The sequence below is a fragment of the Mesorhizobium sp. CA15 genome, assembly GCF_020165215.1.
Lineage (GTDB): Bacteria > Pseudomonadota > Alphaproteobacteria > Rhizobiales > Rhizobiaceae > Mesorhizobium.
Genome location: NZ_JAIUHQ010000001.1, coordinates 1 through 224,798, shown reverse-complemented (window position 1 = coordinate 224,798; position 224,798 = coordinate 1). Strand labels below are relative to the sequence as shown.

General features: G+C 63.2%; 223 protein-coding genes, 6 tRNA genes and 1 pseudogene (1 of these 230 running past the window's edge). 81 read left to right on the top strand and 149 right to left on the bottom strand.

All coding sequences use genetic code 11. The features are described 5' to 3' along the window. Positions 1-1,170, top strand: the final stretch of a protein-coding gene (locus LB515_RS01145; protein ID WP_224706495.1) for a ComEC/Rec2 family competence protein. The gene continues 1,296 nt to the left of window position 1, outside the view; 1,170 of the gene's 2,466 nt are visible here — the last part of the coding sequence; its start codon lies off the left edge, out of view; it ends in the stop codon at positions 1,168-1,170. Positions 1,171-1,206: 36 nt separating this feature from the next. Here LB515_RS01145 and lexA read toward each other — a convergent pair whose 3' ends face one another. Further along, positions 1,207-1,941: a transcriptional repressor LexA gene (lexA, locus tag LB515_RS01140; protein WP_095765370.1), complete on the bottom strand. Its 735-nt coding sequence runs from the start codon at positions 1,939-1,941 to the stop codon at positions 1,207-1,209. Positions 1,942-2,362: 421 nt separating this feature from the next. Between lexA and kynU the strand changes: the two genes are divergently transcribed. Together kynU and LB515_RS01130 are read left to right on the top strand one after the other, a co-directional pair. Continuing rightward, complete coding sequence (gene kynU, locus LB515_RS01135) at positions 2,363-3,610, top strand: kynureninase (protein WP_224706494.1); 1,248 nt, start codon at positions 2,363-2,365, stop codon at positions 3,608-3,610. Positions 3,611-3,657: 47 nt separating this feature from the next. Then, entirely contained in the window at positions 3,658-4,488 is an 831-nt protein-coding gene (locus tag LB515_RS01130) for an alpha/beta hydrolase (RefSeq protein ID WP_224706493.1), read from the top strand. Between the two features lie 48 nt (positions 4,489-4,536). On the opposite strand, the gene glp is transcribed toward LB515_RS01130, so the two are convergent. From glp to LB515_RS01105, 5 genes are read right to left on the bottom strand one after another with little or no spacing between them, the layout of a single operon-like run. Next, on the bottom strand, positions 4,537-5,742 hold the full coding sequence (glp, locus tag LB515_RS01125; RefSeq protein ID WP_224706492.1) for a gephyrin-like molybdotransferase Glp: 1,206 nt from the start codon (positions 5,740-5,742) through the stop codon (positions 4,537-4,539). Then, entirely contained in the window at positions 5,742-6,221 is a 480-nt protein-coding gene (moaC, locus tag LB515_RS01120) for a cyclic pyranopterin monophosphate synthase MoaC (protein WP_095765374.1), read from the bottom strand. The genes glp and moaC overlap by 1 nt, the downstream gene beginning before the upstream one ends. 2 nt (positions 6,222-6,223) lie before the next feature. Then, positions 6,224-7,036, bottom strand: coding sequence for an indole-3-glycerol phosphate synthase TrpC (trpC, locus tag LB515_RS01115; RefSeq protein WP_224706491.1), 813 nt, complete (start codon positions 7,034-7,036; stop codon positions 6,224-6,226). 5 nt (positions 7,037-7,041) lie between these two features. Then, complete coding sequence (gene trpD / locus LB515_RS01110; protein WP_224706490.1) at positions 7,042-8,052, bottom strand: anthranilate phosphoribosyltransferase; 1,011 nt, start codon at positions 8,050-8,052, stop codon at positions 7,042-7,044. Beyond that, positions 8,049-9,944: a peptidylprolyl isomerase gene (locus LB515_RS01105; protein WP_224601185.1), complete on the bottom strand. Its 1,896-nt coding sequence runs from the start codon at positions 9,942-9,944 to the stop codon at positions 8,049-8,051. Before LB515_RS01105 ends, trpD begins: the two co-directional genes overlap by 4 nt. 143 nt (positions 9,945-10,087) lie before the next feature. Between LB515_RS01105 and tpiA the strand changes: the two genes are divergently transcribed. From tpiA to LB515_RS01080, 5 genes are all read left to right on the top strand, one after another. Then, positions 10,088-10,855 carry a triose-phosphate isomerase gene (tpiA, locus tag LB515_RS01100; RefSeq protein WP_224544481.1) on the top strand — a complete coding sequence of 256 codons (768 nt, stop codon included), beginning with the start codon at positions 10,088-10,090 and terminating at the stop codon, positions 10,853-10,855. Positions 10,856-11,155: 300 nt separating this feature from the next. Further along, the gene (gene secG / locus LB515_RS01095; protein WP_224706489.1) at positions 11,156-11,668 is read left to right on the top strand and encodes a preprotein translocase subunit SecG; all 513 of its coding nucleotides are present in this window, start codon (positions 11,156-11,158) and stop codon (positions 11,666-11,668) included. A gap of 210 nt (positions 11,669-11,878) precedes the next feature. After that, on the top strand, positions 11,879-12,994 hold the full coding sequence (locus LB515_RS01090; RefSeq protein ID WP_224706488.1) for a L,D-transpeptidase: 1,116 nt from the start codon (positions 11,879-11,881) through the stop codon (positions 12,992-12,994). Positions 12,995-13,143: 149 nt separating this feature from the next. Further along, on the top strand, positions 13,144-14,781 hold the full coding sequence (locus LB515_RS01085; RefSeq protein WP_140542386.1) for a CTP synthase: 1,638 nt from the start codon (positions 13,144-13,146) through the stop codon (positions 14,779-14,781). Positions 14,782-14,956: 175 nt separating this feature from the next. Beyond that, positions 14,957-15,502 carry a DUF1697 domain-containing protein gene (locus LB515_RS01080; RefSeq protein WP_224706487.1) on the top strand — a complete coding sequence of 182 codons (546 nt, stop codon included), beginning with the start codon at positions 14,957-14,959 and terminating at the stop codon, positions 15,500-15,502. A 56-nt stretch (positions 15,503-15,558) separates the two neighbouring features. Here the strand turns inward: LB515_RS01080 and LB515_RS01075 are convergent, their stop codons facing one another. Continuing rightward, positions 15,559-17,016 carry an NCS1 family nucleobase:cation symporter-1 gene (locus LB515_RS01075; protein WP_224706486.1) on the bottom strand — a complete coding sequence of 486 codons (1,458 nt, stop codon included), beginning with the start codon at positions 17,014-17,016 and terminating at the stop codon, positions 15,559-15,561. 304 nt (positions 17,017-17,320) lie between these two features. On the opposite strand from LB515_RS01075, the gene LB515_RS01070 reads away from it, so the two are divergent. Next, complete coding sequence (locus tag LB515_RS01070) at positions 17,321-17,623, top strand: DUF982 domain-containing protein (protein WP_095765383.1); 303 nt, start codon at positions 17,321-17,323, stop codon at positions 17,621-17,623. Positions 17,624-17,706: 83 nt separating this feature from the next. Here the strand turns inward: LB515_RS01070 and LB515_RS01065 are convergent, their stop codons facing one another. From LB515_RS01065 to LB515_RS01055, 3 genes are all read right to left on the bottom strand, one after another. Continuing rightward, a complete protein-coding gene (locus LB515_RS01065; protein ID WP_224706485.1) occupies positions 17,707-19,236 on the bottom strand; it encodes an HlyD family type I secretion periplasmic adaptor subunit in 1,530 nt (509 codons plus the stop codon). 3 nt (positions 19,237-19,239) lie between these two features. Beyond that, entirely contained in the window at positions 19,240-20,985 is a 1,746-nt protein-coding gene (locus LB515_RS01060) for a type I secretion system permease/ATPase (RefSeq protein ID WP_224706755.1), read from the bottom strand. A 117-nt stretch (positions 20,986-21,102) separates the two neighbouring features. Then, on the bottom strand, positions 21,103-24,753 hold the full coding sequence (locus LB515_RS01055; protein ID WP_224706484.1) for a beta strand repeat-containing protein: 3,651 nt from the start codon (positions 24,751-24,753) through the stop codon (positions 21,103-21,105). Positions 24,754-25,289: 536 nt separating this feature from the next. On the opposite strand from LB515_RS01055, the gene dusA reads away from it, so the two are divergent. Then, positions 25,290-26,276 carry a tRNA dihydrouridine(20/20a) synthase DusA gene (gene dusA, locus LB515_RS01050; protein WP_224706483.1) on the top strand — a complete coding sequence of 329 codons (987 nt, stop codon included), beginning with the start codon at positions 25,290-25,292 and terminating at the stop codon, positions 26,274-26,276. A gap of 46 nt (positions 26,277-26,322) precedes the next feature. On the opposite strand, the gene LB515_RS01045 is transcribed toward dusA, so the two are convergent. Further along, positions 26,323-27,027 carry a TIGR02281 family clan AA aspartic protease gene (locus LB515_RS01045; protein ID WP_095765387.1) on the bottom strand — a complete coding sequence of 235 codons (705 nt, stop codon included), beginning with the start codon at positions 27,025-27,027 and terminating at the stop codon, positions 26,323-26,325. A gap of 10 nt (positions 27,028-27,037) precedes the next feature. Next, a complete protein-coding gene (locus LB515_RS01040) occupies positions 27,038-27,268 on the bottom strand; it encodes a DUF1289 domain-containing protein (RefSeq protein WP_224706482.1) in 231 nt (76 codons plus the stop codon). 164 nt (positions 27,269-27,432) lie between these two features. Here LB515_RS01040 and LB515_RS01035 point away from each other — a divergent pair, with 164 nt between their 5' ends. Then, on the top strand, positions 27,433-28,428 hold the full coding sequence (locus LB515_RS01035; RefSeq protein WP_263490152.1) for a nicotinate-nucleotide--dimethylbenzimidazole phosphoribosyltransferase: 996 nt from the start codon (positions 27,433-27,435) through the stop codon (positions 28,426-28,428). 18 nt (positions 28,429-28,446) lie between these two features. Here the strand turns inward: LB515_RS01035 and LB515_RS01030 are convergent, their stop codons facing one another. Continuing rightward, positions 28,447-29,970, bottom strand: coding sequence for a sensor histidine kinase (locus LB515_RS01030; RefSeq protein ID WP_224706481.1), 1,524 nt, complete (start codon positions 29,968-29,970; stop codon positions 28,447-28,449). Between the two features lie 115 nt (positions 29,971-30,085). On the opposite strand from LB515_RS01030, the gene LB515_RS01025 reads away from it, so the two are divergent. The 4 genes from LB515_RS01025 to LB515_RS01010 all read left to right on the top strand — a co-directional run bounded on the left by LB515_RS01025 (position 30,086) and on the right by LB515_RS01010 (position 32,574). Further along, positions 30,086-30,721, top strand: a complete 636-nt coding sequence (locus tag LB515_RS01025; protein ID WP_224706480.1) for a thermonuclease family protein — start codon at positions 30,086-30,088, stop codon at positions 30,719-30,721. Then, positions 30,718-31,329 carry a glutathione S-transferase gene (locus LB515_RS01020; RefSeq protein WP_224706479.1) on the top strand — a complete coding sequence of 204 codons (612 nt, stop codon included), beginning with the start codon at positions 30,718-30,720 and terminating at the stop codon, positions 31,327-31,329. Before LB515_RS01025 ends, LB515_RS01020 begins: the two co-directional genes overlap by 4 nt. A 10-nt stretch (positions 31,330-31,339) precedes the next feature. Next, a complete protein-coding gene (locus tag LB515_RS01015; RefSeq protein ID WP_224547763.1) occupies positions 31,340-31,975 on the top strand; it encodes a uracil-DNA glycosylase family protein in 636 nt (211 codons plus the stop codon). A 107-nt stretch (positions 31,976-32,082) separates the two neighbouring features. Then, positions 32,083-32,574, top strand: coding sequence for an Lrp/AsnC family transcriptional regulator (locus LB515_RS01010; protein WP_006205209.1), 492 nt, complete (start codon positions 32,083-32,085; stop codon positions 32,572-32,574). 21 nt (positions 32,575-32,595) lie between these two features. On the opposite strand, the gene LB515_RS01005 is transcribed toward LB515_RS01010, so the two are convergent. From LB515_RS01005 to moaA, 13 genes are all read right to left on the bottom strand, one after another. Next, positions 32,596-33,168 (bottom strand): DUF3299 domain-containing protein, encoded by a 573-nt coding sequence (locus LB515_RS01005; protein WP_224706478.1) that lies wholly within the window; start codon positions 33,166-33,168, stop codon positions 32,596-32,598. A 64-nt stretch (positions 33,169-33,232) separates the two neighbouring features. Continuing rightward, positions 33,233-33,811, bottom strand: coding sequence for a GNAT family N-acetyltransferase (locus tag LB515_RS01000; RefSeq protein WP_224706477.1), 579 nt, complete (start codon positions 33,809-33,811; stop codon positions 33,233-33,235). Continuing rightward, complete coding sequence (locus tag LB515_RS00995; protein ID WP_224706476.1) at positions 33,771-34,475, bottom strand: DNA alkylation repair protein; 705 nt, start codon at positions 34,473-34,475, stop codon at positions 33,771-33,773. Before LB515_RS00995 ends, LB515_RS01000 begins: the two co-directional genes overlap by 41 nt. Positions 34,476-34,481: 6 nt before the next feature. After that, positions 34,482-35,351, bottom strand: coding sequence for an NAD(P)-dependent oxidoreductase (locus tag LB515_RS00990; protein ID WP_224706475.1), 870 nt, complete (start codon positions 35,349-35,351; stop codon positions 34,482-34,484). A gap of 113 nt (positions 35,352-35,464) precedes the next feature. Then, on the bottom strand, positions 35,465-36,289 hold the full coding sequence (locus LB515_RS00985) for an ABC transporter permease (protein ID WP_140843290.1): 825 nt from the start codon (positions 36,287-36,289) through the stop codon (positions 35,465-35,467). Beyond that, a complete protein-coding gene (locus tag LB515_RS00980) occupies positions 36,286-37,002 on the bottom strand; it encodes an ABC transporter permease (RefSeq protein WP_224706474.1) in 717 nt (238 codons plus the stop codon). Before LB515_RS00980 ends, LB515_RS00985 begins: the two co-directional genes overlap by 4 nt. A 78-nt stretch (positions 37,003-37,080) precedes the next feature. Continuing rightward, positions 37,081-37,866 (bottom strand): ABC transporter substrate-binding protein, encoded by a 786-nt coding sequence (locus tag LB515_RS00975; protein WP_224706473.1) that lies wholly within the window; start codon positions 37,864-37,866, stop codon positions 37,081-37,083. A gap of 152 nt (positions 37,867-38,018) precedes the next feature. After that, positions 38,019-38,534 carry a molybdopterin-guanine dinucleotide biosynthesis protein B gene (gene mobB / locus LB515_RS00970; RefSeq protein ID WP_224706472.1) on the bottom strand — a complete coding sequence of 172 codons (516 nt, stop codon included), beginning with the start codon at positions 38,532-38,534 and terminating at the stop codon, positions 38,019-38,021. Beyond that, positions 38,531-39,163 (bottom strand): molybdenum cofactor guanylyltransferase MobA, encoded by a 633-nt coding sequence (gene mobA, locus LB515_RS00965; protein ID WP_224706471.1) that lies wholly within the window; start codon positions 39,161-39,163, stop codon positions 38,531-38,533. The genes mobB and mobA overlap by 4 nt, the downstream gene beginning before the upstream one ends. 5 nt (positions 39,164-39,168) lie before the next feature. Beyond that, on the bottom strand, positions 39,169-40,089 hold the full coding sequence (locus tag LB515_RS00960; RefSeq protein WP_224706470.1) for a DMT family transporter: 921 nt from the start codon (positions 40,087-40,089) through the stop codon (positions 39,169-39,171). Between the two features lie 122 nt (positions 40,090-40,211). Continuing rightward, a complete protein-coding gene (locus LB515_RS00955) occupies positions 40,212-40,568 on the bottom strand; it encodes a hypothetical protein (RefSeq protein ID WP_140628062.1) in 357 nt (118 codons plus the stop codon). 113 nt (positions 40,569-40,681) lie between these two features. Further along, a complete protein-coding gene (locus LB515_RS00950) occupies positions 40,682-41,173 on the bottom strand; it encodes a hypothetical protein (protein ID WP_224634332.1) in 492 nt (163 codons plus the stop codon). A 54-nt stretch (positions 41,174-41,227) separates the two neighbouring features. Beyond that, positions 41,228-42,223, bottom strand: coding sequence for a GTP 3',8-cyclase MoaA (gene moaA / locus LB515_RS00945; protein ID WP_224634333.1), 996 nt, complete (start codon positions 42,221-42,223; stop codon positions 41,228-41,230). Positions 42,224-42,599: 376 nt separating this feature from the next. Between moaA and LB515_RS00940 the strand changes: the two genes are divergently transcribed. Then, positions 42,600-42,953 carry a gamma-butyrobetaine hydroxylase-like domain-containing protein gene (locus LB515_RS00940; protein WP_224634334.1) on the top strand — a complete coding sequence of 118 codons (354 nt, stop codon included), beginning with the start codon at positions 42,600-42,602 and terminating at the stop codon, positions 42,951-42,953. A gap of 86 nt (positions 42,954-43,039) precedes the next feature. Beyond that, positions 43,040-43,651 (top strand): pyridoxamine 5'-phosphate oxidase family protein, encoded by a 612-nt coding sequence (locus tag LB515_RS00935; protein WP_224634335.1) that lies wholly within the window; start codon positions 43,040-43,042, stop codon positions 43,649-43,651. 168 nt (positions 43,652-43,819) lie between these two features. Here LB515_RS00935 and LB515_RS00930 read toward each other — a convergent pair whose 3' ends face one another. Continuing rightward, complete coding sequence (locus tag LB515_RS00930; RefSeq protein ID WP_095765406.1) at positions 43,820-44,272, bottom strand: MarR family winged helix-turn-helix transcriptional regulator; 453 nt, start codon at positions 44,270-44,272, stop codon at positions 43,820-43,822. A 47-nt stretch (positions 44,273-44,319) separates the two neighbouring features. Here LB515_RS00930 and LB515_RS00925 point away from each other — a divergent pair, with 47 nt between their 5' ends. Further along, on the top strand, positions 44,320-45,228 hold the full coding sequence (locus LB515_RS00925) for an alpha/beta hydrolase (RefSeq protein WP_224634336.1): 909 nt from the start codon (positions 44,320-44,322) through the stop codon (positions 45,226-45,228). Between the two features lie 7 nt (positions 45,229-45,235). Here LB515_RS00925 and LB515_RS00920 read toward each other — a convergent pair whose 3' ends face one another. Continuing rightward, positions 45,236-45,637 carry a rhodanese-like domain-containing protein gene (locus LB515_RS00920; protein ID WP_224634337.1) on the bottom strand — a complete coding sequence of 134 codons (402 nt, stop codon included), beginning with the start codon at positions 45,635-45,637 and terminating at the stop codon, positions 45,236-45,238. Between the two features lie 401 nt (positions 45,638-46,038). Between LB515_RS00920 and LB515_RS00915 the strand changes: the two genes are divergently transcribed. After that, complete coding sequence (locus tag LB515_RS00915; RefSeq protein ID WP_224634338.1) at positions 46,039-47,919, top strand: murein L,D-transpeptidase; 1,881 nt, start codon at positions 46,039-46,041, stop codon at positions 47,917-47,919. Between the two features lie 64 nt (positions 47,920-47,983). Here the strand turns inward: LB515_RS00915 and LB515_RS00910 are convergent, their stop codons facing one another. Further along, positions 47,984-48,463 carry a hypothetical protein gene (locus LB515_RS00910; protein WP_411909013.1) on the bottom strand — a complete coding sequence of 160 codons (480 nt, stop codon included), beginning with the start codon at positions 48,461-48,463 and terminating at the stop codon, positions 47,984-47,986. Positions 48,464-48,748: 285 nt separating this feature from the next. Beyond that, positions 48,749-49,006: a PepSY domain-containing protein gene (locus LB515_RS00905; protein WP_224532248.1), complete on the bottom strand. Its 258-nt coding sequence runs from the start codon at positions 49,004-49,006 to the stop codon at positions 48,749-48,751. A gap of 401 nt (positions 49,007-49,407) precedes the next feature. On the opposite strand from LB515_RS00905, the gene LB515_RS00900 reads away from it, so the two are divergent. Next, positions 49,408-51,189, top strand: coding sequence for an adenylate/guanylate cyclase domain-containing protein (locus LB515_RS00900; protein WP_224547696.1), 1,782 nt, complete (start codon positions 49,408-49,410; stop codon positions 51,187-51,189). A 117-nt stretch (positions 51,190-51,306) separates the two neighbouring features. Next, positions 51,307-55,533 carry a cytochrome P450 gene (locus tag LB515_RS00895; protein WP_224706469.1) on the top strand — a complete coding sequence of 1,409 codons (4,227 nt, stop codon included), beginning with the start codon at positions 51,307-51,309 and terminating at the stop codon, positions 55,531-55,533. Positions 55,534-55,633: 100 nt separating this feature from the next. On the opposite strand, the gene LB515_RS00890 is transcribed toward LB515_RS00895, so the two are convergent. Beyond that, positions 55,634-56,317, bottom strand: a complete 684-nt coding sequence (locus LB515_RS00890) for a Crp/Fnr family transcriptional regulator (protein ID WP_224706753.1) — start codon at positions 56,315-56,317, stop codon at positions 55,634-55,636. Between the two features lie 574 nt (positions 56,318-56,891). Here LB515_RS00890 and LB515_RS00885 point away from each other — a divergent pair. The 3 genes from LB515_RS00885 (at position 56,892) to LB515_RS00875 (ending at position 62,388) form a co-directional block, all read left to right on the top strand. Beyond that, positions 56,892-60,566, top strand: coding sequence for a S8 family serine peptidase (locus tag LB515_RS00885; RefSeq protein WP_224706468.1), 3,675 nt, complete (start codon positions 56,892-56,894; stop codon positions 60,564-60,566). After that, a complete protein-coding gene (locus tag LB515_RS00880; RefSeq protein WP_224706467.1) occupies positions 60,559-62,082 on the top strand; it encodes an MBL fold metallo-hydrolase in 1,524 nt (507 codons plus the stop codon). Before LB515_RS00885 ends, LB515_RS00880 begins: the two co-directional genes overlap by 8 nt. Before the next feature lie 135 nt (positions 62,083-62,217). Next, positions 62,218-62,388 (top strand): hypothetical protein, encoded by a 171-nt coding sequence (locus LB515_RS00875; protein ID WP_224532243.1) that lies wholly within the window; start codon positions 62,218-62,220, stop codon positions 62,386-62,388. A 70-nt stretch (positions 62,389-62,458) separates the two neighbouring features. Here the strand turns inward: LB515_RS00875 and LB515_RS00870 are convergent, their stop codons facing one another. The 3 genes from LB515_RS00870 to LB515_RS00860 all read right to left on the bottom strand — a co-directional run bounded on the left by LB515_RS00870 (position 62,459) and on the right by LB515_RS00860 (position 64,647). Continuing rightward, a complete protein-coding gene (locus LB515_RS00870) occupies positions 62,459-63,700 on the bottom strand; it encodes an acyltransferase family protein (RefSeq protein ID WP_224706466.1) in 1,242 nt (413 codons plus the stop codon). 65 nt (positions 63,701-63,765) lie between these two features. Further along, positions 63,766-63,840: transfer RNA gene (locus LB515_RS00865), tRNA-Val, on the bottom strand. Between the two features lie 126 nt (positions 63,841-63,966). Next, on the bottom strand, positions 63,967-64,647 hold the full coding sequence (locus tag LB515_RS00860) for a phosphoglycolate phosphatase (RefSeq protein WP_224532291.1): 681 nt from the start codon (positions 64,645-64,647) through the stop codon (positions 63,967-63,969). A gap of 160 nt (positions 64,648-64,807) precedes the next feature. Between LB515_RS00860 and rpiA the strand changes: the two genes are divergently transcribed. The 3 genes from rpiA (at position 64,808) to gor (ending at position 67,632) form a co-directional block, all read left to right on the top strand. After that, complete coding sequence (gene rpiA / locus LB515_RS00855; protein ID WP_095765419.1) at positions 64,808-65,503, top strand: ribose-5-phosphate isomerase RpiA; 696 nt, start codon at positions 64,808-64,810, stop codon at positions 65,501-65,503. A 21-nt stretch (positions 65,504-65,524) separates the two neighbouring features. Next, entirely contained in the window at positions 65,525-66,124 is a 600-nt protein-coding gene (locus tag LB515_RS00850) for a DUF2059 domain-containing protein (RefSeq protein ID WP_224634109.1), read from the top strand. A 119-nt stretch (positions 66,125-66,243) separates the two neighbouring features. Continuing rightward, positions 66,244-67,632 carry a glutathione-disulfide reductase gene (gene gor, locus LB515_RS00845; protein ID WP_224706465.1) on the top strand — a complete coding sequence of 463 codons (1,389 nt, stop codon included), beginning with the start codon at positions 66,244-66,246 and terminating at the stop codon, positions 67,630-67,632. A 54-nt stretch (positions 67,633-67,686) separates the two neighbouring features. Here the strand turns inward: gor and mgtE are convergent, their stop codons facing one another. Then, positions 67,687-69,051 carry a magnesium transporter gene (gene mgtE, locus LB515_RS00840; protein ID WP_224628268.1) on the bottom strand — a complete coding sequence of 455 codons (1,365 nt, stop codon included), beginning with the start codon at positions 69,049-69,051 and terminating at the stop codon, positions 67,687-67,689. A gap of 280 nt (positions 69,052-69,331) precedes the next feature. Continuing rightward, positions 69,332-71,221, bottom strand: coding sequence for an ABC transporter ATP-binding protein/permease (locus tag LB515_RS00835; protein ID WP_224706464.1), 1,890 nt, complete (start codon positions 71,219-71,221; stop codon positions 69,332-69,334). A 359-nt stretch (positions 71,222-71,580) separates the two neighbouring features. On the opposite strand from LB515_RS00835, the gene LB515_RS00830 reads away from it, so the two are divergent. Beyond that, the gene (locus LB515_RS00830; protein ID WP_224706463.1) at positions 71,581-71,889 is read left to right on the top strand and encodes a hypothetical protein; all 309 of its coding nucleotides are present in this window, start codon (positions 71,581-71,583) and stop codon (positions 71,887-71,889) included. A gap of 8 nt (positions 71,890-71,897) precedes the next feature. Here LB515_RS00830 and LB515_RS00825 read toward each other — a convergent pair whose 3' ends face one another. Together LB515_RS00825 and LB515_RS00820 are read right to left on the bottom strand one after the other, a co-directional pair. Beyond that, positions 71,898-72,578 (bottom strand): DsbA family oxidoreductase, encoded by a 681-nt coding sequence (locus LB515_RS00825; RefSeq protein ID WP_140843327.1) that lies wholly within the window; start codon positions 72,576-72,578, stop codon positions 71,898-71,900. 38 nt (positions 72,579-72,616) lie between these two features. Continuing rightward, complete coding sequence (locus LB515_RS00820) at positions 72,617-74,437, bottom strand: extracellular solute-binding protein (protein ID WP_224706462.1); 1,821 nt, start codon at positions 74,435-74,437, stop codon at positions 72,617-72,619. A gap of 293 nt (positions 74,438-74,730) precedes the next feature. On the opposite strand from LB515_RS00820, the gene LB515_RS00815 reads away from it, so the two are divergent. Then, positions 74,731-75,351, top strand: a complete 621-nt coding sequence (locus tag LB515_RS00815) for an invasion associated locus B family protein (RefSeq protein ID WP_095765425.1) — start codon at positions 74,731-74,733, stop codon at positions 75,349-75,351. A 93-nt stretch (positions 75,352-75,444) separates the two neighbouring features. Here LB515_RS00815 and hspQ read toward each other — a convergent pair whose 3' ends face one another. Both hspQ and LB515_RS00805 read right to left on the bottom strand, forming a co-directional pair. Continuing rightward, positions 75,445-75,768: a heat shock protein HspQ gene (gene hspQ, locus LB515_RS00810; protein WP_040983419.1), complete on the bottom strand. Its 324-nt coding sequence runs from the start codon at positions 75,766-75,768 to the stop codon at positions 75,445-75,447. A 238-nt stretch (positions 75,769-76,006) separates the two neighbouring features. Continuing rightward, complete coding sequence (locus LB515_RS00805; RefSeq protein ID WP_224706461.1) at positions 76,007-77,218, bottom strand: UbiH/UbiF family hydroxylase; 1,212 nt, start codon at positions 77,216-77,218, stop codon at positions 76,007-76,009. Between the two features lie 101 nt (positions 77,219-77,319). Between LB515_RS00805 and LB515_RS00800 the strand changes: the two genes are divergently transcribed. From LB515_RS00800 to LB515_RS00765, 8 genes are all read left to right on the top strand, one after another. After that, positions 77,320-78,210 carry a DUF2182 domain-containing protein gene (locus LB515_RS00800; protein WP_176476920.1) on the top strand — a complete coding sequence of 297 codons (891 nt, stop codon included), beginning with the start codon at positions 77,320-77,322 and terminating at the stop codon, positions 78,208-78,210. Positions 78,211-78,221: 11 nt separating this feature from the next. Further along, positions 78,222-78,836 carry a DUF1326 domain-containing protein gene (locus LB515_RS00795; RefSeq protein WP_095765429.1) on the top strand — a complete coding sequence of 205 codons (615 nt, stop codon included), beginning with the start codon at positions 78,222-78,224 and terminating at the stop codon, positions 78,834-78,836. Next, positions 78,833-79,651, top strand: a complete 819-nt coding sequence (pcsA, locus tag LB515_RS00790) for a phosphatidylcholine synthase (RefSeq protein ID WP_181174816.1) — start codon at positions 78,833-78,835, stop codon at positions 79,649-79,651. Before LB515_RS00795 ends, pcsA begins: the two co-directional genes overlap by 4 nt. Before the next feature lie 137 nt (positions 79,652-79,788). Beyond that, positions 79,789-80,766 carry a quinone oxidoreductase family protein gene (locus LB515_RS00785; protein WP_224706460.1) on the top strand — a complete coding sequence of 326 codons (978 nt, stop codon included), beginning with the start codon at positions 79,789-79,791 and terminating at the stop codon, positions 80,764-80,766. A 295-nt stretch (positions 80,767-81,061) separates the two neighbouring features. After that, positions 81,062-82,639: an ABC transporter ATP-binding protein gene (locus LB515_RS00780; RefSeq protein ID WP_224706459.1), complete on the top strand. Its 1,578-nt coding sequence runs from the start codon at positions 81,062-81,064 to the stop codon at positions 82,637-82,639. Then, on the top strand, positions 82,636-83,766 hold the full coding sequence (locus LB515_RS00775; RefSeq protein ID WP_224706458.1) for an ABC transporter permease: 1,131 nt from the start codon (positions 82,636-82,638) through the stop codon (positions 83,764-83,766). The genes LB515_RS00780 and LB515_RS00775 overlap by 4 nt, the downstream gene beginning before the upstream one ends. Next, the gene (locus LB515_RS00770; protein ID WP_224607771.1) at positions 83,766-84,740 is read left to right on the top strand and encodes an ABC transporter permease; all 975 of its coding nucleotides are present in this window, start codon (positions 83,766-83,768) and stop codon (positions 84,738-84,740) included. Before LB515_RS00775 ends, LB515_RS00770 begins: the two co-directional genes overlap by 1 nt. A gap of 51 nt (positions 84,741-84,791) precedes the next feature. Continuing rightward, positions 84,792-85,859 (top strand): BMP family ABC transporter substrate-binding protein, encoded by a 1,068-nt coding sequence (locus tag LB515_RS00765; protein WP_095765433.1) that lies wholly within the window; start codon positions 84,792-84,794, stop codon positions 85,857-85,859. A gap of 77 nt (positions 85,860-85,936) precedes the next feature. Here the strand turns inward: LB515_RS00765 and rimO are convergent, their stop codons facing one another. The 3 genes from rimO to LB515_RS00750 form a co-directional block, all read right to left on the bottom strand. Beyond that, positions 85,937-87,250, bottom strand: coding sequence for a 30S ribosomal protein S12 methylthiotransferase RimO (gene rimO, locus LB515_RS00760; RefSeq protein WP_224706457.1), 1,314 nt, complete (start codon positions 87,248-87,250; stop codon positions 85,937-85,939). Between the two features lie 177 nt (positions 87,251-87,427). Next, a complete protein-coding gene (locus LB515_RS00755; RefSeq protein ID WP_095765435.1) occupies positions 87,428-88,114 on the bottom strand; it encodes a TerC family protein in 687 nt (228 codons plus the stop codon). Positions 88,115-88,384: 270 nt separating this feature from the next. After that, entirely contained in the window at positions 88,385-88,792 is a 408-nt protein-coding gene (locus tag LB515_RS00750; RefSeq protein WP_224706456.1) for a DUF930 domain-containing protein, read from the bottom strand. 270 nt (positions 88,793-89,062) lie between these two features. Between LB515_RS00750 and LB515_RS00745 the strand changes: the two genes are divergently transcribed. Beyond that, positions 89,063-89,287, top strand: a complete 225-nt coding sequence (locus LB515_RS00745; protein ID WP_140843349.1) for an antitoxin MazE family protein — start codon at positions 89,063-89,065, stop codon at positions 89,285-89,287. Continuing rightward, complete coding sequence (locus LB515_RS00740) at positions 89,284-89,637, top strand: type II toxin-antitoxin system PemK/MazF family toxin (protein ID WP_224706455.1); 354 nt, start codon at positions 89,284-89,286, stop codon at positions 89,635-89,637. Before LB515_RS00745 ends, LB515_RS00740 begins: the two co-directional genes overlap by 4 nt. Positions 89,638-89,747: 110 nt before the next feature. Here the strand turns inward: LB515_RS00740 and LB515_RS00735 are convergent. Further along, a tRNA-Ser gene (locus LB515_RS00735) sits at positions 89,748-89,837 on the bottom strand. A 310-nt stretch (positions 89,838-90,147) separates the two neighbouring features. Here LB515_RS00735 and LB515_RS00730 point away from each other — a divergent pair. The 11 genes from LB515_RS00730 (at position 90,148) to LB515_RS00680 (ending at position 101,217) form a co-directional block, all read left to right on the top strand. Further along, entirely contained in the window at positions 90,148-90,516 is a 369-nt protein-coding gene (locus LB515_RS00730; protein WP_224530208.1) for a YybH family protein, read from the top strand. A gap of 261 nt (positions 90,517-90,777) precedes the next feature. Next, a complete protein-coding gene (locus LB515_RS00725; RefSeq protein WP_095765436.1) occupies positions 90,778-92,040 on the top strand; it encodes a septal ring lytic transglycosylase RlpA family protein in 1,263 nt (420 codons plus the stop codon). Positions 92,041-92,162: 122 nt separating this feature from the next. Next, positions 92,163-93,341, top strand: a complete 1,179-nt coding sequence (locus LB515_RS00720) for a D-alanyl-D-alanine carboxypeptidase family protein (protein ID WP_224706454.1) — start codon at positions 92,163-92,165, stop codon at positions 93,339-93,341. A 72-nt stretch (positions 93,342-93,413) separates the two neighbouring features. Next, on the top strand, positions 93,414-94,088 hold the full coding sequence (tmk, locus tag LB515_RS00715) for a dTMP kinase (RefSeq protein ID WP_140636683.1): 675 nt from the start codon (positions 93,414-93,416) through the stop codon (positions 94,086-94,088). Further along, on the top strand, positions 94,085-95,140 hold the full coding sequence (locus LB515_RS00710; protein WP_224706453.1) for a DNA polymerase III subunit delta': 1,056 nt from the start codon (positions 94,085-94,087) through the stop codon (positions 95,138-95,140). The genes tmk and LB515_RS00710 overlap by 4 nt, the downstream gene beginning before the upstream one ends. A gap of 127 nt (positions 95,141-95,267) precedes the next feature. Next, complete coding sequence (gene metG, locus LB515_RS00705) at positions 95,268-96,818, top strand: methionine--tRNA ligase (RefSeq protein WP_224706452.1); 1,551 nt, start codon at positions 95,268-95,270, stop codon at positions 96,816-96,818. Then, positions 96,818-97,612, top strand: coding sequence for a TatD family hydrolase (locus LB515_RS00700; RefSeq protein WP_224628245.1), 795 nt, complete (start codon positions 96,818-96,820; stop codon positions 97,610-97,612). The genes metG and LB515_RS00700 overlap by 1 nt, the downstream gene beginning before the upstream one ends. Before the next feature lie 3 nt (positions 97,613-97,615). Next, complete coding sequence (locus tag LB515_RS00695) at positions 97,616-98,437, top strand: MBL fold metallo-hydrolase (protein ID WP_224706451.1); 822 nt, start codon at positions 97,616-97,618, stop codon at positions 98,435-98,437. A 340-nt stretch (positions 98,438-98,777) separates the two neighbouring features. Next, positions 98,778-99,620 carry an alpha/beta fold hydrolase gene (locus LB515_RS00690; RefSeq protein WP_224706450.1) on the top strand — a complete coding sequence of 281 codons (843 nt, stop codon included), beginning with the start codon at positions 98,778-98,780 and terminating at the stop codon, positions 99,618-99,620. Positions 99,621-99,773: 153 nt separating this feature from the next. Further along, positions 99,774-100,289: a class I SAM-dependent methyltransferase gene (locus LB515_RS00685; RefSeq protein ID WP_224706449.1), complete on the top strand. Its 516-nt coding sequence runs from the start codon at positions 99,774-99,776 to the stop codon at positions 100,287-100,289. Between the two features lie 13 nt (positions 100,290-100,302). Continuing rightward, entirely contained in the window at positions 100,303-101,217 is a 915-nt protein-coding gene (locus LB515_RS00680) for an agmatinase (protein ID WP_224706448.1), read from the top strand. A gap of 16 nt (positions 101,218-101,233) precedes the next feature. Here LB515_RS00680 and LB515_RS00675 read toward each other — a convergent pair whose 3' ends face one another. From LB515_RS00675 to LB515_RS00655, 5 genes are all read right to left on the bottom strand, one after another. Beyond that, a complete protein-coding gene (locus LB515_RS00675) occupies positions 101,234-101,593 on the bottom strand; it encodes a hypothetical protein (RefSeq protein ID WP_318012599.1) in 360 nt (119 codons plus the stop codon). A 54-nt stretch (positions 101,594-101,647) separates the two neighbouring features. Further along, on the bottom strand, positions 101,648-102,523 hold the full coding sequence (locus LB515_RS00670; protein ID WP_224706446.1) for an aldose 1-epimerase family protein: 876 nt from the start codon (positions 102,521-102,523) through the stop codon (positions 101,648-101,650). A 179-nt stretch (positions 102,524-102,702) separates the two neighbouring features. Next, on the bottom strand, positions 102,703-103,419 hold the full coding sequence (locus tag LB515_RS00665) for a Bax inhibitor-1/YccA family protein (RefSeq protein WP_095765448.1): 717 nt from the start codon (positions 103,417-103,419) through the stop codon (positions 102,703-102,705). A gap of 36 nt (positions 103,420-103,455) precedes the next feature. Beyond that, positions 103,456-104,229: an anti-sigma factor family protein gene (locus LB515_RS00660; protein WP_224706445.1), complete on the bottom strand. Its 774-nt coding sequence runs from the start codon at positions 104,227-104,229 to the stop codon at positions 103,456-103,458. Next, complete coding sequence (locus LB515_RS00655; protein ID WP_411969119.1) at positions 104,226-104,759, bottom strand: sigma-70 family RNA polymerase sigma factor; 534 nt, start codon at positions 104,757-104,759, stop codon at positions 104,226-104,228. The genes LB515_RS00660 and LB515_RS00655 overlap by 4 nt, the downstream gene beginning before the upstream one ends. A 133-nt stretch (positions 104,760-104,892) precedes the next feature. Here LB515_RS00655 and LB515_RS00650 point away from each other — a divergent pair, with 133 nt between their 5' ends. Together LB515_RS00650 and mazG are read left to right on the top strand one after the other, a co-directional pair. Next, the gene (locus LB515_RS00650; RefSeq protein ID WP_224706443.1) at positions 104,893-106,077 is read left to right on the top strand and encodes an aromatic amino acid transaminase; all 1,185 of its coding nucleotides are present in this window, start codon (positions 104,893-104,895) and stop codon (positions 106,075-106,077) included. Between the two features lie 70 nt (positions 106,078-106,147). Further along, positions 106,148-106,972: a nucleoside triphosphate pyrophosphohydrolase gene (mazG, locus tag LB515_RS00645; protein WP_224638901.1), complete on the top strand. Its 825-nt coding sequence runs from the start codon at positions 106,148-106,150 to the stop codon at positions 106,970-106,972. Between the two features lie 8 nt (positions 106,973-106,980). On the opposite strand, the gene hflX is transcribed toward mazG, so the two are convergent. The 8 genes from hflX to dusB all read right to left on the bottom strand — a co-directional run bounded on the left by hflX (position 106,981) and on the right by dusB (position 117,090). Beyond that, positions 106,981-108,366, bottom strand: coding sequence for a GTPase HflX (hflX, locus tag LB515_RS00640; RefSeq protein ID WP_224706442.1), 1,386 nt, complete (start codon positions 108,364-108,366; stop codon positions 106,981-106,983). Then, positions 108,367-108,612 (bottom strand): RNA chaperone Hfq, encoded by a 246-nt coding sequence (gene hfq, locus LB515_RS00635; RefSeq protein WP_006202172.1) that lies wholly within the window; start codon positions 108,610-108,612, stop codon positions 108,367-108,369. Positions 108,613-108,755: 143 nt separating this feature from the next. Continuing rightward, a complete protein-coding gene (locus LB515_RS00630; protein ID WP_140843390.1) occupies positions 108,756-109,619 on the bottom strand; it encodes a D-amino-acid transaminase in 864 nt (287 codons plus the stop codon). 82 nt (positions 109,620-109,701) lie between these two features. Next, positions 109,702-111,063: a sigma-54-dependent transcriptional regulator gene (locus tag LB515_RS00625; RefSeq protein WP_095765455.1), complete on the bottom strand. Its 1,362-nt coding sequence runs from the start codon at positions 111,061-111,063 to the stop codon at positions 109,702-109,704. Continuing rightward, entirely contained in the window at positions 111,053-113,344 is a 2,292-nt protein-coding gene (locus LB515_RS00620) for a sensor histidine kinase NtrY-like (protein WP_224604646.1), read from the bottom strand. Before LB515_RS00620 ends, LB515_RS00625 begins: the two co-directional genes overlap by 11 nt. A 121-nt stretch (positions 113,345-113,465) precedes the next feature. Beyond that, positions 113,466-114,926: a nitrogen regulation protein NR(I) gene (gene ntrC / locus LB515_RS00615; RefSeq protein WP_095765457.1), complete on the bottom strand. Its 1,461-nt coding sequence runs from the start codon at positions 114,924-114,926 to the stop codon at positions 113,466-113,468. Then, complete coding sequence (locus LB515_RS00610) at positions 114,923-116,065, bottom strand: two-component system sensor histidine kinase NtrB (protein WP_224706441.1); 1,143 nt, start codon at positions 116,063-116,065, stop codon at positions 114,923-114,925. Before LB515_RS00610 ends, ntrC begins: the two co-directional genes overlap by 4 nt. Next, positions 116,062-117,090, bottom strand: coding sequence for a tRNA dihydrouridine synthase DusB (gene dusB / locus LB515_RS00605; protein WP_224610743.1), 1,029 nt, complete (start codon positions 117,088-117,090; stop codon positions 116,062-116,064). The genes LB515_RS00610 and dusB overlap by 4 nt, the downstream gene beginning before the upstream one ends. A gap of 140 nt (positions 117,091-117,230) precedes the next feature. On the opposite strand from dusB, the gene LB515_RS00600 reads away from it, so the two are divergent. Together LB515_RS00600 and LB515_RS00595 are read left to right on the top strand one after the other, a co-directional pair. Next, positions 117,231-118,460 (top strand): bifunctional 2-C-methyl-D-erythritol 4-phosphate cytidylyltransferase/2-C-methyl-D-erythritol 2,4-cyclodiphosphate synthase, encoded by a 1,230-nt coding sequence (locus tag LB515_RS00600; protein ID WP_224706440.1) that lies wholly within the window; start codon positions 117,231-117,233, stop codon positions 118,458-118,460. Beyond that, a complete protein-coding gene (locus LB515_RS00595; RefSeq protein ID WP_224610740.1) occupies positions 118,457-118,945 on the top strand; it encodes a CinA family protein in 489 nt (162 codons plus the stop codon). The genes LB515_RS00600 and LB515_RS00595 overlap by 4 nt, the downstream gene beginning before the upstream one ends. Here the strand turns inward: LB515_RS00595 and LB515_RS00590 are convergent. From LB515_RS00590 to eno, 10 genes are all read right to left on the bottom strand, one after another. Beyond that, a complete protein-coding gene (locus LB515_RS00590) occupies positions 118,942-119,397 on the bottom strand; it encodes a type II toxin-antitoxin system RatA family toxin (protein ID WP_224610738.1) in 456 nt (151 codons plus the stop codon). The two genes, LB515_RS00595 and LB515_RS00590, sit on opposite strands and share 4 nt — an antisense overlap. Before the next feature lie 6 nt (positions 119,398-119,403). Next, on the bottom strand, positions 119,404-120,369 hold the full coding sequence (gene lipA / locus LB515_RS00585) for a lipoyl synthase (protein ID WP_224706439.1): 966 nt from the start codon (positions 120,367-120,369) through the stop codon (positions 119,404-119,406). Positions 120,370-120,496: 127 nt separating this feature from the next. After that, on the bottom strand, positions 120,497-120,754 hold the full coding sequence (locus LB515_RS00580; RefSeq protein WP_095765464.1) for a GlsB/YeaQ/YmgE family stress response membrane protein: 258 nt from the start codon (positions 120,752-120,754) through the stop codon (positions 120,497-120,499). Positions 120,755-120,910: 156 nt separating this feature from the next. Then, positions 120,911-122,377 carry a dihydrolipoyl dehydrogenase gene (lpdA, locus tag LB515_RS00575; RefSeq protein ID WP_224706438.1) on the bottom strand — a complete coding sequence of 489 codons (1,467 nt, stop codon included), beginning with the start codon at positions 122,375-122,377 and terminating at the stop codon, positions 120,911-120,913. Between the two features lie 27 nt (positions 122,378-122,404). Beyond that, positions 122,405-123,043 (bottom strand): SGNH/GDSL hydrolase family protein, encoded by a 639-nt coding sequence (locus LB515_RS00570; RefSeq protein ID WP_224706437.1) that lies wholly within the window; start codon positions 123,041-123,043, stop codon positions 122,405-122,407. Between the two features lie 133 nt (positions 123,044-123,176). Next, positions 123,177-124,544, bottom strand: a complete 1,368-nt coding sequence (locus LB515_RS00565; protein ID WP_224706436.1) for a pyruvate dehydrogenase complex dihydrolipoamide acetyltransferase — start codon at positions 124,542-124,544, stop codon at positions 123,177-123,179. A gap of 18 nt (positions 124,545-124,562) precedes the next feature. Continuing rightward, positions 124,563-125,957, bottom strand: coding sequence for a pyruvate dehydrogenase complex E1 component subunit beta (locus tag LB515_RS00560; RefSeq protein WP_224706435.1), 1,395 nt, complete (start codon positions 125,955-125,957; stop codon positions 124,563-124,565). A 15-nt stretch (positions 125,958-125,972) separates the two neighbouring features. Beyond that, the gene (gene pdhA, locus LB515_RS00555) at positions 125,973-127,010 is read right to left on the bottom strand and encodes a pyruvate dehydrogenase (acetyl-transferring) E1 component subunit alpha (protein ID WP_224706434.1); all 1,038 of its coding nucleotides are present in this window, start codon (positions 127,008-127,010) and stop codon (positions 125,973-125,975) included. A 174-nt stretch (positions 127,011-127,184) separates the two neighbouring features. Then, a complete protein-coding gene (locus LB515_RS00550; protein ID WP_140646243.1) occupies positions 127,185-127,508 on the bottom strand; it encodes an FtsB family cell division protein in 324 nt (107 codons plus the stop codon). Between the two features lie 156 nt (positions 127,509-127,664). Next, a complete protein-coding gene (gene eno, locus LB515_RS00545; RefSeq protein WP_140843412.1) occupies positions 127,665-128,939 on the bottom strand; it encodes a phosphopyruvate hydratase in 1,275 nt (424 codons plus the stop codon). Positions 128,940-129,139: 200 nt separating this feature from the next. Here eno and LB515_RS28075 point away from each other — a divergent pair, with 200 nt between their 5' ends. Continuing rightward, positions 129,140-129,262: a hypothetical protein gene (locus LB515_RS28075; protein ID WP_263490149.1), complete on the top strand. Its 123-nt coding sequence runs from the start codon at positions 129,140-129,142 to the stop codon at positions 129,260-129,262. A gap of 58 nt (positions 129,263-129,320) precedes the next feature. On the opposite strand, the gene LB515_RS00540 is transcribed toward LB515_RS28075, so the two are convergent. The 6 genes from LB515_RS00540 to LB515_RS00520 form a co-directional block, all read right to left on the bottom strand. After that, a complete protein-coding gene (locus tag LB515_RS00540) occupies positions 129,321-129,686 on the bottom strand; it encodes a PRC-barrel domain-containing protein (protein ID WP_095765629.1) in 366 nt (121 codons plus the stop codon). A 136-nt stretch (positions 129,687-129,822) separates the two neighbouring features. After that, complete coding sequence (gene kdsA / locus LB515_RS00535) at positions 129,823-130,668, bottom strand: 3-deoxy-8-phosphooctulonate synthase (RefSeq protein WP_224706433.1); 846 nt, start codon at positions 130,666-130,668, stop codon at positions 129,823-129,825. Beyond that, positions 130,665-131,537 (bottom strand): VOC family protein, encoded by an 873-nt coding sequence (locus LB515_RS00530; RefSeq protein WP_224706432.1) that lies wholly within the window; start codon positions 131,535-131,537, stop codon positions 130,665-130,667. Before LB515_RS00530 ends, kdsA begins: the two co-directional genes overlap by 4 nt. Before the next feature lie 69 nt (positions 131,538-131,606). Then, positions 131,607-131,897 (bottom strand): Dabb family protein, encoded by a 291-nt coding sequence (locus LB515_RS00525; protein ID WP_224547540.1) that lies wholly within the window; start codon positions 131,895-131,897, stop codon positions 131,607-131,609. Positions 131,898-131,999: 102 nt separating this feature from the next. Beyond that, positions 132,000-132,128: a hypothetical protein gene (locus tag LB515_RS28070; protein ID WP_263490148.1), complete on the bottom strand. Its 129-nt coding sequence runs from the start codon at positions 132,126-132,128 to the stop codon at positions 132,000-132,002. 211 nt (positions 132,129-132,339) lie between these two features. Further along, positions 132,340-133,605 (bottom strand): NAD(P)/FAD-dependent oxidoreductase, encoded by a 1,266-nt coding sequence (locus tag LB515_RS00520; RefSeq protein ID WP_224706431.1) that lies wholly within the window; start codon positions 133,603-133,605, stop codon positions 132,340-132,342. A gap of 173 nt (positions 133,606-133,778) precedes the next feature. Here LB515_RS00520 and LB515_RS00515 point away from each other — a divergent pair, with 173 nt between their 5' ends. Further along, a complete protein-coding gene (locus LB515_RS00515; RefSeq protein WP_224706430.1) occupies positions 133,779-134,438 on the top strand; it encodes a 5-formyltetrahydrofolate cyclo-ligase in 660 nt (219 codons plus the stop codon). Here the strand turns inward: LB515_RS00515 and LB515_RS00510 are convergent. Then, positions 134,435-134,908 carry an Lrp/AsnC family transcriptional regulator gene (locus tag LB515_RS00510; protein WP_040982960.1) on the bottom strand — a complete coding sequence of 158 codons (474 nt, stop codon included), beginning with the start codon at positions 134,906-134,908 and terminating at the stop codon, positions 134,435-134,437. The genes LB515_RS00515 and LB515_RS00510 overlap by 4 nt on opposite strands. A gap of 206 nt (positions 134,909-135,114) precedes the next feature. Here LB515_RS00510 and ald point away from each other — a divergent pair, with 206 nt between their 5' ends. After that, positions 135,115-136,230, top strand: a complete 1,116-nt coding sequence (gene ald, locus LB515_RS00505) for an alanine dehydrogenase (protein ID WP_140636540.1) — start codon at positions 135,115-135,117, stop codon at positions 136,228-136,230. 434 nt (positions 136,231-136,664) lie between these two features. Here ald and LB515_RS00500 read toward each other — a convergent pair whose 3' ends face one another. From LB515_RS00500 to LB515_RS00480, 5 genes are all read right to left on the bottom strand, one after another. Further along, on the bottom strand, positions 136,665-137,132 hold the full coding sequence (locus tag LB515_RS00500; RefSeq protein WP_140843424.1) for a DUF1203 domain-containing protein: 468 nt from the start codon (positions 137,130-137,132) through the stop codon (positions 136,665-136,667). Positions 137,133-137,235: 103 nt separating this feature from the next. After that, positions 137,236-137,799 (bottom strand): GNAT family N-acetyltransferase, encoded by a 564-nt coding sequence (locus LB515_RS00495; protein WP_140843426.1) that lies wholly within the window; start codon positions 137,797-137,799, stop codon positions 137,236-137,238. Beyond that, positions 137,799-138,650 (bottom strand): 3-mercaptopyruvate sulfurtransferase, encoded by an 852-nt coding sequence (sseA, locus tag LB515_RS00490; RefSeq protein WP_224706429.1) that lies wholly within the window; start codon positions 138,648-138,650, stop codon positions 137,799-137,801. Before sseA ends, LB515_RS00495 begins: the two co-directional genes overlap by 1 nt. 30 nt (positions 138,651-138,680) lie before the next feature. Then, the gene (locus tag LB515_RS00485) at positions 138,681-139,424 is read right to left on the bottom strand and encodes an alanyl-tRNA editing protein (protein WP_224706428.1); all 744 of its coding nucleotides are present in this window, start codon (positions 139,422-139,424) and stop codon (positions 138,681-138,683) included. Next, a complete protein-coding gene (locus LB515_RS00480; RefSeq protein ID WP_224610718.1) occupies positions 139,424-140,458 on the bottom strand; it encodes a cysteine synthase A in 1,035 nt (344 codons plus the stop codon). The genes LB515_RS00485 and LB515_RS00480 overlap by 1 nt, the downstream gene beginning before the upstream one ends. A gap of 191 nt (positions 140,459-140,649) precedes the next feature. On the opposite strand from LB515_RS00480, the gene LB515_RS00475 reads away from it, so the two are divergent. After that, complete coding sequence (locus tag LB515_RS00475) at positions 140,650-141,498, top strand: SDR family NAD(P)-dependent oxidoreductase (protein ID WP_224706427.1); 849 nt, start codon at positions 140,650-140,652, stop codon at positions 141,496-141,498. Between the two features lie 69 nt (positions 141,499-141,567). After that, positions 141,568-142,557, top strand: a complete 990-nt coding sequence (locus tag LB515_RS00470; protein WP_140843436.1) for an alpha/beta hydrolase — start codon at positions 141,568-141,570, stop codon at positions 142,555-142,557. A gap of 187 nt (positions 142,558-142,744) precedes the next feature. On the opposite strand, the gene LB515_RS00465 is transcribed toward LB515_RS00470, so the two are convergent. Beyond that, the gene (locus LB515_RS00465; RefSeq protein WP_224706426.1) at positions 142,745-144,184 is read right to left on the bottom strand and encodes a DEAD/DEAH box helicase; all 1,440 of its coding nucleotides are present in this window, start codon (positions 144,182-144,184) and stop codon (positions 142,745-142,747) included. A 394-nt stretch (positions 144,185-144,578) separates the two neighbouring features. Here LB515_RS00465 and LB515_RS00460 point away from each other — a divergent pair, with 394 nt between their 5' ends. The 3 genes from LB515_RS00460 to waaF are packed head-to-tail and all read left to right on the top strand — an operon-like array spanning position 144,579 to position 148,185. Further along, positions 144,579-146,111, top strand: coding sequence for an acyl-CoA carboxylase subunit beta (locus LB515_RS00460; RefSeq protein ID WP_224608814.1), 1,533 nt, complete (start codon positions 144,579-144,581; stop codon positions 146,109-146,111). 52 nt (positions 146,112-146,163) lie between these two features. Further along, a complete protein-coding gene (locus LB515_RS00455) occupies positions 146,164-147,105 on the top strand; it encodes a glycosyltransferase (protein WP_224706425.1) in 942 nt (313 codons plus the stop codon). Positions 147,106-147,165: 60 nt separating this feature from the next. Further along, positions 147,166-148,185, top strand: a complete 1,020-nt coding sequence (gene waaF, locus LB515_RS00450) for a lipopolysaccharide heptosyltransferase II (RefSeq protein WP_224628216.1) — start codon at positions 147,166-147,168, stop codon at positions 148,183-148,185. Between the two features lies 1 nt (position 148,186). Here the strand turns inward: waaF and LB515_RS00445 are convergent, their stop codons facing one another. Both LB515_RS00445 and LB515_RS00440 read right to left on the bottom strand, forming a co-directional pair. After that, on the bottom strand, positions 148,187-150,187 hold the full coding sequence (locus LB515_RS00445; protein WP_224706424.1) for a hypothetical protein: 2,001 nt from the start codon (positions 150,185-150,187) through the stop codon (positions 148,187-148,189). Beyond that, positions 150,184-151,701, bottom strand: a complete 1,518-nt coding sequence (locus LB515_RS00440) for an NAD(P)H-hydrate dehydratase (protein WP_224706423.1) — start codon at positions 151,699-151,701, stop codon at positions 150,184-150,186. Before LB515_RS00440 ends, LB515_RS00445 begins: the two co-directional genes overlap by 4 nt. A gap of 347 nt (positions 151,702-152,048) precedes the next feature. Here LB515_RS00440 and LB515_RS00435 point away from each other — a divergent pair, with 347 nt between their 5' ends. The 3 genes from LB515_RS00435 to LB515_RS00425 are packed head-to-tail and all read left to right on the top strand — an operon-like array spanning position 152,049 to position 154,083. After that, a complete protein-coding gene (locus LB515_RS00435; protein ID WP_018428041.1) occupies positions 152,049-152,387 on the top strand; it encodes a P-II family nitrogen regulator in 339 nt (112 codons plus the stop codon). Between the two features lie 49 nt (positions 152,388-152,436). Next, positions 152,437-153,846, top strand: coding sequence for a type I glutamate--ammonia ligase (gene glnA, locus LB515_RS00430; protein ID WP_095765489.1), 1,410 nt, complete (start codon positions 152,437-152,439; stop codon positions 153,844-153,846). 27 nt (positions 153,847-153,873) lie between these two features. Beyond that, positions 153,874-154,083, top strand: coding sequence for a hypothetical protein (locus LB515_RS00425; RefSeq protein WP_224706422.1), 210 nt, complete (start codon positions 153,874-153,876; stop codon positions 154,081-154,083). Positions 154,084-154,214: 131 nt separating this feature from the next. Here LB515_RS00425 and LB515_RS00420 read toward each other — a convergent pair whose 3' ends face one another. Continuing rightward, positions 154,215-155,252, bottom strand: a complete 1,038-nt coding sequence (locus LB515_RS00420) for a glutamine synthetase beta-grasp domain-containing protein (protein ID WP_095765491.1) — start codon at positions 155,250-155,252, stop codon at positions 154,215-154,217. Positions 155,253-155,562: 310 nt separating this feature from the next. Here LB515_RS00420 and LB515_RS00415 point away from each other — a divergent pair, with 310 nt between their 5' ends. Then, positions 155,563-155,757 (top strand): DUF2735 domain-containing protein, encoded by a 195-nt coding sequence (locus LB515_RS00415; protein WP_224530070.1) that lies wholly within the window; start codon positions 155,563-155,565, stop codon positions 155,755-155,757. Positions 155,758-155,843: 86 nt separating this feature from the next. On the opposite strand, the gene LB515_RS00410 is transcribed toward LB515_RS00415, so the two are convergent. From LB515_RS00410 to rpsL, 42 genes and pseudogenes are all read right to left on the bottom strand, one after another. Further along, entirely contained in the window at positions 155,844-157,733 is a 1,890-nt protein-coding gene (locus tag LB515_RS00410; RefSeq protein WP_224706421.1) for an MFS transporter, read from the bottom strand. 281 nt (positions 157,734-158,014) lie between these two features. Continuing rightward, positions 158,015-158,479 carry a cupin domain-containing protein gene (locus tag LB515_RS00405; RefSeq protein ID WP_224706420.1) on the bottom strand — a complete coding sequence of 155 codons (465 nt, stop codon included), beginning with the start codon at positions 158,477-158,479 and terminating at the stop codon, positions 158,015-158,017. 113 nt (positions 158,480-158,592) lie between these two features. Then, positions 158,593-159,384: an ATP12 family chaperone protein gene (locus tag LB515_RS00400; RefSeq protein ID WP_224706419.1), complete on the bottom strand. Its 792-nt coding sequence runs from the start codon at positions 159,382-159,384 to the stop codon at positions 158,593-158,595. Positions 159,385-159,487: 103 nt separating this feature from the next. After that, positions 159,488-160,363, bottom strand: a complete 876-nt coding sequence (locus tag LB515_RS00395; protein WP_224706752.1) for a DMT family transporter — start codon at positions 160,361-160,363, stop codon at positions 159,488-159,490. Positions 160,364-160,406: 43 nt separating this feature from the next. Further along, positions 160,407-161,387, bottom strand: coding sequence for an RluA family pseudouridine synthase (locus LB515_RS00390; protein WP_224706418.1), 981 nt, complete (start codon positions 161,385-161,387; stop codon positions 160,407-160,409). A 101-nt stretch (positions 161,388-161,488) separates the two neighbouring features. Further along, on the bottom strand, positions 161,489-161,851 hold the full coding sequence (locus LB515_RS00385) for a DUF779 domain-containing protein (RefSeq protein ID WP_224638982.1): 363 nt from the start codon (positions 161,849-161,851) through the stop codon (positions 161,489-161,491). A 64-nt stretch (positions 161,852-161,915) separates the two neighbouring features. Further along, the gene (gene adh, locus LB515_RS00380) at positions 161,916-163,433 is read right to left on the bottom strand and encodes an aldehyde dehydrogenase (protein ID WP_224706417.1); all 1,518 of its coding nucleotides are present in this window, start codon (positions 163,431-163,433) and stop codon (positions 161,916-161,918) included. Positions 163,434-163,581: 148 nt separating this feature from the next. Next, positions 163,582-164,538, bottom strand: a pseudogene (locus LB515_RS00375) (GAF domain-containing protein); the annotation flags it as partial. Positions 164,539-164,780: 242 nt separating this feature from the next. Then, on the bottom strand, positions 164,781-165,608 hold the full coding sequence (locus LB515_RS00370) for an aspartyl/asparaginyl beta-hydroxylase domain-containing protein (protein ID WP_224706416.1): 828 nt from the start codon (positions 165,606-165,608) through the stop codon (positions 164,781-164,783). 169 nt (positions 165,609-165,777) lie between these two features. Further along, positions 165,778-167,088, bottom strand: coding sequence for a replication-associated recombination protein A (locus tag LB515_RS00365; RefSeq protein ID WP_224706415.1), 1,311 nt, complete (start codon positions 167,086-167,088; stop codon positions 165,778-165,780). A 124-nt stretch (positions 167,089-167,212) separates the two neighbouring features. After that, a complete protein-coding gene (locus LB515_RS00360) occupies positions 167,213-168,700 on the bottom strand; it encodes a DegQ family serine endoprotease (RefSeq protein ID WP_224706414.1) in 1,488 nt (495 codons plus the stop codon). 191 nt (positions 168,701-168,891) lie between these two features. Continuing rightward, positions 168,892-169,323 carry a 50S ribosomal protein L17 gene (gene rplQ, locus LB515_RS00355; protein WP_224706413.1) on the bottom strand — a complete coding sequence of 144 codons (432 nt, stop codon included), beginning with the start codon at positions 169,321-169,323 and terminating at the stop codon, positions 168,892-168,894. Positions 169,324-169,427: 104 nt separating this feature from the next. Continuing rightward, positions 169,428-170,438: a DNA-directed RNA polymerase subunit alpha gene (locus tag LB515_RS00350; RefSeq protein ID WP_027170350.1), complete on the bottom strand. Its 1,011-nt coding sequence runs from the start codon at positions 170,436-170,438 to the stop codon at positions 169,428-169,430. A 99-nt stretch (positions 170,439-170,537) separates the two neighbouring features. Continuing rightward, on the bottom strand, positions 170,538-170,927 hold the full coding sequence (gene rpsK / locus LB515_RS00345) for a 30S ribosomal protein S11 (protein ID WP_006205444.1): 390 nt from the start codon (positions 170,925-170,927) through the stop codon (positions 170,538-170,540). 126 nt (positions 170,928-171,053) lie between these two features. Beyond that, a complete protein-coding gene (gene rpsM / locus LB515_RS00340; protein ID WP_027170351.1) occupies positions 171,054-171,422 on the bottom strand; it encodes a 30S ribosomal protein S13 in 369 nt (122 codons plus the stop codon). Positions 171,423-171,654: 232 nt separating this feature from the next. Next, the gene (locus tag LB515_RS00335; protein ID WP_224706412.1) at positions 171,655-172,245 is read right to left on the bottom strand and encodes an adenylate kinase; all 591 of its coding nucleotides are present in this window, start codon (positions 172,243-172,245) and stop codon (positions 171,655-171,657) included. Further along, entirely contained in the window at positions 172,242-173,582 is a 1,341-nt protein-coding gene (gene secY / locus LB515_RS00330; RefSeq protein ID WP_140678320.1) for a preprotein translocase subunit SecY, read from the bottom strand. Before secY ends, LB515_RS00335 begins: the two co-directional genes overlap by 4 nt. 256 nt (positions 173,583-173,838) lie before the next feature. Beyond that, positions 173,839-174,312, bottom strand: coding sequence for a 50S ribosomal protein L15 (gene rplO / locus LB515_RS00325; protein ID WP_095765506.1), 474 nt, complete (start codon positions 174,310-174,312; stop codon positions 173,839-173,841). A gap of 22 nt (positions 174,313-174,334) precedes the next feature. Beyond that, entirely contained in the window at positions 174,335-174,532 is a 198-nt protein-coding gene (rpmD, locus tag LB515_RS00320; RefSeq protein WP_027170355.1) for a 50S ribosomal protein L30, read from the bottom strand. Positions 174,533-174,557: 25 nt separating this feature from the next. Beyond that, positions 174,558-175,121, bottom strand: a complete 564-nt coding sequence (gene rpsE / locus LB515_RS00315; RefSeq protein WP_032933400.1) for a 30S ribosomal protein S5 — start codon at positions 175,119-175,121, stop codon at positions 174,558-174,560. Positions 175,122-175,198: 77 nt separating this feature from the next. Next, positions 175,199-175,561, bottom strand: coding sequence for a 50S ribosomal protein L18 (gene rplR, locus LB515_RS00310; protein WP_095765507.1), 363 nt, complete (start codon positions 175,559-175,561; stop codon positions 175,199-175,201). 139 nt (positions 175,562-175,700) lie between these two features. Continuing rightward, positions 175,701-176,234, bottom strand: coding sequence for a 50S ribosomal protein L6 (gene rplF / locus LB515_RS00305; RefSeq protein WP_095765508.1), 534 nt, complete (start codon positions 176,232-176,234; stop codon positions 175,701-175,703). A 90-nt stretch (positions 176,235-176,324) separates the two neighbouring features. After that, positions 176,325-176,723, bottom strand: a complete 399-nt coding sequence (rpsH, locus tag LB515_RS00300; RefSeq protein WP_066989600.1) for a 30S ribosomal protein S8 — start codon at positions 176,721-176,723, stop codon at positions 176,325-176,327. Between the two features lie 12 nt (positions 176,724-176,735). Then, the gene (rpsN, locus tag LB515_RS00295; RefSeq protein ID WP_042642199.1) at positions 176,736-177,041 is read right to left on the bottom strand and encodes a 30S ribosomal protein S14; all 306 of its coding nucleotides are present in this window, start codon (positions 177,039-177,041) and stop codon (positions 176,736-176,738) included. A gap of 26 nt (positions 177,042-177,067) precedes the next feature. Beyond that, on the bottom strand, positions 177,068-177,646 hold the full coding sequence (rplE, locus tag LB515_RS00290) for a 50S ribosomal protein L5 (RefSeq protein ID WP_095765509.1): 579 nt from the start codon (positions 177,644-177,646) through the stop codon (positions 177,068-177,070). Beyond that, entirely contained in the window at positions 177,639-177,953 is a 315-nt protein-coding gene (gene rplX, locus LB515_RS00285; RefSeq protein ID WP_095765510.1) for a 50S ribosomal protein L24, read from the bottom strand. The genes rplE and rplX overlap by 8 nt, the downstream gene beginning before the upstream one ends. A gap of 12 nt (positions 177,954-177,965) precedes the next feature. After that, on the bottom strand, positions 177,966-178,334 hold the full coding sequence (gene rplN, locus LB515_RS00280) for a 50S ribosomal protein L14 (protein ID WP_006205457.1): 369 nt from the start codon (positions 178,332-178,334) through the stop codon (positions 177,966-177,968). Between the two features lie 82 nt (positions 178,335-178,416). Then, the gene (gene rpsQ, locus LB515_RS00275) at positions 178,417-178,656 is read right to left on the bottom strand and encodes a 30S ribosomal protein S17 (RefSeq protein ID WP_023675136.1); all 240 of its coding nucleotides are present in this window, start codon (positions 178,654-178,656) and stop codon (positions 178,417-178,419) included. A 4-nt stretch (positions 178,657-178,660) separates the two neighbouring features. Beyond that, positions 178,661-178,861, bottom strand: a complete 201-nt coding sequence (gene rpmC / locus LB515_RS00270; RefSeq protein ID WP_042642190.1) for a 50S ribosomal protein L29 — start codon at positions 178,859-178,861, stop codon at positions 178,661-178,663. A gap of 12 nt (positions 178,862-178,873) precedes the next feature. Beyond that, positions 178,874-179,287 (bottom strand): 50S ribosomal protein L16, encoded by a 414-nt coding sequence (gene rplP, locus LB515_RS00265; protein WP_095765511.1) that lies wholly within the window; start codon positions 179,285-179,287, stop codon positions 178,874-178,876. A gap of 27 nt (positions 179,288-179,314) precedes the next feature. Next, entirely contained in the window at positions 179,315-180,049 is a 735-nt protein-coding gene (rpsC, locus tag LB515_RS00260) for a 30S ribosomal protein S3 (protein WP_095765512.1), read from the bottom strand. Beyond that, a complete protein-coding gene (rplV, locus tag LB515_RS00255) occupies positions 180,049-180,438 on the bottom strand; it encodes a 50S ribosomal protein L22 (protein WP_006205462.1) in 390 nt (129 codons plus the stop codon). The genes rpsC and rplV overlap by 1 nt, the downstream gene beginning before the upstream one ends. Positions 180,439-180,440: 2 nt before the next feature. Then, on the bottom strand, positions 180,441-180,719 hold the full coding sequence (gene rpsS, locus LB515_RS00250) for a 30S ribosomal protein S19 (RefSeq protein ID WP_006205463.1): 279 nt from the start codon (positions 180,717-180,719) through the stop codon (positions 180,441-180,443). A gap of 16 nt (positions 180,720-180,735) precedes the next feature. Further along, the gene (rplB, locus tag LB515_RS00245) at positions 180,736-181,569 is read right to left on the bottom strand and encodes a 50S ribosomal protein L2 (RefSeq protein ID WP_095765513.1); all 834 of its coding nucleotides are present in this window, start codon (positions 181,567-181,569) and stop codon (positions 180,736-180,738) included. Positions 181,570-181,591: 22 nt separating this feature from the next. After that, complete coding sequence (locus LB515_RS00240; protein WP_040983033.1) at positions 181,592-181,885, bottom strand: 50S ribosomal protein L23; 294 nt, start codon at positions 181,883-181,885, stop codon at positions 181,592-181,594. Next, the gene (rplD, locus tag LB515_RS00235; RefSeq protein WP_095765514.1) at positions 181,882-182,502 is read right to left on the bottom strand and encodes a 50S ribosomal protein L4; all 621 of its coding nucleotides are present in this window, start codon (positions 182,500-182,502) and stop codon (positions 181,882-181,884) included. Before rplD ends, LB515_RS00240 begins: the two co-directional genes overlap by 4 nt. Further along, positions 182,502-183,218 (bottom strand): 50S ribosomal protein L3, encoded by a 717-nt coding sequence (gene rplC, locus LB515_RS00230; protein WP_095765515.1) that lies wholly within the window; start codon positions 183,216-183,218, stop codon positions 182,502-182,504. Before rplC ends, rplD begins: the two co-directional genes overlap by 1 nt. 61 nt (positions 183,219-183,279) lie before the next feature. Next, a complete protein-coding gene (gene rpsJ / locus LB515_RS00225; protein WP_006205468.1) occupies positions 183,280-183,588 on the bottom strand; it encodes a 30S ribosomal protein S10 in 309 nt (102 codons plus the stop codon). Between the two features lie 69 nt (positions 183,589-183,657). Further along, positions 183,658-184,833, bottom strand: a complete 1,176-nt coding sequence (gene tuf / locus LB515_RS00220) for an elongation factor Tu (protein WP_095765516.1) — start codon at positions 184,831-184,833, stop codon at positions 183,658-183,660. Between the two features lie 65 nt (positions 184,834-184,898). Then, positions 184,899-186,989: an elongation factor G gene (fusA, locus tag LB515_RS00215; protein WP_095765517.1), complete on the bottom strand. Its 2,091-nt coding sequence runs from the start codon at positions 186,987-186,989 to the stop codon at positions 184,899-184,901. A 29-nt stretch (positions 186,990-187,018) separates the two neighbouring features. Further along, on the bottom strand, positions 187,019-187,489 hold the full coding sequence (gene rpsG / locus LB515_RS00210; RefSeq protein ID WP_027170372.1) for a 30S ribosomal protein S7: 471 nt from the start codon (positions 187,487-187,489) through the stop codon (positions 187,019-187,021). Between the two features lie 9 nt (positions 187,490-187,498). Further along, positions 187,499-187,870, bottom strand: coding sequence for a 30S ribosomal protein S12 (rpsL, locus tag LB515_RS00205; protein WP_006202128.1), 372 nt, complete (start codon positions 187,868-187,870; stop codon positions 187,499-187,501). 463 nt (positions 187,871-188,333) lie between these two features. Between rpsL and LB515_RS00200 the strand changes: the two genes are divergently transcribed. Beyond that, entirely contained in the window at positions 188,334-188,615 is a 282-nt protein-coding gene (locus LB515_RS00200) for a transcriptional regulator (RefSeq protein WP_095765518.1), read from the top strand. A gap of 84 nt (positions 188,616-188,699) precedes the next feature. Then, positions 188,700-189,629: a Gfo/Idh/MocA family protein gene (locus LB515_RS00195; RefSeq protein ID WP_224706411.1), complete on the top strand. Its 930-nt coding sequence runs from the start codon at positions 188,700-188,702 to the stop codon at positions 189,627-189,629. A gap of 7 nt (positions 189,630-189,636) precedes the next feature. Here the strand turns inward: LB515_RS00195 and LB515_RS00190 are convergent, their stop codons facing one another. The 13 genes from LB515_RS00190 to tuf (LB515_RS00125) all read right to left on the bottom strand — a co-directional run bounded on the left by LB515_RS00190 (position 189,637) and on the right by tuf (LB515_RS00125) (position 208,059). After that, on the bottom strand, positions 189,637-190,302 hold the full coding sequence (locus tag LB515_RS00190; protein WP_224706410.1) for an O-methyltransferase: 666 nt from the start codon (positions 190,300-190,302) through the stop codon (positions 189,637-189,639). An 80-nt stretch (positions 190,303-190,382) separates the two neighbouring features. Next, positions 190,383-194,579: a DNA-directed RNA polymerase subunit beta' gene (rpoC, locus tag LB515_RS00185; RefSeq protein ID WP_224610687.1), complete on the bottom strand. Its 4,197-nt coding sequence runs from the start codon at positions 194,577-194,579 to the stop codon at positions 190,383-190,385. 186 nt (positions 194,580-194,765) lie between these two features. After that, positions 194,766-198,902, bottom strand: coding sequence for a DNA-directed RNA polymerase subunit beta (rpoB, locus tag LB515_RS00180; protein ID WP_095765521.1), 4,137 nt, complete (start codon positions 198,900-198,902; stop codon positions 194,766-194,768). 284 nt (positions 198,903-199,186) lie between these two features. Beyond that, positions 199,187-199,567, bottom strand: a complete 381-nt coding sequence (gene rplL, locus LB515_RS00175; RefSeq protein ID WP_059189560.1) for a 50S ribosomal protein L7/L12 — start codon at positions 199,565-199,567, stop codon at positions 199,187-199,189. A 54-nt stretch (positions 199,568-199,621) separates the two neighbouring features. Continuing rightward, positions 199,622-200,140, bottom strand: coding sequence for a 50S ribosomal protein L10 (rplJ, locus tag LB515_RS00170; RefSeq protein ID WP_095765522.1), 519 nt, complete (start codon positions 200,138-200,140; stop codon positions 199,622-199,624). A gap of 405 nt (positions 200,141-200,545) precedes the next feature. Next, positions 200,546-201,244, bottom strand: coding sequence for a 50S ribosomal protein L1 (rplA, locus tag LB515_RS00165; RefSeq protein ID WP_224532654.1), 699 nt, complete (start codon positions 201,242-201,244; stop codon positions 200,546-200,548). 4 nt (positions 201,245-201,248) lie between these two features. Next, positions 201,249-201,677, bottom strand: a complete 429-nt coding sequence (rplK, locus tag LB515_RS00160; protein WP_095765524.1) for a 50S ribosomal protein L11 — start codon at positions 201,675-201,677, stop codon at positions 201,249-201,251. Between the two features lie 190 nt (positions 201,678-201,867). Next, entirely contained in the window at positions 201,868-202,395 is a 528-nt protein-coding gene (nusG, locus tag LB515_RS00155; protein WP_140545994.1) for a transcription termination/antitermination protein NusG, read from the bottom strand. Positions 202,396-202,422: 27 nt separating this feature from the next. Then, positions 202,423-202,626 carry a preprotein translocase subunit SecE gene (secE, locus tag LB515_RS00150; RefSeq protein ID WP_095765634.1) on the bottom strand — a complete coding sequence of 68 codons (204 nt, stop codon included), beginning with the start codon at positions 202,624-202,626 and terminating at the stop codon, positions 202,423-202,425. Between the two features lie 494 nt (positions 202,627-203,120). Then, the gene (locus LB515_RS00145) at positions 203,121-203,852 is read right to left on the bottom strand and encodes a cysteine hydrolase family protein (RefSeq protein ID WP_224706409.1); all 732 of its coding nucleotides are present in this window, start codon (positions 203,850-203,852) and stop codon (positions 203,121-203,123) included. A 306-nt stretch (positions 203,853-204,158) separates the two neighbouring features. Then, positions 204,159-204,234 (bottom strand) — tRNA-Trp (locus tag LB515_RS00140). 146 nt (positions 204,235-204,380) lie between these two features. Next, the gene (locus tag LB515_RS00135; protein WP_224706408.1) at positions 204,381-204,866 is read right to left on the bottom strand and encodes a group II truncated hemoglobin; all 486 of its coding nucleotides are present in this window, start codon (positions 204,864-204,866) and stop codon (positions 204,381-204,383) included. Positions 204,867-206,883: 2,017 nt separating this feature from the next. Next, entirely contained in the window at positions 206,884-208,059 is a 1,176-nt protein-coding gene (tuf, locus tag LB515_RS00125) for an elongation factor Tu (RefSeq protein WP_095765516.1), read from the bottom strand. A 228-nt stretch (positions 208,060-208,287) separates the two neighbouring features. On the opposite strand from tuf (LB515_RS00125), the gene LB515_RS00120 reads away from it, so the two are divergent. Next, positions 208,288-209,175: a DMT family transporter gene (locus LB515_RS00120; protein WP_224706406.1), complete on the top strand. Its 888-nt coding sequence runs from the start codon at positions 208,288-208,290 to the stop codon at positions 209,173-209,175. Between the two features lie 71 nt (positions 209,176-209,246). On the opposite strand, the gene LB515_RS00115 is transcribed toward LB515_RS00120, so the two are convergent. Then, on the bottom strand, positions 209,247-209,504 hold the full coding sequence (locus tag LB515_RS00115; RefSeq protein ID WP_224532368.1) for a GlsB/YeaQ/YmgE family stress response membrane protein: 258 nt from the start codon (positions 209,502-209,504) through the stop codon (positions 209,247-209,249). Positions 209,505-209,634: 130 nt separating this feature from the next. Here LB515_RS00115 and LB515_RS00110 point away from each other — a divergent pair, with 130 nt between their 5' ends. Then, on the top strand, positions 209,635-210,090 hold the full coding sequence (locus LB515_RS00110) for a YidB family protein (protein ID WP_224706405.1): 456 nt from the start codon (positions 209,635-209,637) through the stop codon (positions 210,088-210,090). A 71-nt stretch (positions 210,091-210,161) separates the two neighbouring features. On the opposite strand, the gene LB515_RS00105 is transcribed toward LB515_RS00110, so the two are convergent. Continuing rightward, a tRNA-Gly gene (locus LB515_RS00105) sits at positions 210,162-210,235 on the bottom strand. Between the two features lie 87 nt (positions 210,236-210,322). After that, positions 210,323-210,407, bottom strand: a tRNA-Tyr gene (locus LB515_RS00100). Between the two features lie 199 nt (positions 210,408-210,606). On the opposite strand from LB515_RS00100, the gene LB515_RS00095 reads away from it, so the two are divergent. Further along, positions 210,607-211,470 carry a TrmH family RNA methyltransferase gene (locus LB515_RS00095; RefSeq protein ID WP_224706404.1) on the top strand — a complete coding sequence of 288 codons (864 nt, stop codon included), beginning with the start codon at positions 210,607-210,609 and terminating at the stop codon, positions 211,468-211,470. Positions 211,471-211,536: 66 nt separating this feature from the next. On the opposite strand, the gene LB515_RS00090 is transcribed toward LB515_RS00095, so the two are convergent. The 3 genes from LB515_RS00090 to gcl form a co-directional block, all read right to left on the bottom strand. Further along, complete coding sequence (locus LB515_RS00090) at positions 211,537-212,439, bottom strand: 2-hydroxy-3-oxopropionate reductase (protein WP_224706403.1); 903 nt, start codon at positions 212,437-212,439, stop codon at positions 211,537-211,539. Between the two features lie 105 nt (positions 212,440-212,544). Then, entirely contained in the window at positions 212,545-213,342 is a 798-nt protein-coding gene (gene hyi, locus LB515_RS00085; RefSeq protein WP_224706402.1) for a hydroxypyruvate isomerase, read from the bottom strand. Positions 213,343-213,368: 26 nt separating this feature from the next. Beyond that, the gene (gene gcl / locus LB515_RS00080) at positions 213,369-215,150 is read right to left on the bottom strand and encodes a glyoxylate carboligase (protein WP_224608241.1); all 1,782 of its coding nucleotides are present in this window, start codon (positions 215,148-215,150) and stop codon (positions 213,369-213,371) included. Positions 215,151-215,353: 203 nt separating this feature from the next. Here gcl and bhcR point away from each other — a divergent pair, with 203 nt between their 5' ends. Beyond that, positions 215,354-216,175, top strand: coding sequence for an HTH-type transcriptional regulator BhcR (bhcR, locus tag LB515_RS00075; RefSeq protein WP_140698754.1), 822 nt, complete (start codon positions 215,354-215,356; stop codon positions 216,173-216,175). A gap of 101 nt (positions 216,176-216,276) precedes the next feature. Here bhcR and LB515_RS00070 read toward each other — a convergent pair whose 3' ends face one another. Continuing rightward, positions 216,277-216,636 (bottom strand): hypothetical protein, encoded by a 360-nt coding sequence (locus LB515_RS00070; RefSeq protein WP_224608950.1) that lies wholly within the window; start codon positions 216,634-216,636, stop codon positions 216,277-216,279. A gap of 190 nt (positions 216,637-216,826) precedes the next feature. On the opposite strand from LB515_RS00070, the gene LB515_RS00065 reads away from it, so the two are divergent. Next, on the top strand, positions 216,827-217,186 hold the full coding sequence (locus LB515_RS00065; protein ID WP_224634444.1) for a hypothetical protein: 360 nt from the start codon (positions 216,827-216,829) through the stop codon (positions 217,184-217,186). A 114-nt stretch (positions 217,187-217,300) separates the two neighbouring features. On the opposite strand, the gene LB515_RS00060 is transcribed toward LB515_RS00065, so the two are convergent. Both LB515_RS00060 and LB515_RS00055 read right to left on the bottom strand, forming a co-directional pair. Further along, positions 217,301-217,612, bottom strand: coding sequence for a BA14K family protein (locus tag LB515_RS00060; protein WP_224634445.1), 312 nt, complete (start codon positions 217,610-217,612; stop codon positions 217,301-217,303). Positions 217,613-217,817: 205 nt separating this feature from the next. Continuing rightward, positions 217,818-217,985, bottom strand: coding sequence for a hypothetical protein (locus LB515_RS00055; RefSeq protein ID WP_140842871.1), 168 nt, complete (start codon positions 217,983-217,985; stop codon positions 217,818-217,820). 150 nt (positions 217,986-218,135) lie between these two features. On the opposite strand from LB515_RS00055, the gene LB515_RS00050 reads away from it, so the two are divergent. Together LB515_RS00050 and LB515_RS00045 are read left to right on the top strand one after the other, a co-directional pair. Then, positions 218,136-218,211: transfer RNA gene (locus tag LB515_RS00050), tRNA-Thr, on the top strand. Between the two features lie 110 nt (positions 218,212-218,321). Continuing rightward, positions 218,322-218,522, top strand: coding sequence for a DUF2905 domain-containing protein (locus tag LB515_RS00045; protein ID WP_224706401.1), 201 nt, complete (start codon positions 218,322-218,324; stop codon positions 218,520-218,522). A 25-nt stretch (positions 218,523-218,547) separates the two neighbouring features. Here LB515_RS00045 and LB515_RS00040 read toward each other — a convergent pair whose 3' ends face one another. Further along, positions 218,548-219,162: a TetR/AcrR family transcriptional regulator gene (locus tag LB515_RS00040; RefSeq protein ID WP_224706400.1), complete on the bottom strand. Its 615-nt coding sequence runs from the start codon at positions 219,160-219,162 to the stop codon at positions 218,548-218,550. Positions 219,163-219,255: 93 nt separating this feature from the next. Here LB515_RS00040 and LB515_RS00035 point away from each other — a divergent pair, with 93 nt between their 5' ends. From LB515_RS00035 to LB515_RS00015, 5 genes are read left to right on the top strand one after another with little or no spacing between them, the layout of a single operon-like run. After that, positions 219,256-220,338, top strand: coding sequence for a spermidine/putrescine ABC transporter substrate-binding protein (locus LB515_RS00035; protein ID WP_224706399.1), 1,083 nt, complete (start codon positions 219,256-219,258; stop codon positions 220,336-220,338). A gap of 8 nt (positions 220,339-220,346) precedes the next feature. Next, positions 220,347-221,192 carry an ABC transporter permease gene (locus LB515_RS00030; RefSeq protein WP_224706398.1) on the top strand — a complete coding sequence of 282 codons (846 nt, stop codon included), beginning with the start codon at positions 220,347-220,349 and terminating at the stop codon, positions 221,190-221,192. Between the two features lie 2 nt (positions 221,193-221,194). Next, complete coding sequence (locus LB515_RS00025) at positions 221,195-221,977, top strand: ABC transporter permease (RefSeq protein WP_224706397.1); 783 nt, start codon at positions 221,195-221,197, stop codon at positions 221,975-221,977. Further along, the gene (locus LB515_RS00020) at positions 221,974-223,038 is read left to right on the top strand and encodes an ABC transporter ATP-binding protein (protein ID WP_224706396.1); all 1,065 of its coding nucleotides are present in this window, start codon (positions 221,974-221,976) and stop codon (positions 223,036-223,038) included. The genes LB515_RS00025 and LB515_RS00020 overlap by 4 nt, the downstream gene beginning before the upstream one ends. A gap of 3 nt (positions 223,039-223,041) precedes the next feature. Next, positions 223,042-223,800: an MBL fold metallo-hydrolase gene (locus tag LB515_RS00015; RefSeq protein WP_224706395.1), complete on the top strand. Its 759-nt coding sequence runs from the start codon at positions 223,042-223,044 to the stop codon at positions 223,798-223,800. Between the two features lie 19 nt (positions 223,801-223,819). On the opposite strand, the gene LB515_RS00010 is transcribed toward LB515_RS00015, so the two are convergent. Continuing rightward, positions 223,820-223,984, bottom strand: coding sequence for a hypothetical protein (locus tag LB515_RS00010; RefSeq protein ID WP_224532355.1), 165 nt, complete (start codon positions 223,982-223,984; stop codon positions 223,820-223,822). 245 nt (positions 223,985-224,229) lie between these two features. On the opposite strand from LB515_RS00010, the gene LB515_RS00005 reads away from it, so the two are divergent. Further along, positions 224,230-224,798 (top strand): NAD kinase (locus LB515_RS00005; RefSeq protein ID WP_224706394.1); only part of this gene is annotated, 569 nt, incomplete at its 3' end.

The window sequence follows — 224,798 nt, the reverse complement described above, 5'->3', positions numbered from 1 at the left end:
TCTGCCATCGCCGTCATCCTGGTCTCGCCGCATGAAGTGGTCGGCCCGAGCTTCCAGATGTCCTTCGCCGCCACCGCCGCCCTGGTCGGCGCCTATGCCGGCTTTGCCGACTATCGCGCCGGCAAAACGACCGCGCCGCCGGCAAAGCGTTCGTTTCTCGGGTTCTTATCGCGAAAACTGGCGATTGGAGCGGGTGGCGCCGCCGTGACGTCGCTCATCGCGGGCAGCGCAACATTGTTGTTTGCCATCTGGCACTTCCAGCGGGTGTCGCCGCTCAGCCTGCTGGCCAATCTGGCGGTCATGCCGATCGTCTCATTGGTCGTCATGCCGTTCGCCGTGCTGAGCGCGCTGGCCATGCCCTTCGGCTTAGACGGTCCCTTCCTCTTTGTCATGGGCAAAGGCCTGACGGCGATGATCGCCATTTCGGCATGGATTTCCGAGCGCTCACCGGTCGACGCCGTGGGGCTGATCTCGATCCAGTCGGTGCTGCTGGCGACGGTCGCGCTGGTCATCGCGACCATGGCTACCACCTGGCTGAGGCTTGCCGCCGTTCCTTTCGCGCTCGCTGCGCTGCTGGCCATTCCGCATGTCCGCACACCGGACGTGCTTATCTCGGAGGATGCGCATCTGGTGGCGATGCCGATCGGCGGCGGCGAGCTTGCCGTCAATCGCGAACGCTCCAACGAGTTCACCACCGACAATTGGAAACGGGCGCTGAAAGCCGAGGAGATCGTGCCGCCGGAAAGGTTCGCCAAAGATGCGCTGGACATTGCCGATCCCGTCGACCTGCCGCCCGGCTCGCCCTTCTATTGCAGCGGCGATCTCTGCATCGGTCGGCATCCTTCCGGCGCGATCGTCGCGCTCGCCGAGACCCGCGACACCGCCCGGCCGGCCTGCGGCTTCGCCGACCTCATCGTCATCAACGACGCCACGGCCTATAACCCGTGCCGCGATCCGCGTGTGCTCGTCGTCACCAAGCGGCAGCTGGCGCGCGACGGCAGCGCCGCCGTTTTCTTCGATCCGCAATCGGCAACCGCGCGGCCAACCGTCCGCTACGCGGTCGTAGAACCATACCGACCCTGGCACGAGCAGCGGAAATACACGCGCGAGGCGAGGGGACTGGCGCCCTATAAGCAGCCGGAAAAACCAGCCGCCGCACCGGCCCAATAGATTGTCGTCCGGGCGAAGAAGGCCGGGCAGTTCTGCTCAGTAGCGGCGGATAAGTCCGACGAGCTTGCCCTGAACCTTGACCCGATCCGGTCCGAAGATCCGGGTCTCATAGGCCGGGTTGGCGGCCTCGAGCGCGATCGAGGCACCCTTGCGGCGGAAACGCTTAAGCGTCGCCTCCTCATCGTCGACCAGCGCCACCACGATCTCGCCCGGGCTTGCGGTGTTGGCATTGCGGATGATGACGGTGTCGCCGTCGAAGATGCCGGCCTCGATCATCGAGTCGCCCTTGACCTCCAACGCGTAATGCTCGCCGCCCATGATCATGTCCGGCGGCACCGAGATCGAATGCGTCTGGTGCTGGATGGCGTCAATCGGCACGCCGGCGGCGATGCGGCCCATCACCGGAATGGATACGGCCGCCGCGGCCTCGTCGTCGTTGCTTGGCGTCGGGGTGCGCGATGGCGTCGTCGGCTTGACCTGGCGACTGAGATTGCCTTGGCCGCCCTGGATGATGCTCGGCGAAAACTTCTTCGCGGCATTCAGGCCAGGCGCGATCGAGTCGGGTAGGCGCAGCACTTCCAGCGCGCGCGCCCGGTTCGGCAGCCGGCGAATGAAGCCACGTTCCTCCAGCGCAGTGATCAGCCGGTGGATGCCGGACTTGGAGGCAAGGTCGAGCGCCTCCTTCATCTCATCGAATGATGGAGGAATCCCGCTCTCCTTCAGGCGTTCATGGATGAACATCAGGAGTTCATGTTGTTTGCGCGTCAGCATCGGCGGCCCCCACGGGTTCTGAAACCAGAATCAGAAAAACAAACCCAGAACAAACACTATCTGTTCCAGTTGTGTTCCGCAACCGTTTAAAGTTTAGTGAATTTGTTAAGGCTGCCGAAACAATGTCGCATCCGGTGACGGCCGGCTGCCCCTCCTGGGGCAGCGGCATTGATTTCGCTCGATTTTGGAGTTCCCCTTACGCTGAAATACAACCCGCCACGATCACGAAGCCGTGGTTGGCTCTACCGTAAGCGCGTGGCACCGTGAACGAAACGAACCCAAAATGCCAACCTTGGCGAAGTTCCGATCCGCAGTCTTCGCCGTCTATGGACCAGCTAACATAGGACCAAAGGTTCTTGCCCTGTCGCCGACGGTGGTGAGAAAACCCCCTTGGCCAGATCGAAATGGAGGCGGCAGCACAATGAGGGGAATTCCTGATCTCGCCGAAGTCGAGGCGATGGATGCCGCGGATCCGCTGCGCGCCATGCGCGATCGCTTCGTCTTGCCGGAAGACGTCATATACCTCGACGGCAATTCGCTGGGCGCTGCTTCGGTAGACGCCTTCAGCGAGATCGAGACTGCCGCGAGGCAGGAATGGGCGCGGGATCTCATCCGCGCCTGGAACACCGCCGGCTGGTTCGATATGCCCATCGAGCTGGGTGACCAGCTAGGACGGCTGATCGGCGCGAAACCCGGCCAGACGGTCGTTTGCGACACGACTTCGATCAACATCTACAAGGTCCTGCATGCGGCACTTGCAATGCGGCCCGAGCGTTCGGTGATCGTTGCCGAGGGCGACAGCTTTCCGACCGACCTCTACATGGCGGAAAGCGTCGCATCGACGCGGCTCGGCACGGTGCTGCGGCTCGAAGGCACCGATGCCCCGACGATTGAGGAACTGGTTGACGATCGCGTCGCGGTCATCCTGGTCAACCACGTCAACTACAAATCCGGCCGGCTGCGCGACATGGCGGCGCTCACCCGCAAGGCTCATGAAGCCGGTGCGCTGATCGTGTGGGACCTCTGCCACACGGCGGGTGCGCTGCCGGTGGATCTCGACGGCTCGAATGCCGATTTCGCTATTGGCTGCACCTACAAATATCTCAATGGCGGACCGGGCTCACCGGCCTTCATCTACGCCGCGAACCGCCACCACGGCGACATTCGCCAGCCGCTCAGCGGCTGGTGGGGCCATGCCCGGCCTTTCGCGTTCGAGCAGGGCTACGCCGCGGGCACGGGCATCCGGCGGTTCCTTTGCGGAACGCAACCGGTGCTGTCGATGCGCGCGCTGAAAGGCGCGCTGGATATGTGGAACGATGTCGACATCAGGGCCGTGCGGAGAAAAAGCGTCGCGTTGACGGACCTGTTCATCCGGCTTGTCGAAGCCAAATGCGGCGGCTTCGGTCTTGAGCTGGAGAGCCCGCGCTCAGGCGCAGAACGCGGCAGCCAGGTGTCGTTCGCCCATTCAAATGGCTACCAGGTGATGCGCGCCTTGATCGAGCGCGGCGTGATCGGCGATTTCCGCGCGCCATCCACCATTCGTTTCGGCTTCACGCCGCTCTATGTCGGCTACCGCGATGTCTGGGATGCGGTCGAGGTGCTGGAGGACATCCTGCGCACTGGCATCTGGCAAGACGCACGCTTTGCCGTCAAAACAACCGTTACCTGACTTTGAATCGGCGATGCCGAACAGATGATCTGATCGCGGAGATACCGTTGCTGGGACATCGTATTGTCGACTGGGATGACGCCTACGCAAATGGCGCCAATATCGCCGGCGGCGACCGCTGGCCGGCGGCGTGGGATGGGCCGGCGCGGGCATTCCGCGAAAGGCTGCTGTCAGAGGGCAGGGCGCGGCTCGATGTTGTCTACGGCGAAGCGCCGCGCAAGCGCTTCGACCTGTTTCTCCCGTCTGCGGCGCCAAGGGGGCTCGTCGTGTTCATCCACGGCGGCTATTGGATGGAGTCGGACAAGAGCTCCTGGTCGCATCTGGCTGGAGGCGCGCTCGGCCGCGGCTTTGCCGTCGCCATGCCCTCCTACACGCTGTGCCCGCAGACCAGGATCAGCGGCATAGTCGGCGAGGCCGCGGCAGCGATCGAGAAGGCGGCGGCCATGGTCGATGGTCCGCTGATGCTGACCGGGCACTCGGCCGGCGGGCATCTCGCCAGCCGAATGGTGACCACGGTCTCACCGCTATCATCCGATGTGGCGCGGCGCATACGCCAGGTCGTTTCGATTTCAGGCCTGCACGACCTTCGGCCGCTGATGTTCACAGCGCTGAACGAGACCCTGAACATCGACGAGCCGGAAGCGCGGAGCGAAAGCCCGGCATTGTTGCGGCCTCGACAGGGAGCCTGCATCACCTGCTGGGCCGGCGGCGGCGAGCGTGCGGAATTCCTGCGCCAGAGCGCGTTGCTCGCCAACATCTGGACCGGGCTCGGCGCCTCCACCCGTTCAGTGGTCGAGCCGGACCGACATCATTTCAACATTGTCGATGGCCTCGCCGACCCGGATCATCCCCTGACCCGTACGCTGGTGGACGAATAAGGGCTACGATCGACTTCGTCGACGTATCAGGATCGACTTCGTCGACGCCTAGCGCAGCATGAGCACGCTGCATTCAGCGCCGGCTTCCGCCGCCGGCGCAAAGGGCTCGCGCACGATCAGGCCGTTGGCGTCGGCGAGCATCCGCAGCATCGAGGAGTCCTGGATTCCGAAAGGCGTCGCGACCAAGGTGCCGGCGTCCTCGCGCACGACGGCGCGCACATAGTCCTGCCTAAGGTCGTTGGCCCGCATCGCGGTGCCAAGCCGGGCCGTTCGCATATCCTGATGGTGATCGCGGCCACCGAGCCGGGCAAGCAGCGGTTTCAGGAAGAGTTGCGAGCAGACAATGCTTGCCACCGGATTGCCGGGCAGGCCGATGCAGCGGATATGGCCAAGCCGGCCAAACATCAGTGGTTTGCCGGGGCGCATGGCGATTTTCCAGAAATCGAGCTGCATGCCTTCGCCGGTCAGCACGCTATGGACGAGGTCGTGGTCGCCGACTGAGGCGCCGCCGAGCGTGACGATGACATCGGCGTCCGCCTCGACCGCTTGCCGGACCAGCGCGGCAATCGCCTCCTGGCGGTCGGCGGCGATGCCGAGATCGAGCGCGAGCGCGCCGATCGACTGGGAGGCGGCGGCCACGCCGTAGGCATTCGAGGAAATGATCTGGTCGGGGCCGAGAGCGCTGCCCGGCGGCAGCAATTCGTCGCCGGTGGCGATGATCGCGACCAGCGGCCGGCGCACGACGTTCAGGGCTGGGTGGTTGGCCGAGGCCGCCAGCGAAAGGGCCGCTGCATCGAGGACGCGCCCCTTTTCGAGCAGCACGTCGCCCTGGCCGAAGTCGAGCCCGCGGCGGCGCACATTGCGTCCTTTCGCGGTCGGCTCGGTCAGCTCGATCCTGCCATTGCCGAGGTCGCGGACGTTTTCCTGGATGACGACGGTGTCGGCCCCTTCGGGCAACGGTGCCCCGGTGAAGATGCGCACCGCCTGGCCTTCCCCGACGGTTCCGGAGAAACCGCGCCCGGCAGGCGCCACGCCGATGACCTCGAGTAGCGCCGGCGCCGAGGCGACATCGCAGAAGCGCGCGACATAGCCGTCCATCGCGGAGGCATCGAAAGGTGGCTGCGTGCGCAGCGCGACCACCGGCTCGGCCAGCACGCGGCCCGCCGCGTCAGCCAGCGGAACGCGCTCGCCCGGCAGAGCCGTCACGCCGTCCAGCAGGCGTTCGAGCGCCTCGGTGACCGGAAGCAAGGCCATTATGAACCTGCCTTGTAGTCGCCTGATTTGCCACCGGTCTTCTCGACCAGCCGGACGCCGGAAATCACCATCCCGCGGTCCGCTGCCTTGGCCATGTCGTAGATGGTGAGGCAGGCGACTGAAGCGGCGGTTAGCGCCTCCATCTCCACGCCCGTCTTGCCGGTGACGCGGGCGAGCGCGGTGACCTTGAGACCTGGCAAGGAATGGTCCGGCTCGATCTCGACGCCAACTTTGGTCAGAAGCAGCGGATGGCAGAGCGGGATCAGTTCGTGCGTCTTCTTTGCGGCCATGATGCCGGCGATACGGGCAGTCCCCAATACGTCGCCTTTCTTGGCGTCGCCGGCCAGGATCATCTCCAGCGTTTCCGGCTGCATGGAGACGAACCCTTCAGCGACTGCCGTGCGCGTCGTCTCGGCCTTGTCGCCGACATCGACCATGTTGGCTTCGCCCTTGGCACCAAGATGGGTAAGGGAGGCCATCCTCAAACGGCCTCGGCACGCGCCTTGCCGGTGAGCAGCAGTTGCGTGGCGGCGGCCACGTCGGCCTGCCGCATCAGGCTCTCGCCGACCAGGAAGGTGCCGATCTTGCTCTTCTCCAGCCGGCGGCAGTCCTGATGCGTGAAGATGCCGCTCTCGCTGACCAGCAGCCGATCCGCCGGCACCATGGCCGCCAGCCGCTCCGAAACGTCGAGGCTGGTTTCGAAGGTTCTGAGGTCGCGGTTGTTGATGCCGATCAGCCTCGACGAAAGGCGAAGCGCGCGTTGCATTTCCTTTTCGTCGTGCACCTCGACCAGAGCGTCCATACCGAGCTCGAAGGCGGTCGCTTCAAGGACCCTGGCAAGCGCGTCGTCGACGCTCGCCATGATGATCAGGATCGCGTCGGCGCCCCAGGCGCGTGCTTCGTAGACCTGGTAGGGATCGAACAGGAAATCCTTGCGCAGAGCCGGCAGGCGCACCGCTGCCCGAGCGGCTGTCAGGAATTCGGGAGCGCCCTGGAAAGACGGGGCGTCGGTAAGCACCGAAAGGCAGGCGGCGCCACCTTGCTGGTAGGCCTGTGCCAATGACGGCGGATCGAAATCGGCCCGGATCAGGCCCCTGGAAGGGCTGGCCTTCTTGATTTCGGCGATCAAAGCGAAGCCGCCGTCTCGGCGCTTGGCTTCCAGCGCGGCAAGGAAGCCGCGCGGCGGCTCGGCGTCCCCGGCCTTCGTCTTGATGTCGGCGAACGACACGGCGAGCTTCGCCGCAGCGATCTCTTCACGCTTGTAGGCTTCGATCTTGCGCAGGATATCGGACAAGGGGTCTATCCGTTCGAAATCTCGATGAGCTTGTCGAGCACCGCACGCGCGCGGCCGCTGTCGATAGCTTGCGCCGCCGCCGCGATGCCGTCGGCCAGCGTCGTCACCTTGCCGGCCACAACCAGCCCTGCGCCGGCATTCATCAGCACCGTATCGCGATAAGCGCCGGCGGCTCCGCCAAGCATATCGCGCAATTCCTTGGCGTTGTAGGCCGCGTCGCCACCGCGCAGCTCTTCTTTTGTGTGCCGCTTCAAGCCAACGGCTTCCGGCGTCAAGGTAAAGCTGCGAATCTCGCCGCCGGCGAGCTCCGCCACCTGTGTCTCGCCGGTGGTGGTGATCTCGTCATAGCCGTCGCCATGGACGACCCAGGCGTGATCGGCGCCCAGCGCCTTGAGCGTCTCGGCCACGGGCATGATCCACTCCGGCAGGAAGACGCCGACCATCTGGCGGCTGACGCCGGCAGGGTTTGACAGCGGTCCGAGCAGGTTGAAGATGGTGCGCGTGCCGAGCTCGACGCGGGTCGGCCCGACATGCTTCATCGCCGGATGATGCGCCGGCGCGAACATGAAGCCGACGCCGGCCTCATGGATGCAGCGGCCGATCGTCTCCGGCGGGATGTCTATTCTGACGCCCAGCGCCGTCAGCACATCGGCGGAGCCGGTCAGCGAGGACAGGCCGCGATTGCCATGCTTGGCGACCGGCACGCCGGCCGCGGCAATGACGAAGGCCGAAGCGGTCGAGATGTTGACCGAATGCGAATTGTCGCCGCCGGTGCCGACGATGTCGATGGCGCCTTGCGGCGCCTCGACGCGCAGCATCTTGGCGCGCATCGTGGCGACCGCGCCGGAAATCTCGCCCACCGTCTCGCCGCGCACGCGCAGCGCCATCAGGAAGCCGCCGATCTGGCCTGGCGTCGCGTCGCCCGACATGATGATGTCGAACGCCTCGCGCGCTTCCTCGAAGGAAAGCGCGGTGCCCGTGGCGACCTTGGCTATGTGTGTCTTGAGAGCGCTCATCGTGTCTGTGCTTGCGAAACCGCGTTCGGATCGATGCGAACGTCATATTGCGACTGCAACTGCGCCACCAGCTGGTCGAGCAGATCGTCGGACATGCCGGCGCCGAAGGATTTCTGCGCGTCGTCCGGCACCGCGCTGCCATCGGCGCCTGCCGGCTCGAAGACCTCGGCGACCTTGAACAGGATCTGGCCGTCGCCGGTGGGCGAGGGGATCAAACCGGTACCGCCTTCGCCGACGCCGAACATGGCCGCGGCGCCTTCCTTGCCGAAATCGGCATCGTCGGCTTCGCGCTTCAGGCCGCGCTTGGTCTGCTTGTCGAGCTTGAGCTCGCCGGCGATGACGTCGAGCGCGGTGCCTGCCTTGAGGCGCTTCTCCAGCTCCTGAGCCTTGGCGTCGAGCCGCTTGTTGGTCTCGGCCTCCGTCCAGTCGGCGACGACCTTCTTGCGGACCTCATCCAGCGTGCGGTCGCGCGCTGGCGTGACCGACTGCACTTCGTAGAAGACGAAACCGTTGCCGGCAGTCGTCAGGCCTTCGTTCTCGGTATTGGGCTCCGCCGCGAACACCGACTTGATCAGCTCGGCCGATTCCGGCAGGTCGTTGACGATCGTGCCGTCCGGCCGCTGGCCGGTACGGTCGATGGCATCGATGGTGACGACCTTGAGCTTCAGCTTCTCGGCGGCCTGCGCCAGCGAGGCGCCCGAGGCGCGGGTGTCCTCGTAGCTGTCATGCACATCGAGCAGGATGCGGCTTGCTTCGCCCAGCGCCAGGTCCTTGCGGATCTGGCCGGACACTTCCGAAAGCGGCTTCACCACCTGCGGCTTGATCTCGGTGACGCGCAAGAGCACGGGACCGAAGGCGCCCTGGACGACCTGGCTCACCTCGTTGGCATTGAGCGAGAAGGCGGCATCGGCCACCGCCTTGTCGGCGATCTTGTCCTTGGCCAGCGTGCCGAGCAGCGTGTCGGCCTGCGTCTTGCCTTCGGCGGTGACGAGCTTGTCGAAGGTAGCCCCAGCCTTCAGCGAATCCAACGCGGCCTTGGCCGCATCCGGCGTCTTGAACACCAGCTGCTCGATGGTGCGCATCTCGGGCGTCGTGTAGCGCGCGATGTTCTTGTTGTAGTCCTCGCTGATCTGCTGGTCTGTCACCGCGGACGGATCCATGATGTCCTGCGGCTCCAGCCGGACATAGGAGAACTTGCGGTATTCCGGCGCGGCATAGTTCTTCTTGTTGGCGTCGAAATAGGTTTTGAGGGCGCTGTCGGACGGCGCCTCGATCGGCTGCACCAGCGTCTTGGGCAGCACGACATAGTCGATCGTGCGATCCTCGCCGCGATAGAGAGAGACCGCCTTCAGGAAGGTCTGCGGCACCTTGAGGCCGTCGGAGATCGCCTCGACGATCTGCTGGCGCACGGCCACCTGCGAGCGGTTTCTGAGATAGTCCTCGGGCCGCATGCCGAGCTGGCGCAGCAGATACTCGAAGGTGCGGCGATCGAACTGGCCGCCGGGGCCTTTGAAGGCCGGATCCTCGCGCGTCAGTTCGGCCAGCCGATCCTTGGAGAGGCCGAGCCCGAGCTTGCGCGCCTGTTCGTCGAGCACTGCGCCCGAAACGAGCTGCGCCAGCACCTGATTGTCGACACCGAGCAGCTTGGCCTGTTCATGGGTGACGCGTTGGCCATATTGCTGCGACAGAAGGCTGAGCTGGCGGTCGTAAGCGAGGCGGTACTCGTTGATCGAGACCTCCGTGCCGCCGGCCGTGATCACCGCGTGATGGCCGCCCAGCACGCCACCCACCATGCGCGTGGTCGCGCCCCAGGCGAGGAAACTCACCACCAGCAAGGACAGCAACGCCTTCGCGACCCAGGTGCCTGCCGCGCTTCTCAATATACCAAGCATGCATACTTCCGATTTTTGCGCATTTTCGCGTGCGCCGAGTCTGAAACAAGCGCAATAGCGCCCTTCCGGCCCACTGTCGATTGCTTTGTGACCTGATTTTGGTAGTGAGGGCGCTGCTTAATGTCGCTCGGAGAACGCGCCCCATGACCCCTGGAATCCGCCCGCTTGTCGCTGGCAACTGGAAAATGAACGGCACCAGCGCCTCGCTCAACGAGCTGCGGTCGATAGGCAACGGGTTCATGAGCGGGCTCGACGCGGAGACCGAAGCGGTCGTGTGCGTGCCGGCGACCTTGCTGCAGCGCGCCGCCGAGATCCTGTCGCGCACGCCCGTGCGTGCCGGTGGAGAGGATTGCCATCCCAAGGAGAGCGGCGCCTTCACGGGCGAGATTTCGGCCGAGATGCTCAAGGATGCCGGCGCAAGCCACGTCATCGTCGGTCATTCCGAGCGCCGCGAGCTGTTCGGCGACGACGATGCAATGGTCCATGCCAAGGCGTCGGCAGCGTGGCGGGCTGGGCTGGTGGCCATCATCTGCATCGGCGAGACGCGCGCCGAGCGGGAGGCGGGCGCCACGCTTGATGTCCTGTCGCGCCAGCTTGATGGTTCCGTGCCGGCGAGCGCCACCGCCGCCAATACCATCATCGCCTACGAGCCGGTCTGGGCGATCGGCACCGGCCTGACGCCGACCGCCGCCGATGTCGCCGAGGCGCATGCGCATATCCGGGGTAAGCTGACCGCGCTGCTCGGCGATGCCGCGGCCAGGACGCGCATTCTTTACGGCGGCTCGGTCAAGCCTTCCAACGCGGTGGAACTGCTCGGCGTCGACAATGTCGACGGCGCGCTGGTCGGCGGCGCCAGCTTGAAGGCGGCCGACTTCCTGGCCATAGCGGAAGCTTATATGAACATGGCTTAGCCTGCGTTGATTTTCAGGTGATGCCGGCCTGCGAACGATGGTTTCCTGCGCTTCCGGTGCTCACGTACTTTAGTACGCTCCGCTCCGGTTCTCGGAAACCACCGTTCTCGGCTCGGCCTGACCTGAATCTCAACACACCCTAGCCGTCTCCCAGGCTCACGCGGCTAAATCGTTGTAATGGCCGCATTGGTTCCCATATTCCCGGCCACGGGCTTGGAAATGCCGCCAAAGCATTGTAAGGAGCCGCCTCCAAATCATCGGTCGTATGCGCGCTCGCGCAAGGCCTCGCCAGGATAAATTATGGAAACCGTACTGATCGTCGTCCACCTCATGGTCGTGCTCGCCCTCGTCGGCGTGGTGCTGCTGCAGCGCTCCGAAGGCGGCGGCCTGGGCATCGGCGGCGGTTCCGGTTTCATGACCGCTCGTGGCGCCGCCAACGCGTTGACGCGCGCCACCGCGATCCTGGCGGCAGCTTTCTTCGTGACGTCGCTGGCGCTGTCGATCCTTGCCCGCTATGGCGAAAAGCCGATCGACATCCTCGACCGCCCGGCAACATCCAGCCAGGGCAACGGCGTGCTCAACCAGCTGCCGGGATCGAACGGACCGGTGGGCAGCTCGCAGCCCGCAGCCCCGGCCGGCGGCTCTGCTCCCGTGGCTCCGGCTGGCGGTGCGACGAGCACCACGCCGCTTGCCAACGGCGCCACAGCGCCGGCTCCGGCCACAACGCCTGCTCCGGCGCCCGCGAATCCGAGCACCGCGCCGGCGACCAACGGCGTCACCTTGCCGGTCACCCCTCAGGTTCCGAACCAGTAGCCGGACAAGCACTGCCGCGATCTGTTGTTCTTTGAACACAGTCGCGGCAAATGCGCGCCCGATCACGAAGATTCAACCGGGCGTGGCGCCTGCCTCAGCTTGAGGCGATGACAGCTAATCGATTATAGATTGCGCGCGGCACTTTTGGCGTCCTTGGGGGACGCCGGGCGACGCCGTGGGCAACACGCATTGAACGATCGGATCTTCGCCATGCAGCTTCGCAGCTTCATCATTTTGGGAGTCTGTGCCGTCCTCGGCATGGGTTCCGCGGCCCTTGCCGGACCGGCAACCCCGTCGGTAGAGAAAACCGACGCCATTCCCGTTGCCGCCGCCAAGAGCGACGCATCGCAGCTGAGGCTTCTCAAGAAGAAGAAAAATCCGACCTCGGACGATCTCGCGCAGATCGGCAAGCTCGAGGCCAAGATCGCTGCCGACAAGCAGGCGGCAAAAGATAAGGCGCTCGAGGCTCGCAAGATGGCGATGCGCGAGGCCGCCAAGGCCAAGGCTGACGCGGCGCGCCAGGAATGGCTCGCCAAGAAGGGCACTGCCGCGCCGGCTGAGGTCGCCGACGCCAAGCCGGCCAAGAAGACCACCAAGATCATCGCGCCGCTGGACCCGGTCGCGCAGATCATGCCGGTCAAACCCGAGGAACCTATCCCGGCTGAGGTCATGAACATCACCGCCACCGGCAACAATGGCGAGTTGCGCAGTGAGCAGCCCGGCCAGAAGCAGACGAGCAGCGGCGGGCTGTTTGCCGGCCTCTTCGGCGGCTCGTCGGTGAGCTCGATCAGTTACCTGCCCGAGACCCGTGCGCTTGATTCGGCGCTGGCCAAGAAGACCGCCAAGCGGCCGTTCAAGGTGAAGCCGGAATTCGTGCCGCAGGACGTCACGTTCACCGGTTATGAGCCGGGCACCATCGTCATCGACACCAGCGCGCGCCGCCTCTACCTCGTCGAATCGTTTTCCACGGCACGCCGCTATGCCATCGCGGTCGGCCGCGAAGGCCTGCAGTTCAAGGGCACGGTAGCCGTCGGCGACAAGCAGGAATGGCCGCGCTGGATACCGACGCTCGACATGCAGAAGCGCGAGCCGAAGCATTACGGCCAGTACAAGGACGGCATGCCCGGCGGCGGCGAGAACCCGCTCGGCGCGCGCGCCATCTATCTCTATGACGGCAAGAAGGACACGCATCTGCGAATCCACGGCACAATCGCGCCGCAGTCGATCGGAACCAGCGCCTCCAATGGCTGCTTCCGCATGATCAACGAGCACGTCATGGACCTCTACAGCCGCGTCAAGATCGGCACGAAGGTTGTTATTATCTAAGGCTTTCCGTCAAACTGCCGAAAGGGCCGGCATCGCCGGCCCTTTTGTTTTGACTGAATCCAAGCCCGTGCGGGCCCTAGGTGCCATCTTGGGAAAAAGCCTTCGCGGCGGTTTTTTCTCTGGCAGAATCAATCAGGCCGCGTTAAGCGATGACTCCCATGGCGCGATATGTATTCATCACAGGCGGCGTGGTTTCCTCACTCGGAAAAGGCATCGCCGCAGCAGCTCTTGGGGCTCTTCTGCAAGCGCGAGGCTATCGCGCGCGGATCAAAAAGCTCGATCCTTATCTCAATGTCGATCCCGGGACGATGTCGCCGTATCAGCACGGCGAAGTGTTCGTGACCGATGACGGCGCCGAGACCGACCTCGATCTCGGCCATTACGAGCGATTCACCGGGCGCTCGGCGAACCAGCAGGACAACATCACCACCGGCCGCATCTATAAGAACATCATCGAGCGCGAGCGGCGCGGCGACTATCTCGGCGCGACCGTGCAGGTGATCCCGCACGTCACCGACGAGATCAAGCATTTCGTGCTGGACGGCAATGACGACTACGATTTCGTGCTGTGCGAAATCGGCGGCACGGTCGGCGACATCGAGGCGATGCCGTTCCTGGAAGCGATCCGACAGCTCGGCAACGACCTGCCGCGCAACAACGCCGTCTATGTGCATCTGACCCTGATGCCCTACATCCCGACGGCCGGCGAACTGAAGACCAAGCCGACGCAGCATTCGGTCAAGGAACTGCGCGGCATCGGCATCGCGCCCGACATCCTTTTGGTGCGCGCCGACCGGCCGATCCCGAAGGAGGAGCGCCGGAAACTTTCGCTGTTCTGCAACGTGCGCGAAAGCGCCGTCATCCAGGCGCTGGACGTGCCGCATATCTATGACGTGCCTTTGGCCTATCACCAGGAGGGCCTCGATTCGGAAGTGCTGGCGGCCTTCGGTATCGACCCGGCGCCGAAGCCCCGCATGGAGCCGTGGCAGAAGCTTTCCAACCACATCCACAATCCGGAAGGCGAGGTGACGATCGCCATCGTCGGCAAATACACCGGCCTCAAGGATGCCTATAAATCGCTGATTGAGGCGCTGTCGCATGGCGGCCTCGCCAATCGCGTCAAGGTCAAGCTCGACTGGATCGAAAGCGAGATCTTCGAGAAGGAAGACCCGGCGCCGTGGCTGGAGAAGGTGCATGGCATCCTCGTTCCCGGCGGCTTCGGCGAGCGCGGTTCGGAAGGCAAGATCCTGGCGGCAAAGTTCGCCCGCGAGCGCAAGGTGCCTTACTTCGGCATCTGCTTCGGCATGCAGATGGCCTGCATCGAGGCGGCCCGCTCGCTGGCGGGTGTGGACCATGCGTCGTCGACCGAGTTCGGCCCCACCGACGAGCCCGTCGTCGGTCTGATGACCGAGTGGCTGAAGGGCAATATGCTTGAGAAGCGCAGGGCCGCAGGCGATCTCGGCGGCACGATGCGGCTTGGCGCCTATCAGGCCGAGCTCGCCAAGGGCTCGAAGATAGCGGATATCTACGGCGACACGCAGATTTCCGAGCGCCACCGACATCGCTACGAAGTCAACATCGACTACAAGCAGCGGCTCGAGGATTGCGGCCTGGTGTTTGCCGGCATGTCGCCCGACGGCGTGCTGCCGGAGACGGTCGAATATCCTGACCACCCATGGTTCATCGGCGTGCAGTATCACCCCGAGCTGAAGAGCCGCCCGCTCGACCCGCATCCGCTGTTCGCGAGCTTTATCTCGGCTGCAGTGGATCAGTCGCGGCTCGTCTAGGCGTGCTGATATTCAGGTGAGTCCGGCCTGCAAATGGCGGCTTCCTGCGCTTCCGGTGCTCACGTACTTCGAGTACGTTCCGCTCCGGTTCTCGGAACCCACCATTTTCGACTCGGCCTGACCTGAATCTCAGCACGCCTTGGCTCCGGCCTGTGTGCCAGCTATGCGGACCGTAATGCAAACTTATGTCGCGCTGCTCTACAGCATCATCCTGGGCGAGGGGCGGCGGGTGGTCATGTCCGATCTGAAGGCCATGGCGGAAGGCCTCGGGCTGAAAAACGTCCGCACGCTGGTTGCGACGGGCAATCTGGTGTTCGAGGCGCGCACAGGCGAGCTTTCAAAGCTCGAGCGCCGGCTGGAAAGGGCGTTCGAGAAAAGCTTCGGCTGGCATGTCGACATCATCGTGCGCGGTGCCGAGGACTGGCTGAAGCTTGCCGCCGCCAATCCGTTTCCGGGCGAATCAGCGGACGCGGCCGACCAGGTTACGGTGCGCGTGATGCGCGAGCCGCTGCCCGCGGACACCGTCGAGGCACTCCAGGCCTATGCCGCCGCCGATGAGAAAGTATTCCTGGTAAACGGCGATATCTGGCTAGTCTTCTCGCGTAAGCGGCCGAGCTCGCGGCTGCTTGCCGCGGCCAATCACAAACGCCTTGGCATCGGCACATCGCGCAACTGGAACACGGTGCGCCGTCTGGCGGAGATGGTAGGCAGCAGGCAGTAGGCAGTAGGCAGTGTGGCATTCTCTATTGCCTAAGCCGTACTGCCTACTGCCTTGTTTCAGGCCTTCGCCACCCTCGCGCCTGCACCAAGCGCCATGGTGCGCAGCACGTAGTAGACTACGCCGGCGATCGCCACGCCGAAGAACCAGCCATAGACGCCCCACCAGGACGGCAGCCAGTTGGTGAAGTTAGGCAGGATCGAGGAGAAGATGGCGCCGATGCCGGCAGCGATGAAGGCGTTGACATGCCACCCGCTCTGGAAACGGAACTCGCCGTCTTCGCGATAGAGTGCTTCGACGTCGACTTCGCTTTTGCGGATCAGGTAGTAGTCGACCATCATCACGCCGAAGATCGGTCCCATCGTCGCGCCGATGACGTTGACGAAGGAAGCCGCACTGCCTTCCCATGGCGCGAAGGGATAGAGCACCAGCGCGATCAGCGCCGCGATGTAGCCGCCCTTCTTGAAGTCGATCTGGCGCGGGAAGACGTTGGAGAAATCGAACGCCGGCGAGACGAAATTCGCCACGACGTTGATGCCCAGCGTCGCCACCGCGAAGGTCAGCGCGGCGAGAGCGGCCAGGAACCAGCTGTCGAACTTGGCCGAGATCTGGTCGGGATGCAGCAGCACCTCATGGTAGACGTCATAGGCGGCGATCGTGGTGACGCCGGCGACCAGCGAGAACAGGATGAGGTTGACCGGCAGGCCCCAGATGTTGCCCTTGCGCAGGGCCGCATTGTCCGGCGCATAACGGGCGAAATCGCAGAAGTTGAGGTAGAGAGCCGAGAAATAGGTCACCCAGATCGCCGCCACCGCGAACAGCGCGGTCCAGGATCCCGGCTCGCCCGGAACGCCGGCGTCCTTGGTCTTGTCCAGCAGCACATCCATCGGGATGTCGCTGGTGAAGGCGAAAGTGCCGGACTTCACGCAAAGATAGATGGCCAGGATCAGCATCATGATCCACACGGCCGGGCCGGCCCAATCCTGGAAGCGACGGACGGTTTCCATGCCCTTCTGGATGATCAGCAACTGCAGCGCCCAGATGATGACGAAGCAGATCACCTCCAGCGTCGAGTGTCCCAGAAGGTGCGAGCTCTTGTTGAACTCGTCGAACCATTGCAGGCGCGTCAGCAGCGCCACGATCGCGCCCGACGCCGCGGCCGTCTGGGCGCCGTACCAGAAGCAGGCGACGATCGCCCGCACCAGCGCCGGGACGTTGGCGCCCCAGATGCCGAAGGAGGCGCGGGCAAGCACGGGGTAGGGCACGCCGGTCTTCACGCCGGCATAGCCGACCATATTCATCAGCGCATAGATGATCAGCGAGCCGATGCCGATGGCGATGATGAAGTTGACGAAGCCGCCGCAGAACAGAAACAGGCTTGCCGCCAGGTAGTAGCCCCAGAGGCTATGGACGTCAGAGGTCCAGACGTTGAAGATCGAAAACGGTCCCCAGTTCCTGACCGTTGCGGGAGCCAGATCCTCATTGTAGAGGTCAGGCGATGCGCCTTGGATGGTCATTGCAAGTGTTCCCCTTTTTGCAAAACGCGCCCTCACGCGGTGACCGCGGAGGTTAAGCCTGACGCAGGGTAACCGGCAAGCAACCCATTTGCCGGCTTTCGCCTTAAAGATATTCAATGAGAATCGCCGTTATCCGACGGCTCCAGGCCTGCATTGGCTGAGTCGCCAACTGATTTTCGCGCATGTCAGGCGCGGGCCCGCGTTTCGAACTTTTTCCATCGGCAACCAAATTTGTTTGGAACCGATTCGCGGGACGTGCGTTTATTGCGGTTCGACTGCGCTGCGGTCGACCGGGAGGATAATTATGGATCGCTTGCATTTCTTTACCCCAGTGCGAATTGCGCGTGGGCAGGGATACCCTGTGGAGGAAGTCGATAGCGTCTCCGAGGCGATGGTGTTCCTGCGGAAGTGGCCAACGGGACGGCGCGGCCCGGTTTATCAATGCGCCCTGAATTGCTGTGCGGCGGCACTGTCGGGCAAGATGTCGGCCGAGGAAGCGCGCAAAGCCTTTGTCGGCTTTGCCCGCATCACCCGGCTGCTCGACGACGACATGGCGCTGCCGCTGGGCGGCGCATCGATGGACAATGTCCACGCCCTGAGGCGCTAGCGCCGTCACGCCCCCGCGGCTGCGCTGACAGATGCGACGATGAGGCGTCGGCTTATGGTCGACGTCGCTGTGCTGTCGTCGGCTCAGTTTTCCTTGAAAGAGCGTGTGAGCGAAGCCTGCACCGGGGCCAGCATATAGTCGAGCAAAGTGTGCTCTCCCGTCAGGATCATGACCTCCGCCGGCATGCCGGGCGACAAGTGCACGTCATGCAGCTCTGCGAGATCGGCGGTGTCGACTTTGACCTTGGCGAGGAAATAAGGCTCGCCGGTCTTTTCGTCCGTCAGCCGGTCGGCCGACACCGATGTGAGCAGGCCATGGATTTGCGGCAGATGCCGGCTCGGATAGGCCGACAACACCACGCGAGCCGGCATGTCAGGATGTACCACGTCGATATCCGCCGGTTTGATGCGTGAATCGATGACCAGATTGGGCTCGTTGGGAACGATATCAAGCAGCGCCTGGCCGCTTGCGATCACGCCCGATTCGGTCGTTATGCGCAGGTTCATCACCGTTCCGGCGATTGGTGCGACAATGTCGGTCCTGGCCAGCACATCCTGGCGCGAAGGTAATTGGCTGCGCAGTTCAGCCAGGTCCCCTCGCACTTTTGCGAGATCCTCATTGGCGCTCTCGCTGTCCTGTTGGCGCAGGTTGAGGAGCTGGAACTCGGTCTCGCCGATCTGCTGGTCGTTATGTGCCACTTGCGCGCGGTTCGACGCCTGATTGGCGCGGATCTCGGCCTGGGACCGCTGCAGCGCCAGTATCCGCGGCAGCCGCTCCAGTCCCTGTTTGTACATTTCCTGCGCTGAGGCGATCTCCTGGTCGATCAGCCTGAGCTGCTCGGCCTCGGCGGCAATCACCTCCCTCGATCCTGTACTTTGCTCCTGGATTTGCGCGATGCGCTTGTTGAGGATTTGCGTGCGCCCCGCACGGGTCGCCAGGCGGCTGTCGAGCAGCGCCTGTTCCTCGGCGACCACCTTTCGCGCCGTCTCGCTGTCGATCGATGTCAGCTCCTTGGGGAAGGTGATCCGGTCCTGCCCGGCAAGCTCCGCGACCAGGCGCGCTTCGGTCGCCAGCAGTCGGATATAGTGGCCTTGCAACTCGTCATAGCGACCTTGGGCGTCGGTCGTCTTCAGGCTGATCAGCACCTGGCCGGCGCTCACCTTGTCGCCTTCCTTTACGTGGATCGCGCCGATGATGCCGCCCTCCAGATGCTGGACGGTCTTGCGATAGCCCTCGGGGCTGACAACGCCGTTGGCGACGACGGCGCTTGCCAGAAGGGCGACGCTTGACCACGCGGCGGTGCCGCCCACGAAGACGATCACCGACACATAGCCCAGCATGCGCGCTGGCCGCGTCCGTTGGTTCAGGTCGCGGCCGCTGGCGCGGAGGGCAGGTGACCGCCGCCGGACCAAGCCTGAAACCAGCAGCAGGACGAGCACGCCGGCGGCCGCAATCATCGTGACGCGCGTCGGCTGGTTCAGGCCGCGGAACGAAATCGATGCCGCGGCGACCAGATCGCCTGCGGAAATGGACAGTCTGTCCGCCAACGCGCCCAAGCTATCCATCAGCCTGTCCAGCATCGTCGAGAAGTCGCCAAATCGATCACCGCCCATGGCTCACTCCCCTGCCTTCCGGTTTGCTGGCGCATTGGCGGCGATCTTGTCCCGTATGGCCGCCGGCACCGGGATGCGCCTGGGCTGGCCTGCCAGCGCGCCGAGCACCTCGTCGCGCGTGCCGAACATCGAAAGGGATCCGTCGCGGATGAGGGCGATATGGTCGGCAGTGCGCAGAAGATTGGTCTGATGGCTGATGACGACCACCGTGCGGCCCCGCTCCTTGAGCTGCTGGAGCACGTTGAACAGCGCCACTTCGCCTTCGCCGTCGAGGCCGGTGTTCGGCTCGTCGAGGACGATCAGCGGCGGGTCACCGAATAGCGCCCGGGCCAGCGCGATGCGCTGGCGCTGGCCGCGCGATATCCGGGCCCCATGCGGTCCGACTTCGGTGCGATAGCCGCTCGGCAGCCGCAGGATCATCTCGTGGATGCCGGCGAGTTGTGCCGCGGCTATGACCGCTTCGCTGTCGACGTCACGCAGGCGGGAGATGTTCTCGGCGATCGTTCCAGGGAACAGCTCGACCTGCTGCGGCAGATAGCCGATATGCTGACCGAGTTCCTCCGCAGGCCAGTTCCAGACCTCCGCGCCATCCAGCCGGACGTGGCCGAGCGAGGGCCGCAGCGTGCCGACAATGAGACGGCAGAGCGTGGTCTTGCCCGAGCCGGACGGGCCAATCACGCCGCAGGTCTGGCCGGGTTCGACGCCGAAGCCTATCGCGTTCAGCAGCGCCTGCGACGTCCCTGGCGCACAATAATGCAGGTTTTCGAGCTTCAGCCGGCCTTGCGGGCGGGGCAGGCTGACGCCGGCTGTTTGCATCGACCTGGTCTCGGCGAAAAGCTTCATCAGGTTGCGGCGCGCGGTCCGCGCGCTGACCAGACTGCGCCAGGCGCCTATCGAGCGCTCTATCGGCGCCAGCGCGCGGCTGAGCAGGATGGAAGCCGCGATCATCGAGCCGGGTGTCAGCTCGCGACGCAGGACGAGATAGGCGCCGAGCCCCAGCACGGCCACCTGAAGAGCGAGACGCAGCGAACGCGACAGGCTGCCGATGACGGTGGTGCGCTGTAAAATCCGGGTCTGGATGTCGATCAGCGATTGCTGGTTTTGCTCCCACCGCCGCAGTGCCGGCTCGGACATGCCGAGCGAGCGCAATGTCTCGGCGCCATCGATGAATTGACCGACGGCGGCCTGGCTGCGACGCAGTCCCGCTGCCGCATCCTGGCCTTTGCGGCGGGTGAGGAAATCGTTGGCGAGCGCGGCGCAGAACAGGAGCACGGCGCCGGCAAGGCCGACTACACCCAATGCCGGATGCAGAAACCACATGAACGCCAGGAAGACCGGCGTCCAGGGCGCGTCGAGGAAAGTCAGTATGCCATCGCCGGCAATGAAGCCGCGCAGATCGCCCACGTCCTTCAGGCCGGTTTCGAGGTTGCTGCCGGCCAGGCGCGCCTCCATGGCGCGTTCGATCACCGGAACGCTGAGCTGGTCGTCCAGCCACTGGCTGATATGCCCGAGCATCATCCGGCGGGCGTGTTCCAGCAGGCCATAGACGGCGATGGCGCCGATGACGGCAAGGGTAAGCCATAGCAGCGTGTCGATCGACCCGCTCGACAGCACCCTGTCGTAGATCTGCAGCATGTAGACGGTGCTGGCGAGCAGGAGGAGATTGGTAAGCAGGCTGAAGAGAAGGAGGGCGGGCACCTGATGGCGGGCCAGATGCATCACTTCCTGGAATTGCGGCCTTGGCTGCATCACGGATACCTCCCCCCGCTTCGATGCCGTTTGTCAGTGCCCGGCCCCGGCGTTGAATTGGCGCCTGGGCCGGTGTCGTTACGGGGGCAGCATCGGCTGCCCCCGTAAGGTCAGGCGTCAGGCGATGTCGACCAGAATGTGCTGCACCGCTGTCGTATCGCCGTCCGCGTCCGCTATCTGGACGCCGAAGTCGAGGTGCGCGTCCGGTGTCGTGGTCTGCGTCGAGGTGAAGCCGAGGTCCACGATCTTCAGCACGTCGTTGTCGGTCGCGTCCCAGTTCACCAGTGCGGTCTGAGAGCTACCGCCTGCTGAGCCCGTCGCCCGGTTCAGGTCGATCGCCGTCGGCGTCTCCTGAAAGCCGGCCAGGTTCGGGTTATCGGGACCGATGATCCCGTTACCGGACTGCATGATCTGTGCACCCTGGATCACCCAGTTCTCGCCGACACCATTGTAGTCGTTCCTCTCGATGATGATGAGGCCGTCGTTGTTATCGAGTGGGAAGTCGGCTGCGTATGCGGTAGGCACCTGCCCCATTTTGTAGATGTCGGCGTTCTCGATGTAGATCGCCTTGGTGGTATGCACGCTGCTGTCCGTGCTGCTGACGAGTTGAAGGATGACCATCAGGTCCTCACTGGTGCCGATCCCGTCGAACTTGATGGCCATGTCGGCGGCCGTCTGGCTCGGGGTGATGCTCTCGGTGCCGATGCCAGAGCTGGTGTCGAAGAACCGCAGCGTCAGCAATTCGCCTTTCTGGATGGTGTCGCCAGCGACCCCGTTCGTGCTCTGGGTGGCAGACACCCAGTCCTCGTGGTTGTTGGTGACCAGATCGCCAGGGTTCCACGCGGTGTCGGTGGGTGTCGCGTTGTCGCTGTCGCCGGTGGAGTTAAGACCGAACTTGATGGTGTTGGTGACCGAGTTCGCCGTGAACTGCACGAAGAAGTCCCGGTCGGTCGTTTCGGGAGTGCTGTCCGCCTCGAAGAGCTTCTCCACCACAATGTTCGGGTGGCCGACATTGCTCGTGGGCTCCTTGGATAGAAGCTCACTGGTGTGCAGGATGTCTTTGGTGAAGCCCTCCACCGCGTCGTTCAAGGTGATGGTGTAGGTATCAGCAGTCTTGTTGAAGACTAGGGTACCGCCCGCCGTGGCCGTTTGGTCGCCAGCCGTATTCGGGTCGCTGTCGTACGAGATTTGCCAGTTGAACGTTGCCTGGGTGGCGTCTTCCGACTGGAGCGTCGCGGACGAGCTAATGAACGGCGTCTGCGTGTTGGGGACAAGACCTGTGAGGTTGCCACCAAGGCTGAGCTGGATGCCGGTAGCCACGCTATCCTGGTCGGCGAAGTCGCTAACACCCGCCGTATACTCAGCGGCCGTGTGCCTGTCCGTCATCTCATATCCAAAGGTCCCGCTGGCCGACGCTCCCACGGTGTTGCCAAGATGCTCCGGGGTTTGGATGCCAGCAGTAACGGGATCAGCGTCGAACGGTGCCGTGATTGTCGGATCGGTGTCGTCGAAGGTCAGCGACAGGCCCGAGCTCGAGCTTTGCTGCGAGACCACGTCCTGGTCGCCGTCGGTCACTGTTACTGTCGCCGTCACGTTGATCAGGCCGTTGAGGTCGAGGGTGTTGTCCTCGCCCACGCCTTGCGGCGCGTTCGAGTGCTCAAGGGCAACCAGCGAGGTCAGCGTCACCGTCGTGCCGGACAGCGTCACCGTGAACGCCGTCGCATCGAGCGTGGTGTCGCCGTCGCTGTCGTACATGCCCGAGATCTGGGTGGCCGAGTCGGCCACCAGCGTGATCGCATGGTTGCCGACCGTGGTCAGCAGCCCGGTCGCCGTTCCGCCCGCCAGGGCCAGCGCGTAGGTCACATTCGTGGTGTAGCCATCGACCGCGCTCGCGTTGAAGGTCGGCGGCGTGATCGTCGCCTGGTTCTGACCGGCAACCCCGCTCGCCTCGACCACCTCGACGGCGCCAACCACCGGCGCGGCGGTGATCGAAAGCGCCGGATCGGTGTCGTCGAAGGTCAGCGACAGGCCCGAGCTCGAGCTTTGCTGCGAGACCACGTCCTGGTCGCCGTCGGTCACTGTTACTGTCGCCGTCACGTTGATCAGGCCGTTGAGGTCGAGGGTGTTGTCCTCGCCCACGCCTTGCGGCGCGTTCGAGTGCTCAAGGGCAACCAGCGAGGTCAGCGTCACCGTCGTGCCGGACAGCGTCACCGTGAACGCCGTCGCATCGAGCGTGGTGTCGCCGTCGCTGTCGTACATGCCCGAGATCTGGGTGGCCGAGTCGGCCACCAGCGTGATCGCATGGTTGCCGACCGTGGTCAGCAGCCCGGTCGCCGTTCCGCCCGCCAGGGCCAGCGCGTAGGTCACATTTGTGGTATAGCCATCGACCGCGCTCGCGTTGAAGGTCGGCGGCGTGATCGTCGCCTGGCTCTGACCGGCAACCCCGCTCGCCTCGACCACCTCGGCGGCGCCAACCACCGGCGCGGCGGTGATCGAAAGCGCCGGCCCATCGTCGTCGAAGTTGATGAACGAGCCAACCTGTTCGGTGTAGGCGTTGGTTGTCGTCGTCTTGAAATGGAACTCGGTGATGTCGCATCCTTCATTCGCATCGACCCCCGAAACCGTCAGACGATCCATCGGGCTGCTGGTGGTGATGTTGACGGTGGTGATGTTGTCGAGCCCGGTGATGGTGACGACCCCAGTGCCCATCCCGCTAACGGTAACGTTGCCGCTACCCGTGGGGTAAGTGCCATTGGCCGTGATGGCGGAGGCGTACCCTGATTGTCCGGTCAATGAGAGGCTGGTGATGGGCGCGGCGTGGGTCGGGCTGCCGTCATAGAAGTTCAAGCCCTGCTCATTGTTATCAACGTTGAAAGCGCTGATCTTGATGTCCACCCGCAAATTCGGATTGGATGGCGTGATCTGGTTGATGGTGAATCCCGCCTGTGTGATATTTTCGAGATGGCTGCCGTACTGGATTTGGGAAGCAGTGCCCGCGGCGAGGTTGCCGCCGGTCACGAAATCGACCTGCAGCGTTTCGGTCGGGTTGATGCTCTGGTTGTTGACGCCGAAGCCCTGTGTACTCACGTTGGCGGTGGCGTTGGTGGTCCCCAAGAACCCTGTCACCAGAATCTGCTTGGAAGCGTCATCCGGCGAATTGATCACGTAGAAATCGTGATTGCCGGGAGCGGCATTCTGGCCCGAGAAACCGACTACGCCGGTCCCCGCGACCGACGCGAACACTTTGTCGGTCAGATCGATACGGTCGTCGGGATCGGACGCAATCGGATTGAACAACGGTACATATTGGACCGTGTACAGGTCGAAATGACCGGTGGTGGCGGTGTTCATCAACGCAAACGAGAAGGCAAGCGGCCCGCTCGCAGCGGGCGCAGCGTTCGCGTCGGAGGTACCGATGACGCCGATCACGACGTTCGGATGAGTAGCGTCTTGGAACAGCCAGACATAATTGCCATCAACCGTCTTAATGCCGCTATTGACGCCGGCGGTGGTGGAGAATGGGGTTCCGGAGGCATTCTGCGTGAGAATGACCGAAGTGATGGTTTCGCCGGCGCTCGCCGTAGCGATCACGAAGTCGCTCTGGAAGGCGACCTCGGGTGAGGCTAACCCTCCCGGGCCGTCGAGGCCCAAGAGATAGGTAAGTGTGTTGTTGGTGCTGTGCGGCGGAAGGGCCGGGTTGATGTCGTCATCTTGCAGGCCGGTGGTCTCGTCGATGATGATGTCTTGAGCTGTGATGTCGAGTGCCATTGGTAATTCTCCCTGGTTTCAATGCGGCAGCGCGATTTCAGCCCCAACGCTGGCAACCGGCCGCACGGACGCGCATCCGCTGGCCAGGCCAGCGCTACGCGTCATCGTTAAAGAAAACTGGAGTGGTGAATTGACTCTCAGGAGGGGTAGAGGGGGTTCGGAGGAGCCGCCGCTGATCCTCCGCTCCTTGCCCCGTCAGACATTGCTGGGGGGATGCGTCCTGTGCGCATCGGCAATCCGCCCACGGCGGGCGCCGAAGATAAATGATGAGGGCATACTAACCGCCCCTCCCCAACAGGCATGACTGCCTGCACGCCTCCACTGCTCATATTATGAGCAGCTAATGTTTACTCTTATTTGTGGAAAATTAAAACTGGACTATTGATTTTTTAATAACTATGTGACTGGGGAAAATGGTCCCTCTCGAAATGGGACTTATGTCCCTGTTCATCGAAGTATCTGAAAATAAAAGAGAATGCGGTATATTGCGCTGACAGATTTGATTATGACAGGGGCAAACAGCATTGAATAGGCTTATGCAGACGACGCTCGCCATAGCACCAATGATGGACTGGACGGACCGGCATTGCCGGTTCTTCCACCGTCAGCTGACGCGCCGCGCGCTGCTTTACACCGAGATGGTGGTGGCGGATGCGGTCATACATGGCGCGCGCGAAAGACTGCTCGGTTTCGACGCTGTCGAGCATCCGGTTGCGCTGCAACTTGGCGGATCGGATCCCGCAAAGCTCGCCGAGGCAGCGCGGATCGGCGAAGCCTTCGGCTATGACCAGATCAACCTCAATGTCGGCTGTCCGTCCGATCGCGTCCAGTCGGGGACGTTCGGTGCCTGCCTGATGAAGACGCCGGTTCTGGTCGCCGAGTGCGTCGCGGCGATGAAGGCCGCGGTGAAAATACCCGTCACGGTCAAATGCCGCATCGGCGTCGACGATCAAGACCCGGGGCCTGCGCTCGACATACTCGCCGACGGCGTGCTCGCCGCCGGCGCCGATGCGCTCTGGGTGCACGCCCGCAAGGCTTGGCTGGAAGGGCTGAGCCCAAAGGAAAACCGCGAGATCCCGCCGCTCGATTACCCGCGCGTCTACCGGTTGAAGGCCAGAAACCCGGACGAATTCATCGGCATCAACGGCGGCATCCAGTCGCTCGACGAGGCGTCGGCGCATCTTTCCCATGTCGACGGCGTGATGCTCGGCCGCGCGGCCTATCATACGCCGGGGATCCTGACCGGCATCGATGCCGCCTTCTATGGCGAGGCGCCCGCCGCCTTCGATTATTCGGCGCTGATCGATGCCATGGCCGGCTATGCCGCGCGCCATATCGAGCGGGGCGGGCGGCTCGGCCACATTACCCGCCATATGGTCGGACTGTTCCACGGCTTGCCCGGCGCGCGCCGCTTCCGGCAGATCCTCTCCACCGACGCGAACAAACCCGGCGCCGGGCCGGAGGTGCTGAAGACCGCGTTTTTGGCAATCGATTTCGCGGCGGCAGAAGCCGAGGCAGCCTGACTGTCGGTTAATGCGTGTCGCGCCGCATACTGCCGCGCGACACGCATCAGTCCCGCAGGATCATGCGGTCGCCGCGCACGTCGAAGCCCGACAATGAGCCGATGAAGTTCATGCCGAGCAGGCTTTGGTCAAGCATGCCGGGCGCGGCGACCATCACCGACATGTCCTTGCGCACGATGCCGCCGATCGCTACCTCGTCGGTCCTGACCGTCGCAGCGCGCGCCCTGCCATTGGCCGTGGCGACATCCACGCTGTAGCTGAGCGCCGCCGGGTTGAAGCCCGCGGCTTGAGCATCTTCGGACGTCAGCACCGTGCTGGTTGCGCCGGTGTCGACCACCGCGCGCACCGGCGTGCCGTTGACCAGGATGCGGGCTTCGAAATGGCCGTTGTCGGCTTTGTCGAGCGTGACGGTCGGGCGGCCATTCTCCACGCCTAAAGCCAACGGACTGCCCGGGACAAAGCCGGCGGTGACGCGGCTCGCCACATCCTGCAACTCGTAGCGATACTGGTAGCCGGCGATCAGCACGAGCACGAATGCCGCCCAGACGCCCAGATTGCGCGCCATGTCGCCCAGCGGTCGGCCGGAGCGGAGCAGGCTCGCACCGATCACCATCACCAGGACGCCGACCCAGATAAGCCGGCCGAAATCATTGTTGTTCATGCCGAAAGTGCGGCCGGCCGAATTGTTGAGCATGAGCAGCACGACCCCGACCCCGATCACCGCCATGACGATCCAGAACAACCGGTTCATCGGTTTCTTCTCACAGAACGCCGCGCTCGCGCGCCATGCGGGTACGCCGGGTTTCGCGGCGCGGCCGCCGCTCGACCGTTTCGAGCCGCGCGGGCAGTTCGGCCATCACCGCCCGGCGCTTTTCAGGGGTCATCGCGAGCCAGGCGGAAATCTCGTCGCGTGTGCGGCCGCAACCAAAGCAGAAGCCGGTTTTCATATCGATCGAACAGACCAGGATGCAGGGAGATTCGGTGGCGGTCATGCTGTTCTCTTGGCTTTATTCCACATGGTGCAACCGCCGGAGCAATGCAAGCCCTCCGCATTGCGCCGCAAGGCGACGCGTTCGCGGCATCGCCGGGCAGTTGTGCCGGATGGAGAAGGCGGCTATGCCGCCTGCGACTTCCGCAACGAACTGCGACCGACATAATGCCTGCTAAGCCTTTCGACGATTTCCGAAACCTTCTGGCGGCCCTGCCGCCGGCCGACGATGCGGCGAGCGCCCGCGTCCGGGCGCTTTTCGCCAAAGCCGAAAAGCCGAAGGAATCGCTCGGCCGCGTCGAGGACGTCGCGGCCTGGCTTGCTGCCTGGAGCGGGCGCGCGCCGCCGGCGATCAATCGGCCTCTGGTGGCGATCTTCGCCGGCAATCACGGCGCCGTCAGGCACGGCATCTCGCCGCGGCCGGTGGCGGCGACCGCAAATGAAGTCGAACTCTGCGCCGCTGGCGGGGCCGCGATCAACCAGGTCTGCATCGCCAACGATCTCGGCCTGAAAGTCTTCGACCTCGCCTTGGATATCCCCACGGGCGACATCACCGGGGCGGCCGCGCTCGATGAACGCGGCTGCGCCGCAACCATGGCCTTCGGCATGGAAGCGGTCGCCGGTGGCGCCGACCTCCTTTGCCTGGGCGATCTCGGGGTCGGCAATTCGACGATCGCCGCCACGCTTTGCGCCGCCCTGTTCGGCGGCGAAGGAGCCGACTGGGTCGGGTCGGGTTCAGGCGCCGATGCGGCGATGATCGCACGCAAGGCCGAGGTCGTCGATCGGGCGCTGGCATTCCATGGCCCGGGTCTGGGAGATCCGCTCGAGGCTTTGCGCAGGGTCGGGGGGCGCGAATTCGCGGCCATCTGCGGCGCCATTCTCGCGGCGCGCATGGAGAAGATTCCCGTCCTGCTCGACGGATTCGCGGCAACAGCGGCGGCCGCCGTCCTTTATGCCGCCAATCCAGGCTCGCTCGATCATTGCCTGCTTGCCGGCCTGACGCCGGAGCCAGGCCACGCCAAGGCCACCGAAAGGCTCGGATTGCGGCCGCTGCTTGATTTCGGGATCAGCCATGGCGAAGGGGTAGGGGCTGCTCTCGCCGCCGGTATCGTCAAGGCCGCGGCACTGACCAGCTCGGGCATGGCTCTGGCTGTGCGGCTTTAGCGCCCGGCGGAAATTGCTTCAGCGGCGCCCGCGCGCGGCAACCGTCTTGGTCGGCAAGGCCGGCAATTCCTCCATCACCCGGCTCAACGGGAAGATGGCGATCGCCTCGGTACCTTCGCGCAGCTTGGAATGAAGCTCAAACTCGCCGCCATGCATGGCAAGCAGCCCCTGCACGATCGGTAGGCCGAGGCCGGTTCCCTGCTCGGCGCTCTTGATGGCGATCGAGCCCTGGCCGAAAGCGGAAAGCACCACCGGGATTTCTTCTTCCGGTATGCCCGGGCCGTTGTCCTTGACCGAAATGTACTGGCCGCCGCCGGCGGTCCAGCCGACACGCACGCGCACTTCGCCGCCGGACGGGGTGAACTTGATCGAATTGGAGAGAAGGTTGAGCGTGATCTGCCTGACGGCGCGCTCGTCGGCGAAGAGGCGCGGCAGGGTCTCCTCGAACTCCTGGATGATACGGATGTCCTTGTTGCGGGCGCGCAGCTCCATCATATGGCAGCAGTCCTCGACGATGGTCACCAGCACGACCGGCTCCTCGTTGAGCTGGTAGCGGCCGGCCTCGATGCGCGACAGGTCGAGGATCTCGTTGATCAGGTCGAGCAGGTGCTGTCCGGACTCATGCACGTCATGGGCATAGTCGCGGTAGGTCGGATTGTTCATCGGCCCCAGCACTTCATTGGCCATCACTTCGGAGAAGCCAAGGATGGCGTTGAGCGGCGTCCTGAGCTCGTGGCTCATCGAGGCGAGGAAACGCGATTTCGCCAGATTGGCGTCCTCGGCGCGCCGCCTTGCCTCGTCCGACATCGATTTCGCCGTCTCCAGCTCGGCGATCAGCGCGTCCTTTTCCGAGCGGAAGGACAGCACCATCAACGAAGCCTGATTGAGATGACGCGCGACGTAACCGAAGAAGGGAAGCGCTGCGATGAGCAAGGCCGCCATCGTGGCTTCGATCGGCGTCCACAGGCGCATGACGGTGTAGACATAAACGGCAACGGGAATGGCAAAGGTCGCGAACAGCGCGCCGCCAAGCGAGGAGGCCATCACGGCGGTCGTCGCCATGGCGATCAGCAGCACCATGGCCTTGGCCACATTGAACTCGTCGATTTGGCATGTGGCGCAGCCGAACCAGGCGAACCACGCCCAGCCGAGGCCGCAGAGGAAATGGCCGATCAGGAAGTCGCGACGTGTCTGCACCGGGTCGAGTTCGGCCGCCTCGGTCCGCTCCACGCGACGCGCCATGAAAGCGACGATCGTGTAGCAAAGCAGCGTCGACAGGGCCCAGATGGCGATCTGGCTGTCCAGACCCGCCAGCCGGCCGATGGCTGCCACGGCGAGCACGAGCAAGGGGATCGCGACCGCGCTGACCACCATGGCGCGCGCATGCAGCTTCAGCAGTTCACGGTCGAAATCGAGGCTGCCCGCCTGCTGCGAGAGGCGGTCGCGCGTCTTGCGCACCGCGCGCGCCACATCGCTGTTGCGGTGCGGTTTACGGCGGTCCACAATAAATTTATCCGCTGTGTTCGAGCGTTGCAAAGGCATACAGACTTCAATTTCTGCGCGCAGCGACTGTCAGTTCGTTAAGCTACGTTCGAATGATTAAGAGACTGTTTGCCATATGAGCCGTTTCGGGCCGCGAGGACCGCGCCGACGCTATGTGGCGAGTCCGCCGCGGAGCCACTGGCGCAAGCTGCTGGACTACGGACTTGCCATTCTTCTGCTTGGTTTGCTCATCCTGGTGGCGGCACGCCTCGACCGCTTCGAGAGGCGCCAGGAGCAAGGCATGGCGATCGTCAATGACGGCGATTCGATCACGCTCGGGGCCGAGCGCATCCGCATGCGCGGCATCGACGCTCCGGAGTATCAGCAGACCTGCCAAAAGGCCGGCGCCGACTATCCCTGCGGCAAGCTGGCGCGGCAGTCGCTGGTGCGCCTGATCGCCGGCAGGCCTGTTCTCTGCAGCGGCTGGCGGCGCGATCGCTACGGCCGCCTGCTCGGCGATTGCAAGGCAGGTGATACCGACCTAAACCAGGCCCAGGTGCAGGCCGGATGGGCGGTTGCGTTCGGCGACTTCGAGACCGAGGAAGCAGTGGCGAGAGCGGCCAAGGCCGGCATCTGGGCAGGCACCTTCGCGGAGCCGCAGGACTGGCGCGACAGCCATCACGGGTGCGCCGGTAGAGCGAAAGCACGGCGTGCTGGCCTCGTTCGGCGATGCGTTGCGCGAATTTGTTCGCTTCTGGTGATGGGCGGACCCGCACCTATGATCCGGTGGAGAAGCTGGAGGATGGAATGAAGCTGTTCGACGGCGGCCGGGCGCCCAATCCCCGGCGCGTGCGTGTTTTCCTTGCCGAGAAGGGGCTGACGGTGCCGCTGGTGCCCGTCGACATGGGCGCGCTGGAGCATCGCGGCGAGCAGGTGGCTAAGCGCAATCCGCTGCGGCGCCTGCCGGTGCTCGAGCTCGACGACGGCACCATCATCACCGAATCGATCGCCATTTGCCGCTATTTCGAGGAATTGCACCCCACGCCCGCTTTGTTCGGCACGGGTGCGCTCGGCAAGGCAAAGGTCGAGATGTGGCAAAGACGCTTGGAATTGAACCTGATGAGCAGCGTCGCCGCCGCTTTCCGGCACATCCATCCGGCGATGAAGGAATGGGAAGTGCCGCAAGTTCCGGAATGGGGCGAGGCCAACAAACCGAAGGTGATCGAATTCCTGCACCTGCTCGACGACGAATTGGCGGATCGCGAATTCGCCGCCGGCGATGCCTATTCGGTCGCCGATATCACCGGCATGATCGCCATCGACTTCATGAAACCAGCGCGTATCAAAGTGCCGGAAGAATGCACGAACGTGCTGCGCTGGTATGCGGCACTTGCAAGCCGGCCAAGCGCGGCAGCCTGAGCGACAGAAATTGGATAATCTGCCCGATACGAGACAAGCGCTGCAGCGCCTCACCGAAAGGGTGCGGGCCTGCCGCATCTGCGTCGACCAGCCGCTTGGCCGGCCTTTGCCGCATGCGCCGCGGCCGGTGCTGCAGCCGTCCTCCACAGCGCGGGTCCTGCTTGCCGGCCAGGCGCCGGGGACAAAAGTGCATGCGTCGGGCATGCCCTTCACCGATGCCTCGGGAGACCGGCTGCGAAACTGGCTCGGTGTCAGCAGCGATGAGTTCTACGACGCTGAAAAATTCGCTATCGTGCCGATGGGCTTTTGTTTTCCTGGACAGGACGCCAAGGGCAGCGACCTGCCGCCGCGTCGCGAATGCGCGCCGGCCTGGCGCTCGGACCTGATGGCGCTGATGCCGCAGATCGACCTGGTGCTGACCATCGGCGGCTATGCGCAGGCATGGCATATGGGCACGGCACGGCTGCCGTCGCTGACCGAGACGGTCAGGAACTGGCGCGCCATATGGGATGGACCGGCCATGCCGAAAGTGCTGCCGCTGCCGCATCCGTCCTGGCGAAACACCGGCTGGCTGAAGAAGAATCCCTGGTTTGAAATGGATTTGCTGCCCTTTCTCAGGTCGGAAATCCGCTATCGTATTGATTAGCCATTCTGCAAGAAATCACTCGCATTTACCGCCATCGGCAGAATTTCTTTCTTGTGAAAGGCTCCGGTAAAAGGGATTATAGCCAAACTATTCCCCTGGAGCCTCCCATGGATCGCCTCGATAGAAAAATTCTCCGCCTCTTGCAGGAGGACGCGACGCTCGCGGTCGCCGATGTCGCCAAGAAAGTCGGCTTGTCGACGACGCCATGCTGGCGGCGCATCCAGAAGCTCGAGGAGGAAGGCGTCATCAAGCGTCGCGTCGCCATCCTCGATCATGAGAAGGTCAATGTGCGCGTTACCGTCTTCGTGTCGATCCGCACCAATTCGCACAGCCATGAATGGCTGCGGCGCTTCTCCGAGGTCATCCAGGAATTCCCGGAAGTGGTCGAGTTCTACCGCATGAGCGGCGACGTCGATTACTTGCTGCGCGTGGTGGTGCCCGACATCGCCGCTTACGATGCCTTCTACAAGCGGCTGATTGCCAAGATCGAGATCCGTGACGTCTCGTCGTCCTTCGCCATGGAGCAGATCAAGTACACGACGGAAATTCCGCTCGATTACATGGTGCTGGACAAGGAATCGGGCGCGAACGCGGCGTGACGCTGGTTGCGCCGATCGACCCTAATTCTTCTTTTTGTTCAGAAAATTCCACGGCGAGTTGACCGGCAGGGTGACCGTGTCCGGCACGCTGTCGACGCTCGCCACCTCGGCCTTTCGCACCGTGTAGCCCGACTGGACCATCGAGACGCCGTCGAGGATGAACAACTGGCTTTTCTCCATGCCGGGCTTCAGCACGCCGGTGACTGCGACCGGCTCGTAGGCCTCTTTCATCTTGTAGGGATGCGCCGGCGTCACCAGCACGATCTGATTGGGCGGCGGCGTCGGCATGTGGCTGCAGGCGCCCGTCCACGGCACCAGCAAGAACTGGTAGACGAGGTCGCCGTCACGATCGACCGGCAATGCATATCCGGCTAATTGTATCGTCTTGTCCTGCAGATTGAGCGACAAGGTCTCGCCATGGTCAGGCAGTTTTGCCGCGATCATCGGCAGGTTCGCGTCTTCGGCTATCGCTTGCGTCGCGGGGCGCAGATCCTTCCAGACAATATGCGCGACATCAGCCGCGGCATCGGCTCCAGTGGCTGGGAGGAGGAGCGCAGCCGCCAGCGCCGCGCATGACTTGAAACGCTTGCTCATGATCGCTCCATCCTCCGCCAGTCCATTTGCTGAATCGAGTAAAAGCGTCGTGACCGATCCGGGCTCACCGACCCAGCCGCATCACATGCCGTCGCGTACCGGCGGTGCCGGTCTCATGGAAGCCCCTCGTAGTAAACATGTCGCGAAAACCCATGAAGCGATAGCTCGGGGCGGCCTCGTCGACGGGATAGGCCTCGATTGTATGTGCGCCTTTGCTGAAGGCATGGTCGATCGCAGCGTCAAGCAAAGCGGAGGCCAGCCCGCCGCCGCGCAGGGCCATGGGCACATAGAAGCAGACGATCGACCAGATGCCGGTTTCGGTGTCGTCCTGCTGCTTTGAAAGTTTCCGGTAGGTCTCGCGTGGCGCGACCGAGCACCAGCCGACCGGCCTGCCGTCCATCTCGGCGATGATGCCGACCGGGGTGCCTTTGTCGATAAGCGCCATCATCATGCGCTTCTTCTCATCGTTCTGAATGTGTTCGCGGGTGGAATGGCGCCAGGCCATGCACCAGCAATATTTCGGTGCGCCGGGCTGCTCGAACAGGTTTTCGAAGTCGGCAAGTGTCTCTGGCGTCACCCCGACGAACCGAATCCCGGCAAGGTCATGCTTTTGCGGCTGCGAGCCTTTCGAGCTGTCTGGCATCCGTCAGTTCCTTCACTGCATCCTTGCCGATCCAGCGCGCCGTCTTGTCCGGCGATGCCGCTAATCTTTCCGCCAGCGCAAGGGCAGGGGCGTGCAGGTTCATCGACCGTTTGCCGATTTGCCGCAGCGCCCAATTGACCGCCTTGCGGACGAAATTGCGCGGATCGCTGGCATGCTTCTCGATCAGCGGCAGATAGGCCAGGAAGGTCGCGTCCGGCTCTTTCTTGAGATGCACCGCGCTCCAGGCCAACATGGCAAAGGCGGTGCGGCGAACGAATTCGCGTTCGTCTCCAGCGAACTCGTCGATCAATTCGCGCCAGAACGGTGTTTCGGCAAAGAGGTCCGCAACGGTGTCGACGATCTCCCAGCTGTCGAAATCCGCGGCCCAGCGCCGGCATTGATCGATATCGACCTTCTTCGGCTCGCCGGTGAAGGCGGCCATCAGCCGCGCTTCGCGGATGCCGCTGTTCCAGAGCTGCAGCGACCGCTCGTGGTTCCTCTTCAGCTTGCGCGCCAGCAGCCGCAATTGTGAATTGCCGACGCCGAGCGCGCTGGCGGTGTTGATGCCGAAGCGCGCCATGCCCGCCCGATTGTCCTCGGTGCCGACCGAACGCAAATGAGCGACGATGTCGTCGGCGCTCCAGCTCGGATCGGGCAGGGGCATTCTCGCCTATCTTTCCAGGCGCGCCAGCAGCGAGGACGTGTCCCAGCGCTTGCCGCCCATGTCCTGCACATCCTTGTAGAACTGGTCGACCAATGCCGTCACCGGCAGCTTGGCGCCGTTGCGATTGGCCTCCGCCAGGCAGATGCCCAGATCCTTGCGCATCCAGTCGACAGCGAAGCCGAAATCGTATTTGCCGGCATTCATTGTCTTGTGGCGGTTTTCCATCTGCCAGGAGCCGGCAGCACCCTTGGAGATCACCTCGATGACCTTCTCGATGTCGAGGCCGGCCTTCTTGCCGAAATGGATGCCTTCGGCCAGGCCCTGGACGAGGCCGGCGATGGCGATCTGGTTGATCATCTTGGTCAACTGGCCTGCGCCAGCCGATCCCATCAGGCCGACCATGCGGGCGTAGGCGTCGATGACGGGCCTGGCCTTGTCGAAGGCCGCCTCATCGCCGCCGACCATGACGGTCAGCACGCCGTTCTCGGCGCCGGCCTGGCCGCCTGACACCGGCGCGTCGAGGAAGGAGAAGCCCGCCTTGCGCGCGGCGTCGTCAAGCTCGCGCGCGACCTCGGCAGACGCGGTGGTGTTGTCGATGAAGACCGCGCCCTTCTTCATCGCGGCGAAGGCGCCGTTCGCACCGGTCGTGACGGAGCGCAGATCATCGTCGTTGCCGACGCAGGAGAAGACGAATTCCTTGCCTTCGGCTGCCTCGGCCGGCGTCAACGCCAGTTTGCCGCCATGCTCGGCCACCCACCGCTCGGCCCTTGCCTTGGTGCGGTTGTAGACGGTGACGTCATGGCCACCCTTGTTCCTGAGGTGCCCGGCCATCGGATAGCCCATGACGCCAAGACCGAGAAATGCAACCGATGCCATAAGCCTGCCTTCCAACAAAACACAGTTTCCAGTGGCGGAAGGTCTAGGCCATGCGAAAAATTCGTCAAGGCACGCAGCGCTGCATCGACTGGTGCAGGCGGCCGGGCCGCAATCTATCGATGCAGATGGACGGTGATGCGGCGCTCGATCCATTCGACGCCGTGGCGCAGGATCTCGACCATCACCAGATAGACGATCGCCACCCAGATATAGGCCTGGATGTCGAAGGATTTCGCATAAGCGAGCTTGGCGTTGCCCATCAGGTCGTAGACGGTGATGATGGCGACGATCGCGGAGGCCTTGATCATCAGGATGAGCTCGTTGCCATAGGGCCTGAGCGCGACAATGATCGCCTGGGGCATGATCACCTTGCGCAGCGTCTGCAATCTGTGCAGTCCGAGCGAGGCCGCACCTTCCCATTGGCCGCGCGCCACGCTTTCGATGGCGCCGCGCAGGATCTCGGCCTGATAGGCGGCGGTGTTGAGCGAGAAGGCAAAGACGCCGCAATAGAAGGCCTCGCGAAAGAACCACCACAGCCCGACCGTCTCAAGCTCAGGCCGGAACGAGCCGATGCCGTAATAGACCAGGTAGGTCTGCACGAGCAGCGGCGTGCCGCGGAAGAAATAGACGTAGCAATAGGCAAGCGCGGACAAGATCGGGTTCTTCGACATGCGGCCATAGGCGACCGGCAGCGACAGGAGCGCGCCAACGACCATCGAAATGCTCACCAGCGATAGGGTTGTCCCCAGGCCCTGCAGATAGGCGGGAGCATATCTGGCGAAGAATTCGGCGTTCCAGGCATAGACCAGATAGGCGACGATGCCGGCGCCGAACAGCACCCAGATGCCGACCAACGCGTAGCCGAGGATGCGGACCCGCGGCCAGCCGCGCGCTGGCGGCGGCGGCTTGTCGATGGCGATAGCCTGGCTGACGCTCATCCCGCTTCCCTCCGTCCGAGATAGCGCAGGATATAGCTCGTGGCGATCGACGACAGGACGGCCAGTGCCAGGAAGATCAGCGCCGCGACGCTGTAAAAGAGGAAGGAATGCTTGGTGACGCGCGCCGCCACGCCGGACTGGCGCAGGGTCTCCGCGAGATTGACGACCGAAACCAGCGAGGTGTCCTTGAGCAGGCTCAGCCAACAATTTTCGAGACCCGGAAAAGCGATGCGTATCAGCTGCGGCAGGATCACCAGCCGCATTGTCTGCCATTTCGACAGGCCAATGGCGTAGCCACCCTCATATTGGCCTTTCGGAATGGCGCGGAACGCGGAGAGGAACACCTCGCTGGCGTAAGAGGAAAAGATCAGCGCCAGCACGATCATGCCGGCGACGAAGCTGTTGACGTCGATAGTTGCGTCCGGATTGAACAGCCGGACGAGATATTGCAGCAGAAGCGGCATGCCGAAGAAGAACAGGAACAGCGTCACCAGTTCCGGCAGGCCGCGAAAGACCGTGGTGTAGATGTTGCCGGCAAGGCGGAGCGACGGCTCTTCATGCTGCTTGGCAAAGGCGACGAAAAAGCCGATCACTAGGCCGATCGGCAGTGTGGCGAGCGCCAGCGCGATGGTGACCAGAACGCCAGAGGCAATGTCGTCACTCCAGCCCTCCGGTCCCCAGCTGAGAAGTGTCCAAATGCTTTGGGCCGGCATTGACGGGTCGTGTCTCCGTGGCGATCCCGGAAGGATTTAAGGGCGGCGAGGGATGCCTCACCGCCCTTGGCTTATCGATCAGGACTCGGCGCCATAGACGTCGAACTTGAAGTATTTGTCGTTGATTTCCTTGTACTTTCCGTTCTTTCGGATGGTGTCGATCGCTTCATTCAGCTTGTTGACCAGATCGGTCTCGCCCTTGCGCACGGCGATGCCGGCGCCCGGTCCGAAGATTTCGACCGGCTGCGGCGAGGGCTGGCCGAGGATCTTGCAGCAGGCGCCGTCCGGCGAATCCAGCCACTGCTGCAGCACGACGATGTCGTCCTCGATGGCGTCGAGACGGCCATTGGCGAGGTCTGCCTGCTCCTCCGGGCTGCTCGGATAGCCCTTGATGGTGCTGTCCGTGTAGGTCTTCGAAGCATAGTTGTAGTGCGTGGTGGTGGTGGCGACGCCGATGGTCTTGCCGGCGAGGTCTTCCTTGGTCACGCCTTTGAGTGGTGAATCCTTCGGCACGGCGATGGCCGAGGGGGTGTTGTAGTATTTGTGGGTGAAGTCGACCTTTTCCTGGCGCTCGGGCGTGATCGACATCGAGGCGACGATGGCGTCGAACTTGCCGGCCTGAAGCGCGGGGATGATGCCGTCCCAATCCTGCGCGACGAAGGTGCACTTCACCTTCATCTCGTCGCAGAGCGCCTTGGCGATATCGATGTCGAAGCCGACCAGCTGGCCGTCCGAGGTCAGGTTGTTGAAGGGCGGGTATGCGCCTTCGGTGCCGATCCTGAGGGTCTTTTCCTGAGCCTGGGCGACGCCGAGTGTCAGCAGCGCGGCCGAAGCGGCGAGCGCGATACGCAGTACAATACGCATGATAATCCTCTCATATTGTCATGGCCGCTGTCCCGTGCGGCTCTTGTGGTCGGTCGTTTCCCGACCGCCCGCTGGGCCGGATACTCCCACTCTTTGCGAGAAAAAAGCAACTGCAAATCAACGGCAAACGACAATCAGGACGTGCCGCTGCGTTACTTGGTCTGAGCCACGAGACCTGTGCTGCGCTCGATGAAGTCGGCTATCGATTTCGTGTCGTCGAGGTCGAAAACCGGCAGGTCTTCGCCTTCGACCGTGAAGTCGGCGGCGACCGCGACAATGTTGGGATCGTTGGCCGAAAGCGGCGTCCGATCCTTGGCTTCAAGCCGCCTTGCCTCGATCTTCTTATGCGCCTCGCGCTTGTAGCCTTCGACCAGAACGATGTCCGCGGGCGACAGCCGCGCCAGGATGTCGTCCAGCGTCGGCTCGTTTTCCTCGCGCAATTCGTGCATCAGAGCCCAACGCCGGCCGGAGACGATGGCGACTTCCGTCGCGCCCGCCTGGCGGTGGCGGAAGGAGTCGGCGCCCGGCTTGTCGATGTCGAAGGCATGGTGCGCGTGCTTCACCGTCGACACCGTCCAGCCGCGCGCCACCAGCTCTGTGACCAGCTTTTCCGTCAGGGTCGTCTTGCCGGAGTTCTTCCAGCCGGTGATGCCGAATACGCGTCTCATGGCCCGAGGCTTTGCAACAGACGCTCCGCCGCCGCAAGGTCGTCCGGTGTGTTGATGTTGAAGAACGGATCGATCTTTTGGCCGCGAGCCTCGATCATGGGGAACTCGACCTCGACATGGCCGTGCCGCTCCATAAACGCGGAAACCCGTCGGTTGTCCTCGTCGACCAGGAAGTGACGCAAGGCGTCGCGCAGGTCGAGCGGCCAGAGCGCGAAGGTCGGGTGCCATCTGCCGTCCGAGCTGGCGACGGCGATCGTGCCGGGCCGATCGAGCGCTGCCGCCACCAGGCGCCCGACGAGGTTGTCGGGAAAGAACGGCGTGTCACCGGCGGCGATCACCAGCCACCGGCAGCTTGTTTGCGTTGCCGCCCATTCAAGGCCGGTGAGAATGCCTGCGAGCGGGCCGGCATGGCCCGGCATCGTATCTTGGATCACCGGCAGGTCCATGCCGGCAAATCGCGCCGGATCGCCGTTCGCGTTGAGCCCCAGTGTGGCGACCTGCGGCCTCAGTCGCGTGGCGACATGGTCGATCAGCCTGGCTTTGCCCAATGAAAGGAGCGGCTTGTCGCCGCCGCCCATCCGGCGCGACTGGCCTCCGGCCAGAATGATCCCCGCAACACTTCGGTCCATCGTGCCTATATGCCGTCCGGTGCCATGTCGGGTCCAGCGCTTTCGGCGGCAGGTTGCTGCCGGCCGACGACGCGCTCGCGGTAGAGCGCATAGAGGCCCGAGCCGATGATGATGGCGGCGCCGACGGTCATCGGCGCATCGGGGATATCGCCGAAAATGACGAGGCCGAGCAGGATCGACCACAATAGCGCGGTGTAGCGGAACGGGGCGATGAAGGAGATGTCGCCCGAGCGCATCGCCATGATGATGAACTGATAGCCGATGAGCACCAGTACCGCCGCCAGCGCCAGAAGGGTGGTCGCCCGGCCGCTCATCGGCGTCCAGCCGCCCATCGGCGACAAAAGCAGCGCGCCCAGCACCGTCATGGCAAGCGCGGTCGCCGTCGACACCAGCATGGTCGGGATCGCGTCGGGGATCCGCTTGGTGGCGAGATCGCGCACCGCGCAGCAGGCGACGCTGGTCAATGCCAGCAGCGAGTAGACGCTGAAGCCCTCGAAGCCCGGCCGCACGATGATCATCACGCCGGTGAAGCCGATGGCAATGGCAAGCCAGCGCCGCCAGCCGACGCCTTCGCCGAAGAACAGCGCCGCGCCCATGGTCACCGCCAGCGGGAGCGCCTGCAGCACGGCCGAGACGTTGGCGATCGGCAAATGCGCAAGCGCGATCAGAAACGATACCGTGGCGCCGGCTTCGCCCGCAACGCGCGTCGCCACCATCGGCTGCAGCATGGCCGCCGGATTGGCAAGCGCGCCGCGCCGCCAGGCGAGCAGGCCGACGAACAAGGACGCGAAGGCGCCGCGCACCAGCATGACCTGCGCCATGTTCATCGATTCCGATGAGAATTTGGTGATCGCGTCGTTCAAGGTGAAGCCGACCATGGCCACGATCATGAACAGCGCGCCGCGCAGATTTGGCGAGAGAGGCAAGGGCGTTTCCGGACTATTTTAATTCAGCCGTCTAGCAGGCAGCCGGAAAACAGCAACGGCAAAGAAATGGGCCACGAATTTCTGCGTGGCCCGTGAGATCGATTTGCCGAGCTTTGGAAGGCTTACTTCGGCGTCAGCACCTCGGTGCCGTTGCCGTTCTGGCCGGCGATGGTCCACAGCCCGTGCAGGGAGCCGTCCTTCTCGATCTTGTAGACGACGAGACCGATCTCCTTGCCCATCGCGTAGCCGGCGGAAAATGCATTGTCGTTACGCATGCAGATGCCGTCCGAGGTCGAGCCGCCGGTTTCCCAGTGGATGGTGCAGGTCGTGTCGCTGGTCAGCGTGATGGTTGCCTCGCCGTCATATTTCGAGCCGTCGAAATTGGTGCCGGCGACGGTGTAGGTGCCGCCGATCGACTGAGCCGCGGCCGATACGGAAGCAACCCCAAGCATTGCTAGTGAAAGCATGAATGTGCGCATGTGCACTCCCCCTAGAGCGATAATCGCGCGCGAAGGCTAGGCTGGAAAAGGCCGGCGGTAAATCGGCCGGAAGGCGACGCCAGCGCTTTATTTTCAGTGCGGCCAGGCTGACCTCAAGGGCCGCGCAGGGTCTTGGCGATGGAGCCGGCCAAAGGGTCGTATTTTGCCTTGAGCGCGGCAGGGTATTCGATCCAGACGGTGCGAATGACGTCGTCCTTTCCGAACAGGCGCCGTTCGTAAAAAATGTTGCCGTCCTTGGTGCCGGAGAGCACCGCCCAGTTCTTGCCGGTCTTGCTGTAGGTGATCTTGTAACCCGGTTCGGTGCTGGCTTTCTCCTGGACGACGAAACCTTGCGGCGTGTCGTTGTCGATGTTGTAGATGCCGGAACAGGTCAGGCTGGCGCCGTCGGCGCTAAGCCATTGCTGTCCGTCGCCATTTTCCGGCTCGGGCATCGGCTTGTTGAAGATGTCATCGGGAAAAGTGCAGGACTGGCCGAACCGCGCATTCACGTAGGTGAAGGGCTTGGCCATCGCGGCCGACATGATTGTCGACAGCGACAAGATCGCCGCTACCGACGACCAACCGATGCGCTGCGGACGTTGCATGATCCCCCTTTGGTCGATGACCGAAGGTGATCCTGCACCAAATCGCAGAAAAAATCAGCCGCCGGTGACGCTCATATGCCGAGATACCGATGGGCGGCTGGTGCGGCGGTCGATGACGAAATCATGGCCCTTGGGCTTGCGGCCGATGGCTTCGTCGATCGCCTCGCCGAGCAGCTCGTTGCCTTCGGTGGCGCGCAACGGCGCCCTAAGGTCGGCGGCGTCCTCCTGGCCAAGGCACATATAGAGCGTGCCGGTGCAGGTCAGCCGCACGCGGTTGCAGCTTTCGCAGAAATTATGCGTCATCGGCGTGATGAAGCCGAGGCGGCCGCCGGTCTCCGCGACATGGACATAGCGGGCAGGGCCGCCGGTCTTGTAAGGAATATCGGAGAGCGTGAACTGTCGCTCCAGCGCGGCGCGCAACAGCGACAGCGGCAGATACTGGTCGGTGCGGTCGGCCTCGATCTCGCCCATCGGCATCGTCTCGATGAGGGTGAGATCCATGCCACGGCCATGCGCCCAGCGCATCAGCTCGGGGATTTCGGCATCGTTGAAGTCCCGCAGTGCAACCGCATTGAGCTTGATCTTCAACCCGGCCTTCTGCGCGGCATCAATGCCCTCCATCACCTTGCCGAGATTGCCCCAGCGGGTGATCTGGTGGAATTTCTCGGCATCGAGCGTGTCGAGCGAGACGTTGATGCGCTTGACGCCGCAATCGGCGAGCTCGGCGGCGAAGCGCGACAGCTGCGAGCCGTTGGTGGTCAGCGTCAGCTCTTCCAGGGCGCCGCTCTCCAGATGCCGCGACAGCTGGCGCACCAGATGCATGATGTTCTTGCGAACCAGCGGCTCGCCGCCGGTCAGCCGCAGCTTCCTAACGCCCTTTTCGATGAAAACGGTGCAGAGCCGGTCAAGCTCCTCGAGCGACAACAGATCCTTCTTGGGCAAGAAGGTCATGTCCTCGGCCATGCAATAGGTACAGCGAAAATCGCAGCGGTCGGTGACCGACACGCGCAGATAGCTGATGGTGCGACCGAAGGGGTCGATCATGTCCATTTGCAAACGTTTCCCATGGCCTGAGCGGCACCGTTATATACAGCTATGTGATACGATCCAATGCCGCATTCAAGATAGACGGTCTTGATCTTTGGTAACATTCCCCGGCCGACATCGCGTGTCGGCTGGCTGAAAGTCTTGGTCGGATGCATGTCGTTTGTCCCAGAACCGCTGCCCACTTCCGGGCGACATGCATTGGCACCGGTCTTTCCGGATCGCGCGAAGCGGCGTAGGGAAGGGCGCAACCCAGAGCATGATGCCGAAAAGTGTGAAGCGGTTTTTCGGACGACATCATGCTCTATCTCTTTGACTTAGAGACGGATTCAGATTTCAGGTCGAACAGACCTGAAATCATCCGGCTCCAGACAGGACAGTCATGACCGCGCCAAAGGAACTCAGGGTCTCGAAGGACCGCAAGCTGCTGACGGTGACCTTCCCGGGCCATCAACCGTTCGAATTGCCGGCGGAGTTTTTGCGCGTGGCTTCGCCGTCGGCGGAAGTGCAGGGGCATTCGCCGGAGCAGCGCGTGACGGTCCCCGGCAAGCGCAATATAGCGATTCTCAAGATCGAGCCGGTCGGCAATTATGCGGTGCGCATCACCTTCGACGATTTCCACGACACCGGCATCTTCACCTGGAACTATCTGCATACGCTTGGCCACGAAAAGGACGAGCGCTGGAACGCCTATCTTACCGAGTTGGCCGAGAAGGGGCTGAGCCGGGATCGCTAGCCCTGCGCGTGGCAATCCAAGGTCGGCTGTCGTCAAGACGTCATGGACATGGAGTAGCGCCGGCAAAAGGTCAGGAGGCGAAAAAGCTGTCGCGCATCACATCCGTCGAACAGCTCGAGGTCCTCTACGGCCTGCCGGGCGAGGCTTCGGTCGTCAAAGAACTCGACCATGTGATTCCCGAATATGCCGCCTTCATCGAGGCCTCGCCCTTCGTGGCGCTGGCGACGAGCGGGCCCGAGGGCCTCGACTGCTCCCCGCGCGGCGATCTCGCCGGCTTCGTGCGCATTGTCGACGACAAGACTCTGATGATGCCCGACAGGCGCGGCAACAATCGCGCCGATTCGCTGAAGAACATCATTCGCGATCCGCGCGTCGGCCTGCTCTTTCTGGTGCCGGGCTCGGGCACCACGCTGCGCGTCAACGGCCGCGCTCACATCACGACCGATGCCGGGCTTTGCGCGTCCTTCACGGTCGACGGCAAGCCGGCCCGCTCGGTCACTGTCATCGATGTCGATACGGTCTATTTCCAATGCGCCCGCGCTATCGTCCGCTCGGAACTGTGGAACCCGGCCAGGCATATCGACCCGAAGTCGCTGCCGACACCCGGCCAGATTCTCGAGATCACCAGCCGCAAGAACATCGACGGCCAGAAGTACGACGAGGAATGGCCGGAAAGAACGAAGAAGACGATGTGGTGACAGGTGCGCCGATATTTCGGTGAGGCCGGCCTGCAAATGGCGGGTCCCTGCGCTTCCGGTGCTCACGTACTTTAGGTACGCTCCGCTCCGGTTCTCGGAATCCCGCCATTTTCGATTCGGCCTGACCGAAATCTCAGCACACCTGAGGTAGTCGCATCAAACCCGCGCTCAGGCTTCCTTCAGCACGTCGGCGATCTTGCGCATTTGCTCGCCGATCATGTCGCACTGCTCCGGCGTCGACTGGCTCATCGCCTTCTCGATCAGCGCCATATGAACCTTCAGGGCCTTCATCAGCAGAGCCTCGCCCGCCTCGGTGAGGTTCAGCCGCAGCACCCGCTTGTCCTTCTCGTCGCCTTCGCGACGCAGCAACCCGCGGGCCTCGAGCTGCGGCAACAGCATGGTGATGTTGGAGCGGCCGACGAGCAGCTTGCGGGCAAGGTCGTGCTGCGACATGCCGGGGTGGCGGTAGAGGTTCATCAGCACGTCGAGCTGCGCCGGCTTAAGGTCGAGCGGGCCGAGCTTAACCGCCAGCGTGCGCTCCAGCACATGACAGGCGCGCGCCACCGCAACCCAGTTGCGAAAGCGAGGGTTGTCCCAGGGTAGCTCTTGCTTAATGTTCATCTTTGAACTATTATGTTCATGCTTGAACGAATGGATGGACTGCCAATATGGCATCATTTGGAATGAAGGTCATCCGGGGCGTTTTCGGCGCGGCCGAGCATGTTGCGCCGCGTCTTAGCGGCCGCGCCGCCTTCGAATTGTTTTGCCGCACACCAAACGTCAAGACCTTGAGCGACGGCGAACGCCGAGCCGTCGAGCGTGCCTCAGCCTTCATGGCCGAGGCGCGCCATCACAGGCTGAAAACCAGGACCGATTGCGTCGCAGTGCATGAATTCCGGCCGGAGCCGGGCAGGGAGTCGCGCGGCACGGTGCTCGTCATTCATGGTTGGCGCTCGCGTACCGAATATATGCGCGCCCTTATCGAAGGGTTTCGCGGCGCCGGCTACAAGGTTGTTTCGCTCGACCTGCCTGGGCATGGCCATTCGCTCGGCCGCCATCTCAACATGGTGACTGCCGTGGACGCGGCGCGGGTCGCCGGCGAATGGTTCGGCCCCTTTGCCGCCGTCGTCGGCCATTCCTTCGGCGGCGCGATTGCCGTCAATGCCGTTGCCGCATCGGTCAAGGGCATGCCGCCGCTTGCGGCGCAAAAGCTGGTGCTGATTGCGGCGCCGAGCTCGCTGCCTGCAATCTTCGACGACTTCAGCGATATGATGAATGTCGGGCCGCGCTCGCGCGTCGCCATGGCGGACAGGGTGAGATACCTTTCGGGGCGTCCGCTCAGCGAATTCACCGGCGACCGCCAGCTTGCGGAGGCGTCGGTGCCGACGCTGATCATCCACGCGCCGGACGATCGCGAAGTCCATGCCGATCATGCGAAGCGTTATGCGGGCGCCGGCGAGCATGTCCACCTGCATTGGGCCGATGGGCTTGGCCACCGGCGTATCCTCACCGACAGGGACGTCGTCGCGCGCGCGGTCGGCTTTGTGACTGGGCAGCGGGAAACGGCCCTGCACTAATCGCCTATCAGTCCGCCTTCTTTTTCTGCCCCGCCTCTTCGGGCAGGCCCGCTGCTTTCCAGGCGGTATAGCCGCCGAGGATATGCTTGACCGGCGTCAGGCCCATGTCCTGCGCCGTCTTCGTGGCAAGCGCCGAGCGCCAGCCTCCGGCGCAGAAGAAGACGAAGGTCTTGCCGCTGGCGAAGAACGGCTTGTGATACGGGCTTTCGGGATCGATCCAGAATTCCAGCATGCCTCGCGTTACATGCTTGGCGCCGGGGATCTTGCCGTCACGTTCGACCTCGCGCGGGTCGCGCAGATCGACGAAGATCGTGTCCTCATCCTCCAGCAGCCCCGCTGCCTCCTCAGGCGACACGACCTCGATCTCGGCATTCGCCTCGTCGAGAAGCTGGCGATATCCCTTCTTCACTGCACATCCTCCAGGCCGTGGCTCGAGGCCGCCGGAATTTCGATCACAAAGACCGTGGTTTGTCACGCCTTGGCCGTGCCGCACAGGGCGGCCGTCGAATCCGCCGGTGATTCCTGCTTGACGACAGTCCACTCGAAACGCTGCCCGTGTACCTATGTGACTTTCTCGCCTATCGGCAACGCCACGCCTGATTGTCCCGGGTGTCGGAACACTTGGAACGGCCAGCTCGTTTTAGGTCTCACAAGGATGTGAAACCGTTCTGCAACACGGCCGCGAAAATTAATGGAAGCTTAACGAAATCAGTATGAATCGGTACAGTCACGTCATACATCCGCCTTGCGGAGGGCGGGACCGTCCAGCGGCGTGGAACGGGAACCGGTTTCAACCGGTGCGGGTGAAGCATGAAAATCCTCGGAAACAAAAAAGCCGCCCTGCCGATCGCGGTCGCGGCGACTCTTGCCCTCGGGCAGCAGTCGGCAAGCGCGCAAGGGCTGTTCGACATGCTGTTCGGCGGCGGCATCCGGCACAGCCCGCAAGGCGAGTTTCCGCCGCCGCCAAAGCCGCGCAAGATGCGGCCGGCCGGAGAGGATGGTGGCGGCGTCAGGATCAGCAGCCCCACCTATAACACCTACAGGGCCGACAAGCTTGTGCGGGTCGATTTCAAATCGCTGCTGCCGGCACCGCAGGCCGCGACCCCTCAGGACGCCGCCTTTGTCCCGTCGGTGACGAGCAATAGCTTCCGTGATGCCGTCGCAGGCTTGAGCGACTACGAGTTGTTTGCCGAGCCGAATATCGCCAAGGCGCTGATCGCCTATTATTCGGCCAATCCGGATTTCATCTGGGTGAGCGACAATACCCCCAACAGCCGGGCGCAGGATGCAGTGCGCGTCCTGGGGGAGGCGGCGAGTTATGGCCTGACGCCGGCCGACTATTCCGTTGATGTCCCGGCAGCCGCCAATTCCGCCGCCACACCGGAAGAGCGGACCAAGGAACTGGTCCGCTTCGAGATGGCGCTGTCGGCGCGCGTGCTGCGCTATGCCCATGATGCCCAGAGCGGTCGCGTCGATCCCAACCGGATGACCGGCTATTACGATTTCCCGGCCAAGCCGCTCGATCTCGAAGGCGTGCTGAAGACGCTGGCGCATACCCAGGAGGTCCGCACCTATCTCGAATCGCGCCATCCGCAGAATGCCGAATACCAGGCGCTGCGCGTCGAGCTGGAAGCGCTCGAGGCGAGCGAGGAAAACGAGATCGTCGTCGATCCCAAGCTCCTGCTCAAACCCGGCGAAAGCAGCCCGGAATTGCCAAAGTTGCTGACGCTTATTTCCGGTAATCTCGATGACGAGATGGGCGGCAGCTATGGCGAAGTGCTCGCGAGGCTCGGCAAGAGCGAGCTCTACGATCCCGAGCTGGTGCCGGTGATCAAGGCGGTGCAGCAGCGCGCCGGCATGAAGGGCGACGGTGTCATCGGCCCGCGCACGGTGGCTTCATTGGCCGGCGCCTCAAAGGCGGACAAGGTCGAGAAGGTCAAGGTCGCGCTCGAGGAACTGCGCTGGATGCCGTCTGATCTCGGCAGCCCGCGCGTCTTCATCAACCAGCCCGCCTTCACCGCCAGCTATATCGACAATGGCGAGGAGAAGCTGAAGACCCGCGCGGTCATCGGCCGGGTCACCAACCAGACCGCCTTCTTCTATAACCAGATCAAGCAGGTCGACTTCCATCCTTATTGGGGCGTGCCGCAGTCGATCATCGTCAACGAGATGCTGCCAAGACTGCGCGGCGATCCGGGCTATCTCGACCGCGCCGGCTATGAGGTGACGGATTCGCGCGGCAAGCGCATCCCGTCGGCGGCGGTCGATTGGGGTGCCTATGGCGCCAACATTCCGTTCAGCGTGCGTCAGCAGCCGAGCGAGGCCAATGCGCTGGGCGAGTTGAAGATCCTCTTCCCCAACAAGCATGCCATCTACATGCACGACACGCCGCAGAAGTCGTTCTTCGAGCGCGACATGCGCGCGCTCAGCCATGGCTGCGTGCGGCTACAGGATCCGCGCGGCATGGCCGCCGCCGTGCTGGGCACCACGGTCGACGATATCGCCGAGAAGCTGAAGCACGGGCATTCGACCGAGAATGTCACGCGCGTCATTCCGGTCTATGTCGCCTATTTCACCGCATGGCCGGACATGTCCGGCAAGGTCGAGTATTTCGACGACGTCTATGGCCGCGATTCCAAGCTGATGCAGGCGCTCGACGCGACCGAAGCGGTGCGCACGCCGTCAAGCTGAGCGCTTTTTACTCCAAGCAATTCCGGACGGAAGGTTACGGCGAAGCCGCCGAGCCCTGACCGCTTCACACTTTTCCTGGAATTGCTTTGATCAACGACCGGCGCAAGCCAGCGTTGCGCCCGGCAATCAGCCAATAGATCAGGCCGGCCACGAGGCCGCCGCCGGCGATGATGCCCATGTCCGCCCAGCGTTCCGGATCATTGGCGGCGTCCGGCCAGATCAGCATGAAACCGGCTGCCGCGGCAGCGGCGCCGAACAGCATATGCAGCCAGAAGCTTCGCAGCGAAAAGAACTCTGCGATCATTGCAAAGACCAGCGTCTGCATAGCCGTCAGGAGGATCGTCAGAAAGTAGATGAACATGCCGAGCGGCGGCACCACCAGCGCGGCGACCGGCGTGAACGCCATAAGCTCGAAGTAACCCGGAGCATTGGGCAGCGAACTCAATATCGCGTAGATCACCACCACGGCTATCAACCCGACAAGCACCGCGACCAGATAGCCGACAAGCACCATCAGGATGCGCTTCAGGACGTAGCCAATCATTGCCATGCACCCCCGTGCCCGCAATCATGGCGGGCAGTCAGCCACCAAAGCTGTGACGATGCAAGGGGTCCATCGCGCCGGAACGCGGCACAGGAGCGTTCAGGCGCTAGGTCAGGATGACGTTTCGTTGAATCGCCATCCGATCTAACTCTTGTTGGAGACGATCTTCTCTGAAAACCGGTTCCCACTTGTCGGGATAACGCTCCAACGCGCAGATGCCGGGGATCGGGCAGGGGTCCATTTGCCCCTAGTAGGTCTGGCGGAATGGCCGCAGGCGGACGCGGCCTATTTGGGTTCGCCGGTCACGGGATCGTAGGTGATTTGGACCTTGGCCTTGTCCGTCGTGTAGTAAGTGATGGTGTAGCCGTCGCTATCCCATTCGACCTCCTTCACATAGCGGAAGTCTGTGCGGTGCTCGACCTTGGCGACGATCTCCGAGAGCTTCTTGGCATTTTGCGACGGCAGTGGCTGGTCGTCCGCCGCAAAGGCTTGTCCACTGATAAGCAGGAAAGCGATACCGGTTGCTGAAACAACAGTGCGCATGAGAGCCCTCAAATCTCGTCGGCGTCAGTGCCGTCAGAAACTCGCGCGCAGGCAGGTTGGTTCCGCAGCGCCGCAATAACCGACTTTTACGGCGCATGCCTCGATGCGGCCGCAGGAGCCGGTCAATATTGCCTGGCGGAGAAAATGTAAGAACTTCAATTGGTAAGGTTCCACTTTGGATGTGTCTCCTGAGTAATGACCACTAACCATGCGCCGGAGGGTGAATTCGCCATATTAGCTGTTCGTGGTAGAGCTTTCGGCAAGACCCTGATAGAATTCTGGTCATAAGAGGGTGGCAACAGTGCGCCGGGCCTGTCGAGGATTTCCGTCGGCAGCCGGCGAGGCGTTTCTTTGAGCGCAGGTCGCCCGTTCTGGACTGCAGCGGGACTGGGGGCTCAATCATGGCTGAACGGAACTATACCCGTCAGCTTGCGACAATCATTTCAATCGACGCCGTAGGATTCTCGAGGCTTATGGGCATCGACGACGAGTTGGCTGTTGCCGCCTTCGAGGAAAGGCGCGACATCATCGCCGACAGTTGCGGAGCATTTGGCGGGCGCACGTTCGGCGATGCCGGCGACAGCATCATGGCCGAATTCGGCAATCCAATCGAAGCCTTGCGGGCAGCCTTCGATTTCCAGGCCCGGATCGTGGCGCTGAATGCCGCTGTCGCCGAGGACATGCGCATGCCTTTTCGCGCCGGGATAAACACCGGCGACGTCATCGTCCGGGAGGGCCGTCTCTACGGCGACGACGTAAATATCGCGGCCAGGCTTCAGGAATTCGCGCCGCATGACGGCGTCGCCATCTCGGCGACGACGTGGCATCACGTGAAGGACAAGACGGCGGCCGTCTTCACCGATCTCGGCGAGTTCAGCCTGAAGAACATCGCCCTGCCGGTGCGGGTCCTGATCGCCGGTCGCGGCGGCAACGGCCCTGCCGCGACGGCTTCCTTCGCTTCCATTCCCGCCACGCCCGGTCATTCCAGGCCGATCGCCAAGGGCCCGCCGGCAATCGCCGTGCTGCCGTTCCAGGGCAACGGAAGCGAACCCGATGTCGGCTACATGGCCGACGGTATCGCCGAGGATATCATCTACGGTCTTTCCAACACGCGCTGGCTTTCGGTCATCGCCAAGGGCTCGAGTTTCCAGTTTCGGGACGACAGCCTCGGCACAAGGCTCATCGGCAACGCGCTGGGTGCCCGCTACATCGTCAGCGGCACGTTGGCGCGCTCCAACAGGCAGATCCGCCTCAATACGTCGCTCACCGATACCTCGAACGGGCGCCTGGTCTGGTCGCAACGTTTCGACCGCGATCTCGTCGATATCTTCAGCCTGCGCGACCAGATCGGCAGCGAGATCGTTTCCATACTCGACAAGGAGGTCGACCGCGCCGAGCAGGCGCGTACGTTCCAGGTGCCGTGGGAAAGTCTCGAGACCTGGCAATTGGTCAGGCGCGGCCGCTGGCACATGAACAGGCGGACACGTCGCGATACCGAAATCGCGCTCGACTTCTTCGACAAGGCCTACCAGGAAGATCCGAATTCGAGCGCCGTGCTCAACGAGCTCGCATGGTGGTATTTCTGGCGGGCCTGGCTGCGCTTCGGCGACAGCGACGATCTGGAGAAAGTCGAGACGCTTGCGCGCAAGGCGCTGCTGATGGACAGCCTCGATGCGCGTCCGCATGCCTATCTCGGCGCAGCCGACATCATGCGCGGCCAGCCGGCATTGGCGGCCGAGCATCTTGCCGAAGCGATCCACATCAATCCGAGCTTCGCCTTCGCCCGCTCGGCCATGGGCAGCGCACACCTTTTGCTTGGCGATGCGACCAGCGCGATCCCCTTCTTCCTCGACACTGACCGATTGAGCCCGTTCGACCTCTATCGCTTCCATAATCTGGGGGAACTGGCCGCGGCCTATTGCTTCGTCGAGGACTGGCAGGCCGCGATCGCCACCGCCGAGCGCTCGCTCAACCTGTCGCCAGGTTACTTCTACGCAAGATTCCTGAAGATAGGCGCCCTGATGAGAAGCGGTCGGCGCGACGAGGCGGCGCATGAACTCGCGATTTTCATGACCAGGCACCCCGATTTTTCCGAGCAGAGGATACGCTGGATACCATTCGTGGACCCAGCCAAGAACAATTTCCTGATCGGCAATTTCGATCAGGCCAAGTCTGCCGCATGATCGCCGGGGCCGACAACAAATGACTGTGAACGAATTCACATACGCCGGACCGATGCAAACCTAGGCCAGACAATGCCGGCATCGCATTGACGTGGATAGCCGGGGGGCTTGAACGCGATGATCACTTTGAAGTACTTCGCCGCCGTCCGCGCCGCTCAGAAGAGCCAGCGTCCGCTCGCCGAAATGCCACCGTTCGACATCAACCGGCTGCGTTCCAAGAGCGGCTTTGCTTCCCGCATCGCCGGTTTTCTTCTCAGCGATCCGCGCTGGCTGCTGGCGCTGCTGCGCCGTTTCTGGCCGAATCTCGGCTTCGGCAATTTCCTGCTCGTCACCAAGGGCGCGGATGTTCGCGACATATTGGAGCGGGGCGACGAGTTCGAAACGCCTTACGGGCCGGAAATGGCCGAACTCGCCCGGGGCTCGAATTTCATTCTCGGCATGCAGGACGGCGCCGCATACCGGCAGATGAAATCGGCGGTGCTGAGCGCGTTCCCGCCGGCGGAGGTCGAAGCCGCCGTCAGGCCGATTGCCGAGCGCCATTCGCACGATATCATGACCCGCGCCAGCCCCGGCTTCGATGCCATCGCCGGATTGATGAAGATCGTGCCGGTTCGCATCTGCCGCGATTATTTCGGCCTCGAGATCGACGACGAAACCGAGTTCGCCGACTGGTCGATCGCGCTCAGCGCGCTGTTCTTTTCCGATCCGACGGCAAGTCCCACCACGCGCCAGCTTGCCGTGGTCGGAGGCGATCGGCTGATCAAGGTCATAAACCGATCGATCGCCGCGGTCAGGGAGAGAGCGGGCAAAGACGACCGGCCGCTTGCCCGTCTCGTCGCGCTGATGGACCAAGGGCGCCTGTCGTTGCCCGACATTCATTCCATCATGCTCGGCATGGTCGCGGGCTTTGTGCCGACGAACGTGCTTGCCGGCAGCAATTGCCTGGATGTGATCCTGTCGCGATCCGATGCGCGGCAGGCTGTGGATGAGGCCATCGCGGCCGGCGACACCGACAAGCTCGACCGGGCGATCATGGAAGCCATGCGCTTCAAGCCGATCTGGATCGGGCCGTGGCGCTATACCAGGCGTGACGCGGTCATCGGCAAGGGCACGCGCCGCGAGCGCCTGGTCAAGGCCGGAACGGTGGTCATGCCGGCGACGCTTTCAGCAATGTTCGATCCGGAGATCGTGCAGCGGCCGAACGAGTTCGATACGTCGCGCCCGCATCGCGACTACATGGTTTTCGGTTACGGCATCCATCTGTGCATCGGCGCCGAGATCGCCCGCATCCAGATCGGCGAATGCATCCGCGCGCTGTTCGGCAAACCGAAGCTCGCGCGCGCGGGGGGCAGGGCCGGCAAGATGGTCAATCTCGGCGCCTATCCGGCAAACCTCAAGGTCGATTTCGAGCGCCCGCCGCTTTGCCGCACCGCCGAGCAGTCGATGGTGACGGTTGTCTGCCCGATCACCCGCCCCACGCCGCTCGATGCGGTGCGCGACAAGGTCGCCGACCTCGGCAATCCCGCGATTGGCGAGATCAGCGCCGCAGTCGACAAGGTCGCCACCATACATTTCACCAGCTTGGCCGTCGCTCCCACAGGCAGGGACAAAAAGACGGGGGTCGAGACCGGCGCGCTGGTGTTCGAAATCTCCGGCGACGGCAGCACCGACGACGTCATTGCCGCCATTGCGCAATCGATCGGGCACCGGCTGCGGCCGATCTTCAGGGATGTCTGCGGCCTGCCAGATGGCGGCTCGCTGGAGGACTTCCTGAAGAAGAACCAAATCAAGATATCGCCCTCCTTCGGCAGCGCCGCGGGGCTGGTTTTTTCCGGCACGCCCGGCCATTCCGTACGCCGCATCCTTGCCGAGGCGCGGCTGGCCGACAGCGTGCGCGAGATCGTCGAAAAACCGCGCGTGGGCGCCGGCAACGCGATGGATGTGCTGGCCGAAGCGCGCCGGCATGTCCGCTGCCTCGGGCAATTCGGCTGGGCGTTCGAGCCCGCCGAAAGCCTGCTGGAAAGTCCGCCCGGCCACTGGTCGCGCGCGCTGACGACGACGCTTTTGACGCCGGCGATGTTCGCCACTGTCGCGATCGTCGTTCTCGCCTTTTGGCGCATGACTTATGTGCTCGTGTTCGGGAACCCGCATGGCATCACCTTCGCCAACATCGCGATCGCCGGCGCCGCGCTTCTGCTTACGGTACTCGGTCTGCTGGCTATTCTGGTTCTGTTCGTGGGCCTTTGCTTCCTGGCGTTGCGGCGGCTCGAAGACAAGGACCGGCCGGCGAACACGCCGGTCGATATCGGCGCGCTGGAAAAGATCCTCGCCAATGAGGACCACTGCGCGCAGAACAACCTGACGGCGATCTCGACGATGAAGCCGGGCATCTTGCGGCGGCTGGCGCTAAGGCTCGCCTTCTACCTGATCTCGATATCGGCGCAGAAAGTGTTCAGGCCTGGTTTCCTCGCCACCATTAACACCATTCATTTCGCCCGCTGGGTGCTGCTGCCCGGCACCGACAGACTGGTATTCTTCTCCAATTACGGCGGCAGCTGGGAAAGTTATCTGGAGGATTTCATCGCCAAGGCTTCGGCCGGCCTGACCGGCGTGTGGAGCAACACCGAAGGCTATCCGCGCACGCGCTGGCTGTTCCTCGACGGCGCGCGCGACGGCGATCGTTTCAAACGCTGGGCGCGGCGCCAGCAGGTGCCGACGCTGTTTTGGTACAGCGCCTATCCGCATCTCAACACCACGCGCATCCGCATCAACTCCAGGATCAGGCGCGGTATCGCGTCGGCCACCGGCAACGAGGCGCGCGACTGGCTGAGCCTGTTCGGTTCGCTGCCGCGCCCGCAAGCACGGCCGGCGGACGCAACCAGCCTGGCTGGACCGGCGTCCGCGCCGCTCGAAGAACTGGAGTCCGGAGAAATCCAGTCCATCTTCTTCGGTCCGTTCGGCGCGCTCGGCTATGCACACATGCTTGCGATCGGGGTGCCGGACGGTTTGCCGGCAGCGAAGCGCAAGGCGTGGCTCAACTTCGTGACCGAAAAAACCAGCTTCGGCGACGGCGTGCCGGCCGGCCGCGCCATGACCGTGGCGTTCGGCCCCAACGGACTGCGCCGGCTGGGGCTCGAGGGCGGCGCCGACGACGAGCCGCTGGACACGTTTCCTGTCGCCTTCCGGCAAGGCATGGGAACGCCCGAGCGCAGCCGCATCCTCAACGACACCGGTGCCGACGCCCCCGACAAATGGCAGTGGGGATCGCCCGCCAATCCCGCCGACGTCGTCATCGTCTGCTATGCCGGGACGCCGGCCGCGTTGAAGGCGGAGATTGCGGCCATGAAGCGACAGACGACAGGCGCGGGGATGTCCGTGGTCGCCGAACTGCCGCTGATGGTTCGACGCGACGGCAAACGGGCCGTCGAGCATTTCGGCTTCGTCGACGGCATCTCGCAACCGATCGTTCGGGGCACGTCGCGCGCCGCCAAAGGAGCCGCGCCGATGCATTTGTTGGCACCGGGCGAGTTCCTGTTCGGCTACCGCGACGAGCACGGCTTCTACCCGGCTTCGCCGTCGGTGGACGCGGCGCTGGACCGAACCGGCATCCTGTCGCAGGTGCGGCGCAACCGTCAGATACCGGGGCAGCCGCCTCCGCCGCGCGATTTCGGCCGCAACGGCACCTTCCTCGTCCTGCGCCAGTTCGAGCAACATGTCGAACTGTTCGACGATTATTGCAGGAAGGCCGCGACGCAGGCAGCATACGAGACTGGCGACGCCGCCATCACACCGCATTGGGTGGCGGCAAAGATGCTCGGTCGCTGGCAGGACGGAAGCTCTCTGGTGCGCAATCCGAACGGACGCCCGGGCCGTGGCATCGACAATGATTTCGCGCTGGGCGCCGAGGATCCGCAGGGGCATGCCTGTCCGCTCGGCTCCCACATACGCCGGTCCAACCCACGCGATTCGCTCGGCGAGGACCGCGAGACGCAGATCAGGATCGGCAAGCGCCACCGCATCCTGCGCGTCGGCCGCACCTATGAGAAGAAGGGCAAGGGCGGGAAGACCGAGAAGGGCCTCCTGTTCATGTGCCTCAATGCCGATATCGAGCGTCAGTACGAATTCATCCAGCAAACCTGGGTCTCGTCGAACTCGTTCCAGGGTCTTGTCGGCGAGACCGATCCGACGATCGGCGCGCGGGGCGGCGGCGGCCGGTTCTCGATCCCATCCTGGGAAAAGGTCACGGTGCTCAAGGATGTGCCGCAGTTCGTCACCACGAAAGGCGGCGGCTATTTCTTCATGCCGAGCCGGTCGGCGCTGCGCTATCTGATCTCGCGGCTCTGACCGGGTGCGCTGAAAGCAGTTCGTCGTTTCTCGAAAGCGACGAACCAGCGGAGCAATGGCGAAGGCGCCGCGCGGGCTACAGCGAAGGCGTCGAGCCTGCTCAGTCGTCGTCCTGCGATTCGGCAATCTGGTTCAGCGCGGCGGCGTTGGTGATGCGCAGGCCACCGCGCTTGATGGCGATCATGTGCCGGCTGCGCCAGTCGTTCAGCGTCTTGTTGACGGATTCGCGCGTCGCGCCGAGGAATTCGCCGAGTTCCGACTGCGAAATCGGAATCCAGCCGGCAGCGTCTGCCATCACGCCGCTCAGGAACACCAGCCGCTTTGCCAGCCTGGCCTCGATACCGAAAAAGGCCTGGTCGCCCAGCTCGCCGCTGACCCAGCGCAGCCGCGTGCATAGCAATTCGATCATCGCGCGGGCCAGAGACGGGTTTTTCTCAATGCGGTCGAAGAGTTGTGTCCGGCTCAGCGAAACCAGCTCGCATGCCGTAAGGCAGATGGCGGTCGCCGTGCGCGGGCGCCCATCCAGGGCTCCGATCTCGCCCACGAGGCTGCGCAACAGCTCGATATTGGCCACCAGCTTTTGCCCACCGGGCGAATAGATCGAAATCTCGACGGTTCCGCTCATCACGCCGTAGATGCGGTCGGAAGCGTCCTCCTGGACGAATAAATGCTGGCCGGCGGCATAGCGCTCAAGCTTGCAGCCGCCGAACAACAGATCGAAGTGGCGCGGGTCGATGCGCGCCAGGCGCGGCAGGTTCCTGTCGTCCGCGCCATTTGTAGCCATGATACGATTCCGCCTCTCGTTAGACGGAAATTGTAGGATAAGTGCGTGCTCGATCAAAGCGTCGTCTCCTTCTGTGATGGCTGACCGAAATCGGCAGGTGGCGGACAGACAGTCCAGGTCACGCGTCACACGCCGAAATTGGATAAGCCGGCAAACTGTAAGGAGACCGGGCGCACTGGCGGTTGCGGGCCGATCTTGGAACGCCATCCGCGCGCTTGGGTGGGAGGTGCCCATGCGCGCAGACGGCAAACCTGAAAATGGCTAGGTGATCGAAATTTCTCCTCGAGAACCGCATCCATATCGCAGCCGGCAGCAGCTTCGGACGCCGTAGTCAGCTCGGGCCGTCGATGCCGCCGTTACAACATCTGAGCGCAAGCCCTGTTCGGCGTATGTGAAGGCGCTCACAGATATACGCATCGGGCGGACCGATGGTTATTTTGGAAGTGTATGGTCTTTGCTTTGCAACCGGCATGATTGCCTAGTCGGCAAATAGATCAACCGAAGTATGGCTGGAACCTTGTCTTGACTGCAGGTGACGGTCGGCCTCATGGTTCATTTTGGGGAGGGGCAGGCCATGGCAGCCGCGAAGGGACTCCTTGTAAAGGTTCGCGGCGACGTCGCGGGGCTCTCGGTCCGAGGCGGCCCGCCCCGGATTGGCGGCATCGAAGCCGAGCCGATCCTCTCTCTGCCTGCCGACGCAAGCGACGGCACGGCCGCGGCCGGGGATCGCGGCGCCACCTGGTTGCGGTTGGCCACGGACGCCGCCGACACAGACAACCCCTGGGACCATGCCCACGATCTTGTCGCCCGGAACCCGGCGCTGGCGGCCGCGGGCGCCGAGGTGCTCGCAATCGAGCCCGATATCGTGCAGCAGTGGGATTACAAGGACAGCGGCGGCGATCGCGGCATGGCGGCAAGCGCAGCTCCGGTCTGTGCATTCGACGATCAGGACCCGCAGGGCGGACAGGCGGTGGTCGCGGGGCGCATCGCCTGGAATGCCGCGCCGGACTTCAGCCAGTTCGCGGCGGCGCGCGAGAAGGTGGGCGCCAAGCAGGCCACCATCACCATCGCCCATCTCGATACCGGTTTCGATCCAGGCCATCAGACCATTCCCGCCGCGCTTCTTACAGCGCAGCAGCGCAATTTCATCGACGACGGGACGGGTCCGAACAACGCGACCGACCACGCTCCGGCCGGCACGCTGACCAGCAATCGTGGCCATGGAACCGGCACGCTCAGCCTGCTTGCCGGCAACAAGCTCGACGGCTCCTCGCCGCACTGGCCGGGCTTCAACGATTTCGTCGGCGGTGCGCCACTGGCGAAAATCCTGCCGGTGCGCATCGCCGACTGGGTGGTGCGGCTGACCACCGGCACCATGGTGCAAGGCATCGACTATGCGCGCAAGCATGGAGCGCAGGTGTTGTCGATGAGCATGGGCGGCCTCGCCTCGCAGGCGCTGGTCGACGCCGTCAACCTTGCCTACGACCACGGTGTGGTCATGGTCACGGCGGCCGGCAACAATTTCACCATCACGCCGCGCAGCATCGTCTATCCCGCGCGCTACAATCGGGTGCTTGCGGCCTGCGGCGTGATGGGCGACGGGCGCGCCTATGCCGGACTCTCCTTCGGCACCATGCAGGGCAATTACGGGCCGCCTTCGAAGATGGATACGGCGCTTGGCGCCTACACGCCGAACGTGCCCTGGGCCGAGATCGATTGTCGCAAGGTGGTCGATATGGACGGCAGCGGCACCTCCGCCGCGACCCCGCAGGTCGCGGCCGCGGCCGCTCTCTGGCTCGCCGAGCACTGGGACGTGGTGAAGAATTACCCTCAGCCCTGGATGCGTGTCGAAGCCGTACGCAAGGCCTTGTTCGCGAAAGCCTTGAAGTCGACGGCCAAGATGAATGCGGCGGAGACGAAGGAGAAGATCGGGCAGGGCGTCTTGCGGGCCTTCGATGCGCTGGGCTTCCCTCCGCCGGCGGCAAACAGCCTGACCAAGCTCGCTCGAGCCACCTATACGTGGAGCTGGCTGGACCTTTTGACCGGAGGGAATTCGTTGGCGGCGCCACCACCGGCGACGCTTCGGCAGCGAACGATGTTCGCGCTGGAACTGATGCAGATGGCGCAAACCACGGCGGCAGTCGACCAGGCGATCGCCGACCCGGATGGCGATCCGGACAAGGTTTCGGCCGCGGCGCGCAACCGCTACCTGGAGGCGGCGCTCGACCAGGGCAATCCGTCGAAGCCGTTGAAGGCCTTTCTGGAAGGATGGCTGGGCCGGCCAGGCGCCAGCGTAGCGGTTCCGGCGCCAGTCATGGGCCCGGCACCGGCCATTAGGCGCAAGCCGCGGCCGCTGCCGCCGCCGCAACGGCGCCTGCGCATCTACGCGCTCGACCCGTCGGTGGCGAAACGGCTGGATTCGGTTTCGGTCTACCAGGCGACGCTTTCGGTGCCGTGGGACGACGAGCCTGCGACCGACAGGCCGTTGCTGCCCGGTCCGATCGGCGAATATCTCGAGGTGGTCGATGTCGACCCCGCGTCCGACCGCGTCTACGATCCGGTCGACCTCAACGACAAGGTGCTGCTGGCGCAGGACGGCCTGCCGCCTTCGGAGGGCAATCCGAAATTCCACCAGCAGATGGTCTACGCGGTGGCCATGACCACGATCGGCCATTTCGAGCGCGCTCTCGGCCGTCGGGCGTTGTGGGCGCCGCATTACGCAGCGGCTCCCGGCCGCACCGGCGATATGACGGTGAAGGCGCATTACGTGCCGCGCCTGCGCATTTATCCGCATGCGTTGCGCGCCGAGAATGCTTATTACAGCCCGGAAAAGAAGGCGCTGCTGTTCGGCTATTTCCCGGCGACCAGCAATCAGGGCGACGTCACCACACCCGGAACGACGGTGTTCTCGTGCTTGTCCAGCGACATCGTCGCGCATGAGATGTCGCATGCGCTGCTCGACGGGCTGCATCGTCGCTTCCAGGAAGCGTCCAACCCGGATGTGCCGGCCTTCCACGAGGCCTTTGCCGATATCGTCGCGCTGTTCCAGCATTTCACGCTGAAGGAACTGGTCGGCTTCGAGATCGGCAAGGCGAGGGGGGAATTGTCGGCCGCCTCGCTGCTTTCCGGTATCGCCAAGCAGTTCGGCGAAGGCAGCGGCCGGGCTGGGCCGTTGCGCGAATATGGCGGCGCCGGCATGGCCGACCTCGACTACGACAAGACCTTTGAGGCGCATGATCGTGGCTCGATCCTGGTTTTCGCTGTCTACCAGGCCTTTCTTGCCATCGCCGACCGACGGACCGACGACCTGATCCAGCTTGCCACCGGCGGCTCCGGCATCCTGCCGGCGGGCACCTTGGATCCGAGCCTGGTCGAGCGCCTCACCGACGAGGTCGCCAAGACCGCCACGCAGATGCTGACCATGTGCATCCGCGCGCTCGACTATTGCCCTTCTGTCGACATCACCTTCGGCGAATATCTGCGCGCCCTTATCACTGCCGACCGCGACGCCTATCCCGACGATCCGCTCCACTATCGCCTGGCCTTCCTGGAATCGTTCCGCAAGTGGAAGCTGTTGCCGCGCGACGTTCGCACCATCTCGGAGGAGACGCTGGCCTGGAGCGCGCCGGAGGATCCGTCGCCGGTCTGGCTGAAGGGCCTGCTCGGCAAGATCGACCTCGGCTGGAACCAGAAATTGAAGCGGGCCGAGATCTTCGCGCTCAACGACAAGAACCGCTATGCGCTGTGGAAGGCGATGCACAAGGCCTTCGCCTCCGATCCGGATCTCTACAAGCAGTTCGGCCTGCTGCCCGACCTGCCGCGCTACAATGAGGACGGCACGGTCATGCATGCGCCGAAGAAAGGCGAGACGACCTTCGACATCTACAGCGTGCGCCCGACGCGCCGCGTCGAGCCGGATGGCTCCTTCCGCGTCGAGGTGGTGGCCGTGATCCAGCAGCGCATTCCGATTGCGCTAGACGGCACGGCGATGCCCCACGGCATGGTCAAGGGCGACGGCTTCTTCTGGTTCCGCGGCGGCGCCACGATCATCATTGATCCGCGCGATGGCTTCGAGGAAATCCGCTACTCGATCATCAAGAACACCGGCAGCGCGGACCGGCAGAAGCGTCAGGCCGGGACGATGGCGGCCAACTATCTCTCGCCGCTGCGAGCGCTCTATTTCGGCGGCGAAGTATCGGAGCCTTTTGCGTTGTTGCATGCCAGCGAAGGAGACGACGACCATGTCTAGAAAGCCGGCGACGAGGACAAGGCCGGCAAAAACGGCTCCCGCGGCAACGCCGGCATCGGGCATTACTGTCAGGCACTACTGCCAAGGCATCGGCGACTGCCACTTGCTGACGTTCAAGAAGCCGGACGGCAAGCCGTTCCGCATTCTCATCGATTGCGGCATTCATGTCTCGATCAAGAGTGGCTCGGCGCTGGTCTCCGACATCGTCGCCGACCTCAAGAAGGAGACCGGCGGCAAGATCGACATCCTCGTCGTCACCCACGAACACTGGGATCATGTCTCCGGCTTCCTGACCGCCAAGGACCTTTTCAAGGATTTTGTCGTCGGCGACGTCTGGATGGCCTGGACCGAAAATCCTGCCGACGCGGAGGCCGCGGAGCTCGACAAGTTCAAGGGCCAGGCGCTGGCGGCCTTGCAAGGCGTGGGCCAGAAGCTCGACGGGATGCAGGGGCTCAGTTCTTACATGGCCGGGGTGCGCGATGGCCTGCAGTCCGTGCTCGGCTTCCAGTTCGGCGCCGCAGGCGAGCGGGTGCGCTCGGCCCGCGACGCGGCGGCAAAACTGTCGCAAAAACCGTCGCCGACCTATTTCGAGCCTGGCGGACCCCCTGTGACGATCGACGCATTGCCGAACCTGCGCGTCTATGTGCTCGGTCCGCCGCGCGACAAGGCGGCGCTTCGGCTGGAGGAAAAGGCGAGCGAGATGTTTCCGCTGGCCAGCGGCGGTCCGTACGCGCGGGCGCTGGCGAGCGGCCTCAAGATCAACGAGGCGGCCGATGCCGGTTACGTCGACGAGCTCAGTCCGTTCGAGCGCAATGTCGGCACGCCGCTTTCCGCGGCCCTCACTGGCGATAAGGGCAGCGACCCGGCCATCGATATCGCCGCCTATGTGCGCAAGCATTATTCCGGGCCGGTTTCGGCCGCGGCATCCATGGAAGACCGCGACCAGTCCTGGCGGCGCATCGACGCCGACTGGATGGGGATCGCCGCCGATCTCGCCATGCAGCTCGATCGCGGCGTCAACAACACCAGCCTGGTGCTCGCCTTCGAATTCATCGACAGCGGCCGGGTGTTGCTGTTCCCCGGCGACGCCCAGATCGGCAATTGGCTAAGCTGGAAGGACCTGAAATGGCCGGTCGGGCAGGGCACCGTCACACCGGCCGATCTTCTGGCGCGCACCGTCTATCTCAAGGTCGCGCATCACGGCAGCCAGAACGCCACGCCGCAGAAACAGGGTTTCGATCTGCTGACGAGCTCTGATCTGTCGGCCTTCATCCCGACCAACAAGGTCGATGCGCTGAAAGTGCACTGGGGCGAGATGCCCTATGACGGCATCCTGACCGCGCTCGAGACGAAGACCAAGGGCCGCGTCATCCGCGCCGATGATCCATGGCTGGCGGACAAGAACGGAAAGCCGGCCTTTGCCGCGCCGTCCGGCTCGGTCCAGGCGGTGCGCAGCGCGCCACGCGATGCGGCACGCGGGCCGGGCGGACTGTGGGTGGAAGTGGATCTGGTTTAGGACCACCGGAACGCCGCCGCGGGGCAGGCGCCAATCAGTCCGGCTTCAAGGCCGATTGCGAAAAATCGAAAACCGCTCTATGGAGCGAGCGGCTGAATGAGGGCGGCCACTCAACACATTGCACAAGGTCGCCCCATGCCCGATCAATTCTCGCGCGTCATCGCCTTCCTTGCCGTGGTCACGGCCCTGCTGTTTGCCGGGCTGCATTTCCATCAAGGACACATCATCGCCACGCTCTATTTCATGACCGGCGCCGTATTGGTGACAGCGGTGACGCATATGAATGTGCGCAGAGGGCTGATCTAGAATCCGGTTGTCGGGCCATCCAAGCAGGTCGAATAGACGGTGCGTGGATTGAATCTGAGACCTTCTGTGTTCACCCACGCTGGACGGCGGCGGGCTGAAGCTTCGAGCGGAGGCGCCATGCCATTGCGTGGCCCAATCGAACGCCTGGACGTTCGACTGCCGTATGCTGCATGTGAGCCAGCGGAGTGATGACGAGGACCGAAAAGGCAAACGAGGCGAGTGCCAGTGTGATAGGAGAAACTCCTGCATTGACGGCCTTTGCGAGTAGCTCAGGCATGTTCCAAAGAGCGATCAGCGCCAATGGGTGCAACAAGTAGAAGCTGAAAGAGATGCGGCCGAAATACCTGGCCACAGCCATCAGACGACCTTTCCGCAACGGAACGCCATAGGCGATCAACGCCGAGATAAAACCCGCGAAAGCCGTCTCGAAAATCACGGACCAGTTGGACCACCATCCAAGCAAGGGGCGCGAGAGTGCGAACCCGGCGACCGCGAGGGCGAGCGACAGGGCCGGACGAGCAAGGCGAGCGACTATCTTCCTTCCATAGGCACAAGCGATCATTCCGGACACGAAGGAGTAGAGGTTCCCTAACGAAACGCCCTTTCCGGGCGTTCCAGACCACTGCCCGCTGAATGACAGGCCGAGCAAGATGAGGGCGGGCAGAACCAGAGCGACAGCGCCCCATCGCCGCCAGGACCAATAGAGCAAAAAAATCAGTGGGGCCGCGATCATTTCGGTTTGGAGCGACCACATCACGCCGTTGATGTCGGTACGTAGCAACAGCGCATTGGCCATCACATTCCTGGTCGTATAGCCCTCGGCCGGCCCAAGCGACATGCCGGTCAGCAGAAACAGTCCGACGAAGATCGCGATGGTTGAAAAGATGGCGGGGTAGATGCGCAGAACGCGTCCTATGAAAAATGGGCCGGCGCTGGCCTTGAGGTCATCCGTCTGCCGACCGAGCATCATCATGAGAACGAAGCCGCTCAGGACAAAGAAAAATACGACCGCGCCGTGGCCGTTCCCGGCTATGCGGAAAGCCGCATCAAGGTAGCTTTGGCTTCGATACGAGCCCTGCACCAAAGAGACCGCTTGCCGCGTCGCATCATAATATGTCGCCTGACCGCAATGAAAGAGCGCGACCATCAGCGCGGCGACGCCGCGAGCTGCTTCGAGGCCAGGTACGAATTCACGGCGCGAGATAGCGATATCCCCCATGTCGCTGACGTTTCCCCGCAATCTCGTCTTGATGCGCTCGGACGGCACCGGGCGGCATCCCCCGAAACCGACTGTGCCCAATTCGAGCCGCATAAGCTCCATTCCCTACGCGCATTTGCGCGGAGGTCGTCATAAGAACTGTGGAAAACCAAGGGAAATGGTGGGCGATGCAGGGATTGAACCTGCGACCCCACCCGTGTGAAGGGTGTGCTCTCCCGCTGAGCTAATCGCCCGCCTTAGGCCCGAAGACCGAAGCGAGCCGCGATATAAGGGAGGCGGGTGCGCGAAGTCAAGGCGATGTGCCAAGCTTCTCGCTCGGACCAGTTTCCGGTTTGTCAGCCGTCCGATCCGAGTCCCGCTCAGCGTGCCGCCGCGATCAACCGCTCGGCCAGTTGCGGCGTCAGCGTGTCGAAATGCGAGATCACCAGAGTTGGCTCGAATTCGCGCACATGGCGGTCGGTGTAGCCGAAATCGACCGCGACCACCGGAATGCCGGCTGCCTTGGCGGTGTCGATGTCGGTCTGCGAATCGCCGATCATCAAGGCGTTCTCCGCATCGCCGCCCGCCAGCCGGATCGTCTCGGTGAGATGGCGCGGATCGGGTTTGCGGAAGGCGAAAGTGTCCTGGCCGCAGATCGCGGCAAAGTAGTTCGACAAGCCCAGCGCGCCGATCAGCGTCGCGGAATTTGCTTCGTATTTGTTGGTGCAGACCGCCATCAGATAGCCGGCGGCCTGGAAACGGTCGAGTGCGGCGACGACGCCGGGGTAGGGGCGCGACTTGCCGGGAATGTTCAATGTGTAATGGTCGAGGAACAGCTTCAGCAGCCGGTCGTGCTCTTCCGCCATCAGCGCCTTGTTCTGCGCGGCATGCGCGCGTTCGATCATCACGCGGCCGCCATGGCCGACGAAGCGTCTGAAGCCGGCTTCGTCGACAGCTGCGAGGTCGCTCGCCGCCAGGCTGTGGTTGAGGCTGTCGAGCAGGTCGGGCGCGGTGTCGATCAGCGTTCCATCCAGGTCGAAGACGATGATCGGGCGGGTCATGGGTGGGTCCTGCGGCAATTGCGTTGCCGCAGCCGATACAGGCTGGCCCAAGTTCAAGCAAGAAGCCTCGATCGGTCCACAGAGCCTTTGAGGGCGAGCCTTTGACGGGACAGGCAAAAATGCTAGGAGGCGCGCGAAACCGGCGAAATCGGGGCTCCCCATGGATGCAAGGCAGTTGAAGGTCGAGGCCGCGCGGGCAGCGCTCGCCCATGTCGGCAGCGGCATGCGGCTTGGCATCGGCACCGGCACCACGGCGGAAGAATTCGTGCGGCTGCTGGCCGAGAAGGTTGCGACCGGCCTCAAGGTCATTGGCGTGCCGACTTCCGAGCGCACCGCAGCGCTCTGCCGCGAGCTCGGCGTGCCGCTGTCTACACTGGAAGAAACACCCGAGCTCGACCTCACCATCGACGGCGCCGACGAGGTCGACCCGGAGCTGACCCTGATCAAGGGCGGCGGCGGCGCGCTGCTGCGCGAGAAGATCGTCGCGGCGGCGTCCGAGCGCATGATCGTGATTGCCGACAAATCCAAGATGGTCGGAACCCTCGGCCGGTTCCCGCTCCCGATCGAGGTCAACAAATTCGGCCTGCGCGCCACCGAGATCGCGGTACGCGCCGCCGCGGCAGGGCTAGGCCTTTCCGGCCCGGTTACATTGAGGATGACGGGAAGCCAGCCATTTGTTACAGACGGCGGCCACTTTATCCTCGATGCATCTTTTGGCCGCATTCCGGATACAAGAGCGCTGTCGAATGCTCTCTTCGCCGTTCCAGGCGTTGTCGAGCACGGTCTATTCATCGGGCTGGCGTCAACGGCCATCATCGCCGGCGGCGACGGTATCGAAACCGTCCATGCAGCCTGAAACCAGGGAGTTCTACCGACTATGATTTTGCCTAAACGAGTTCGCCGCTTTTCGACGCTTCTGGCGGCCTCGGCCGTCCTTGCGCTGTCGTCACCGGTGTTTGCTCAGGACATCAGCGAATCGCATCTGAAGGCCGCGCGCGCGGCTGTCGCGGCGATCCATGCCACGGACTCGTTCGACAACATCCTGCCGCAGGCGGCCGGCGCGCTGGAGTCGCAGCTCATCCAGAAAAACCCCGACATGCAGGAACTGATCGGCAAGACCGTGACCGAGAAGGCGCTTGGCATGGCCTCGCGGCGCGCCGACCTGGAAAAGGAGGCGGCCATGGCCTATGCCAAGGTGTTCTCCGAGAAGGACCTCAACGATATCGCCGCCTTCTACAGCTCCGAGGCCGGCAAGAAGCTGCTGGATAGCGGCCCCGCGGTGACGCGCGACCTCGTCAAGGCTGCCGACATCTGGCAAAATGGCGTTGCCCGCGATCTCGCCCAGCAGGTCGGTGAGACGCTTGCGGCTGCCGCCAAGGCCAAGGCGCCGGCAGCTCCGGCGCCGGCCACCGCCGCACCTGCCGATGGTTCCGCTCCGGCGGACAATTCGGCTCCGGCTGACGATTCGCAGAACTGATCGCTGTCAATCCGCCGACAGCGGCTGGACCACAAAGCCCGGGTTTGCCCGGGCTTTTCTTTTGCCGCTTGGCAGCCTACCTCTGATCCCCGTCTTTCTTATCCGCAGGAGCCCAAGCGATGGCCGCTTATGACTATGATTTGTTCGTCATCGGCGGCGGCTCCGGCGGGGTAAGGGCGGCCCGGGTGGCGGCGGCTCTCGGCAAGCGCGTGGCCATCGCTGAGGAATACCGCTTCGGCGGCACCTGCGTCATTCGCGGCTGCGTGCCGAAGAAGCTCTATGTCTATGCTTCGCAATTTCCCGAGCATTTCGCCGATGCCGCCGGCTATGGCTGGACGGTGCCCGAGGCGAGCTTCGACTGGCCGACGCTGGTCGCCAACAAGGACAAGGAGATCGCGCGGCTCGAAGCGATCTACAAGAAGAATGTCGAAGGCTCCGGCGGCGAGACCTTTCATTCACGCGCAGTGCTCGTCGACACGCACAGCATCTATCTGGTTGCCGAGGACCGCACGGTCAGCGCCGATCAGATCCTGATCGCCACCGGCGGGCGTCCGGCGCCGCATCCGGCGCTGCCAGGCCATGAATATTGCATCTTCTCCAACGAGGCCTTCGATCTCAAGGAGCTTCCGAAGGCGATCATGATCGAGGGCGGCGGCTACATCGCCGTCGAATTCGCCAACATCTTCCACGGCCTGGGCGTCGACACCACGCTGGTCTATCGCGGCCAGGAGATTCTGAGCCGCTTCGACATGGATCTGCGCCGCTCGCTGCACGAGACAATGGAGAGGAAAGGCATCAGGATTCTTTGCCACGCGGTTTCGGAATCGGTGCGCAAGACACCGGAGGGCAAGCTGGACGTGCTGCTGTCTTCCGGCCAAACGCTGACGGTCGATCAGGTGATGCTGGCGATCGGACGTCTCCCCAATACCGAGAATATGGGCCTGGAAGGCGTCGGCGTCGAACTCAGCAAGACGGGCGCGATCGTCGTGGACAAATATTCGCGCACCAATGTCGACAACATCTGGGCGATCGGCGACGTCACGCATCGCGTGCAACTCACGCCGGTGGCGATCCACGAGGCGATGTGCTTCGTCGAGACGGCCTTCAAGGACAACCCGACAGCGCCGGACCACGACACCATTCCGACGGCTGTATTCTCGCAGCCGGAAATCGGCACTGTCGGCCTGTCGGAAGACGACGCAATCGAGCGCTATGCGGATGTCGAGATCTACCGCGCATCCTTCCGTCCGATGCGCCACACGCTGTCCGGCCGCGACGAGAAGATGCTGATCAAGCTGGTGGTCGACGGCGCATCCAGGAAGGTGATCGGCGCCCATATTCTGGGCCCCGATGCCGGCGAGATGGCGCAGCTTCTCGGCATTCCGCTGAAGGCTGGCCTGACCAAGGAGGACTTCGACCGCACCATGGCCGTGCATCCGACCGCGGCCGAGGAGCTGGTGACGATGTACAAGCCGACCTATCGCGTGAAGAACGGCGAACGGGTCTGACCGGATCGTGGGATGCGACGGCCGCCGGCGATGCCGGTGACCGTCAAGACGCTTCTACAAAAGCGTGCCGCGCAGGATCATAAGCGCCACGGAGAAGTAGATGACCAGCCCGGTGACATCGACCAGCGTGGCGACGAACGGCGCCGAAGCGCTCGCCGGGTCGAAGCCGATGCGCTTCAGCGCGAAGGGCAGCATCGATCCCGACAGCGAGCCGAAGGTGACGATGCCGACGAGCGCCGCTCCTACCGTCGCCGCGATCAGCATCCAGTGCGGGCCGTAGTCGTAGAAGCCGAAATACTGCCAGAGCGCGATGCGGCAGATGCCGACGATGCCGAGGATCGAGCCGAGCACCAGACCGGTCGGCAGCTCGCGCAAGGCCACTCGCCACCAGTCGCGCAGCCCGATCTCGCGCAACGCCAGCGCGCGAATGACGAGCGAGGTCGCCTGCGAGCCGGAGTTGCCGCCGGAGCTCATGATCAGCGGGATAAACAGCGTCAGCACGATCGCCTTCTCCAGCTCGCCTTCGTAGCTCTGCATGGCGTTGGCCGTCAGCATCTCGCTGAGGAACAGCGCGCAAAGCCAGCCGGCCCGCTTCTGGATCATGGCGAGGAAGCTCATCTTCATATAGGGCTCGTCCAGCGCCTCCATGCCGCCGAAACGGTGCACATCCTCGGTCGTCTCCTCGATCATCGTGTCGATGATGTCGTCGATGGTGACGATGCCGAGGAGCTTGCCGTGGTCGACGACCGGCAAGGCGAGCAGGTCGTATTTGGAGATTGTCTGCGCCAGGGTCTCGCGATCGGTGAGCGGCGTTACCGTCACCGGCATGCGATCGGGCGCCACCGACAGGATCGAATCCTCCGGATTGCCGGTGATCAGCCGGCGCAATCCGGTCGCCCGCAGTAAAAGATGCGTCTCCGGGTCAACGATGTAGATGGCGTAGATGGTTTCGCGGCTGCGCTCGACCTTGCGGATGTAGTCGAGCGTGCGCCCAACGGTCCAGTCGGAAGGCACGCTGACGAATTCCGTCGTCATGATCGAGGCGGCGCTGCCTTCCGGATATCCCAGAATGGACAGCAGCGTCGCGCGCAGCGGCGGCGCCAAGGCGCCGAGCAACTCCGAGCGGGCCGGCTCGTCCAGCTCGCGCAGGATGTCGGCGGCGCGGTCGACCGACATGGCAGTCAGGAGCTTGCTCGCCTTCGGGCGCGGCAGGGCCTCGGCAAGCTCGGGTGCTGCTTCGAGCTCAGGCTGGTCGAAAATCTCAACCAGCCGCTCGAACGGCACGGCGCAGAGAAGCTCGATGGCTGTCTCGCGGGTTTCGTGGTTGAGGGCTTCAACGACGTCGGCGACGTGATCGTTGGCAAGAACACGGGCGACGGCAACTGCTTCGTCGTCCAGTACGGGTGCGAATTCGTTCATGGCTCACTCCTTGCCGTCCGGCAGGACGTGAGCCGTCAGGTCACGTCAGGGCGGACGGCGGTTGCGTTCGACTGTGACTGTCGCCAGGCATGGCGGGTTGACCTTTCTGCTCGCGGGGTTCGAGTTTGAATTTGGCGAGCGGGCGCAACATAGGAGCGGTTTTTGCCGAGTCAATCGCGAAGGGCGCCGAAAAGGGACGCGGGCAGGCCGGATCGCGAGACTGTGATCGAAGACAGACCAAGCGGGGCTACGGTCGCCGGTCAAGGGCTTGGTAGGACTGCTATTTCTGCTTCAGCCGGCGGAAGCGCAGCCACTTTTCCTCGACCGGCCGAGGCTGGGCGAGAATGGTGGTGAGCTCGCGCGGCAGGCTGGGCGCAAGCGGCTTCTTGGTGGCCACGCCGTCGGCAATCGAAACCACGCTGTGGTAGAACTCCTCACCGGACAGCGAGCGCGGCGCCACCGCCTCGTGCATGACGCTGATCACGGTGACGTTCGGGCAATTGTCCTTGATCGCCTGGTGGAAGGCGATCTTACCTTCGGGATCGAGTGCGCCGGTCGCTTCGTCGAGGAATAGAAGTCCCGGCTGCTGCAGGATGATGCGCGCGACCACCAGCTTCTGCTTCTGGCCGCCCGAAAGCACCTGGTCCCAGATCTTGCCCTCGCGGCTCTCGTCGGCCAGCTGCCCGATGAAGTCGCCGAGGCCGGCCTTGTGCAGGGCCGCGGCAACCTGCGTGTCGCTGTGATCGCTCTCTGAACCCGGCAGGCAGACGAGCTGCTTCAGCGAGACCTGCTGCAGCTTTACCTCCTGAGCGGCGTAGAAGCTCGTCACGCCCTCCGGGAAGACGATGGTGCCGCGGCCATATGGCCACAGGCCGTTGATAGCCTTGATCAGCGAAGTCTTGCCGCAGCCGGATTCGCCCTTGAGGAAGGTCCATTCGCCGCGGCGGAAGCGCAGATTGGCGGCGCTGAGGAAAGGCGTCGCGTCCTCGCCCTGATGCGCCAGCTCGAGCTTCTGGATGGTCAGGCCGAACACCGGGTTCTGGGTGGCGTAGCCGAAGTCGGAGCGGCCGGTCTGCTGATAGAATTCGCGCGGGTGCTGAACGTTCTCGATGGCGTCGGCGAGCTCGGTGACGCGCTGGCTGTTGGCCCTGAGCGTCGCGATCGCCGGCATCACATGGATGAACCACGAGCACTGGCTGATCAACTGGGCGACCATTTCGGAGCCGGTGATGTAGCCTTTGTAGTCGAGACGGTTGTGGATGAACGACACGAGGCCCGGGGCGTAGGCAACGATTCGGGCGCCGACGAAATTGTAGATCAGCTCGAACGACGTGTAGCTGGTGTTGACGATATTGAGTCGCCCCCACGTCTTGTCGATGTCGACATAGAGCCTGTCATGCATCGACTTTTGCACGCCCTCGCCATGCGAGGCGGCGACGTGGAAGCTGCGGCGCAGGAATGTCGTCAGTTCGCTGCGGTAGCTGCCCTCGGCCTGCTGCATGCGCACGTTGAGCCGCTCGAGCAGCCGCCCGAGCTTAACGGCGATCCAGGTGTTCAGCGGCACGTAGATGGCGACGGCGAGGAAAGCCAGCACCGCGGTGCCGTAGCCGCCGAGGAATTCCAGGCCCTTGACCTCGACCGAGGACCCGATCAGGTTTTCGCCGATGAAATAGAGCGAAGTCGCGACACCCAGCACGCCCATGGCAAGCCCGATGGCGCCGCCGGTCATGTCCTTGATCGATTCCTGGATGCGCTGGTCGATGTTGTCCGGAGCGACGATGCCGCCGGCCGCCGAGCCGTGCTGCGCATGAAAATGGGTATGGTTGCCGTCGAGCAGCGCCTGGTTGAACTGGCTGTTCAGCCAGCCCCGCCATTTGCGGTGCAAGGTCGTTGAAACGAGATTGCGCACGCCGGTGAAGCCGGCATCCTTCAGCACGACCAGCAGCACCAATATGCCGGCATTGGTCAGAATGGTCCGCAACGGGTGGGTGTTGGCGGCGTCGTGAAGGAAGGCGATCGAATTGCCCAACTCGCCCAGTGCCAAGGCGAACCAGACGCCAGCCTTGCTGGACAACGCCGTCAGGAGCGCGATGACGAATGTGAGGGTCCAGGCTTCCTTCCACCGGTCGGAGAACCAGTAGGCTCGCATCAGCCCCCAGAATGTGCGCATCGACGATACCGGCGTCAGCGACGAGGTCTTTGCCTCGTTGGATGTTTGCTCCGGTACTGTTCGTTGCGGTCTACCGACCCCAGTCACGATCCCGCCCAAACCTTTCTTAGTTTTGTTACACAGGGTAACACCAATTGATCATTTTCCATTAATTTTCTGCCAACGAATGTGAACAGGGTTACTCGCCGTGGCATCAGGGCAACAGAAAGGCTGCGCCGGGCGATCGCTACTCGCGGCGATTTCATCTTGTATTTCAGTTTGCTAGAGCTGTTTTTGCCAGCCGGCGGCAACCTTCCCTAAGGGAAGTGGAAAACACGGGTTTGTGAAGGAAAAAAAGTGTCCGCAGGCCGCGATGGCTAATGGCGGTGACCGGAATGACCGAAAATTTGCCGCCCGTGAGCTACTCAGGGTTTACCCGATTCGTCCTTTCCGGAGGCGCTGAAATGGCCGGAAATGGTCTTGCTGGCAGCGTCGTATCTGTCGAAGACGATCTCGCCGCTGCCGAAACGGACATGGCCTCCCGGCGATCAGGGCTGTTGCGGCGAGCTGACCAAGCTTGGCTACGGCAACAGCTTCTTCCTGAGCAAAGCCAAAGCGACCGCGAAAACAGGAGGACAATTTTCAGGAAAGCGCGCGGCGGTCAGGTCGGCGGCTACGGATCGCGCTGACGGAACATTCAGTTCGCGGTTTCGAGCTCGCCGCGCGCCTTGGCCTGGGCCACCTGGCGGATGGCGTCGGCAAGCGTGTCGGCATCCTGCGCGCCCATCACGGCATATTTGCCTTCGAGCAGGAAGCAGGGCACGCCGGTGATGCCCATGCGCGAAGCGGTGGCGATCTCGTTGCGGACGGCCTCAACGTCGGCGTCGGTCGGCAGCAGCGTCTCGACCACCGACGCATCCATGCCGGCCTCGCCGGCGGCCGTAACCAACACGGCATGGTCGCCGATGTTCACACCTTCCTCGAAATTCAGCTGGAAGAGGCGGCGCACCAGCCGGTTCTGCACGTCCTCGCCGGCTGCGCCCGCCCAGCGGATGACGCGGTGCGCGTCGAGGGTGTTCGGCGCGACCTTGATGGCGCCAAAGGCAAAGCTGATGCCCTCGGCTTCGCCGAGCGGCTCGATGCGCGCGTGGATCTGATGGATACGCTCCTCGCTGCCGAACTTGCCGAGCATGTATTGGCGGCGATCCATGCCGGCTGGCGGGATGGTCGGATCGAGCTGGAATGGCCGCCAGCGCACGCGCACGTCGATGTCGCTTGCAGAAGCGATGGCCTTGTCCAGCCGCTTCTGGCCGATGAAGCACCAGGGGCAGACGACATCGGACACAACATCGACGGTGATGGTGTTCTTGGCGCTCATGCTCGTCTCCTGTTTGGTCTCTGCCGGTCGGGCCTGCCTCAGTTGGGCTTTCGCCACCAGGTCGGCAGCTGGTAGCCGAATATGGGGGTCTTTTGCGGATGTTCCAGATAGCTCCAGTAAGCGACCCATTGCTGCGTGTTGTACTGCATCGGCACCATGTAGCTGCCTGAGATCAGCAGCCGGTCGAGCACGCGCACCGCGGCGACATAGTCTTCCTTGGTGCGGGCGTTCAGCATCGCGTCGATCGCGGCGTCGATCGCCGGATCGGCGACGCCGGCGAGGTTGAACGATCCTTCCGTTTTCGCGGCGACCGATCCCCAGCGGCCGACCTGCTCGCTGCCGGGCGACAGCGAATTGCTGAAGCCGCTCGTCCCGATCAGAACCTCGAAGTCGAAACGCTGCTTGCGCGACTGGATCTGGTCGCCGTCGAGGGTGCGGATGCCGACGCCGATACCGATCTTTTCCAGTGTGCGCTGATAGACGGCCGCCAGCCGCTCTTCGTCTTGCGACGAGGTCAGGATCTCGAAGCCGAACCGGTTTCCCTGCGGATCCAGCATCTTGCCGTCCTGGACGTGGAAGCCGGCGCTCTTCAACAAGTCGAAGGCGGCTTTGAGCACCTTGCGGTCCTGGCCTGAACCATCCGTCACGGGTGGGCGCCAAGTGCCGTCCATCACGTCGGGCGGCACGCGGCCGGGGTAGGGCGCAAGCAGCGCCTTTTCGCGATCGCCCGCGGGGTGGCCGAGCGCCGAAAGCTCGGAATTCTGCCAATAGCTCATGGTGCGGTTGAACTTGCCGCCGAACAGATTCTTGTTCGTCCATTCGAAATCGTAGAGCATGCCGAGCGCGCGGCGGACGACGGGATCGGCGAATTTGGGCAGCCGGGTGTTGAACAGAAAGCCGGTCACAACCGGGGGAATGCCGGTGGTGAAATATTCTTCCTTCACATCACCCTTTCGGAAGGCTGGAAAGTCGATGTCGCGCTCACGCTTGACCGGATCGGTCTCGTCATCGAGAGCGCAAATTCCTTTCTTGAATGCTTCCGTCTTGGCGTTGGCGTTGAGAAAATACTCGATCGTGACCTGATCGAAATTGTCGAAGCCGCGCTTCGACGGAATGTCTTTGCCCCAGTAATCCGGATTCCGCTTGAAGACGATACGCTGCCCCGGCAACACCTTGTCCACGGTGTAGGGGCCGCTGCCGATCAGCGGCTTCAGCGTGGTCTTGTCGAACGTGTCCTTGTCGAAGGCGTGCTTGGGGACGATCGGCGTCAGCGCGACGATCAGCGGGAATTCGCGATTGGCCTTGTCGTTGAAGGTGAACTTCACGCTGTGCTCGCCGGTCTTCTCCAGCTTGGCGATCATGCTCATTCGGTCGCTGTAGGGCGGGCGGCCCTTCGCGGCGAAGACGTCGTAGGTGAACAGCACGTCCTCCGGCGTCACCGGCTGGCCGTCCGACCATTTTGCATTGGGGTTCAGATGGAACTCGATGCTCTTTCGCTCCGGGTCCATATCGGCGCTATCGGCAAGCAGCCCGTAGAGGCTGAAGGGCTCGTCATAGTTTCGCTGCATCAGCGGCTCGAAGACGAGATTGCCGTAAACCGTATCGATCATCCCGCGCGCCGTGGTGCGCAGGCTTTTCAGGATAAAGGGATTGAGGTTGTCGAAGGAGCCGACGACGCAATAAGTGACGCTGCCGCCTTTCGGCGCGACCGGATTGACGTAGTCGAAATGCTGATAATCGGGCGGCAGCGCCGGCTCGCCTTGCATGGCTAAGCCGTGCTTCGGCTCCGACTGTGCCGGAAGGAGCGAAAGAGCTAGAAACGAGGTCGCGGCGATCAGCCGGACGAGAACGCGGTCCATGACCGTCTCCTTGCCGGACGGCTTTGTGATTCGCCATGCACCCTAGAGCATTTCGCTATCCGATTGAATCGGCGCGCCAATGGGAATCGGGTTCCGCCGCTCCAGCGCCGATCGATGCTTGCCCTGGACATCGAACCGCGAAGAAATCGCGGAAACCGGGCTGGATTCGATGTCGCTGGCAGTGTAACACGCGCTCCGAAGTCATCCTGTTGCCTCATTTGGGCAACAGGTAGCTGGACCACACGGCACGAAGAAGCCGGTCCCCGGGATCATTTGAGAGGAAAGTGCACCATATGACGATCAACGCGTACCGCCTTTCGGTGCTGGCCGCAGGCGTGGTCGGCGTTCTGGGCGCCGGGCTTTTCACCGCCTCGGCCCAACAGCAGCCGCAGATCCCGCAGGGCTGGTTCAAGGCCTGCACCAAGCAGGAAGACGTTGACATTTGCAATGTGCAGAACATCGTCACGGCCGGCAACGGCCAGCTCGTCACCGGCGTCAGCCTGATCGAGCTCAAGGGCAAGGTGAACCGCAAGGTCTTCCAGGTCACGGTGCCGACCGGCCGCCTCGTGCCTCCCGGAATTGCGCTGCAGATCGATGCCGGCAAGGCGCAGAAGCTGGACTATGTGATCTGTTTCCCGGATCGTTGCGTGGCGGAAGTGCCGCTGAGCGACCAGCTCGTCGCTTCCTTCAAGAAGGGGCAGGGCATCACGCTCACCTCGATCAACTTCCAGAACCAGCCGAATCCGATCAAGATCGCGCTCACCGGCTTCAGCGGCGCCTATGACGGCCCGCCGCTGCAGCAGTCGGACATCGAGGATCGGCAGAAGAAGCTGCAGGACTTCGTCGCCAAGAACAATCAGGACTTCGCCAAGAAGCTCAAGGACGAGCAGGACAAGGCCAAGACCGCAAACTGATCGCGCAAGCGCGTTTCTCGGAAACAAAAGCGGGGCAAATGCCCCGCTTTTTTATTGCCCCGCGCCGCACCCTAGGCGACGTTCGTTAGCGCTTCAGTGCTTCGACTGGCGCTTCGGCTCGTAGCGGCCGTCCGGCAGCTTGTCGAACATCTCGCCGATCTGCGGATGCCGCACCGGCTCGCCCGACCGGTCCTCGAGCAGGTTCTGCTCGGACACATAGGCGATGTACTCAGTCTCTGAATTTTCCGCCAGAAGATGGTAGAAAGGCTGGTCCTTGCGCGGACGCACGTCAGCCGGAATAGCCTCGTACCATTCCTCTGTGTTGGCGAATTCGGGATCGACGTCGAAGATCACGCCGCGGAATGGAAACAGCCTGTGGCGAACCACTTGCCCGATCGAGAATTTGGCCGTTTTCATCACATTCACCACTTAGGGTCCGAGGCGCCTGTCGTGGCTGCGCGCAAGGCGCCTAAGGCCTTGAATTTACACATCACCGGACCAAAAATCGACCCCGACTTTCGGCTGGTGCCTATTTGGCGCAGACGCGGCCGCAGTTCAATAGCCAACTGCTTGCTCTTGGCTGAAGCAACGGGTTAGCCCGCGCGGGAGTTTTTCGCCTGAGCGAAAAAATTCCGGCATCATCGGCCTTCGAATACTACCGGCCGAGCTCTTTCCTTAGGCCGCCGGCAATGGCGCGAAAGCCGCTGCCCGGCCGCAGCCCCTCGCGCATGAAGAAGGCGCGCAGCGGCGCGAAGCCGCCAAGCGCACTAAGGCCGGCGCTGCGCGCCAGCTGCGCCGGCAGCATGTCGGACAAGAGCGACACGTTGAGCAGGTTCACGGCGCCGCTGCGCGCCCAAATGTCAGGCCGGCGCCTCGTGTCATAGGCGGCAAGGCTTCGGCGCGATCCTGGATCATTGCTGTTTTCACTCGCGATTCCAATCAGATCGTCGATGTCCCTGATGCCGAGGTTGAGGCCTTGCGCGCCGATCGGCGGAAACACATGCGCTGCCTCGCCGACCAGGGCTACGCGGTTTTGCGCGAAGCGACCGGGCGAGGCGGCCGACAAAGCATAGACCTGGCGGCCCGGCTCGACAGAGACCCGGCCAAGCATTGATTGCATCTGCTCCTCGATACGCCCCGACAAGGTTGCATCGTCGAGCGCGGCAAGCTCCCGCGCGGTCTCCGGCCTCACCACCCACACAAGGCTCGAGCGCCTGCCGGGCAGCGGCACCTGCGTGAACGGCCCTGTCTCGCTATGGAACTCGGTTGAAACGAAGCCGTGCTCGCTGCGGTGGCCGAAATTGAGCACAAGCGCCGACTGCGGATAGGGACGCGCAAAGGCGCGAATGCCGGCGGCTTCCCGCGCCAGCGACAGGCGTCCGTCGGCGGCGACAGCAAGCGATGCTGAGAGTTCGCTGCCGTCGGCCAGCCGGGCATGGGCCCGATCGGCGTCCAGGCGCCATGACTCGACGGTGGATTTCAGCCAGTGAATGCCATCATGAGCTGAAACCGCCTTGGCAAGAATGGTGATCAGGGCCTTGTTCGGCAGATTGAGCCCGAATTGTTCCTCGCCGATCTCGCTGGCGCGGAAGGTCACCGTTGGACTGCGGATCAGCCGCCTTGTGGCATCGACGATGCGCATCACCTTGAGCGCCGCGGCCTGCGGCCTCAGTTCGCCAAGGATGCCCAGTCGTTCAAGGACTTTCAGGGCGGGGTTCATGAGGGCGGTGGTGCGGCCGTCGGCGGTGTTGGCCTCAGGGCCGACCAGCGTCACTTCGAAGCCGGCCTCGGCGAGGCCGAGCGCGGCGATCAAGCCGGCCGGACCGCTGCCGGCAACCAGGATGCGGGCTTTGTCGTCGTGCTCCACGCCAGGCTTCCACAATGCGAGGCGACCCGTCGGGCCTTTGTCCGGATATAGGGCAGATTGGCCGGCTTGATCAACGCGGCGATTCAGCCCATTCGATTGCCATGAGCGGCGAGCAGCATGATTTCAGCCATCTCGACCGCGCCGGCCGCGCCACGGCTGGCGTGGCGCGCAGCCCGCGCCTCGCAGTCATGCTCACGATCGGCATCGGCATCGCCCTTGCGTGGTTGCTTCTCGGCGCAATGGCGATACGCGGCGCTGAAGGCAACCCCGTCGGCGCCCCCGGCGATATGCTGCTGAAAAATCTGCCGGGCCTGCCGTTGCCGGATTTTCTCGACCGGTTCTTCGCTCTTTGCCTCGCGCCGGCGCCGCTTGCCGGCCTGGCCGGCCTGCAAGCGGCGGCGCTTGTGCTGATGTGGTTCCTGATGGCCGTGGCGACGATGTTGCCTTCGGCGGCGCCGCTGATCCGCACCTATTGCGAAATCGCCGACACGGCGAGGATCAAAGGCGAACCAGTCGTTCATCCGTTGGTGCTTGTCGCCGGATACCTCGCCACATGGCTCGGCGCATCCGTGGGTTTCAGCGTGCTGACGCTCGCGGTGTACGCATTTGCCGGTTCCGGCCGGATGCTCGACCCCGCCGTCGGGCTTGCCGGCGCTATCGCGCTGCTTGTCGCCGGCCTCTATCAATTCAGCGGCCTGAAACAGGCATGCTTGGAAAAGTGCCGCAATCCGTTCTCGATCCTGTTCGCCAGGTGGAGCGCGAAACCAGGCCGCATCTTCCGGCTCGGCCTGGAACAGGGCGTCTGGTGCCTCGGTTGCTGCTGGGCGCTGATGCTGGTGATGTTTGCGGTCGGGGCGATGAACGTCTTCTGGATGGCACTGATCGGCCTGTTCACGCTGATCGAAAGACAGACCGCCGGCAGGGTGGCCAGCCGTGTTGCCGGTGCGATACTGCTTGTGTGGGCGGCTGCCCTGCTATTAGTTTCGGCGTGAGGGAGAATTCGATGACCGACCAAAGCTGGGCAATGAAAGGGGAGCTGGTACTCTCTTGCAATTGCACGGTTTTCTGTCCCTGCGTGCTGTCGCTTGGCAGCCATCCGCCGACCGAGGGCTATTGCCAGACATGGGCAGGCTTCCGCATCGATGCGGGCCATTTCGGCGAGGTCGAATTGTCGGGCCTCAATCTCGGCCTGATCATGGAAATTCCCGGCTATATGAGCCGCGGCAACTGGACGGCCGGCCTGTTCATCGACAAGCGCGCCTCGATCTATGCGGCGAAGGCGCTAACCAAGATCTTCACCGGCAAGGCCGGCGGCACCACCTCGCTGTTGTCGATCCTCGTCGGGAAATTCCTCGGCGTCGAGCAGGTGCCGATCACCTACGAGACGCGCGACAAGACGCGCGTTTTCCAGATTCCCAAGATTATCGACGGCGCAGTGACGCCCATTCCCGGCAAGGACCGTGAGAAAGATACGGTGATCGCCAATTCGGAATATTGGATCGCGCCGGAAATCATCGTGGCGAAGTCCGACAAGAGCAAGATGCGCGCCTTCGGCCGCAACTGGAATTTCGCCGGCCGCTCGGCCGAAATCTGCAAGCTGGACTGGCGGGGACCGTGAGCAAGAACACAAGGGCCGGCAAGGCAGCAAAGAAGATCGCGCAACGGATCCCATTGCCGAAGAAGAAGGTGACGTGGCCGCAGGCGCGTGCGTTCTCCGTGCATCTGCTCACTGCGTCGGGATCGTTCCTTGCCTTCCTGTCGCTGGTCGCGGCGAGCGAGCAACGCTGGACGGCGATGTTCTGGTGGCTGGGGCTGGCGCTGTTCGTCGATGGTATCGACGGTCCGATCGCCAGGAAGCTCGAGGTCAAGGAAATCCTGCCGACATGGTCGGGCGAACTCCTCGACAACATTATCGACTACGTCACTTACGTGCTCATCCCGGCCTTCGCGCTCTATCAGCGCGGCTTCATGGGCGAGAATCTGTCCTTCCTGTCGGCGGCCATCATCGTCGTCTCCAGCGCGATCTACTATGCCGACACCGGCATGAAGACGAAGGAGAACTTCTTCAAAGGGTTTCCCGTCGTCTGGAATATGGTGGTGTTCACGCTCTTCGTCATCGAGCCTGGGCAATGGGTGTCTTTCGCCGTGGTGGTGGTTGCCGGCATTTTGACCTTCATGCCGATCAACTTCATCCATCCGGTGCGTGTGGTGCGGCTGAGACCGGTCAATCTCTTTATGACGCTTTTGTGGTGCGCCTTTGGCGCGCTGGCGCTGGCGCAGGCAGCACTTGCCGCCTTCTATGACAAGATCGGCGTGCTGGGAGAGCAGGTCAGCAACTTCACCAAGATCGGCATCACGATCACCGGCCTCTATCTCGCCTGCATCGGAGGCATCATGCAGATGTTTCCCAATCTGGGCGCCAAGAAGTCCTGATCCTGGATCAGGATATTTTTGGCTGAATGGTCATCCTGGCCCTAGCTGTATATCGGCGCATGATCTTCCGAAAATCGGTTCTCCCTTTCGCAATCATGTTTCCAGATTTGTGCACTTACCCTTCAGAGAGCTGAGCGATGTCCAAGGCAATGCGCATCCACGCCCATGGCGGCCCCGAAGTCCTGGCCTATGAAGACGCCGACCCCGGCCAGCCGGGAGAAGGCCAGATCCTGGTCCGGCACACGGCAATCGGCCTCAACTTCATCGACGTCTACTATCGCTCCGGGCTTTATCCGCCACTTGGCGGTTTTCCGCTGATCCCAGGCGGCGAGGCAGCGGGCGTCGTGCTGGCGCTCGGCCCCGGCGTCGACTGGCTGAAGCCAGGCGACCGCATCGCCTATGCCGTCAATGTCGGGGCTTACGCTGAACAACGGGTGATCGCGGCCGACCGTGTGGTCAAAGTGCCGGACGGTATCGGCGACGAGCAAGCGGCGGCGATGATGCTGAAGGGCATGACGGCCGAATACCTCTTGCGCCGCACCTTTCCCGTCAAGGCCGGTGACACGATCCTCTACCACGCAGCCGCCGGCGGCGTCGGCCTGATCCTCGGGCAATGGGCAAAGCATCTCGGCGCGACCGTGATCGGCACCGCGAGTTCGGCCGACAAGATCGAACTCGCGCGGGCGCACGGCTTCGATCACGTCATCAACTACAAAGAGCAGGATTTCGTCGCCGGCGTCGAGGCGCTGACGGGCGGGAAGAAATGCGACGTCGTCTACGATTCCGTCGGCGCCGACACTTTTCCGGCATCGCTCGACTGCCTGCGGCCGCTCGGCATGTTCGTCAGCTTCGGCCAGTCGTCGGGGCCGATCCCGCCTTTCTCGATATCGCTGCTGGCGCAGAAAGGCTCGCTCTATGCGACGCGGCCGACGCTCTTCGTCTACAATGCCAGGCGCGAGGATCTGGTGAAGTCGGCCGAAGCGCTTTTCAACGTGGTCAAGAGCGGCGCCGTCGAGATCAAGATCAACCAGCGCTATGCGCTGAAGGATGCTGCAAAGGCGCAAGCGGATCTCGAGGCCCGCAAGACGACGGGAACGACCGTCCTCATTCCCTAAAGCGCTTCACGAAAGCGGCGTACCGCTCTATCGCAATTCCGGACGGAAAACCGCTTTACACCCTTCGGCACGGTGCTCTTTCGGGCTGCCTTGTTTTTCAGCGGCTTGCCGAGCCCGAAGGCACGGCTTGCCTGAAAAGGGATGCGGATTTTGCCGTTGTTCTCAAGAGATCTATCTTAGCCCTTGAGTTTCCGCTGAAATTCTTGAAGCTCTTTCAAGTCGGGTGCTGCTTTCCGACTGGAGCCGGCCGCGCATACCATGCTTTCGGGAACACAGAACATATCTGGGAAGCCGGATGGGAGGCACTGTGAGTGCAAATCATGACAGGGCGAACCTGCTCGAGGTTCGCGGCCTAACCAAGATATTCGGCACGCTGACGGCGTGCGATCACATCGATCTCAACATCGCAAAAGGCGAGATCCACGCGCTGCTCGGCGAGAACGGCGCCGGCAAGTCGACGCTGGTCAAGATGCTGTTCGGATCGCTCGAGCCGAACTCGGGCGAGATCTTCTGGGACGGCACGCCGGTCAAGATTACCAGCCCGGGCGCGGCCAAGAAGCTCGGCATCGGCATGGTGTTCCAGCATTTCTCGCTCTTCGAGGCGCTGACGGCGGCCGAGAACATCGCGCTTTCGCTCAATGATGGTTCGCCGATCAGCAGCATCGCCGCGAAGGCGAGGGCATTGTCCTACAGCTACGGCCTGCCGCTCGATCCGGATTCGCTGGTCGGAGATCTTTCGGTCGGCGAACGCCAGCGCATCGAGATCATCCGCTGCCTCCTGCAGACGCCGCAGCTCATCATCCTCGACGAGCCCACCTCGGTGCTGACGCCGCAGGAGGCCGACAAGCTGTTCGAGACGCTGGAGCGCCTGCGCGCCGAAGGCAAATCGATCCTCTACATCTCGCACCGGCTGGAAGAGGTCAAACGCATCTGCGACCGCGCCACGGTGCTTCGCCACGGCAAGGTCGTCGGCCACTGCAATCCACGTGAGGAGACGGCCGCATCGCTTGCCCGCATGATGGTCGGAAGCGAGGTGAAGGCGGTGGTGCGTGCGCCGGCGGAAGGCATCGAAACGGCGCCGGCGCTGCTGGAAATCCGCAGCCTCAGCCGCAAGCCGGCGACGCCGTTCGCCATCCCACTGAGGAACATCAACCTCACCGTACGTGCCGGCGAAGTGATCGGCATCGCGGGTGTGGCCGGCAACGGCCAGGGCGAGTTCTTCGAATCCGTCTCCGGCGAAGTGCTGCAGCAGGATACCGGTTCCGTGCGCATTCGCGGCAAGGACGCCGGCGGCCTTTCGATCACCGGCCGGCGGCTGATGGGGGCCGCCTTCGTGCCGGAGGAGCGGCTCGGCCATGGCGCAGCACCCCGCATGAAGCTTTCGGAGAACCTGCTTCTGTCTCGTCACGCCACTGACGGCAAGGCTTTCGTCGGTTCGGGCGGCACGGTGAAGAACGGCGCGGTTTACAGCGCTGCCCAGCGCATCATTAAAGCCATGGACGTGCGCAAGAGCGCGCCCGATCCGGAGGCCGCCGCATTGTCGGGCGGCAATCTGCAGAAATTCATCGTTGGCCGCGAGCTCGACCGCAAGCCGAGCGTCATGATCGTCAACCAGCCGACCTGGGGCGTCGACGCCGGTGCTGCCGCTCACATCCGCCAGGCCCTGATCGAGCTTGCCCGCAGCGGCTCCGCTGTCCTTGTCATCAGCCAGGACCTCGACGAATTGTTCGAACTGTCGGACGCCATCGCCGTCATGCACAACGGAGAACTGTCGACGCCGCTGCCAATCGCCGAGGCGACTTTCGAGAAGGTCGGCCTGTTGATGGGCGGTGCCGAGCCCGGCCACGCCGAACACAGGATGGAGGTGGCATGATGCGCATCGAACTCGTCAAACGCCCGCAGCGCTCGGCGCTGTTCTCGATGCTGTCGCCCTTCATCGCCTTCGCGCTGACGATCATTGCCGGCGCCATCATGTTTGCGCTGCTCGGCGTCAATCCGCTCAACGCCTTCGAGATCTATTTCGTCGAGCCGATCAGCCAGGTCTGGCAGTTGCATGAGCTGGCGATCAAGGCAGCGCCGCTGATCCTGATCGCGGTCGGCCTGTCGGTCTGCTACAAGGCCAACATCTGGAACATCGGCGCCGAAGGCCAGTTCATTTTCGGCGCGATCTTCGGCTCGATCATCCCGGTGCTGTTCCCGCAATTCGAAGGCCCGTTGGTGATCCCGCTGATGCTTTTGCTGGGCACGGTCGGCGGCGCCTTCTACGCATCTATTCCGGCGCTTCTGAAGACGCGCTTCAGCACCAACGAGATCCTCACCAGCCTGATGCTGGTCTATGTCGCGCAGCTTTTCCTCGACTGGCTGGTGCGCGGCCCATGGCGCGATCCGCAAGGCCACGGCTTCCCGCAAACCATCCAGTTCGGCGATTCCGCCGTACTGCCTGAGTTGATGCCGGATGCCGGCCGCGCCAATTGGGGTTTCATCTTCGCGCTGGTCGCCGCGGTAGCGATCTGGCTGATGATGAGCCGCATGCTGAAAGGGTTCGAGGTCCGCGTGCTGGGGTCAAGCCCAAGGGCAGGGCGCTTTGCCGGCTTCGGCTTCAACAAGATGGTGTTCTTCGCCTTCCTTCTGTCCGGCGCGCTGGCCGGCCTGGCGGGCATTTCAGAGGTCTCCGGCGCCATCGGCCAGTTGCAGCCGGTGATCTCGCCCGGCTACGGCTTCACCGCCATCATCGTCGCCTTCCTTGGGCGCCTCAATCCGCTGGGCATCGTCGCGGCGGGCCTGGTGCTGGCGCTGACCTATCTCGGCGGCGAGGCGGTGCAGAGCGCGCTCGGCATTTCCGACAAGGTGGCGCGCGTCTTCCAGGGCATGCTTCTGTTCTTCGTGCTCGGCTGCGACACGCTCATCCATTACCGCATCCGCCTGATCGGCATGGCGCTGACGAAGTCGAAGGGCGCGGCGCAGCTCGAAGCGGCGCCCAAGCTCGAGGAGGCCCGCTGATGGACATCACCGTCAACATCCTTTTGACCATCGCGACCGCGGCGACGCCGCTTCTGATCGCGGCGATCGGCGAGCTGGTGGTCGAGCGCTCGGGCGTGCTCAATCTCGGCGTCGAGGGCATGATGATCATGGGCGCCGTGGGCGGCTTCGGCGCCGGTTACCTCACCGGATCGCCGTGGATCGGCCTGCTAGCAGCTATCATCGTCGGCGCGCTGTTTTCGCTGCTGTTCGCCGTCATGACGCTGTCGCTCGCGACCAACCAGGTGGCGACCGGCCTGTCGCTGACCCTGCTCGGCCTCGGCCTCTCCGGCATGATCGGCACCAGCTTCGTCGGCCAGCCGGGCGTGAGATTGCCCAATTTGGACATCCCGGGGATCAGCTCGATCCCGGTAGTCGGCAAGCTGGTCTTCGGCCAGGACCCGGTGTTCTACATTTCGATCGTGCTGACCGCGGCGGTGATGTGGTTCCTGTTCAAGACGCGCACGGGCCTGACGCTCCGCTCGATCGGCGACAGCCATACCTCGGCGCATGCGCTCGGCATCAAGGTCATCCGCTACCGCTATCTCGCAGTGATCTTCGGCGGCGCCTGCGCCGGCCTTGCCGGCGGCCACCTGTCGCTGGTCTACACGCCGCAATGGGTCGAGAATATGAGCGCTGGCCGCGGCTGGATCGCGCTGGCGCTGGTGGTGTTCGCTTCCTGGCGCCCGTGGCGGGTGCTGGCCGGCGCTTACATCTTCGGCGCCATTTGGATCGGCCAGCTTCACGTGCAAGCAATCGACCTTCAGAGCTTCATCAATGCCCCATGGGTGATTTATCAGGTCATCGCTTTCATAAAATCGTTCCCCGCCCAACTGCTTTCTTCGCTGCCCTATCTGGCAACCGTCGTGGTTCTCGTTCTAATCTCGCGCAACAAGCGGCTGACGATGATGAACACGCCGGCTTCGTTGGGGCAGCCATTTGTTCCGGATCGTTGACAACAACAAAAAGACGGGAAGCTCCAAGGCTTAACTCAGAGAGGTAACACAATGAAAAAACTGCTTATTGCGTTGATGACCACGGCCGCGGCCATGTCCCTGGCGGCAACCGCCCAGGCCGCCGACAAGCTCAAGGCCTGCTGGGTCTATACGGGTCCGATCGGCGACTTCGGCTACTCCTATCAGCACGACCAGGGCCGGCTCGAAGTCGAGAAGGCGCTCGGCGACAAGGTCGAGACCGCCTATCTCGAAAACGTCTCGGAAGGCCCGGACGCCGACCGCGCTTTCGAGCGCCTAGCGCGCGAGAAGTGCAAGATCATCTTCGGCACCTCCTTCGGCTTCATGGATGCCGAAGTGAAGGTCGCCAAGAAGTTTCCCAAGGTGATGTTCGAGCATGCTACCGGCTTCAAGACCGGCGACAATCTCGGCATCTACAACGCCCGCTTCTATGAAGGTCGCTATGTGCTCGGCCAGATCGCAGCCAAGGAATCGAAGAAGGGCCTCGCCGGCTACATCGTTTCCTTCCCGATCCCGGAAGTGGTGATGGGCATCAACTCCTTCATGCTCGGCGCGCAGTCGGTCAATCCCGACTTCAAGGTGAAGATCGTGTGGGTGAATTCCTGGTTCGATCCCGGCAAGGAAGCCGACGCCGCCAAGGCGCTGTTCGACCAGGGCGCCGATATCATCGTCCAGCACACCGACTCGACCGCCGCTCTGCAGGTCGCGGAGGAGCGCAAGCTGCACGGCTTCGGCCAGTCGTCCGACATGATCAAGTTTGCACCGCACGCGCAGCTGACCTCGCTGACCGACGAATGGGGTCCGTATTACATCAGCCGCGTCCAGGCGGCGCTCGACGGCACCTGGAAGCCTGACAATGTCTGGCTCGGCATCAAGGACGGCGCCGTCAAGCTCGCCCCCTACACCAACATGCCCGACGACGTGAAGGCGATGGCCGAGGCGACCGAGAAGAAGATCGCCGGCGGGTGGAACCCCTTCACCGGACCTGTCTCCAAGCAGGATGGTTCGCCCTGGCTGAAGGACGGCGAGGTCGCCGACGACGGCACGCTGCTCGGCATGAATTTCTACGTCAAGGGCATCGACGACAAGCTGCCGCAGTAAGCGGCAAATCGCTGAACCGAAACGAAAAAGGGCGCCTCAGGCGCCCTTTTTTAAGCTGCGCGGGTCCGCGTGGGCCGTCAGACGGCCGAGCCGTAGAGGTCGTAAGCATCGGCGCGGTCGATCTTGACCGTGACGATCTCGCCGGCGCGCAGCGGCCGCCGCGACTGGATGTGCACGGAGCCGTCGATCTCCGGCGCGTCGTATTTGGTGCGGCCTTTGCCGGATGTGCCATGCGCCTCGTCGATCAGCACCGGCAGGCGCTTGCCGACTTTCCTGACCAGCTGCGTTGCCGAGATCTTCTGCTGGCGCTGCATGAAGCGGTGCCAGCGCGCTTCCTTGATCTCCTGCGGCACCTGCTCCAGTCCGAGATCGTTGGAGCGCGCGCCCTTGACCGGCTCGTATTTGAAGCAACCGGCGCGGTCGATCCTGGCTTCGTCCAGCCAGTCGAGCAGCATCTCGAAATCGTTCTCGGTCTCGCCGGGGAAGCCGACGATGAAGGTCGAGCGGATGGCGAGATCCGGGCAGACCTCGCGCCAGCCACGGATGCGATCCAGCGTCTTTTCGCCATGCGCGGGGCGTCGCATGTTCTTCAGCACCTGCGGCGAAGCGTGCTGGAAGGGAATGTCGAGATAGGGGAGGATTTTTCCTTCCGCCATCAGCGGAATGACATCGGCGACGTGCGGGTAGGGGTACACATAGTGCATGCGTATCCAGATGCCGAGCTTGCCGAGCTCCTCGGCGAGGTCGAGGAATTTCGCCCGCACCTCGCGATCGCCAAACATCGACGTCTGGTACTTGATGTCGATGCCGTAGGCGCTGGTGTCCTGCGAGATGACCAGGATCTCCTTAACGCCGGCCTTGGCGAGCTTTTCGGCTTCGCGCAGCACGTCCGCGGCCGGGCGCGAGACGAGATCGCCGCGCAGCGCCGGAATGATGCAGAAGGTGCAGCGGTTGTTGCAGCCCTCGGAAATCTTCAGATAGGCGTAGTGGCGCGGCGTCAGCTTCACGCCCTGCGGCGGCAACAGGTCGATATAGGGATCGTGGCTGGGCGGGGCCGCCTCGTGCACCGCCGACATCACGCTTTCATAGGCCTGCGGGCCGGTGATCGCCAACACGTTGGGATGCTTTTCGCGGATGACCTCCGGCTCGGCGCCGAGGCAGCCGGTGACGATGACGCGGCCGTTTTCGGAAAGCGCGGAGCCGATGGCGTTGAGCGATTCGTCGCGGGCGGAATCGAGAAAGCCGCAAGTGTTGACGACGACGAGGTCGGCACCGTCATGCTTGCGTGCGATCTCGTAGCCCTCGGCGCGCAGCCGCGTGATGATGCGCTCGGAATCGACGAGCGCCTTCGGGCATCCAAGACTGACGAAACTGACGCGTGGGGCGGACATAAATTTGTTTTCCAAGAGATGAGGGCGAGATCGAGGAGCTTCAGCTCCGAAGATCGATCTACGGCGCGCGGCTTTGAGCCATTTCGCGCGGCGCAATAGCACGCTTCGGCACAGAAGCAAACCTGCCAGCCGGCCACGACAAGAGGCGATGCGCCAGATGCTCGCCTTGAAAGAGCGTCAATGGCCGTCCGATCCGAACCAGGGCGCCAGGAAAGCAAAATGGTCGGGAAACTGCTGCACGGCGCCTCCCAGAAGCATGTTCACCGCGACATAGAGGATGATCAGCAGGCCGACATAGGCGATCCAGCGGTATTTGTGCAGCAGGCGCGCGACGAAGGATGCGGCAAAGCCCATCAGCGCGATCGAAAGGACAAGTCCGATGATCAGCACCGTGGGATGCTTCATGGCCGCGCCGGCGACGGCGAGCACGTTGTCGAGCGACATCGAGACGTCGGCGATGACGATCTGCCAGGCAGCCTGCGAGAAGGTCTTGCGCGGGCCTTTGCCGGCGATTTTGCCGTCCTTGTTATAATCGCCGTTCGACAGCGCTTCTGTCGCGTCGCGCTCATCCTCGTGGCTGACGCGCAGCTCGCGCCACATCTTCCAGCATACCCACAGAAGCAGGAGCCCGCCGGCAATGAGCAGCATCGGGCCAATGCTCAGCAGCCATTGCGTGATCAGGGCAAAGACGATGCGCAGGACGGTGGCTGCCGCGATGCCGACCAGGATGGCGCGCTTGCGCTGATCGACGGGAAGGCCGGCTGCCGCGAGGCCGATCACAATTGCGTTGTCGCCGGCAAGCGCGAGATCGATTGCAACGACCTGGAGGAGAGCCGAAAGGCCTGCGGCAGTGAATATTTCCATCGACTAGAAATCCTTGCCTGAAATGAGCGTAGCCCTCTACCGGGACGGGCCTAAAGGCACGGTTCATCGGCGTCAAGACGCAGGGTTGGACATCGCCGGAAAACAAGGCCGGCAGCTCAAGTCCCCAAGGATCTAGGGTGATCGCCGGCAAGCTGGCGAGGCCGAAAACTAGAGCGTTTCACCGGTTCACGGAAACGGCGAACCGCTCTATCTCTTTGTTTTGACGCAATTCCGGACGGGAAACCGCTACGCACTCTCCCTGGAATTGCTCTAGTCGTAGAGATTATATTTGGTCCAGTCGGATTCCGGGATTTCGTCGCCGATCTTGTAGCGGAACTGCAGCACCTGCATGTGGTCCGGCGCGGTCTGGCATTTGAACTTCAGCCGGTACCATTGGCCATTGCTGCGGAAGGCGGCGCCCGAGCTCTTGATGGCATCGGCGCTCATCTGCGGCGTGGCGAAGGCGTAGGCCACGACGCGGTCGGCCTTGTAGTTGCGATCGTCGTGGCTGATCCGGTCGAGCACCTCGGCGTCACAGCGCTGCTCGAGGCGAGTCTGCGGATCGAGTTTCATCAGGCCGGCGCGCAACGCATTGTCCATCGCCTTGGCCGGCAAGACCGGCGTCAGCGACGCCAGAACCATCAGGCAGAGCTTTTTCATGGGCGCGACAAGCAGCATATTTTGTCCGATAAATCAAATAAACGGTACTTTACCAACTGTCGGTCGCCAGGGCCGCTTCGCTTCCAACAAATGCACCGTCTGCAACCCTTGATCGCCTCAAGCTGCAGACTCGCTAACATGCGTGGAAGGTCTATGTCGTAGATGCCGGAATCCACGGATTTCAGGCAAACTGAACCAGTCGGACTGCGCCTCCTGGCGGCCGCGAAAAGGCTGGTCGCAACGCGTTGTCCATATTAGGTTACATGTAACCATTGCGGAGAATGGCTCATGGCATCGGCAAGAAGCGCGAAGTCCACGCGTGTGAAGGTGCAGGAACATCGGGAGCGGCTACGCGCCCAGGGCCTGCGGCCCATCCAGATTTGGGTGCCGGACGTGCGCGCCGCGTCGTTTAAGTCCGAGGCGCACCGACAGTCGGCGGCGGTGGCCGCGAGCGCCCGTGCGGCCGAGGATCAGGCGTTCATAGACGCGGTATCCGACTGGGACGATGAATGAGGCGGGGCGAGGTCTGGACCGTCTCCGGCGGCAGGGACTATGCGGGCAAGCCGCGCCCGGTCGTCATCGTGCATGATGACAGCTTTGACGCCACGGATTCGATCACGGTCTGCGCCTTCACCACGGACCCGACCGATGCGCCGCTATTTCGGCTTCCGGTGGAGCCGAACGAGAGAAACGGGCTGCGCTCTTCCCGGCTGATGGTGGACAAGATCACCTCGGTCCCGAAGTCGAAGGTCGGCGACCGGATCGGGCGGCTCGACGACGAGGATATGGTTCGGCTCAATCAGGCGGTGATGGTCTTTCTCGGCCTGGCGGTATCGCCGAGGCTTGGCCGGAAAGGGGAATGATCGGCGCGCGCGTTGGGCGCCCCCTGCATCCGGCAATCCGTGCCTACCGCCTTGGGCCTGTCTTTGCCCGCCACGGCGCTCCGTGCGCGGTGCCCCCTCAGGGACCGAAATGGCGGAGGGAGTGGGATTCGAACCCACGGTGAACTTGCGCCCACGCCGGTTTTCAAGACCGGTGCCTTAAACCGCTCGGCCATCCCTCCACTATGGTTTTTCAACCATTTTGGTCGTCGCGACCGGTTGATTCGGTTGGCACCGAAGGCATTCCCCGGCCGGTTTGCGCTTCATTCCTGTAGTGCGGCTTTCAGGGCCGCGTCAACCACTGCGGCGGCACCTTCCAACTGTCACGGCAAAAGGTGGGCATAAATTCGGAGTGACCCGACGGCTACGTTGCCGGGGCCGGCGGAAACGGCATGCACCTGAACGGCTGGGGAAATCCGCTGAAGAGATGACAATCTAGTCAGTCGCATTAGTATTCTCTAAACCATGTCCAGGCGCCGAAGGAGGGTAACTATGTCGACCCGAGATGATCTACAGGAGCTTTGGGACTTGTATGTCGCAGCGTATCGATCGAGGAATGCATCTGGCTGTGCTGCTATCTTCACCGAGAACGCGGAAATGCATTCACCCTATGGGCCTCCGGCGCGGGGGCGAGCGGCAATAGAGGCGCTGCACGAAATTTGGGTTCAACATGCCGGGCCGAATAAAACCCTTCAGGTGATCGAAGCGGGTAGCTCCGGAAATCTAGCGTGGACATTGGCCGGCTATTCGGAAGGAGAGGCGGTCGGCAACGGCACCTCGCTGAGTGTCTTTGAGCGTCAGGCTGGCGGAGGTTGGCTGATCCGGATGTGCAGTCTCAACAGTACTGACACCACCGGATAGATGTATAGCTGGCCACAACGGCACGGCGGCAATCATCCCAATCGCGCTGACGTGCGGCAAAACCTTTATACTCGAACGAGCACGGACTTTCCGAGCGACGGTGTCCACCGCCTCTCGCCACAATCTCGCCCTGTTGCGGCCGTAATCGATTAACATCGTGATAAGCAATTCCTGTGCAAAAGGGATTGGGGATCAAGGTGTTGGCCTAGCGGGCGACTTCTGGCCCCGTCTGGTGACAGCACGGTAGGGGACAATCGAGACATGCAGACCCTGACGCGCCCGCGTCTTCGTCGCGCTTCTGCTTTCGCCCTGTGCGCCCTTTCGGGCCTGCTGCTGGCTGCCTGCGCCTCGCAACCCGAACCGAAGGGGATGGTCTACAAGAAGGCCCGCTCCAAGGAATATTTCGCCGAATCCGAATATGGCGTGAAGGCGAGCCCGCGTGTCCAGTTCATGCGGCGCGGCGGCGGCCGCGACCAGCTCGGCAAGCCCTATCAGGTGCGCGGCAAGTGGTACTATCCCAAGGAAGACAAGGGCTACGCAAAGGTCGGCCTGGCTTCCTGGTACGGCGATGCGTTTCATGGCCGCCTGACCGCCAATGGCGAAGTCTATGACATGACGCATCTGACGGCGGCGCATCCGACGATGCCGCTGCCGAGCTATGCCCGCGTCACAAATCTGGAGACCGGCAGCTCGGTCATCGTGCGCGTCAACGACCGCGGCCCCTATCACGAAGGCCGCATCATCGACGTTTCCGAACGCGCAGCGCAGATGCTCGACTATGCCAAGGTCGGCACGGCCAGGGTGAAAGTGGAGTATGTCGGCCGCGCGCCGCTCGACGGCAATGACGACCAGTATCTGGTGGCCTCCTATCATCCCGGCAACAACCGGCCGGATCCTTCGGACGGCCTGCCGACCGGCGTCATGGTGGCCATGAACGGCCCGTCGCCGAGCGTGCCGGTCGCGGCGTCTCCGGCCGCCGCGCCGTTTCCGGGTGAGTTGACCAATTCGGGGCGGGCCTTTGCAGCGCAGCCAGGGCTTTCGGATCAGCCGGCCGTGCAGCCGGCCGCATTCGCCGTCCAGGGCGCCAGCGATGTCGCGCTGCCGGATTTCGGTCCAATCGTCCCAGAACGGCCGGATTTCACGCTTCCGCCGAACTCGCCCTTCGCAATGGCCTCCCTGTCTTACGCGGATGAGCGGGTAGAGCGCGCCGATGTCTTTGCCGCGCTCGATTCCGGCGGCATGTCGCCGGCCGATATCCTGCGTTCATGGAAGAAATCGAACCGAGAGCTACAGACGCCTGCGTCCGACTATGTCGCCGCCGGTTCCTTCGACGAGGCCGCGAAGGCAAAGCGTGTGGCCGCAGCGCTCGAGCCGTTCGGCCGGACCGAGATCCAGCGCACCGAGCTCGACGGCAATGACTGGTATGCGGTCAATGTCTATCCAGACGGCCATGGCAGCGTCGACGACCTGCTCCAGGCAGCCTGGTCGCATGGCGCGCCGGACGCGCTTGTTGTGCGTAACTGATCAAATTCGCGCTGCCCGTTGATCCGGCCGGAAAAACCCTGATAGCTTGGCCGTGGGGTAGTCTTTGCGCATTCTGGAGCGGCTCTGCGCTTTCCGGGTTGCTCAGATCGGGTCGACATTTCATGCAGTTCCGCATTTTTCTGCCTTTCGCCAGCCTCCTGGGATTGGCGCTGGTGTTGATTTGCGCCGCCCCGGCCAGCGCGCAGCTCTTCGAGACCAAGGCGGCGCAGGCGTTCATGATCGATGCCGACACGGGCACGGTGCTCTTCGCCAAGGACCCCGACAAGCCGATCCCGCCGGCCTCAATGGCCAAGCTGATGACGATGGAAATGGTCTTCAACGCCATCAAGTCGAAGCGGATCACGCTCGACGACACTTTCGTCGTCAGCGAAAACGCCTGGCGCACCGGCGGCGCGCCGTCCGGTACCTCGACCATGTTCGCCAAGCTCAAATCCGAGGTCCGTGTCGAGGATTTGATCCAGGGCGTCACCGTGCAGGCCGCCAATGACGGCTGCATCGTGCTGGCCGAGGGCATGGCGGGCTCGGAAGCGAATTTCGCCGCGCAGATGACCGATCGCGCCCGCCAGCTCGGCCTCTCGAAATCGACCTTCGTCAATTCGACCGGCCTGCCGGCCGACGGCCAGCAGACGACGGTGCGGGAGCTGACAATGCTGGCACTGCATCTGTGGCGCGACTATCCGGAGTTCTTCCACTATTACGGCCAGCCGGACTTCACCTGGAATAAGATCTCGCAGAGAAACCGCAATCCGCTGATCGCCATGGGCATCGAGGCCGACGGCTTCGTGGCAGGTGCCAGCGAGCAGGCGGGCTTCGGCCTGGTCGGCACCGTCAGTCACAACGGCACGCGCGTGATCGCCGCGCTCAGCGGATTGGCCAATGACCGCGAGCGCTCCGAAGAGGCGCGCAAGCTGCTCGAATGGGGCTCGCGGTCATTCCAGAAGACCGAGATCTTCGCCAAGGACGAGGTGGTCGGAGAAGCACAGGTTTTCGGCGGCGCCAAGTCCGGCCTGGCCTTGAAAGCCAAAGGCCCCGTGGACATCTTTCTGCCGATAGCCAACCGCGACAAGCTGACCGCCAGGATCGTCTACCAGGGTCCGGTGTCGGCGCCGGTCGAGGAGGGGCAACCGGTCGGGGAATTGCGCGTTTGGATAGGCGAGACGCTGAGCCAGCAGACGCCGCTCTACGCCGCAGAATCGGTCAAGGTGGGTACGCTGCCGCAGCGCGCGCTCGACGCGGCCAAGGAACTCGCTGTCGGCTGGCTGCGGCAGAAACATTTGTGATCGGGCAAGTTCGTGGACCTTTTGTCGGACGGGAGCTATGACAGCGGCCAGCACGGGCAAAGGCAGTCTCGATTGGCGAGCGGATTTTTCATCACCTTCGAGGGCGGCGAAGGAGCAGGCAAGTCGACGCAGATCGAGCGGCTGGCGCGGCGCATGCGCGCCAAGAAATACGAGGTCCTGGTCAGCCGCGAACCGGGTGGCTCGCCCGGCGCCGAGGCCGTAAGGCATGTGCTTCTGTCAGGGGCGGCCGAACCGTTCGGCCCGAAGATGGAGGCGATCCTGTTCGCCGCCGCGCGCTCCGACCATGTCGAGCAGGTCATCCGGCCGGCGGTCGAGCGCGGCTCGATCGTGCTGTGCGACCGTTTCATCGATTCCTCTCGCGTCTACCAGGGCGTCACCGGCGGGCTCGATGCCGATTTCATGAAGGCGCTGGAGGCGGTGGCCATCAACGGCATGATGCCCGACATGACCCTGATCTTCGACATCGATCCCGCTGAGGGCCTGAAACGGGCCGCCGCGCGGCGCGGCGCCGGTGATGCCGCCGACCGCTTCGAGAAGGAGACCCTGGCCATCCACCGGCGGCGGCGCGAGGCTTTCCTGGCCATCGCCGCGGCGGAGCCGGAGCGCTGCATCGTCATCGACGCTTCCGCCGATCCCGATACGGTGGAGAACGTCGTCACCGCCGCCGTCTTCGCGGCGCTGGAAGAGCGGATGCCGGCGCAAAGGATTGAGACGGCGCCGGCATGATCTTCGAACGTATCGCCCCCGAACAGCACGACACGCTGGACGGCGTGCCCGAGCCTGCCGAAACGCCGCGGCTGATCGGCCACGCGTCGGCGGCAGGGATGCTTGCCAGCGCCTACCGCGCCGGTAAGCTCCCGCATGCGCTGATTTTCGCCGGGCCGCAGGGTATCGGCAAGGCGACGCTGGCGTTCCACATGGCGCACCATCTTCTGAGATATCCGGATTTCAAGACGGCGCCCGACACGCTTGCCGTTCCCGATCCGGCCTCCTCGCTGTTTCGCCAGATTGCCACCGGGGCGCATCCTTCGGTGCTGCATCTCACCCGTCCGGCCAACGAGAAGACCAAGAGCTTCAAGACGGTGCTGACCGTCGACGAGATCCGCAAGGTCAGCCGCTTCCTGTCGATGACCTCGCATGACGGCAGCTACCGGGTCGTCATCGTCGATCCGGCCGACGACATGAACACCAACGCCGCCAATGCCTTGCTCAAGAATCTCGAAGAGCCGCCGGCGCGCAGCCTGTTCATTCTGGTGGTGCACGCGCCGGGCAGCCTGTTGCCGACGATCCGCTCGCGCTGCCAGATGGTGCGGCTGGCGCCTTTGGCCGCCGACGAGCTGATGGCGGTGCTGGAAAATGTCGAGCCGCCGCCGCCGCAGGATCCGGGCGCGCGCGCGGCGCTCGCCGAGCGGGCAGGGGGCAGCGCCCGCAACGCGATCCTGCTCACCCAATATGGCGGGCTGGAGATCGCCGGCGCGCTCGACACCCTGGTGGCGGCCAGGAGGCCCGATATTGCCGGCGCCCATCGCCTTGCCGAGGCCGTGGCGGGACGCGACCAGGCGATCCAGTTCGACATCTTCAACCGCCGCGCGCTCGACCTGCTTTCGGCCGCCGCCAGCGAAGCGGCGCTGGCCGGCGATCTCGCCCGGGCCAAAACCCTGTCCGAGGCTTGGCACGAGGCGCTGAACACGATATCTGAAGCTGAGACCTACAACCTCGACAAGAAGCAGCACGCCCTGACGATGATCGACCGCCTGAATTCTGCGATGCGAATGTGATGGCTCGTTCGATGCATGCCGTTGGCCCAGTTTTGGGCGGCATGCATTGGCCTCGGGATGGCAATCGACGTCCCGATGCGATATCCACCGCCACAACTCACATTCAGACATTCATGACGGTTCATTCATGTCACGCGACACATTCTACATCACGACCGCGATCTCCTACCCGAACGGCAAGCCGCATATCGGCCATGCCTATGAGCTGATTGCCACCGACGCGCTTGCCCGCTTCCAGCGCCTCGACGGCAGGCAAGTCTTCTTCCTGACCGGCACCGACGAACACGGCATCAAGATGCTGCAGACGGCCCGCAAGGAAGACATCACGGCGCGCGAGCTCGCCGACCGCAACTCGGCCGAGTTCAGGCGCATGGCCACCGCGCTCAACGCTTCCAACGACGATTTCATCCGCACCACCGAGGAGCGGCATTACGCGTCCTCGCAAGCGATCTGGAAGGCGATGGCCGCCAATGGCGACATCTACAAGGGCGGCTATGCCGGTTGGTATTCGGTGCGCGACGAGGCCTATTACGGCGAGGAGGAGACCGAGGTTCGCCCCGACAATGTCCGCTACGGGCCGCAGGGAACGCCGGTGGAATGGGTCGAGGAAGAAAGCTATTTCTTCCGGCTGTCGGCCTACCAGGACAGGCTGATTGCGCTTTACGAGAGCCAGCCCGATTTCATCGGTCCGGCCGAGCGCCGCAACGAAGTGATGAGCTTCGTCAAATCGGGGCTGAAGGATCTGTCGGTCTCGCGCACCACTTTCGACTGGGGCGTGCCGGTGCCGGGCGACGAAAAGCACGTGATGTATGTATGGGTCGACGCCTTGACCAATTACATCACCGGCGTCGGCTATCCCAATGAAAACGATGAGAAATGGCGGTTTTGGCCTGCCGATGCGCACATCATCGGCAAGGACATCGTGCGCTTCCACGCCGTCTATTGGCCGGCCTTCCTGATGTCGGCGGGAATCCCGTTGCCGAAGCGCGTCTTCGGCCATGGCTTTCTGTTCAACCGGGGCGAGAAGATGTCGAAGTCGGTCGGCAACGTCATCGACCCGTTCACCATGGTCGAGCACTACGGTGTCGACCAGGTGCGCTATTTCTTCCTGCGCGAGGTGCCGTTCGGCCAGGACGGCAATTACAGCCATGAGGCGATCGTCAACCGCACCAATGCCGATCTTGCCAACGGCCTCGGCAATCTGGCGCAGCGCTCGCTGTCGATGATTGCCAAGAACTGCGGCGGCAAGGTGCCGGCGCGCGGCGACCTTACCGAGGCCGACACGGCGATCCTCGACGAGGCGGTCGAAGCGCTGGCCGTTTCTCGTCGGGCGATGGCGGAGCAGGGCATCCATCTGGCGCTGGCGGCGATCTTCGGCGTTGTTGCCGAAGCCGACCGCTATTTCGCCTCTCAGGAGCCGTGGGCGCTGCGCAAGACCAATCCGGAGCGCATGGAAACCGTGCTGTGGACGACGGCCGAGCTGGTGCGCCGGGTGACGCTGCTTTGCCAGCCTTTCATTCCCGGATCGGCGGCCAAGCTGCTCGACCTGTTGGCCGTGCCCGCTGACAGCCGCGCTTTCGAGCACGTCCATGCCAACCACGCGCTGGAGCCAGGCACTGCCTTGCCGGCGCCGGAGGGCGTATTTCCGCGCTATGTCGAGCAGGATGGCAATAGCTGATGCTGGTCGACAGCCATTGCCATCTCGACTTCCCGGACTTCGCCGAGGAGCGGACGGCTGTCGTCGCCCGCGCTCTCGCCGCCGGAATCGGCCGCATGGTGACGATCTCGACGCGGGTTAAGCGATTTCAGCAGGTCCTTGAAATTGCTGAATCTTTCAATGAGGTCTATTGCTCGGTCGGCACCCATCCGCACAATGCGGCGGAAGAGCTCGACGTCACCACTGACGAGCTGGTGCGGCTTTCCGGCCATCCCAAGGTGGTGGCGATCGGCGAGGCCGGGCTCGATTATTACTATGACAAGGCGCCGCGCGATGCGCAGGCGCAAGGCTTTCGCACCCATATCGCGGCCGCGCGCCGCACCGGCCTGCCGCTGGTCATCCATGCACGCGATGCCGACGACGACATGGCGTCGATCCTCGAGGACGAAACAGGGAAGGGCGCCTTCCCCTTTATCCTGCACTGTTTTTCGTCCGGACGCAGGCTGGCTGAAGTCGGCGTGGCGCTGGGCGGCTATGTCTCCTTCTCCGGCATTCTAACCTTCAAGAACTCCGCCGAACTGCGCGCCATCGCCGCCGATGTGCCGCGCCACCGGTTGCTGGTCGAGACCGACGCGCCCTACCTTGCGCCGGTCCCGCATCGCGGCAAACGCAACGAGCCGGCCTATGTGGCGAACACGGCCAAGGTGCTCGCCGAGACCATCGGCGTCAGCGAGGCCGAGATCGCCGATATCACCACCGGGAACTTCTTCAGGCTGTTCACCAAGATGCCGCGTCCCGAAACGGCTGCGGGCTGAGGCATGAGCGACCGGCTGCGCTTTACCGTTCTTGGCTGCGGCTCATCGCCCGGCACGCCGCGCATCACCGGTGATTGGGGCAATTGCGACCCCAAGAACCCGAAGAACCGGCGCATGCGCACGGCCGCGCTGGTCGAGCGGATTGCCGCCAACGGCGCGCGCACCACGGTCGTCATCGACACCGGGCCGGATTTCCGCGAGCAGATGCTGCTGGCCTCCGTCAAGCGCATCGATGCGGTCGTCTACACACATCCGCATGCCGACCACATCCACGGCATCGACGATCTGCGCGGCTATGTGCTCGAGCAACGCCATCGTATCGACATCCATGCCGACGAGCCGACCATGCTGCGGCTGCGCCAGGCGTTCGGCTATTGCTTCGAGACGCCGCCAGGCAGTTCCTATCCGCCGATCGTCAAGGCGCACATCATCGATCACGCCAGGCCGGTCGTGATCGAAGGCGAGGGGGGTCCCCTCACCCTCGAGCCGCTGCCGCAGTTCCATGGCGACATCATCTCACTCGGCTTCCGCATCGGCGGGCTTGCCTATTGCCCTGATATCAGCGGCTTCCCGGACGCCACCATTGAGCGTTTGCGCGGCCTCGACACGCTGGTCATTGATGCGCTGCAGTACAACACCCATCCCAGTCATCTGTCGCTTGGCCAGGCGCTGGAGTGGATCGAAAAGCTGACGCCGAGGAACGCCCTGCTGACCCATATGCATGTGCCGCTCGACTACGCCGTCGTGATGGCCGAGACGCCGGAGCACGTGGTGCCGGCCTATGACGGCATGGCGATCGAAATTCCTTACGAGTCAGAGCGGTAGCGACAGCTGTTCAGTCGGCGCCACAGTTCGTCCGTCGAAAGCTTCCGCTGCGATCTCGAAGTCGAAGCGCTGCTGCGGCGTTTGTTGCCGGCAGCGAAAGCCGCAGCAATTCCTGGACGTGCCCGCCATGCCTCAGTTCCATAATCTATCTTATGCGACTTTCCGATATGGCAACGGAGATGCCGACAGCGTGATGTCACACAGCCCTGCTCGCCAGCCGCACGGAGCTGTTGGGCATTGATGAGTACGAACAGGAGTCGTCCCTCATTGCGGCAGCGAGTGCTCGGAACTCAACCGCCGAACCTCGCGTTGGCCTGGTGAGCGGTTTGAGGACCTTTGCATGCTTTCACGGCTTGAGTTGGCGAGCGGCACGGAATTGTCTTTCCTTACGGCTGGAGAGCCCTCCAAACCGGCTCTTCTGCTTCTTCACGGTTTTCCGAGTTCCTCCAGGACCTTTCGCCACGTCATTCCCGCATTGTCAAAGGTGGCTTATGTGGTTGCTCCCGACATGCCTGGGTTCGGCATGTCCGATGCTTTGCCCGAGCCGTCCTTTGATGGTTTTGCCGATGTGATCTCGGAGTTGCTCAGCCACCTCTCGGTCGGGCCGCGCTACATCTACCTTCATGACTTTGGCGCGCCGGTCGGGCTGCGGATAGCCATGCGGGCTCCCGATGCGGTGTTGGGCTTGATCATCCAGAACGCCAACGCGCATCGGAGCGGAATGGGGCCATCCTGGAAGGCGACGCAGGACTTTTGGGCCAATCCGAACCCAGACAACGAAGCGAAAGCCACCGCGCATCTGACCTTCGAGGGCACGCGAGACCAGTATGTGGCAAGTGTTCCCGACGATGTGGCCGCACAAATTCCGGACGAGAACTGGGAGGAAGACTGGCGCGTGATGCAGCGACCCGGAGGCATGGAGACGCAGCGCGCGCTCATTGCGGACTATGGCAATTACGTCGCTCGCTTCGACGCGATTGCCGACTATCTGCGGCGCAGGCAGCCACGCGCCCTGATGCTGTGGGGCCGGCATGACGCGTTCTTCGACCTGACAGAGACGCTGTCATGGATGCAGGCCCTGCCGAGGATGGAAGCACATATTCTCGACGGGCCTCATTTCCTGCTGGAAACGCATGCCAACCAAGCTGCGTCGTTGATGGTCGACTTCCTGCAACGGCAATAGAACAGTCCTTGAGGTCTGGCCGACCAGAACGCGGCCGACCCTGAGGACTACATTGTCCGGCATCAAAGTTCTGGCTGCTGCCCTGTCAGTCCATTTCCGCTCGGCGTCGTCTCTCGCTTGCCTGGCGCAGGCCAGGTTGGATAATTTATTTTCATGGCTGCCGGAATCTCAGATCGGATATCCGCCTTCGTCGAAGCGCTTCCATTGAAGCCGGGACTTCGCGTTCTGGAGATCGGATGCGGTCCCGGCGTTGCCGCTCGCGATGTCGCTCGCCGCATCGACGGCGGCTTCATTCTGGCCATCGACCGCTCGGAGAAGGCAATCCGATTGGCGCGGGCGCGATCGGCTGATGAGATGGCTTGGGGCTGCCTCGATTTCAGGCATGCGGCAATCGAAGACTTCGCATTGAATGCTGACGAGGCTCTTTTTGACATCGCCTTCGCCATGCGGGTCGGCGCGCTCGACGGGCGTCACCCCGAGGCCAACCGTGCGGCCCTGACGCGGATCAAGGCGGCGCTGCAGCCGCATGGCAGGCTTTTCATCGACGGCGGCGATCCGCTGAAAGAGATTGATTTGGTGCGTGGCTTGATGTTGTGCGAGGTGCCGCAAAACTCCAGGCCGAAGCAATTACCTGCCCCAAGCTGCCATAGCGCCGCGGCGCAACAATGAAAGCCTCCAGAAAATGACCGCTTCGCCTTCCTTTCTCGGCTTTCCCGATCGCCTCGCCGACGGGCGCATGCCGCGAGCCGTGATCTTCGGGGCGGGTCATGGAAGCACCTATCGCGGCCAGGACAGCAGCGGCCATGCCTCGGCCGCCGGCGCCATCCGAGCCGCAAGCCAAGATGACATTCCGCTGGTGGAGCACTGGGATTTCGACCTCGGCGGCCCGCTGTTCCATGGCGGACCGGTCTGCTGCATCGATAGCGGCGACATCGCGACCACCATGCATGACAACGCCGGCAACCGGGCCCGTATCGAGGCGAAGACGCGCGAGGTGCTGGTACTGCCGGCGGTGCCGATCCTGCTTGGCGGCGACGATTCCGTCGTCATTCCGTTCCTGGCCGGCTTTGCTGATCACGGGCCAATCTGGATCCTGCAGATCGACGCCCATATCGACTGGCGCGACGAGGTGCATGGCGAACGCTACGGCTATTCGAGCCCGATGCGGCGGGCGAGCGAGATGCTGCATGTTGCCGGCATCGTGCAGGTCGGGCTGCGCAGCGTCGGCAGCGCCCACCTCGCCGAAATCGAAGCGGCGCGGCGCTACGGCAGCCGCTTCGTAACCGCGCGCGAGGTACATGCCCTGGGCGTGGAAGCTGCTCTCAAGCATATACCTGACGGAGCGCGGGTTGTCGTCACCCTTGACTGCGATGGCCTCGATCCCGGCATCATGCCGGGCGTGGCCGCGCGCACGCCCGGCGGCCTCACCTACACGCAGGCGATCGACCTGATCGCAGGCCTCGGCAAGCGGGCGAGGATTGCGGGATTCGACCTTGTCGAGCTTTATCCTCCCGCCGACATTGACGGTCTGTCGGCCATCACCGCGTCGCGTCTTGTTGTCAACGCGATCGGCGCCATTGTCCGGCAGACCGGCTGAGATCCGATCGGGTGGTCTAGAAAAAGCTGTTCAGAAACGCCGCCGTCACGTCCGAGATGCCGACGATCTTGTTGGTCGCCTGGTGGTAGAATTTGAAGTTGAGCTCGGTCTCGGGCCGGCCGTCCTTCCAATCCTTGAAGCGCTTGAGCTCATTGCGACCCAAATGTCTCGTCGCCAAGGCGGTGCGGCGGACGGCAACGTTGAGGCGCGGCGTCTGCCGTTCGAGATCGGGGCGTCTCGGGGTGGCCTCGGAGGACGTCACGATGCCGCGCGCGACAAGCCCCTGCCCGCCTTCGTTCTCGCTGGCGAACAGGAAGATGACGTCGCCCTCGGCGATGCGCTTGCCGCCATACATGGTTTTCTGGGCGGCGAACACGAATCTCTCCGCCGCTGGGTCCTGGATTTGGGTCTTGATGGCGCATGCCATGCCCTACGGTTCCCGGCTGAGGCCGATCCGGTAACTCAGCACGCGCCGGCCGGCCGGCTCGATCAGCATGACGCCCGGCTTGTCGGCGAATTCGCCGTCGAAATTGATGGCGCTGGCGATGCCGTGCCAGGGCTCGATGCACAGGAAGGGCGCGCCGCCGGGCTTGGACCAGATGCCCAGCTCATTGAATCCCTGCCACGACATCTCGATCGCCGGCCCGCGGCCGGCGGCGTAGCGCACGCTCTTGCTCACCGGCTTGTCGAGGATGACGGCATCGTCGTCGAACAGTCTTTCGGATAGCGGCAGCGTCCTGCCCTCGATGGGCGTCGGCTGCGGCGCCGGCAACAACAGGCCGTCCTTCAGGCGGCGGATCGGCGCCGGCTCATTTTCGGCGAAGGTCACCCGATAGGCTTCCTTCGGCAGCTCCGGGAGCAGCGGCCAGTTGAACGCCGGATGCGCGCCGATCGAGGCCGGCAGAGGCTCGTCGCCGGTATTGGCGATCTCGAAGGTCACGCCGAGTTGCCGTGGTTTCAACTCGTAGCTGATGGCGAGACGAAAGGCGAAGGGATAGTGCGTTCGCGTCTCGGCGTCGTCCGTCAGGACCAATGTGCAGGAGGCCGGCCCCTGCTCCGCCCAGGCAAAGCGCCGGTCGCGGGCAAAGCCGTGCTGCGTCATCGGATAGATTTGCCCGCGATGCCGCAGCTGATCGCCTTTGAGCCGGCCGACGATTGGGAACAGCACGGGCGAATGACGACGCCAGGCGGGGCCTGCCTGCCACAGAAGCTCGGTGCCTTCGCCATCGCACAGCGAGACCAGTTCGGCCCCCTGCCCGACGATGGTCGCCGAAATGCCGTCAGCGTGAAGCGTCAGCTGGTCCATTGCGTCCTCGCGGCTGGCAGGTTTGGCCGGCAGGCTAGCAAAAGGCCGCGCGTGAACTCAAGCGCGGCAGACAGATCGCCCCTTGGTCGTCAACGCTTGGTGCGCAGTCGACAAAAAAGTGGCCGGAGGTTTCCCTCCGGCCGTGGCGAGGTCAGCAGTGTTGCCTGCTGCGGTCCGGCCTATTCGCGCTCTCCGGTGAAATTCAGCAGCAGCTGGAAGATGTTGATGAAGTTCAGATAGAGCGAGAAGGCGCCGAAGACGGCAAGCTTCTGCTGCGATTCCGCATCGAAGTTCTCGGCATATTGCTCCTTGATCGTCTGCGTGTCCCAGGCGGTCAGGCCGATGAAGACGGCGATGCCGATCACCGAGATGGCGAACTGCAGCGCGGTCGAGCCGAGGAACAGGTTGACCAGGCTGGCGATGACCACGCCGATCAGGCCCATAATCAGGAAGGACGAGAACTGCGTCAGGTCGCGCCTGGTCGTGTAGCCGTAGAGGCTGGTGGCGCCGAACATCGTGGCGGCGATGAAGAAGGTGCGCGCGATGCTGGTCGAGGTGAAGACCAGGAACACCGAGGCGAGCGACAGGCCCATGACGGCGCAGAACGCCCAGAACATCGCCTGCGCGCTCGCGGCCGACATGGTCTGCATCCTGAACGAGAACAGCATGACGAAGGCGAGCGGCGCCAGCATCACCACCCATTTCAGCGGGCTGGAGAAGATCGGTACGTAAAGCGCCGGCGTCGAGGCCACGAAGAAGGCGACGAGGCCGGTAACGACGAGACCGAGGCCCATATAATTGTAGACGCGCAGCATGTGCTTGCGCAGGCCCTCGTCATAGACGGCTCCGGCCTGGACGCCGGTGCCCATTCGGTATCCCAGATTGGGGCTGTTCATTCGGTTTCTCCTTGGTTCTCGGTAGAGGGTTTGTTTTCAGTAGAGAGTTCTGGCAAGTTTCTCGGCGGCACGGTCAAGGCTGCCGGCGTCGCCGCGTCCGACCACCGCATAGGCGACCTCGCCGATCTGGAAATACGCGGTTGAGATGTCGTCGGAGGGCGCGATCGTCGGCTTCACCACATCGAACCTGCCCGGCCTGATGGCGAACAACGAGACAAGACCGAGGTCCTTGGTCTCGACCGCTACCTCGACGCTCGGCCCGAATTGCGAGGGATAGACCTGGACGTCGCGAATCTTCCAGTCGTCAGGCAGCGACGGCATGACGATCGCGGTGGCGGCGCGAATCTCGTCGGGATCGTAGCCCGGAGCCTCTTGCTGCGACGGCATCGTCTCGCGCACCAAGGTCGTCCTGTGCGCCCGGACCGCATCCTCGACATAGGCCGGCGGCTGCGTCGAGGCGACCACCTTGGTCACGGCGATCGGCCCGAAGGCGCCGTTGGCAAGCCAGCCTGCCGCGACCAGGACGGCCGCGGCCGCCGCACGCTGCAGCACGGCAAGCATGCGTCCCCTGGCAAGGCCTCTTTCCAGCCGGCGCGCCGCTTCTGTCGTGGCCGGACGCGCCCTGCCGACAGGGCCGGCAAGCGCGACGCGCAGCTCGTCGCGCGTCCTCAGATCGGACATCACGCGCGCGGCCACTTCCGGGCGCGCGGCGAGGTGCGCCTCGACCTCGATGCGGCGGGCGACATCCAGTTGATCGTCGACATAGGCGTCGAGATCGGCATCGGTCACGGGGTCGACAATAGCAGTCATTGATCGTCTCCCACGATCCTGAGATGAGGCCTGGCTTTCGGCGCCGCGCCCTCTTCCATCTCGCGCAACGCGGCACGCGCGCGGCCGATGCGCGACATCAGCGTTCCGAGCGGCACGCCGATGATTTCGGCGGCCTGCTGATAGGAAAGCCCTTCGATGGCGACGAGGTGCAGCGCGGAGCGCTGTTCCTCCGGCAGCGAAAGAAACGCTTCCCGGACCTGCGACAGGCGCACCGAATGGTCCTGCGGGGCCGGCACGCTCTGGTCGGCGACAAGGCCCGCCTGTTCGATGCGCGCCGCCTCGGAGCGGCGCGAGCGCATGCGGTCGATGAAGATGTTGTGCACGATCGCCAGCAGCCAGGCGCGCAGATTGCCGCTTGACCGAAAGGTCGCGCGGCGCTCATAGGCACGCACCAGAGCGTCATGGACGAGATCCTCGGCCTCAGTGCTGTCGCGCGTCAGCGAGCGCGCATAGCGCCGCAGCGAACCCAACTGCCCGACGATATTGAAGCGTGCCATCGACCGTTTCATGCCCTGTTTACGGAGCATGTAGGGGTTTTAATCCCCTGCCCGGCATTTCTTTTCGTGTCGCCGCCACAGCGGAAACCGCTGGCGCGACGGGATCGATTTGCGTATCACTCCGCCGCCATTGGAGTCCTTTTCGATGTTCGAGACCCTGCAGCCCGCGCCGGCCGACAAAATCCTTGCCCTGATCGGCCTCTATCGCAACGATCCACGGCCCGGCAAAGTCGACCTCGGCGTCGGCGTCTACAAGGACATCGACGGCAAGACGCCGGTGATGCGCGCCGTGGGCGAGGCCGAGAAGCGGCTGCTGGCGAGCCAGGACACCAAAACCTATCTCGGCCTTGCCGGCGACACCGGCTTCAACGCCGCCATGATCAAGCTCGCCTTTGGCGAGAGGGCCGACCATTCGCGTATCCGCGCGGCACAGGCGCCGGGCGGATCGGGCGCGCTCAGGCTGGTGGCCGAGCTTGTGCAGCGCACGCGCCCCGGCGCGACGGTTTGGCTGTCCGATCCGACCTGGCCGAACCATCTGCCGGTGATGCGCGCCGCTGGTCTGCAGGTTCGCGACTATCCCTATTTCGATGCCGCATCGGGCGCTGTCCGCTTCGACGAGATGCTGGCGGCGCTAAAAGTTGCCAACAGCGGCGATGTCGTGCTCCTGCATGGCTGCTGTCACAACCCGACCGGCGCCAATCTCGATATCGCGCAGTGGGCCAAGGTCGCCGACGTGCTGCTGGATCGCGGCTTGCTGCCTTTCGTCGACATTGCCTATCAGGGTTTTGGCGAAGGCCTCGATGCCGACGCCGCCGGCCTGCGGCTGCTTGCCGGCAAGGTGCCGGAAATGGTCGTCGCCTCGAGCTGCTCGAAGAATTTTGCCGTATATCGCGACCGCGTGGGCGCGGCGATGATCATGGCCAAGGATGGCGCCCAGGCCGACGTGGCGATGAGCCAGATGCTGGCGGCCGCGCGCGCGCTTTATTCGATGCCGCCGGATCACGGCGCGGCGGCGGTGCGCATGGTGCTCGAAGACGCCGCCCTGAGGAAGGACTGGGAGACGGAGCTCGAGGAGATGCGGCTGCGCATGCTCAGGCTGCGCGTCGCTTTTGCCGAGGCGTTGCGCCGGCAGTCCAATTCCGACCGCTTCGATTTCGTCGCCAGCCATCGTGGCATGTTTTCGAGGCTTGGGTTGACCGAGGCGCAGGTCGAACGCCTGCGTGCCGAGCACGGCGTCTATATGGTCGGCGACAGCCGCATCAACGTGGCCGGCCTGCCGGAGGACGGCATGGACGATCTCGCCAAGGCGATCGTCTCGGTGCTCGACTGAGGCTGTGGACAACTCGTTTCGGTGTCCGGCCAGGATTGGTCGGACGCTGGCCGCGGGATAGGCTCAAATCATGAAGCCCTCCAAGGACATTTCCCGGCTGATCGAGATCATGGCGGCGCTGCGGGCGCCGAAGACCGGCTGCCCTTGGGATATCGAGCAGAATTTCGCTACCATCGCGCCCTACACGATCGAGGAAGCCTATGAAGTGGCCGATGCGATCGCGCGCGGCGATCTCGACGATCTGCGCGAGGAACTGGGCGACCTGCTGCTGCAGGTCGTCTATCACGCGCAGATGGCTGAGGAGATCGGCGAGTTCGCTTTCGGCGATGTCGTCGAGGCCATCACCACCAAGATGATCCGCCGCCATCCGCACGTCTTCGGCGACGAGAAGGCGCGCAGCGCTGGCATGGCCAAGGGCATGTGGGAGAAGATCAAGGCGGTTGAAAAAACCGAGAAGCGCGATGCCCGCATCGCCCGTGGTCTCGACCCGGAGGATCACGGCAGGGGCTATCTCGACAGCGTGCCGGTCGCGCTCCCTGCCCTGACGCGTGCCCTGAAACTGCAGGAAAAGGCGGCACGCGTCGGCTTCGACTGGAGCGAGGCAGCTCCCATCCTCGACAAGATAGAGGAAGAGATCGGGGAATTGCGCGAGGCGCTCGCCACCGGTGACGCGGCTCCCATCAAGGACGAGTTCGGCGACATGCTGTTTGCTATCGTCAATCTCGGCCGCCACCTCAAGCTCGATTCCGAAGCCGCGCTCAGCGGTACCAACGAAAAGTTCCGTTCGCGCTTCCATTATGTCGAGCAGGCTCTGGAGGCCTCGGGCAAGTCGCTGGAGAAGGCAACGCTCGACGAGATGGAAGCGCTCTGGCAGCAGGCCAAAAGCACCAAATAAACAGCCGGTTAGCTGCCGCTCCTGCGATGCAGGCGGTTCTCTATCTCTTGCCTGGCGCTGTGCGTGGCTGTCAGCGAGAGCGTGACGCTGCCGTCTTCATTGTCGGTGCGCGAAATGACGTCGCCGTTGCGGTAGAGCCAGTCGACCTGGCCAAGCTGGGCGGGGCTCAACGTCACCGTCATCCTTTCCAGCTCGCCCGACACGCGCGTCTCGATGAGCGCTTTCAGCGCGTCGATTCCTTCGCCGGTGACGGCCGATATAGAGATCGGCGGCGCCTTGCCGCTGGCGCTCTCGGCAAGCAGTCGCTCGCGATTGCCTTCGTCGAGCAGGTCGACCTTGTTCCAGACCTCGATCACGCGGTTCGCATCGGCAGCGTCGACGCCGAGATCGCCGAGGATGCGTTCGACGTCCTCGGCCTGGGCGGCGGTGTCCGGATCGGAGATGTCGCGCAGATGCAGCACCAGATCCGCCTCGACGACTTCTTCCAGCGTTGCCCGGAAGGCCGCCACCAGATGCGTCGGCAGGTCGGAAATAAAACCCACCGTGTCCGACAGGATAACCGGCGTGCCGTGCGGTAGCCGCACGCGCCGCAGCGTCGGATCGAGCGTTGCGAACAGCATGTCCTCGGCCAGCACCCCTGCTCCGGTCAGCCGGTTGAACAGCGTCGACTTGCCGGCATTGGTGTAGCCGACGATCGCCACTACCGGGAACGGCACCTTCTTGCGCTTGGCGCGGTGCAGGTCGCGCGTGCGCCGAACCGTCTCCAGCTCGTGCTTCAGCTTGGTGATCTTGTCCTGCAGGATGCGCCTGTCGGATTCGATCTGGGTTTCGCCCGGACCGCCGAGGAAGCCGGCGCCGCCGCGCTGCCGCTCGAGGTGGGTCCAGCTTCGCACCAGACGACCCTTCTGGTAGTTAAGATGCGCAAGCTCGACCTGCAGCGTGCCTTCCTTGGTGCGCGCCCGCTCGCCGAAGATCTCGAGGATGAGCCCGGTGCGATCGAGCACCTTGGCGTTCAGTTCCTTTTCGAGATTGCGCTGCTGTACCGGCGTCAGCGGATGGTCGACGATGACCAGCTCCGCCTTGCGCTCCTTCACGATTTCAGCAAATTCAGCAACCTTGCCGCTGCCGAGCAGCGTGGCCGGCCGCGGATCGGCAACCGTCACCACCGCGGTGTGAACCGGGTTGAGGTCAATGGCGCTGGCAAGTCCGACCGCTTCGTCGTGGCGTGCATCCGCCGAACGGCTCAGGCGCGGACGGCTCGACTCATCGTCGCGCGGCTGGCGGGTAAGCACCGGCACAATGACCACTGCGCGGGTCGGATCCTTGGATTCCGGCCCGAGTTGATGTCCTTGTTTTCCGCGAACGCTGCGGTCCGCGTCCTTATCACGTGCCAATCAGGCGCCCTGGCTTTCCTCGCCATCGAACATCTGAACCGGCTGGCTCGGCATGATCGTGGAAATAGCGTGCTTGTAGACGAGCTGGGAGTGCCCGTCGCGCCGCAACAACACACAAAAATTGTCGAACGAAGTGACGACGCCAGTCAGCTTCACACCGTTGATGAGGAAGATGGTAAGTGGATTTTTGCTCTTGCGAACTGAATTCAGGAACAGGTCCTGAAGGTTTTGCGATCGTTCCGCCATTTTTCTTGTCTTTCGCCGATCCCCTTCGGTTTACGGGCCAATGCGCCAAATTACGAGGCACCTGTCAAGCGCGCAAACCCCCTCTTGCCGACACAATGGCAAGCAGAATGAGATAGTTGAGGTTACTTCCAGTTGTGCGGTTATCAGGCTGGACTTTTTTCCGCAACGTGAAAAAAGGCCTGCCGCAACGAAAGTGTCATCGAACCGGGATGGCCATTTGCGATCGGCGCCCCGTCGATTTCGACGACCGGCATGGCGATTGTGGTCGCCGAACTGATGAATGCTTCCCTTGCCGCCTTGGCTTCGGCGACCGAAAACCCGCGTTCCTCGATCTTGAGGCCAAGCTTGGCGGCGACATCGAAAAGCGTCGTGCGGGTGATGCCGCGCAGGATGCCGTGCTCGGCCGGCCGGGTCACGAGGACGCCGTCCCGGGTGACGATCCAGGCGTTGGACGAGCCGCCTTCCTTGACGTTGCCGTCGGTGTCGACGAACCACGCTTCCTGCGCGCCGGCTTCCTTGGCCTTCTGCTTGGCGAGCACATTAGGCAAGAGGCCGGTGCTCTTGATGTCGACGCGGTCCCAGCGATTCTCCGGGACGGTGATGACCTTGATGCCGGTCTCCACCCGCTTCGCGCTCGCGGCCGGATCGGCTTTCCTGGCGGTTATGACCAGGGAAGGCCTTGTGCCCGCGGGCGGAAACACGAACTCGCGGCTGGCGACGCCGCGCGTCACCTGCACATAGACAAGGCCGTCGACCACGCCGTTGCGATTGACCACCTCGCGCAGCAGCATCGGCAAGACGCTTTCCGAGACTGGCCAGGCGATCGACAGTTCCTTCAGCGAGCGCTTGAGCCTGGCAAGGTGGCGCGGCATGTCGACGATATGGCCGCGCGCCACTTCGCAAACCTCATAGACGCCGTCCGCGAACTGGTAGCCGCGATCCTCGATATGGACGCTGGCTTGAGCATGGACGACATAGCGCCCGTTGACATAGGCAATGCGCGGCATGGGCATCCTCAGGGAAAATGTCCGGCTTTCTTAGGCGATTCCGCCCCTGCCGTAACGAACAATCGCGTGGGCCAAGGGCTCGCTACACACCCAGCGACTTCAGCTTGCGGTGGAGTGCCGATCGTTCCATGCCGATGAACTCGGCGGTCTTCGAGATATTGCCGCCGAAGCGGTTGATCTGGGCGATCAGATAATCCTTCTCGAATTGCTCGCGGGCCTCGCGCAGCGGCAGCGCCATGATGTGCTGGTCCGACTGGTTGGGCGTGCGCGGCATGACGTCGCCGATCTCGGACGGCAGAAGGTCGGCGGTGATCGGCGCATCGGCGTCTTCGCCGCGCGCCAGGATCATCAGCCGCTCGACATTGTTGCGCAATTGGCGAACATTGCCCGGCCAGTTGTGCGCCTGCAGCACGGCCAGCGCATCGTCGCCGATGCGGCGCGGCCTTATGCCGGCCTGGCGCGCAATCTGCTTCATGAAGTTGTCGACGAGGTAGGGAATGTCCTCGCGCCGCTCAGCGAGCCCCGGCACTATGACCGGAACCACCGCCAGGCGATGGTAAAGATCCTCGCGGAAGCGGCCGTCGGCGATCATTGCTTCGAGGTTCTGCGAGGTCGAGGAAATGATGCGGACATCGACCTTGACGCGCTTGGTGCCGCCTACCCGCTCGAATTGCTGCTCGACCAGCACGCGCAGGATCTTGTTTTGCGTTTCGCGCGGCATATCGGCGACTTCGTCGATGTAGAGGATGCCGCGATGCGCCTCCTCCAGCGCGCCGACCTTGCGCTCGGTGCCGTTCGATTCGGTACCGAACAGCTCGATCTCCATGCGCTCGGGCGTGATGGTGGCCGCGCTCAGCGTGACGAACGGACCGGACTTGCGCGACGACAGCGTGTGGATGGCCCGCGCCGTCAGTTCCTTGCCTGAGCCGGAGGGGCCGATGATCATGACGCGGCTGTTGGTCGGCGCGACGCGCTCGATGGTCTGCCGCAGCTGGCTCATCGCCGACGACATGCCGATCAGGTCGAAAGTCTCGCCGCTGCGCTGCTTGAGGTCGGAGACCTCGCGTCGCAGCTTGGACGTTTCCAGGGCGCGCTCGGCGATCAGGATGAGGCGATCGGCCTTGAACGGCTTCTCGATGAAATCATACGCGCCGCGCCGGATGGCCGATACCGCCGTTTCGATGTTGCCGTGGCCGGAGATCATGACCACCGGCATGTTCGGATGCATGGTCTTGATCTCGTCGAGCAGCGCCAGGCCATCGAGGCGCGAGCCCTGCAGCCAGATATCGAGGAAAATCAGCCGCGGCGCGCGATCGGCTATCGCCGCAAGCGCGCTGTCGGCATCATGGGCCGTGCGGGTTTCGTGACCCTCGTCGCTCAATATACCGGCGACAAGTTCGCGGATGTCTTCCTCGTCATCGACGATGAGAATGTCAGACGCCATTACCGACCTTTTCAGTTTCTCGTTCGTGTTCGCTTCGACCTTCACCGCGTGGCGGCGCGGCTACGATCGTGGCCGGGGGCAGGATGATCGAGATCATCGCGCCCCGGCCGCCATGAAAATCCGCTGGCGCGTCGTGCAATTCGAGACGGCCGCCATGGTCCTCCACGATCTTTTTGACGATAGCGAGGCCAAGCCCGGTGCCCTTCTCGCGCGTCGTCATATAGGGCTCGAGAAGCCTTTGACGATTCTCGCGCGGCAGCCCCTTGCCGTTATCGATAACGTCGATTCGTATGGCGCCATCTTGCCGTCCAGCCTGAATCCGGATTGTGCCGCCCGAACGGTCCTGCGCATCAAGTCCGTCGATCGCCTCGGCCGCGTTCTTGATGACGTTGCCGAAGGCCTGAGCCATCAGGCGGCTGTCGAAAGTGCCTTTCAACGGCTCACTGCCGAAATCGCGCTGGAAGGCAATGTCCGAGCGGCTGACCTCGACCAGGAAGGACGCCTCGCGCAACGACTCGCGAAGGTCGATCGCCTTCATCTCCGGCTTCGGCATGCGGGCGAAGGCCGAGAATTCGTCGACCATGCGGCCGATGTCCTCAACTTGGCGGATGATGGTATCGGTGCACTGGTCGAAGACCTCGCGGTCCTCGGTGATGACCTTGCCGTAGCGGCGCCTGATGCGCTCGGCCGAAAGCTGGATTGGCGTCAGCGGGTTCTTGATCTCATGCGCGATGCGCCGCGCCACATCGGCCCAGGCCGACGAACGCTGCGCCTGGACGAGATCGGTGATGTCGTCGACCGTCACCACATAGGATTTCTCTTCCTCGCCGTCGTCGCCGGATTCGACCGTGACCTGGACATTGAAGGTGCGCTCCAGACCGGTGCGGAAGAAGGTCACCTGCTCGCGATAGACCGGCTTGCCGGACTGTCGCCCGATCTCGAACACGCGACCGACAAGCGGCAGGACCGTCGAAAGGTTCTGGCCGAGCGTCGCATTCGCCGAAATCGTCAGCATGGTCTCGGCCGAGCGATTGACGATGGTGATGATGCCGTAGGGGTCGACACCGATGACGCCGGCGGTGACGCCGGCCAGCACCGCCTCGGAGAAACGCCGGCGCTCGTCGATCAGATCCTTGGCCGAGAGCAGCTCGTTGCGTTGCGACTTGAGCTCCAGGATCATGTTGTTGAAGGTCTCGCCGAGCGAGGCGACGTCGCCATCGGACTGGCGTACCGGAACGGCGACATCGAGATTGCCGGTCGCCACCTCGTCGGCGGCGCCGATCAGCTGGCGGATCGGCCGCACGATCCGGTCGGCGACCGCGATGCCAGTCCAGATCGCCGAGAGCGTGATGATCAGCGTGAGCGACAGATAAGGCAAAGCGAAGGCGACCTGCGAAGTCCGGCGATTGTCCTGCAGATTACGGTATTCGTCGGTGTTGCCCCTGACGATCTGGCGCGCCTTGATCACGTCGGGATCAACCAGCCGGATCGTGTAGAGGTAAAGCCCTTCGATCTCGCGCAGCTTGATAATGGCGCCCATGATGTTGCGGGTGCGCGGTTCTATCAGCACCGGCTTGCCCTCGGCCGCGGTGTCGACAGCGCCCGAGGGCGGCTCGGGCATGGGGAAGTCGGCGTCGGTCTTGGCGTTCATGACGAACGAGCCGTCCGGCTTGATAAGGGCCGCATGCGCCAGGCCGCGCCCGACGGCCTCCTTGTTCAACAGATCGAGGAACCCGCCCTTGTCGAGACCGTAAAGCGTGCGCGAGGCATCGAGATCGTATGCCATCGACAATGTCGTGCCCTGCAGGTTACGCGCGTTCTCCTGCACATAGGCGTCGGCGATCGACAGCGACGAGTTGACGATCGTCTTGGTGCGGATTTCGAACCAGCGGTCGAGGCCGATGTCGAGCGTGATCGAGGCGATGATCGCCACCATGATGGCCGGAATGGCGGCAACCAGTGCGAACATGGCGACGATGCGCACATGCAGCCGCGAGGCAGCCCTGCCGTGGCGCCGTGCCAGAACGATGCGACGCACCTCGCGGGCGATCAAGGCGATGAGGAACAGCACAAAGACGGCATTGGCCGCGATCAGGGCCCAGGTCGCGTCAGCGGTCGGCGCGATCGGCGTTGCGCCGACCAGGATCGCAAACGATATGGCCGCCGTGATCACCGCGCCGGCAATGGCGACCACGCCGGGCAACGCCAGCAACCGTCGCCCGTCACGCGTGCCGGTCTGGTTGAAAAGCGGTTGGGTCAGGGTCGGAGCCTCAGCTGCCATGTCGCGGTACAGAGTCGGTCATCGCGTCGGATGTATGCAACGCATTGTGGCGATTATGCAACAAGTGTGGCCGGGAAGATAATCTTTCCCAGACAAAATTCACCGACGGGACGAGGTGACGTTACGGCTGCCTGGCTGATTTGTAGACGTTGACGCCGAGCTCGCGGATCTTCTTGCGCAGCGTGTTGCGGTTGAGCCCCAAAAGCTCCGCCGCCTTGATCTGGTTGCCGCGCGTCGCCGTCATCGAAGCCAGCACCAGCGGATACTCGACCTCGGCAAGAATACGCTGGTAGAGCCCGGCCGGCGGCAATTCGCCGGCGAAGGAGGCGAAGTAGCGCTGCAGGAAATGCTCGACAGCCTGGCCGATCGACAGATCGTCGGGGATGAGCGCGCCGCCGTCCGGCACGACCGGCCTTTCGCCGGTTTTCAGCTCCGATTCTATGATTTCCGATGAAATCTCGTCCTGCGAGTAGAGGGCGGCCAGCCGGCGCACCAGGTTTTCAAGCTCGCGCACATTGCCCGGCCAGGGATAGCGTTTCATAAGCTCGATGCCGCCGGAGGATATGCGCTTGGTCTGCAGGCCCTCGCTGGCGCCCTGCTTGAAGAAATGCCGCACCAGGTCGGGAATGTCCTCGGAACGCTCGCGCAGCGCCGGCAGCCTGAGCGGCACGACGTTGAGACGATAGAACAGGTCCTCGCGGAACAGGCCCTGGTTGATGAGCGTGCGCAGGTCCTTGTTTGTGGCCGCGACGATACGGACGTCGGTCTTGATCGGCGTGCGGCCGCCGACAGTGGTGTATTCGCCCTGCTGCAGCACGCGCAGCAGCCGGGTCTGCGCTTCCATCGGCATGTCGCCGATCTCGTCGAGGAACAGCGTGCCGCCCTCGGCCTGTTCGAACCGGCCGCTGGAGCGGTTCTGTGCCCCGGTGAAGGCGCCCTTCTCGTGGCCGAACAATTCCGATTCGATCAGGTCGCGCGGGATCGCCGCCATGTTGATGGCCACGAACGGGCCCCCGCGACGGCGGCCATATTCGTGCAGCGCGCGCGCCACCAGCTCCTTGCCGGTGCCGGACTCGCCGCTGATCATGACCGTGAGGTCGGTCTGCATCATGCGCGCCAGCATGCGGTAGATGTCCTGCATGGCGGCGGATCGGCCGACCAGCGGCATCGTCTCCGGCTGGTCTTCCGCGCGGCCATCGAGCTTCGGCCGCTTCGGCTCGGCCAGCGCCCGGCTGACGATGTTGAGCAGCTCCGTCAGGTCGAACGGCTTCGGCAGATATTCGTAGGCGCCGGTCTCGGAGGCGCGGATGGCGGTCATGAACGTGTTCTGGGCGCTCATGACGATGACCGGCAGCTCGGGCCGCGCCTTCTTGATGCGCGGCAGCATGTCGAAGGCGTTTTCGTCGGGCATCACCACGTCGGTGATGACGAGATCGCCCTCGCCCGCCGCAACCCAACGCCACAGCGTCGAGGCATTGGAGGTCACGCGCACCTCGTGGCCGACGCGTGACAGCGCCTGGTTGAGCACGGTGCGGATGGCCGCATCGTCATCGGCGACGAGAATATTGCCGCGAGCGGTCATGTGCGGTCTCCTTCAGCTTCATCGCCGGCGCTTGGTGCGGCCTCCTTCCAGGCTGGAAGCAGGATGCGAAACGTCGTCCCGCGCGGCGTCGAATCGCATTCGATGATGCCGCCATGCTCGCCGACGATCTTGGCGACCAGCGCAAGGCCAAGTCCGGAGCCGTTCGGCTTGGTGGTGATGAACGGATCGAACAGGATCGGCAGGATGTCCTCGGAAACGCCGGGACCGTTGTCATGCACGCAGAATTCCAGCGGCAACGACACTCGGTCCTGCGTTCCGGGCACCGAGACGCGGATGCCTGGGCGGAAGGCCGTCGACAGCACGATCTCGCCCTGCGGGTCGGCGCCGATCGCCTCGGCAGCGTTCTTGACCAGATTGAGAAAGACCTGGATCAGCTGATCGCGGTTGGCGAAGACTGGAGGCAATGATGGATCATATTCCTCCAAAATCTTGATCCGTCTTGCAAAACCGTTCTTGGCAATCGCCTTCACATGGTCGAGCACGACATGGATGTTGACCGGATAGCGCTCGATCGGCCGCTCATCGGAGAACACTTCCATGCGGTCGACCAGTGAGACGATGCGGTCGGTCTCGTCGGTGATCAGGCGGGTCAGCGCGCGATCTTCATCGGAGGCGGAAAGCTCGAGCAACTGGGCGGCGCCGCGAATGCCGGAGAGCGGGTTCTTAATCTCATGCGCCAGCATCGCGGCAAGACCGGTGACGGAGCGCGCCGCACCGCGATGCGTCATCTGGCGGTCGATCTTGTCGGCCATCGAGCGTTCCTGGAACATGACGACGACCGCGCCCGGAAATTCCGGCACCGGCGCGACGTAGAGATCGACCATCTTTTCGATGCCGAGGCGCGGCGACGAGACGTCGACGCGGTATTCGTTGACCGGCGCGCGGCGTTCGCGCACTTGGTCGACCAGCGTCAGCAACGGGCTGCCGAAGGGCACCAGCTTGGAGAGCGTGTTGCGCGCGAGCATATTCGCGCTGGAGCGGAAGAAGTCCTCGGCATCGGCGTTGGCGAATGTGATGAAGCCGTCGGGATCGACCATGATCACCGGGCGGCGGATGGTGTTGAGCACGATATTGGCGGCATCCGCCATATCGGCCTGCTGTGGCACGTCCGCCTTCATGCCGCGCTCCGCAGGCTGTCCGGGTGCGCGCCGTCGGCGAAGACACGGCACAATTCGGCCACGACTTCACCCGGCTTGAAGGACGTGAGAATGGCTTTGCGCTGCTCGGCTGAGACATCGGCAGCGTGACGGTCGAGATACCAGCCGAGATGCTTGCGCGCCTGACGCAGCCCGCTTTCTATGCCGTAGAGCGAGAGCATGTCCTCGTAATGCAAGGTGACGTATTCGGCGAGCGCCTGCGGCGCGTGCGGAATGCCGGGCGCAGATACACCACCGGCAATTGAGGCGATGCTTCCTGCAATCCACGGCGCGCCGTAATGCGCGCGACCGATCATCACCGCGTCGGCGCCGGACTGTTCGAGGATTGTCGCCGCCTCTTCCGGCGAGCCGACATCGCCATTGGCCACGACCGGGATCGAGACGGCTTGCTTGACGCGGGCGATGGCGCGCCAGTCGGCCTTGCCCTGATAGAACTGGCAGCGCGTGCGGCCATGCACGGTCACCATGCTGACGCCGGCCTGTTCGGCGCGGCGCGCCAGCATCGGCGCGTTGAGCGCGCTTTCGTCCCAGCCGAGCCGCATTTTGACGGTCACCGGCACCGAAACGGCGCCGACCACCGCCTCGATTAGCGACAGCGCATGGTCGAGGTCGCGCATCAGCGCCGAGCCGGCATAGCCGCCGGTCACCTTCTTCGCCGGGCAGCCCATATTGATGTCGATGATATCGGCGCCCTCGCCCGTCGCGATTCGCGCGCCCTCAGCCATGTGCGCGGCCTCGCGGCCGGCAAGCTGCACCATATGCACCGGCAGACCGGAATGACGGATGCGAAGGTCGCAGCCTGCCCTGCCCTTGGCCAGTTCGCCGCTCGCCACCATTTCCGAAACGACCAATCCCGCGCCATGCGCGTGTGCGCGCTGCCGGAACGGCTCGTCGGTGATGCCCGACATCGGCGCCAGGAAAACCCGATTACGGATTTTCACGCCGCCGACATCAAGAGGCGATGCCAATGTGGTCAGTTCAGCCATGCACAAAAACCAAGCATGCTCGATCGTTGCACATTCTCTAGCCAGAAGTGTGGCATTGTGCAACGCGCAATGACGTCACATTAAGGCGCATTTTGGAAAAAGCTGGCCTTCGGCCATCACCCCGACTAGGACCGATCGGAATGAGCGAGGCAAGTGAAAAGCAAGCGACAGGCCTGAACGGCGGGATCGGGGTGGTGATCGTTGCCGCCGGCCGTGGCGCGCGCGCCGGACAGGCGGACGGTCCGAAGCAATATCAGCGCATCGGCGGCCGTGCCGTTATCGCGCATACGCTGGATGTCTTCCTCTCCCATCCGATGATCGGTCCCGTGGTCGTGGCCATCCATGCCGACGATGCCGAACTCTTCGAACGCGCGGCCGAAACGCATGGCGACCGTCTTGTCGCCGTGATCGGCGGCCCTTCGCGCCAGGCGTCCGTCCGGCTCGGCCTCCTGGCGCTGAGGGACCAGGCACCGGCAAAAGTGCTGGTGCATGACGCCGTGCGACCCTTCGTCGACGCCGGGCTGATCGACCGCACCATCGAAGCCATCGGCGAGCGCCAGGGCGCGTTGCCGGCGCTGCCTGTCGCCGACACGCTGAAGCGGGAATCGGCCGCCGGCATGATCGACGAGACGGTATCGAGAGCCGGCCTTCATGCCGCGCAGACGCCGCAGGGCTTTCCGTTCTGGCCGCTGCTCGCCGCGCATGAGAAGGCGCATCATCTGGGCAAGACGGAGTTCACCGACGACGCGGCGATCGCCGAATGGGCACAGATACCGGTCAAGATCGTTCCCGGATCGCCGGACAATGTCAAACTCACCTGGGCAAGGGACATCGCATTGGCCGACCAGCGGCTTTCGAGCGCGCAGCAGCGCTTCCCGGATATTCGCACCGGCAACGGCTATGACGTGCACGCGTTTGAGCCCGGCGACCATGTAACGCTCTGCGGCGTCGCCATTCCATATGATCGCAAACTCTCCGGGCATTCGGACGCCGATGTCGGGCTGCATGCGCTGACCGATGCGCTGCTCGCCACCTGCGGCGCCGGCGATATCGGCACGCATTTCCCACCGTCCGATCCGCAATGGAAGGGTGCTGCCTCGAAGATCTTCGTCGAGCACGCGGCGAAGCTGGTGCGCGAGCGCGGCGGCCGTATCGCCAATGCCGACATCACGCTAATCTGCGAGGCGCCGCGCGTCGGGCCGCATCGCGCGGCGATGACGCAAGCGCTCGCAGCCATGCTCGGCATCGCGCCCGAGCGCATTTCGATCAAGGCGACAACCAACGAGAAGCTCGGCTTTGTCGGGCGCGGCGAAGGTATCGCCGCGATCGCCACCGCCAGCGTCGTCTATCCGGGCGAGGTGCCGGCATGAGCAACGCCGAACTCGCAAATGCCCTGCTCCAGGCCTGCCAGCAGCGCGGCATCATGTTGGCGACGGCCGAAAGCTGCACCGGCGGCCTGATCATCGCGGCGCTCACCGATATCGCCGGGTCTTCCGCCGTGGTCGATCGCGGCTTTGTCACTTATTCCAACGAAGCCAAGATGGAGATGCTCGGCGTCTCCGCCGCCACGCTCGACGCACATGGCGCGGTCTCGCGCGAGACGGTGCTGGAGATGGCGGCGGGGGCGCTGACGCACTCGCTAGCGAGCCTGTCGCTCGCCGTCACCGGCATTGCCGGCCCCAGCGGCGGCTCGGCCGACAAGCCGGTCGGTCTTGTCTGGTTCGGGATAGCGCTTGCCGGACAACCGGTAATCGCTGAGCGGCAGCTGTTCGGCCACAAGGGCCGCGAATTCATCCGGCACGAGACGGTGAGGCACGCGCTGCAACTCGGCTTGCGGGTGCTGGGCGAACGTTAGGCGGGCTTTACACCGTAAATGACGTTTGCCCGTTTCTCGAAGGCTTCCGAGAACATGCGGAAGGCGCGGTCGAACATCGTGCCCATCACCGCGCCGAGTATGCGGCTCTTGAACTCGTAGTCGATGAAGAAATGCACCTCGCAGCCGCTGGCCGCGGGATCGAAGCGCCAGATATTGCTGAGATATTTGAACGGGCCGTCTATGTATTTGACGTCGATCGCTTTCTCGTCGGGCTTCAGCAGCACCTGGGTCGTAAAGGTCTCGCGGATCGCCTTGTAGCCGATGCTCATGTCGGCAACCAGGATGGTGCGGCCGTCACGCTCCTTGCGCGAGCGCACGGTGAGGGATTCGCAGAGCGGCAGGAATTGCGGGTAAGCCTCGATGTCCGCCACCAGCGCGAACATCTCGTCGGGCGTATGCGCGACGCGGCGTGTCGCCTCGAATTTCGGCATTGAAGGTCAGCTGGCCTTCGCGAGCTGCGCCTCGCGCGCCGCGCGCAGCCTGGCGAAATCCTCGCCGGCATGGTGCGAGGAGCGGGTCAGCGGGCTCGACGCCATGAGGAGAAAACCCTTCGTCTTGCCGATCGTCTCATAGGATTTGAACTCGTCCGGCGGGATGAAGCGGATCACCGGGTGGTGCTTCTTGGAAGGCTGCAGATACTGGCCGATGGTCATGAAGTCGACATTGGCCGAGCGCAGATCGTCCATCAACTGCAGCACCTCGTTCCGCTCCTCGCCGAGGCCGACCATGATGCCGGATTTGGTGAAGATCGACGGGTCGAGTTCCTTGACCCGCTGCAAAAGCCGGATCGAGTGGAAATAACGCGCGCCGGGACGGACCGTCAGGTAATTCGAAGGCACGGTTTCGAGATTGTGGTTGAAGACGTCGGGCTTGGCGGCGACGACGATCTCCAGCGCGCCGTCCTTGCGCAGGAAGTCGGGCGTCAGGATCTCGATCGTCGTCGAAGGCGTTGCCGCGCGAATGGCGCGGATGACTTCGGCGAAATGCTGCGCGCCGCCGTCGTCAAGATCGTCGCGGTCGACGGAGGTGATGACGACATGGCTCAACCCCATCTGCTCGACGGCATGCGCCACGCGCGCCGGCTCATCCGGATCGAGCGCGGTCGGGATGCCGGTCGCGACATTGCAGAAGGCGCAGGCGCGCGTGCAGATCTCGCCCATGATCATGAAGGTGGCGTGCTTCTTGTCCCAGCATTCGCCGATATTCGGGCAGCCGGCCTCCTCGCACACCGTCACCAGCTTGTGCGACTTCACGATCTCGCGCGTTTCGGCATAGCCCTTGGAAACCGGCGCTTTGACGCGGATCCAGTCGGGCTTGCGCAGCACCTCCTGGTCGGGCCGGTGCGCCTTCTCGGGATGCCGCGGGCGCGGCCGGTTGGCGATCGTGTCTACGACTGTGACCATCTCAAACCCTTCGCGGCCGCGATTTCGCTAGCCACCTGTCTTGCGTCATCTAGGACTTTTCGGGACAAAGAAAAAGGCCGCGGCAGCGCATGCCGCCACGGCCATTTTCGCATACTGTGGCTTTGGGTCAGCGACGCACCAGACGTCCGACGAAGATCAGCAGGCAGGCGCCGATGAAGCCGGTGATCAGATAGGCGACCCAGCCGACGCCGAATGACTGGATGTTGAGGGCCTGCAGGATCGCGTTCAGCACTATGGCACCGACGATCCCCATGATGATGTTCATGAAGATACCGGTGTTGCTCTTCATGACCATCTCGGCCAGCCAACCCGCCAAGCCGCCGACGATGATGGCTGCGATCCAGCCGACGCCATTCATATGCATGTGCCAATTCCTCCTCGATCAGGTGAAAATGCATCCGGATACGAACCGCGTTGCCGTCAGCTTTCTCCGGCTGCCGCGTGTGAGTCTCACCCGACCACGTTAGCACGGATTGGCCATCGATCACCGATTGGTGACTTATCACCGATTGGTGACCCATCAGGCGTTCAAGACGCGGCCATAGGCATCGAGCACGCTCTCCTTCATCATCTCCGACAGTGTCGGATGCGGGAAGATCGTATGCATCAGCTCTTCCTCGGTCGTCTCCAGGTTCATCGCCACGACAAAGCCCTGGATGAGCTCGGTCACCTCGGCGCCGACCATATGCGCGCCGAGAAGCTGGCCGGTCTTCTTGTCAAAGATGGTCTTGACGAAGCCCTGATCCTCGCCGAGCGCGATGGCCTTGCCGTTGGCGCTGAACGGGAAGCGGCCGACGCGGATGTCCTTGCCGTCCGCCTTTGCCTTCGCTTCGGTCAGGCCGACGGACGCGACCTGCGGGCTGCAATAGGTGCAGCCGGGGATCTTCAGCTTGTCGATGGGGTGGACGCCCGGGAAATTGGCTATCTTCTCGACGCAGACGACGCCCTCATGCTCGGCCTTGTGGGCGAGCATGGGCGGGCCGGCGACGTCGCCGATCGCGTAGATGCCGGGCACATTGGTCTTGCCGTAGCCGTCGACGACCACGCAGCCGCGATCCGTCTTCACGCCAAGCGCTTCAAGGCCGAGATTCTCGATGTTGCCCTGCACGCCGACGGCCGAGATCATGCGGTCGGCGGTGATCTTCTCGACCTTGCCGTCCTTCATCTCGACATGCGCGGTGACCGAATTGGCGCCCTTTTCAACCTTGGTCACCTTGGCCTCGAGGAGTATCTTCATGCCCTGCTTCTCGAACTGTTTTTGGGCGAATTTCGAGACTTCGGCGTCCTCGACCGGCATCACCGCCGGCAGCAGCTCGACCACCGTCACGTCGGCGCCCATGGTGCGGTAGAAGGAGGCGAATTCGATGCCGATGGCGCCCGAGCCCATCACCAGCAGCGATTTCGGCATGTCCTTCGGCACCATGGCCTCGAAATAGGTCCAGATCAGCTTGCCGTCCGGCTCGATGCCGGGCAGCGCGCGCGGCCTGGCGCCCGTCGCCAGGATGATGTGCTTGGCCGTGTAGGTGCCCTCGCCCTTAACGCCTTTCGGCACCGGCGGCTGCGGCTCCATCGCCTTCTTCGCCGTCTTCGAAACGACGACCTCGCCCGGTTTGTCACCGGCTGGGGCTTTGGAAAGCTTCGCCTCGCCCCAGATGACGTCGACCTTGTTCTTCTTCATCAGGAAGCCGACGCCCGTGTTCAGCCTGAGCGAGACTTTTCGCGAGCGGTCGACCACGGCAGCGGTGTCGGGGATAATTTTACCGCCTTCAAGCTTCAGCCCGTAATCCTTCAGATGATCCGAATAATGCATGATCTCGGCCGAGCGCAGCAGCGCCTTGGTCGGAATGCAGCCCCAATTCAGGCAGATGCCGCCAAGATGCTCGCGCTCGACGATCGCCGTCTTGAAGCCGAGCTGGGCGGAACGCACCGCCGTGACATAGCCGCCCGGGCCTGAGCCGATGATGATGACGTCGTAGGATTCAGCCACGGGTTTTCTCCCTGATCTTTCTGAGGGTTAGAGCGAGAGCATGACGCGCACGAGCGGCGCCAGAGCCTTGCCGATGTTTCGCGTGTTCTCGGCATCGAGATGGACGCCGTCGAGCGGCGTGGTGGTTGCGACCGTGCCGGCGTCGAAGAAACCGCAGCCGGCCTCGTCGGCCAGCGCCGAATATTGGGCCGCAAGTCGCTTGGACGCGTCGTCACCGCCGGCGAACATTTCCTTGAACTCGGCATTGTCGGTGCGTGTCACGACAGGCGGCGCGACAATGAGGATCTGCGGCGCCGGCCAATCGAACGGATAGTCATGGCCGCGCACGATATCGATCAGCCGCTGCACGCCTTGCTTGGCTGCGACCGGATTGCCGTGAATCCAAGGCTTCATGTCGTTGGAGCCGAGCATGACGATAACGAGATCGAGCGGCGCATGGCTGGTCAGGATCGTCGGCAGAATGCGGGCGCCATTGCGATCGGCGCCGGCCAGATGGTCGTCGAAGGCGGTGGTGCGGCCGTTGAGGCCTTCGGCGATGACTTCGACATCGTTGCCGAGTTCAGCCCCAAGCACACTAGGCCAGCGGTCCTCGAGCGCATGGCGGCCGAGATTGGCGGCGTCATAGCCCCAGGTCAGCGAGTCGCCATAACAGAGAATTGTCTTCATGAGATTGCCCCACCCTTGCCGAAAGCTGGCTGCGAGCGCCTGCCGCGCCGGCGTGCGAAGAGCTCGCCGTCGGGATTGAAAATATTCAGGGTGAAAAGGCTGGTGAAGAATTTCCGCACCGCCTTTTCCCTTCTTACACCAACATGCCCATCGGGTTTTCGATCAAGCGCTTGAAGGCGCCGAGCAGTTCGGCGCCGAGCGCGCCGTCGACGGCGCGGTGATCGGTCGACAAGGTCACCGACATCACCGTGGCTATTCTGATCTCGCCCTTCTTGACCACCGCCCGCTCCTCGCCGGCGCCGACCGCCAGGATCGTCGCATGCGGCGGGTTGATGACGGCGGCAAAGTCCTTGACGCCGAACATGCCGAGATTGGACACCGCCGTCGTGCCGCCCTGATATTCTTCCGGCTTCAGCTTGCGGCTCCTGGCGCGGCTTGCCAGGTCCTTCATCTCGTTGGAGATGACCGACAGCGTCTTTTCGTCCGCATGGCGGATGATCGGCGTGATCAGGCCGCCGGGGATCGACACGGCGACGCCGACATCGGCGTGCTTGTGCTTGACCATGGCGCTGTCGGTCCAGGAGGCGTTGGCATCCGGCACCGCCATCAGCGCCATGGCCATGGCCTTGATGACCATGTCGTTGACCGAGAGCTTGTAGGCCGGAACCTCGCCCTTCTCGGTCTTCTTCATCGGGGCTGCGGCATTGAGCTGCGTGCGCAGCGCAAGCAGCGCGTCGAGCTCGCAGTCCAGCGTCAAATAGAAATGCGGGATGGTGGACTTCGCCTCGACCAGGCGACGCGCGATGGTCTTGCGCATATTGTCATGCGGCACGAGCTCGTAGGAGCCTTCGGCGAACAGCTTCAGCACCTGGTCGTCCGACATCGGTTTGGGCGCGGGCGCCGGAGCGGACGGGGCGCCGGCGGGCGCCTTCGCAGCCGGAGCGCCACCGGAAGCGATCGCCGCCTCGACATCGACCTTCACCACGCGGCCATGCGGACCGGAACCGGTCAGCGCCGTCACGTCGACGCCGGCATCCTTGGCGATGCGGCGGGCCAGCGGTGATGCAAAGACCCGATCGCCGGCGGCGTGACCGTTGGCGACGGGAGCAGGCTCGGCCTTCGCCGGCGGGGACGCCGCTGCGGCTGCTGCCGGCTTGGGCGCTTCCTTGGGCGGCTCGGCCTTCGGGGCATCCGCTTTCGGCGCTTCGGCCTTGGGCGCGGCGCCGCCGCCGCTCTTGGCAGCGGCCGCGGCATCCTCGCCTTCACCGGCCAGGATGGCGATCAGCGCGTTGACCTTGACGCCTTCGGTGCCGGCCGGAACCACCAGCTTGGCGACTGTGCCTTCATCGACGGCTTCGACCTCCATCGTCGCCTTGTCGGTCTCGATCTCGGCGATCACGTCACCCGGCGAAACCTTATCGCCTTCCTTGACCAACCATTTTGACAGATTGCCCTCTTCCATGGTCGGGGAGAGCGCCGGCATGGTGATGTTGATTGGCATGATGTCCTCCCGACCGGCTCAGCGATAAGTGACGGCTTTGACGGCCTCGACGACTTCGCCGACGTTGGGCAGCGCCAGCTTCTCGAGGTTCGCCGCATAAGGCATGGGCACGTCCTTGCCGGCAACGGTGATGACCGGCGCATCGAGGAAATCGAAGGCGCGCTGCGAAACCTGGTTGGCGATGTGATCGCCGACCGAGTTCTGCGGAAAACCTTCTTCCACCACCACGAGACGGTTGGTCTTCTTCACCGAGGCGATGATCGTGTCGAAGTCGAGCGGCCGGACGGTTCTGAGATCGATGATCTCGGCGTCGATGCCCATGCCGCGCAACTCGGCTTCCGCCTTGAGCGCATAGGTCATGCCGATGCCGAAGGAGACGAGGGTGACGTCCTTGCCCTGCTTGTGGACACGCGCCTTGCCGATCGGCAGCACGAAGTCGTCGAGCTTCGGCACGTCGAAGGAATGGCCGTAGAGGATCTCGTTCTCCAGAAAGATGACCGGGTTCGGATCGCGGATCGCGGCTTTGAGGAGGCCCTTGGCGTCGGCAGCCGTATAGGGCATCACCACCTTCAGGCCGGGGATATGGCTGTACCAGGCGGCATAGCATTGCGAGTGCTGGGCGGCGACGCGGGCCGCCGCACCGTTGGGACCACGGAACACGATCGGCGCGCCCATCTGGCCGCCGGACATATAGAGCGTTTTGGCGGCCGAGTTGATGATCTGGTCGATCGCCTGCATGGCGAAGTTGAAGGTCATGAACTCGACGATCGGCTTCAGCCCCGCCATCGCGGCGCCGACGCCGACACCGGCAAAGCCATGCTCGGTGATCGGCGTGTCGACGACGCGCCTCGGCCCGAATTCCTGCAGCAGGCCCTGCGTGATCTTGTAGGCGCCCTGGTACTCGGCGACCTCCTCGCCCATGACGAAGACATCGCCGTCGCGGCGCATCTCCTCGGCCATGGCGTCACGGAGCGCTTCGCGCACCGTGGTGGAAACCATCTCGGTGCCGGCTGGAATATCCGGATCGGCGGCGATCTCCGCCTTCGGCGCGGCGGCGACAGCGGCGGACGCCTCGCTTTTGGCCGAAGCTTGCGCCGGGGTCGGCGCGGCTTTTTCAGCCTTGGCGGGCTCTTCCTCGCCGATGCCTTCGCCGGCCTTGTCGACGTCCTCGCCGTCGACGGCAAGCACGGCGATGACCGCGTTGACCTTGACGCCTTCACTGCCGGCGGGAACCACGATCTTGGCCAGCGTGCCTTCGTCGACAGCTTCGACCTCCATCGTCGCCTTGTCGGTCTCGATCTCGGCGATCACATCACCGGCGACGACCTTGTCGCCTTCGTTCTTCAGCCATTTGGAAAGATTGCCCTCTTCCATCGTCGGCGACAGCGCGGGCATGAGAATTTCGATCGGCATGTCCTTGCCCTCTCCTTAGAGTACGATGTCGGTCCAGAGCTCGGACGGATCCGGCTCGGCGTCGTTCTGGGCGAATTCGGCGGCGTCGGCGACGACGTCGCGGACTTCCTTGTCGATGGCCTTGAGCTCGTCCTCGCTTGCCCACTTCTTGTCGAGCAGCCGCACCCGGACCTGCTCGATCGGGTCATGCTCGGAGCGCATCTTCTGCACTTCCTCCTTGGAGCGGTATTTTGCCGGGTCGGACATCGAATGGCCTCGATAGCGGTAGGTCTGCATCTCGAGGATGAGCGGACCGTTGCCGGCACGGCACCATTCGGTCGCGAGATCGGCCGCCGACTTCACGGCGCGGACGTCCATGCCATCGACCTGGATGCCGGGAATCTTGAAGGAAGCGCCGCGATGCGAGAAGTCGGTCTCGGCCGACGAGCGCGACACGGACGTGCCCATGGCGTAGCGGTTGTTCTCGATGATGTAGATCACCGGCAGCTTCCACAGCGAGGCCATGTTGAAGCTTTCATAGACCTGGCCCTGGTTGGCGGCGCCATCGCCGAAATAGGTCAGCGAGACATTCTTGTTGTCGCGGTAGCGGTTGGCGAAGGCGAGACCAGTGCCGAGCGACACCTGCGCGCCGACAATGCCGTGGCCGCCATAGAAATGCTTCTCCTTGGAGAACATGTGCATCGAGCCGCCCTTGCCCTTCGACAGGCCACCACGGCGGCCGGTGAGCTCGGCCATGACGCCGCGCGGCGACAGCTCCATCGCCAGCATGTGGCCATGGTCGCGATAGGCGGTGATCATCTGGTCGCCTTCGACCAGCGCCATCTTCATGCCGGTGACGACGGCCTCCTGGCCGATATAGAGGTGGCAGAAGCCGCCGATGAAGCCCATGCCGTAGAGCTGGCCGGCCTTCTCCTCGAAGCGGCGGATCAAAAGCATATGCCGGTAGGCGGAAAGCTCTTCTTCCTTGGTGAAATCCGCCGGTTTGGGCGCTGACAGATTGGGCTGTTTGTCGGATCTGGATTTTGCGGGCGCTTTTTTGGCGGCGGTGGCCATGCGTCACTCCCTGTTGGCGTCTCTTCGCGGACATTCAGGGAGATCGATCGTCTCCCCACCGATTGCGGAAAGCTAACATGCAAGGATGCATTGCGCCATGCTGAAAAACGCATGGCTGGCATGCATCTAAGCGATTATAATCATTGAAAATAAAGCCGATTAACCGAAATTCGGTTATTTCGTCGAGGCGGGCAGCATAATGGTGATTTCGTCCGGATGGGACAGATTGAGCGCCTTTCGGGCCTGCTCGTCAAGCATATCCTTCTCCAGCGTGCCCTCATGCATCAGCTGGACACGGCGCTCGAAGTCGATCCGGCGCGCCTTCACGGCGTCAAGCTGGGCCTGCAATTCAACCGCACGGGCCTGCAGCCGATATTTGGAATAGATGCCGAATTCGCCGTGATAGGCATGGAAGCCGAAATAGGCCAGGAAGAGCACGCAAAGCGAGGGGATGATCAGCCTGCCGGTGTTTCTCTGCTTGTGCTGACGTGTCCACATGACCCGAACCCTCGCGGCCGCGAACGCAAGCAGCCATGAGTCGTATTTCGCCCGATTGTGCTTAATGGACGGTTACGGACGACCTGTTGCAGGATCGCCGGAAACGAAAAAGGGCGGGAATGACCCGCCCTTTCCAGACTGTCCGAACAGGCCGGATCAGCCCTTGACCACCGACTTGCCGGCGTAACGCGCTTGCTTGCCGAGCTCTTCCTCGATGCGGATGAGCTGGTTGTATTTGGCCATGCGGTCCGAACGCGACAGCGAGCCGGTCTTGATCTGCCCGCAATTGGTGGCGACGGCGAGGTCGGCGATGGTCGAATCCTCGGTCTCGCCCGAGCGATGCGACATGACGGCGGTGTAGCCGGCCTTGTGCGCGGTCTCGACGGCGTCGAGCGTCTCGGTCAGCGAGCCGATCTGGTTGACCTTGACCAGGATCGAATTGGCGACGCCCATGCGGATACCGTCGCGCAGCCGCGCCGTGTTGGTGACGAAGAGGTCGTCGCCGACGAGCTGGGTCTTCTTGCCGATCAGGTCGGTCAGGATCTTCCAGCCTTCCCAATCGTCCTCGGCAAGGCCGTCCTCGATGGTGATGATCGGATAATCGGCAGCGAGCTTGGCAAGGTACTTGGCCTGCGCCTTCGGATCGCGGGTCTTCTTCTCGCCCTCATAGACATAATTGCCGTCCTTGAAGAACTCGGTCGCCGCGCAATCGAGACCTAGGGCCACGTCCTCGCCGGGCCTGAAGCCTGCCTTCTCGATCGATTCCATGATGAAATCGAGCGCCGAAGGCGCGCTCTTCAGGTTGGGAGCGAAGCCGCCCTCGTCGCCGACATTGGTGTTGTGGCCGGCATCCTTCAGCTTCTTCCTGAGCGTGTGGAAAATCTCCGAGCCCCAGCGCACGCCGTCGCGCAGGGTCGGCGCGCCGATAGGCAGGATCATGAATTCCTGAAAATCGATCGGGTTGTCGGCATGCGCGCCGCCGTTGATGATGTTCATCATCGGCACCGGCAGGATGTGCGCCTTGGTGCCGCCGACATAGCGGTAGAGCGGCAGGCCCGCGGCTTCCGCCGCGGCCTTGGCGACCGCCAGCGATACGCCCAGGATGGCGTTGGCGCCGAGGCGGCTCTTGTTCGGCGTGCCGTCGAGCTCGATCATCGTCTGGTCGATATGGATCTGGTTCTCGGCTTCCATGCCGCCGATCGCCTCGAACAGCTCGCCGTTCACCGCTTCGACGGCGCGCTGCACGCCCTTGCCGAGATAGCGCGGCCCGCCGTCCCGGACTTCGACCGCCTCATGCGCGCCAGTCGATGCGCCCGACGGCACAGCGGCGCGGCCCATGGAGCCGTCCTCCAGCACCACGTCGACCTCGACGGTCGGATTGCCACGGCTGTCCAGGATTTCACGCCCGACAATGTCGATGATGGCGGTCATTTGCGATGTCCCCGATTGATCGATTGAAGCGTCGCGCCCCTCTTAGCCAAAGCAGAGCAAAAGGCAATCGGCGGGCCCCGCATTTATTGCCGCGGCGTGATTCACGAAGCGCAATTTTCTGTCATCATAAGTCATGCGCGCTGTGTGACCATCTCATCTATGGTCGCGTTCGCGCGGGGCGAAACAGGAGGAGTTTCGCCATGTCCCAGTTGAGCGGTATCGTGAGTTTGTTCCTGATCGCGGCAGCGTTCCTGACGTCATGCGACGATCAGAAACCCCAGCAGAGCTCGGTGGAGCTATCGACTCTCAACGCGGCGGAGTAGCTAAACGTCAAAGGCCCCCGGCTTTGGGTCGGGGGCCTTTCGATTCCCAGCTTGCCGATCAATGCCAATAGGGCTTCACATGGTAATACTGAAATGAAGCATCGCGGGCGGCTTCGCCGTCGGCGCCGGTCAGCTCGTCGATCGAATAGGCGGGCGCCGCCTGAAGCTGTTCCTTGGTGAACGGCACAACGTAGCCGCCTCTGTCCTCGTCATAGTCGAGCGTCGCCCACGGAACGGCGTGGTATTTCTCGCCCATGCCGAGAAAGCCGCCGAAGCCGATCACGGCGAACATGATGCCATTCGACATCTTGTCGAGCATCACGTCCTCGATGCTGCCGATGCTCTTACCTTCGGTGTTATAGACCGACGTGCCGATGACGCGCGAGGCGGCAATGGCTTCGGTATGCCCGGACGGAGTGGTCATGATGGTGCTCCTCTCGTTGAATGCCTGCACCGACAATGAGAGGAGCGCGCTAAGGTTCCCGACGATTTGCTCAGCTGTCGGTGAGGCAGCCCCCGCTCACCACAAGCCGGCGCAGGATCGAGGTCCGCCGCTGCAATCAGTGGCCCTTGGCAATGCGGTCAAAAGCCATCAGCTTTTCCAGCAACGCCGGCATATCCTTGAGAGGCACCATGTTGGGGCCATCCGAAGACGTCGAGTTGTCCGGGTCCTGATGGGTTTCGATGAAGACGCCGGCGACACCGACGGCAACGGCCGCGCGCGCGAGCGTCGCGACAAAGCGCCGTTCGCCGCCGGAGGAGCCGCCCTGTCCGCCCGGCTGCTGCACGGAATGGGTGGCGTCGAAGATCACCGGGGCGCCGATCTCGGCCATGACCGGCAGAGCGCGCATGTCCGAGACCAGCGTGTTGTAGCCGAACGAGACGCCGCGCTCGGTGGTGAGCACATTCGGGTTGCCGGAGCCGGTGATCTTGGCGACGACATTCTTCATGTCCCACGGCGCGAGGAACTGCCCCTTTTTCACGTTGATGACCTTGCCGGTCCTGGCGGCGGCGACAAGCATGTCAGTCTGGCGCGACAGGAAGGCGGGGATCTGCAGGACATCGACATGGGGTGCTACGATCGCGCATTGCTCCTCGTTGTGGACGTCAGTCAGCACAGGAAGGCCAAACTCCTTGCGCAGATCGTCGAAGATCGGCATCGCCGCATCGAGTCCCGCGCCGCGGGTCGCCGACAGCGAGGTGCGGTTGGCCTTGTCGTAGCTGGTCTTGTAGACGAGGCCGATTCCCAGACGTTCCGTCAGTTCCTTCAGCCCGCCGGCCATGTCGAAAGCGTGCTGGCGCGATTCAAGCTGGCACGGGCCGGCGATTAGCGACAGCGGCGCATTGTTGGCGAAGACGACCTTGCCGACGGTTACCGATGAATTGGGCGCCAAGGGCTTGCTCATGGGATCTCCCGGAAGATGAAGGCGGCGCCCTGCCCGCGCGCCGGTGGAACGACGATGTCAGTGCCGCTCATGTCGTGATCGATGGCCCCGGCCGCAAGCGCGTGCGCCGCTGTAGCTTTGTCGCGGATCGAGAAAACAACCGCCTCAAACCGTAAATGCGGTGAGGCTTCGGCCGTCAGGCCGAAACGCTGCGCGTAGCTCTCGGGCGTGACCACGCTCAAGATTGCATTCGGCAACCGCACCATGTCGCCGTCTGCCTCTGACCCGGCGGCGATCGAGATCAATGCGATCTGTGCGGAAGGCACATCGCTCACGGCGATTACCTCGACGATGCCGGTCACGCCATTGGCATGGGCCTGCAGCGCCGTGCGATCGATCTTCGGCGGGTTCACGCGCTCGCAGGCGAAGAGGAAGGCGTCCGTCGCTCCCTTGCCGACCGCAAAGGCCAACTTGAAGGATGCCGTGTCGCTCTTTCCGTTCGCATCTGTGAACGCGCGCGAGAAACGCAGCGTATCGCCGGCTGACAGACCGGCTTCGACAAAACGCATATGGTCGGCATCGGCATTGCCGGTTCCAAGCACGACGGCGGAAAAACCTTCCTCGCCCAGCCGCTCGCGATAAAGGCGGTCGCGCGTAATGAAAACATTGCCGGCCGCAATCGCTTGTCTTGCCGCCTGTTCATTTCCCACCGCCAGCGGCTCGAGATAGGTGCCGTCGGCGAAAAAGACGCAGGCATTCTCAGTGCCGAACGGGTGGATGCCCGTGGGGGCGACGACGAAGCCGAGCGAGGCCAGACGCGACCGCGCGGCATCGAGGCTCCGCGTCGGCAGCACGAGATGGTCGAGCGGATGGGTGGAGTCTCTGGTCATGCCGGCGCGGTGTGCCTCATTCCGGCCGGCGGTTCAAGTGCACCGAACGGTCGGCCGCGGCTTTGCCGCTCAGGCAGCGGCCACTACATCCGCAGAATAGCGCAGTTCGCGCAGCGGCTTCACTTTGCTGGTCGTATCCGCATAGATCGGATGCGCCTTGTAAGCGGCAAGCGCCGCCTCGTCCTCGAACTCGGCATAGACGACGACATCGATCGCATTGGAGAACTGATCGACCTTGGTGTTGAGCGTCACCTCGAAATGCTTCGAGTGCGGAATCTTGCCGAGCGCCAGCAGGCCCGAGCGCACAGCCTCGACATCTTCCTTGCGCCGCACGCTGAAGAAAACGATGTGCCGGATCAAGCCAGCCTCCCTGATCTTCGATTCAGCGGCGTTTTTGTGGGAGCGAGGCCCGGGCGTCAACCGGCAACGATGTCGCGCCCGCAGAGCGCAAACGTCAAGGCCTCACCCCGTAACGAGGCGCACGATGCGCGACGTTTCCCGCACGGTCACATCGAGGTAATGGCCATGGTTGTAGAGGCCATCCCAGATCAGAAAGAAGGCGATGGCGGCGATGACGATCACATAACGCATGTCTAAAACTATCGCATGTGGAAGTGGGGAACCAGAGGGGGAGCAACGGCAGCCGTTCCAGTTCACCGCTTTTTGCCCGGGCGCTTTCGGCCAGCGGAGCCTGCGCAAGAGGGGCCGGCCGCAGAGCGCGAAGCCACGCTCTTGAGGCGACGGAATGAAACCGCGATCGGCCATCAAGCATCTCCCCTGCCCGCAGGCGGCGGCCTGGGAATCAGCTTTTGTCGTCGTCGCCCTGTGTGATCAGGCGCGCGCTGCGCTGGCCCGTAAAGTATATCCATAGCCAGCTAAGCGAGACCGCCAGACGGTTGCGGAAGTCGATCAGGAAATAGATGTGCGCTATGCCCCAGAGCCACCAGGCGAGCCAGCCGGTGAGCTTGATCCAGCCGAAATCGATTGCCGCGGCGCGCTTGCCGATCGTCGCCAGATCGCCGTCATGACGGTATTGGAAAGGACGCATCGCCGTGTCGCCGGCGAGCCGCGCCTTGATCGTCGCGGCAACATGCTTGCCCTCCTGCTTGGCAGAGGGCGCCACACCCGGCACCGGCTTCCCATCCGGCCGCAGCACATGCGCGGTGTCGCCGATGACGAAAATGTCGGGACTGCCCGGCACGGTGAGGTCCGGCTCGACGATTACCCTGCCCGCCCGGTCGGCCGGCGCTCCCAGCCATTCGGCCGCCGGCGAAGCGGCAACGCCAGCCGCCCAGATGATCGTCCTTGCCGGCAAGCGCGTGTCGCCGAAGACGACACCTTCGGCATCGAGGTGCGTGACCGGACGCCCGAGCTCGATGGTGACGCCCAGCCGTTCCAGCGCCTTGCGGGCATAGTCGGAAAGCTGCGGCGCGAAATTGGCCAGGATCCGGTCGCCGGCTTCGATCAGCACGACGCGCGCCTGGCTTGGATCGATGTTGCGGAACTCGCCGCGCAACGTGTCATGCGCGAGCTCGACAATGGTACCGGCGAGCTCGACACCGGTCGGCCCGCCGCCGACGATGGCCAGAGTCAGCAGTGCCTGGCGCTTGGCCGGATCGGTTTCGCGCTCGGCCTGCTCGAAAGCGAGCAGGATACGGCGCCGGATCGTCGTGGCATCCTCAAGCGTCTTCAGACCCGGCGCGAACGGCTCCCATTCGTCATGGCCGAAATAGGCGTGGCGCGCGCCGGTGGCGAGCACCAGCGTGTCATAGGGGATCGAGCCGCCGTCCTCCAGCAGCACGCGCTTGCCGGCGCGGTCGACGCCGGTGACATTGCCGAGAAGCGTCGTCACGTCCTTGCGCCTGCGCAGAAGATGGCGGATCGGCCAGGCGACTTCCGAGGTCGCCAGCGACGTCGTCGCCACCTGGTAAAGCAGCGGTTGGAAGAGATGGTGGTTGCGCTTGTCGATCATGGTGATGCGCACCGGAGCTCCCGCCAGCGCGCGCGTGAGTTCGAGGCCGCCGAAGCCGGCGCCGACGACAACGACTTTATGCTCGGTTTCGCTCATTTCATTCCACCTCGCCAAAGTGCAATCCTGCCGATGATGTAAGTATTTTTGTGCACTGCAACAATATTGCGGATGGCAACGGTCATGCCCGGGAGTCGTCGTGCGGCGTCGTGAATGCACATGCGGTCGCACAGGTGCGAGTATAGCGTGAAACAAAACGACAGGAGCCAAGCATGGCTGACAAACACGACGACGAAGGCCCGGCCCAATACGCCTCACCGCCCTGTTTTATGCACGAACTCAACCCGGAATACCGGGAGCCGCTCTCCGACTGGACGGATGTTCGGCGATGGCGCAAGGCCGAGCGTGAGCGGCTCATCACCGGGCGCCTCGCCGTTTCAGCCGATGCGCGCGCCGCGATGTCGGCACGCATCGCGGAAGGCCTCGACGCGTTGATCGGCGACATAGCCGGCCGGATGGTCAGCCTCTACTGGCCGTTTCGCGGCGAGCCGGATCTGCGTGGCTGGATGACCTCGATCAACGAGCGCGGTGGGCGCACCGCGCTGCCCGTCGTCATCGAGAAGGGACAGCCGCTGGTGTTTCGCGCCTACAAACAGGGCGACCGGCTGGAAAAGGGCGTGTGGAACATTCCGATCCCGGCCGAGGGCGACCCGGTGCTGCCCGACATCGTGATCTCGCCGATCGTCGGCATCGATCCGGGCAACTATCGGCTGGGTTATGGCGGCGGCTTTTACGATCGCACACTTGCCGCAATGCCGTTCAGGCCGCTGGTGATCGGCGTCGGCTACGAATTGCAGCGCATCCCGACCATCTACCCGCAGCCGCACGATATCCCAATGACTACTGTGGTGACCGAAGCCGCAGCGGTTTAAGCCATCTCAGGCCGCAGCCCGACCGCCGTGCGATCGACGATCTCGCGCAGCGCGAAGGACGAGTTGATCTTGGTGACGTGCGGCATGGCTGACAGCCATTCCTTGTGGATGCGCTCATAGTCGACGAGATCCTTCGCCGCAATGCGCAGGATGTAGTCGTATTCGCCCGACATCAGATGGCAGGAGAGCACGTTCGGGCAGCGCTTGATCGCCGCCTCGAAATCCGACAGCGTCTTTTCGAATTGCCCCGACAGCGATATGTGCACGATCGCCGTCATCTGGTGGCCGAGCGCGGAATTGGACAGCCGCGCGTGATACCCCCGGATGGTTCCGGACTTCTCCAGATTGTCGAGCCGGCGCGAACAGGCCGATTGGGAAAGGCCGACCTTCTCCGCGAGCGCCGCATTGGGGATCCGGCCATCCTTCTGCAAAGTCTCCAGAATGGCGATATCAATCCTGTCGAGCCGCATTTTTCGTGGTTCCTGCGAATTTCAAGTCATTTTGCGCAACGATTATCGAAGAGCGACCATTACCGCAAGTGCATTCGCAAACACATACGGAACGTTTCGTGGTTGACTGCGGTTACTGCGTGTCCACCCTCCGCATTTTCGACCCGGTGACATGCACGAGCGACAGTGAGAGCGCCCCCTGAAGGGCGCGGACAGGGAGAAGAAAGATGCGTGTCGGCTGCCCCAAGGAAATCAAGAACCATGAATATCGCGTCGGCCTGACGCCGGGCTCTGTCCGCGAATATGTCGCGCATGGCCATGAAGTGCTGGTCGAGACCGGTGCTGGCGCCGGCATCGGCGCCGACGACAACGCCTATCGCGCCGCCGGCGCCACGATCGCCAAGACGGCCGCCGACGTGTTCGCCAAGTCCGACATGATCGTCAAGGTCAAGGAGCCGCAGCCAAACGAATGGGTCCAGCTGCGCGACGGCCAAATCCTCTACACCTATCTCCATCTGGCTCCGGATCCGGAGCAGACCAAGGGTCTTCTTGGCTCGGGCGTCACCGCGATCGCCTATGAGACCGTGACCGACGACCGCGGCGGCCTGCCGCTGCTCGCGCCGATGTCGGAAGTCGCCGGCCGCCTGTCGATCCAGGCCGGCGCGACCGCGCTGCAGAAGGCCAATGGCGGCCGCGGCGTGCTGCTCGGCGGTGTGCCCGGCGTGCTGCCCGGCAAGGTCACCGTGCTCGGCGGCGGCGTCGTCGGCCTGCATGCGGCCAAGATGGCTGTCGGCCTCGGCGCCGACGTCACCATTATCGACCGTTCGATCCCGCGCCTGCGCCAGCTCGACGACATTTTTGGCGGTCGCGTCCACACACGCTACTCGACCGTCGAAGCGCTGGAGGAAGAATGCTTCTCGGCCGACGTCGTCATCGGCGCCGTGCTGATCCCGGGCGCCGCCGCGCCCAAGCTCGTCACCCGCGAAATGCTTTCCGGCATGAAGAAGGGCTCGGTGCTGGTCGACGTCGCGATCGACCAGGGCGGTTGCTTCGAGACCTCACATGCCACGACGCACGCCGATCCGACCTATGAGGTCGACGGCGTGATCCACTATTGCGTCGCAAACATGCCCGGCGCCGTGCCGGTCACTTCGGCGCACGCGCTCAACAACGCGACGCTGCACTATGGCCTACAGCTCGCCGACAAGGGCCTCAAGGCGCTGGTCGACGACCACCATTTGCGCAACGGCCTCAATGTTCATAAGGGCAAGATCACCAACCGCGCCGTCGCTGAGGCGCTCGGCTACGAAATGGTCGAACCGAAGGCGGTCCTTGCCGCCTGATCATTCGCAACGATTTCCTTCAGTCGCCCGCCGGGTCATTCCGGCGGGCTTTTTTCTGGCGCGGAAACTGCGCTTCCGTCGAAAAATCCGGTCAACAAAAAAAGCGGAGCAAAAAAGCCCCGCTTCCTCGACTGTCGCGATCTGCCGCCGGTCCATCCGCGGTCGACACATCGCAACCGCTGCGTTTTAGCGCAGTAGTACGACGAGAATACGACGGTCTTGAAAATGCGCTTCTTTTCGTTCTTCCGCCATTATGCGGCCTTGTGTGAAATGCTTCACATTCGCTCGACGAGAAAGCTGCCTAGAGACGGACCGTTACTGGCGGTCTGAGCTGCTTGCCGGGTCGGGCAAGTCCGGCCCGGACGGCACTGGCCCGACAGCTTCTGTCAGACCCTCCAACGGCCCGCCCGACCATCGGCGGGCTTCTTTTTTGGTCATGCCCGCTCGATGCGGCATTGATAGCAATTGTTGCGGGCCGAGCGGACATGGATGTAGGCGATGTCGTCGCGCCCAAACAGCGTCCGCGCGCGGGCGGCAATCTCGCTGGTCGGCGTGACGGCGCCGCTGCCATAAACGATGCGATCGTCCCTGCCGTAACCCCTGACGATATAGTCGCTGCTTTCGAGCATCTCCGGCAGCGCATCCCCTTCGGCTGCGCGCTCGCATTCCTCCGCATGCAGGAAGATTGGGCCGGTTTCGGCATAGGGCTGCAGTTCCGGAAACGGGCGGTAGGCAACGATCAGATAGCCGTCACCCTCGGCGACGTTCCTGAGGCAATGTCTGCAAGGCACGCCGTCGCCGTCGGAGATGCGGTGCTCCGGGGTGCGGCCGTAGGCATCGGGCCCTCCCCGCTGCAAGGCGCGCACGGCTTCGGTCGGCAAGGCTTTGAACTGGATGCTCATGGCAGATCTCCGGTGTCGATCTCCGGAAGCTATGCCTTGGCGATAGTGCCTCCCACCCGATTCCTGACTGGCGGAACCGTTTCTCACTAGTCCTGGAATTGCTCTAGTCTCGCATGACGCTGGCCGAGCGCTCGGCGAAGCTCAGCGGATGCACGACCTCTCTCTTCTGCGCCACCGGCGTGAAGCCCAGCTTCTGATAAAGCGGAAGAGCCGCGGGATGGTCGAGCGTGCAGGTCTGCACGGTGACGCGCCTTGGCCCATATGCCCAGGCCGCCGAGATGGCGGCGCCGAGGAACCAGCGACCGATGCCTTGACCATGCGCATGCTCCATCATGCCGAAATAGGCGAGCTCCACCTCGTCAGGCAGATGCGGCTTCAGGTCGAAGAAACCGGCGGGAGCGCCGTCGAGATAGAGCACGCGGATGTCGCGGTCCTCGCGGTGCAAGCCGGCGGCGAGCTCCTCGTCGCTGAGCCTCAGCACATTGACCCAATGCCATTTGCGACCGACGCGATCCATCAAATAGCGGTAGAAATGAAGCGGGATATCTTTCGTCTTCAGCAGCGCGATCTGGCGATTGTAAGGGATCGGCGGCGAAACCGCCGGAGCCGCGTGCATCTCCAGGAATGTGACCGTGACTTCGATATCCTGCAGCGCGCCGTTTTCCATCATTCTTTCCCCGTCACCACTGGTGTGTCGCTGAAACCGCCCCACTCAGTCCAGGATCCATCGTAAAGCCGGTTGTCGGTATGGCCGAGCGTCTCCAGCGCCAGCGTGATCGCCGCCGCCGTGATGCCCGAGCCGCAGGACGTGACAACGGGCTTCGAGAGGTCGATGCCGGCATCCTCGATCACCTTGCGCAGGCGATCCTTCGGCAGCAGCTCGCCATTCTCGGCAAGCGCCGTGACCGGAACATTACGCGCACCCGGCATATGGCCCGAACGGACGCCCGGACGCGGCTCCGGATCGGTTCCGGCAAAGCGGCCGGCCGAGCGCGCGTCGGCGATCTGGCTCTCATGGCTGCCGACGATCCTGCGCATCTCGTCGAGGCCGACAACACGTCCGGCATCGAAATCGGCATAAAAGACACTCGGCGCGATTTTTGTCGGCTCGGCCGTCACAGGTCGCCCCTCGGCCTTCCAGCGATCGATGCCGCCGTTCAGGATGTAGACCTGGAACACGCCCATGACGCGGAACATCCACCAGGCGCGCGGTGCCGAGAACAGGCCGGGCCCGTCATAGACGACGATGGTGTCGTCAGCCGAAACGCCCATGGCGCCGACATATTGGGCGAAGTGCTGCGGCGATGCCAATGTGTGCGGCAGTTTCGAATCCGGATCGGAAACTGCGTCCTGGTCGAGGAAGCGCGCTCCGGGAATGTGGGCGGCATCGTATTCGGCGCGGGCGTCGCGCTTTTGCGCCGGCAGGTACCAGGAGGCGTCGATGATGGTGAGACCCGGCTCGCCAAGTCGCTTTTCCAGCCAATCGGCGTCGACGATGAAGGGACTGTCCTGCGCCATTTTATTCTCCTGCCCCGCCCAGCTTTAACGTCAGTTCGCCGGCATCGGTCCGAATCGGATGCGGAAGCGCCGGTTCTCGCGGCCTTTCTTCTCGATTTTGCCGATATGAATCTCGCCAACCTCGCCGGTCGACCTCACATGCGTTCCGCCGCATGGCTGGCTGTCGATCGAGCCGTCGTCGCCGATGCAGACCAGGCGGATCTTGCCGGTGCCGACCGGTGGGCGGACGTTCTTCGATTTGACCAGGCCGGGATTGGCGGCGAGCTCCTCGTCGGTGATCAGCCGGGTGAAGATCGGATGGTCGGCGCGCACCAGCTCCATCAGCCTCGCCGTCACATCCCCCTTGGTGAAGCCGGCGTCGGGAATGTCGAAGTCGACGCGGCTGTCGTCCTCTGCGACCGCTGCCCCGGTGATTGGGAAAGGGCAAACGACAGTCAGCAGGTGACAGGCGGAGTGCATGCGCATCAGGAGATGCCGCCGCTCCCAGTCGATCAGGAGTTTCAGCTTTTCGCCGACCGCGGGCAGCGCCTGCTCCGGCGCCGGCACATGGACGATCTCGTCCTTAGTCTCGCCGGTGATGGTGGCGGCGATCGCGATGCGGCCGCCATCGGCGCGTTCAAATATCCCGGTGTCGCCCGGCTGCCCACCGGACGTTGCATAAAAGACTGTCCGATCGAGAAGGATGCCGCCACGATCGTTGATCGCGACGACCTCGGCCTCCGCCGTCTTCTGATAGGCGTCGTCGCGAAACTGCGCCTCGGTTTTGTACGCCATCATGCCACCTTTTCGAACGGCACTGAAATATCGGCTTTTTCTTCCATCCAGCCCGGCACCGGAAGATTCTTGCCGCGCAGGAACTCCGGATTGAAGAGCTTGGCCTGGTAACGCGTGCCGTAGTCGGCCAGGATCGTCACGATGGTGTGGCCGGGTCCGAGCTCGCGCGCCAGCCGGACGGCGCCGGCGATGTTGATGCCCGTCGAGCCGCCGACGCAGAGCCCCTCTTCCTGGATCAGGTCGAAAATGATGGGCAACGCTTCCTCGTCCGGGATCTGGTAGGAGAAATCCGGCGTGAAGTCTTCCAGATTGGCGGTGATGCGGCCCTGGCCGATACCTTCGGTGATCGAGCTGCCATCGGATTTCAGCTCGCCGCTGGTGTAGAAACTGTAGAGGGCGGCACCCAGCGGGTCGGCGAGCGCGATCTTGACGTCCTTGCTCTTGGCCTTGAGCCCGAGCGCGACACCCGCAAGCGTGCCGCCGGAGCCGACGGCCGAGACGAAGCCATCGATCTTGCCGCCGGTCTGGGCCCATATCTCCTGGGCAGTCGTACGGACATGGCCGTCGCGGTTGGCGACATTGTCGAACTGGTTGGCCCAGATCGCGCCGTTCGGCTCCGAGCGCGCCAGTTGCTCGGCAAGGCGGCCGGACAGTTTTATGTAATTGTTGGCGTTTTTGTAGGGCACCGCCGGCACTTCGATCAGCTCCGCGCCCAGGATCTTGATCGTGTCCTTCTTTTCCTGGCTCTGCGTGTCGGGGATGACGATGACGGTGCGGTAGCCAAGCGCCTTGGCGACCAACGTCAACCCGATGCCGGTGTTGCCGGCAGTACCTTCGACGATCAGCCCCCCGGGCTTGAGCAGGCCGCGCTGCTCGGCATCGCGGATGATGAACAGGCCGGCCCGATCCTTCACCGACTGCCCCGGATTCATGAACTCGGCCTTGCCGAGGATCTCACAGCCGGTCGCTTCCGAAGCCTTGTTGAGCCGGATCAGGGGCGTGTTGCCGATCGCTTCGATCACAGAACGGGGCATGCGGGATTCCTTTATGTGTGCGGCGAGACCCTAAAAACCGGACGCCCCGGTTTCAAGGTAAGATTTTGTCTGGTCCAGTCGCATTCTGGACGCTGCAATGCTTGCGATCATTTCAACGCCAAGCGCAAAAGCGCTCTTTTCATTCGATTTCTTCGCCGCTACAGCAAGCCCGAACATTCGCAGGACATCGCATGACACTCTACCGGGCCAATCCGAAGGATGGTGTCGCTTGGATCACGGGCGGCAGCAGCGGGCTTGGCCGCGCGTTGGCCAAGGATCTTGCCAATCAAGGCTATGCCGTCGCGGTGACCTCTCTGCCCGAAGATCCGGCCGACACGCTGGTCGTCGAAACGGCGCAAATGTCCGGACATGTGAAATCCTTTCCCTGCGACGTCACCGACGAGCAGGGCATGGCGCGTACGGCCGCCGCAATCGAGGAGCAGATGGGGCCCATCGTGCTTGCTGTCTTCAACGCCGGCAACTACATCGCCACCCCCGGCGAGAATCTGGTTGTGCGCGATTTCCACCGCTCCTTCGCCGTGAACTATTTCGGCATCGTCAACGGCGTGGTGCCTGTCGTCGAGCATATGCGCGTGCGCGGACGCGGCCATATCGTTCTGGTGGGATCGGTCACCGCTTATTCGGGCTGGCCGACCACGGCGGCCTATGGCGGCACCAAGGCCGCGATCAACATCCTGGCGGAGTCGCTGAAATACGATTTCGACAAGATGAATATCCGCATCCAGGTCATCAACCCGGGCTTCGTCGACACGCCGCTGACGGAAAAGAACAGGCTGCCGATGCCGGGCCTCATGCCTGTGCATCGCGCGTCGCGCCGCATGGCTCGCGGCATCCGGAAGGGCGGCTTCGAAGTCACCTTCCCGTACCACATAAGCTTGCCGTTGAAGGTGCTCGGCCTGCTGCCGCGGCCGATCGGCCGCTTCGTCATCGGGCTCACCACCCACTGGTGGGGACGGCCATTGCATTTCGATCGCAGGCTGCCTGGCGACAAGAACCCATCCCGCGACAACGCGGCATAAACCGGCGAAACGGCGATTGCCTGCCGGCGGGTACGGCCATAGGTTGAGAATCATTGCTTGGAGACTTTAATGGGGCGGCGGATCGTGCTGGCGGTGCTTGGCCTTGCAGTCGTCCTGATAGCCGTTTTCTTCCTCGGTCCACGCGTGCCGGTCGACACCACAATCCGGTTCAATCCGTCGACGATCGGCGACGATCCACAGGCCTATCTGGCGCGCGAAGAGGCTGCCGTGCCCAACATCCGCGACGGCCTCGACAAGGAGATCATCTGGGCGAACCCGATGGTCCATGCCAAGACGCCCTTGGCCATCGTCTATATCCATGGCTTTTCCGCCTCGAAGGGCGAGGTCCGCCCCTTGCCGGACGACATTGCGAATGAATTGGAGGCCAACCTCTTCTACACGCGCCTGACCGGCCACGGCCAGGACGGCGGGGCCATGGCGCAAGGCAGCGTCAATGCCTGGATCAACGACTATGAGGAAGCTTTGGCCATCGGCCGTGCCATCGGTGACAAGGTGATCGTCATCGGGACCTCGACCGGCGGCTCGCTGGCGGCATGGGCTGCAACCCGGCCGGATGCATCGGACGGTGTCGCTGCTATCGCATTCATATCGCCGAATTTCGGCGTCAAGGCCTCCGGCGCCGAGGTTCTCACACTGCCCTGGGGCCGGCAGATCGCCGAGCTTGTCGGTGGCAAGGAGCGCAGTTTCCCTGCCCGCAACGCGCTGCACGAGAAATTCTGGACCACCAAATATCCCATGAGGTCGGTGCTGCCGATGGCGGCGCTCACCAATCTCGCCTATGAGGCGCCGGTCGAGAAGGCGAAAATCCCTGCCCTGTTCATCTTCTCGGATTCCGACAAGGTGGTGCGGCCCGACCGGACGCGCGAGATAGCTGGGCGCTGGGGTGCGCCGCATGAGCTGGTGCCGGTCGACGACACCGGCGATCCGGACAATCACGTCATCGCCGGCGATGTGCTGTCGCCGCAGACCACAGCCTTCCTCACCCAGCGTATCGTGGTGTGGGTGAAGGCGTTGATGCAGCAGCAATCAGGCCAGTGAAATCAGGCCAGTGAAATGGAAAACGGGCCGAAGCATCGCTCCGGCCGTTCCTGTTCGCGTGGTTCTGCTAGAGCATGATGCCGAAAAGTGTGGAGCGGTTTTCGGACGACATCATGCTCTATGTCTTTGATTTAGAGCCGGATTCAGATTTCAGCTCGACTCGACCTGAAATCATCCGGCTCTAGGCTCAGGCGGCCCGGTTCGCCGGACGCTTGCCGCCAAAGCGGCGCTTGTTGTTGCCCTTGAAGCGCTTGAAGCCGTCGGGCTTGCTCGAGCCATTCGGCTTGGCCGCGGCCAGGCGTTCGCCCTGCGGCTTCGGAGCGCGCTCGCCATGAGGCTTGCCGCCGAAACGCTTGTTGTCGCCACCGTTGCCCGGGCGGCGGCCATCGCGACGGGCGCCGTGATGCTCGCGGTCATTGGCCGGTTCGAAATGACGGTCGGTCTTTTCCCTGGGGTCGCGCTGCGGATCCGGGCTGCCGAGATGGTCGGCGACGACCGGCAGCTTCATGCGGATGATGCGCTCGACCTGCCGCAGCTTGGCGTTTTCCGAAGGATCGCACAGCGTGATCGCAATACCGTCCCTGCCGTTGCGGCCGGTGCGGCCGATACGATGGACATAGCTCTCCGCTTCGTCGGGCAAGTCGAAATTCACGACATGGCTGATGCCGGGCACGTCGATGCCGCGCGCCGCGATATCGGTCGCGACCAGGATGCGAACCGAGCCGTCGCGGAAATCGTTGAGCGCCTTCTGGCGCGCGTTCTGCGACTTGTTGCCGTGGATCACGGCCGCCTCGAAACCGTCACGGGCAAGGTCCTTGGTGACGCGGTCGGCACCATGCTTGGTGCGCGAGAACACGATCACCGAACGCATCGCCTCGTCGGCCAGCATCTTTGACAGCACCTGGCGCTTCTGCTTGGTGCGGGCGAGCACCAAGCTCTGCACGATCTCGACCGCGGCGGTGCTTTGCGGCGAGACTTCGATACGGACGGGGTTCTTCAGCAAGCCTTTGGCAAGCTCCGCGATTTCATCGGGCATGGTGGCCGAGAACAGTGCGGTCTGGCGGTCCGGCGCAGTCGCCTTGGCGATACGCTTGACGTCGTTGATGAAGCCCATGTCGAGCATGCGGTCGCCCTCGTCGAGCACCAGCCATTTGGTGTCGGCAAGGATGAGGTCGCCCTCACGCACCAGGTCGGTCAGGCGGCCGGGCGTGGCGATCAGAATGTCGACGCCGGGCGCAACCTTCTTCACCTGGCTGAAGCGCGAGACGCCGCCAAGCACCAGCGCGGTCGAGACATGCGCACCCTTGGCGAGGATCTTGATGGTGTCCTCGATCTGCACGGCTAGCTCGCGCGTCGGCGCCAGGATGAGCGCCCGCGTCGTCTTCGGCCGGCGCTTGGTGCCGAGGCCGATGATCTTCGAGAGAATCGGCAGCGCGAAGGCCGCCGTCTTGCCCGAGCCGGTCTGGGCGATACCGAAAATATCGCGCCCCTCGAGCTGCGGCGGGATCGCCTGCATCTGGATCGGCTTCGGATCGGTGAAGCCGGCGGCATGGGTCGCCTTGAGCAGCGCGCCGGAAATCCCAAGTGCCGCGAAACCGTTCAGTTCCGCTGTGTTTTCGTTGGTCAAAATAATCTTCTTTCACGCGGCCTTGTGGCCGCAAACATCAATGGCGGCAAGGCGCAACCTGCCGTCGGATAAATTGTCATGGAACGACAAGGCGGCGGACGGTTCCGTCCGCGCGGCTGCGCTGTCGTGCCCGCAAGCATCATGCCTCGGGGCTTTTTCGCCAGCTTGCCGATCGACCAGGGCCGATTTGCCGGAAAGAGGGAAAACAGACGCAACCAGTCTCATTCGTCGAGAAGGCCGGATGATTCCCGGCCCAAGCGCCTATGCCGCTGCATATGGCTGAGTTTGTCCCGAAATGCAAGGGCGTCATGTTGCGGTGCAGCAAAACAGGGGTTCTTGCGCTCCCCTGCCGGCGCGATTACCACAAATTATCTATTGGTTTTGAGGACTAGCAATGAAAGACGTGCTGAAGGAACTCGAGCGTCGCCGCGAGATTGCCCGCATGGGCGGCGGCAAGGACCGCATCGAGGCGCAGCACAAGAAGGGCAAGCTCACTGCGCGCGAGCGTATCGAGATATTCCTCGACGAGGGCTCGTTCGAAGAGTTCGACATGTATGTCGAGCATCGTTCGACCGATTTCGGCATGGAGAAGACCAAGATCGCCGGCGATGGCGTCGTCACCGGCTGGGGCACCGTCAATGGGCGCCCGGTCTATATCTTTGCCAAGGATTTCACCGTGTTCGGCGGCTCGCTGTCGGAAGCGCATGCCGAAAAGGTCATCAAGGTCCAGGAGATGGCGCTGCGCAATCGCGCGCCGATCATCGGCCTCTACGACGCCGGCGGCGCGCGTATCCAGGAGGGCGTGGCGGCGCTTGGCGGCTATGCCGAGATATTCCAGCGCAATGTGCTGGCATCCGGCGTCATCCCGCAAATCTCGCTGATCATGGGTCCCTGCGCCGGCGGCGACGTCTACTCGCCCGCCATGACCGATTTCATCTTCATGGTGCGCGACACCTCCTACATGTTCGTCACCGGACCGGACGTGGTGAAGACCGTGACCAACGAGACGGTGACCGCGGAAAGCCTCGGCGGCGCAAGCGTGCACACCACCAAATCCTCCATCGCCGATGGCGCCTATGACAATGACGTCGAGGCGCTGCTGCAAATGCGCCGGCTGGTCGATCTTTTGCCAGCGTCGAACACAGCCGAGATTCCCGAGATAGAGTGCTACCAGTCGGTGACGGATCACGACCTGTCGCTCGACCGGCTGATCCCCGACAATGCCAACAAGCCCTACGACATCAAGGAACTGATCCTGAAGGTCGCGGACGAAGGCGATTTCTTCGAGATCCAGCAGAGTTTCGCCAAGAACATCGTCACCGGCTTCGGCCGCGTCGAGGGCCGCACGGTCGGTTTCGTCGCCAACCAGCCGATGGTGCTGGCCGGCGTGCTCGATTCCGACGCCAGCCGCAAGGCCGCGCGCTTCGTGCGCTTCTGCGATTGTTTTTCAATTCCCATCGTCACCTTCGTCGACGTGCCAGGCTTCCTGCCGGGCACCGCGCAGGAATATGGCGGGCTAATTAAGCATGGCGCCAAACTGCTCTTCGCCTATGCCGAGGCGACCGTGCCGAAGATCACCGTCATCACCCGCAAGGCTTATGGCGGGGCTTATGACGTGATGGCCTCGAAGCATCTGCGCGGCGACATGAATTATGCCTGGCCGACGGCGCAGATCGCGGTGATGGGCGCCAGGGGCGCGGTCGAGATCATCTATCGCAAGGACATCGGCGATCCGGAGAAAATCGCCGCTCATACAAAGACTTACGAGGACCGCTTCCTGTCGCCTTTCGTCGCCGCCGAACGCGGCTATGTCGACGAGGTGATCATGCCACACTCGACCCGGCGTCGCATCGCGCGGGCGCTGCGCATGCTGCGCAACAAGGATATGCAGAACCCCTGGAAGAAGCACGACAACATTCCTTTGTGAAAGACCTCCCGCCAGCCGAAAGGACAACCGCTAACATGAGCGCGGATACGAAATGCGAATAACACTTGCGGCCCAGGGCCTTATTCCGTGCAAAGGCTATGGCGGCATCCAGCGGCAGGTCGGATGGCTGACCACGGAAATGGTCAAGATGGGGCATCAGGTGACATTGATCGCCGGCCCGGGATCGTCGCATCCGATGTGCGAGGTCCGCCACGCAGTGACCAATGACGAATGCCGCGCGGCTGTGCCCAGGGACACCGAGATCGTCCATCTCCACGCCTGGAAGGTCGAAGTTCCTTTTCCGACGCTCAATACCGAGCGCGGCCATCTGCCGGATTATCCGCGGCCGCAGCCGAACTGGAGCTTCATCAGCGCCCGCCATGCCGAGCTGCATGGGCGCAAGACCTTCGTCTACAATGGCTTTCCGGTGGATGCCTATCGCCTGGCAGCGACGAAGAACGACCATCTATTCTTCATGGCGGCCATCGCGCGGGCCGGAAAGGGCCTTAACCGGGCGGTGGACCTGGCGAAAAAGTACGATTTCAAGCTCGATATCGCCGGCGGCTCGCGCTGGAAGCTGCTTGGCCGCAGCAAGACGCGACGCGAGGGCGTGTTCTTCAAGAGCCTGTCGCCGCGCTTCCGCTATCACGGCATGGTCGACGGCGAACCGAAGGTGCGATTGCTGGGCGAGACCAAAGCCTTTCTGAATCCGATTTCCTGGGAGGAGCCTTTCGGCAACGCGCCGGTCGAATCCATGCTGTGCGGCACGCCGGTCTTGACCACGGCACGCGGCGCGCTGCCCGAAACTGTCGATGCCGATACCGGCCGTTTCTTCGACACGGATGAGGAGTTCGCGCGCGGTTTCGGTGAAATCGACGGTTTGCCGGCGCAAAGATGCCGCGAATCCGCGGCAGACCGGTTCCCGATCCAAAAGGCCGCAAAAGCCTATATCGAGCTCTACCACCGTATTCTTGATGGCGAAGCGCTTCCATGAGACATCACGCAGGTGTTTCTTAGCAGCGCTGACCGTTCCGGACCGAAAGAGTATCGCGCATTGCGCCCCATCCTGATCTTCTGCCTGCCGGCGATCGGTGATTTCATCCGCTGCCACTCGGCCATCCGGATCATCGCCGAGAGATTCCCGGGGCAGCCGATCGACATCATCACTTCAAGGGTCGCCGCGCCGCTGGCGCGGCTGATGCCGCATGTTCGCAAGGCCTGGATAGCCGAGAAGCACTGGAAGCCAGGGCTGAAAGAGCGGGCTGGTCTGGCACGCGAAATCCGCCGGGAGAATTACCAGGCGGCCTATATGCTCACCAGCAGCACCAAGGCTTGCCTGGTGCCATGGCTGGCCGGAATACCGGAGCGCATCGGCTATCCGCGCGAGTTCCAGTTCGGCATCGTCAACCGGCTGCCCGCCGGTTGGCTGAAATCAATGCTTGCATTCGGCCCGCGCAAGACGCGGGTGGCAGACCAGGTTTGCGCAATCGCGCGTCTCGGCAAAAGGCCAGCCGAGGACGGACCATTGCCGGCTCCGCAGCTGGTTGTTTCCGCCGAAGAGCTTGCCGGTTGGCGTCGGCGCAACGGGATCGATCCGGCGAAGCCGGCGATTGCCCTCTACACGTCGGACTTTGCCAACAAGCGCTCATGGCCGATGGAGCGCTTCGTCTCGATCGCGCGCGACCATGTTGCCCGCGGCTGGTCGGTTTGGCTGATCGGCGGGCCGCGCGAGCGGCAGGCTGCGGCGGAAATCAGGGCTTGTTTGCCCGAGGCGCTGGATTTTACCTCGACGCCCGATATTGCAGAAGCCATGTGCCAGATCGCGGCCTCAACCATTTTTCTCGGAGTCGATGGCGGCATCTCCCACGCTGCTGGGGCGCTGGGCGGCCCTTGTGTGCTCATATACGGTTTGAACCGAGCCTATATGCACGGTCCGGTGAACGAACAGGTGATTTTTCTCGAGCCGCCGATTTCGACGCCAGGCTGGGTGGAGAACACGCGCGCAGTGTCCGAGGACAGGGTTCGCGAGGCGCTTGCGGCGGCGATCCGAAAAAACGCGCCGCAATTCACCTGACCTATTCCTCGGCTGCCGCCCCGAAACCCGCGCCCATGCTCGCGCGCGCCGTGGTCGCCCAAGGCGTAGCATGATTGTCGATGCGCATCTGGAAGATGAAATAGGTCGGCGAGCAGAAGCCGATGCCCTTGACCCTGGCGGCGCCCGGTGTGTCCGGCGGCAGCGACTGGCACATATAATCCTCGCGGCAGAAATGGTCAGCCGAGCAGGCTGGGCGGTTACCGCGGTTGACCGAGCCGCCGAGACACTGGCCGAAATTGTTGGTGGCCACGCAGGTGTCGAACTTCTTGCCGCCGACTAAGCCGCAGATCTCGCTCGGCATCGGCTTGCCGGGCTTGAAAGTGGAGAAGGCGCGATCCTTGTCGTCGCAGGCGCGATACGCGAAGCCTCCCGGAACGCCGATCTTCGGCGGCCGGCAGGTATAGGCAGTGCGCGAGATCGCCGGCGCGAAAGCAGCGAATTGGCCGGTGATCTTGTAGCGATCGTTGAACGGCTGGGCGCTGTTGCTCTCGATCGAGCCAGTCAGGCAAGGATGGCCGGAAAACATCGCAGGGCTCTCCTTGGGCAGCAGGCATTGCGCCAATTTGGTCCTCACGCCCGATGCGGTCGCGATCGGCGTGCAGACCGTGCCGGCGCCGCATTGCCAGGTGCCGCCAAAGCGGCTTGCGTCATCCGGCATCAGGCATGGCATTGCCGTTTCGGCCGGCGCATAGGCGGGCTCGCCCGCATCCTTCCAGGCGGCGGGCGGCGCGAAGGAGAGCGGACGAAAACGATTGGGCTCCCTGGCTTCAGCCGTCGCCTTGAGCCACGCCTCGCGGCGCGCAATCTCGGCATGGAGATGTGGCGAGATGCCGACTTCGATACGGTTGAGCGGCGAGGTCGTGGCGTCGTCGAGACCGATGAAATGGAAGCCGGCGGTCGAGCCCGCCTGATGGCAACCCTGGCAGGCGCCGTTGTCGAGCCGCTCGATCAAAGCGTCCGGCGTGCGCGCCAAGGTAAACTTCGAATAGTCGAGCCCGGCGAACTCCTGTGGGTCGAACAGCGGCGTGAACGGATGATTGGCTTGCCTTGCGCTGCCGAAGGTCGACCAGGAGACGACTTTTCGGGCGAGGAATTCGTCCGGGATTTCGTAGACGCCGAGATCGACCGCAGCGGCATTGACGCGGACATAGTCGGCAAGCCGCGCTTTCAGATCGGCGTCCTCGGCAAGCCGGGCTGTGTCCGGCGTATTTTCCAGCGGTTTTTCGCCGACCCTCGAACCATCGATGCTGAAGATGCGCATCAGGTAAGCGGCCTGCCCGCCGAACTCGGTTTCTTGGCCGGAAGGAAAGCGCACCACCTGCGCGTTGAGCTCGAGTTGCTTGAAGGACAGCGAGGCCTTTTCGAGCGGCCCGCCGGTCAGCCAGCCGGCATCGACCGTTTCGTCGAGCTGCGGCGTCCAGCGGCCGGCAGCGCCCACACAGCCGCCGTCGGCATCTTGAGCGACGCGGTATATGGCGCTGAAGTTGAACGGCAGGCGCGAGGCCAGTTGCTTGCCGTTCTTCCTGAAGCTGTAGGCCAGGCGATAGATGAACCGCACCTCGCCGCAGCTCGTCTCGTTGCCAAGTGTTGCGAAATCGCGTCGGTCGAGCCGGTTGACGACGCCGACAAGGCGGAAGCGCGCCGCGTTCGTCTTCAGCCAGCGCATGTCGATGATGCGGCCGACATTGCCGTCGGTCACTTCGTAGAGAGTACGGCCGTCGGCCTTCATCTCGGTGCGCAACGCGGCGACATCGCCGGCCACTGTGTCGACGATGGCGTGATAGGTTGGTGCCTCATCATAGAGGGATTTCAGATCGTCGCTGCCGTCGACGCCGAAGAGGTCGGCGAAGCCATATCCCCCGGCATCTAGTGCGGCGAGCACGCGTGGGTCGTCGATGATGGCAACCGGATGATCGGTGGCGCGCGCCGGCTGGGCAATGAAAGCGGCCAGGACGGCAACAAGCAGCCCCAGCCGCTTCATAGGACAGCGCTCTGCGCCAGTTCGCGAAGAACCGGCACCATGGCCAGAGGCAGGTCTTCCGCAATCAAACCCGGCCCAAAGCGGCTGCCGGCTTCGGCATGGATCCAGACCGCGGCGCAAGCCGCTTCGAAGGCCGGCATGCCTTGCGCCAGGAGCCCGGCAATGATACCCGCCAGCACGTCGCCCGACCCGGCGGTGGCGAGCCATGGGGCGCCATTGCTATTGATCGCGGCGCGGCCCTCCGGCGAGGCGATCACGCTGTCGGCGCCCTTGTAGACGATCACGGCGTTGGCGCGTTGCGCGGCTTCGCGTGCCTTGGCCAGCTTCGACAAGGCCTTGTTGCCGGCAATGTCGGCAAACAACCTGCCGAACTCACCTTCATGCGGCGTCATGATCAACGCCGGCGCGTCCGGTCTGGCGGCCGCCTCGAACAGCGTCGAGGCCGCATTGCGGAAAGAGGTGATGCCGTCGGCGTCGAGCACGAGACCCTCAACGCCGCCGTCCTGCCGGTTTTTGGCGAGCACGGCGAGCGCGAAATCGCGCGCCTTGTCACCGATGCCGAAGGCGGGGCCGAGAACGAAGGCGGACGGCCGGCGATCGCCGATAAGATCATGCACATCCTCGATCGCGTCGACCTTGCGCAGCATGATCGAGGTCAGATGCGCTGCGTTGACCTGCATGGCGTTAGCCGGCGACAGCACGGTGACGGCCCCTGCCCCGCTTCTTGCGGCCGCAAGCGCTGCGAGGCGCGCCGCACCCGTCGCGGATGGTCCGCCTGAAAAGACGCTTGCATGGCCGCGCTTGTATTTGTGCGTGTCGAGGGCGGGCGCGGGAAAGCTTGCGATCCAGAGCCCGGGGCGATTCTCAAAGGCCCGCGGCGCGACCTCGTCGATGATCTCGTCACGAATGCCGATGTCGGCCAACACGATCTCGCCGCATCGCTCGCGGCCAGGCAGCAGCAGATGCCCAGGCTTCTTTCGTGCGAAGGTCACCGTGAGAGCCGCGCCAAATGCCGAACCGAGGATTTCGCCGCTTTCGCCTGAAACGCCCGAAGGCAGGTCGATCGCGACAACCGGCAGGTTCATGCCCGTCGCGGTGTCGACCGCGCCTCTGGCGTCGCCGGCGAGAGGCTTCGACAGGCCCGCACCATAGATGGCGTCGACAACCAGCGAGCCGGCTTCCGCGGTGAAGGCAGAAAGCGGGTGCCGCTCCAGAGCGCAATCAGCCGCCGCAAGCGCGGCGTCGCTGCCTGCCCGCGGTTTGCCCGATGTCCACAGGGCCACATCGACGCCGGCCTCGGCCAGCAGTCGCGCCACGACATAGCCGTCGCCGCCATTGTTGCCGGGACCGCACAGCACATGCACCTTCTTCGCGCCAGGATAGCGCGCCAGCACGACGGCAGCGACCGCCTCGCCGGCGCGTAGCATCAAGCGATACCCGTCGAGCGGCCCGGCCGCGATTGTCAGCCTGTCGGCCTCGGCCATTTCGGCCGGCGATAGAAGTTCATTGCGCATGGGATTGCCGATCTCCATGCGATCAAGCATTGTCCAGTTTTTGGTTCGAAGCAAACCTGCGATTGCGGCATTGTCTCGCAAATGCGGTCGCGTCCGGGAGGGGTTCAGCCTGCAAATTGCGCTGTCTGCCCATTTTTTGCGCAGGCGCGAGGAGGAGCGATGTATACGGTTTGGGCGTCCATGACGCATCCGGTGCAGCCGATGACGCGAATTTGCATCCGGACGCGGCATGGGCGCGAAAACGCCCCTCACCGTCTGCGCTCCTCAGGATTGGCACGCTTCGTGCTTGATGAAGGCGCAAGCGGGGCACACAACCCGTCTTCTTGGCAGTGGAGGCCACTTTTTACATGAAAAAGATCGAAGCGATCATCAAGCCATTCAAGCTGGACGAAGTGAAGGAAGCGCTTCAGGAGGCCGGACTGCAAGGCATCACCGTCACCGAAGCCAAGGGTTTCGGCCGTCAGAAGGGCCATACCGAGCTCTATCGCGGCGCCGAATATGTCGTCGATTTCCTGCCCAAGGTGAAGATCGAGGTGGTGCTTGGCGACGAGGCTGTCGAAGGCGCCATCGAGGCCATCCGCAAGGCGGCGCAGACCGGCCGCATCGGCGATGGAAAAATCTTCGTCTCCAACATAGAGGAAGTCGTGCGCATCCGCACGGGCGAGACCGGCATCGACGCCATCTGACCAAACCTACAATCCATTTCCGGACGTCATCACACAGGGAAGAAATGACATGACGACAGCCAAAGACATCATGAAGCAGATCAAGGACAACGACGTGAAATTCGTCGACCTGCGCTTCACCGATCCGCGGGGCAAGCTGCAGCATGTGACGATGGATGTCGTCGAGGTGGAGGAAGACATGTTCGCCGACGGCGTCATGTTCGACGGCTCCTCGATCGCCGGCTGGAAGGCTATCAACGAGTCCGACATGGTGCTGATGCCGGACACGGATACCGTCCATATGGATCCGTTCTTCGCCCAGTCGACCATGGTCATCCTGTGCGACATCCTCGATCCGATTTCGGGCGAGGCTTACAATCGCGATCCGCGCGGCACCGCCAAGAAGGCCGAGGCCTACATGAAGGCGGAAGGCATCGGCGACACCATCTATGTCGGTCCCGAGGCCGAGTTCTTCGTGTTCGACGACGTCAAGTACAAGGCCGATCCCTACAACACCGGCTTCCGTCTCGACTCGACCGAACTGCCCTCCAACGACGACACCGACTACGAGACCGGCAATCTCGGCCACCGTCCGCGCATCAAGGGGGGCTATTTCCCGGTGCCGCCGATCGATTCCTGCCAGGACATGCGTTCCGAGATGCTGACCGTGCTCGCCGAAATGGGTGTGCGCGTCGAAAAGCACCACCACGAGGTCGCCGCCGCGCAGCACGAGCTCGGCATCAAGTTCGACACGCTGGTGCGCAACGCCGACAAGATGCTGATCTACAAGTATGTCGTGCACCAGGTCGCCAACGCCTACGGGAAGACAGCCACCTTCATGCCGAAGCCGGTGTTCGGCGACAATGGCTCGGGCATGCACGTCCACCAGTCGATCTGGAAGGGCGGCAAGCCGACCTTCGCCGGCAACGAATATGCCGGCCTGTCGGAGAGCTGCCTCTATTACATCGGCGGCATCATCAAGCACGCCAAGGCGATTAACGCCTTCACCAACCCGCTGACCAACTCCTATAAGCGTCTGGTGCCGGGCTATGAGGCACCGGTGCTGCTCGCCTATTCGGCGCGGAACCGCTCAGCTTCCTGCCGCATTCCGTTCGGCAACTCGCCGAAGTCGAAGCGCGTCGAGGTCCGCTTCCCCGATCCGGGCGCGAACCCCTATCTCGGTTTCGCCGCCATGCTGATGGCCGGCCTCGATGGCATCAAGAACAAGATCCACCCCGGACAGCCGATGGACAAGGATCTCTACGACCTGCCGCCGAAGGAGCTGAAGAAGATCCCGACCGTCTGCGGCTCGCTGCGCGAAGCGCTGCAGAACCTCGACAAGGACCGCGGCTTCCTCAAGGCCGGCGGCGTCTTCGACGACGATCAGATCGACAGCTATATCGAGCTCAAGATGGCCGAGGTCATGCGCTTCGAAATGACCCCGCACCCGGTCGAGTACGACATGTACTATTCGGTCTAAACTTCTGATCGGATAGAAATTCTGCCCTTGGAAGGCATTCCCTTCCAAGGGCTTTTCATTTCTGAAGACGGGCTTTCGAGCCGGCGCGGCGCGTGCCGGCCGGGCTCGCGCACCGGCACCGCCGGCTGCTCGCATTTCTCCGGCGACATCTTCCTCGCCTTGGTCAACAACGACGGGAACCGCACGCCCGCCCTGCCGCACGCCAAGATGGTGGCAGCGCTCAAATCGCGTGCGTGATTGCCGCCTGACGGCGGCAGGCGGACCTGTATTGCCGGCTTACCTCATGCAAAAAGCCCCAGCGGGTTTCCGCTGGGGCTTTTCTAGCGTGCTCATCGCGCCAGGGGCCTGCGCCCTGGCAAGCGAGGAGATCAGGCGGCAGCCGAAACCGCGGCGGTCGAAACCTGCGAGATCGTCTTCAGCACCTGCGAGGCGATCTGGTAGGGGTCGCCCTGCGAGTTCGGGCGACGGTCTTCCAGGTAGCCCTTGTAGTCGTTCTTGACGAAGGAGTGCGGCACGCGGATCGAAGCGCCGCGGTCGGCGACACCGTAGGAGAACTTGTTCCACGGCGCAGTTTCGTGCTTGCCTGTCAGGCGCTTGTCGTTGTCCGGGCCGTAGACCGCGATATGATCCATCAGGTTCTTGTCGAACTGCGCCATCAGCGCCTCGAAATAGGCCTTGCCGCCGACTTCACGCATGTACTTGGTCGAGAAGTTGCAGTGCATGCCCGAGCCGTTCCAGTCGGTGTCGCCGAGCGGCTTGCAGTGGAACTCGATGTCGATGCCGTATTTTTCGGTCAGACGCAGCAGCAGATAGCGCGCCATCCAGATCTGGTCGGCGGCCTTCTTGGAGCCCTTGCCGAAAATCTGGAATTCCCACTGGCCCTTGGCCACTTCGGCGTTGATGCCTTCATGGTTGATGCCGGCGGCGAGGCAAAGGTCGAGATGTTCCTCGACGATCTGGCGGGCGACATCGCCGACGTTCTTGTAGCCAACGCCGGTGTAATACGGACCCTGCGGGGCCGGGTAGCCGCTCTCGGGGAAGCCAAGCGGACGGCCGTCCTTGTAGAAGAAATATTCCTGCTCGAAGCCGAACCAGGCATCCTCGTCGTCGAGGATGGTCGCGCGGCTGTTGGATTCATGCGGGGTGACGCCATCAGGCATCATCACTTCGCACATGACCAGAATACCGTTGGTGCGGGCCGGGTCCGGATAAAGCGCGACCGGCTTCAGCACGCAATCGGAGCTGCGGCCCTCGGCCTGGTTCGTGGAGGAACCATCGAAGCCCCATAGCGGCAGCTGCTCGAGCGTCGGGAACTCGGCGAATTCCTTGATCTGGGTCTTGCCGCGCAAATTGGGGACCGGTGTGTAGCCGTCCAGCCAGATATACTCGAGCTTGTATTTGGTCATTCTAGAGCCTCTCGTTGCTTGATCACCGCCAAATGGTGGCGACGCTCGGCCGGCTCGAGCCGGCCTGCCGACGGTCAAAAAGCAATTCGTATGCCACTCGGCCTTCGCGGGGTGCGGCAAAATGGTCATGGCAACGCGTTGATTTTGTTGAGCCGTCTCAGCAATGCGATTGGATCGTTCAGGCGCCGTTTTTGCTTACAGAATAGGCATTTGCTGATCTTTTTGTAAGCATATTGCCTAAAGGAGTCGCAGGGCATATTTTGATGGGAAGGTGAATCGGTACGCTCCTGAAAAGGCGAGGAGATCGGCAATGCAAGTCACGCCATCGCGGCCGTCGGCAAAAGTCCTGCTGTTCCCGCTCGCAGCACGCAAGTCTGCCTCAAATTTAGGCGCCAAGGCCAAATTCGCGGCAGAACTTGCGGCACTTCGCGGCGAGCACGCCGACTTCGACGGCTGGTACCACGAAGCGGCGATCGAGGAAGAGAACCAGCAGCGCAGGAGCTGAGCTGTCCGCTTTCTTCCAATTGGGCATGAAAAAAGCCCGGCGTGATCGCTCACGCCGGGCCTTCTGTTTGAGCGGGATGACCGAGGTCATTCCTTGGCGTGGAGGTCTGTGCCGAGCGTATCCCTGACGAAGATCATGCCGATGATAAGCGACATTGCCGCGATGATAACCGGGTACCAGAGACCGTAGTAGATATCGCCCTTGTAGGCGCTGAGCGCGAACACCGTGGCCGGCAGCAGACCGCCGAACCAGCCATTGCCAATGTGGTAGGGCAGCGACATGCCGGTGTAGCGAATGCGGGTCGGGAACATCTCGACCAGGATGGCCGCGATCGGCCCATAGACCATGGTCACGAACAGCACCAGGATGAACAGGATGCCGATCGTGAGTGGCCAGTTGATGGCTGCCGGATCGGCAGTCATGGCGAACGGACCGCCGCCCGGGATATTGTAGACGGTGACTTCGGGCGCACCCGCCGCCTCCTCCTTGGTCAGCAGCTTGTCGGCGATCGCCTTGTCGGCCGGAACCGTCGCCTTTTCGCCGCCGCGGATGGCCGCGGCATCGAGCTTGAGTTCGGGATTGGCCGCGATGAAGGCGTCGAGCTTCTGGTCCGGAACCTTGGCCGCGGCGCGCTTCAGCGGATAGCCGCCGTCCCGCAGCGCCATGTTCACCGCTTTCTGGAAGGCCGCCTCCTTGGCCTTGGCCTCATCGCCAGCGGCAACGGCATCATAGGACGCCACCGTCTCGTTGCCGATCTTGACCGTGGCAGCCGTGCCGGGCGCTGCCGTCGCAACGACGTCGTAAGGCACCGAGTTCTTGGTCAGGAACGACGTCGCGATATCACAGGATGTCGTGAACTTCGCCGTGCCGACAGGATTGAACTGGAACTTGCAGTCGCCGGGCGCCGCCGTCACCGTCGCGCGGGTGTTCTGCTGCGCGGTGGCCAGAGCCGGATTGGCGGCCCAGGTCAGAGCCTTGAACAGCGGGAAGGTGCAGACGATGCCCAACGCAAGGCCTGCCATGATGATGGGCTTACGGCCGATCTTGTCCGACAGCCAGCCGAACACGACGAAGAAGATCGAGCCGACGGCCAGCGCGATAGCGATCATGACGTTGACCGACCATGCGTCGACCTTCAGCACGTTCTGCAGGAAGAACAGGGCGTAGAACTGCCCGTTGTACCAGATCACGGCCTGGCCGGCGGTAAGGCCGAGCAGCGCCAGAAGGGCGATCTTGGCGTTCTTCCACTGACCGAAAGCTTCCGTTAACGGCGCCTTGGAGCCCTTACCTTCCTCCTTCATGCGCTGGAAGGTCGGCGACTCCGAAAGAGACAGCCGGATCCAGATCGAGATGGCGAGCAGCAGGAACGAGACGATGAAGGGGATGCGCCAACCCCAACTGGCGTAGGTCTCCTTGCTGAGCGAGCCCTGGACGATCAGGATGACGATCAGCGACAGGAACAGGCCGAGCGTCGCCGTGGTCTGGATCCAGGACGTGTAGTAGCCGCGTCGGTCGTCCGGCGCGTGTTCGGCGACGTAGGTCGCGGCACCGCCATACTCGCCGCCAAGCGCAAGGCCCTGCAGCATGCGCAGCCCGATCAGGATCACGGGCGCCGCGATGCCCCAACTGGCATAGCCGGGCAGCAGGCCCACCAGGAAGGTGGACAGGCCCATGATCGTCATAGTGACGAGGAAGGTGTATTTGCGGCCGACGAGATCGCCGATGCGGCCAAACACGAGCGCGCCGAACGGACGCACAAGGAAGCCGGCGGCAAAGGCCAGCAGCGCGAAGATGTTGCGCGTCGCTTCGGGAATCGCCGGGCTGAAGAAGGTCGAGCCGATGAAGGCGGCCAGCGAGCCGTAGAGATAGAAATCATACCACTCGAAAACGGTACCGAGCGAGGAGGCGAAGATGACCTTCTTCTCCTCCCGCGTCATGCCGCGGCTGGTTCCGCCGGCGGTCGAAGCCATTGCCATTGATATATCCTCCCGTGAGATCCCGTCTGTCCTCGATGGCTGCGCGCCACCGTCCGCGCTCCTGCGAACGCGGACTCAAAAACGCAGCCAACGAAGGAAAAATGACAGAAAGGGCGGGCGAAAGGCACCGCGACGATGGGATTATGACTTTGGTATTAGGTGCGCTGCGAAAGCTGAGTGCAGCACTTGGAGCGGATCATTTCCGGCACTAGGCGGCAAATATCGCCGATCGAATGTGTCTTCTTGGAAAGGAAGCGTTTCTCAAGATGCATGGCCAAGCGTCAGCGATTGATCGCCAACGTCTCGTCGTTGATTATCCCAAGGCGTGCTTCAATCAATGCGATCTCGTCGGGCGCGTCGGCGCCAGAGGCCTCTATCTCCATGAAGAGTTGCTCGAAGCCACCCGGCGTCACTATTGCAAACATCTGCCCGGGCTCGTCGCCAATGTTTCGCCAACTGTGACGCACGTGAGGAGGCAAAACAACGACGGCGCCTGGAGGGGCATCGAATTCCTCGTCACCACATTGGAAATGATAGATCCCGCGTATCACCCGAAAAACCTCGGTCTCTCGGGTGTGAGTGTGAGGGGCCGGGCCTTTCCCGGGTGGGGTGAAAGTTTCCCACATCCCGAATGCGCCGTTCGTCTCGGCGGCAGTGGCATGGATCACAACTTTTGCGCCATGGGGCGCTTTAGCCAGGCGCTCCCTGGCCGGCATTGAGGTTACCGCATTCCGAAAGTCTGACATTGCCGCCCCCCGATTGCGCGGCGAATAATAGCATAGGATCGGTTGCCGGATAGCTGTCAGTGGCCAAGCGGTATTCTGAACGGAACCCGTTGTGCGGCGTTCCTGAAGTTACTTTAGCCCTGCAGCGCCTCGAGCAGGCTGACCGCCGCCATCATGTCGCGCTTGCGCGCCAAGCGGCGCGCCAAGGCCTCCGCATCCTGGCCCCAATGCTCGATCTGCCAATCCTCGTCGACATGGCCGGCGGCCCAGGCTTCCTCGCCGTCGAGCTCACCGAAGTCGACAGCGAGCGCGAGCAGCGCCGAGCCAGTCAGCGCGGTCATGACATGAATGGCGGCCAGCCGCATCGGCTCCGAGCGCTGGCCTAGATGCACGCCGAGGACCGCGATTGTCTCGCGCGGCTGCTCGACATGGATAACGCCTTCGGCAAGGTTGAAGCGTGCGCCGAGATGGCCCCGCGCCCAGTCCAGCACCGGGTCCCAATGCTTGTTCTGGCGATCGACTAGGCCTTGCGGGCCGTCGGCGCGGTAGCAAAGAAGATCGGACGAGGCGAAGCGCAGGATATCCTCCAGCACCGCCTGCGGATCGGAGGCGACGCCGTCGATGGCGGTGTTCACCAGCCGCATGACCGGCATCGTCACGGGATCGATGACTTCGCCTTGCGCGCTGAATTCAGCGGCCACAAGTGCTGCAGCCTTTTCGGTCGGCAGCACCATCACAGTCTTGCCAGGCGTGCGCACCGGGCGGCCGTCGAGATGAACGGCAAAGCCATTCTCGACAGGAACCACCGAAACATCCTTGTAGAAACGTTTCGGCAGCGGCGTCTTCATCTGGATCTGGGCGCGGCGCACAGGATCGGGATCTGAAAGCAGCTTACCGGCTTCGAGGTCTTCGAGGATGTCGCGCATGCCGAACTCCTTAAAGCAATTTGAGGAAAAGTGTGAAGCGGTTTTGCGTCCGCAATCGCGTCAACATAAATCGATAGGGCAGCTTGCCGTTCCGCGAGCTGATCTATGGTGTGGGTTGTCTGCGCGCCGGGCGATTGACGATGATCAGCCCGGCGGCAATCAGGCCGAGCGCCAGGAAAATCCTGGTCGTCGGCAGCTCGCCCAACAGCACCGCGCCGCAAAGGACGCCGAACACCGGCGACAGAAAGGCGAAACTCGACAAGCCGGCCGCCGGATAGCGCGTGAGCAGCCAGAACCACAACACATAGGTGAAGGCGACGATATAGAAAGACTGGAACAGCAGCGCCAGTGTCGGCAGGACGGCAAGCGCTCGAATGGGCGGACCGGCGAAAGGCATCACCAGCAGGCCGACGACGGCGGCGCCGGCCAGCTGATAGAGCAGCAGTTTCTCCGCGCGCGTCTCGACCAGCCTCGATCGTTTGATGACGATGCTTGTCGCTGCCCAGAGAATGCCCGAGCCGAGACTGAGCAGATCGCCGGTCAGTGTCGCGTCGCTGCCGGCAGTGATGCCGTCGGCGAAAACCGCCGCCAGGCCGCAGAAGGCGAGAACAAGGCCACCGAGCTTGCGCGCATTGATACGCTCGCCAAGCAGGAAATGTCCGCCGATCAGCACCCAGAACGGCATGGTGTTGACCAGGAGCGTGTTGCGGGCAACGGTCGTGTATTCGAGCCCGATATAGAGGCAGAGGAACTCGACGCCGAAGAGCACGCCGACGATGATGCCGGCGGACAACGTCCCGTCCGCTTCGAAGAGCTTGATGCCGCGCAGCCGGCACCAGGCGAACACACAGGCTCCCCCGATGAGCGAACGTGCGATCGAGACGAAGACGGGGTCGTAGCCAGCGTATGAGACCTTGGCGGCGACGTAGTTCAGCCCCCAGGAGAAGGTCAACCCGACCATGATGGCCGCCGCGGCCATGTCGACCGCATCGCGGCGATCCAACGCGGGGGCGACAGCCAAGTCAGTCTTCCGCGCTCTGGTCGTCGAAGCCGATCAGGTTCCAGCTCTGGCGCATATGCGGCGGCATCGGCGCCGTGACGTCGATGACGCCGTGGTCCGGATGCGGGATGATGATGCGGCGCGCATGCAGGTGCAGGCGGTTTTGAATGCCGCCCGGGAAATCCCAGTTGGTATCGGCCTCGAAATATTTGGGATCGCCGATGATCGGGCAACCTATGTAGGCGGCGTGAACGCGAAGCTGGTGCGTGCGGCCGGTATAGGGCTCCATCTCCAGCCAGGTCATCGTCTGCGCCGCCTGCTCGATGACACGGTAGTAGGAGACGGCGTGGTCGGCGCCCTTCTCGCCATGCGCAGCCACGCGCACGCGGTCGCCATCTTCCGTCGGCTCCTTGATCAGCCAGGTCGAGATCTTGTCCTCGCGCTTGGGCGGCACGCCCTTGACCAGCGCCCAGTAGGTTTTCTTGGTCTCTCGCGCGCGGAACGCCTCCGACAGCTTCATCGCCGCAAGACGGGTACGGGCAACCACCAGCACGCCGGACGTGTCGCGATCGAGGCGATGGACGAGGCGCGGCTTCTCGCCCTTCTTGTTGCGCCAGGCCTCCAGCATGTCGTCGACATTGCGGGTGATGCCGGAGCCGCCCTGCACGGCGAGCCCCGCCGGCTTGTTGAAGACGAAAACTTTCGGATCCTCATGCAGGAGCATCTTGGCGAGCACGTCGGCATCGCCCTGGTTGCGGATCGAGTGGCCGGTGAGCGGCGCATCGCCCTTCTTATCGACATCGAGCGGCGGAACGCGGACGGACTGGCCGGGCTCCACACGCGTGTCGGCCTTCACCCGGCCGCCATCGACGCGGATTTGCCCCGACCGAAGCAACTTCTGCAGATGGCCGAAGCCGAGGCCCGGATAATGGACCTTGAACCAGCGGTCGAGCCGCATGCCCGCCTCACCGGCCTCAACCGTGATCTGTTCAACACCTGCCATGACTTTGCTTTTCCATTCGAAAGCGGCGCCATAGCACTAAGGCGGACAGGTTGCGAGCCAAAGGCCCAACAAAGCGCGATAATTACCCCAACGTCGTCTGATCAACTGCCCGAAGGCGTAAGCACCGCGCAAACCGTCGAGCGCGTCAGGAAGCGCTTCTCGCGGCCATTGTCGAGCGAGAACATCCCGCCCCTGCCCTTCACCACATCGATGATGAGGTCGGTGTGCTTCCACGCCTCATATTGAGAGGCGCTGATATAGACCGGCGTATCGCCGATTTCGCCCAATTTCACGTCATTGTCGCCGATCATGAACTCGCCACGCGGGTAGCACATCGGCGAGGAGCCGTCGCAGCAGCCGCCGGACTGATGGAACAGAACCGGGCCGTGATCGGCGATGATCTCGGCAAGCAGCGCCTCGGCCTCCGGCGTGGCCGACACCTTGCCCAATGAAGGCTTATCCATCAAATCCTCCTCGACTGACGGGAGGACGCGGGTGGGCCGCGCCCTCCTCTTCGCCCTGGGAGGATCAGAAGAAGCCGAGCTTCTTCGGGCTGTAGCTGACCAGCATGTTCTTGGTCTGCTGATAGTGGTCGAGCATCATCTTGTGCGTCTCGCGGCCAATGCCGGACTGCTTGTAGCCGCCGAAGGCGGCATGCGCCGGGTAGGCGTGAAAGCAGTTGGTCCAGACACGCCCGGCCTGGATGGCGCGGCCGAAGCGGTAGCAGCGGTTCGCGTCGCGGCTCCAGATGCCGGCGCCGAGGCCGTAGAGGGTGTCGTTGGCGATCGACAGCGCCTCGTCATCGTCCTTGAAGGTCGTCACGGACACGACGGGTCCAAAGATCTCCTCCTGGAAGATGCGCATCTTGTTGTTGCCCTTGAACACTGTCGGCTTGACGTAGTAGCCGCCGGCGAGATCGCCCGGCAGATGGTTCCGCTCGCCGCCGGTCAAGACTTCGGCGCCTTCCTGGCGGCCGATGTCGAAGTAGGACAGGATCTTTTCCAGCTGCTCGCTCGAGGCCTGCGCGCCGATCATGGTGGCGGGATCGAGCGGATCGCCCTGGACGATCGCCTCGACACGCTTCAGCGCGCGCTCGATGAACTTGTCGTAGATCTTCTCATGTACCAGCGCGCGGCTGGGGCACGTGCAGACCTCGCCCTGGTTGAGCGCGAACATGACGAAGCCCTCGATCGCCTTGTCGAAGAAATCGTCGTCTTCCGCCGTCACATCCTGGAAGAAGATGTTGGGCGACTTGCCGCCAAGCTCGAGCGTCACCGGAATGAGGTTTTGGCTGGCATATTGCGAGATCAGGCGGCCGGTGGTCGTCTCGCCGGTGAAAGCGATCTTGGCGATGCGGTTCGACGAGGCGAGCGGCTTGCCGGCCTCAAGGCCGAAGCCGTTGACGATGTTGAGCACGCCTTCGGGCAAGAGGTCACCGATGAGGTCGGCCCACAGCATGATCGTGGCGGGTGTCTGCTCGGCGGGCTTCAGCACCACGCAATTGCCGGCGGCGAGCGCCGGCGCCAGCTTCCAGACCGCCATCAGCAACGGGAAGTTCCACGGAATGATCTGGCCGACGACACCGAGCGGCTCATGGAAGTGGTAGGCGACGGTGTCGTGGTCGATTTCGGAGATCGAGCCTTCCTGGCTGCGCAGCACGCCGGCGAAATAGCGGAAATGGTCGATGGCCAGAGGCAGGTCGGCGGCGGTCGTCTCGCGGATCGGCTTGCCATTGTCCCAGGTCTCGGCGAGCGCCAGCAGGTCGAGATTGTCTTCCATGCGATCGGCGATGCGGTTGAGGATCAGCGCGCGGGCCGCGGGGCTGGTCTTGCCCCAGGCGTCTTTGGCCTTGTGGGCGGCATCAAGCGCGGCCTCGATGTCATTTGCGTCCGACCGGGCGATTTCGCAGGGCGGCCGGCCGGTGACCGGCGAGATGTTGTCGAAATATCTGCCGGAGAGCGGCGCCGCCCACTTGCCGCCGATGAAGTTGTCGTAGCGCTTGGCGAAAGGAACCTTGGCCGTGCGCGAGAATTCCACCTTGTTCATCACTGCCTCCCAATGAGCACGCCGCGGGATGCGGCGCTATGGGAGGAAGGGTTGCGGATCGGCGTTGGCTTGTCAGCCCGGGGCTGGATGATCGTGGCGCCCGACTGTCGCAGAACTGCGACAGTAGGGTCTGCAATGAAGGAGGGAGGCGAGAGTGGAAGCGCGCCAGCATGCGATGCAGGGTGGCGCGGGAGATGCCGAGGTTCTGCGCGGCGGCCGAGACGTTGCCGCCGGCGCGCGCCAGCGCCCGCTGAACCACACCACGTTCGGCATCGTCCAAATCCTCAGCGGTCTTTGCGCAGTCGCCGAGAATATCGGCGGCAAGCAGTCCTCTCGCCAGCGCTTCCCGCGTTATGCCGAGACCAAGACGGGCAGAGCGCGTCGCGCCGATCACGAGATCATCCGAATCGACCGCTATCAGCGCACCGGCGCTGCGCTCGGTGACGGGTGCGAGCAAGATGCGGGCATCCGAAAACACCATGCGGAAATTTTCCGCTTCGATCCGGCGCGCGGCGTCGCCGACGGCGACCGCGATGAGTTGGACAAAGCCCTCGGTCAGGTCCGACCGGCAGGACGAGACATCGAGCGCCGCCGCCAGATTGCCTTCATGATCATAGACCGGCGCCGTGGTGCAGCTCAGCAGCGTGTTGCGGGAGAAGAAATGCTGATCGCGGTGGATGGTCAGAGCGCGCTGGTCGGCGATGCAGGTGCCGATGCCGTTGGTGCCTTCGCTGTCCTCGCTCCAGACGGTGCCGGTCCACAGGCCCCATTCATCGAATGTCCCGTCGTCCGCGACGGCGCCCCGTCGCTCGACCGGGATGCCGTCTCGATCCGCCAGCATGACGCAGCAGCCGACGCCGCCCACGGCGAGATAGAGCCGATTGAGGCTGGGTTCGGCCGCGCGGATCAACCGCTCCATGCGCTGCCTCGTGAGCCTGAGCTCGCCTTCGGTCAGCCGCCGCGGCGCCGTGCGTGCTGCGGGGTCCAGGCCGTGCAATTGGAGCGACCGCCGCCACGAGGCGACGACCGCCGAGTGGGCTGCGTCGCTCTTGGCGACCGAGGCCTGGACTTGGTCCGCGTGCACGGCTGGTTGCCGTCCGATCAACCTATCCTCCCGGTGAGCGGAACCTCCTGCCGCTCCGTCATCATGCTCGGTAGACTATTCCGCTACCAGTTGCGGGTCAGCTTTCGATAGAACGCCGGCCGGAACGCGTATTTGATCTTGCGCAATTCCCGACGAAAAATCGCTACGCGTGTCCTGGAGCCGCGCTGGAGTCCTAAAGGTCGCGGTTCGTCCGCGCCATTGGACGTTGGTTTAAGGCCAATTGAGGCGAGGTTCGGCCGTGGTCAGTTGGCGGCCGCCTTCGGCTTCGACGAGCCGATCATCTTCCAGTTCTTGTAGAAGACAGAATTGATACGCTCCACGCTGACGGAGACGATGGCGAGAAGGCCAGCGATCAGCCTGGGAAACGGAGACGGCCGGATGATATCGATGAAGACGCAGTAGCGGCGGCCGTCATATTCGTTGACCGAGCGGTGGAACAGGGTGTCGTCGAAGATGAACAGCGGATTGTCGTACCAGTAGTTCTTCTTGCTGCCGCACTGGACGAATATCTCGGCCTTGACCGGTATCAGATTGTAGAGGATGCGCAGGCTGAGCCGGAGCGGACCGAAATGCCAGGACGTCGATTCGCGCTTGCTGAAAACGGATACCGCGATCGTCTTGATGTATTTGTAGTCCTTGTTGAATTCAGGAACATTGTCGATCTTGTGCTTGCCGTACCACTGGTAGACATACATGCCGCGCCGGCCGGCGCCGAAATTGGCGTCGATGTCGGCGATGATCTCGTCCTTGCGCGCCTTGAAGACGCCCAGCACCTCGTTGATCTCGCGCTGATAGTCCTCGGGGAACTGCTCGGGCTTCCAGACGCCGGGGTTGCGGTAGCAGAGAAGGTCGACGATCAGGTTGAACGGCGCCAACAGCCAGGTGAACAGGCCGTTGCCGAGGAAATAGCGCTCGAACAGGTTCCGGTTCTTCTGGTCGTTGCGCATGACATCGATCAGACCGCAGACGACCCAGATCGCGGTCAGGATCGGTATGAAATAGAAGGCGAGCGCGAGAACCACGACGGCGATGGCGGCCTTACGGAGCGTCTTGACAGTTTGCTTTGTCATTGTCATTCGCGCGGGAGCGCGATCCTGTTCCATGGGACAAAATCACGGCGACCCCCGCCAGCCGTGCGTCTTGATAGGATTTTTTGTTCCCCGGCACAATGCCGCAGCAGGTGTGATCCACCACGACGCGGCTTCGCGTCGAAGCGGGCCGACCGCCGGGCCGTGCAACTCAGCTGTTCCGTTCGCTGCGCAGCTTTGCCCAGTATTCCAGCCGCTTACGGATATCGCGCTCGAAACCGCGTTCCGGCGGATCGTAGAAAGTGCGCCGGCCCATCTTCTCCGGAAAATAGTCCTGGCCTGAAAACGCCTCCGGCTCGTCATGGTCGTAGCGATAGCCGGCGCCGTAATCCTCCTGCTTCATCAGCTTGGTCGGCGCGTTGAGGATGTGCTTGGGCGGCAGCAGCGAGCCGAACTCCTTGGCTGCCGCGGTCGCGGCCTTGAAGGCAGTGTAGACCGCGTTCGATTTCGGCGCCGTGGCGAGATAAACGGCGGCCTGGGCGAAGGCGAGCTCGCCCTCGGGCGAGCCAAGATAGTCATAGGCGTCCTTGGCCGCATTGGCGACGACAAGCGCCTGAGGATCGGCGAGCCCGATATCCTCTATCGCCATGCGCACCAGCCGGCGGCCAAGATAGAGCGGATCCTCGCCGGCATCGAACATGCGGGCAAGATAGTAGAGCGCCGCATCCGGATCGGAGCCGCGCACCGATTTATGCAACGCCGAGATCAGATTGTAATGGCCGTCCTGGCCCTTGTCGTAGATCGGCGCTCGGCGCTGGATGACGCGTTGCAGGCCTTCCGGGCCGAACACCTCGCCTTTCTTGGCGGCGCGCCAGACTTCCTCGGCCAGCGTCAGCGAGGCGCGGCCGTCGCCATCCGCCATGCGGATCAGCATCGCGCGCGCCTCTTCGTCGAGTGGCAGCGCCCTGCCCTCGGTCTCTTCCGCCCGGGCCAGAAGCTTGGCGATGCTGTCCTCGCCCAGCGAGCGGAACACCAGCACACGCGCGCGCGACAGAAGCGCTGCATTGAGCTCAAAGGACGGGTTCTCCGTCGTGGCGCCGACCAGCACCACCGTGCCGTCTTCCATCACCGGCAAAAAACCGTCCTGCTGGGCGCGGTTGAAGCGATGGATCTCGTCGACGAAGAGCAGCGTCTGGCGGCCGTTGGCGCGCCTCAGCTTCGCCGCCTCGAACACTTTCTTGAGGTCGGCTACGCCGGAAAACACGGCCGAGATCTGCTCGAAGGCAAGATTGGTCTCGCCGGCAAGCAGCCGCGCCACCGTCGTCTTGCCGGTGCCGGGCGGACCCCAGAAGATCATCGAGCCGAGCGAACCCGAATCGATCAGCCTGGTTAGCGCGCCGTCAGGTCCGGTCAGATGCTCTTGCCCCACGACCTCGCCGAGGTTTTTTGGGCGCAGCCGGTCGGCCAGCGGCCGCCCGGGCGGCGCCTTCTGCGGCTCATCGGAACTGAACAGATCGGCCATGCAAGTCTTTTGGTTTGAAATGCGATTCCGCTCGTTTGAGAGCATGATTTTGCCCGAACACCGGTTCCGCTTTTCGCTACGCGGACCTTCGGTTCGGGATCATGCTCTAAATGGGCAGATCGCCTCAATAACGCAACACCTGGCGCAGTATCTGCCCGCCGCGCTCGACCGTAAAGCGCCACCAGCGCGTGTCCTGCTGGGCAACCTGCGCCAGTGTTGTCGCGGTCTCGATAGTGGTTCCGTTCACCTCACGCACGATGTCGCCGGGCTGGAAGCCGAAATCGGCAGCCGGCGAATCGCGGCTGATATCGATGACGGTGACGCCCTTGAGGTCGGTGCGAAGGCCAAGCCGCTGGGCAAGCCTGGGCGACAGTTCCGCGACCTTGGCGCCGGAAAAGGGACTGCGACCACGCAAGGTGACCTCGCTGGGCTTGGCGCCTTCCGGCGCGCGCTCCAGCGCGATTTCCAGCGTCGCCTGCTGCCCCTTGCTCAGCACGGCGAACGTCGCCTTGGTGCCGATCGACAGCGTCGCCATGCGGTAGTCGAGCGCCTCGATGCTTTCGACCGGCGTGTTGTTGAGCGACAGGATGACGTCGCCAGGCTTCAGACCGACCTTGCCGGCAGGCCCGGCTGCGTCCACGGACGACACCAAGGCACCGGTCGGCTTGTCCATGCCGAGCGATTCCGCGATCTGCGGGGTTACCATTTCGAATTCTGCGCCGATATAAGGACGCTCGAAGAAGTCGAGCCCGGCCTTGGCGGCGTCGGCGAAGGCGCGCACCATATTCGAAGGAATGGCGAAGCCGATGCCGATCGAACCGCCGCTGCGGCTGTAGATCGCCGTGTTGATGCCGACCAGCTGACCGCCCATGTTGATCAGCGCGCCGCCGGAGTTGCCGGGATTGATGGCGGCATCGGTCTGGATGAAATAGCCCGAATCCGAAACCCCGATATGGCTGCGGGCGAGCGCCGAGACAATGCCGCTGGTGGTGGTCTGGCCGACACCGAACGGATTGCCGATGGCAAGCACTAGGTCGCCGACCTCAAGCGCGTCGGAATCGCCGATGGCGATCACCGGAAACGGCTTGTCGGCCGATATCTTGAGCACGGCGAGATCGAGCGTCTCGTCCTTGAGCATGACCTTGGAGGTGAACTCGCGCCCGTCGGCGGTCGCGACCTTCACCTCGTCGGCGTCCTTGATGACGTGGAAGTTGGTGACGATCACGCCGCTCGGATCGACCAGCACGCCGGAGCCCAGCGAGGACTGCGCGCGCGGCTGGGCACGGCCGAAGAACTCCTCGAAGAAGGGATCGCCTTCGAAGGGCGAGGTCACCTTGGCGGTCTGCGAGGCATAGACATTGACGACGGCCGGCGCCGTCTGCTTGACCAGGGGCGCGAAGGAGAGCTGCACCTCCTCGCGGCCGAACGGCACGCGCTTGTCGGGACCGGACGTGCCGTTCTCGCCCTCGACGCCATGCAAGAGATCGGTCAGCACGTCGGAGAGGCCAGGATCGGCCGGCTTGGCGGCATCCTCGGCAAAAGCCTGTCTTGCGGCCGGTGCCGCGGCGAAGACCGCCAGCGCGGCAACAAGAAACAGTCGTTTGAGGTGCATTCTCGAATCCCTCCAGATAGGGTCCATTGTCCCGACGATTGTGCAGAATGAAAGGCTAATGCACACAAATGCGACACTTGTCGCGCAAAAGCGTGAAGCTGGAAGTGAAATTCCGCGCCCGGCTCAAACCTCTTCCAAACGCAAAAAGGGGCCCGCAGGCCCCTTGAAGTCATTGATGAAAAAGCTTGGCCTCAGGCGGCCGCGGCTTCCTCGTTGACGCCCTCTGCCTCGATGCGGGCGCGGTCGGCGGCGCCCTTGGCCGAGGTGTCGCGATCGACGAATTCGATGACCGCCATCGCGGCATTGTCGCCCTTGCGGAAGCCCGCCTTCATGATGCGCAGATAGCCGCCATTGCGGGTGGCGTAGCGCGGAGCGATGGTCTCGAACAGGCGCTTGACGACGCCTTCATTGCCGATCTGCGCGATCACCTGGCGGCGGGCGTGCAGGTCGCCGCGCTTGCCGAGCGTCACCAGCTTCTCGACGATCGGACGCAGGTCCTTCGCCTTCGGCAAGGTGGTGACGATCTGCTCGTGCTCGATCAGCGAGACGGCGAGATTGGCGAACATCGACTTGCGGTGGCTGATGCTGCGGGCGAAACGACGGCCTTTGAAACCGTGGCGCATGGCTCTTTTCCTTCTTCAGTTGTTCAAGAGGCCACGGCCTCTGATGGTTTTCCGCATGACCGTCGGATCGAGCGGCTCTCGCCGCCGATCCTTGGAATTCATGCTCAATATTGGTCTTCGTAACGCTTGGCGAGGTCTTCGATGTTTTCCGGCGGCCAGTCCGGCACTTCCATGCCGAGATGGAGGCCCATGGCCGCCAGCACTTCCTTGATCTCGTTCAGCGACTTGCGGCCGAAGTTCGGGGTGCGCAGCATCTCGGCTTCGGTCTTCTGGATCAGGTCGCCGATATAGACGATGTTGTCGTTCTTCAGGCAGTTGGCCGAACGCACCGAAAGCTCGAGCTCGTCGACCTTCTTGAGCAGCGCCGGGTTGAAGGCGAGCTCGGTGACGGCCTCGGTGGCGACTTCCTTCTGCGGCTCGTCGAAGTTGACGAACAGGCCAAGCTGGTCCTGCAGGATGCGGGCGGCGAAAGCGACCGCGTCCTCGCCCGAGATCGAGCCGTTGGTCTCGATCGTCATGGTCAGCTTGTCATAGTCGAGAACCTGGCCCTCGCGGGTGTTCTCGACCTTGTAGGAGACCTTCTTGACCGGCGAATAGAGGCTGTCGACCGGGATCAGCCCGATCGGCGCGTCCTCGGCGCGGTTGCGCTCGGCCGGCACATAGCCCTTGCCGGTGTCGACGGTGAACTCCATGCGGATCTCGGCGCCCTCGTCCAGCGTGCAGATCACGTGGTCGGGGTTGAGGATCTCGACGTCGCCGACCGTCTGGATGTCGCCGGCGAGCACGGCGCCCGGGCCCTGCTTGCGCACGACCATGCGCTTGGGGCCATCGCCTTCCATGCGGATGGCTATTTCCTTGATGTTGAGCACGATGTCGGTCACGTCCTCGCGCACGCCGGCGATGGACGAGAATTCATGCAGCACGCCGTCGATCTGCACGGCGGTCACAGCCGCGCCGCGCAGCGAAGACAGAAGCACGCGCCGCAGCGCGTTGCCCAGCGTCAGGCCAAAGCCGCGTTCGAGCGGCTCGGCCACCAGCGTGGTCAGCGTCTTCTTCTTCGACGAGAACTCGATCTTGTTCGGCTTGATCAGTTCCTGCCAGTTTTTCTGGATCATAAAAGTCTTCCTTCCTTTGCCCCGCCACCATCCAATCGTGGCGGGCGACACGGAAAACCGCGGAGGAACGCCTTGGCGTTCGCGCGGCGTTTAAAAAAATCAGACGCGGCGCTTCTTGCGCGGACGGCAGCCATTGTGCGGGATCGGCGTCACGTCACGGATCGAGGTGATGGTGAAGCCCGCCGCCTGCAGCGCGCGGAGCGCCGATTCACGACCGGAGCCGGGTCCGCAGACCTCGACCTCGAGCATGCGCATGCCGTGTTCCTGGGCCTTCTTGGCGACGTCCTCGGCAGCCATCTGGGCTGCGAACGGGGTCGACTTGCGCGACCCCTTGAACCCTTGCGCACCGGCCGACGACCAGGCAATCGAATTGCCCTGCGCGTCGGTGATGGTGATCATGGTGTTGTTGAAGGTCGAATTGACGTGGGCAACGCCCGACGAAATGTTCTTGCGTTCGCGACGGCGAACACGAGCGGCTTCCTTGGCCATGGTATTCCTTTCAGTTGATCTCTACACCGCCGTAATGCCAGCGGCTCCACCTTGGAAAGCGAGTAGTGAGTAGGGAATAGCGAATAGGGTCCCCTACTCGCTAACCGCTGCTCGCTATTCGCTCAATTACTTCTTCTTGCCGGCGATCGCCTTGGCCGGGCCCTTGCGGGTGCGGGCGTTGGTATGCGTGCGCTGGCCGCGGACCGGCAGCGAGCGACGGTGACGCAGGCCGCGGTAGCAGCCAAGATCCATGAGCCGCTTGATGTTCATCGAGACTTCGCGGCGCAGGTCGCCTTCGACCTGGTAGTCGCGGTCGATCGTCTCGCGGATCTGCAGCACTTCCGCGTCGGTCAGCTGGTTGACGCGGCGGTCCGCTGGGATGCCGACCTTGTCGACGATCTCCTGGGCAAACTTCTTGCCGATGCCGTGAATGTACTGAAGCGCGATGACGACGCGCTTGTTGGTCGGAATGTTGACGCCGGCTATACGAGCCATTTTCTTCTCTTTCTCCATTTGGGCCGGACGAGCCGGCGCTGTCGAAGTTGCCCCGCGTCCGGTGGAGGCCGGCCCTTGCGGGAGTTTCCTGGTTCAAAGCGGATGCCTTGCCCGCAAGGGCAAGCAAAGTCCATGCCTGATAGGAAGACGGGCCGCCATACCCCAACGGCCCACTCCAGTCAAGCGCAATCGTTAATCGTCGCCAAGCGCTATCTTTAGTTGTCGGCCCGGTCTACTTCACCGCGGCCGCGAGCACCTTGCCGATCTCGGCGGTCACGGCATCGATACTGGCCATGCCGTCGACAGTCTTGAGCTTGCCCTTGGCGTAGTAGTAGCCGGTCAGCGGCGCCGTCTTCTTGTAGTATTCGCGCAGGCGTTCCTCGAACACCTCCGGATTGTCGTCCTTGCGCACAGGCTGGCCGGTGGCCTTGGCGTCCTCGGCGCGTTTGACGATTCGGCCAACCAGCGCCTTGTCGTCGACGACGAGCTCGATCACGGTGTCGAGCGCTATGCCGCGTTCGCCAAGCATGGCCTCGACCGCGTCGGCCTGGACCAGCGTGCGCGGATAGCCGTCGAGGATGAATCCCTTGGCGCAATCCGGCTGATCGATACGCTCGGCGACGATGGCGTTGACGATCGCATCCGAGACCAGCTCACCGGCATCCATCACCGCCTTGGCACGCTTGCCGACCTCGGTTCCGGCCTGGACGGCGGCACGCAGCATGTCACCCGTCGAGAGCTGGGGGATGCCGTGTTTTTCAACCAGTCTTTGTGCTTGTGTCCCCTTGCCCGCTCCTGGCGGCCCAAGCAAAATCAGCCTCATCTGCTCCTCTTCCCCCCGCGCAACTTCGACTTCTTGATCAGGCCCTCATACTGGTGCGCGATCAGGTGACCCTGAATCTGCGCCACCGTATCGAGCGTGACACTGACCACGATCAGAAGCGATGTGCCACCGAGGTAGAAAGGTACGCCAGTCGCCGAAATCAGGAACTCCGGCAGCAGACAGACCAGCACCAGGTAAATGGCGCCGATGACGGTAATGCGCGTCAGAACATAGTCGATATAGTCGGCGGTGCGCTCGCCCGGACGATAGCCCGGGATGAAGCCGGAGTGCTTCTTGAGCTGGTCGGCCGTGTCCTTCGGGTTGAAGACGATCGCCGTGTAGAAGAAGGCGAAGAAGACGATCATGCCCGCATAGAAGATCATGTAGAGCGGCTGGCCGTGACCGAGCGAGGCGAGGATCGTGCTTGCCCAGGCCGGCAGGTTGGTCGCCTGCGAGAAGCCCGCCACGGTCGCCGGCAGAAGCAGCAGCGAGGACGCGAAGATCGGCGGGATGACGCCGGAGGTGTTGAGCTTCAGCGGCAAATGCGAGGTATCGCCCTGGAACATGCGATTGCCGACCTGGCGCTTCGGATACTGGATGAGCAGGCGCCGCTGCGCGCGTTCGAAGAAGACGATGAGCGCAATGACGATGATGGCCAGCACGATGATCGCGAGGATGAGGCCCGTCGACAGCGCGCCGGTACGGCCGAGTTCCAGCGTGCCGGAGATCGCGCGCGGCAGGCCCGCGACGATGCCGGAGAAGATGATCAGCGAAATGCCGTTGCCGATGCCGCGCGCGGTGATCTGCTCGCCGAGCCACATCAGGAACATGGTGCCGCCGACGAGTGTGACGACTGTCGAGATGCGGAAGAACATGCCGGGATCGTTGACGATGCCGTTGCCGCCCTCGAGGCCGATCGAAATGCCGTAGGCCTGGATCAGCGCCAGGAGCACGGTGCCGTAGCGCGTGTACTGGTTGATGATCTTGCGGCCCTGCTCGCCTTCCTTCTTCAGCGTTTCCAGCGACGGGATGACCGAGGTCATCAGCTGCATGATGATGGAGGCGGAGATGTAGGGCATGATGCCCAGCGCGAAGATCGCCATGCGCTGCACGGCGCCGCCGGCGAACATGTTGAACATGCCGAGCACGCCCTTGCTCTGCGAGGAGAAGGCCTGGGCGAAAGCATCGGGGTTGATGCCGGGAAGCGGGATATAGGTGCCGAGGCGGTAGACGAGCAGCGCGCCGATGGTGAACCAGATGCGCTTCTTGAGATCCTCGGCCTTGGCGAAGGCCGCGAAATTCAGATTGGAGGCTAGTTGTTCTGCAGCCGAGGCCATGCCTGATTCTCCGCTAGAGCATGATGCCGAAAAATGTGGAGCGGTTTTCGGACGACATCATGCTCTACTTCTTTGATTTCCACGTCGCGCTCGATGCCGCAGCTCAGGCGGCGCGTGTCACCGAAGCTCACGAGATAAGCTCGGGACCGTAAACATGCAAGCGGCCGCGTTGACGCGGCCGCCCAATCCACCCGGTCAAGACGCGGTTCAACGGAAAATGCGAAATCATCCCGGTCGGCCGCGCTTCAAATCGCCGTTACTCGGCGGCGGCCGCTTCCGGCAGCTTCACCGAACCGCCGGCCTTCTCGATCTTCTCGATCGCGGCCTTGGAGGCGCCGGCGACGTCGAAGGACAGCTTGGCCTTGAGTTCGCCGTCGGAGAGCACGCGCACGCCGTCCTTGGCGCGGCGGATGACGCCGGCGGCAACCAGGGCCTCGGCCGTCACGGTCGCCTTGGCGTCGAGCTTCTTGGCGTCGACAGCAGCCTGGATGCGGGCCAGCGACACGACCGTGAAGCTCTTGGCGAAGATGTTGTTGAAGCCACGCTTCGGCAGGCGTCGGTAGAGCGGCATCTGACCACCCTCGAAGCCGTTGATGGCAACGCCCGAGCGGGCCTTCTGGCCCTTGACGCCGCGACCGGCGGTCTTGCCCGAGCCGGAACCGATGCCGCGGCCGAGACGCTTCTTGGAGTGCGTCGCGCCGTCCTTGTCACGCAGATCGTTGAGTTTCATGTTTCTTCTCCTGCCCTTCCGTTCAGGCCTCGTCCACGACGCGGACGAGGTGCTGGACGGCGGCGATCATGCCGCGCACCGAAGGGGTATCTTCCAGCGTGCGCCGCTTGTGCATCTTGTTCAGGCCGAGGCCGACCAGCGTCGCGCGCTGCTCCTTCGGCCGGCGGATCGGGGAGCCGATCTGCTCGACGGTGATGGTCTTGGTAGCTTTCTTGGCCATGGTCGAAATCCCTGGTCAGCGTCGACTATTCTTCAGCCGCAACGGCGGTGCCGCGGCGGGCCTGAAGGGTCGAGTACTTGATGCCGCGCGCGGCAGCCACATCCTTCGGATGCATCTGGCTCTTCAGCGCGTCGAAGGTGGCGCGAACCATGTTGTAGGGGTTCGACGAACCCATCGACTTGGCGACCACGTCATGCATGCCGAGCGTCTCGAAGACGGCGCGCATCGGACCGCCGGCGATGATGCCGGTACCTTGCTTGGCGGCGCGCAGCAGAACGCGTCCGGCGCCCCAGCGGCCCTCGACGTCGTGATGCAGCGTGCGGCCCGAACGCAGCGGCACGAAGATCATGTCGCGCTTGGCCGACTCGGTCGCCTTGCGGATCGCTTCCGGCACTTCGCGCGCCTTGCCGTGGCCGAAGCCGACGCGACCCTTCTGGTCGCCGACGACGACGAGAGCGGCAAAACCGAAACGACGGCCGCCCTTCACCACCTTGGCGACGCGGTTGATGTGGACGAGCTTGTCCACCATGCCGTCGTCACGCTCTTCGCGCTCGCGGCCGCGGCCGCCTTCTCTACGTTCCTGTGCCATATCCTGTTCCTTGTTCTTTTCCGGAAGCACGGGTTGCTGTTTGCCGACGCCGCTTTAGGGTCGCCGGCGGCGAAAAATCAGAAGCTGAGACCGCCTTCGCGGGCAGCCTCGGCCAACGCCTTGACGCGGCCGTGATAGATGTACGGGCCGCGGTCGAAGACGACTTCCTTGACGCCGGCCTTGGCGGCACGCTCGGCGATCAGCTTGCCGACAGCGGCCGCGGCTGCGGTGTCGGCGCCGGTCTTGAGCGAACCCTTGAGGTCCTTCTCCAGCGTCGAGGCGGCGGCCAGCGTGTGGCCGTTGGCGTCGTCGATCACCTGGACGTAGATGTTCTTCGAGGTGCGGTGCACCGAAAGCCTCGGACGCTCGCCGGCGACCTTCTTCAACTGGCGGCGCACGCGCTGCGCGCGGCGCTGGATGGTTTCTTTGGGGCTTGCCATAATGTCAGTTCCTTGCCTTCAGAAAACGGGGGCAACCCTGTGCGGTAGGCCAAGCCTCCCGCGGCCGCTCCCCGCGGCGTTACACTTCTGCGGCTTGGCCCTTTTTCGAAAAGTCTGCAACTTCTCGGGGCCAGGCCTATTACTTCTTCTTGCCTTCCTTGCGCACGATGCGCTCGTCGGCATAGCGCACGCCCTTGCCCTTATAGGGCTCGGGACCGCGATATTCGCGGATCTCGGCGGCGACTTGGCCGACCTGCTGCTTATCAATACCCGAGACCGTGATTTCGGTCGGCTTCGGCACCGTGATGGTGATGCCCTGCGGCGTCTGATAGACCACGTCGTGGCTGAAGCCGAGCGCCAGCTGCAGGTTTTTGCCCTGCAACGCCGCGCGATAGCCGACGCCGGTGATCTCGAGCTTCTTCTCGAAGCCGTCCTTCACGCCCTGCAGGATGTTGACGATCTGCGTGCGCGACATGCCCCACTTGGAGCGGGCGGTCTTGGTCTGGTCGCGCGGCTCGACGGAGATCTCGTTGTTCTCCATCTTCACCAGCACTTCGTCGTTCACCACGAACTTCAGCTCGCCCTTGGGGCCCTTCGCCGTCACGGTCTGGCCGTTGACGGACGCGGTCACGCCTTGCGGCAGCGAAACGGGTTTCTTTCCGATACGAGACATTTTGTTGTCCTCGTCACTTCTTTCGTTTCAGGTTCCAGTTCCCGGGCGCGATCCCGAGAACCGAAGCCCATTCATCAATCTCTTGGCCGATCAGAAGATCTGGCAGAGGATTTCGCCGCCGACATTCTGCTCGCGCGCTTCATGGTCGGCCATGACGCCCTTCGGCGTCGAAAGGATGGCGATGCCGAGGCCGTTGGCGACGTGCGGGATCGACTTGGCCGAGACATAGACGCGACGGCCAGGCTTCGAGACGCGCTCGATCTCGCGCACAACCGGGGCGCCGTCGAAATATTTCAGCTCGATCTCGATTTCCGACTTGCCGTTTTCGAAGTCGGTCTGGCTGTAGTCGCGGATATAGCCTTCCGACTTCAGCACTTCGAGGACGCGGGCACGCAGACGCGAGGCCGGGGTCGAAACGCTCGACTTCTTGCGGCCATAGGCGTTGCGGATGCGGGTCAGCATATCGCCGAGAGGATCGCTCAATGACATCTCAGTGTCTCCTTACCAGCTCGACTTGACCAGGCCCGGGATCTGGCCGGTATTGCCCAGATCGCGAAGCGCGATACGCGAAAGCTTCAGCTTGCGATAGTAGGCGCGCGGACGGCCCGTCACCTCGCAGCGATTGCGGATGCGGATCTTGGCCGAGTTGCGCGGCAGCGCCGAAAGCTTCAACTGGGCGCGGAAACGCTCTTCCATCGGCTTGGACTGATCCATGATGATGGCCTTGAGCGCCGTGCGCTTGGCGGCGTACTGGTCGGCGAGCTTGCGGCGCCGGTTGTTCTTCTCGACTGAGCTGGTCTTTGCCATTTCAGATGTTTCCTTTTTCGCTGCCGTTACTGGCGGAAGGGGAAGTTGAAGGCCTTGAGCAGCGCTCTTGCCTCGTCGTCCGTCTTCGCCGTCGTACAAACGATGACGTCCATGCCCCAGACCTGATCAACCTTGTCGTAGTTGATCTCCGGGAACACGATGTGTTCCTTGATGCCCATGGCGTAGTTGCCACGGCCGTCAAAGCTCTTCGGGTTCAGTCCGCGGAAGTCGCGAACGCGCGGCAGCGCGATGTTCACCAGGCGGTCGAGGAACTCGTACATGCGTTCCTTGCGCAGCGTGACCTTGGCGCCGATCGGCATGTTCTCGCGCACCTTGAAGCCGGCAATCGAGTTGCGGGCGCGGGTGACGACGGCCTTCTGGCCCGCGATCAGCGCGAGATCCTCGGCCGCGACCGAGGGCTTCTTGGAATCTGCGGTTGCTTCGCCGACACCCATGTTCAGCACGATCTTGTCGATGCGCGGAACCTGCATGTCATTGTCGTAGCCGAACTGCTCCTGCATCGCCTTGCGGATGGTCTCGTTGTAGACCTTCTTGAGGCGCGGCTCGTTCTTGGCAGTTGCCTGCTTGGTTTCAGCCTTAGCCATTGATGACTTCTCCCGAACGCTTGGCGACGCGCACCTTCTTGCCATCCTTCTGAATGGTGAAGCCGACGCGGGTCGGCTTGCCGTCCTTGGGGTCGGCCAGCGCGATATTCGACAGGTGGATCGGCGCTTCCTTGGTGATGATCCCGGCCTCTTGCGACTGGGTCTGCTTCTGGTGACGGCGAATGAGGTTCACGCCGCGGACGACCGCGGTGTCTTCCTTCGGCTGCACCGACAGGACTTCGCCCGAACGGCCCTTGTCCTTGCCGGCAAGCACGACGACCTTGTCGCCTTTTTTGATCTTTTGCATTGGTCCGGCTCCTTACAGCACTTCAGGCGCGAGCGAGATGATCTTCATGTGGTTCTTGGCGCGCAGCTCGCGCGGAACCGGTCCGAAGATACGGGTGCCGATCGGCTCTTTCTTATTGTCGACGAGAACGGCCGCGTTCTTGTCGAAACGGATCACGCTGCCGTCCGGGCGGCGGATGTCCTTGGCCGTGCGAACCACGACCGCCTTCATCACATCGCCCTTCTTAACGCGGCCGCGCGGAATGGCTTCCTTGATCGACACCACGATGATGTCGCCGACGGAGGCGTATTTCCGCTTCGAGCCGCCCAGCACCTTGATGCACATGACACGACGGGCGCCGGAATTATCCGCGACGTCGAGGTTTGTTTGCATCTGAATCATGACTGGCCGCCTTCTTCTTTTCTAACGGGACGGGTTCTTCACCCCTCCCCGGTCTGTCCAAAATTCGGTTCGTTCGCCCGGATCAAGCCTGATCCGAAGAGACGACAACCCAGCGCTTGTCCTTGGAAATCGGCTTCGATTCCTGGATGAACACCTGGTCGCCGACCTTGTGGGCGTTGTTCTCGTCGTGCGCCTTGTACTTCTTGGTCATGCGCACGGTCTTCTTCATCACGGGATGCGTGAAGCGACGCTCGACCTTGACCACGACCGTCTTCTCGTTCTTGTCGCTGACGACGGTGCCCTGCAGGATGCGCTTTGGCATGGTCTTAACCCTTCTTGGCCGCGGCTTTTTCCGCGGCGATGGTCTTGATGCGCGCGATGTCCTTGCGGACCTGCTTCACGCGCGCGGTCTTTTCGAGCTGGCCGGTGGCCTTCTGGAAGCGCAGGTTGAACTGCTCCTTCTTGAGAGCGGCCAGGTCGTCGGTCAGCTGATCCTGGGTCTTGGTCCGGATGTCTTCGGCTTTCATGATCGCCTGTCCTTATTCTGCGATGCGCTGCACGAAGCGCGTCTTGACCGAGAGCTTGGCGGCGCCGAGACGCAGCGCTTCACGAGCGGTCTCCTCGCTGACGCCGTCGATCTCGAACATGATACGGCCGGGCTTCACGCGCGCCGCCCAGTAGTCGACGGCGCCCTTGCCCTTACCCATGCGGACTTCGGTCGGCTTCGAGGTGACCGGCAGGTCCGGGAACACCCGGATCCAGACGCGGCCGGCGCGCTTCATCTCGCGGGTGATCGCGCGGCGGGCCGCCTCGATCTCGCGCGCGGTGACGCGGTTCGGCTCAAGCGCCTTCAGCCCGAAACCGCCGAAATCCAGGTTGGTGCCGCCCTTGGCGGCACCGTGGATACGGCCCTTGAACTGCTTGCGGAACTTTGTGCGCTTTGGCTGCAGCATCGTTCTAACTCCAAATTCTCAAATGTCTCAGGCGTTCTCGCGACGGCGGCCGCGTTCGCGCTCACCGCCAGCACCGCCGCCGCCATGCGCGGCATCGCCTTCGGTTGCACGGCGCTCGGAAGCCATCGGGTCATGCTCGAGGATCTCGCCTTTGAACACCCACACCTTGACGCCGCAGATGCCGTAGGCCGTGTTCGCCTCGGCCGTGCCGTAGTCGACGTCGGCGCGCAGCGTATGCAGCGGCACGCGGCCTTCGCGGTACCACTCCATGCGCGCGATCTCGGCGCCGCCGAGACGGCCGGAGCAGTTGATGCGGATGCCTTCGGCGCCGAGACGCATGGCCGACTGAACGGCACGCTTCATGGCGCGGCGGAACGCGATGCGGCGCTCGAGCTGCTGGGCGATCGACTGGGCGACCAGCGTGGCGTCGATTTCCGGCTTGCGCACTTCAACGATGTTGAGGTGCGTTTCGGACTTCGTCATCTCGGTTAGCTTCTTGCGAAGCTTCTCGATGTCGGCGCCCTTCTTGCCGATGATGAGGCCCGGACGCGCGGCGTGGATGGTGACGCGGCACTTCTTGTGCGGGCGCTCGATCACGACTTTCGAAATCGCGGCCTGCTTGAGTTCCTTCTCGAGATACTTGCGGATCTTGAGGTCTTCGTGCAGCAGCTGGCCGTATTCGCCGGTGTTCGCGAACCAGCGCGAATCCCAGGTACGGTTGATGCCGAGACGCAGCCCGATCGGATTGACTTTCTGGCCCATTATGCGGCCTCCCCTTTTTCCTCGACTTCACGAACGACGATCGTGAGGTGCGAGAACGGCTTTTCGATACGGCTGGCGCGGCCGCGGCCACGAGCGTGGAAACGCTTCATGACGATCGACTTGCCGACATAGGCTTCCGCCACGATCAGAGCGTCGACGTCGAGGTCGTGATTGTTTTCCGCATTGGCGATCGCCGATTCCAGCGTCTTCTTGACCGTGCCGGAAATCCGCTTGGCCGAGAATTCGAGATCGGAAAGCGCTGTCGCGACCTTCTTGCCGCGGATCAGCGCGGCAACCAGGTTGAGCTTCTGCGGGCTGATGCGGATCGTGCGCAGAACGGCACGCGCCTCGTTATCAGCAAGCCTGCGCGGAGCTTTGGCCTTGCCCATGATTATTTCCTCTTCGCCTTCTTATCCGCGCCGTGACCGTAATAGGTCCGGGTCGGAGCGAATTCACCGAACTTGTGGCCGACCATGTCCTCGTTCACCGAGACGGGAACGTGCTTCTGGCCGTTGTAGACACCGAAGGTGAAGCCGACGAACTGCGGCAGGATGGTGGAGCGACGGCTCCACATCTTGATCACCTCATTGCGACCACCTTCACGAACCTTGTCCACCTTCTTGAGAAGGTAGCCATCGATAAAGGGGCCTTTCCAAATCGAACGAGTCACTTGGCGTTACCTCTTCTTAGCTCTTGCGCTGATGACGCGAGCGCAGGATGAACTTGTCGGTCGCCTTGTTGGACCGCGTCTTCTTGCCCTTGGTCGGCTTGCCCCAGGGCGAAACCGGATGACGGCCACCCGAGGTGCGGCCTTCGCCGCCGCCATGCGGATGGTCGACCGGGTTCATGGCCACGCCGCGATTGTGCGGACGCTTGCCGCGCCACACGGTGCGACCGGCCTTGCCGTCGTTGATGTTGCCGTGGTCGGGGTTCGACACGGCGCCGACGGTGGCCATGCAGGAGCCGTGCACGACACGCTGCTCGCCCGAGTTGAGGCGCAGGATCGCCATGCCCTGGTCGCGGCCGACGAGCTGGGCGTAACCGCCAGCCGAACGGGCGACCTGGCCGCCCTTGCCCGGCTTCAGCTCGATGTTATGGACGATCGTGCCGACCGGCATCGAGGCCAGCGGCATCGCGTTGCCCGGCTTCACGTCGACCGCTTCGCCGGCCACGATCTTGTCGCCGGCAGCAAGACGCTGCGGGGCCAGGATGTAGGACAGCTCGCCGTCGTCATACTTGATCAGCGCGATGAAGGCGGTGCGGTTCGGATCGTATTCGATGCGCTCGACCGTGCCGACGACGTCGTACTTCTTACGCTTGAAGTCGATGATGCGGTACGAACGCTTGTGACCGCCGCCGATGAAGCGGGCCGTGATGCGGCCGTAGTTGTTGCGGCCGCCCGACTTGGTCAGGCCTTCGGTCAGGCCCTTGATGGGCTTGCCCTTGTAGAGGCCCGAGCGGTCGACGATGACCAGCTGGCGGGTGCTCGGCGTTACCGGGTTGAATTTCTTAAGTGCCATTGTCCTGTCCTCGCGGCCTTGCTCAGAGACCCGTCGCGACGTCGATCGACTGGCCGTCGGCCAGCGTCACAACCGCCTTCTTGACGTCGCCCTGGCGGCCAACGGTGCCGCGGAAGCGCTTGATCTTGCCCTTGCGGACGAGCGTGTTCACAGCCGTCACCTTGACGCCGAAGAGAGCCTCCACGGCAGCCTTGATTTCCGGCTTCGACGCCTTCTTGGCGACGTTGAAGACGACCTGGTTCTGCTCGGAAGCCATGGTCGACTTTTCGGTGATCGCCGGCGAGACGATCACGTCGTAGTGACGGAGGTCGGTCATTTAAAGCGCTCCTCGAGAGCCTCGACGGCGGCCTTCGAAAGGACCAGCGTGCCGCGGCGCAGAATGTCGTAGACGTTGATGCCCTGGATGGGCAGCACGTCGATGTTCGGAATGTTGGTCGCGGCCAGCTTGAAGTTCTGATCAAGCTCGGCGCCGCCGATGACCAGGGCGTTGGTCAGCCCCAGCGTCTCGAAATTCGCCACCAGCGCCTTGGTCTTGGCTTCGGTGAGCTTCAGCTCGTCGACGATGATCAGCGAAGCGCTCTTGGCCTTGGCCGAGAGAGCGTGCTTGAGGCCAAGCGCACGAACCTTCTTCGGCAGCTCGTGCTCATGGCTGCGTACGACCGGGCCGTGTGCCTTGCCGCCGCCGCGGAACTGCGGAGCGCGAGCCGAGTGGTGACGGGCGCGGCCGGTACCCTTCTGCTTGTACATCTTGGCGCCGGTGCGCGCGATTTCGGCGCGGCCCTTGGCCTTGTGCGTGCCCTGCTGCTTCTTGGCGAGCTGCCAGCGCACGACGCGCTGCAGGATGTCCTCGCGCGGGTCAAGGCCGAAAATCTCCTCGGAGAGTTCCACCTTGCCGGCGTCCTTGCCGCCCAGCGTTGTGATCTTGAGATCCATTATTCGGCTCCCTCAGTGGCCGGGGCTTCGTTCTTGGCGGCAGCGGCGCGGATCGCGGCCGGCTTCGGCGCATTGGCCGGCAGCGCAACCTTGGCGGCGTCGCGAACCAGGATCCAGGCGCCCTTGACGCCGGGCACCGCGCCGCGGATCAGGATCAGGCCGCGATCGGCATCGGTCGAGACGACCTCGACATTCTGCGTGGTGACGCGGGTGTCGCCCATGTGGCCGGCCATCTTCTTGCCCTTGAACACCTTGCCGGGGTCCTGGCGCTGGCCGGTCGAGCCGTGCGTGCGGTGCGAGACCGAGTTACCATGCGTGGCGCGGCCACCGCCCATGTGGTGCCGCTTGATCACGCCCTGAAAACCCTTGCCGGTCGAGGTGCCGGTGACGTCCACCTTCTGGCCGGCGACGAAATGCTCGACGGTCAGCTCGGCGCCGACGTCGATCATGTTGTCGGCGGAGACGCGAAACTCGGCGACCTTCGCCTTCGGCTCGACGGAAGCGGCGGCGAAATGGCCGCGCATCGCCTTCGACGTGTTCTTCACCTTGGCAAGGCCAACGCCGAGCTGGACGGCGGTGTAGCCGTTCTTCTCCTGCGTGCGCTGGGCCACGACCTGGCAGTTCTCCATCTGGAGAACGGTGACGGGAACGTGTTCGCCGGCATCGTTATAGATGCGGGTCATTCCCACCTTCTTTGCAATCACACCTGAACGCATCGGTTCAATTCCTTTAGAGTTCCGGGCCAGGGGCACCGCCCCTTACCGCTCTCTCATTCCCTTAGAGCTTGATCTCGACGTCGACACCGGCGGCCAGATCGAGCTTCATCAAAGCGTCGACTGTCTGCGGGGTCGGATCGACGATGTCGAGCAGCCGCTTGTGCGTGCGCATCTCGAACTGTTCGCGGCTCTTCTTGTCGACGTGGGGCGACCGGTTGACCGTGAATTTTTCGATCCGCGTCGGCAGCGGGATTGGGCCGCGGACGTTGGCGCCGGTGCGCTTGGCGGTCGACACGATTTCGCGCGTCGAGGCGTCGAGCACCCGGTGGTCAAACGCCTTAAGGCGGATGCGGATATTCTGTCCGTTCATGCGTCAATTCCTTGTTCTGGCGCGGCGCGGGCCGCGCCCGCGCCCGCGACAGATCGGTTTCAGTCCAAATTACTCTTTGATGGTGACGACGATGCCGGCACCGACGGTGCGGCCGCCTTCACGGATGGCGAAGCGCAGCTTCTCTTCCATCGCGATCGGCACGATCAGCTCGACGTCGACGGTGATGTTGTCGCCGGGCATCACCATCTCGGTGCCGGCCGGCAGTGTCACGATGCCCGTCACGTCCGTCGTGCGGAAGTAGAACTGCGGACGGTAGTTGGTGAAGAACGGCGTGTGACGGCCGCCCTCGTCCTTGGTCAGGATGTAGGCTTCGGCCACGAACTTCTTGTGCGGCTTGACCGTGCCGGGCTTGGCCAGAACCTGGCCGCGCTCCACGCCTTCACGGTCGACGCCGCGCAGCAGCGCGCCGATGTTGTCGCCGGCCTGACCCTGGTCGAGCAGCTTGCGGAACATCTCAACGCCCGTGCAGGTCGTCTTGGTGGTCGGACGGATGCCGACGATCTCCAGCTCCTCGCCGACCTTGACCACGCCGCGCTCGACGCGGCCGGTCACAACCGTGCCGCGGCCCGAGATCGAGAACACGTCCTCGATCGGCATCAGGAACGGCTTGTCCAGCGGACGAACCGGCGTCGGGATATACGCGTCGACCTGCGCCATCAGCTCGCGGATGGCGTCCTCGCCGATGGTCTTGTTGGAATCTTCCAACGCAGCCAGCGCCGAACCCTTGACGATCGGAATGTCGTCGCCGGGGAACTCGTTCTTCGACAGAAGCTCGCGAACCTCGAGCTCGACCAGCTCCAGCAGCTCGGCGTCGTCGACCTGGTCGACCTTGTTCAGGAACACCACGATCGAGGGAACGCCGACCTGGCGGGCAAGCAGGATGTGCTCGCGGGTCTGCGGCATCGGGCCGTCGGCGGCCGAAACCACCAGGATCGCGCCGTCCATCTGCGCGGCACCCGTGATCATGTTCTTCACATAGTCGGCGTGGCCGGGGCAGTCGACATGGGCATAGTGACGGTTGGCCGTCTCATACTCGACATGCGCCGTCGAGATCGTGATGCCGCGCGCCTTCTCTTCAGGTGCTGCGTCAATCTGGTCATAGCGCTTGTATTCGCCAAAATACTTCGTGATCGCCGCTGTCAGCGACGTCTTGCCATGATCGACGTGGCCGATCGTGCCAATGTTCACATGCGGCTTGGTGCGCTCGAATTTACCTTTTGCCATGTGATCTCTCCAATCCTGCTTGCCCGTGCGGGCCTTGAATTAAGGTCTCGTGCAACCCGCTCGAGTTACGCGTATTTCTTCTGAACTTCCTGGGCGACCGCGGTCGGAACCGGCTCGTAGTGGTCGAACTGCATCGTGTACTGGGCGCGGCCCTGCGACATCGAACGCAGATTGTCGACGTATTTGAACATGTTGGCCAAAGGCACCATCGCATTGATGACGACGGCGACACCGCGCGCTTCCTGACCCTGGATCTGGCCACGACGGCCGTTGAGGTCGCCGATGACGCCGCCGACGTAATCTTCCGGCGTCACGACCTCGACCTTCATGATCGGCTCCAGAAGCTGCACGCCGAGGCGCGGAGCGGCTTCCTTGAAGCAGGCACGAGAAGCGATTTCGAACGCCAGCACCGAGGAGTCGACGTCGTGGAAGGCGCCATCGACCAGCGTGGCCTTGACACCGATCATCGGGAAACCGGCGAACGGGCCGGAACCCATGACGCTGTTGATGCCCTTCTCGACACCCGGGATGTATTCCTTCGGAACCGCACCGCCGACGATCTTGGACTCGAACACGAACTCTTCGCTCTCGGTGTTCGGCTCGAAGATGATCTTGACGCGGGCGAACTGGCCGGTACCGCCGGTCTGCTTCTTGTGCGTGTAATCCTGCTCGTGCGTGCGGGTGATCGTCTCGCGATAGGCCACCTGCGGGGCGCCGACATTGGCTTCGACCTTGAACTCGCGGCGCATGCGGTCGACGATGATGTCGAGATGCAGCTCGCCCATGCCGGCGATGATGGTCTGGCCGCTTTCCTCGTCGGTCTTGACGCGGAAGGACGGATCCTCAGCCGCCAGGCGATGCAGCGCGAGACCCATCTTTTCCTGGTCGTTCTTGGTCTTCGGCTCGATAGCGATCTGGATGACCGGATCGGGGAATTCCATGCGCTCCAGGATGACCGGATGCAGCGGATCGCAGAGCGTGTCGCCGGTGGTCGTGTCCTTGAGGCCGGCCAGGGCGACGATGTCGCCGGCATAGGCTTCCTCGATGTCGGCGCGCGAGTTCGCATGCATCTGCAGCATGCGGCCGATGCGCTCCTTCTTGCCCTTCACCGTGTTGTCGAGCGAGGTGCCCTTGGTGAGCTTGCCCGAATAGATGCGGGCAAAGGTCAGCGAGCCGACGAACGGGTCGTTCATGATCTTGAACGCCAGCATCGACAGCGGCTCGTTGTCGTCGGCATGACGCTCGATCTCGGCGTCGGTCTTGGCATCGACGCCCTTGATGGCCGGCACGTCGATCGGCGACGGCAGGTATTCGACGACGGCGTCGAGCAGCGGCTGCACGCCCTTGTTCTTGAAGGCCGAACCGCAGAACATCGGGAAGAACTTGACCGCGATGGTGCCCTTGCGGATCAGCGCGCGGATCTCGTCATTCGACGGCATCTTGCCTTCGAGGTAATTCTCGAGCGCGGTCTCGTCCATCTCGACGGCGGCTTCGATCATCTTCTCGCGGTACTGCTCGGCCTTGTCCTTGAGGTCGGCCGGGATCTCGACGACATCCCAGGCAGCGCCAAGGGTCTCGTCACGCCAGACGAGCGCGTTCATCTCGACGAGGTCGACGACGCCCTTGAACTCGGTCTCGGCGCCGATCGGCAGCTGCATGACGACGGCCTGCGCGCCGAGGCGCGAACCGATCATTTCCTCGGAGCGGTAGAAGTCGGCGCCGATCTTGTCCATCTTGTTGCAGAAGATCATGCGCGGCACGTGGTACTTGTCGGCCTGGCGCCACACGGTCTCGGTCTGCGGCTCCACGCCGGCGTTGGCGTCGAGCAGCGCGATGGCACCGTCGAGCACGCGCAGCGAACGCTCGACTTCGATGGTGAAGTCGACGTGTCCGGGGGTGTCGATGATGTTGAAGCGGCGCATCTTGCCGTCGCGACCCTTCCAGAAGGTCGTGGTCGCGGCCGAAGTGATGGTGATGCCGCGCTCCTGCTCCTGCTCCATCCAATCCATGGTGGCAGCGCCGTCATGGACTTCGCCGATCTTGTGCGACTTGCCCGTATAATAGAGGACGCGCTCGGTCGTCGTCGTCTTGCCGGCGTCGATATGCGCCATGATACCGAAATTGCGGTAGTCTTCGATCTTGTATTCGCGGGCCATGGGAGGTGCCTCTCAGTCTCGTTCGCGCTTTACCAGCGGTAGTGCGCGAAGGCGCGGTTGGCTTCCGCCATCTTGTGGGTGTCTTCACGCTTCTTGACGGCCGTGCCGCGGTTGTTGGCCGCGTCCATCAGCTCGCCCGAGAGGCGGTCGACCATGGTGGTCTCGTTGCGGTTGCGCGCGGCGGCGATCAGCCAGCGGATGGCCAGCGCCTGACGACGCTCGGGCCGCACATCGACCGGAACCTGATAGGTGGCGCCGCCGACACGACGCGAGCGCACTTCCACATGCGGCGCGACATTGTCGAGCGCCTGATGGAAGACGGTGACCGGCTCCTGCTTGGTCTTAGCCTGGACCTGGTCCAGCGCGCCATAGACGATGGTCTCGGCAACCGACTTCTTGCCGTCATACATGACGGCGTTCATGAACTTGGTGACGATCAGATCGCCGAACTTGGGGTCCGGATTGATCTCACGCTTTTCTGCACTGTGACGACGGGACATGGGAAACCCTTACTTCGGACGCTTGGCGCCGTATTTCGAACGACGCTGCTTGCGGTTCTTCACACCCTGCGTGTCGAGCACGCCGCGGATGATGTGGTAGCGGACGCCCGGCAGATCCTTGACGCGACCGCCGCGGATCATGACCACCGAGTGTTCCTGCAGGTTGTGACCTTCGCCGGGGATGTAGCCGATCACTTCAAAACCGTTGGTCAGGCGAATCTTGGCCACCTTGCGCAGCGCCGAGTTCGGCTTCTTCGGCGTCGTGGTGTAGACGCGCGTGCAGACGCCCCGCTTCTGCGGGTTCTGCTGCATGGCCGGGACCTTGTTGCGCTTCACCGGCGCCAGGCGCGGCTTGCGGATCAGCTGGTTGACGGTAGGCATTAAACCCTCTTGTCTCTCAATTCCGTGTCTGCCCTGTCAGGGGGCCGCTCAAAGCGTCATTTCCATACGCAAATTCGGGCAACACACCGCGCCTCGCGGTCCTGCCCGAACAAATTGCAGAGGAAGCGGAAGCCGCTTCATGCGCGCCGGAAATGTCTTTTCGCTCGTAAAACGAACCCTGTTTGAGGCAAACTCCAAAGCGTGTCGCTTCGGACAGGAGAGCCTCACATCGGTTCTGACAGGGCGGCTTCTACTCGCAAGCCTTCTAACCGTCAACCCCGGCACGCCAAATATTGCGCCCAATCCGGGGCTGGGCAGCCATGCGGAAAACGCATGTAATTTTCTTGCGTCTTTTTTCAAGAGCGAGGAAGAAAGTGACCGGCTTTGCGCTGTCCTGCGGCCCGGCTTCGTGCCAAAAGGCGGCTTGCATCGGACAATCTCGGGGAAAACGAGGAATCAGCCCGTGAACGACAATGAAGAACGGCCGGTCACGATCATCACCGGACGGGTCTGGAAGAAGAAAGGCGGCAAGCCGGAAGGCGTTCATGTGATGCTTGTGGCGCCCGACGATGATTCTGCCGTGCGCCGCGCGCTCGAATCGCTTGCCGCCGAAGGTTACGCCGAGGCGGAGCTCGACCAGATCGGCGACATGGAGGGCGAGCCCGACGACGAGCCGCATCTGTCGGCCTATCAAGGCGCATTGGAGGGCGAGGTTTCGATCGTCACCTTTGAAGAGCCGATCTGAAAAGCGCGGCCAGCGTCATATTTGCCGGAGTCGCCGGACAAACCTGCCCTGCCTAGACACACCCTTTCAATCCTTGGAGTTCCCATGACCAGCAATCCCATCAAGCTCGGCATCGTCGGCGTGGGAAAGATCGTCCGCGACCAGCACCTGCCGGCGGTCGCCAAGGACGGCAACTATCAGCTGACAGCGGCGGCCAGCCGCCACGGCAAGGTGGACGGCATTGCGAACTATCCCAGCATCGAAGCGATGCTTGCGGCCGAACCTGGCCTAGAGGCGGTCTCGCTCTGCATGCCGCCTCAGTTCCGTTACGACGCCGCGCGTACCGCGCTGGAAGCAAGGAAGCACGTGTTCCTCGAAAAGCCGCCGGGCGCCACGGTCAGCGAGGTCGAGCACCTCAAGGCGCTTGCCGAAAGGAACGGCGTCTCGCTCTTTGCCAGCTGGCATTCGCGCTACGCGCCGGCGGTGGAGGCCGCGCGCGCATTCCTCGCCTCGGCCAGACTGACTTCGGCCGCCATCAACTGGAAGGAAGACGTGCGGCGCTGGCATCCGAACCAGGAATGGATTTGGGAGCCGGGCGGCTTCGGCGTGTTCGATCCCGGCATCAACGCGCTGTCGATCGCCACACACATCTTGCCTGCGATGTTCATCACCTCGGCCGTGCTCGATTTCCCCGAGAATCGCGCAGCACCGGTCGCGGCGCATGTCGCCTTCCGCACGTCGACCGGCTTGCCAGTGACGATGGAGCTCGACTGGCTGCAGACCGGCCCGCAAAGCTGGGACATTGTCGCCGAGACCGACAAGGGCAGGATGGTGCTGTCCGGCGGCGGCGCTAAGCTCGCCGTCGGCGGGCGCATGATCCATGACGAGCCGGAAGCCGAATACCCGATGCTTTACAAGCGCTTCGCCGAGATTGTTCGCGCAGGAACGTCCGATGTCGACCTCGCGCCGCTGCAGCACGTCGCCGATGCGTTCATGCTGGGCAAGCGCAATGTGGTCGAGGCGTTCTTCGATTAGGGCATCCTCATTCTACGATCGCGATGGTAAATCCGTCATAGCCCTTGGCGCCGACGGTCTGGATGGCGGTGCCGTCCAGCCGCTTCTCGCCGCCGATGAACGAAAAAGCGGCGCGAGCGCCTTCGACATTGGCGTCGCCGCTGTTCTTTTTCACGACCGCGCCGTCGCGGATGACGTTGTCGCAGACGATGACCGTGCCTGAGCGCGAGAGTTTCATCGCCCAGTCGAGATAATTCGGGTTGTTCGGCTTGTCGGCGTCGATGAAGATCAGGTCGAACGGACCGGCATTTTCGCCTGCCAGCGCGGCAAGCGATTGCAGCGCTGGACCGACCCGCAGGTCGATCTTGTCTGAAACCCCTGCCCGCTCGAAGTTCGAACGCGCGACCTTGGCGTGGTGCGGATCGAGCTCCAGCGTCACCACCTTGCCGTCCGCCGGCAATCCCCTTGCCATCCAGATGGTCGAGTAGCCGCCAAGCGTGCCGACCTCCAGCACCTTCTTGGCGCCGCGAATACGCACCAGCAGCGACAGCAGTTTGCCCTGCGCGGCCGAGACGTCGATCGCCGGCAGGCCGTGGTCGCGGTTGGCCGCGAGCGTGGCATCCAGCACGGGGTCCGCTTCGAAAAGAGAGGAAACGATGTAGTCGTCGACAGTCGTCCAGGTTTCGCGGCTCATAGCTCTTCCTCGTTGCATTAAGCCAAAATGCGAAAAGGGGCCGCGCGGGCCCCTTTTCTTGTTTTCTCATTTCATCGCGCTTACTGCGCGGCGTTGACCATGTCGGTCAGCATCGGCTCGGCGACCTCGACACCGGAGGCCTTGCGGCGCTCGTCGATGATGAGCTCGTCGCGCGAGGTGGCGATGCGCCTTATCTGGCTCATCGTGCCGCCCGTGCCGGCCGGGATCAAACGGCCGACGATGACGTTTTCCTTCAGGCCCTGCAGCATGTCGGTCTTGCCGGCAACCGCAGCCTCGGTAAGCACCCTGGTCGTCTCCTGGAAGGAGGCGGCCGAGATGAAGGACGGCGTCTGCAGCGAAGCCTTGGTGATGCCAAGCAGCACCGGCTGACCTTCGGCCGGCTTCTTGCCGTCGTCGATCAGGCGCTCGTTGACCTCCTCCAGTTCGATCACATCGACGTGGTCTCCCGGGATGTAGGTCGAATCGCCCTGCGTGGTGATCTCGACCTTCTGCAGCATCTGGCGAACGATCACCTCGATGTGCTTGTCGTTGATCGACACGCCCTGCAGACGGTAGACCTCCTGGATCTCGTTGACGAGATAGGAGGCAAGCGCCTCCACGCCCTTGATCGCCAGGATGTCGTGCGGCGCCGGATTGCCGTCGAGGATGTAGTCGCCCTTCTCGATGACGTCGCCGTCCTGGAGATGGAACGGCTTGCCCTTCGGGATCAGGTACTCCACCGGCTCGAGCGTCGAGTCATGCGGCTCGATGATGATGCGGCGCTTGTTCTTGTAGTCGCGGCCGAAACGGATCGTGCCATCGATCTCGGCGATGATGGCGTGATCCTTCGGACGGCGAGCCTCGAACAGTTCCGCAACGCGCGGCAGACCACCGGTGATGTCCTTGGTCTTGGCGCTTTCCATCGGGATACGCGCCAGCACGTCGCCAGGCTTCACATGTGCGCCCGGCTCGACCGAGAGGATGGCCTCGACCGAGAGCAGGAAGCGTGCATCGCCGCCCTTCGACAGCTTGCCGACCTTGCCCTTGGCGTCCTGGATGGCGATCGCGGGCTTCAGGTCGTTGCCGCGCGGCGTCGAACGCCAGTCGATGACCTCGCGCTTGGTGATGCCGGTCGATTCGTCGGCCGTTTCCTGCACGGAGATGCCGTCGACCAGATCCTCGAACGCCACCCTGCCCTCGATTTCGGTGAGGATCGGGCGGGTATAGGGATCCCACTCGGCGATACGCTGGCCGCGCTTCACCTTGTCGCCATCGTCCACGAAAATACGCGAACCATAGGCGACGCGGTGCGTGGCGCGCTCCTTGCCGGTCTCATCGAGGATGAGCACCGCCATGTTGCGGCCCATGACCATCTGCTGGCCTTCCGAGTTGCGGACCACGTTGCGGTTGCGGATCTGCACCTTGCCCTCATAGGAGGCTTCAAGGAACGAGGAATCCACCACCTGCGCCGTGCCGCCCATGTGGAAGGTACGCATGGTGAGCTGGGTGCCCGGCTCGCCGATCGACTGCGCCGCGATGACGCCGACGGCCTCGCCCTGGTTGACGGGGGTACCGCGGGCCAGGTCGCGACCGTAGCAGACCGCGCACACACCGGTCCTGACCTCGCAGGTCAGCGCCGAACGGATGCGGACCGACTGCACGCCGGCCTTCTCGATCTGCTCCACATCGCGCTCGTCCATCAACGTTCCGGCCTTGACCAGCAGGTCGCCGGTGACCGGATGATTGATGTCGTCGAGCGAAGTGCGGCCCAGCACGCGCTGGCCGACCGAGGCAACGATCTGACCGGCATCGACGATCGGCTGCATGGTGAGGCCCTTGTCGGTGCCGCAATCCACGGAGTTGACGATGCAGTCCTGCGCCACGTCGACCAGGCGGCGGGTGAGGTAACCCGAGTTCGCCGTCTTCAAGGCGGTGTCGGCCAGACCCTTGCGGGCGCCGTGGGTCGAGTTGAAATACTCGAGCACGGTGAGGCCTTCCTTGAAGTTCGAGATGATCGGCGTCTCGATGATTTCACCCGAGGGCTTGGCCATCAGGCCACGCATGCCGGCGAGCTGACGCATCTGGGTGGGCGAACCGCGCGCACCCGAATGCGACATCATGTAGATCGAGTTCATCGGCTTCTGACGGCCGTTGTCCTCGAACTCCACCGCCTTGATGCGCGCCATCATCTCGTCGGCGACCTTTTCCGAGCACTTGGCCCAGGCGTCGACGACCTTGTTGTACTTCTCGCCCTGCGTGATCAGGCCGTCATTGTACTGCTGCTCGTATTCCTTGGCCAACGCCTCGGTGTCGGAAACGAGCTTCAGCTTGGTGTCCGGGATCAGCATGTCGTCCTTGCCGAACGAAATGCCGGCACGGCAGGCGTGCGCAAAGCCGAGCGCCATGATGCGGTCGCAGAAGATGACCGTCTCCTTCTGACCGCAGTGGCGGTAGACGGTGTCGATCATCTTGGAGATGTTCTTCTTGGTCATCTCCTGGTTGGCGGTCTCATACGGCACGTTGACGTTCTTCGGCAGAAGCTCGCCGATGATCATGCGGCCAGGCGTGGTGTCGTAGATCTTCGACACGACGTTGCCTTCCGCGTCGACGCTGCGGAAGCGGCCCTTGATCTTGGCGTGCAGCGTCACGGCCTTGGTCTCCAGCGCATGCTGGAGCTCGCCCATGTCGGCAAACATCATGCCTTCGCCCGGCTCGTTCTGGTTGACGATCGAGAGATAGTAGAGACCGAGAACCATGTCCTGCGACGGCACGATGATCGGCGCGCCGGAGGCCGGGTGCAGGATGTTGTTGGTCGACATCATCAGCACGCGGGCTTCAAGCTGCGCTTCCAGGGACAGCGGCACATGGACCGCCATCTGGTCGCCGTCGAAGTCGGCGTTGAAGGCGGTGCAGACCAGCGGGTGCAGCTGGATCGCCTTGCCTTCGATCAAGATCGGCTCGAACGCCTGGATGCCGAGGCGGTGCAGCGTCGGCGCCCGGTTCAAGAGCACCGGATGCTCGCGGATGACCTCGTCGAGGATATCCCAAACCTCCGGACGCTCCTTCTCGACCAGCTTCTTCGCCTGCTTGACGGTAGAGGAGAAACCCTTGGCGTCGAGGCGGGCGTAGATGAAGGGCTTGAAGAGCTCCAGCGCCATCTTCTTCGGCAGGCCGCACTGATGCAGCTTGAGCTCCGGACCGGTCACGATGACCGAGCGGCCGGAATAGTCGACGCGCTTGCCGAGCAGGTTCTGGCGGAACCGGCCCTGCTTGCCCTTCAGCATGTCGGACAGCGACTTCAGCGGACGCTTGTTGGCGCCGGTGATGACGCGGCCGCGACGGCCGTTGTCGAACAGCGCATCGACGGCTTCCTGCAGCATGCGCTTTTCGTTGCGCACGATGATGCCGGGCGCGCGCAGCTCGATCAGCCGCTTCAGGCGGTTGTTGCGGTTGATGACGCGGCGGTAGAGGTCGTTGAGGTCCGACGTGGCGAAGCGGCCGCCGTCCAGCGGGACAAGCGGGCGCAGGTCCGGCGGGATCACCGGAACCACCTTCATGATCATCCATTCCGGACGGTTGCCGGATTCCATGAAGTTCTCGACGACCTTGAGCCGCTTCAGGTATTTCTTCTGCTTGAGCTCGGACGTGGTCGAGGCCAGCTCCGAACGCAGGTCGCCGGCGATCTTCTCCAGGTCCATGCCGGCCAGAAGGTCGTGAATGGCCTCGGCGCCGATCATGGCGGTGAAAGAGTCCTCGCCGTACTCGTCGACGGCAATCATGTACTCTTCCTCGCTGAGGAGCTGGTTCTCCTTCAGCGCGGTGAGGCCCGGCTCGGTAACGATGTAGTTCTCGAAGTAGAGCACGCGCTCGATATCCTTGAGCGTCATGTCGAGCAGCGTGCCGATGCGCGAAGGCAGCGACTTCAGGAACCAGATATGGGCGACGGGCGCGGCGAGCTCGATATGGCCCATGCGCTCGCGGCGAACGCGCGACAGCGTGACTTCGACGCCGCACTTTTCGCAGATGACGCCCTTGTACTTCATGCGCTTGTACTTGCCGCACAGGCACTCATAGTCCTTGATCGGACCAAAAATGCGCGCGCAGAACAGGCCGTCACGCTCCGGCTTGAAGGTGCGGTAGTTGATGGTCTCCGGCTTCTTGATCTCGCCAAACGACCAGGACAGAATCTTCTCTGGGCTGGCAAGCGAGATCCGGATGGAATCGAACACCTGCGCAGGCGCCTGCGGGTTGAAGAGATTCATGACCTCTTGGTTCATGCCGTTCTCCTTTTCGGGGTCCTCGATAACCCCTTGCATCGATCGCGGACGAAATGTCCGCAGACTGGCCGGTCGAACCGGCCGAAGACTTCTTGGTTGAGCATGGTCTCGGCCGAAAACCGGTGGCCGCTTCTCGGGATCATGCTCAGGGCGCGCCGCGCTTAGAACGCGGCGCGCGCCAGTGCCTTACTCGGCTGCGTCGGGCAGACGCGTCGGGGTCTCTTCGACCTGGGTGTTCTCCAGCTCCACATTGAGGCCGAGCGAGCGCATTTCCTTGACGAGAACGTTGAAGCTCTCGGGGATGCCCGCCTCGAACGTGTCGTCGCCGCGCACGATCGCCTCGTAGACCTTGGTGCGGCCGGCGACGTCGTCCGACTTCACCGTCAGCATTTCCTGCAGCGTGTAGGCCGCGCCGTAGGCTTCGAGCGCCCAGACCTCCATTTCGCCGAAGCGCTGGCCGCCGAACTGCGCCTTGCCGCCCAGCGGCTGCTGGGTGACAAGCGAGTACGGACCGATCGAACGCGCGTGGATCTTGTCGTCCACCAGGTGATGCAGCTTGAGCATATAGATATAGCCCATCGTCACCTTGCGATCGAACGGCTCGCCGGTGCGGCCGTCATAGAGCTGCGACTGACCGCTGGTGTGCAGGCCAGCCTGCTCCAGCATGGTGTTGATGTCGGCCTCATGCGCGCCGTCGAACACCGGTGTCGCGATGGAGACGCCGCGGCGCATCTGCTCGCTCAGGCGAACGATGCTCTCGTCGTCATACTCGCGGATCGGCTCGTTGCGGTCGTTGGCCGGCATGAAGCTTTCCAGCGTCTTGCGCAGCGGCTTGATGTCGCCGCCACCCTTGTACGCGTCGATCAGCTCGCCGATCTTCCTGCCCATGCCGGCGCAAGCCCAGCCCAGATGCGTTTCCAGGATCTGGCCGACATTCATGCGGCTCGGCACACCCAGCGGGTTGAGCACGATATCGGCATGCGTGCCGTCCTCGAGGAAAGGCATGTCCTCCACCGGAACGATGCGCGACACGACACCCTTGTTGCCGTGACGACCGGCCATCTTGTCGCCCGGCTGCATCTTGCGCTTCACCGCCACGAAGACCTTGACCATCTTCATGACGCCCGGAGGCATTTCGTCGCCGCGCTGCACCTTCTCGACCTTGTCCATGAAGCGCTGCTCGAGCGCCTTCTTGGACTCGTCGTACTGGCCGCGCAGAGCCTCGAGCTCGCCCTGGAGCTTCTCGTTCTCCACGGCGAACTGCCACCACTGCGAACGCGGATACTCGTCGAGCGTGTCCTTCGACAGCTTCGAGCCCTTCTTGAAGCCCTTCGGTCCGGCGATCGCCTCCTTGCCGACCAGCACGTCGGAAAGACGCGCATAGACGTTGCGGTCGAGGATCGCCTGTTCGTCGTCGCGGTCCTTGGCCAGACGCTCGATCTCCTCGCGCTCGATCGCCATCGCGCGCTCGTCCTTCTCCACGCCGTGGCGGTTGAAGACGCGCACTTCGACGACCGTGCCGAAGGTGCCCGGAGGCATGCGCATGGAGGTGTCGCGAACGTCCGAGGCCTTTTCGCCGAAGATGGCGCGCAGGAGCTTTTCTTCCGGCGTCATCGGGCTTTCGCCCTTCGGCGTGATCTTGCCGACCAGGATGTCGCCCGGCTGCACTTCAGCACCGATATAGACGATGCCGGCCTCGTCGAGGTTCTTCAGCGCCTCTTCCGAAACGTTCGGAATGTCGCGCGTGATTTCCTCCGGCCCGAGCTTGGTGTCGCGCGCCATGACCTCGAACTCCTCGATGTGGATCGAGGTGAAGACGTCGTCGGCCACGATGCGCTCGGAGAGCAGGATCGAGTCCTCGTAGTTGTAGCCGTTCCACGGCATGAACGCGACCAGCACGTTGCGGCCGAGCGCCAGATCGCCGAGCTCGGTCGACGGACCGTCGGCAATGATGTCGCCCTTGTTGACGCGGTCGCCCATGCGCACCAGCGGACGCTGGTTGATGCAGGTGTTCTGGTTCGAACGCTGGAACTTCATCAGCCGGTAGATATCGACGCCGGATTTGCCGGGATCGAGATCTTCCGTGGCGCGGATGACGATACGGGTGGCGTCCACCTGGTCGACCACGCCGCCGCGGCGGGCGCCGATGGCAGCGCCCGAGTCACGGGCGACGACCGGCTCCATGCCGGTGCCGACGAACGGCGCTTCGGCGCGCACCAGCGGCACGGCCTGACGCTGCATGTTCGAGCCCATCAGCGCGCGGTTGGCGTCGTCGTTCTCGAGGAACGGGATGAGCGCCGCAGCGACCGACACCATCTGCTTCGGCGAGACGTCCATCAGGTCGACGTTCTCGCGCGGCGCCATCATCACTTCGCCAGCATTACGGCAAATGACGAACTCGTCGACAAAACTGCCGTTCTTGTCGAGCTCGGCGTTGGCCTGCGCGACATAGTGCTTGGCCTCTTCCATCGCCGACAGATAGACAACTTCGTTGGTCAGCTTGCCGCCCACGATCTTGCGGTACGGGCTTTCGATGAAGCCGTACTTGTTGACGCGCGCAAAAGTGGCCAAAGAGTTGATCAGACCGATATTCGGGCCTTCCGGCGTCTCGATCGGGCAGATGCGGCCGTAATGCGTCGGATGCACGTCGCGCACCTCGAAGCCGGCGCGCTCGCGCGTCAGACCGCCCGGTCCAAGCGCCGACAGGCGACGCTTGTGGGTGATCTCCGAGAGCGGGTTGGTCTGGTCCATGAACTGCGACAGCTGCGAGGAACCGAAGAACTCACGCACGGCGGCGGCCGCCGGCTTGGCGTTGATCAGGTCCTGCGGCATGACCGTGTCGATCTCGATCGAGGACATGCGTTCCTTGATCGCGCGCTCCATGCGCAGCAGGCCGACGCGGTACTGGTTCTCCATCAACTCGCCGACCGAACGCACGCGGCGGTTGCCGAGATTGTCGATGTCGTCGATCTCGCCCTTGCCGTCACGCAGCTCGACCAGCGTCTTGACCACGGCCAGGATATCTTCCTTGCGCAGGACGCGCACGGTGTCCTCAGCCTTGAGCTCGAGGCGCATGTTCATCTTGACGCGGCCTACGGCCGACAGGTCGTAGCGCTCGCTGTCGAAGAACAGCGAGTTGAACATGGCTTCGGCGGTCTCGAGCGTCGGCGGCTCGCCCGGGCGCATGACACGGTAGATGTCGAACAGCGCGTCCTGGCGGCTCTCGTTCTTGTCGACGTTGAGCGTGTTGCGGATGTAGGCGCCGACATTAACGTGGTCGATGTCCAGGATCTGGATCTCGTCCTCGCCTGTGCTGAGCAGCACCTTCAGCGTCTTGTCGTCGATCTCGTCGCCGGCTTCGAGGAAGATCTCGCCGGTGCCGTAGTTGACGATGTCCTCGGCAAGGTAGTTGCCAAGCAGGTCCTCGTCGGTCGCCTTGATGGCCTTGAGACCCTTCTCGCCGAGCTGACGTGCCTGGCGGGCGGTGATCTTCTTGCCTTGCTCGACCACGATCTCGCCGGTATCGGCGTCGACCAGGTCGCCGACGGCCTTGAGGCCGCGGAAACGCTCGACGTTGAACGGAATCCGCCAGTGGTCGCCGGCGCGCTTATAGGTGATCTTGTTGTAGAAGGTCGACAGGATCTCCTCGCCGTCCATGCCGAGCGCCATCAGCAGCGACGTCACCGGAATCTTGCGGCGGCGGTCGATGCGGGCGTGCACGACATCCTTGGAGTCGAACTCGATGTCGAGCCACGAACCGCGATAGGGAATGACGCGCGCGGCAAACAGAAGCTTGCCCGACGAGTGCGACTTGCCCTTGTCATGGTCGAAGAAGACGCCCGGCGAACGGTGCATCTGCGAGACGATGACGCGCTCGGTGCCGTTGACGATGAAGGTGCCGTTCGACGTCATGAGCGGCATGTCGCCCATGTAGACGTCCTGCTCCTTGATGTCCTTGATCGACTTGGCGCCGGTATCCTCGTCGATATCGAACACGATGAGGCGCAGCGTCACCTTCAGCGGCGCCGCATAGGTCAGGTCGCGCTGACGGCACTCGTCAACGTCGAATTTCGGTGCCTCGAACTCGTACTTCACGAACTCCAGCATCGAGGAGCCGGAAAAGTCGGAGATCGGGAAGACCGACTTGAAAACGGCCTGCAGTCCTTCGTCCGGACGGCCGCCCTTGGGCTCGTCCACCATCAGGAACTGGTCATAGGATGCCTTCTGGACCTCGATGAGATTCGGCATCTCCGCAACTTCCGGGATCTTTCCGAAGAACTTGCGTACGCGTCTGCGGCCATTGAAAGTCTGGGTCTGGGCCATCGTCGCTCCTTAGCTATAAACTCGGGACGAACCTCGCCGCGGCTCGCCTTGCACCAACGGGCTGCCTCGGCGGCTGCCCCTATCTGTTTTTCCGGCCGCCCCTGCCAATTTCTTGGGCCAATCGCTTGGCGGCTACCGGCTAAAACGGGAGAAAACCCGTTTCCGGAAGGCCGCTTTTCGGCCCTCAGGAAAGAGGTTTTCAAACGCCTCGCGTGACAGAACCCTCCCTCAGTCCAAGGGAGGGGGGCGGACGGCGCGAGACCGTCCGCCCTCGCCTAGCAGGCTTACTTCAGCTCGACCTTGGCGCCAGCTGCTTCCAGCTGAGCCTTGAACTTGTCGGCGTCGGCCTTGGAAACGCCTTCCTTGACCGGCTTCGGAGCCGCTTCGACCAGGTCCTTGGCTTCCTTGAGGCCAAGGCCGGTGATGGCGCGGACTTCCTTGATGACGTTGATCTTCTGGGCGCCGGCATCGGCGAGAACGACGTCGAATTCCGTCTTCTCTTCAGCCGGAGCAGCGGCAGCGGCACCAGCGCCGCCGGCAGCGGCAACCGCCACCGGAGCGGCGGCCGAAACGCCCCACTTCTCTTCCAGGAGCTTCGACAGCTCGGCCGCCTCGAGGACGGTCAGCTTCGAAAGGTCGTCTACGATCTTTGCAAGATCAGCCATTTTTGTATTCCTTCACTAGGTTCGAACGTGTGTTGTTGACAGCGAGGAACGGCCTCATGCCGCCTCGTCCTTCCGGGCGTAAGCGCCGATGACACGCGCGACCGAAGCCGCGGGCGCATTGACGATCTGGGCGATCCGGGTAGCCGGCGTGGCGATCATGCCAACCAGCTTGGCGCGCAGTTCGTCGAGCGACGGTAGTGTGGCGAGTGCCTTCACACCGTCGGCGTCGAGCGAGGTCGCACCCATCGCGCCACCGAGAATGATCAACTTGTCATTCCCTTTGGCGAAATCGGACGCGACCTTCGGCGCCGCAATCGGATCCTCCGAATAAGCGACCAGCGTCTGTCCCTTGAACAGATCGATGATCGATGCGGAGTCCGTGCCCTGAAGAGCGATCTTGGCGAGACGGTTCTTCGCGACTTTGACGGTGCCACCGGCGGCGCGCATCTTCGACCGAAGGTCGTTCATTTGCGCGACGGTGATACCGGCGTAGTGGGCCACGACGACTGAACCAGCGCTTGAAAACGCATCATTCAGGCCCGTGACGAGTTCGCGTTTTTCCGCTCTGTCCACTGCCTATCTCCAGTTGACCCCTGCCCCATTGACGAGGTCAGGCGTCGGTTGCCTTTTGCCGGCCGGGCCATCCAGTAACGGATCTCCCGAACGACGCTCGAGGATCCTGCCCCCTTTCGCCACACCAGCCGGCACGCCGGATAGTGCGCAGACAAAAGGCAAACACGGTTCGAACCTTTCATTGGAGCTTGGCTCCTTTGTCGGGTCTTCACCCGTCTCATGCAGGCCCAATCGAATTAAGGCTTTTGGGCCGCCTGCAATCTCGGACAGGATATCCGGAAACCTTTCGGCTTCCGGGTACCGGGCCGCCGACGGATCGGCGGTCCGGAATTCTTTCTTGCTGGAGCATGTTCCCGATTTTCAGGATCATGCCCTTGCGATCGGCCTTACCCGATCGGCCGACACTTACGACGCGGCGAGCGTCGCGATGTCGAGCTTGAGGCCAGGACCCATCGTCGAGGTGACCGACACCTTCTTGACGTAGTTGCCCTTGGCGCCCGCGGGCTTGGCCTTGGTCACCGCGTCGGCGAAGGCGCGGACATTTTCTTCCAGCGCCTTGACGTCGAACGAGACCTTGCCGACGCCGGCCTGGACGATGCCGGCCTTCTCGACGCGGAACTCGACGGCGCCGCCTTTCGAAGCCTTGACGGCCGCGGCCACATCGGTGGTCACAGTGCCGACCTTCGGGTTCGGCATCATGCCGCGCGGGCCGAGAACCTTACCCAGACGACCGACCAGCGGCATCATGTCCGGCGTGGCGATGCAGCGATCGAAATCGATCGTGCCCTTCTGGACGATGTCGACAAGGTCCTCGGCGCCGACGATATCGGCGCCGGCGGCCTTGGCTTCCTCGGCCTTGTCGCCACGCGCAAACACGGCGACACGCACCGAGCGGCCCGTGCCGTTCGGCAGATTGACCACGCCGCGGACCATCTGGTCGGCATGGCGCGGATCGACGCCGAGGTTCATCGAGATCTCGACGGTCTCGTCGAACTTCACCGCGGACCGGTCCTTGAGCAGCTGCAGCGCCTCGGAGAGGCCGTAAGCCTTGTTCGGATCGATGCCTTCGCGGCTCTTGGCAACACGCTTTGCAATCTTTGCCATGATCTTAGCCCACCACTTCCAGGCCCATCGAGCGGGCGGAGCCCTCGACCATGCGCATGGCCGCCTCGACGTCGTTTGCGTTCAGGTCCTTCATCTTCTGCTCGGCAATCGCGCGCACCTTGTCGCGGCTGATCGTGCCGGCCTTGACCTTGCCCGGCTCCTTGGAGCCCGACTTCAGGTTGGCGGCCTTCTTCAGGAAGTAGCTCACCGGCGGCGTCTTCATGACGAAGGTGAACGACTTGTCCTGGTAGTAGGTGATGACGACCGGGATCGGCGATCCCTTCTCGAGTTCCTGGGTCTGCGCGTTGAACGCCTTGCAGAATTCCATGATATTGATGCCGCGCTGACCAAGCGCCGGGCCGATCGGGGGCGACGGCGTAGCCGAGCCCGCGGCAACCTGGAGCTTGAGCTGGCCTGCAACTTTCTTAGCCATCTCTATTCCTGCCTTTTCTCATGCCGGCCCTGTTACCCGGGAAACGCGGCGGTTGCAGTCTGGTGGTTCGGTTCCGACGGCCGGCTATGCCGCCTTCGCCTCCCACCCGTTCATGCGGCGTCTGTTCACGCCGCCTCCCGACGCCTTGCGGCGCGGTATCCCGACGCCCTTTCGGGCGCGGGTATGCGGATCAGCCCTTTTCGACCTGCCCGAATTCCAGATCGACGGGCACAGCGCGCCCGAAGATCGAAACTTCCACCTTGAGGCGGGCCCGCTCCTCGTCCACCTCCTGGACGACGCCGTTGAACGACGCGAAAGGACCGTCCGAAACGCGGATCGCCTCGCCGATCTCGAAGGTGACCGAAGGCTTCGGCCGCTCGACGCCTTCCTGGACCTGGTTCAAGATGCGCTGCGCCTCCGTCTCGGTGATCGGCACAGGCTTGGAGTCGCCCAGGAAGCCGGTGACCTTCGGCGTGTTCTTGACCAGCGAGAACACGGCGTCGGTCAGATTGGCCTTCAAGAGCACATAGCCCGGGAAGAACTTGCGCTCGGCATCGACTTTGCGGCCGCGACGGATCTCGACGACCTTCTCGGTCGGGACCACGATCTGCTCAATGTCCCCGGACAAGCCCTTCTGCTTGGCCTTGTTCTCGATGTCCTCGGCGACCTTCTTCTCGAAGTTCGAATAGGCGTGGACGATATACCACCGCGCAGTCATTTCACGACCTCTCCGTAATCCGCCGAATTAATGCCCGAGACCCAGGATCCACTCGATCGCATAGCCCATCAGAATATCGGCAGCGAAGAAGAACAGCATCGCGATCACCGCGAATATCAGGACCATCACGGTCGAGATCATGGTTTCGCGCCGCGAAGGCCATGTCACCTTGGCCGTCTCCGCGCGAACCTGCTGGAGAAAGGTGAAGGGATTAGTGGTTTTCGAAGCCATGCGCCGCCTGTTTTCGAGACCCGTTGGCCGGGCCTCCTGGATGATCCCGCTGACCGGGACGTGCCGCCTGGGCTCCATGCTGCGCGAATCAGCGCCGCCATTTCACCCACGCAAATCAGACGCGTAAAGCCGGCTTCCCAGCTCCACGCGTCGCGTGTCTGTCTTGTCTACATAAAACCGATTCTTAATCCACGCAAGTGGCAAGGGTCCGCTTTATGTCTCAACGCCGCCTCGGAACCATCCAGTCGTCCCGTCCCGGCTATACGGGGCTTATGCCCCAATTCCTGCCATATGGCAAGCCGTCCGCCGATTTTCAACGCCGGAGCGGCCGCTGCGGAGCCTTGAAGGTCTCGCATATGACGATTTCAGAGATTAAGCCTAAATCCAGGAGCGAGGAACCGGTCCGTCGGCTGGAGATCTTGACAGGTTCGGGGTCGACGACGTGGCTACCGGAAGAGAAGGCGCGGATCGTGGCGATACGCCGCCTCGTCAGCTCATTTGGCTAGTTCAAGACGTCCCTGAACTCGCTCCTCGATCGCCTTCAGGAAATCGTCGGACGTCGATGTCCATCCAAAGAGTATCTGCACGAGCGTGATCGAGGCTTCATGATTGCTCCTTGATGCGTCCCAGGCGATGGGCTCGCTGGTGCAATCCGTCAGCAGTATGCAGTGGTAGTCCCTAAAGAAGGCATCCCGAATTGTCGATTCCACGCACACGCTGGTCGTGCATCCTGTCACGATGAGGTGTTTGATACCTGCGGTTTTCAGAACAGAATCGAGTTCGGTCTCGTAGAAACCGCTGAACCGCGTTTTGTAGACGACCACATCCCCTGCCTCTGGCTTGAGGTCGTTAACAATATCCGTTCCCCAGGTGTCGCGGATCAGAATCCGGCTCTCGCTGCCATCCGGGGCCATCATGCTCTCACCGAACCCAAAGATCTGGAGATGTCGGAGACGATTGGGGGCGTCCGATGTTCCGAGGTCCGAGAGGTCGGAACAATACCCCATCTTCAGATAGATAACCGGCACTCTCAAACCGCGAGCGGCAGCTATTACTCTGGCCGTAGGGCCGACAGCCCGTTGAATCCCGGAGATATCGATTCCGGCTCTGTCGAACATTCCACCTTGCGAGCCGAAGTCATTCTGCATGTCCACGACGAGAACTGCGGCGTTAGCAAGATCAATCGAAATAGGTTGAGGCTTCGCGTCGATGACCAGGGGATGCATTTTTGTCCTCCCACCAGAAAGAGGTGCCGCTCTTTGCGCCCTTGGCTATCAAGACCCGCCACCTACATTGCGTCAAGAAAGGGGAGAGTTACATCCCTGCTTGGCGGCCTAAGAACGGCGGTTGCAGTCAAGCGCTAGGGACGAAACCTTACATCGTTGGTCTTAAGGCGCAACGATTTTGCCACTCACAGGCCCGCGACACGGGCCGGCAGGTAGATGACCTCAAGGGCCGGCAGACGCGCGGAAGAAAAGGCTGATTTCGGCGATCGAGAGCGCGGTTGCCGGATGCCTGCCCTCTTGAAGGAATGGCACGGGCAGCAGGGCTCGAACCTACGACCTGCGGTTTTGGAGACCGCCGCTCTACCAACTGAGCTATGCCCGTGCATGCGCTTGTTCGGCGCAGGCGCTTCCTAAAAGCTTCCGTGCGCTCTGTAAAGAGCACTCTGCAATGGTTTTGAAACCCTTTGCCGGAAATCTGGATTCCATTACCGCCGGCGACCGATCGCGCTCGCCAAACAACCCCCGCGCCTACGACTTGCCGGCCGGCGGCTTGTATGGCCTGCCCGGCACGCCCCAGCCCCAGGCGGGCATCGGCTCGGTCTCGGGATCGCAGGTCTCGCCCAGATTCGAGTTCATCTTCGCCAGCCGCGATCCCCACTCGACATAACCCATGAAGGCCGAGCGGAACTCGGGGTCATCGGGCAGGCCGACCTCATCCGCCGCGTCGGCAAGGAGACCGATCCAGCGGCGGCGCTGCTCCTCGGTCAGATGCTTGCCGAGATGATGCATCACCATCTCGCGATGGCCGCCATGCTTCTCGCTGTAGGTTTTCGGGCCGCCGAAGACCTCGCCGATGAAGGCGGCGACATGCGCCGGGTGATCCGGCGACATCATCCTGAACACCGGACCGACGACCGGATCCGCCGCCACCTTGTCATAAAAGGTTCGTGTCAGCCGGTTCAGCGCCTCGCTGCCGCCGGCCCATTCGTACAAAGTCGGGATGTCCTCGCTCATCGCCGCTCCTTCCTGTGCATACAGCAAGATAGCGGCAGCGCCCTGCCCCGCTCAACCTGCCTCGATGGCCAGTGCGCAGCTAGAGCATGATCCCGAACCGAAGGTCAGCGAATGCAAAAAGTGGAAACCTGTTTTCGGAGAAGATCATGCTCCAACAAAGAGTTAGATCAGGATGGCGATTCAGCGAAACGTCATCCTGATCTACAGCTTCGCCGGCGCCTTCGCCTCGGCATCGGCGGACGGAAGAACCCGGCAATTGTCCGGCCTGGGTGCGGATCTGCAAATGGTGGCGCCCGTCAGCGCGTCCACTGATTGCGGTCCGGTCGTCAGCCCGAATGCCTTCAGTTCGTCCCGGCTGAGTTCCCTGTGCTTTGCATATTCGGCCGACTGCATGGCGGCGAAAAAGCCCGAGCCGACCGCCATCTCGTCGAGATAGGCCCTGACCTTGTCTTCCATGCCCATGGAATGCACGAGGAAGTGCGCACCGGCGCCAACGAGGCGCCGGACGCCGCCGGCGACCATCACCGCGCAGGCGGCGTCGCATTCGGCGCCGGCATCCATGGTGAGCCCGGCATGGAGACCGTCGGCCGCGACGCACCCCACGGCGCCCGGATCGCAGTCGAGAAAATCCGTTCGCGCGACCGCGATATCCAAGCCGTGCTCGCGGATCAGCCTGCCCGCGGCGAGCGCAGCCTGCGCATCTCCACCCGGCGAGTTGATTACGACCGGCAACCGGCGCTCACGGATCGTATCGAGCAGTTGGCGCAGCTTGTCGGCCGTATCTGCAGCGATCGTGCCTTCCGCCGAAATCCATTCCGGACAATCGGGATTGCAGAGCGGGTTGCTGCCGCGAACAAGAACGAAACGCATCTGCTGTTCGTGGGCTTGCGGTGTCGGCGGCGGCGCCGGCGCTGTATAAGAAGGTCCGGCCTCTACTGCCGCGACCGCGACGGGCGCGCCGTTCGCGGGAATCTCGCGACAATTCGCCGGTGCCGGATGGCGCTGGCAAATGGTTCTCTCGGTCAGCAGATCGAGCGAATCGAGGCTGGTCACGAGCTTCATCTCCAGCATGTCATCGGGCTCGATCTGCCTGATGTCGCTGGCAGGTGTGGCCTTCATCACGCCCAGCACGCCCTGCTCGACGCCCATCTCCTTCAAATAGGCCGACAGCCGCTTCTCGATCGCCTTGCTCATCTCATAGGTCTTGTAGCTGCCGGCATTCTTGCGGCTGACGATCTTGGTGCCGATGATCTTCTTCTTGCCGTTCACAACCCGGTAGGTGGTGCGGTAGAGCAGTTTTTCGCGCTGGTAGGTGGTGGTGATCTGATGGACGCCGAGATAGGCCCATTCGCCGACGACACGGTGGATGCCGCCGGCAAACATCAGCGGACAGGCCGAATTGCACATCGCACCGCTGTCGTAAGCGACGCCGGAATAGGGCTGACCCCTGCCGTCATTGTCCCGGCAATTTTTCGTCCCCGGCGAGCAGCCGGAAAATTCCGTGATGCCGACCGCGATATCGAGCTTGTTCTTGCGGACCATGCGGCCAAGCTGGAGCGCGGCATCGACGTTGCCGCCGGGAGAATTGACGACGATGGGCAATTGCCGCCCGCCGAGCGTCTTCAGCAGGCGTTTCAGTAGCGCCGGCGTGCCGGCCTCGATCGTGCCTTCGGCAGAAATCCATTCCGGGCAGTTCGGCTCGCAGCCCGGCGCGCTGCTGCGCACCACGACGAAGCGCATGGTCGGACCGTAGTCCGGCGGCTCTTCCTTTGCGCCGGCGCCGAAGGCGGCCAGCCCCATCGCGGCGGCCAATCCCAGCCGAAGCAGCCCGCGCCAACACCGCATGGTCTTTGAACGGAATGTGGAAACCACGTCTGGCAAGCCCCTCGGTGCAACCATACTAGTTGCGGCGCCGGTGGTTGCAACAGAATTGAAAAGGGCTTGGCAGCACTGCTTCAAACAAAAGGGCGGCCCGAAGACCGCCCTTTCCTTGTCGAACCGGCAAAAGCCGGATCGATTATTCCTTGATGGTGACGACGATGCCGGCACCGACGGTGCGGCCGCCTTCACGGATGGCGAAGCGCAGCTTCTCTTCCATCGCGATAGGCACGATCAGCTCGACGTCGACGGTGATGTTGTCGCCGGGCATCACCATCTCGGTGCCGGCCGGCAGCGTCACGATGCCCGTCACGTCCGTCGTGCGGAAGTAGAACTGCGGACGGTAGTTGGTGAAGAACGGCGTGTGACGGCCGCCCTCGTCCTTGGTCAGGATGTAGGCTTCGGCCACGAACTTCTTGTGCGGCTTGACCGTGCCGGGCTTGGCCAGAACCTGGCCGCGCTCGACGCCTTCACGGTCGACACCGCGCAGCAGCGCGCCAATGTTGTCGCCGGCCTGGCCCTGGTCGAGCAGCTTGCGGAACATCTCAACGCCCGTGCAGGTCGTCTTGGTGGTCGGACGGATGCCGACGATCTCCAGCTCTTCGCCGACCTTGACCACGCCGCGCTCGACGCGGCCGGTCACAACCGTGCCGCGGCCCGAGATCGAGAACACGTCCTCGATCGGCATCAGGAACGGCTTGTCCAGCGGACGAACCGGCGTCGGGATATAGGCGTCGACCTGCGCCATCAGCTCGCGGATGGCGTCCTCGCCGATGGTCTTGTTGGAATCTTCCAACGCAGCCAGCGCCGAACCCTTGACGATCGGAATGTCGTCGCCGGGGAACTCGTTCTTCGACAGAAGCTCGCGAACCTCGAGCTCGACCAGCTCCAGCAACTCGGCGTCGTCGACCTGGTCGACCTTGTTCAGGAACACCACGATCGAGGGAACGCCGACCTGGCGGGCAAGCAGGATGTGCTCGCGGGTCTGCGGCATCGGGCCGTCGGCGGCCGAAACCACCAGGATCGCGCCGTCCATCTGCGCCGCACCCGTGATCATGTTCTTCACATAGTCGGCGTGGCCGGGACAGTCGACATGGGCATAGTGACGGTTGGCCGTCTCATACTCGACATGCGCCGTCGAGATCGTGATGCCGCGCGCCTTCTCTTCGGGTGCTGCGTCAATCTGGTCATAGCGCTTGTATTCGCCAAAATACTTCGTGATCGCCGCCGTCAGCGACGTCTTGCCATGATCGACGTGACCGATCGTGCCAATGTTCACATGCGGCTTGGTGCGCTCGAATTTACCTTTTGCCATAGTCTCTTTCCTTGGACGGCCTTGACCTTCAGTTCAGTCGAATGCGGGGCGATTAGCGACAACGGCTGAAAAACACAAGTACCTTGTGGCTGAGCGGATTCTTGCTCGACCCGAACCAATGGTCGATTTCGGTGGGATATGGCGCGGATATAGGGCTGCCGCGTGTAAAATCAAAGGCTCCGGGCTGGCCCATTGCCGCCACGACGCCGCTCTGATCTTGTTCGCCGGATGCAGTTCATTCCGTCCAATATCCGCGGCCCGCTGTTCATGATCGTCTCGACGGGGTCCTATCTCGTCAACGATACGATGATGAAGCTCGCCACCGTCGGATTGCCGCCTTATGAAGTTCTCCTGTTGCGGGGTGCTGCCGCCACGCTGTGGGGCGTGCCGCTGCTTCTGGTGCTGGGTTATGCCAGGCAGATCCCCCTGCTCTTCGAACGCAAGGTGCTGCGCCGCAACTTGTTCGAGCTGCTGGCGATCCTGTGTTACGTCGTCGCTTTAGCCAACATGCAGATCGCGGATTCCACCGCGCTCGGGCAAGTCACGCCGCTCATCGTGCTGGTCGGCTCCTCGATGCTGTTCGGCGAAAAGATCGGCGCCACGCGCATGGCGCTGATCGGCCTTGGCTTTGTCGGGGCTCTCATGGTGGCGCAGCCGACCATGCAGGGCATTTCGGTTTATGCGCTGCTGGCGCTCGGCAACGCCGCCTTCGCGGCGGTGCGCGACCTTGCCGGGCGCAAGGTGGGCGCCGAAGTGCCGGGCATGATCGTCGCCATCTCCGCGGTCGTGGTGGTGCTGGCCGGCTCAGGCGCGGCGCATCTCGTCTCCGAACAATGGGTAATGCCCGAAGGACATCATCTGCTCCTGATCGCCGGAGCCGGCCTGTTCCTGATCTTCGGCCATTTCTTCATCTTCATGGCCTACCGGGTCGGGCCGACAAGCGCGGTCGCGCCCTTCTATTACTGCTTCACCGTCTGGGCGGTCATTTCGGGCCTGCTGGTGTTCGGACAATTCCCCAACGCGCTCGCGGTCTGCGGCATCCTGCTGGTGCTAGCCAGCGGTCTCGCCATCGTCTCGCTCGACGAAAGAAAACGCCGGCTGGCCATGGTCGCCTGACGGCGCGCCTCCAGCCTGGGTCGACCCGACCGGGTCGATCTCCAGCAGCCTACTGGCTGATCCCTGGCCTTCTACAGCGTGCGCTTGCCGGAAATCTGGTGATAGGCCCAAAGCACGACGATCGAGCCGATCACGGCCACGATCAGGCTCCAGATGTTGAGACCGGTGACACCCGACGAGCCGAAGGCGCTGAAGATCAACCCGCCAACGATGGCGCCGACAATGCCGAGCACGATATCCATGATCATGCCCTGGCCTGTCTTGTTGACGATCTTGCTGCCGATGAACCCGGCGATAAGGCCGAGAATGATCCAGCTGATGATGCCCATAATTCCCTCCAAAATTCCCCCGCCGCGCCATCATGGTCACATGATTGTCAAAAGCTCAAGTCAGCTTGAAATTCTGCCTGTTTGCGCCATTCTGGGGCCGGGCGGACTTGGCTGGACAAGGAGATCCATTATGGGCCTTTTCGACAATGCCGTTCCGGGCGGCAACATCACCAAACCCCTGATGATCGCGCTCGGCGCGCTTTTGGTCGGCAAGATGCTGAGCGGCAGAAGCGAAGAGGCGGCCGCGCCGCAAGCGCCGGCGCCGACGCCCGCCGGAACCGACGCATCTGCCGATGGCGGCCTGCTCGGCGGTCTCGGCGGCCTGCTCGACAAGCTCAAGAACGCTGGCCACGGCAATGTCGCCGACTCCTGGGTCGGCACCGGCCAGAACCAACCGATCAACCCGGGTGATCTCGGCTCGGCGCTCGGGCCCTCGGTGATCCGCGAGATCGCGCAGCGCACCGGGATGAGCGAGCAGGAATTGCTGCAGCAGCTCTCCACGGCGCTGCCCGGCATCGTCGACAAGCTGACGCCGAACGGCCAAATCCCGCAGCACCATCAGGTCGTTTCAGCCTTCAACAGCTAGGGAAGTGGCCTGCTAGCGCGCCGCGTGCCACGGCGCGCGGCGTTTCATTTGAGGATTCGCGGGAAGAAATCTGGAGCGGGTAGCGGGAATCGAACCCGCATATTCAGCTTGGAAGGCTGCTGCTCTACCACTGAGCTATACCCGCGCCTTGCACTGAGGTACCGGATTCATCCGAAAAGCGCCACGCATTTTCGGTCCGAGACTTTTCGTTTCAGGGCTTCCGGGCCGGCAGTGGTGGAGAGGGTTGGATTCGAACCAACGTAGGCTAAGCCAACGGATTTACAGTCCGTCCCCTTTAACCACTCGGGCACCTCTCCAGTCTGCCGCCGGAGCCATGCAACGAGGCATTTCCGCCGATCCGGAGCCCGAGTAATATCTTCTCCGAAATCAGCGAAGCGCCTTATGGCGGCAAGGCCGGTGGGTGTCAACCGGCGCCGCAAGGGTTTTTCGAGGATGTTCGGCATTCATTTGGCCAGCCCATATCCTTAGCCGGACGGGGCGGCTATAGAGGCCGGCATGAGCGACGATAAAAGCAACAAGTCCGGCACGCGCAAGGACACCCACTACGCCAAGCTGAGGCGCGCGCATCGCGACCAGAAGGCGGGCGGGCCGCCGGCATTCCGGCCGCGCCAGCCGGTGCCACCGGGCGAGGCTGCCGCCGACGGGCTGGTGCGGCTTTACGGCCTGCATACCGTGCGGGCTGCGCTCGACAATCCGCGGCGCAAGATCAGGACGATGCTGGTGACGCGCAACGCCACCGAGCGGCTTTCGATCGGCGATCTTGCCGCCCTGCCCTTCAAGTCCGAGCTTGTCGAGCCGAAGGACATCGACAGGATCACCGGGTCTGATGCGGTGCATCAAGGCGTGCTGATCGAGGCCGAGCCGCTCAAGCCGAAGCGTCTCGACGCGCTCGCCGACACAAAGCTGGTGCTGGTGCTCGACCAGGTGACGGACCCGCACAATGTCGGCGCCATCCTGCGCTCCGCGGTCGCCTTCGGCGCCGGCGCGCTGATCACGACTGCCCGTCACAGCCCGCAGGAATCGGGCGTGCTGGCGAAATCCGCTTCCGGCGCGCTCGAGCATATCGACCAGATTGAGGTGAAGAACCTCGCCGACGCGCTGGCGCAGTTGCACGAGGCCGGCTTCCAGACCATCGGCCTCGATTCGGAAGGACCGGCCGAGCTCGAAAAGACCTTCGCCGGCGAGAGGATCGCGCTGGTGCTGGGCGCGGAAGGCAAGGGCCTGCGCCAGAAAACCCGCGAGACGGTGACGACGCTCGCCCGCCTCGACATGCCCGGCGCCATCCACTCGCTCAACGTGTCGAACGCGGCGGCGGTGAGCCTTTATGCGGCAAGGAAATTCATAGCGAGTAGGGAGTAGCGAATAGCGAATAGCGAATAGCGAATATTCGGGACACGATCCTTCGGCCCCGCACCCCCCTATTCGCTACTCCCTACTCGCTATTCGCTCCACTTCATGCCCCGCCATCCGCTCCAGCGCCCTGACCAGCGCGGAGTGATCCTCCTTGGCGCCGCCATTGGCGGCGCAGGAATTGAAGAGCTGCTGCGTGGTCGAGGTGTTGGGCAGCGACACACCGAGCGCCTTGGCGCCTTCCAGCGCCAGGTGGAGGTCCTTCTGGTGCAGCTCGATGCGGAAACCGGGCGCGAAGGTGCGTTTGATCATGCGCTCGCCATGCACTTCGAGGATGCGCGAGGCGGCGAGCCCGCCCATCAGCGCCTGCCTCACCTTGGCCGGATCGGCGCCCGCCTTCGAGGCGAAGACCAGCGCTTCGCCGACGGCTTCAATGGTCAGCGCCACGACGATCTGGTTGGCGACCTTGGTGGTCTGGCCGACCCCGTTCGGACCGACCAGTGTGATGTTCTTGCCCATTTTCTCGAACACTGGCCTGGCGCGCTCGAAGGCCTTTTCCTCGCCGCCGACCATGATGGTGAGCGACGCCGCCTTGGCGCCGACCTCGCCGCCCGACACCGGCGCGTCGAGATAGTCGCAGCCGAGATCATTGATCTTCTTGGCGAATTCCTTGGTGGCGATCGGCGAGATCGAGCTCATGTCGATGACGAGCTTGCCCTTGGTGAGACCGGAAGCGACGCCGCTGTCGCCGAACAGCACGTCGGCCACCTGGGGCGTGTCCGGAACCATGGTGATGATGATGTCGGCAGCCCCGGCAACAGCGTCGTGGCCGGAAACGGTCTTCAGGCCCCTGGCGAGGAGGTCGGCGGGCGGCTTGGAGCGATGGTCGCTGGCGACGACCGTGTAGCCGGCAGCGAGAAGATGGCCCGCCATCGGCGTGCCCATAATGCCGAGGCCGATGAAGCCGATGGTGTCCATTGGTGTTGCTCCTGAAGCTTGTTCTAACTCATCGAAGGCCGGCGCTGCCCCCTCATCCGCCTGCCGGCACCTTCTCCCCGTATAGAGACGGGGAGAAGGAAGCTCTTAGGCCGCCGCGCTGCCCTGCCCGGCGAATTCCTTGAACCAGCCGAGCCCGGCCTCGGTGCCTGCTTTCGGCTTGTATTCGGCGCCGATCCAGCCGGAATAGCCGAGGCGGTCGATGTGGTCGTAGAGGAAGGGATAATTGATCTCGCCCGTCCCCGGCTCATGACGGCCGGGATTGTCCGCAAGCTGGATATGCGCGATGCGGCCAAGGTTGGCCTCGATTGTACGGGCGAGATCCCCCTCCATGATCTGCATGTGGTAGATGTCGTATTGCAGGAAGATATTCTTCGAGCCGACGCGATCGATCAGCGCCAGAGCCTGGTCGGAATAGTTCAGGAAGAAGCCCGGGATGTCGCGGGTGTTGATCGGCTCGATCAGCAGCCTGATGCCGGCCTGCTCCAGCTTCTCGGCCGCGAAGGCGAGGTTTTCGGCAAAGACGTCTTCCAGCGCCGTGCGGTCGGCGCCCTGCGGCGCGATGCCGGCAAGACAGTTGATCTGCTCGCAGCCCAGCGCACGGGCGTAGGTGATCGCCTTGGCGACGCCCTGGCGGAATTCCGGCACGCGGTCCGGCAGCACGGCAATCCCGCGTTCGCCCTTCGCCCAGTCGCCGGCCGGCAGGTTGAAGAGAACTTGTGTCAGGCCATTCTTCTTCAGCCGCGCCGCCACGACATCCGGGGCATGCTCATACGGGCCGATATATTCGACGCCCTTGAAGCCAGCGCGGGCGGCGGCATCGAATCTATCCAGGAACTCATGCTCGCCGAAGAGCACCGAAAGATTGGCTGAAAAGCGCGGCATTCTTTTTCTCCTTTGTCCGCCTGAACTCAATCCAACATCATGATGGCCGTCGGCGCATCCTCGTTGCGCTCGGCAAGCTCCTCGAATTCGGTGACCTTGTCGATTTCCGTGCCCATGGAAATGTTGGTGACGCGCTCGAGGATGAATTCGAGGACGACCGGAACCTGGTGCTCCTTCATCAGCCGCTGCGCCTCCTTGAACGCGCCGGCGAATTCCTCAGGCTTCTTCACGCGGACCGCCTTGCAGCCCATCGCCTCCGCCACCGCGACATGATCGACGCCGTAGCCCGCCTCCGGATCGCCTGCACGGTTGACGTTCTCGAAGGCGAGGCTCACCTCATAATCCATCGAGAAGCCGCGCTGCGCCTGGCGTATGAGGCCGAGATAGGCGTTGTTCACGACGACGTGGATGTAAGGCAGCTTGTGCTGGGCACCGACTGCCAGTTCCTCGATCATGAACTGAAAATCATAGTCGCCGGAAAGCGCGACGATGTCGCGATCCGGATCCGCGGCACGCACGCCGAGTGCCGCCGGCAGCGTCCAGCCGAGTGGGCCGGCCTGGCCGCAATTGATCCAGTTGCGCGGCTTGTAGACATGCAGGAACTGCGCGCCGGCGATCTGCGACAGACCGATCGTGGTGACATAGGTGGTGTCGCGGGCAAACGCCTTGTTCATCTCCTCATAGACGCGCTGCGGCTTCAGCGGCACCTGCTCGAAATGCGTCTTGCGCTTCATGGTCTTCTTGCGCTGCTGGCACTCCTTCGCCCAGCCCGACCAGTCGCGCAGCTTGCCGGCCGTGCGCCATTCGGTGGCGACGTCGAGCAGGATCTTCAGCGCGGCGCCCGCATCCGAGACAAGGCCTAGATCCGGCGCGAAGACACGGCCGATCTGCGTCGGCTCGATGTCGACATGAATGAATTTTTTCCCCTTGGTGTAGACGTCTACCGAGCCGGTGTGGCGGTTGGCCCAGCGGTTGCCGATGCCGAAGACGAAATCGGCTTCAAGCATCGTCGCATTGCCGTAGCGGTGCGAGGTCTGCAGGCCGCACATGCCGGCCATCAGCCGGTGGTCGTCGGGGATCGCGCCCCAGCCCATCAGCGTCGGTATGACCGGCACGCCGGTGACTTCGGCGAATTCGATCAAGAGATCGGAAGCGTCGGCGTTGATGATGCCGCCGCCGGCGACGATCAGCGGCTTTTCAGCCTCGTTGAGCATCGCTAGCGCCTTCTCGGCCTGGGCACGCGTTATCGCCGGCTTGAAGGCAGCGAGCGGCTCATAGGCGTCGATGTCGAATTCGATCTCGGCAAGCTGCACGTCGACCGGCAGGTCGACCAGAACCGGCCCGGGCCGCGAGGAGCGCATCAGATGGAAGGCTTTCTGCAGCGTCATCGGCACCAGATAGGGTTCCATGACGGTGACGGCCCATTTGGCGACCGGCGCCGCGATCGAAGCGATGTCGACGGCCTGGAAATCCTCCTTGTTGAGGCGCGCGCGGGGAGCTTGACCAGTTATGCATAAGATCGGAATCGAATCCGCCGATGCCGAATAGAGGCCAGTTATCATGTCGGTGCCGGCCGGACCTGAGGTGCCGATGCAAAGGCCAATATTGCCGGCCTTGGCTCGCGTATAACCTTCGGCCATGTGCGAGGCGCCTTCGACATGGCGCGCCAGCACATGGCGTATGGTGCCGCGCGCCTTCAGCGCCGAATAGAGCGGGTTGATCGCCGCGCCCGGCACGCCGAAGGCATTGGTGATGCCTTCCTTTTCGAGAACGAGAACCGCAGCGTCGACAGCGCGCATCCTGGCCATGGCAAGCCTCCATTTCGTTGGTTGGCTTGAGAATGCCAGTGTGCGTGCGATTTTTCAATTTTTTCAGAATATTTTTTCATTTCTAGAAAACCGCTGTTACGGGTTGATTTCGCCTCACTTTTCCTTTTCCAAAAAATCGCTCATGGCCGCTACTGAAAAACTTTTTCATTGCATCCGATGTCAAATCGGCGAGAATGGCCAGTATGGAAACGACGGAAAAACGCCAGCGCGGCCGGCCGCGCGCCTTCAACGGCCCGTCCGAAGCGGCCTCGGTGCAGTCGCTCGACCGGGCGCTGCGGATCCTGGCCATCGTCGCCGAGGCCAGTGGCTTGTCGCTGAGTGAAATCGCAGCGCAAAGCGGCATTGCCGCCTCCACCGCCTATCGCATGCTGACGACGCTGGAGAACCATGGCATGGTCGAGTTCGATACGACCGACCAGCTCTGGTCCGTCGGCGTCGAGACCTACCGCATGGGCGCTGCCTTCCTGCGCCGGCGCAAGCTGGTCGACCGCGCGCGCATCGTGATGCAGGAATTGATGGAAAAGACCGGCGAGACGGCCAATCTCGGCGTCGCCGAGGACGATTGCGTCGTCTTCGTCAGCCAGGTCGAGACGCATCAGGCGATCCGCGCCTTCTTCCGGCCGGGCACGCGCAGCCCGTTCCATGCTTCCGGCATCGGCAAGGCGGTGCTGGCGCATCTCGAGCCCGAACGGGTCGCCGCCATCCTGCGCAAGGCGGGCCTGCAGCGCTACACCGACAAGACGCTTTCCGACATCTCGGCGCTTGCCCATGATCTGGCCGTTATCAAGCATCGCGGCTGGTCGGTCGACGACGAGGAGCGCCACCCCGGCATGCGCTGCGTGGCCGCCGCCATCTTCAACGAGTTCGGCGAGCCGCTCGGCGGCGTTTCGGTGTCCGGACCGACGGTGCGGGTCACGCCTGAGCGGCTGGCCGAGATCGGTCCGCTGGTGCGCGACGCCGCGGTCGAGGTGACGAAGATGATCGGCGGCGTGAAAGCCTACTAGAGCGTTTCACCGTTTCATGGAAACGGCGAACCGCTCTAGCTCTTTGTTTTTACGCAATTCCGAACGGAAAACCGCACACACTTTTCCTGGAATTGCTCTAACTAAGACGCGCCTGGCAATGCGCTCTTTGCCGATATGTCGAAGAAATCGAGCAGGATGGCCAGCGCGACGCCACAGGCCGCGAAAATGAGGCCGGCGAGGAATATCCGACTGGCGCGGTCATGAATGCTTCGCTGCAAGGATTTGATGTCGAGCAGAATGGCCAGCGCCCGGATCTGCAGCGCAATGCCGACCAGGATCGGCAGGACGGCAATCAGATGGTAGGTCTGCCATGGGATGGGGTTGGCCGCCCAATGGGTGATGAAGCCTAGCGAGAACGCCAGCAGGATGCCGACGATTGTGATGGTGCCGTTGCGGAAAACCGGTTCGACCCGTTCTTCCCTAGGATCCTGATTGTCCAAGCGACCCTCCCCTCGATTGCCGTCAAAGCCAGACTAAACGCTTGCAAAATCGCTGTACATCTTTGGTTGCACAGCAGGAACCGACCGGACGCCGGACTCGACCGTCTTGCCGCGGCGTCGGGATGCATGCCAAAGGGCACGGATGCGGAAAACATCTTATCTTCTATGCGCCGCTTCGCTTTGCGGATGCGTGGCGGCGAAACCGCCGCCGGTCGAGGCCATCGGCAACCCACTGGTCGATCCCATTCCGATCTCGCTCGCTCTGGAGGAGATCATTACCGCCGGCGTCCGCCAGCATTTGAAGAACCCCATCGCTGCCAGATTCGGAACGATGCTCGCCGGAGAACGCACGTTGAACGGCCGCCACGAAGTGGTGGCGTGCGGCTATGTCGACGACAAGGGCTCTCCCGGCGGCAGCGAGCCATTCATCGGCAAGATCTATCCCGATGCCGGAAACAGCTTTGAACTCGTTGCGATAAATGACGTTTCAGTCATCGGCGCCTGCAAGGCGGCGGGATTGGCAATGCTGGAGCTGAAGTCCAATTCCTGAATTGCTGGAGGCCGAAACGTCGTTCGCTTCACATCAAGCCAATCAGGCGGATGCTCAGCGCAAGAAAAGGGGCTGCGCGCAGCCCCTCTTTCCAGCCGATTATTCAGCTCCCTCCTAGAGCCTGCAATAACGCGGGCCGTCGTAGCTCATATAGGTGTCGGTGCGCTCGTCGTAGCTGGCGTAGCGGGCGTAGCAGCGGCGGACGTGGATCGAGTCGTAGCTGTCGTCTTCGACATAGACGCTGCGGGGCTGCTGCTGGGCAAGCAGGCTGCCGAGAACGAAACCGCCGACGCCGGCGGCGATGCCGATGCCGAGCTCGCGGCGGTGATGATGGTCGTGGGCGGCCGAAGGCTGGACGGTGCCGACGAGTGAGCCGGCGGCGACGGTGGTGGCGATGAGGCCGGAAACGATGGTGCGCTTGAACATGACGATCTCCTGTTTCGGTGGAGAGGCGAACCATCCGCCTCTTGATCGTCTGTCGCTGCGGCCCGGAAAAAGGTTCGAAGTATTTTCGCGATTTTTTTCGCCGGGATTGAGCAAATAGGGAGTAGCGAATAGCGAGTAGGGAAAGCGGGGATATGCTGAATGCAAATCCCCTATTCGCTATTCACTATTCGCTACTCGCTCTCTTTCACCCCATCCCCGTGACATGCCTCAGCCAGAAGGCCAGCACGATGAAGCCGATGAATGTGGCGACGCCGGTCCAGTCGATGTTGGCCTTCTTCAGATCGCTGATGACCTTCACCAGCAGAAGCCAGGTCACGACGATGAGCGGCAGGATGATGACGAATCTGATCATGCGGCACCCGTTCGATGCGATTGCACCCGACAAAGATGTAGGAAGCGGCGCAGCGTTTTTCAGCACGCTGACCAAGCCACGCGGTCCGTTAGGAACCCGAAACGGAGTTTTGTCTTTACTGGCGCACGAAATGTGCTACCGGAGCGCCGTGCCCTTGTAGCTCAGCTGGTAGAGCAGCGGTTTTGTAAACCGAAGGTCGCGGGTTCGATCCCTGCCGGGGGCACCATCCTGTAGCGGAGACGCCCGCAATGCCCTTCGAACAAACGCTGTTCGCGAGCGCACGCGGCTGAGCACGCCGGTTATGATCGCTAGTGGCGTGACGCAGACGCGGGAAGCATGTCGCGAACCCTGATCATCGTTGGTCTCTGTTTGGTTGCCGTAGGTCTGCTATGGCCTTGGGTGGGCCGGATCGGCCTTGGCAGGTTGCCTGGTGATATCGTAATCGAGCGCGAGAACTTCAGGCTCTACATTCCCATCACCACGGGAATACTGGTCAGCGTCGTGGTCTCGGCGATCCTATGGCTGATCAACCGTTAGCACTTCGGCGGCAGCGTTTTCGCACTCACACCCCGATCGCCGCCACCAGCACCCTGTTCTGCCGCCGTATCGCCGCGCGCAATTCCGGTATCTTCGCCTCATCGCGCTTCACGAACTCGATGAACATCATGTTCATGTTGTTGAAGATCAGCTCGCCCACCGCCAGGCCGTCGATGTCCGGGCGCACCAGGCCAAGTTCCTGCAGGCGGACTATCAGCGCGCTGATCTGCTTGGTCAGTTCGCGGTCGAGCGCGGTGTAGGCCTGGCCGAAGGGGCTGTCGGGCAGTTGCGTCGAGATCGCCATCGCCTGGCGCCACATCTCTTTGCTCAGATAATTCAGCGAGTGCTCGATATAGATGCCGATCAGCGTGTCCAGCGCGTCGCCGACATTGGCGGGCGGGCTGGCGACCACCCCTCGCCCGGCATTCAACACCTCATTGACCTCCAACGACACGATGGCGCCGAGGATGTCGCCCTTGTTCTGGTAGTAATTGTAGATCGTGCCGATCGAGACCTCGGCCTGCGCGGCGATCGCCTCGATCTTGGCGCCTTCGTAGCCGGCCTCGCGGAACAACTCCGTCGCCGCATCGATGATGCGCCTGTGCCGGTCCGCCTTCTGCCGTTCGCGCAATCCGCTCATATCGGCCTCTCTGCCACAAAATCATAATTGACTCAATTTTAGAATTGGTTCAACTTTTCTTCCAACAAGCCAGCAAGGCAGGGAGAACACTCGATGACCGTCAACACTCGGAATCCGCTTTCCACCCTGAAGTCTTATCTCGCAGCGGCCTGCGCGACAGCCGCGTTGCTGCTCGCAGCCAGTGCCGCCCAGGCGGCCGATCTCAACGCTCTGATCTGGTGCGATCATTCCGATCCGGCGCTGCTGCAGCCCTTCGAGGAAGCCAACAACGTCAAGGTCAACGTCAAGGAATTCGAAGGCACCGGCGCGGGGCTCGCCATCGTCGACCAGTCGCAGCCCGGCGACTGGGACGTGATGGTGATCGATAGCATCGACGTGCCGCGCGGCGTCGAGAAAGGCCTGTTCGAGCCGCTGCCCGAAGACAAGCTGCCCTTCGCCGACCTCTTCCCCGAAGTGAAGATGGACAAGTCCACCATCGTCGACGGCAAACGCTACGGCATCACCGAAAAGTTCGGCTATAACACGATCGGCTTCAACAAGACCAAGGTCGACCCGGCCGACATGCAGTCGCTGGCCTCGCTCACCAGCGACAAATACAAGGGCAAGGTCGCGATCTACGACTATTACCTGCCGGTGATCGGCATGGCCGCTCTGGCCATCGGCAAGAAGACGGCCGACCTCACCGAGGCCGACCTGCCTGCCCTCAAGGCCGAGCTGCTCAAGATGAAGGCCAATGCCAAGCTGGTCGGCGAGGTCACAGCCAGCCAGACGGCTCTTGCCACCGGCGAGGTGGATATCTTGGTCGGCGGCGGCGAATGGGTGACGGCCGGCCTTGCCAAGGAAAACCCGGCGCTCGATTTCTCGATCCCGAAGGAAGGTGCTGTGCTCTGGTCGCAGTCGCTCGCCATGTTCAAGGATTCCAAGAACAAGGACATGGCGCTGAAATTCATCCAATATATCCTGAGCCCCGAGGGCCAGGCGCGGCTTGCCACCTCTTCCTGCTACTGGGGCATGCCTTCGAACAAGAAGGCGGCGCTGACTGATGACGAGAAGAAGATCCTGCGCTTCGACGAGCAGCCCGGCTTCCTCGCCCGCGCCCAGGCCTATCCGGCGCCGAACGCCGATCTCGACAAGAAGATGCAGGATATGTGGACCGAGATGCTGCAGGCACAGTAACCCGGCCGATGACATCAGCGGGAAACAGGTCGCGCGCCCTGCCCTGGGCGCTGGTCACGCCGGCGCTGGCGTGGACATGTGCTTTCTTCGTGCTGCCCTTCATCGCCATGGGGTTTTCCAGCCTCACGGCGCATGAAGGTGGCGGCTTCACTTTAGCCAATTACAGCCAGTTCTTCACGGACCCGTCCTATTGGCGGGCGATGGAGAACTCGCTGGAGGTGACGGCGATCGTCACCGTCATCTCGATCCTGCTTGCCTATCCCTTTGCCTGGATTCTGGCCGAGATGGTGCCTGTACATTGGCAGCGGCTGGCGCTGATGCTGGCCGTGCTGCCGTTCTGGACCTCCTATGTCGTGCGCTCCTATTCCTGGCTGCTGGTGCTGGCGCAGAACGGCGTCATCAACCGGGCGCTTACCGGCATCGGCCTGATCGGCGAGCCGCTCCAGCTTGCCAACACGCGTTTCGCCACCGTCACCGGCTTCGTGCATTTTTTCGTCATGTTGTTGACGCTGACGATCTTCGCCAATCTGAAGCAGCTCAGCCCGAGCTATCGCAAGGCAGCAGCCGATCTCGGCGCCGGGCCGGTGCGCACCTTCCTGCATGTCGTGCTGCCGCTGACTTTGCCGGGCATCATGGTCGGCGCCTTCCTCACCTTCGTGCTTTGCATCGGCGACTACATCACGCCGCAGATCCTCGGCGGCAACAATGAGCTGGTCATGCCGCAGCTCGTCATGATGCAGATCGGCCGCCGCGGCGATTTTCCGCTGGCTTCGGCGCTGTCGATCATCCTGATGGCCGTCGTCACCATCGCCTATCTCGCCTGCGCGCGCTGGCTGAAGATCGAGCGGGCCTGACCATGCGCGCCGCCGTTCGCCTCGCCGCCTGGGTCTACGCCGTCGCGATATACGGCTTCATCTTCCTGCCGGTGATCGTGCTGGTGCTGTTCTCGCTGCAGGCCACGTCTTTCCCGATCCCGCCCTTCACCGGCCCGTCGCTGCGCTGGTATCAGGCGGTGCTCTCAGACGCGCGGCTCACCTCGGCGCTCCTCAATTCGCTGCTGGTGGCGGTGCTCTCCTCGCTCGCTTCGGTCACGCTCGGCTTCCTCTCAGCCTGGGGCTTTGCCCGTTTCACGCTGCCGGGCTCGGCCATCCTGCGCGGCCTGATCACGCTGCCGCTCACTGTGAGCTATCTCATCATCGGCATGGGTCTGCTGGTGCTGTTCAACTGGGCCGGCGTGCCGAAATCGCTGCTCGCGGCCGGCATCGGCCATGTCGTGATCAACCTGCCGCTCTGCTTTGCCATCATCTACAGCCAGATGGGCGACCACCAGATTAACATCGAGCGCGCCGCGCGCGACCTCGGCGCCGCCGAATGGAAGGTGCTGCTCATGATCACCGTGCCGGTCATGGCGCCGGCGATCTTCGCCGGCTTCTTCCTGTCGATGACCTTCTCCTGGGATGAGTTCGTCATCTCCTTTCTGCTCACCCGCTTCGAGACGACGCTGCCCGTGGAGATCTGGAACCTGCTGCGCTCCGGCCTCAATCCCAAGACCAATGCCGTCGGCTCGCTGGTCTTTGCCGTCTCCATCGTGATGGTGGTGCTTTTCGAGCTGACACTGTTGCGGAGAAAGCCGGCATGAGCGCGCCCTTGGTCGATATCCGCAATGTCTCGCATCGCTTCGGCCAGCTATCGGTGCTGAAGAACGTCTCGCTGGCGATCGAGCCCGGCAGCTACACGATCCTGCTCGGGCCGTCCGGCTCCGGCAAGACCACGCTGCTTTCGATCCTCGGCGGCTTCGTCACGCCCAGCGAGGGCAAGGTGTTCATCCGTGGTGTGGATTGCACCGCGGTGCCGCCGGCGAAGCGCCCGACGACCACCGTCTTCCAGGACTACGCGCTGTTTCCGCATATGAGCGTCGGCGGTAATGTCGGCTTCGGGCTGCGCATGCAAGGCGTAGACGGCGCGACCCGAGCGGCCAGGGCGCGCGATGCGCTTGCCCTCGTCGGGCTGGCGGCCGCCTTCGGCAAGAAGCCGCATCAGCTCTCCGGCGGCCAGCGGCAGCGTGTAGCGCTGGCCCGCGCGCTGGTCATCGAGCCGGCGGTGCTTTTGCTCGACGAGCCGCTCGGTGCGCTGGATCTGAAATTGCGCCGGCAGATGCAGGACGAGCTGAAAGCAATCCAGAAGCGCGTCGGCACCGCCTTTATCCACGTCACCCACGACCAGGAGGAAGCAATGGCGCTGGCCGACCATTGCGTGGTGATGAATGACGGCCGCATCGAGGACGAAGGCCCGCCCGAGCAGGTCTATGCGCGGCCGGCGACGCGCTTTTCCGCGACCTTCATGGGCGAGAGCACGATCCTTGCCGGCACGGTGGCCGAGGCGAGGAACGGGATCGTCACGGCCTCGACGGCGGTGGGGCCGATTTCACTGCCAGGTGCATCGCCTGCCGGCGCCAAGGTCACGCTCGCCATCAGGCCCGAGCATATCGCCCTCAGCGAAGCGAAAGGCGATGTCGCGCTCGGCACGGCCAAGATCGGCGATGTCGTCTTCCAGGGCAGCTTCAAGCGTGTGCTGGCCATCTCGACGCAGGATACCGCGCTACAATTCATCGCCAAGGTGCCCGCTTCCGCTACGGTTCAGGCAGGCGACACGATCCAGGTTTCATGCAACGCTCAAGACATCATCCTGCTGGCGGACTGACCCATGAGCACGCTTCCGGTCATCGAGGCTCCGGACTGGTACGAAACCATCCGCATGGGCGACGACATCACGCTCATCCATGAGCCGTGGATAAAACCGTTCTTCCGCTGCAACATCTGGCATGCGCGCGGGCGCGAGCGCGACCTGTTGTTCGACACCGGCCTTGGCCATTTCAGCCTGAAACGCCATGTGCCGCTGGTGAGCGAGCACAAGCTTACCTGCGTCGCCAGCCACACGCATTTCGACCATATCGGCTGCCATCACGAATTCCCGGACCGCTGCGTGCACTCCGCCGAAGCGGCAATCCTCGCCGATCCACGCAACGAATGGACGGTGGCGGACCGCTACGCCAATGAGGAGATGTTCGACGGTGCGCCTGAAGGCTGGGATACGGCGCGCTACCGCATCCTGCCCGCGCCGGCGGGCCGGCTGCTCGAGCATGGCGACGTGATCGACCTCGGCGACCGCGCCTTCGAGGTCGTCCACACACCTGGACACTCGCCCGGCGGGATCGCGCTTTATGAGAGAAAGACCGGCATCCTGCTGTCCGGCGACATCGTTTATGACGGGCCGCTGATCGACGACGTCTATCACTCCGACATCGATGACTATGTCGGGACCCTGCTTTCCATGCGCGAGCTCAACGTCTCGGTCGTGCATGGCGGCCATTTCCCGAGCTTCGGCAAGGTGCGCTACCGGCAACTCATCGATGAGTATGTCGCGGGCAAACGCAAGGCCGGGTGCCACTTGCAGAGCGGCTGAGCGATCAGGGAAGCGAAGCCTACAGCGCCCTTTGCGGGCAAAGTGTTCCCGTGGCGTCGCCGCAGCGGGAAGCTGTCGGCTGCGGCCGCTGGCTCATCTCTTCGGAATGACGCACCAGCTCGGCGAACATCAGCGCGAAACTTCCCATCATCAGGAAGACTATGATCAGACGCGTTACCGGCAATAGACAGGTCTCTCGACTGGCTAGCCCCCGCCAACCCATCCACTGTCGGCTAACATGATCGATCCGGCTTTACGAGTGTTTAAGCTTCGCCTTAACCATAGCAGCCATCACATTCATGTCGCGGCTGTCACGAAGCGCGATTGTCGGGTGTGCCCCCCGGCCGGCGCAGCGCCCTTCACAGACGTGGGCGCCGCATGCTACGCCGTCGCCGGCGCGGCCCCGCAGACGGTCGCCCTCCGGGAGCCATGAGCAAAGCCGCCAGCCGTTTCGCCTTCGTTTCTTCCGACACCGACGACGCCCGCGCGGCGTTGGAAAGCCTGTCCGCGCGCTATGGACAGGTGCCTGTCGCGGATGCCGAGATCATCATCGCGCTCGGCGGCGACGGCTTTCTTCTGCAGACGCTGCGCGAGACGATGAGCACGGGCAAGAAGGTCTACGGCATGAACCGTGGCACCATCGGCTTCCTGATGAACGAATATCGCGCCGGCGGCCTCGAGGAACGCATCGCCAACGCCGTCTCCGAGACGATCCGGCCACTGGAAATGGTCGCCGTGACGCATGACGGCGAAACGATTTCGGCGCCGGCCATCAACGAGGTGGCGCTGTGGCGCCAATCCTACCAGACGGCGAAGATCCGCATCACCGTCGACGGCCAGGTGCGGCTGGAGGAGCTGAACTGCGACGGCGTGATGATCGCGACGCCCGCCGGTTCCACCGCCTACAATCTGTCGGCGCATGGGCCGATCCTGCCGCTCGATGCGCCGCTTCTGGCGCTGACGCCGGTCAGTCCTTTCCGGCCGCGCCGCTGGCCCGG

Excerpts from the sequence above, each read along its gene's own strand:
- lexA (WP_095765370.1), bottom strand. The coding sequence starts at position 1,941 with ATGCTGACGCGCAAACAACATGAACTCCTGATGTTCATCCATGAACGC.
- kynU (WP_224706494.1), top strand. The coding sequence starts at position 2,363 with ATGAGGGGAATTCCTGATCTCGCCGAAGTCGAGGCGATGGATGCCGCG.
- glp (WP_224706492.1), bottom strand. The coding sequence starts at position 5,742 with ATGGCCTTGCTTCCGGTCACCGAGGCGCTCGAACGCCTGCTGGACGGC.
- moaC (WP_095765374.1), bottom strand. The coding sequence starts at position 6,221 with ATGGCCTCCCTTACCCATCTTGGTGCCAAGGGCGAAGCCAACATGGTC.
- trpD (WP_224706490.1), bottom strand. The coding sequence starts at position 8,052 with ATGAGCGCTCTCAAGACACACATAGCCAAGGTCGCCACGGGCACCGCG.
- LB515_RS01105 (WP_224601185.1), bottom strand. The coding sequence starts at position 9,944 with ATGCTTGGTATATTGAGAAGCGCGGCAGGCACCTGGGTCGCGAAGGCG.
- tpiA (WP_224544481.1), top strand. The coding sequence starts at position 10,088 with ATGACCCCTGGAATCCGCCCGCTTGTCGCTGGCAACTGGAAAATGAAC.
- secG (WP_224706489.1), top strand. The coding sequence starts at position 11,156 with ATGGAAACCGTACTGATCGTCGTCCACCTCATGGTCGTGCTCGCCCTC.
- LB515_RS01090 (WP_224706488.1), top strand. The coding sequence starts at position 11,879 with ATGCAGCTTCGCAGCTTCATCATTTTGGGAGTCTGTGCCGTCCTCGGC.
- LB515_RS01085 (WP_140542386.1), top strand. The coding sequence starts at position 13,144 with ATGACTCCCATGGCGCGATATGTATTCATCACAGGCGGCGTGGTTTCC.
- LB515_RS01080 (WP_224706487.1), top strand. The coding sequence starts at position 14,957 with ATGCAAACTTATGTCGCGCTGCTCTACAGCATCATCCTGGGCGAGGGG.
- LB515_RS01075 (WP_224706486.1), bottom strand. The coding sequence starts at position 17,016 with ATGACCATCCAAGGCGCATCGCCTGACCTCTACAATGAGGATCTGGCT.
- LB515_RS01070 (WP_095765383.1), top strand. The coding sequence starts at position 17,321 with ATGGATCGCTTGCATTTCTTTACCCCAGTGCGAATTGCGCGTGGGCAG.
- LB515_RS01065 (WP_224706485.1), bottom strand. The coding sequence starts at position 19,236 with ATGGGCGGTGATCGATTTGGCGACTTCTCGACGATGCTGGACAGGCTG.
- LB515_RS01060 (WP_224706755.1), bottom strand. The coding sequence starts at position 20,985 with ATGCAGCCAAGGCCGCAATTCCAGGAAGTGATGCATCTGGCCCGCCAT.
- LB515_RS01055 (WP_224706484.1), bottom strand. The coding sequence starts at position 24,753 with ATGGCACTCGACATCACAGCTCAAGACATCATCATCGACGAGACCACC.
- dusA (WP_224706483.1), top strand. The coding sequence starts at position 25,290 with ATGCAGACGACGCTCGCCATAGCACCAATGATGGACTGGACGGACCGG.
- LB515_RS01045 (WP_095765387.1), bottom strand. The coding sequence starts at position 27,027 with ATGAACCGGTTGTTCTGGATCGTCATGGCGGTGATCGGGGTCGGGGTC.
- LB515_RS01040 (WP_224706482.1), bottom strand. The coding sequence starts at position 27,268 with ATGACCGCCACCGAATCTCCCTGCATCCTGGTCTGTTCGATCGATATG.
- LB515_RS01035 (WP_263490152.1), top strand. The coding sequence starts at position 27,433 with ATGCCTGCTAAGCCTTTCGACGATTTCCGAAACCTTCTGGCGGCCCTG.
- LB515_RS01030 (WP_224706481.1), bottom strand. The coding sequence starts at position 29,970 with ATGCCTTTGCAACGCTCGAACACAGCGGATAAATTTATTGTGGACCGC.
- LB515_RS01020 (WP_224706479.1), top strand. The coding sequence starts at position 30,718 with ATGAAGCTGTTCGACGGCGGCCGGGCGCCCAATCCCCGGCGCGTGCGT.
- LB515_RS01010 (WP_006205209.1), top strand. The coding sequence starts at position 32,083 with ATGGATCGCCTCGATAGAAAAATTCTCCGCCTCTTGCAGGAGGACGCG.
- LB515_RS01005 (WP_224706478.1), bottom strand. The coding sequence starts at position 33,168 with ATGAGCAAGCGTTTCAAGTCATGCGCGGCGCTGGCGGCTGCGCTCCTC.
- LB515_RS01000 (WP_224706477.1), bottom strand. The coding sequence starts at position 33,811 with ATGCCAGACAGCTCGAAAGGCTCGCAGCCGCAAAAGCATGACCTTGCC.
- LB515_RS00995 (WP_224706476.1), bottom strand. The coding sequence starts at position 34,475 with ATGCCCCTGCCCGATCCGAGCTGGAGCGCCGACGACATCGTCGCTCAT.
- LB515_RS00990 (WP_224706475.1), bottom strand. The coding sequence starts at position 35,351 with ATGGCATCGGTTGCATTTCTCGGTCTTGGCGTCATGGGCTATCCGATG.
- LB515_RS00985 (WP_140843290.1), bottom strand. The coding sequence starts at position 36,289 with ATGAGCGTCAGCCAGGCTATCGCCATCGACAAGCCGCCGCCGCCAGCG.
- LB515_RS00980 (WP_224706474.1), bottom strand. The coding sequence starts at position 37,002 with ATGCCGGCCCAAAGCATTTGGACACTTCTCAGCTGGGGACCGGAGGGC.
- LB515_RS00975 (WP_224706473.1), bottom strand. The coding sequence starts at position 37,866 with ATGCGTATTGTACTGCGTATCGCGCTCGCCGCTTCGGCCGCGCTGCTG.
- mobB (WP_224706472.1), bottom strand. The coding sequence starts at position 38,534 with ATGAGACGCGTATTCGGCATCACCGGCTGGAAGAACTCCGGCAAGACG.
- mobA (WP_224706471.1), bottom strand. The coding sequence starts at position 39,163 with ATGGACCGAAGTGTTGCGGGGATCATTCTGGCCGGAGGCCAGTCGCGC.
- LB515_RS00955 (WP_140628062.1), bottom strand. The coding sequence starts at position 40,568 with ATGCGCACATTCATGCTTTCACTAGCAATGCTTGGGGTTGCTTCCGTA.
- LB515_RS00950 (WP_224634332.1), bottom strand. The coding sequence starts at position 41,173 with ATGCAACGTCCGCAGCGCATCGGTTGGTCGTCGGTAGCGGCGATCTTG.
- moaA (WP_224634333.1), bottom strand. The coding sequence starts at position 42,223 with ATGGACATGATCGACCCCTTCGGTCGCACCATCAGCTATCTGCGCGTG.
- LB515_RS00940 (WP_224634334.1), top strand. The coding sequence starts at position 42,600 with ATGACCGCGCCAAAGGAACTCAGGGTCTCGAAGGACCGCAAGCTGCTG.
- LB515_RS00930 (WP_095765406.1), bottom strand. The coding sequence starts at position 44,272 with ATGAACATTAAGCAAGAGCTACCCTGGGACAACCCTCGCTTTCGCAAC.
- LB515_RS00925 (WP_224634336.1), top strand. The coding sequence starts at position 44,320 with ATGGCATCATTTGGAATGAAGGTCATCCGGGGCGTTTTCGGCGCGGCC.
- LB515_RS00915 (WP_224634338.1), top strand. The coding sequence starts at position 46,039 with ATGAAAATCCTCGGAAACAAAAAAGCCGCCCTGCCGATCGCGGTCGCG.
- LB515_RS00910 (WP_411909013.1), bottom strand. The coding sequence starts at position 48,463 with ATGATTGGCTACGTCCTGAAGCGCATCCTGATGGTGCTTGTCGGCTAT.
- LB515_RS00905 (WP_224532248.1), bottom strand. The coding sequence starts at position 49,006 with ATGCGCACTGTTGTTTCAGCAACCGGTATCGCTTTCCTGCTTATCAGT.
- LB515_RS00900 (WP_224547696.1), top strand. The coding sequence starts at position 49,408 with ATGGCTGAACGGAACTATACCCGTCAGCTTGCGACAATCATTTCAATC.
- LB515_RS00895 (WP_224706469.1), top strand. The coding sequence starts at position 51,307 with ATGATCACTTTGAAGTACTTCGCCGCCGTCCGCGCCGCTCAGAAGAGC.
- LB515_RS00890 (WP_224706753.1), bottom strand. The coding sequence starts at position 56,317 with ATGGCTACAAATGGCGCGGACGACAGGAACCTGCCGCGCCTGGCGCGC.
- LB515_RS00885 (WP_224706468.1), top strand. The coding sequence starts at position 56,892 with ATGGCAGCCGCGAAGGGACTCCTTGTAAAGGTTCGCGGCGACGTCGCG.
- LB515_RS00880 (WP_224706467.1), top strand. The coding sequence starts at position 60,559 with ATGTCTAGAAAGCCGGCGACGAGGACAAGGCCGGCAAAAACGGCTCCC.
- LB515_RS00875 (WP_224532243.1), top strand. The coding sequence starts at position 62,218 with ATGCCCGATCAATTCTCGCGCGTCATCGCCTTCCTTGCCGTGGTCACG.
- LB515_RS00870 (WP_224706466.1), bottom strand. The coding sequence starts at position 63,700 with ATGCGGCTCGAATTGGGCACAGTCGGTTTCGGGGGATGCCGCCCGGTG.
- LB515_RS00860 (WP_224532291.1), bottom strand. The coding sequence starts at position 64,647 with ATGACCCGCCCGATCATCGTCTTCGACCTGGATGGAACGCTGATCGAC.
- rpiA (WP_095765419.1), top strand. The coding sequence starts at position 64,808 with ATGGATGCAAGGCAGTTGAAGGTCGAGGCCGCGCGGGCAGCGCTCGCC.
- LB515_RS00850 (WP_224634109.1), top strand. The coding sequence starts at position 65,525 with ATGATTTTGCCTAAACGAGTTCGCCGCTTTTCGACGCTTCTGGCGGCC.
- gor (WP_224706465.1), top strand. The coding sequence starts at position 66,244 with ATGGCCGCTTATGACTATGATTTGTTCGTCATCGGCGGCGGCTCCGGC.
- mgtE (WP_224628268.1), bottom strand. The coding sequence starts at position 69,051 with ATGAACGAATTCGCACCCGTACTGGACGACGAAGCAGTTGCCGTCGCC.
- LB515_RS00835 (WP_224706464.1), bottom strand. The coding sequence starts at position 71,221 with ATGCGCACATTCTGGGGGCTGATGCGAGCCTACTGGTTCTCCGACCGG.
- LB515_RS00830 (WP_224706463.1), top strand. The coding sequence starts at position 71,581 with ATGGCGGTGACCGGAATGACCGAAAATTTGCCGCCCGTGAGCTACTCA.
- LB515_RS00825 (WP_140843327.1), bottom strand. The coding sequence starts at position 72,578 with ATGAGCGCCAAGAACACCATCACCGTCGATGTTGTGTCCGATGTCGTC.
- LB515_RS00820 (WP_224706462.1), bottom strand. The coding sequence starts at position 74,437 with ATGGACCGCGTTCTCGTCCGGCTGATCGCCGCGACCTCGTTTCTAGCT.
- LB515_RS00815 (WP_095765425.1), top strand. The coding sequence starts at position 74,731 with ATGACGATCAACGCGTACCGCCTTTCGGTGCTGGCCGCAGGCGTGGTC.
- hspQ (WP_040983419.1), bottom strand. The coding sequence starts at position 75,768 with ATGAAAACGGCCAAATTCTCGATCGGGCAAGTGGTTCGCCACAGGCTG.
- LB515_RS00800 (WP_176476920.1), top strand. The coding sequence starts at position 77,320 with ATGAGCGGCGAGCAGCATGATTTCAGCCATCTCGACCGCGCCGGCCGC.
- LB515_RS00795 (WP_095765429.1), top strand. The coding sequence starts at position 78,222 with ATGACCGACCAAAGCTGGGCAATGAAAGGGGAGCTGGTACTCTCTTGC.
- LB515_RS00785 (WP_224706460.1), top strand. The coding sequence starts at position 79,789 with ATGTCCAAGGCAATGCGCATCCACGCCCATGGCGGCCCCGAAGTCCTG.
- LB515_RS00780 (WP_224706459.1), top strand. The coding sequence starts at position 81,062 with ATGGGAGGCACTGTGAGTGCAAATCATGACAGGGCGAACCTGCTCGAG.
- LB515_RS00775 (WP_224706458.1), top strand. The coding sequence starts at position 82,636 with ATGATGCGCATCGAACTCGTCAAACGCCCGCAGCGCTCGGCGCTGTTC.
- LB515_RS00770 (WP_224607771.1), top strand. The coding sequence starts at position 83,766 with ATGGACATCACCGTCAACATCCTTTTGACCATCGCGACCGCGGCGACG.
- LB515_RS00765 (WP_095765433.1), top strand. The coding sequence starts at position 84,792 with ATGAAAAAACTGCTTATTGCGTTGATGACCACGGCCGCGGCCATGTCC.
- rimO (WP_224706457.1), bottom strand. The coding sequence starts at position 87,250 with ATGTCCGCCCCACGCGTCAGTTTCGTCAGTCTTGGATGCCCGAAGGCG.
- LB515_RS00755 (WP_095765435.1), bottom strand. The coding sequence starts at position 88,114 with ATGGAAATATTCACTGCCGCAGGCCTTTCGGCTCTCCTCCAGGTCGTT.
- LB515_RS00750 (WP_224706456.1), bottom strand. The coding sequence starts at position 88,792 with ATGCTGCTTGTCGCGCCCATGAAAAAGCTCTGCCTGATGGTTCTGGCG.
- LB515_RS00745 (WP_140843349.1), top strand. The coding sequence starts at position 89,063 with ATGGCATCGGCAAGAAGCGCGAAGTCCACGCGTGTGAAGGTGCAGGAA.
- LB515_RS00740 (WP_224706455.1), top strand. The coding sequence starts at position 89,284 with ATGAGGCGGGGCGAGGTCTGGACCGTCTCCGGCGGCAGGGACTATGCG.
- LB515_RS00730 (WP_224530208.1), top strand. The coding sequence starts at position 90,148 with ATGTCGACCCGAGATGATCTACAGGAGCTTTGGGACTTGTATGTCGCA.
- LB515_RS00725 (WP_095765436.1), top strand. The coding sequence starts at position 90,778 with ATGCAGACCCTGACGCGCCCGCGTCTTCGTCGCGCTTCTGCTTTCGCC.
- LB515_RS00720 (WP_224706454.1), top strand. The coding sequence starts at position 92,163 with ATGCAGTTCCGCATTTTTCTGCCTTTCGCCAGCCTCCTGGGATTGGCG.
- LB515_RS00710 (WP_224706453.1), top strand. The coding sequence starts at position 94,085 with ATGATCTTCGAACGTATCGCCCCCGAACAGCACGACACGCTGGACGGC.
- metG (WP_224706452.1), top strand. The coding sequence starts at position 95,268 with ATGTCACGCGACACATTCTACATCACGACCGCGATCTCCTACCCGAAC.
- LB515_RS00700 (WP_224628245.1), top strand. The coding sequence starts at position 96,818 with ATGCTGGTCGACAGCCATTGCCATCTCGACTTCCCGGACTTCGCCGAG.
- LB515_RS00695 (WP_224706451.1), top strand. The coding sequence starts at position 97,616 with ATGAGCGACCGGCTGCGCTTTACCGTTCTTGGCTGCGGCTCATCGCCC.
- LB515_RS00690 (WP_224706450.1), top strand. The coding sequence starts at position 98,778 with ATGCTTTCACGGCTTGAGTTGGCGAGCGGCACGGAATTGTCTTTCCTT.
- LB515_RS00685 (WP_224706449.1), top strand. The coding sequence starts at position 99,774 with ATGGCTGCCGGAATCTCAGATCGGATATCCGCCTTCGTCGAAGCGCTT.
- LB515_RS00680 (WP_224706448.1), top strand. The coding sequence starts at position 100,303 with ATGACCGCTTCGCCTTCCTTTCTCGGCTTTCCCGATCGCCTCGCCGAC.
- LB515_RS00670 (WP_224706446.1), bottom strand. The coding sequence starts at position 102,523 with ATGGACCAGCTGACGCTTCACGCTGACGGCATTTCGGCGACCATCGTC.
- LB515_RS00665 (WP_095765448.1), bottom strand. The coding sequence starts at position 103,419 with ATGAACAGCCCCAATCTGGGATACCGAATGGGCACCGGCGTCCAGGCC.
- LB515_RS00660 (WP_224706445.1), bottom strand. The coding sequence starts at position 104,229 with ATGACTGCTATTGTCGACCCCGTGACCGATGCCGATCTCGACGCCTAT.
- LB515_RS00655 (WP_411969119.1), bottom strand. The coding sequence starts at position 104,759 with ATGAAACGGTCGATGGCACGCTTCAATATCGTCGGGCAGTTGGGTTCG.
- LB515_RS00650 (WP_224706443.1), top strand. The coding sequence starts at position 104,893 with ATGTTCGAGACCCTGCAGCCCGCGCCGGCCGACAAAATCCTTGCCCTG.
- mazG (WP_224638901.1), top strand. The coding sequence starts at position 106,148 with ATGAAGCCCTCCAAGGACATTTCCCGGCTGATCGAGATCATGGCGGCG.
- hfq (WP_006202172.1), bottom strand. The coding sequence starts at position 108,612 with ATGGCGGAACGATCGCAAAACCTTCAGGACCTGTTCCTGAATTCAGTT.
- LB515_RS00630 (WP_140843390.1), bottom strand. The coding sequence starts at position 109,619 with ATGCCGCGCATTGCCTATGTCAACGGGCGCTATGTCGTCCATGCTCAA.
- LB515_RS00625 (WP_095765455.1), bottom strand. The coding sequence starts at position 111,063 with ATGGCGTCTGACATTCTCATCGTCGATGACGAGGAAGACATCCGCGAA.
- LB515_RS00620 (WP_224604646.1), bottom strand. The coding sequence starts at position 113,344 with ATGGCAGCTGAGGCTCCGACCCTGACCCAACCGCTTTTCAACCAGACC.
- ntrC (WP_095765457.1), bottom strand. The coding sequence starts at position 114,926 with ATGACCGCTCGCGGCAATATTCTCGTCGCCGATGACGATGCGGCCATC.
- LB515_RS00610 (WP_224706441.1), bottom strand. The coding sequence starts at position 116,065 with ATGAAGGCGGACGTGCCACAGCAGGCCGATATGGCGGATGCCGCCAAT.
- dusB (WP_224610743.1), bottom strand. The coding sequence starts at position 117,090 with ATGGCTGAACTGACCACATTGGCATCGCCTCTTGATGTCGGCGGCGTG.
- LB515_RS00600 (WP_224706440.1), top strand. The coding sequence starts at position 117,231 with ATGAGCGAGGCAAGTGAAAAGCAAGCGACAGGCCTGAACGGCGGGATC.
- LB515_RS00595 (WP_224610740.1), top strand. The coding sequence starts at position 118,457 with ATGAGCAACGCCGAACTCGCAAATGCCCTGCTCCAGGCCTGCCAGCAG.
- LB515_RS00590 (WP_224610738.1), bottom strand. The coding sequence starts at position 119,397 with ATGCCGAAATTCGAGGCGACACGCCGCGTCGCGCATACGCCCGACGAG.
- lipA (WP_224706439.1), bottom strand. The coding sequence starts at position 120,369 with ATGGTCACAGTCGTAGACACGATCGCCAACCGGCCGCGCCCGCGGCAT.
- LB515_RS00580 (WP_095765464.1), bottom strand. The coding sequence starts at position 120,754 with ATGCATATGAATGGCGTCGGCTGGATCGCAGCCATCATCGTCGGCGGC.
- LB515_RS00570 (WP_224706437.1), bottom strand. The coding sequence starts at position 123,043 with ATGAAGACAATTCTCTGTTATGGCGACTCGCTGACCTGGGGCTATGAC.
- LB515_RS00565 (WP_224706436.1), bottom strand. The coding sequence starts at position 124,544 with ATGCCAATCAACATCACCATGCCGGCGCTCTCCCCGACCATGGAAGAG.
- LB515_RS00560 (WP_224706435.1), bottom strand. The coding sequence starts at position 125,957 with ATGCCGATCGAAATTCTCATGCCCGCGCTGTCGCCGACGATGGAAGAG.
- pdhA (WP_224706434.1), bottom strand. The coding sequence starts at position 127,010 with ATGGCCACCGCCGCCAAAAAAGCGCCCGCAAAATCCAGATCCGACAAA.
- LB515_RS00550 (WP_140646243.1), bottom strand. The coding sequence starts at position 127,508 with ATGTGGACACGTCAGCACAAGCAGAGAAACACCGGCAGGCTGATCATC.
- eno (WP_140843412.1), bottom strand. The coding sequence starts at position 128,939 with ATGACCGCCATCATCGACATTGTCGGGCGTGAAATCCTGGACAGCCGT.
- LB515_RS28075 (WP_263490149.1), top strand. The coding sequence starts at position 129,140 with ATGTCCCAGTTGAGCGGTATCGTGAGTTTGTTCCTGATCGCGGCAGCG.
- LB515_RS00540 (WP_095765629.1), bottom strand. The coding sequence starts at position 129,686 with ATGACCACTCCGTCCGGGCATACCGAAGCCATTGCCGCCTCGCGCGTC.
- kdsA (WP_224706433.1), bottom strand. The coding sequence starts at position 130,668 with ATGAGCAAGCCCTTGGCGCCCAATTCATCGGTAACCGTCGGCAAGGTC.
- LB515_RS00530 (WP_224706432.1), bottom strand. The coding sequence starts at position 131,537 with ATGACCAGAGACTCCACCCATCCGCTCGACCATCTCGTGCTGCCGACG.
- LB515_RS28070 (WP_263490148.1), bottom strand. The coding sequence starts at position 132,128 with ATGCGTTATGTGATCGTCATCGCCGCCATCGCCTTCTTTCTGATCTGG.
- LB515_RS00520 (WP_224706431.1), bottom strand. The coding sequence starts at position 133,605 with ATGAGCGAAACCGAGCATAAAGTCGTTGTCGTCGGCGCCGGCTTCGGC.
- LB515_RS00515 (WP_224706430.1), top strand. The coding sequence starts at position 133,779 with ATGGCTGACAAACACGACGACGAAGGCCCGGCCCAATACGCCTCACCG.
- LB515_RS00510 (WP_040982960.1), bottom strand. The coding sequence starts at position 134,908 with ATGCGGCTCGACAGGATTGATATCGCCATTCTGGAGACTTTGCAGAAG.
- ald (WP_140636540.1), top strand. The coding sequence starts at position 135,115 with ATGCGTGTCGGCTGCCCCAAGGAAATCAAGAACCATGAATATCGCGTC.
- LB515_RS00500 (WP_140843424.1), bottom strand. The coding sequence starts at position 137,132 with ATGAGCATCCAGTTCAAAGCCTTGCCGACCGAAGCCGTGCGCGCCTTG.
- LB515_RS00495 (WP_140843426.1), bottom strand. The coding sequence starts at position 137,799 with ATGGAAAACGGCGCGCTGCAGGATATCGAAGTCACGGTCACATTCCTG.
- sseA (WP_224706429.1), bottom strand. The coding sequence starts at position 138,650 with ATGGCGCAGGACAGTCCCTTCATCGTCGACGCCGATTGGCTGGAAAAG.
- LB515_RS00485 (WP_224706428.1), bottom strand. The coding sequence starts at position 139,424 with ATGGCGTACAAAACCGAGGCGCAGTTTCGCGACGACGCCTATCAGAAG.
- LB515_RS00480 (WP_224610718.1), bottom strand. The coding sequence starts at position 140,458 with ATGCCCCGTTCTGTGATCGAAGCGATCGGCAACACGCCCCTGATCCGG.
- LB515_RS00475 (WP_224706427.1), top strand. The coding sequence starts at position 140,650 with ATGACACTCTACCGGGCCAATCCGAAGGATGGTGTCGCTTGGATCACG.
- LB515_RS00470 (WP_140843436.1), top strand. The coding sequence starts at position 141,568 with ATGGGGCGGCGGATCGTGCTGGCGGTGCTTGGCCTTGCAGTCGTCCTG.
- LB515_RS00460 (WP_224608814.1), top strand. The coding sequence starts at position 144,579 with ATGAAAGACGTGCTGAAGGAACTCGAGCGTCGCCGCGAGATTGCCCGC.
- LB515_RS00455 (WP_224706425.1), top strand. The coding sequence starts at position 146,164 with ATGCGAATAACACTTGCGGCCCAGGGCCTTATTCCGTGCAAAGGCTAT.
- LB515_RS00445 (WP_224706424.1), bottom strand. The coding sequence starts at position 150,187 with ATGAAGCGGCTGGGGCTGCTTGTTGCCGTCCTGGCCGCTTTCATTGCC.
- LB515_RS00440 (WP_224706423.1), bottom strand. The coding sequence starts at position 151,701 with ATGCGCAATGAACTTCTATCGCCGGCCGAAATGGCCGAGGCCGACAGG.
- LB515_RS00435 (WP_018428041.1), top strand. The coding sequence starts at position 152,049 with ATGAAAAAGATCGAAGCGATCATCAAGCCATTCAAGCTGGACGAAGTG.
- glnA (WP_095765489.1), top strand. The coding sequence starts at position 152,437 with ATGACGACAGCCAAAGACATCATGAAGCAGATCAAGGACAACGACGTG.
- LB515_RS00420 (WP_095765491.1), bottom strand. The coding sequence starts at position 155,252 with ATGACCAAATACAAGCTCGAGTATATCTGGCTGGACGGCTACACACCG.
- LB515_RS00415 (WP_224530070.1), top strand. The coding sequence starts at position 155,563 with ATGCAAGTCACGCCATCGCGGCCGTCGGCAAAAGTCCTGCTGTTCCCG.
- LB515_RS00410 (WP_224706421.1), bottom strand. The coding sequence starts at position 157,733 with ATGGCAATGGCTTCGACCGCCGGCGGAACCAGCCGCGGCATGACGCGG.
- LB515_RS00405 (WP_224706420.1), bottom strand. The coding sequence starts at position 158,479 with ATGTCAGACTTTCGGAATGCGGTAACCTCAATGCCGGCCAGGGAGCGC.
- LB515_RS00400 (WP_224706419.1), bottom strand. The coding sequence starts at position 159,384 with ATGCGCGACATCCTCGAAGACCTCGAAGCCGGTAAGCTGCTTTCAGAT.
- LB515_RS00395 (WP_224706752.1), bottom strand. The coding sequence starts at position 160,363 with ATGGCCGCGGCGGCCATCATGGTCGGGTTGACCTTCTCCTGGGGGCTG.
- LB515_RS00390 (WP_224706418.1), bottom strand. The coding sequence starts at position 161,387 with ATGGCAGGTGTTGAACAGATCACGGTTGAGGCCGGTGAGGCGGGCATG.
- LB515_RS00385 (WP_224638982.1), bottom strand. The coding sequence starts at position 161,851 with ATGGATAAGCCTTCATTGGGCAAGGTGTCGGCCACGCCGGAGGCCGAG.
- adh (WP_224706417.1), bottom strand. The coding sequence starts at position 163,433 with ATGAACAAGGTGGAATTCTCGCGCACGGCCAAGGTTCCTTTCGCCAAG.
- LB515_RS00370 (WP_224706416.1), bottom strand. The coding sequence starts at position 165,608 with ATGACAAAGCAAACTGTCAAGACGCTCCGTAAGGCCGCCATCGCCGTC.
- LB515_RS00365 (WP_224706415.1), bottom strand. The coding sequence starts at position 167,088 with ATGGCCGATCTGTTCAGTTCCGATGAGCCGCAGAAGGCGCCGCCCGGG.
- LB515_RS00360 (WP_224706414.1), bottom strand. The coding sequence starts at position 168,700 with ATGCACCTCAAACGACTGTTTCTTGTTGCCGCGCTGGCGGTCTTCGCC.
- rplQ (WP_224706413.1), bottom strand. The coding sequence starts at position 169,323 with ATGCGCCACGGTTTCAAAGGCCGTCGTTTCGCCCGCAGCATCAGCCAC.
- LB515_RS00350 (WP_027170350.1), bottom strand. The coding sequence starts at position 170,438 with ATGATCCAGAAAAACTGGCAGGAACTGATCAAGCCGAACAAGATCGAG.
- rpsK (WP_006205444.1), bottom strand. The coding sequence starts at position 170,927 with ATGGCCAAGGAAGCCGCTCGTGTTCGCCGTCGCGAACGCAAGAACATT.
- rpsM (WP_027170351.1), bottom strand. The coding sequence starts at position 171,422 with ATGGCTCGTATAGCCGGCGTCAACATTCCGACCAACAAGCGCGTCGTC.
- LB515_RS00335 (WP_224706412.1), bottom strand. The coding sequence starts at position 172,245 with ATGAGGCTGATTTTGCTTGGGCCGCCAGGAGCGGGCAAGGGGACACAA.
- secY (WP_140678320.1), bottom strand. The coding sequence starts at position 173,582 with ATGGCCTCGGCTGCAGAACAACTAGCCTCCAATCTGAATTTCGCGGCC.
- rplO (WP_095765506.1), bottom strand. The coding sequence starts at position 174,312 with ATGAAACTCAACGATCTGCGTGACAAGGACGGCGCGACGCACTCCAAG.
- rpmD (WP_027170355.1), bottom strand. The coding sequence starts at position 174,532 with ATGGCCAAGAAAGCTACCAAGACCATCACCGTCGAGCAGATCGGCTCC.
- rpsE (WP_032933400.1), bottom strand. The coding sequence starts at position 175,121 with ATGGCACAGGAACGTAGAGAAGGCGGCCGCGGCCGCGAGCGCGAAGAG.
- rplR (WP_095765507.1), bottom strand. The coding sequence starts at position 175,561 with ATGGCAAGCCCCAAAGAAACCATCCAGCGCCGCGCGCAGCGCGTGCGC.
- rplF (WP_095765508.1), bottom strand. The coding sequence starts at position 176,234 with ATGTCTCGTATCGGAAAGAAACCCGTTTCGCTGCCGCAAGGCGTGACC.
- rpsH (WP_066989600.1), bottom strand. The coding sequence starts at position 176,723 with ATGTCATTGAGCGATCCTCTCGGCGATATGCTGACCCGCATCCGCAAC.
- rpsN (WP_042642199.1), bottom strand. The coding sequence starts at position 177,041 with ATGGCAAAGACCAGCTCAGTCGAGAAGAACAACCGGCGCCGCAAGCTC.
- rplE (WP_095765509.1), bottom strand. The coding sequence starts at position 177,646 with ATGGCTAAGGCTGAAACCAAGCAGGCAACTGCCAAGAACGAGCCGCGC.
- rplX (WP_095765510.1), bottom strand. The coding sequence starts at position 177,953 with ATGCAAAAGATCAAAAAAGGCGACAAGGTCGTCGTGCTTGCCGGCAAG.
- rplN (WP_006205457.1), bottom strand. The coding sequence starts at position 178,334 with ATGATTCAGATGCAAACAAACCTCGACGTCGCGGATAATTCCGGCGCC.
- rpsQ (WP_023675136.1), bottom strand. The coding sequence starts at position 178,656 with ATGCCAAAGCGCATCCTGCAGGGCACCGTCGTCAGCGACAAGAACGAG.
- rpmC (WP_042642190.1), bottom strand. The coding sequence starts at position 178,861 with ATGAAAGCCGAAGACATCCGGACCAAGACCCAGGATCAGCTGACCGAC.
- rplP (WP_095765511.1), bottom strand. The coding sequence starts at position 179,287 with ATGCTGCAGCCAAAGCGCACAAAGTTCCGCAAGCAGTTCAAGGGCCGT.
- rpsC (WP_095765512.1), bottom strand. The coding sequence starts at position 180,049 with ATGGGCCAGAAAGTCAATCCGATCGGGCTGCGTCTCGGCATCAACCGT.
- rplV (WP_006205462.1), bottom strand. The coding sequence starts at position 180,438 with ATGGGCAAGGCCAAAGCTCCGCGCAGGCTTGCTGATAACGAGGCGCGT.
- rplB (WP_095765513.1), bottom strand. The coding sequence starts at position 181,569 with ATGGCACTTAAGAAATTCAACCCGGTAACGCCGAGCACCCGCCAGCTG.
- LB515_RS00240 (WP_040983033.1), bottom strand. The coding sequence starts at position 181,885 with ATGACCGACCTCCGTCACTACGACGTGATCGTCTCGCCGGCGATCACC.
- rplD (WP_095765514.1), bottom strand. The coding sequence starts at position 182,502 with ATGGATCTCAAGATCACAACGCTGGGCGGCAAGGACGCCGGCAAGGTG.
- rplC (WP_095765515.1), bottom strand. The coding sequence starts at position 183,218 with ATGCGTTCAGGTGTGATTGCAAAGAAGGTGGGAATGACCCGCATCTAT.
- rpsJ (WP_006205468.1), bottom strand. The coding sequence starts at position 183,588 with ATGAACGGACAGAATATCCGCATCCGCCTTAAGGCGTTTGACCACCGG.
- tuf (WP_095765516.1), bottom strand. The coding sequence starts at position 184,833 with ATGGCAAAAGGTAAATTCGAGCGCACCAAGCCGCATGTGAACATTGGC.
- fusA (WP_095765517.1), bottom strand. The coding sequence starts at position 186,989 with ATGGCCCGCGAATACAAGATCGAAGACTACCGCAATTTCGGTATCATG.
- rpsG (WP_027170372.1), bottom strand. The coding sequence starts at position 187,489 with ATGTCCCGTCGTCACAGTGCAGAAAAGCGTGAGATCAATCCGGACCCC.
- rpsL (WP_006202128.1), bottom strand. The coding sequence starts at position 187,870 with ATGCCTACCGTCAACCAGCTGATCCGCAAGCCGCGCCTGGCGCCGGTG.
- LB515_RS00195 (WP_224706411.1), top strand. The coding sequence starts at position 188,700 with ATGACCAGCAATCCCATCAAGCTCGGCATCGTCGGCGTGGGAAAGATC.
- LB515_RS00190 (WP_224706410.1), bottom strand. The coding sequence starts at position 190,302 with ATGAGCCGCGAAACCTGGACGACTGTCGACGACTACATCGTTTCCTCT.
- rpoC (WP_224610687.1), bottom strand. The coding sequence starts at position 194,579 with ATGAACCAAGAGGTCATGAATCTCTTCAACCCGCAGGCGCCTGCGCAG.
- rpoB (WP_095765521.1), bottom strand. The coding sequence starts at position 198,902 with ATGGCCCAGACCCAGACTTTCAATGGCCGCAGACGCGTACGCAAGTTC.
- rplL (WP_059189560.1), bottom strand. The coding sequence starts at position 199,567 with ATGGCTGATCTTGCAAAGATCGTAGACGACCTTTCGAAGCTGACCGTC.
- rplA (WP_224532654.1), bottom strand. The coding sequence starts at position 201,244 with ATGGCAAAGATTGCAAAGCGTGTTGCCAAGAGCCGCGAAGGCATCGAT.
- rplK (WP_095765524.1), bottom strand. The coding sequence starts at position 201,677 with ATGGCTAAGAAAGTTGCAGGCCAGCTCAAGCTCCAGGTTGCCGCGGGC.
- nusG (WP_140545994.1), bottom strand. The coding sequence starts at position 202,395 with ATGACTGCGCGGTGGTATATCGTCCACGCCTATTCGAACTTCGAGAAG.
- secE (WP_095765634.1), bottom strand. The coding sequence starts at position 202,626 with ATGGCTTCGAAAACCACTAATCCCTTCACCTTTCTCCAGCAGGTTCGC.
- LB515_RS00145 (WP_224706409.1), bottom strand. The coding sequence starts at position 203,852 with ATGCATCCCCTGGTCATCGACGCGAAGCCTCAACCTATTTCGATTGAT.
- LB515_RS00135 (WP_224706408.1), bottom strand. The coding sequence starts at position 204,866 with ATGAGCGAGGACATCCCGACTTTGTACGAATGGGCCGGCGGCAGCGAG.
- tuf (WP_095765516.1), bottom strand. The coding sequence starts at position 208,059 with ATGGCAAAAGGTAAATTCGAGCGCACCAAGCCGCATGTGAACATTGGC.
- LB515_RS00120 (WP_224706406.1), top strand. The coding sequence starts at position 208,288 with ATGCAGTTCATTCCGTCCAATATCCGCGGCCCGCTGTTCATGATCGTC.
- LB515_RS00115 (WP_224532368.1), bottom strand. The coding sequence starts at position 209,504 with ATGGGCATCATCAGCTGGATCATTCTCGGCCTTATCGCCGGGTTCATC.
- LB515_RS00110 (WP_224706405.1), top strand. The coding sequence starts at position 209,635 with ATGGGCCTTTTCGACAATGCCGTTCCGGGCGGCAACATCACCAAACCC.
- LB515_RS00095 (WP_224706404.1), top strand. The coding sequence starts at position 210,607 with ATGAGCGACGATAAAAGCAACAAGTCCGGCACGCGCAAGGACACCCAC.
- LB515_RS00090 (WP_224706403.1), bottom strand. The coding sequence starts at position 212,439 with ATGGACACCATCGGCTTCATCGGCCTCGGCATTATGGGCACGCCGATG.
- hyi (WP_224706402.1), bottom strand. The coding sequence starts at position 213,342 with ATGCCGCGCTTTTCAGCCAATCTTTCGGTGCTCTTCGGCGAGCATGAG.
- gcl (WP_224608241.1), bottom strand. The coding sequence starts at position 215,150 with ATGGCCAGGATGCGCGCTGTCGACGCTGCGGTTCTCGTTCTCGAAAAG.
- bhcR (WP_140698754.1), top strand. The coding sequence starts at position 215,354 with ATGGAAACGACGGAAAAACGCCAGCGCGGCCGGCCGCGCGCCTTCAAC.
- LB515_RS00060 (WP_224634445.1), bottom strand. The coding sequence starts at position 217,612 with ATGTTCAAGCGCACCATCGTTTCCGGCCTCATCGCCACCACCGTCGCC.
- LB515_RS00055 (WP_140842871.1), bottom strand. The coding sequence starts at position 217,985 with ATGATCAGATTCGTCATCATCCTGCCGCTCATCGTCGTGACCTGGCTT.
- LB515_RS00045 (WP_224706401.1), top strand. The coding sequence starts at position 218,322 with ATGTCGCGAACCCTGATCATCGTTGGTCTCTGTTTGGTTGCCGTAGGT.
- LB515_RS00040 (WP_224706400.1), bottom strand. The coding sequence starts at position 219,162 with ATGAGCGGATTGCGCGAACGGCAGAAGGCGGACCGGCACAGGCGCATC.
- LB515_RS00035 (WP_224706399.1), top strand. The coding sequence starts at position 219,256 with ATGACCGTCAACACTCGGAATCCGCTTTCCACCCTGAAGTCTTATCTC.
- LB515_RS00030 (WP_224706398.1), top strand. The coding sequence starts at position 220,347 with ATGACATCAGCGGGAAACAGGTCGCGCGCCCTGCCCTGGGCGCTGGTC.
- LB515_RS00025 (WP_224706397.1), top strand. The coding sequence starts at position 221,195 with ATGCGCGCCGCCGTTCGCCTCGCCGCCTGGGTCTACGCCGTCGCGATA.
- LB515_RS00020 (WP_224706396.1), top strand. The coding sequence starts at position 221,974 with ATGAGCGCGCCCTTGGTCGATATCCGCAATGTCTCGCATCGCTTCGGC.
- LB515_RS00015 (WP_224706395.1), top strand. The coding sequence starts at position 223,042 with ATGAGCACGCTTCCGGTCATCGAGGCTCCGGACTGGTACGAAACCATC.